This is a genomic window from Cyclobacterium salsum (genome assembly GCF_010119245.1).
Lineage (GTDB): Bacteria > Bacteroidota > Bacteroidia > Cytophagales > Cyclobacteriaceae > Cyclobacterium > Cyclobacterium salsum.
This window is the reverse complement of the sequence record NZ_WNKG01000008.1, coordinates 57,672-288,357: the sequence shown is the minus strand read 5'-3', so window position 1 is coordinate 288,357 and position 230,686 is coordinate 57,672. Positions and strand designations below refer to the sequence as shown.

177 protein-coding genes, 1 tRNA gene and 1 pseudogene (2 of these 179 only partly in view) are annotated in these 230,686 nt (G+C 45.0%); 99 read left to right on the top strand and 80 right to left on the bottom strand.

Features of this window, described 5'->3' with window-relative positions; all coding sequences use genetic code 11:
- The 3 genes from GJS45_RS16030 to GJS45_RS16020 form a co-directional block, all read left to right on the top strand.
- Positions 1-550, top strand: partial view of an efflux RND transporter permease subunit gene (locus tag GJS45_RS16030; RefSeq protein WP_162342871.1) — the 3' end only. It extends 2,501 nt beyond the left edge of the window; the window shows 550 of its 3,051 coding nt (coding positions 2,502-3,051); its start codon lies beyond the left edge, outside the window; its stop codon occupies positions 548-550.
- Positions 551-817: 267 nt separating this feature from the next.
- Positions 818-1,870: an NAD-dependent epimerase gene (locus GJS45_RS16025; RefSeq protein WP_162342870.1), complete on the top strand. Its 1,053-nt coding sequence runs from the start codon at positions 818-820 to the stop codon at positions 1,868-1,870.
- Between the two features lie 85 nt (positions 1,871-1,955).
- Entirely contained in the window at positions 1,956-3,122 is a 1,167-nt protein-coding gene (locus GJS45_RS16020) for a glycosyltransferase family 4 protein (protein WP_162342869.1), read from the top strand.
- 96 nt (positions 3,123-3,218) lie between these two features.
- On the opposite strand, the gene GJS45_RS16015 is transcribed toward GJS45_RS16020, so the two are convergent.
- Both GJS45_RS16015 and GJS45_RS16010 read right to left on the bottom strand, forming a co-directional pair.
- The gene (locus GJS45_RS16015; protein WP_162342868.1) at positions 3,219-4,112 is read right to left on the bottom strand and encodes a hydroxypyruvate isomerase family protein; all 894 of its coding nucleotides are present in this window, start codon (positions 4,110-4,112) and stop codon (positions 3,219-3,221) included.
- Between the two features lie 16 nt (positions 4,113-4,128).
- The gene (locus tag GJS45_RS16010; RefSeq protein WP_162342867.1) at positions 4,129-7,197 is read right to left on the bottom strand and encodes a PVC-type heme-binding CxxCH protein; all 3,069 of its coding nucleotides are present in this window, start codon (positions 7,195-7,197) and stop codon (positions 4,129-4,131) included.
- Between the two features lie 215 nt (positions 7,198-7,412).
- On the opposite strand from GJS45_RS16010, the gene GJS45_RS16005 reads away from it, so the two are divergent.
- The gene (locus GJS45_RS16005; RefSeq protein ID WP_162342866.1) at positions 7,413-8,615 is read left to right on the top strand and encodes a Gfo/Idh/MocA family protein; all 1,203 of its coding nucleotides are present in this window, start codon (positions 7,413-7,415) and stop codon (positions 8,613-8,615) included.
- Here the strand turns inward: GJS45_RS16005 and GJS45_RS16000 are convergent.
- Entirely contained in the window at positions 8,593-9,501 is a 909-nt protein-coding gene (locus tag GJS45_RS16000) for a glutamate--tRNA ligase family protein (protein ID WP_162342865.1), read from the bottom strand. The genes GJS45_RS16005 and GJS45_RS16000 overlap by 23 nt on opposite strands.
- 6 nt (positions 9,502-9,507) lie before the next feature.
- Positions 9,508-10,191, bottom strand: a complete 684-nt coding sequence (locus GJS45_RS15995) for a spheroidene monooxygenase (RefSeq protein ID WP_162342864.1) — start codon at positions 10,189-10,191, stop codon at positions 9,508-9,510.
- Positions 10,192-10,565: 374 nt separating this feature from the next.
- On the opposite strand from GJS45_RS15995, the gene GJS45_RS15990 reads away from it, so the two are divergent.
- From GJS45_RS15990 to GJS45_RS15980, 3 genes are all read left to right on the top strand, one after another.
- Positions 10,566-11,723: an MFS transporter gene (locus GJS45_RS15990; protein WP_162342863.1), complete on the top strand. Its 1,158-nt coding sequence runs from the start codon at positions 10,566-10,568 to the stop codon at positions 11,721-11,723.
- 120 nt (positions 11,724-11,843) lie between these two features.
- Positions 11,844-12,536 carry a phosphoadenylyl-sulfate reductase gene (locus GJS45_RS15985; RefSeq protein WP_162342862.1) on the top strand — a complete coding sequence of 231 codons (693 nt, stop codon included), beginning with the start codon at positions 11,844-11,846 and terminating at the stop codon, positions 12,534-12,536.
- 121 nt (positions 12,537-12,657) lie between these two features.
- The gene (locus GJS45_RS15980; protein ID WP_162342861.1) at positions 12,658-15,306 is read left to right on the top strand and encodes a DUF7133 domain-containing protein; all 2,649 of its coding nucleotides are present in this window, start codon (positions 12,658-12,660) and stop codon (positions 15,304-15,306) included.
- A gap of 81 nt (positions 15,307-15,387) precedes the next feature.
- Here GJS45_RS15980 and GJS45_RS15975 read toward each other — a convergent pair whose 3' ends face one another.
- Positions 15,388-16,494, bottom strand: coding sequence for an AI-2E family transporter (locus tag GJS45_RS15975; RefSeq protein WP_162342860.1), 1,107 nt, complete (start codon positions 16,492-16,494; stop codon positions 15,388-15,390).
- Positions 16,495-17,001: 507 nt separating this feature from the next.
- Between GJS45_RS15975 and GJS45_RS15970 the strand changes: the two genes are divergently transcribed.
- From GJS45_RS15970 to GJS45_RS15940, 7 genes are all read left to right on the top strand, one after another.
- Positions 17,002-18,237 (top strand): MBOAT family O-acyltransferase, encoded by a 1,236-nt coding sequence (locus GJS45_RS15970; protein WP_235954807.1) that lies wholly within the window; start codon positions 17,002-17,004, stop codon positions 18,235-18,237.
- Positions 18,238-18,309: 72 nt separating this feature from the next.
- Positions 18,310-19,176 (top strand): hypothetical protein, encoded by an 867-nt coding sequence (locus GJS45_RS15965; protein WP_162342858.1) that lies wholly within the window; start codon positions 18,310-18,312, stop codon positions 19,174-19,176.
- 102 nt (positions 19,177-19,278) lie between these two features.
- The gene (locus GJS45_RS15960; RefSeq protein WP_162342857.1) at positions 19,279-19,998 is read left to right on the top strand and encodes a DUF4197 domain-containing protein; all 720 of its coding nucleotides are present in this window, start codon (positions 19,279-19,281) and stop codon (positions 19,996-19,998) included.
- Positions 19,999-20,406: 408 nt separating this feature from the next.
- Entirely contained in the window at positions 20,407-23,592 is a 3,186-nt protein-coding gene (locus tag GJS45_RS15955; RefSeq protein WP_162342856.1) for a hypothetical protein, read from the top strand.
- Between the two features lie 7 nt (positions 23,593-23,599).
- Positions 23,600-24,040, top strand: coding sequence for a hypothetical protein (locus GJS45_RS15950; RefSeq protein WP_162342855.1), 441 nt, complete (start codon positions 23,600-23,602; stop codon positions 24,038-24,040).
- The gene (locus tag GJS45_RS15945; protein ID WP_202928099.1) at positions 24,037-28,638 is read left to right on the top strand and encodes a DUF6443 domain-containing protein; all 4,602 of its coding nucleotides are present in this window, start codon (positions 24,037-24,039) and stop codon (positions 28,636-28,638) included. Before GJS45_RS15950 ends, GJS45_RS15945 begins: the two co-directional genes overlap by 4 nt.
- The gene (locus tag GJS45_RS15940; RefSeq protein ID WP_162342854.1) at positions 28,639-28,818 is read left to right on the top strand and encodes a hypothetical protein; all 180 of its coding nucleotides are present in this window, start codon (positions 28,639-28,641) and stop codon (positions 28,816-28,818) included.
- A 286-nt stretch (positions 28,819-29,104) separates the two neighbouring features.
- Here GJS45_RS15940 and GJS45_RS15935 read toward each other — a convergent pair whose 3' ends face one another.
- Positions 29,105-29,491 carry a helix-turn-helix domain-containing protein gene (locus tag GJS45_RS15935; protein ID WP_162342853.1) on the bottom strand — a complete coding sequence of 129 codons (387 nt, stop codon included), beginning with the start codon at positions 29,489-29,491 and terminating at the stop codon, positions 29,105-29,107.
- Between the two features lie 676 nt (positions 29,492-30,167).
- Here GJS45_RS15935 and GJS45_RS15930 point away from each other — a divergent pair.
- The 16 genes from GJS45_RS15930 to GJS45_RS15860 all read left to right on the top strand — a co-directional run bounded on the left by GJS45_RS15930 (position 30,168) and on the right by GJS45_RS15860 (position 48,496).
- The gene (locus GJS45_RS15930) at positions 30,168-30,629 is read left to right on the top strand and encodes a hypothetical protein (protein WP_162342852.1); all 462 of its coding nucleotides are present in this window, start codon (positions 30,168-30,170) and stop codon (positions 30,627-30,629) included.
- A 1,000-nt stretch (positions 30,630-31,629) separates the two neighbouring features.
- Entirely contained in the window at positions 31,630-31,878 is a 249-nt protein-coding gene (locus GJS45_RS15925) for a hypothetical protein (RefSeq protein WP_162342851.1), read from the top strand.
- Positions 31,879-31,887: 9 nt separating this feature from the next.
- A complete protein-coding gene (locus tag GJS45_RS15920) occupies positions 31,888-32,997 on the top strand; it encodes a hypothetical protein (protein ID WP_162342850.1) in 1,110 nt (369 codons plus the stop codon).
- A 557-nt stretch (positions 32,998-33,554) separates the two neighbouring features.
- Positions 33,555-35,174, top strand: coding sequence for a type I restriction-modification system subunit M (locus tag GJS45_RS15915; RefSeq protein ID WP_162342849.1), 1,620 nt, complete (start codon positions 33,555-33,557; stop codon positions 35,172-35,174).
- A complete protein-coding gene (locus tag GJS45_RS15910; RefSeq protein WP_162342848.1) occupies positions 35,167-36,333 on the top strand; it encodes a restriction endonuclease subunit S in 1,167 nt (388 codons plus the stop codon). The genes GJS45_RS15915 and GJS45_RS15910 overlap by 8 nt, the downstream gene beginning before the upstream one ends.
- Entirely contained in the window at positions 36,330-36,983 is a 654-nt protein-coding gene (locus GJS45_RS15905; RefSeq protein WP_162342847.1) for an 8-oxoguanine DNA glycosylase OGG fold protein, read from the top strand. The genes GJS45_RS15910 and GJS45_RS15905 overlap by 4 nt, the downstream gene beginning before the upstream one ends.
- Positions 36,984-37,138: 155 nt before the next feature.
- Positions 37,139-40,570, top strand: coding sequence for a DEAD/DEAH box helicase family protein (locus GJS45_RS15900; RefSeq protein WP_162342846.1), 3,432 nt, complete (start codon positions 37,139-37,141; stop codon positions 40,568-40,570).
- A 482-nt stretch (positions 40,571-41,052) separates the two neighbouring features.
- Complete coding sequence (locus GJS45_RS15895; RefSeq protein WP_162342944.1) at positions 41,053-42,621, top strand: reverse transcriptase/maturase family protein; 1,569 nt, start codon at positions 41,053-41,055, stop codon at positions 42,619-42,621.
- Positions 42,622-42,817: 196 nt separating this feature from the next.
- The gene (locus GJS45_RS23835) at positions 42,818-43,081 is read left to right on the top strand and encodes a hypothetical protein (RefSeq protein ID WP_235954805.1); all 264 of its coding nucleotides are present in this window, start codon (positions 42,818-42,820) and stop codon (positions 43,079-43,081) included.
- Positions 43,082-43,091: 10 nt separating this feature from the next.
- Positions 43,092-43,622: an IS1595 family transposase gene (locus GJS45_RS23830; RefSeq protein WP_235954803.1), complete on the top strand. Its 531-nt coding sequence runs from the start codon at positions 43,092-43,094 to the stop codon at positions 43,620-43,622.
- Positions 43,623-43,718: 96 nt separating this feature from the next.
- Positions 43,719-45,938 (top strand): hypothetical protein, encoded by a 2,220-nt coding sequence (locus GJS45_RS15885; protein WP_162342845.1) that lies wholly within the window; start codon positions 43,719-43,721, stop codon positions 45,936-45,938.
- 422 nt (positions 45,939-46,360) lie between these two features.
- Positions 46,361-46,825, top strand: coding sequence for a hypothetical protein (locus GJS45_RS15880; RefSeq protein WP_162342844.1), 465 nt, complete (start codon positions 46,361-46,363; stop codon positions 46,823-46,825).
- Between the two features lie 434 nt (positions 46,826-47,259).
- Positions 47,260-47,421: a hypothetical protein gene (locus tag GJS45_RS15875; protein ID WP_162342843.1), complete on the top strand. Its 162-nt coding sequence runs from the start codon at positions 47,260-47,262 to the stop codon at positions 47,419-47,421.
- Between the two features lie 177 nt (positions 47,422-47,598).
- Positions 47,599-47,787 carry a type II toxin-antitoxin system HicA family toxin gene (locus tag GJS45_RS15870; protein ID WP_162342842.1) on the top strand — a complete coding sequence of 63 codons (189 nt, stop codon included), beginning with the start codon at positions 47,599-47,601 and terminating at the stop codon, positions 47,785-47,787.
- 51 nt (positions 47,788-47,838) lie between these two features.
- A complete protein-coding gene (locus GJS45_RS15865; protein ID WP_162342841.1) occupies positions 47,839-48,240 on the top strand; it encodes a helix-turn-helix domain-containing protein in 402 nt (133 codons plus the stop codon).
- A 103-nt stretch (positions 48,241-48,343) separates the two neighbouring features.
- Positions 48,344-48,496: a hypothetical protein gene (locus GJS45_RS15860; protein ID WP_162342840.1), complete on the top strand. Its 153-nt coding sequence runs from the start codon at positions 48,344-48,346 to the stop codon at positions 48,494-48,496.
- A 217-nt stretch (positions 48,497-48,713) separates the two neighbouring features.
- On the opposite strand, the gene GJS45_RS15855 is transcribed toward GJS45_RS15860, so the two are convergent.
- Both GJS45_RS15855 and GJS45_RS15850 read right to left on the bottom strand, forming a co-directional pair.
- Positions 48,714-48,797: transfer RNA gene (locus GJS45_RS15855), tRNA-Leu, on the bottom strand.
- 154 nt (positions 48,798-48,951) lie between these two features.
- Complete coding sequence (locus GJS45_RS15850) at positions 48,952-49,722, bottom strand: SAM hydrolase/SAM-dependent halogenase family protein (protein WP_162342839.1); 771 nt, start codon at positions 49,720-49,722, stop codon at positions 48,952-48,954.
- Between the two features lie 105 nt (positions 49,723-49,827).
- Here GJS45_RS15850 and GJS45_RS15845 point away from each other — a divergent pair, with 105 nt between their 5' ends.
- The 14 genes from GJS45_RS15845 to dnaN all read left to right on the top strand — a co-directional run bounded on the left by GJS45_RS15845 (position 49,828) and on the right by dnaN (position 65,009).
- The gene (locus GJS45_RS15845; protein WP_162342838.1) at positions 49,828-50,790 is read left to right on the top strand and encodes a PhoH family protein; all 963 of its coding nucleotides are present in this window, start codon (positions 49,828-49,830) and stop codon (positions 50,788-50,790) included.
- On the top strand, positions 50,787-51,245 hold the full coding sequence (locus tag GJS45_RS15840; RefSeq protein ID WP_162342837.1) for a GNAT family N-acetyltransferase: 459 nt from the start codon (positions 50,787-50,789) through the stop codon (positions 51,243-51,245). Before GJS45_RS15845 ends, GJS45_RS15840 begins: the two co-directional genes overlap by 4 nt.
- A gap of 31 nt (positions 51,246-51,276) precedes the next feature.
- On the top strand, positions 51,277-51,843 hold the full coding sequence (locus GJS45_RS15835) for a DUF3575 domain-containing protein (protein WP_162342836.1): 567 nt from the start codon (positions 51,277-51,279) through the stop codon (positions 51,841-51,843).
- Between the two features lie 161 nt (positions 51,844-52,004).
- Positions 52,005-53,981 carry a ComEC/Rec2 family competence protein gene (locus tag GJS45_RS15830; RefSeq protein ID WP_162342835.1) on the top strand — a complete coding sequence of 659 codons (1,977 nt, stop codon included), beginning with the start codon at positions 52,005-52,007 and terminating at the stop codon, positions 53,979-53,981.
- A 69-nt stretch (positions 53,982-54,050) separates the two neighbouring features.
- Complete coding sequence (locus tag GJS45_RS15825; protein WP_162342834.1) at positions 54,051-55,973, top strand: RecQ family ATP-dependent DNA helicase; 1,923 nt, start codon at positions 54,051-54,053, stop codon at positions 55,971-55,973.
- Complete coding sequence (locus tag GJS45_RS15820; protein WP_162342833.1) at positions 55,970-56,557, top strand: hypothetical protein; 588 nt, start codon at positions 55,970-55,972, stop codon at positions 56,555-56,557. The genes GJS45_RS15825 and GJS45_RS15820 overlap by 4 nt, the downstream gene beginning before the upstream one ends.
- 2 nt (positions 56,558-56,559) lie before the next feature.
- Complete coding sequence (locus tag GJS45_RS15815; RefSeq protein WP_162342832.1) at positions 56,560-57,111, top strand: NUDIX hydrolase; 552 nt, start codon at positions 56,560-56,562, stop codon at positions 57,109-57,111.
- A gap of 84 nt (positions 57,112-57,195) precedes the next feature.
- Entirely contained in the window at positions 57,196-57,909 is a 714-nt protein-coding gene (locus GJS45_RS15810; protein WP_162342831.1) for a tetratricopeptide repeat protein, read from the top strand.
- Positions 57,909-58,871 (top strand): L-threonylcarbamoyladenylate synthase, encoded by a 963-nt coding sequence (locus GJS45_RS15805; protein ID WP_162342830.1) that lies wholly within the window; start codon positions 57,909-57,911, stop codon positions 58,869-58,871. The genes GJS45_RS15810 and GJS45_RS15805 overlap by 1 nt, the downstream gene beginning before the upstream one ends.
- Positions 58,872-58,908: 37 nt before the next feature.
- Positions 58,909-60,108, top strand: coding sequence for a phosphoglycerate kinase (locus GJS45_RS15800; RefSeq protein ID WP_162342829.1), 1,200 nt, complete (start codon positions 58,909-58,911; stop codon positions 60,106-60,108).
- A 226-nt stretch (positions 60,109-60,334) separates the two neighbouring features.
- Entirely contained in the window at positions 60,335-61,243 is a 909-nt protein-coding gene (locus GJS45_RS15795) for an ATP-binding cassette domain-containing protein (RefSeq protein ID WP_162342828.1), read from the top strand.
- 4 nt (positions 61,244-61,247) lie between these two features.
- Positions 61,248-61,970 carry a gliding motility-associated ABC transporter permease subunit GldF gene (gene gldF / locus GJS45_RS15790; RefSeq protein ID WP_162342827.1) on the top strand — a complete coding sequence of 241 codons (723 nt, stop codon included), beginning with the start codon at positions 61,248-61,250 and terminating at the stop codon, positions 61,968-61,970.
- A complete protein-coding gene (gene gldG, locus GJS45_RS15785) occupies positions 61,963-63,651 on the top strand; it encodes a gliding motility-associated ABC transporter substrate-binding protein GldG (protein ID WP_162342826.1) in 1,689 nt (562 codons plus the stop codon). Before gldF ends, gldG begins: the two co-directional genes overlap by 8 nt.
- Positions 63,652-63,884: 233 nt before the next feature.
- Complete coding sequence (gene dnaN, locus GJS45_RS15780) at positions 63,885-65,009, top strand: DNA polymerase III subunit beta (RefSeq protein ID WP_162342825.1); 1,125 nt, start codon at positions 63,885-63,887, stop codon at positions 65,007-65,009.
- A 228-nt stretch (positions 65,010-65,237) separates the two neighbouring features.
- Here the strand turns inward: dnaN and GJS45_RS15775 are convergent, their stop codons facing one another.
- The 4 genes from GJS45_RS15775 to GJS45_RS15760 form a co-directional block, all read right to left on the bottom strand.
- Positions 65,238-65,894 (bottom strand): hypothetical protein, encoded by a 657-nt coding sequence (locus GJS45_RS15775; RefSeq protein WP_162342824.1) that lies wholly within the window; start codon positions 65,892-65,894, stop codon positions 65,238-65,240.
- A 72-nt stretch (positions 65,895-65,966) separates the two neighbouring features.
- Positions 65,967-67,094 carry a DNA-processing protein DprA gene (gene dprA / locus GJS45_RS15770; RefSeq protein ID WP_162342823.1) on the bottom strand — a complete coding sequence of 376 codons (1,128 nt, stop codon included), beginning with the start codon at positions 67,092-67,094 and terminating at the stop codon, positions 65,967-65,969.
- On the bottom strand, positions 67,072-67,428 hold the full coding sequence (locus GJS45_RS15765; RefSeq protein WP_162342822.1) for a MerR family transcriptional regulator: 357 nt from the start codon (positions 67,426-67,428) through the stop codon (positions 67,072-67,074). The genes dprA and GJS45_RS15765 overlap by 23 nt, the downstream gene beginning before the upstream one ends.
- A 159-nt stretch (positions 67,429-67,587) precedes the next feature.
- Positions 67,588-68,565, bottom strand: a complete 978-nt coding sequence (locus GJS45_RS15760; protein ID WP_162342821.1) for a M23 family metallopeptidase — start codon at positions 68,563-68,565, stop codon at positions 67,588-67,590.
- A gap of 156 nt (positions 68,566-68,721) precedes the next feature.
- Here GJS45_RS15760 and alaS point away from each other — a divergent pair, with 156 nt between their 5' ends.
- The 7 genes from alaS (at position 68,722) to GJS45_RS15725 (ending at position 78,731) form a co-directional block, all read left to right on the top strand.
- Positions 68,722-71,358: an alanine--tRNA ligase gene (gene alaS / locus GJS45_RS15755; RefSeq protein WP_162342820.1), complete on the top strand. Its 2,637-nt coding sequence runs from the start codon at positions 68,722-68,724 to the stop codon at positions 71,356-71,358.
- A gap of 73 nt (positions 71,359-71,431) precedes the next feature.
- Complete coding sequence (gatB, locus tag GJS45_RS15750; protein ID WP_202928097.1) at positions 71,432-72,913, top strand: Asp-tRNA(Asn)/Glu-tRNA(Gln) amidotransferase subunit GatB; 1,482 nt, start codon at positions 71,432-71,434, stop codon at positions 72,911-72,913.
- A complete protein-coding gene (locus tag GJS45_RS15745; protein ID WP_394366595.1) occupies positions 72,913-74,034 on the top strand; it encodes a redoxin domain-containing protein in 1,122 nt (373 codons plus the stop codon). The genes gatB and GJS45_RS15745 overlap by 1 nt, the downstream gene beginning before the upstream one ends.
- A gap of 346 nt (positions 74,035-74,380) precedes the next feature.
- Complete coding sequence (locus GJS45_RS15740) at positions 74,381-74,851, top strand: nucleoid-structuring protein H-NS (protein WP_162342819.1); 471 nt, start codon at positions 74,381-74,383, stop codon at positions 74,849-74,851.
- Between the two features lie 31 nt (positions 74,852-74,882).
- A complete protein-coding gene (locus GJS45_RS15735; RefSeq protein ID WP_092174978.1) occupies positions 74,883-75,461 on the top strand; it encodes a hypothetical protein in 579 nt (192 codons plus the stop codon).
- On the top strand, positions 75,458-76,300 hold the full coding sequence (locus GJS45_RS15730) for a hypothetical protein (protein ID WP_162342818.1): 843 nt from the start codon (positions 75,458-75,460) through the stop codon (positions 76,298-76,300). Before GJS45_RS15735 ends, GJS45_RS15730 begins: the two co-directional genes overlap by 4 nt.
- A complete protein-coding gene (locus GJS45_RS15725; RefSeq protein WP_162342817.1) occupies positions 76,287-78,731 on the top strand; it encodes a leucine-rich repeat domain-containing protein in 2,445 nt (814 codons plus the stop codon). The genes GJS45_RS15730 and GJS45_RS15725 overlap by 14 nt, the downstream gene beginning before the upstream one ends.
- Positions 78,732-78,799: 68 nt before the next feature.
- Here GJS45_RS15725 and GJS45_RS15720 read toward each other — a convergent pair whose 3' ends face one another.
- From GJS45_RS15720 to GJS45_RS15695, 6 genes are all read right to left on the bottom strand, one after another.
- Positions 78,800-79,294: a Dps family protein gene (locus GJS45_RS15720; protein WP_162342816.1), complete on the bottom strand. Its 495-nt coding sequence runs from the start codon at positions 79,292-79,294 to the stop codon at positions 78,800-78,802.
- 181 nt (positions 79,295-79,475) lie between these two features.
- The gene (locus tag GJS45_RS15715) at positions 79,476-80,498 is read right to left on the bottom strand and encodes a hypothetical protein (protein ID WP_162342815.1); all 1,023 of its coding nucleotides are present in this window, start codon (positions 80,496-80,498) and stop codon (positions 79,476-79,478) included.
- A gap of 12 nt (positions 80,499-80,510) precedes the next feature.
- The gene (locus GJS45_RS15710; RefSeq protein ID WP_162342814.1) at positions 80,511-80,837 is read right to left on the bottom strand and encodes a DUF3817 domain-containing protein; all 327 of its coding nucleotides are present in this window, start codon (positions 80,835-80,837) and stop codon (positions 80,511-80,513) included.
- 7 nt (positions 80,838-80,844) lie between these two features.
- Positions 80,845-81,423: a hypothetical protein gene (locus tag GJS45_RS15705; protein WP_162342813.1), complete on the bottom strand. Its 579-nt coding sequence runs from the start codon at positions 81,421-81,423 to the stop codon at positions 80,845-80,847.
- Positions 81,424-81,428: 5 nt separating this feature from the next.
- Entirely contained in the window at positions 81,429-81,968 is a 540-nt protein-coding gene (locus tag GJS45_RS15700) for an acyl-CoA thioesterase (RefSeq protein WP_162342812.1), read from the bottom strand.
- Between the two features lie 12 nt (positions 81,969-81,980).
- Positions 81,981-82,637, bottom strand: a complete 657-nt coding sequence (locus tag GJS45_RS15695) for a protein-L-isoaspartate(D-aspartate) O-methyltransferase (protein WP_162342811.1) — start codon at positions 82,635-82,637, stop codon at positions 81,981-81,983.
- Positions 82,638-82,760: 123 nt separating this feature from the next.
- On the opposite strand from GJS45_RS15695, the gene GJS45_RS15690 reads away from it, so the two are divergent.
- Positions 82,761-83,348, top strand: coding sequence for a riboflavin synthase (locus GJS45_RS15690; protein WP_162342810.1), 588 nt, complete (start codon positions 82,761-82,763; stop codon positions 83,346-83,348).
- Here the strand turns inward: GJS45_RS15690 and GJS45_RS15685 are convergent.
- From GJS45_RS15685 to tamL, 3 genes are read right to left on the bottom strand one after another with little or no spacing between them, the layout of a single operon-like run.
- Complete coding sequence (locus GJS45_RS15685) at positions 83,335-83,928, bottom strand: phosphatase PAP2 family protein (protein WP_162342809.1); 594 nt, start codon at positions 83,926-83,928, stop codon at positions 83,335-83,337. The two genes, GJS45_RS15690 and GJS45_RS15685, sit on opposite strands and share 14 nt — an antisense overlap.
- Complete coding sequence (gene hemF / locus GJS45_RS15680) at positions 83,925-84,836, bottom strand: oxygen-dependent coproporphyrinogen oxidase (protein WP_162342808.1); 912 nt, start codon at positions 84,834-84,836, stop codon at positions 83,925-83,927. Before hemF ends, GJS45_RS15685 begins: the two co-directional genes overlap by 4 nt.
- A 21-nt stretch (positions 84,837-84,857) precedes the next feature.
- Complete coding sequence (gene tamL / locus GJS45_RS15675; RefSeq protein WP_235954802.1) at positions 84,858-87,242, bottom strand: translocation and assembly module lipoprotein TamL; 2,385 nt, start codon at positions 87,240-87,242, stop codon at positions 84,858-84,860.
- Between the two features lie 50 nt (positions 87,243-87,292).
- On the opposite strand from tamL, the gene GJS45_RS15670 reads away from it, so the two are divergent.
- From GJS45_RS15670 to GJS45_RS15660, 3 genes are all read left to right on the top strand, one after another.
- Positions 87,293-88,048 (top strand): TrmH family RNA methyltransferase, encoded by a 756-nt coding sequence (locus tag GJS45_RS15670; RefSeq protein WP_162342806.1) that lies wholly within the window; start codon positions 87,293-87,295, stop codon positions 88,046-88,048.
- A gap of 218 nt (positions 88,049-88,266) precedes the next feature.
- Positions 88,267-88,698, top strand: a complete 432-nt coding sequence (locus GJS45_RS15665) for an SRPBCC domain-containing protein (RefSeq protein ID WP_162342805.1) — start codon at positions 88,267-88,269, stop codon at positions 88,696-88,698.
- A gap of 174 nt (positions 88,699-88,872) precedes the next feature.
- Complete coding sequence (locus tag GJS45_RS15660) at positions 88,873-89,856, top strand: bile acid:sodium symporter family protein (RefSeq protein WP_162342804.1); 984 nt, start codon at positions 88,873-88,875, stop codon at positions 89,854-89,856.
- Here the strand turns inward: GJS45_RS15660 and GJS45_RS15655 are convergent.
- From GJS45_RS15655 to GJS45_RS15620, 8 genes are all read right to left on the bottom strand, one after another.
- Complete coding sequence (locus tag GJS45_RS15655) at positions 89,849-90,649, bottom strand: queuosine precursor transporter (RefSeq protein WP_162342803.1); 801 nt, start codon at positions 90,647-90,649, stop codon at positions 89,849-89,851. The genes GJS45_RS15660 and GJS45_RS15655 overlap by 8 nt on opposite strands.
- A 2-nt stretch (positions 90,650-90,651) precedes the next feature.
- Positions 90,652-91,566, bottom strand: coding sequence for a ribonuclease Z (locus GJS45_RS15650; RefSeq protein WP_162342802.1), 915 nt, complete (start codon positions 91,564-91,566; stop codon positions 90,652-90,654).
- A gap of 15 nt (positions 91,567-91,581) precedes the next feature.
- Positions 91,582-91,962 (bottom strand): STAS domain-containing protein, encoded by a 381-nt coding sequence (locus GJS45_RS15645; RefSeq protein WP_162342801.1) that lies wholly within the window; start codon positions 91,960-91,962, stop codon positions 91,582-91,584.
- A 113-nt stretch (positions 91,963-92,075) separates the two neighbouring features.
- Positions 92,076-93,011, bottom strand: a complete 936-nt coding sequence (locus GJS45_RS15640; RefSeq protein WP_162342800.1) for a phosphoribosylaminoimidazolesuccinocarboxamide synthase — start codon at positions 93,009-93,011, stop codon at positions 92,076-92,078.
- 119 nt (positions 93,012-93,130) lie between these two features.
- On the bottom strand, positions 93,131-93,940 hold the full coding sequence (locus GJS45_RS15635; RefSeq protein WP_162342799.1) for a toxin-antitoxin system YwqK family antitoxin: 810 nt from the start codon (positions 93,938-93,940) through the stop codon (positions 93,131-93,133).
- A gap of 80 nt (positions 93,941-94,020) precedes the next feature.
- Entirely contained in the window at positions 94,021-94,644 is a 624-nt protein-coding gene (locus tag GJS45_RS15630; protein ID WP_162342798.1) for a hypothetical protein, read from the bottom strand.
- Complete coding sequence (locus tag GJS45_RS15625; protein ID WP_162342797.1) at positions 94,622-95,281, bottom strand: hypothetical protein; 660 nt, start codon at positions 95,279-95,281, stop codon at positions 94,622-94,624. The genes GJS45_RS15630 and GJS45_RS15625 overlap by 23 nt, the downstream gene beginning before the upstream one ends.
- Positions 95,282-95,296: 15 nt before the next feature.
- A complete protein-coding gene (locus GJS45_RS15620) occupies positions 95,297-96,262 on the bottom strand; it encodes a vWA domain-containing protein (RefSeq protein WP_162342796.1) in 966 nt (321 codons plus the stop codon).
- 261 nt (positions 96,263-96,523) lie between these two features.
- On the opposite strand from GJS45_RS15620, the gene GJS45_RS15615 reads away from it, so the two are divergent.
- Both GJS45_RS15615 and GJS45_RS15610 read left to right on the top strand, forming a co-directional pair.
- Complete coding sequence (locus GJS45_RS15615) at positions 96,524-98,872, top strand: TonB-dependent receptor (protein ID WP_235954801.1); 2,349 nt, start codon at positions 96,524-96,526, stop codon at positions 98,870-98,872.
- Between the two features lie 4 nt (positions 98,873-98,876).
- Complete coding sequence (locus tag GJS45_RS15610) at positions 98,877-99,713, top strand: DUF4249 family protein (RefSeq protein ID WP_162342794.1); 837 nt, start codon at positions 98,877-98,879, stop codon at positions 99,711-99,713.
- On the opposite strand, the gene GJS45_RS15605 is transcribed toward GJS45_RS15610, so the two are convergent.
- Positions 99,710-100,546, bottom strand: coding sequence for an SDR family NAD(P)-dependent oxidoreductase (locus GJS45_RS15605; protein WP_235954800.1), 837 nt, complete (start codon positions 100,544-100,546; stop codon positions 99,710-99,712). The two genes, GJS45_RS15610 and GJS45_RS15605, sit on opposite strands and share 4 nt — an antisense overlap.
- A gap of 275 nt (positions 100,547-100,821) precedes the next feature.
- Between GJS45_RS15605 and GJS45_RS15600 the strand changes: the two genes are divergently transcribed.
- From GJS45_RS15600 to fucP, 4 genes are read left to right on the top strand one after another with little or no spacing between them, the layout of a single operon-like run.
- Positions 100,822-101,640, top strand: coding sequence for a 1-acyl-sn-glycerol-3-phosphate acyltransferase (locus GJS45_RS15600; RefSeq protein WP_235954799.1), 819 nt, complete (start codon positions 100,822-100,824; stop codon positions 101,638-101,640).
- A gap of 8 nt (positions 101,641-101,648) precedes the next feature.
- Positions 101,649-102,602, top strand: coding sequence for a GNAT family N-acetyltransferase (locus GJS45_RS15595; RefSeq protein ID WP_162342793.1), 954 nt, complete (start codon positions 101,649-101,651; stop codon positions 102,600-102,602).
- Between the two features lie 29 nt (positions 102,603-102,631).
- On the top strand, positions 102,632-103,675 hold the full coding sequence (locus GJS45_RS15590; protein WP_162342792.1) for an aldo/keto reductase: 1,044 nt from the start codon (positions 102,632-102,634) through the stop codon (positions 103,673-103,675).
- 21 nt (positions 103,676-103,696) lie between these two features.
- Positions 103,697-104,998, top strand: coding sequence for an L-fucose:H+ symporter permease (gene fucP / locus GJS45_RS15585; protein WP_162342791.1), 1,302 nt, complete (start codon positions 103,697-103,699; stop codon positions 104,996-104,998).
- 74 nt (positions 104,999-105,072) lie between these two features.
- On the opposite strand, the gene uxaC is transcribed toward fucP, so the two are convergent.
- On the bottom strand, positions 105,073-106,509 hold the full coding sequence (gene uxaC, locus GJS45_RS15580; RefSeq protein WP_162342790.1) for a glucuronate isomerase: 1,437 nt from the start codon (positions 106,507-106,509) through the stop codon (positions 105,073-105,075).
- Positions 106,510-106,894: 385 nt separating this feature from the next.
- Here uxaC and GJS45_RS15575 point away from each other — a divergent pair, with 385 nt between their 5' ends.
- Positions 106,895-107,149, top strand: a complete 255-nt coding sequence (locus GJS45_RS15575) for a hypothetical protein (RefSeq protein ID WP_162342789.1) — start codon at positions 106,895-106,897, stop codon at positions 107,147-107,149.
- A gap of 187 nt (positions 107,150-107,336) precedes the next feature.
- On the opposite strand, the gene GJS45_RS15570 is transcribed toward GJS45_RS15575, so the two are convergent.
- From GJS45_RS15570 to GJS45_RS15560, 3 genes are all read right to left on the bottom strand, one after another.
- Positions 107,337-109,007 carry a RagB/SusD family nutrient uptake outer membrane protein gene (locus GJS45_RS15570; protein ID WP_162342788.1) on the bottom strand — a complete coding sequence of 557 codons (1,671 nt, stop codon included), beginning with the start codon at positions 109,005-109,007 and terminating at the stop codon, positions 107,337-107,339.
- Positions 109,008-109,031: 24 nt separating this feature from the next.
- Positions 109,032-112,055, bottom strand: coding sequence for a SusC/RagA family TonB-linked outer membrane protein (locus GJS45_RS15565; protein ID WP_162342787.1), 3,024 nt, complete (start codon positions 112,053-112,055; stop codon positions 109,032-109,034).
- A 580-nt stretch (positions 112,056-112,635) separates the two neighbouring features.
- Complete coding sequence (locus tag GJS45_RS15560; protein ID WP_162342786.1) at positions 112,636-114,021, bottom strand: 3-keto-disaccharide hydrolase; 1,386 nt, start codon at positions 114,019-114,021, stop codon at positions 112,636-112,638.
- Between the two features lie 322 nt (positions 114,022-114,343).
- On the opposite strand from GJS45_RS15560, the gene GJS45_RS15555 reads away from it, so the two are divergent.
- Positions 114,344-115,993 carry a Na/Pi cotransporter family protein gene (locus tag GJS45_RS15555; RefSeq protein WP_162342785.1) on the top strand — a complete coding sequence of 550 codons (1,650 nt, stop codon included), beginning with the start codon at positions 114,344-114,346 and terminating at the stop codon, positions 115,991-115,993.
- Between the two features lie 446 nt (positions 115,994-116,439).
- Here GJS45_RS15555 and GJS45_RS15550 read toward each other — a convergent pair whose 3' ends face one another.
- The 4 genes from GJS45_RS15550 to ppgK all read right to left on the bottom strand — a co-directional run bounded on the left by GJS45_RS15550 (position 116,440) and on the right by ppgK (position 120,114).
- The gene (locus GJS45_RS15550; protein ID WP_162342784.1) at positions 116,440-117,267 is read right to left on the bottom strand and encodes a universal stress protein; all 828 of its coding nucleotides are present in this window, start codon (positions 117,265-117,267) and stop codon (positions 116,440-116,442) included.
- Positions 117,268-117,474: 207 nt separating this feature from the next.
- Complete coding sequence (locus GJS45_RS15545; protein WP_202928096.1) at positions 117,475-118,077, bottom strand: 3-keto-disaccharide hydrolase; 603 nt, start codon at positions 118,075-118,077, stop codon at positions 117,475-117,477.
- A gap of 268 nt (positions 118,078-118,345) precedes the next feature.
- Positions 118,346-119,362: a phosphotriesterase family protein gene (locus GJS45_RS15540; RefSeq protein ID WP_162342783.1), complete on the bottom strand. Its 1,017-nt coding sequence runs from the start codon at positions 119,360-119,362 to the stop codon at positions 118,346-118,348.
- Positions 119,359-120,114, bottom strand: coding sequence for a polyphosphate--glucose phosphotransferase (gene ppgK, locus GJS45_RS15535; protein WP_162342782.1), 756 nt, complete (start codon positions 120,112-120,114; stop codon positions 119,359-119,361). The genes GJS45_RS15540 and ppgK overlap by 4 nt, the downstream gene beginning before the upstream one ends.
- 258 nt (positions 120,115-120,372) lie before the next feature.
- Between ppgK and GJS45_RS15530 the strand changes: the two genes are divergently transcribed.
- A complete protein-coding gene (locus GJS45_RS15530) occupies positions 120,373-120,675 on the top strand; it encodes a sugar phosphate isomerase/epimerase family protein (protein ID WP_235954798.1) in 303 nt (100 codons plus the stop codon).
- Between the two features lie 44 nt (positions 120,676-120,719).
- Here GJS45_RS15530 and GJS45_RS15525 read toward each other — a convergent pair whose 3' ends face one another.
- Complete coding sequence (locus GJS45_RS15525; RefSeq protein WP_162342781.1) at positions 120,720-121,733, bottom strand: pirin family protein; 1,014 nt, start codon at positions 121,731-121,733, stop codon at positions 120,720-120,722.
- A gap of 76 nt (positions 121,734-121,809) precedes the next feature.
- On the bottom strand, positions 121,810-122,529 hold the full coding sequence (locus GJS45_RS15520; RefSeq protein WP_162342780.1) for a hypothetical protein: 720 nt from the start codon (positions 122,527-122,529) through the stop codon (positions 121,810-121,812).
- Positions 122,530-122,779: 250 nt separating this feature from the next.
- Here GJS45_RS15520 and rfbA point away from each other — a divergent pair, with 250 nt between their 5' ends.
- The 6 genes from rfbA to GJS45_RS15490 all read left to right on the top strand — a co-directional run bounded on the left by rfbA (position 122,780) and on the right by GJS45_RS15490 (position 130,768).
- Complete coding sequence (gene rfbA, locus GJS45_RS15515) at positions 122,780-123,655, top strand: glucose-1-phosphate thymidylyltransferase RfbA (protein WP_162342779.1); 876 nt, start codon at positions 122,780-122,782, stop codon at positions 123,653-123,655.
- Between the two features lie 225 nt (positions 123,656-123,880).
- Complete coding sequence (locus GJS45_RS15510; protein WP_162342778.1) at positions 123,881-124,240, top strand: response regulator; 360 nt, start codon at positions 123,881-123,883, stop codon at positions 124,238-124,240.
- A 255-nt stretch (positions 124,241-124,495) separates the two neighbouring features.
- Positions 124,496-125,074 (top strand): TetR/AcrR family transcriptional regulator, encoded by a 579-nt coding sequence (locus GJS45_RS15505; RefSeq protein WP_162342777.1) that lies wholly within the window; start codon positions 124,496-124,498, stop codon positions 125,072-125,074.
- Positions 125,075-125,102: 28 nt separating this feature from the next.
- A complete protein-coding gene (locus tag GJS45_RS15500; RefSeq protein WP_162342776.1) occupies positions 125,103-126,440 on the top strand; it encodes a TolC family protein in 1,338 nt (445 codons plus the stop codon).
- 16 nt (positions 126,441-126,456) lie between these two features.
- Positions 126,457-127,554, top strand: a complete 1,098-nt coding sequence (locus tag GJS45_RS15495; RefSeq protein WP_394366594.1) for an efflux RND transporter periplasmic adaptor subunit — start codon at positions 126,457-126,459, stop codon at positions 127,552-127,554.
- A 37-nt stretch (positions 127,555-127,591) separates the two neighbouring features.
- The gene (locus GJS45_RS15490) at positions 127,592-130,768 is read left to right on the top strand and encodes an efflux RND transporter permease subunit (RefSeq protein ID WP_162342774.1); all 3,177 of its coding nucleotides are present in this window, start codon (positions 127,592-127,594) and stop codon (positions 130,766-130,768) included.
- Positions 130,769-130,852: 84 nt separating this feature from the next.
- Here GJS45_RS15490 and GJS45_RS15485 read toward each other — a convergent pair whose 3' ends face one another.
- The 3 genes from GJS45_RS15485 to GJS45_RS15475 all read right to left on the bottom strand — a co-directional run bounded on the left by GJS45_RS15485 (position 130,853) and on the right by GJS45_RS15475 (position 136,413).
- The gene (locus GJS45_RS15485) at positions 130,853-132,250 is read right to left on the bottom strand and encodes an arylsulfatase (RefSeq protein ID WP_162342773.1); all 1,398 of its coding nucleotides are present in this window, start codon (positions 132,248-132,250) and stop codon (positions 130,853-130,855) included.
- Positions 132,251-132,523: 273 nt separating this feature from the next.
- On the bottom strand, positions 132,524-134,509 hold the full coding sequence (locus GJS45_RS15480; RefSeq protein WP_162342772.1) for a leucine-rich repeat domain-containing protein: 1,986 nt from the start codon (positions 134,507-134,509) through the stop codon (positions 132,524-132,526).
- A complete protein-coding gene (locus tag GJS45_RS15475; protein ID WP_162342771.1) occupies positions 134,506-136,413 on the bottom strand; it encodes a hypothetical protein in 1,908 nt (635 codons plus the stop codon). The genes GJS45_RS15480 and GJS45_RS15475 overlap by 4 nt, the downstream gene beginning before the upstream one ends.
- Positions 136,414-136,782: 369 nt before the next feature.
- On the opposite strand from GJS45_RS15475, the gene katG reads away from it, so the two are divergent.
- The 8 genes from katG (at position 136,783) to GJS45_RS15440 (ending at position 145,937) form a co-directional block, all read left to right on the top strand.
- The gene (gene katG / locus GJS45_RS15470) at positions 136,783-139,053 is read left to right on the top strand and encodes a catalase/peroxidase HPI (protein WP_162342770.1); all 2,271 of its coding nucleotides are present in this window, start codon (positions 136,783-136,785) and stop codon (positions 139,051-139,053) included.
- Between the two features lie 451 nt (positions 139,054-139,504).
- Complete coding sequence (locus GJS45_RS15465; protein WP_162342769.1) at positions 139,505-139,885, top strand: PH domain-containing protein; 381 nt, start codon at positions 139,505-139,507, stop codon at positions 139,883-139,885.
- Between the two features lie 143 nt (positions 139,886-140,028).
- Entirely contained in the window at positions 140,029-141,480 is a 1,452-nt protein-coding gene (locus GJS45_RS15460) for a sulfatase (protein ID WP_162342768.1), read from the top strand.
- A 39-nt stretch (positions 141,481-141,519) separates the two neighbouring features.
- Complete coding sequence (locus GJS45_RS15455) at positions 141,520-142,368, top strand: sugar phosphate isomerase/epimerase family protein (RefSeq protein ID WP_162342767.1); 849 nt, start codon at positions 141,520-141,522, stop codon at positions 142,366-142,368.
- A 54-nt stretch (positions 142,369-142,422) separates the two neighbouring features.
- Entirely contained in the window at positions 142,423-143,916 is a 1,494-nt protein-coding gene (locus GJS45_RS15450) for a hypothetical protein (protein ID WP_162342766.1), read from the top strand.
- Positions 143,917-144,262: 346 nt separating this feature from the next.
- The gene (locus tag GJS45_RS15445; RefSeq protein ID WP_162342765.1) at positions 144,263-144,988 is read left to right on the top strand and encodes an outer membrane lipoprotein-sorting protein; all 726 of its coding nucleotides are present in this window, start codon (positions 144,263-144,265) and stop codon (positions 144,986-144,988) included.
- Positions 144,989-145,300: 312 nt separating this feature from the next.
- A complete protein-coding gene (locus GJS45_RS23965) occupies positions 145,301-145,423 on the top strand; it encodes a hypothetical protein (protein WP_262887943.1) in 123 nt (40 codons plus the stop codon).
- A gap of 268 nt (positions 145,424-145,691) precedes the next feature.
- The gene (locus tag GJS45_RS15440; RefSeq protein WP_162342764.1) at positions 145,692-145,937 is read left to right on the top strand and encodes a hypothetical protein; all 246 of its coding nucleotides are present in this window, start codon (positions 145,692-145,694) and stop codon (positions 145,935-145,937) included.
- Between the two features lie 184 nt (positions 145,938-146,121).
- Here GJS45_RS15440 and GJS45_RS15435 read toward each other — a convergent pair whose 3' ends face one another.
- Entirely contained in the window at positions 146,122-147,183 is a 1,062-nt protein-coding gene (locus GJS45_RS15435; RefSeq protein WP_162342763.1) for a carbon-nitrogen hydrolase family protein, read from the bottom strand.
- 489 nt (positions 147,184-147,672) lie between these two features.
- On the opposite strand from GJS45_RS15435, the gene GJS45_RS15430 reads away from it, so the two are divergent.
- The 10 genes from GJS45_RS15430 (at position 147,673) to GJS45_RS15385 (ending at position 160,587) form a co-directional block, all read left to right on the top strand.
- The gene (locus GJS45_RS15430) at positions 147,673-148,446 is read left to right on the top strand and encodes a GntR family transcriptional regulator (protein WP_162342762.1); all 774 of its coding nucleotides are present in this window, start codon (positions 147,673-147,675) and stop codon (positions 148,444-148,446) included.
- Between the two features lie 316 nt (positions 148,447-148,762).
- Entirely contained in the window at positions 148,763-150,019 is a 1,257-nt protein-coding gene (locus GJS45_RS15425) for an MFS transporter (protein ID WP_162342761.1), read from the top strand.
- A gap of 33 nt (positions 150,020-150,052) precedes the next feature.
- Positions 150,053-151,546, top strand: coding sequence for an L-fucose/L-arabinose isomerase family protein (locus GJS45_RS15420; RefSeq protein WP_162342760.1), 1,494 nt, complete (start codon positions 150,053-150,055; stop codon positions 151,544-151,546).
- Between the two features lie 28 nt (positions 151,547-151,574).
- Positions 151,575-153,116 (top strand): sulfatase family protein, encoded by a 1,542-nt coding sequence (locus GJS45_RS15415; protein WP_162342759.1) that lies wholly within the window; start codon positions 151,575-151,577, stop codon positions 153,114-153,116.
- Between the two features lie 32 nt (positions 153,117-153,148).
- Positions 153,149-156,118, top strand: a complete 2,970-nt coding sequence (locus tag GJS45_RS15410; RefSeq protein WP_162342758.1) for a glycosyl hydrolase — start codon at positions 153,149-153,151, stop codon at positions 156,116-156,118.
- A gap of 399 nt (positions 156,119-156,517) precedes the next feature.
- Positions 156,518-157,564, top strand: a complete 1,047-nt coding sequence (locus GJS45_RS15405; protein WP_235954797.1) for a hypothetical protein — start codon at positions 156,518-156,520, stop codon at positions 157,562-157,564.
- A 346-nt stretch (positions 157,565-157,910) separates the two neighbouring features.
- Positions 157,911-158,468 (top strand): Uma2 family endonuclease, encoded by a 558-nt coding sequence (locus GJS45_RS15400; RefSeq protein ID WP_162342756.1) that lies wholly within the window; start codon positions 157,911-157,913, stop codon positions 158,466-158,468.
- Positions 158,469-158,546: 78 nt separating this feature from the next.
- Positions 158,547-159,557 (top strand): glycoside hydrolase family 43 protein, encoded by a 1,011-nt coding sequence (locus GJS45_RS15395; RefSeq protein ID WP_162342755.1) that lies wholly within the window; start codon positions 158,547-158,549, stop codon positions 159,555-159,557.
- Between the two features lie 39 nt (positions 159,558-159,596).
- Complete coding sequence (locus GJS45_RS15390; protein ID WP_162342754.1) at positions 159,597-160,253, top strand: hypothetical protein; 657 nt, start codon at positions 159,597-159,599, stop codon at positions 160,251-160,253.
- 130 nt (positions 160,254-160,383) lie between these two features.
- Entirely contained in the window at positions 160,384-160,587 is a 204-nt protein-coding gene (locus GJS45_RS15385; RefSeq protein WP_162342753.1) for a dodecin family protein, read from the top strand.
- Between the two features lie 50 nt (positions 160,588-160,637).
- Here the strand turns inward: GJS45_RS15385 and GJS45_RS15380 are convergent, their stop codons facing one another.
- From GJS45_RS15380 to GJS45_RS15370, 3 genes are all read right to left on the bottom strand, one after another.
- A complete protein-coding gene (locus tag GJS45_RS15380; RefSeq protein WP_162342752.1) occupies positions 160,638-163,007 on the bottom strand; it encodes an ABC transporter permease in 2,370 nt (789 codons plus the stop codon).
- A gap of 12 nt (positions 163,008-163,019) precedes the next feature.
- Positions 163,020-163,718, bottom strand: coding sequence for an ABC transporter ATP-binding protein (locus tag GJS45_RS15375; RefSeq protein ID WP_162342751.1), 699 nt, complete (start codon positions 163,716-163,718; stop codon positions 163,020-163,022).
- A 90-nt stretch (positions 163,719-163,808) separates the two neighbouring features.
- Positions 163,809-165,062, bottom strand: a complete 1,254-nt coding sequence (locus GJS45_RS15370) for an efflux RND transporter periplasmic adaptor subunit (RefSeq protein ID WP_162342750.1) — start codon at positions 165,060-165,062, stop codon at positions 163,809-163,811.
- Positions 165,063-165,371: 309 nt separating this feature from the next.
- Here GJS45_RS15370 and GJS45_RS15365 point away from each other — a divergent pair, with 309 nt between their 5' ends.
- Positions 165,372-166,760, top strand: a complete 1,389-nt coding sequence (locus GJS45_RS15365; protein ID WP_162342749.1) for a sigma-54-dependent transcriptional regulator — start codon at positions 165,372-165,374, stop codon at positions 166,758-166,760.
- Positions 166,750-168,120, top strand: a complete 1,371-nt coding sequence (locus tag GJS45_RS15360) for a sensor histidine kinase (protein ID WP_162342748.1) — start codon at positions 166,750-166,752, stop codon at positions 168,118-168,120. The genes GJS45_RS15365 and GJS45_RS15360 overlap by 11 nt, the downstream gene beginning before the upstream one ends.
- Before the next feature lie 58 nt (positions 168,121-168,178).
- On the opposite strand, the gene GJS45_RS15355 is transcribed toward GJS45_RS15360, so the two are convergent.
- The 4 genes from GJS45_RS15355 to tnpA form a co-directional block, all read right to left on the bottom strand.
- Positions 168,179-169,519, bottom strand: coding sequence for a TolC family protein (locus GJS45_RS15355; protein ID WP_162342747.1), 1,341 nt, complete (start codon positions 169,517-169,519; stop codon positions 168,179-168,181).
- 1 nt (position 169,520) lies between these two features.
- Positions 169,521-170,195 carry an ABC transporter ATP-binding protein gene (locus GJS45_RS15350; protein WP_162342746.1) on the bottom strand — a complete coding sequence of 225 codons (675 nt, stop codon included), beginning with the start codon at positions 170,193-170,195 and terminating at the stop codon, positions 169,521-169,523.
- 623 nt (positions 170,196-170,818) lie between these two features.
- Positions 170,819-171,097, bottom strand: a complete 279-nt coding sequence (locus GJS45_RS15345) for a hypothetical protein (protein WP_162342745.1) — start codon at positions 171,095-171,097, stop codon at positions 170,819-170,821.
- Between the two features lie 938 nt (positions 171,098-172,035).
- On the bottom strand, positions 172,036-172,482 hold the full coding sequence (tnpA, locus tag GJS45_RS15340; RefSeq protein WP_162342744.1) for an IS200/IS605 family transposase: 447 nt from the start codon (positions 172,480-172,482) through the stop codon (positions 172,036-172,038).
- 285 nt (positions 172,483-172,767) lie between these two features.
- Here tnpA and GJS45_RS15335 point away from each other — a divergent pair, with 285 nt between their 5' ends.
- Positions 172,768-172,974: a hypothetical protein gene (locus GJS45_RS15335; RefSeq protein ID WP_162342743.1), complete on the top strand. Its 207-nt coding sequence runs from the start codon at positions 172,768-172,770 to the stop codon at positions 172,972-172,974.
- Positions 172,975-172,997: 23 nt separating this feature from the next.
- Positions 172,998-174,392 (top strand): annotated as a pseudogene (locus GJS45_RS15330) (IS701 family transposase); the annotation flags it as partial.
- Positions 174,393-174,669: 277 nt separating this feature from the next.
- Here the strand turns inward: GJS45_RS15330 and GJS45_RS15325 are convergent.
- Together GJS45_RS15325 and GJS45_RS15320 are read right to left on the bottom strand one after the other, a co-directional pair.
- Positions 174,670-177,096, bottom strand: coding sequence for an ABC transporter permease (locus tag GJS45_RS15325; RefSeq protein ID WP_162342742.1), 2,427 nt, complete (start codon positions 177,094-177,096; stop codon positions 174,670-174,672).
- A 107-nt stretch (positions 177,097-177,203) separates the two neighbouring features.
- The gene (locus GJS45_RS15320; RefSeq protein ID WP_162342741.1) at positions 177,204-179,630 is read right to left on the bottom strand and encodes an ABC transporter permease; all 2,427 of its coding nucleotides are present in this window, start codon (positions 179,628-179,630) and stop codon (positions 177,204-177,206) included.
- Between the two features lie 499 nt (positions 179,631-180,129).
- Between GJS45_RS15320 and GJS45_RS15315 the strand changes: the two genes are divergently transcribed.
- Positions 180,130-180,384: a hypothetical protein gene (locus tag GJS45_RS15315; RefSeq protein WP_162342740.1), complete on the top strand. Its 255-nt coding sequence runs from the start codon at positions 180,130-180,132 to the stop codon at positions 180,382-180,384.
- 227 nt (positions 180,385-180,611) lie between these two features.
- Here GJS45_RS15315 and GJS45_RS15310 read toward each other — a convergent pair whose 3' ends face one another.
- The 23 genes from GJS45_RS15310 to GJS45_RS15200 all read right to left on the bottom strand — a co-directional run bounded on the left by GJS45_RS15310 (position 180,612) and on the right by GJS45_RS15200 (position 216,408).
- Positions 180,612-181,823, bottom strand: a complete 1,212-nt coding sequence (locus GJS45_RS15310; protein WP_235954793.1) for an ATP-binding protein — start codon at positions 181,821-181,823, stop codon at positions 180,612-180,614.
- Between the two features lie 217 nt (positions 181,824-182,040).
- Positions 182,041-182,721, bottom strand: a complete 681-nt coding sequence (locus GJS45_RS15305; protein WP_162342739.1) for an ERCC4 domain-containing protein — start codon at positions 182,719-182,721, stop codon at positions 182,041-182,043.
- Between the two features lie 325 nt (positions 182,722-183,046).
- Complete coding sequence (locus GJS45_RS15300) at positions 183,047-183,697, bottom strand: TetR/AcrR family transcriptional regulator (protein WP_162342738.1); 651 nt, start codon at positions 183,695-183,697, stop codon at positions 183,047-183,049.
- Between the two features lie 141 nt (positions 183,698-183,838).
- The gene (locus GJS45_RS15295; RefSeq protein WP_202928095.1) at positions 183,839-186,556 is read right to left on the bottom strand and encodes a sialate O-acetylesterase; all 2,718 of its coding nucleotides are present in this window, start codon (positions 186,554-186,556) and stop codon (positions 183,839-183,841) included.
- A 1-nt stretch (position 186,557) separates the two neighbouring features.
- Positions 186,558-188,876, bottom strand: a complete 2,319-nt coding sequence (locus tag GJS45_RS15290; protein WP_162342737.1) for a glycosyl hydrolase family 95 catalytic domain-containing protein — start codon at positions 188,874-188,876, stop codon at positions 186,558-186,560.
- Positions 188,873-190,351 (bottom strand): sulfatase, encoded by a 1,479-nt coding sequence (locus tag GJS45_RS15285; protein ID WP_162342736.1) that lies wholly within the window; start codon positions 190,349-190,351, stop codon positions 188,873-188,875. The genes GJS45_RS15290 and GJS45_RS15285 overlap by 4 nt, the downstream gene beginning before the upstream one ends.
- 107 nt (positions 190,352-190,458) lie before the next feature.
- Positions 190,459-191,985 (bottom strand): sulfatase family protein, encoded by a 1,527-nt coding sequence (locus GJS45_RS15280; protein ID WP_162342735.1) that lies wholly within the window; start codon positions 191,983-191,985, stop codon positions 190,459-190,461.
- Between the two features lie 12 nt (positions 191,986-191,997).
- On the bottom strand, positions 191,998-193,395 hold the full coding sequence (locus GJS45_RS15275; protein WP_162342734.1) for an alpha-L-fucosidase: 1,398 nt from the start codon (positions 193,393-193,395) through the stop codon (positions 191,998-192,000).
- A gap of 32 nt (positions 193,396-193,427) precedes the next feature.
- Complete coding sequence (locus GJS45_RS15270) at positions 193,428-194,150, bottom strand: DUF459 domain-containing protein (protein WP_162342733.1); 723 nt, start codon at positions 194,148-194,150, stop codon at positions 193,428-193,430.
- A gap of 76 nt (positions 194,151-194,226) precedes the next feature.
- On the bottom strand, positions 194,227-195,303 hold the full coding sequence (locus GJS45_RS15265) for a glycoside hydrolase family protein (RefSeq protein ID WP_235954791.1): 1,077 nt from the start codon (positions 195,301-195,303) through the stop codon (positions 194,227-194,229).
- Positions 195,304-195,314: 11 nt separating this feature from the next.
- Positions 195,315-196,847 (bottom strand): sulfatase, encoded by a 1,533-nt coding sequence (locus GJS45_RS15260; protein ID WP_162342732.1) that lies wholly within the window; start codon positions 196,845-196,847, stop codon positions 195,315-195,317.
- Positions 196,844-198,247, bottom strand: coding sequence for an alpha-L-fucosidase (locus GJS45_RS15255; protein ID WP_162342731.1), 1,404 nt, complete (start codon positions 198,245-198,247; stop codon positions 196,844-196,846). Before GJS45_RS15255 ends, GJS45_RS15260 begins: the two co-directional genes overlap by 4 nt.
- A 317-nt stretch (positions 198,248-198,564) precedes the next feature.
- Positions 198,565-199,581 (bottom strand): family 43 glycosylhydrolase, encoded by a 1,017-nt coding sequence (locus GJS45_RS15250; RefSeq protein WP_162342730.1) that lies wholly within the window; start codon positions 199,579-199,581, stop codon positions 198,565-198,567.
- Between the two features lie 91 nt (positions 199,582-199,672).
- The gene (locus GJS45_RS15245; protein WP_162342729.1) at positions 199,673-201,445 is read right to left on the bottom strand and encodes a sialate O-acetylesterase; all 1,773 of its coding nucleotides are present in this window, start codon (positions 201,443-201,445) and stop codon (positions 199,673-199,675) included.
- Between the two features lie 155 nt (positions 201,446-201,600).
- Entirely contained in the window at positions 201,601-202,053 is a 453-nt protein-coding gene (locus GJS45_RS15240) for a hypothetical protein (protein ID WP_162342728.1), read from the bottom strand.
- Between the two features lie 29 nt (positions 202,054-202,082).
- Positions 202,083-203,921, bottom strand: coding sequence for a RagB/SusD family nutrient uptake outer membrane protein (locus GJS45_RS15235; protein WP_162342727.1), 1,839 nt, complete (start codon positions 203,919-203,921; stop codon positions 202,083-202,085).
- Positions 203,922-203,985: 64 nt separating this feature from the next.
- Positions 203,986-207,198, bottom strand: a complete 3,213-nt coding sequence (locus GJS45_RS15230) for a SusC/RagA family TonB-linked outer membrane protein (protein WP_162342726.1) — start codon at positions 207,196-207,198, stop codon at positions 203,986-203,988.
- 492 nt (positions 207,199-207,690) lie between these two features.
- On the bottom strand, positions 207,691-208,956 hold the full coding sequence (locus tag GJS45_RS15225; protein ID WP_162342725.1) for an enolase C-terminal domain-like protein: 1,266 nt from the start codon (positions 208,954-208,956) through the stop codon (positions 207,691-207,693).
- Between the two features lie 84 nt (positions 208,957-209,040).
- Entirely contained in the window at positions 209,041-210,108 is a 1,068-nt protein-coding gene (locus GJS45_RS15220; protein ID WP_162342724.1) for a Gfo/Idh/MocA family protein, read from the bottom strand.
- Between the two features lie 48 nt (positions 210,109-210,156).
- Positions 210,157-211,755 (bottom strand): sodium:solute symporter family transporter, encoded by a 1,599-nt coding sequence (locus GJS45_RS15215; RefSeq protein ID WP_162342723.1) that lies wholly within the window; start codon positions 211,753-211,755, stop codon positions 210,157-210,159.
- A gap of 792 nt (positions 211,756-212,547) precedes the next feature.
- Positions 212,548-213,465: an endonuclease/exonuclease/phosphatase family protein gene (locus tag GJS45_RS15210; RefSeq protein ID WP_162342722.1), complete on the bottom strand. Its 918-nt coding sequence runs from the start codon at positions 213,463-213,465 to the stop codon at positions 212,548-212,550.
- Positions 213,466-213,665: 200 nt separating this feature from the next.
- A complete protein-coding gene (locus tag GJS45_RS15205) occupies positions 213,666-214,943 on the bottom strand; it encodes a hypothetical protein (protein WP_162342721.1) in 1,278 nt (425 codons plus the stop codon).
- 334 nt (positions 214,944-215,277) lie between these two features.
- On the bottom strand, positions 215,278-216,408 hold the full coding sequence (locus GJS45_RS15200) for a dienelactone hydrolase family protein (RefSeq protein WP_162342720.1): 1,131 nt from the start codon (positions 216,406-216,408) through the stop codon (positions 215,278-215,280).
- A gap of 480 nt (positions 216,409-216,888) precedes the next feature.
- Here GJS45_RS15200 and GJS45_RS15195 point away from each other — a divergent pair, with 480 nt between their 5' ends.
- The 4 genes from GJS45_RS15195 to GJS45_RS15180 all read left to right on the top strand — a co-directional run bounded on the left by GJS45_RS15195 (position 216,889) and on the right by GJS45_RS15180 (position 220,740).
- Entirely contained in the window at positions 216,889-217,299 is a 411-nt protein-coding gene (locus tag GJS45_RS15195; protein WP_162342719.1) for a HEPN domain-containing protein, read from the top strand.
- Positions 217,278-217,664 (top strand): hypothetical protein, encoded by a 387-nt coding sequence (locus GJS45_RS15190; protein WP_162342718.1) that lies wholly within the window; start codon positions 217,278-217,280, stop codon positions 217,662-217,664. Before GJS45_RS15195 ends, GJS45_RS15190 begins: the two co-directional genes overlap by 22 nt.
- 405 nt (positions 217,665-218,069) lie before the next feature.
- Positions 218,070-219,314 carry a polysaccharide deacetylase family protein gene (locus GJS45_RS15185; RefSeq protein WP_162342717.1) on the top strand — a complete coding sequence of 415 codons (1,245 nt, stop codon included), beginning with the start codon at positions 218,070-218,072 and terminating at the stop codon, positions 219,312-219,314.
- Between the two features lie 268 nt (positions 219,315-219,582).
- Positions 219,583-220,740, top strand: a complete 1,158-nt coding sequence (locus GJS45_RS15180; protein WP_162342716.1) for a DUF4221 family protein — start codon at positions 219,583-219,585, stop codon at positions 220,738-220,740.
- 129 nt (positions 220,741-220,869) lie between these two features.
- On the opposite strand, the gene GJS45_RS23825 is transcribed toward GJS45_RS15180, so the two are convergent.
- The 4 genes from GJS45_RS23825 to GJS45_RS15155 all read right to left on the bottom strand — a co-directional run bounded on the left by GJS45_RS23825 (position 220,870) and on the right by GJS45_RS15155 (position 226,363).
- On the bottom strand, positions 220,870-221,265 hold the full coding sequence (locus GJS45_RS23825) for a hypothetical protein (RefSeq protein ID WP_235954790.1): 396 nt from the start codon (positions 221,263-221,265) through the stop codon (positions 220,870-220,872).
- Between the two features lie 176 nt (positions 221,266-221,441).
- The gene (locus GJS45_RS15165) at positions 221,442-223,226 is read right to left on the bottom strand and encodes a thiamine pyrophosphate-binding protein (RefSeq protein WP_162342713.1); all 1,785 of its coding nucleotides are present in this window, start codon (positions 223,224-223,226) and stop codon (positions 221,442-221,444) included.
- 138 nt (positions 223,227-223,364) lie between these two features.
- The gene (locus GJS45_RS15160; protein WP_162342712.1) at positions 223,365-225,395 is read right to left on the bottom strand and encodes a flavin monoamine oxidase family protein; all 2,031 of its coding nucleotides are present in this window, start codon (positions 225,393-225,395) and stop codon (positions 223,365-223,367) included.
- 35 nt (positions 225,396-225,430) lie between these two features.
- A complete protein-coding gene (locus tag GJS45_RS15155; RefSeq protein ID WP_162342711.1) occupies positions 225,431-226,363 on the bottom strand; it encodes a heme-binding protein in 933 nt (310 codons plus the stop codon).
- A 1,355-nt stretch (positions 226,364-227,718) separates the two neighbouring features.
- Between GJS45_RS15155 and GJS45_RS15150 the strand changes: the two genes are divergently transcribed.
- Both GJS45_RS15150 and GJS45_RS15145 read left to right on the top strand, forming a co-directional pair.
- Positions 227,719-228,960 (top strand): hypothetical protein, encoded by a 1,242-nt coding sequence (locus GJS45_RS15150; RefSeq protein WP_162342710.1) that lies wholly within the window; start codon positions 227,719-227,721, stop codon positions 228,958-228,960.
- Positions 228,961-229,100: 140 nt separating this feature from the next.
- Positions 229,101-230,686: the 5' portion of a SusC/RagA family TonB-linked outer membrane protein gene (locus GJS45_RS15145; protein WP_162342709.1), read on the top strand. 1,537 nt of this gene lie beyond the right edge of the window; the window shows 1,586 of its 3,123 coding nt (coding positions 1-1,586); its start codon is at positions 229,101-229,103; its stop codon lies beyond the right edge, outside the window.

Below are 230,686 nucleotides of genomic sequence, written 5' to 3'. Positions count from 1 at the left end.
CCGGGAAACCATCTGGCAGTTAGGGGGGATTCTATTGGTATCTGTATTGCTATTGTACTTTATACTGGCCGCTCAGTTTGAAAATTTTGTTCAGCCATTGATCGTTATTTTCACGCTTCCTTTGGGAATAGGGGGGGCATTTCTGCTGCTTTGGCTAAGCGGGACCTCCCTGAATGTGATGTCGGCCATTGGTCTGGTAGTCATGTTAGGAATCATGGTCAACGATGCCATTTTGAAGATAGACACCATAAACCGGCTTAGAAAACAGTATCGGCAAGCAGATGGAGGATCGGTAGAAGTATTGGAAAAAGCGTTATTCAGGGCAGGAGAAATCCGTCTGAAACCCATCGTAATGACATCGATTACCACCATTCTGGCGTTATTGCCGGTGGTATTTAGCGCAGGACTGGGAGCTGATCTGCAGCGACCATTAGTAGTGTCGGTGATTGGAGGGTTGACCATAGGTACCTTTACAGCCTTGTATTTTGTCCCGTTGGCGTACTGGTTTGTGGCGAGGAAGACGAAACTTTCCAGGTCGGTCGTTCAGTAGGCAATAGCCCCTTTTTTATTAAGCGTTAATTTGAAACCTGGGTAAATGTGGTGCTTGAGGGGTTGGAATCGACCTGGTTACGGATGTCACACAGGTTTACCATTAATCAAATAGTTAAAATCGAAATAGGTTTTTCGATAGGGAGAAAGTCAGGTTTTTCATTAAAATTAGTATCTTTACTGCCGTAATTATAGTTTTTGGTTTAAGTGATGGATTCGATTGAATTTTTATCCCTAATAACTGTTATCCGCAAAAAGTAACAAGCACATGAAGATTTTGATCACAGGAACTGCTGGATTTATAGGTATGCATTTGGCCGAAAAGCTCCTTGAAAGTGGGGATGAAGTGGTAGGACTGGACAGTATCAATGATTATTATGACATACAGCTAAAGTACGACCGGTTAAGCAAAACCGGTATTGACCCGGCTGCCGTTCAGTATGGAAAAATACAATCCAGTAATAAATACCCTGGGTATCAGTTTGTTCAACTGCAATTGGAGGATAAGGAAGGGGTGATGAAATTATTTGCTGAACAGAAGTTTGACAAAGTGGTGAACCTTGCAGCTCAGGCTGGTGTCCGGTATTCGTTGACCAATCCAGATGCCTACATTCAGGCCAATATTGTTGGGTTTTTAAACATTCTGGAGGCGTGCAGGCATCATGATATAAAACATTTGGCTTACGCTTCTTCCAGTTCGGTCTACGGAACCAATACGCAGATGCCTTTTGCGACCAGTCAGAACGTGGATCACCCGGTGTCTTTATACGCTGCCTCTAAGAAATCAAACGAATTGATGGCCCATACCTATAGTCATCTTTTTGGCCTCCCGACTACAGGTTTGCGGTTCTTTACCGTGTATGGGCCCTGGGGCAGGCCAGATATGGCACTATTTCTGTTTACAAAAGCTATATTGGAAGACAAGCCCATTCAGGTGTTTAATTACGGCGAGATGCAACGAGACTTTACCTATGTAGACGATATTGTACAAGGGGTGATTCGTGTGGTGGACAAAGCTCCCGCAGCAGATGAACATTGGGATCCTGATACAGGGGACGCGAGCAAATCAAAGGCTCCTTACACCGTTTACAATATTGGAAATTCCAGTCCGGTAAAGTTGATGGATTTCATACACGCCATTGAAGATTCCCTGGGGAAAGAGGCGAAAAAGGAAATGTTGCCCATTCAACCTGGAGACGTCCCTGCTACCTTTGCCGATACCACTCCGCTCGAAAAAGAGTTGGGATACAAGCCCTCTACCTCGGTCCCCTTTGGTATCGAGCAATTTGTAAAATGGTACAGAAGTTACTACAAAGTGTAAATAGACAGTTTTTTGGTATAAAATTCGCAGCAAAAAACTAATAATATAAATCCATTATGTTTATTTTTGTGAAAACTTTCATATTATGAATATTTTTCTTTCTACAGCGACCTCCTTCTTCTTTGGTTTTTTAATGACCCCCGTCTTGATCATGATTCTGAAAAGGATCAATTTTATGGAGGCTCCGGGAGGGAGGAAAATTCACGCTGGGAGTATCCCCTCTATGGGAGGAATCGCCATCATCGTTGCCTCATTTCTGGGGCTATTTGCCTGGCTTAGTTTTGATCAGATCGTGGAAACAAGGTATTTTCTGGTGGCTCTGGGAATCATGTTTTCAGTAGGACTTCGAGACGATTTAATCGAATTGACGGCATTTCAGAAATTAATAGGCCAGTCTATTCCAGCCTTTTTTGTGATTGTAATGGCGGATATCAGGATTTCCGGCCTTTATGGGTTTTTAGGAATTTATGAAATTCCCTACTTTGTCAGCGTGGCAATTACCTTTTTTGCCATTCTGGTTTTAACCAACTCTTTTAACCTAATAGATGGCGCAGACGGGCTCGCAGGCGCCCTAAGTCTGGTGACCTTAACCATTCTCGGTTTTTGGTTTTACACGGCCGATATGGTTTCCTATAGCCTTATTTCCTTTACCCTGGTAGGGGGGATTCTAGCTTTCTTAGTGTTTAACTGGCATCCGGCCAAAATATTTATGGGGGATACCGGGTCCCTGAGTTTGGGGTTTGCGCTTACGGTGCTGGTGATTTTATTTGTGGACAAAACCGGTACCATGGCCCCCTGGGAAGGGCTAAAATTGAACGCCCCGTTTGCAGCCGGCATGGCCTTTTTGATTGTTCCCATTTACGATACGGTACGTATATTTGTCAAACGAAGCCTGAAGGGAAAGTCTCCCTTAAAGCCAGACAAAAGCCATGTGCACCATTTTCTTATTCGCATGGGACTGAAACATGATCAGGTGGCGTTAACATTGGGCACGGTCAAGTTACTTTTCATAGCACTCGTGTTTTTTGGGTATTCGCTCAATGATCATTTTCTCTTTCCGACGCTAATTCTGGTGGCGGTAGGCCTAGGGATCTGGATGGATAAGCAAACCCTGAAAAACATCAGGAATAATTGCAAAAAGAGACCGAGTTTATCAGAAAAACAAGGTGTCAGAAGAAAGAAGCTGCTGTCCCGACGTAAACCGGAGATCTCAAAAAGTGTATTTTCCGACAATGAAATCAATATGAATTGAAGGTCAAAAATGCTGAACTGACAGGCAGGAACGACTATTGAAATACAAAAGCCGACTCATTGCGAGGCGGCTTTTGTATTTCTAAATCCTATAAAGTTAAACATCACAAATTTCTACTCCTTGTTTCAGAGAAGCCAATTTATCGGGTCTCTTAGGGATAAATTCCTGGCCCACATAGCCCTGATATCCGGTTTCCAGAATGGCTTTCATTATGGCGGGATAATAGAGTTCCTGGCTTTCGTCTATTTCGTTTCTTCCCGGTACACCGCCGGTGTGGTAATGGGAAATGTACGGGTGGTACTCCTTAATGGTGGCAATGACATCTCCCTCCATAATCTGCATGTGGTAAATGTCGTATAGCAGCTTGATGTTTTCGGAACCTACGGCCTTGCAAACCTCGACTCCCCAGGCGGTATGGTCAGCCTGGTAGTCTTTGTGATTTACTTTGCTGTTTAATAATTCCATGCACATGATGACCCCGTGCTTTTCAGCAACAGGCATGATTTTTTTCAATCCCATGGCACAATTTTCAATCCCTTTGGTATCATCCAGTCCATTTCGGTTGCCGGAGAAACAAATGATCTGCTTGTAGCCTGCGGCAGCCACTTTAGGGATTACCTCTTCGTAACTTTTGATCAGTTCTTCATGCAGCTCCGGATTGTTCCAGCCCCTTTCGATTCCCAAACCCGCACCCCAGGGCATGGCACAGTCCAGCCCGTATTTTTTGAGAACCGGCCATTCTTCCGGTCCGGCCAACTCTATAGATTTTAAACCGATTTCTACCGCAGCCTTGCACAGGTCCTCGAATGCAATATCATTGTAACACCACCGGCATACGGAATGGTTGACGTTGCCCTTTAGGGCATCCGGAAGCTGTCTCTCAGCAGCCAGGAGCCGTTGGGATAGTCCCGGTGCCAGCATGCCAGCCAGGCCTACACCGGCCATTTTCTTCAATGTGCGTCTTCTAGGGTTATTTTCTTTTTGGTTCATATATAGTATACTAATTTTAAGATTGTTTCTTAAGGGACATCAGGTAGCTCACCAGATCTACCAGTTCCTGGGTACTCATTGTCTTTTCTAATCCGGCAGGCATCATCGAGTTTTCCATTTGTTCTATGCTTTTCATTTCGCTGGTTTTAATGGGGACTGTGCTACCTCCCGGTAATTTCAGATCAATATCTGTTTCCGTTTGGCTGGCGATTATTCCTCCCAGACTACTGCCGTCTTTCATTTGTATTAGGTACCCTTCGTAGCCAAAGCTAATGCCTGCATCCGGGTGAAGAATGGATATGAATTGGGCTTCTTTAGAAAGCTTACTGCCTATTTCGGAAAGTTTGGGGCCAAAGTCCATCCCCATATCGCCTACCTGGTGACACACCGCGCAATTGTTTTTGAATACGACCAATCCTTTTTCTATGCTTCCTTCCATAGCGAGCAGCTCTTTCATAGGAGGTAGTGGGTTTTCTTCACTGGCGGTAGCATCCAGATAGGTGGCCGCTTCAGCACGAACGCTTTTCCTCCAGGCACGACTCACCCCCGTAACCGCCGACGGAATTAGATTTTCCGGAAGCTTTTCATTTTCCAATAATGCCAAAACCCTGTCTTCACCACCATAACTACCCCCTATCGCAGCAGTGGCATCTTTGCGAACGGAAAGCGGCAGGGAGCTGTCAAATGCCATTTTTTCTAACAGATCCAGTGATTCCGCACTACCGATCCCTCGCAACACTGCAAACATGGCGTGAATCTTATCATCTTCTTCACTATAAAGCACCTCTTGTACACTGTTCAGGCCCCCTTGCCGGAGCAAAAGGGTCGCAGCAGATTTTCCAAGGGTATTGTCGCTTTCTTCCAATGCCATTTGTAACAGCCGTGGATTTTCGGATTTAACTTCGAACTTCTGTACCAGTTCCAAATAAGCCTCGGTTCCAGCACTTTCATTCAGCGTATTGGTAAGCACAGAGCGAACAGCCGGGGATCTGTCCAGGTATTCCGGGTCCAGGTGGGTTAACACCAGCCTGTTTATTTGTTGTCCCTCCTCCTGATTTTCCTGACGAAGTTGCTCCGCTTCTAACATTTTAATCAGCGCAGCAGACTTCCCTTCTTTATCCGGATTAAAATCAAAGGCCCTGAAATACCGCAGTCTGGTTTCTAGGGGTTCGGAAGTTTCAGAGGCCAGGCTTGCCAAATGGGGAATGGCTTTACCCGTTCTGGATCTCCAGACGATATCCTGATTTTTCTTGCTGCTAATATCCGCTCCGGATTTTTCCATCCAGGCCGAATAAAAACGATCCCACTGACCAGCAGCCCCAATTCCCAACGCTTCCAAATACCAGCGGTCTTCCCCATCGTGTTGTTGGGCTAATGCTGCCCAAAGCTCCGGGGCTTTGGGTGAATTCATGCCTCTTAAAGCAATAGCCACCTCTCTTCGCACCTGCGCATCTGAATCCTGTACCAGGGTTTCCAGGTAGGGTAGTAGGTCCAGGTTATGCTGGCGGGCGGCTCGGATACCCGAAATCCGAAGATCGGGGTTTGGGTGGCGAATAGCTTCCTGAATGTATTTTTTATCCAATCTCGCTAAAAGCCAAAATGTCCTGGCCTTGAAACGCGGATTTTCATGCTCGTAAAAGATGTTTTCCAATGCCGGCCTGGCATCGGGTCCCATGGCCTCCAGGCTTTTCCATGCCTGATAGCGCAGGGAGAGGTTGGGATTTAACAATGCTTTCACGGCTCCATTTGGGGAGTTAATGTCCGCCTCGGGAACCTCATAGGGGGTATCTGGTGTGGAAATCCGGAAAATACGACCTCTATTCAGGTCGCCCACCTGATGGCCTCCCACTCCGGGATCGTACCAGTCCGAAACCATCAGCGATCCATCCGGTGCGACGCATACGTCGGATGGCCGGAACCACTGATCTTTGTCGCCTTCCATCAGGTTGATGATGGAGGCTTTGTAGCCTGCCCCCTCTTTTTCTACCGGATACGCCCGGACCACATTCGGTCCCGCATCCGTGTGGATCATCTGATTCTGAAATGCTTCGGGTAGTGCATTCCCTTCGTATACCACCATGCCGGTAGGCGATCCCGCTCCGGTTTGTAGCAAATTGGGGACCACCCCAGGGTCGTTTAAGTGCCAGTGTTGTAAGGGGACTTCTTTTTCCTTATTGGTGCGATTGGCTCTCCAGCCCGCTCCGGTCATTTCATCCTTGTAGCCAAAATTGCCGTATTCCATGACGTAATTGATGCGGACTCCTTTGTTTCCATCATCGTCGTTGTCGGACTGCCACATGGTGCCGTACGAGTCGAGTGCTACTTCGTAGTTGTTCCGGAAATTTTGTCCCAGTACTTCAATATTGGAAAAATCCGCATCGCAGCGAAAAACCAGTCCTTCTTTGTAATTCCCGGCATCAATAAGCTTCCCGTTGGCATCTTTCAGGGTTTGTCCGTTCTTATCCTGAATGGTCCCACCAGAATTACCAAAATTAAAATAAAACTTACCATCCGGGCCAAAAACAAACGCATGCATCCCATGGTCATGCTGCTCCCCGCCAACACCTTTAAAAATAACTTCCTTTTTATCCGCTTTATCGTCGCCATCCGTGTCGGTCAATAACCACACGTAGGGACTTTGAGAAACAATGGCCTGATGGCCCATGACCCATATTCCCAAGGGGGCATTCAGTTCCGGGTCCTGGTAAAACACCGTACTTTTGTCCGCTTTCCCGTCACCGTTACTGTCTTCCAGGATTAAAATCCGATCCCCTTCTCCCTTGGTTTCGTTTCCAGTGATATCCGGACGGTAATTGTATGCTTCGCAAACCCACACCCTTCCTTTGTGATCAATGTCAATATTGGTAGGGTTGGTGATCATTGGTTCGGAGGCAAAGAGACTGGCTTCCAGGCTCTCGTTGACCTTGATTCCAAGAAGGGCATTCTCAGGGTTTCGCTTCTCCTCTTCACTTAATTGATCGAAGGGATGAACAGCGGTCGTTTCGGATGCTTCCTCACAGGAAAAGCTGATAATCAAAAGCAATAGGAGTGATTTCAGCTTGTTTGATTGAATTATTTTGGGCATGATGTTGCAGGTATGGGCATTCATTGGTTAATTATTCGTTGAATAAACAGAAAATTCCGATATTATTCCAATTATTTAACTGTTTTTTTGACAGTTATCACTGGTGCAGGGTAAGCTTACAGGTGGTTTGGGGAGCCCGTTCTCCGGCACAAAGTAGCCTGTTCCTTTATCCTAAGGGTATATTTGTGTAGGGGTGTTTACAAAAAATACGGACGATGAGTATAAACAGAAGAAAATTTATCCAACAATCAGCCCTGGCATCCAGCCTGTTGGCGATGGGTCCATTTACTAGCTATGGTAATGAAACCACTTCTAAGGTTCGGGTAGGAATTGTTGGCGGCAGGTTCGGAGCCACTTTTCAGTTTCACGAACACCCGGACTGCATCGTAGAGGCGGTCAGTGATTTGCGGGAGGATCGGCGGAACCATTTGATGAAAACCTACGCATGTCAAAAAAGCTATCCTTCCCTGAAGCAACTGCTGACCGATCCCAAGGTAGATGCGGTTTTTTTGGCGACTCCGGCTCCCGACCATGCGGACCACATTATCGAAAGCCTTTCGGCGGGGAAGCATGTACTGTGCGCAGTGCCGCTGGCCATGAACATTGACGAATGTAACCGGGTAAAAGAGGCGGTGTTGTCCTCCGGAAAGGTTTTTATGATGGCGGAAACAACGACTTTTATGCAAGGCACCATTACCGCCAGGAAATTCTATCAGGAAGGGAAATTTGGCGAAATTTTCAGTGCGGCTGCCGAATACAATCATCCCGGGCTGGAAATCCTGTGGTTTGAAAACGGCGAACCTACCTGGAGACATGGACTACCTCCCATGCATTATCCTACGCATTGCACCGCATTTTTAATCAGCGTGACGGGTGAGCGGTTAAAAAAAGTAAGTTGCCTTGGCTGGGGTGAAGGGGATGGCTTACTGAAAGGCAACCCTTACCATAACCCATTTTGGAACGAAACGGCATTTTTCCATACGGACCGGAACCATCCTTTCCGGGTGGAAGTGAACTGGAAAGGTGCCTTGAGAAACGCTGAAAGAGGGGAGTGGCGAGGAGAGAAAATGAGTTTGTATTTACCCACCGGACACGTAGGGGCCGGTACCATAATCAGGGAAGAAAGTGAAGAAGGAAAGGACGATGCCGGTTTTGTCCATACTAAAAATAACGTAGAAGCATTCGAGTTCCCAAATTGGTGGAAAACCGATCTTTTGCCGGAACCGCTGCGACACAATAGCGGACACGACGGGTCTCACACCTTCATTACCCACGAATTTATTCAGGCGATTCTGGAAAACAGGTCGCCAATGGTGGATATCTATGAGGCATTGGCCTACACTGTACCAGGGATTGTTGCGCATCAATCAGCTTTGAACGGAGGGGAACAGCTTCTTATTCCGGATTATGACGATTGAGATTTTCCAGCCGATACAAGTAGGCAGGAATAAACTCTTCCAGGCTGCGAACAGGAGTTTGCATCCCTAAAAAAGAGGCCGCTTTTGTTAAAATGGCTTCTTTTTTCATTCCGGATTTGCGCATGGATCGGATGGCAAGGGCTCCCGCTGATTTGGATAATTTTCGCTTACCTTCCATGAGTAGGGGATGATGAAAAAAGGTAGTATTACTCAGGGGATCACCCGGCAGCAGGGAAGAAAGGTACGATTGGGCACAAGATGACTCCCACAAATCCTGACCTCTGACAATAAAATCAATGCCGTAATGGTGATCATCGGCCAAGGAGGTTAACTGATAAGCCGGGTCACCGTCTTTTTTTTTAACGATAAAAAAGTTCATGGAGTCGGGCATCCGGTAGCCCTGCCTGGCTTCGGGATACTGCTTCATGGAAAGGGGACTGTCCCCGGTAGTTTTTAGTCTCCAGGCTACCCCCTGCGCTGACAAGGGGATATTTTTTGTCCGGCATTGCCCGCCGTACCAGCCCTTTGGATGGCTTTCCCGGATATCTTTTCGGGAGCAGTTGCAAGCGAAAACGAGTTGATTGGAGGCAAGTTCATCCAGGAGTTGCCGGTAATGGGGCAATCGGTGAATTTGAGAATGGTTTTGTTGCAAATCAGAAAGGGACCTTGGTCCTTCGTCATATGGGATTTCCAGAAAATCCAGTGTATCGAAAATATCCTGGACGTAATCTGCCTTCATTCTCTTTTGATCCAAATCGTCAATCCGGAGTAGGATTTTTGCCTGGTGTTTTTTCGCCAAACTGACGGTGATGAGGAAAGAAATCACGTTTCCCAGGTGTAGCAATCCACTTGGCGTAGGAGCAAGTCTGGTTTTCCGGAGATACATTTTGAATTAGAGGTCGTCTGGTTCAGATTCCGGAAGTGGGGCTGGGATAAAACGCGCAAAGAGTTCTTCCTTGTACCATCCTTCTTTTTTTACTTTTTGAATGATTTCCCGATGAGCCGACTGGTACGCAAAGGCTTCCATTTTTTGCTGGCTTTTCCAATAGCTGAAGGTAGCCTGTTCTATCGCTGGCCATTCTCCAATGCCTTTGGTGAAAAGCAAGCCGTCGGCACCTTCCGCTGATCGACTGCTTTTGGGCACAAAGGATAGAAACCGCAGGATTTTATGGAATTTTACCCGGGCTCTGGTGATGACCATCACGGGGCCCTCGGTCTTCACTTCTCTTACGGCAAAGGGTTGCATTCCATTCCAGCTCCCATGAGCCTGTATGCAGTGCATCCAATAAGTAAAATTACTTTTACATTGCTGGTTAAACCGCTGGTATATTTCAGATTCCGTATAGTTTTTTGCAAAGGCTGCGCTTTTCCATACCAATAACAAGGCATAGGTTTTGAAATCCGGGCGAATAGAAAACCCAAATCCTCCGCCTGTGCCCATGAGTTTATAAAATTTAAGCCCGGAGGTCTGTTTTAGTGGTGCCATTGCCAATTGCATTTGGTTAAAGGCCCACCAGCGATTCCACCTGGGATATTCAAAAAAAGTCAGAGATACGATTTCTTGGTTATCACTCATTGCTACAAATATAAACATCAGGATGAATTTATCCTTTCATTGCTGGCAAAGTCAACCGAATGAACAGCCCTTCCCCTTCTAAAAATCAATCGAAAACCTTTTTTATGATCACCCGGATTAATAAGATGGCCAAGGCGATGGTAGTCCCTGCAATAACGAATTCCATAAGTAATTATGTTTTAGGTGGCTAAGAAGTAGAAATGGAAACCAACAAAAAATGAAAATGGACGGGTATTCCGTTCCAAATCAAACCTTGTCAACAAAATAAACCGGATCGGGGGGGATAAAGTTTTATTTCCACGCAACAAAAAGATAAGGGAATGATACCAAAAACCTACCGCTTCTCCCTTACCTTTGCAGGCTGTTGAGAAAATATGGTAAAATTAAAAACGAGACGACTTTCTGCCGGGGCTTTCTTTTTTCTGACAGGCTTGTGTTTTTCTTCCTGGGCATCCCGTATACCGGATTTTCAGGATAAATTTCAACTAAGCGAAGGACAGTTGGGCTCGGTTTTATTGGGCCTGCCACTTGGTTCTTTATTGGCACTGCCCTTAGCCGCCTGGGCCGTATTCCGGTTTGGGAGCAAGTGGGTGATTCTGGCCGGGATGTCTTTTTACATATTGTTTCTGGTGGGAATAGGCTTTTCTCCGGATGCGGTAATTCTCGCCCTGATGGTATTTGTTTTTGGTATGATGGGGAATATGATGAATATTTCCTTAAACACCCAGGCACTGGGAATTGAAAAGGATTATGGCAGAAATATTTTAAGTTCCTTTCACGGCTTATGGAGCCTGGCGGGCTTTATCGGGGCAGGAATAGGGGCTTTGATGGTGTATTTTGACCTTAGTCCGAGGGACCATTACCTGATTATTCTCTTGCTGGGAGCAGGTATGCTGTTTTATTTTGAAAAGGGGATCCTCCCGGATGGAGGTAAAAAAGAAACCGGCGGAGGTGGATTCGTCTGGAAGAAACCTAACAAGACGCTAGCCAACCTGGGCATGGTGGGTTTCTGTGGAATGATGTGTGAAGGCTGCATGTTTGACTGGTCGGGTGTGTACATGGCAAAGGAAGTGGGCGCTTCGGCGGCCTGGGTACCCAGCGGTTATGTGGCCTATATGGGAGCCATGGCACTGGGTCGGTTTTTGGCAGATAAATTTGCCAACCGGTTTGGGAAAACGATGGTATTGCAAGTATCAGGGCTTCTGGTTTTTTCAGGATTACTACTATCGGTGCTTTTCCCCTTTATTTGGGTAGTAATTCCGTCTTTTATGATGGTGGGTTTTGGAGCAGCTGCGGTGGTTCCACTCACCTATAGTCTCGCAGGGAATGCTTCTGGCTATGCTCCCGGATTGGCGATTGCCATGGTGTCCACCATCTCTTACTTCGGGTTCCTGCTGGGACCACCACTCATCGGTTTCGTAGCGGAATTGATTGGATTGAAAGGTTCGTTTGCATTGATGGCCCTGGTAGGGCTGATGATCCCTTTTTGGGTAAGGGTGGGAAGACAAGATTTTGCCCAGGCAAAACCCTGATGGAATATCGAAGTCGGTTTACATTCCACTTTATTGGTTTTCAAAATTTTTTCCTTATTTTTACCAAAATTTAATACCATACCAAATTGGTAGGTTTTATAGAATTAATAGAGAAGCAACATGCAGGAATCATTGGTTTCAAAAAAAGTATATTCGAAAGAAGAAATAAAGGAGTTGAATGCCCGGTACCGAAACTTAAGCGTAAATGAGCGGGTGCTTCAGCTTTACGAGGATTTTGACGAAAAGGAGGTCATGCTGACCAGTTCTTTTGCAGCTACATCCGCCTTGCTCCTGAGTGTTTTTTCCAAATGTAATCCCAATCAGAAAATTTACTTTATTGATACCGGATATCATTTTCCTGAAACGCTGGAATACAAGAAAAAACTCACCGAGCTCTACGGATTGAATGTCGCCTCGGTCAGTGCAGGGAGAGAAGATCACGAATATACGACCACTAACCAAACCTGGAAAACGGATCCCGAACTGTGTTGCTCCATCAACAAGGTGAAGCCGCTGGAGTTAATCAAAAGCCGGTTTTCCGTATGGGTTTCCGGATTGATGAGTTGGCAAAGTGATCATCGGGCTACCCTGGATATTTTTGAAGAAAGAGGCGGAATACTCAAGTTCTATCCGCTTTTGGATGTGACAGAGGAGGAAAGGGATCAGTATATTAAGGAGCATCAATTGCCCTTTCACCCCTTAATCGCGTTTGGATACCATTCCATTGGTTGCAAGCATTGTACGGTGCCGGGAGAAGATCGGAGTGGAAGGTGGAATAACAGTCCGAAGACCGAATGCGGGTTACACCTTTAATTGAAGGAGGTTTTTAGGCTCCATCCCTGTAAATTAAACGTTCATTTGACACAAAACCCATCCGATTGTTGGATGGGTTTTCCTTTTTCTATATTTTTCGTCCGCAAAAAAACTAACCCTTATGAGAGGAACTTCTATTTTATTCGTTGTATTGCTGATTGCCCTGGCATGTAAACCCGAAAAAAAGGTCGAAATTATCGAATCAACTACTTCTGCTTCACTGGATTCGCTGAGCCAGGCACTGGGCTGGCCGGGTGAGTTGGCAGTGCAGGCATTTTCCGGTCCGGATTTGACCCCAAGCCCCGCTTGTCTGGCCGTTTCCCCTTATGGTGAAGTGTACGTTGGAGTAGATGCCATCGGATCTTTGGGAAAAACGCCCGGAAAAGGAAGGATTGTCAAGCTCATTGACAAGGACAACGATGGCGAGGCGGACGAACACACCGTTTTTGCCGAAGTAGACAATCCGCGTGGAATTATTCCGCTGGGTGATAAGCTTTACGTGTTGCACACGGTTTTTTCACTGGAAGACAGCCTGGCCACAGGGATGGATCTGGTGGTTTTCGAGGATGCAAATGGAGACGGCGTTGCCGATGGTCCCTCTGAACCGCTGATTCAGCATATCAGTTCGCCCAAGTTTCTTCAAGGAAGGGGTACGGATCATGCGACGAACGGCATTCGCCTGGGAATTGACGGCTGGATCTACATAGCGGTAGGGGATTTTGGATTTCATGGCGCGGTGGACCGGGAAGGTACGGAGATGACCATGCTCGGCGGCGGCATTTTGAGAGTGCGGCCTGATGGTACCGAAATGGAAGTATATACCCATGGCTTGAGGAATATTTACGATGTGGCCATCGACCCCTATATGAATATGTTTACCAGGGGAAATACCAATGATGGAGGGGGCTGGAACATTCGGTTTATCCACCAGATTCAAACCGGCGAATACGGATACCCGGTTTTATTCAAAAACTTCACCGAAGAGATTATACCAGCTCTGGTGGATGTAGGAGGAGGATCGGGTACAGGAGCACTGTTTATCGACGACAACCGCTGGCCAGAGAAGTATAATAAAGTGCCGATGATGGCGGACTGGGGAAGAAACCAACTGTACATTCACCGGGTGACCACCGATGGCCCTTCTTATACCCAAGAGGAAGAGGAGTTTTTTAAACTGCCGCAAATCACCGATCTGGACATTGACGGAACCGGACGAATGTTTATGGCCGCCTGGGATGGCGCGGGGTATTCGGGTAATGACGAGAAGGGATTTGTGGTACGTGTAGTACCCAAAGTCTGGGAATACAGCGAAATGCCAGATCTGAATGCGGCCGATATAGATGACCTGATAGATTTATTGAAAGAAGAAAGTGCCACCATCCGACTGTATGCACAGCAGGAGTTGGTCAGCAGGGGGAGTTCAGAAGCAGCGGGCGAAGCGTTAGATTTAGCGAAAAGCTCAGGGGAACCGCTGTATGCGCGGGTAGCCGCCATGTATGCTTTTTCGCAGCTAAGAGGTGCGGAAGGCGTAGCAGAGATGATGGCGTTGATGGATGATGCCGAAATGAAGGAGCATGCCATCCGCGCAATTACCGATCGGGCTGCCTATTTGGAAAACCTCACCACCGGACCTTTTGTAGAAGCGATGAATGATCCGTCTCCCAGGGTACGGGCGGCTGCGATCATTGCCTTGGGAAGGATAGGAAATAAGGAAGCGATTCCTCATTTATTGGAAGTAGAGGTTCCCAATTCATTCCAGGCTCCCGAATTGGGTGAGGAGGGACCCCATGCCAGCCCGAATTCGGAAATTATTTTACCACACTTGGCTGTCAGGGCATTGGTAGCGCTGGAGGCTGACCAAGAAATATTGGAAGAAGTGGGATCAGGAAATTCGGACCTGGCACTTTGGACCTTGCGTTATATGCATACCCCTGCTGCTGTATCCGGATTAATTTCCAGGTATAATGGTTCAGGGACGGAAAGTATGGAATTAAAGCGGAGCATTCTCGCTACCCTTGCCAGGCTGTACACCAAGGAGGCTCCTTACGACGGCTCCTGGTGGTGGGGAACCCGTCCGGACACCCATGGACCCTACTATAAATCGGTGTTGTGGTCGGCTTCTCCCGAGATTAAGGCATTATTCCAACAGCTTTGGGATACCGGAAGCAGAAGTGATAAGGATTACATTGCCATGCTGAATCAAAAAAACCGGATGGGCATCCTTGAATTTGGAGGGGACTATTCGGTGACGGAGGTGTTGGAAGAACCAGAAGTAGATCTGGAAGAAATCAAAAACCAGCAAGGGCAGATTGGAGAATCCTCCATAGAAGATATTTTATTGGCCATGCAGGAGATAGCCGGAGAAGCCGTTAAGGGCAAAGCTATTTTCGAGCAACAGGGCTGCAAAGCTTGCCATAGTGTAGAAGCAGGGGAGCAGATGAAAGGGCCTTTTATGGGGCAGATAGGAAGCATCATGACCCGGGAACAAATAGCAGAATCCATACTCAAGCCGAACGCATCCATTTCTCAAGGATTTGCTACGGTGATGATCCAAACCAAGGATGATAAATCTTATGTGGGGTTTGTGACGGAAGAAAGTGCAGACCGGATCGTTATTCGCAACATTGCAGGTCAGGCGTTTACCCTTGCTGCCGATAATGTAAAGGAGCGTACGGAAATGGAGAATTCCATGATGCCCGCAGGATTGGCTAACTCCCTTTCTTATGAGGAGTTTGCATCGCTGATTACCTACCTCTCGGAACAGAAATAACGATTTCAGTCTATTACATAGATAAGTAATTGCTAACCAAAAAAAGGCCTGCTTGGAAACAAGCGGGCCTTTTATTTGTCTTTAACGGCTCAGGCTTTTCTTAATTTTACTAAACCATGACGGCCCGTTTTCTGCCTTTTGTTTATTATTGAAATGATCGTCCCCAATCAAAAGGGCTAGTGGCTGAAGGGGCAGGTAACTTTCACAGATTACTTTTAACATTGCCGCAAATGGAAGAAACAGAACCATCCCCGCTACTCCCCAAACCGAGGCGCCCACGATGAGACTAAGAATGGCGGCAAAGGCATTTACGTTCACACTGTTTCCGACAATTTTGGGACTCAGAAAATTACTTTCGATCACCTGAACAAGCCAGAACATTCCAGCCACCGCCAGGGGTACCCAAAGCTCATCCGAGGATATGAAACCGTAAAGAACCGGAATACTGGCCCCAATGGTGGTCCCGATATAGGGAATAATGGAGAGCGTAGCCGCCAGGAAACCAAATAGGAAGGGATTGTCCAATCCAATGATCCATAAGCCGGTACTATTGGCCAGCCCGAGGATTAGAATCAGCGTCAGCATGCCGGAAAGGTATTTTTGTCCTACCAGTTGGATTTTTTTCAGCATTTTTAGGTACTGGTTTTCATTATCTTCCGACGCAAATTTTTTGAAAGCGCTGACCAGGCTCTTTTTGTAAATCAGAAAAAGGAAGGTGTAGATAATCATGGTGAAAATGCCTGTCAGAAAACTGGCGGTATTGCTAAAGGTTTTTCCCAATAATCCGGCGGCTCCTTCTTTTATCCAGGCTTTTCCGTCTTCCAGAAGCTGATCTTTATCGAAATTGCCCAGAAAGCTGAGGTTTTCATTGACGAATACCACTGAATCGGTAAATATAATCATCAGTTTATCACCGAAATCGGTCAATTGATCTGAAAGCGAGAGGATTTCGGCAGAAAAAAATGTCAACACACCAATGATAACCAGAAAAAACCCCAGCAATACGGTAAAGGCAGCACCAATATTCCCAAATTTTACTTGTAACCTTTTGTGTAGGGGATGTAAAATAAAGGATAGGAGCAAGGCCAAACTCAGGGGAATGAGGATAGATTTGGCGATCACCATGATGGCGATGACCAAAGCAGCGAAGGCCAGTGTGAAAAACAAATCTCGAAAAGATAATTGCATAGGGCTAAGTTGAAAATGGCAGTTTTCGAATAATTAATGGACTGCGTTGACGCTTAAGAAGAGAAATTCACAGTCCGGTACAATGAGTTTTTTCGTAACAGAAATCAAAAGATGTGTTTTGTCGATAATCACTTCATCGAATGGTAGCTGAAATTTTATCATAAGATAAAGAAAAATAATGGGAACTTATTACCGGTTCGGGCAACTGTCAGTCAAAAAGCCTTTTCCATGTTGTCCTTTTTTAAGCGAGCGGAAATTTGACAAAACGTTATTTTTTTCTGTATGGTGTGGATTATTTTTGGTTAGGGGTTAAAATAATGTAAACATGTGTATCTTTAAATTTTTAAAGCATTTTTGGCCATGCTCTTCAATTCTTTTCTATTCCTTTTCGTTTTTTTACCAATTGTTCTTTTAGGATTCTACGGTTTAGGTTCAAAAACAAAGCCTTCTGCCATCGTAACTTGGTTGTTTGTAAGTTCAGTCGTATTTTATGGCTGGTGGAAGCCTATGTATTTGATTCTCATAGGACTATCCATCTTTTTTAATTTTTTTATCAGCAAGCCGGTAGCGAGCGGGAAAAGGCGGTTTTTAGTTGCCGGTATAGCGGTTAATCTCCTGATCCTATTTTTTTACAAATATGCGGATTTCGTGATATTTAATGTCAATGTGATTTCCGGGGAATCCTTTTCTTACCTGGACTGGGCACTGCCATTAGGGATTTCTTTTTATACTTTTCAGCAAATAGCTTATTTGGTGGATTCCTATAAAGGGATCGCAGCCAAAACCAATTTCTTTTCCTACGGATTATTCGTTTCATTTTTCCCTCAACTTATTGCGGGTCCCATCGTGCATCACAAAGAAATGATGCCTCAGTTCAGGAATCCGTTACTAACCCAAATCAATTACCAGAATCTCTCCAGGGGTTTTTTTATTTTAATGATGGGGCTGGCCAAAAAAATCATTTTGGCAGATACCTTTGGGGTAATCGCAAATAATGGGTATGCCCATATTGAATTGTTGGGGATTCAGGAAGCCTGGATCACTTCCCTGGCCTATTCCCTGCAATTGTATTTTGATTTTAGTGGCTATTCCTCCATGGCCATAGGACTCGGGCTGCTTTTAAATATTCAGCTGCCTCAGAACTTCAATTCCCCATACCGATCAGCTACCATTCAGGAATTCTGGAGGAATTGGCACATCACCCTCAGCCGCTTTTTGCGGGATTACATATACATCCCGTTGGGCGGAAATAAAATAAGTCCGGGAAGAACGAATGTTAACTTGATGGTAACCTTTCTCCTGGGAGGGATTTGGCACGGAGCCGGATGGACCTTTATTATCTGGGGTATGCTACATGGCTCGGCCTTGGTGGTTCATCGGCAATGGAAGAAAACGGGATTGGCGATACCAAGAATCCCTGCCATTCTGGTTACCTTTTTATTTGTAAACATTACCTGGGTCTTTTTTAGGGCTGAAAATCTTCAGGATGCCAGCAACCTTCTTATGGCCATGTTCCATTTTACCAAAACTGCTCCCCCGGATTTTCACCTGGTCAGCAATCTGTATAATGCTCCCATCTGGGCCGCCGGGGTGTTGCTTCTTTTTTTGCCCAACGATATGCAACTTGGCAGCCGGATTCAACCAACCCTCAAATACGGGTTGATGACCGTCTTTTTATTCGTCCTAAACCTGATATTCCTGAACTCGATTGTTCAAAATGATTTTCTATATTTCGATTTCTAGTGATCTATGAATAGGGAATTTAATCGATATTTTAAACGTGTCCTTTCCACTTGCTTTTTAGCCGCAATTGGCTTGGTCTTAGTAAATACCTGGCTGGATGTTTTTGGCGTTTTTGGGATAGCGAAAAACACCCGCGTGTACGGGGAAGAGCGGGTATCCAAATACCTGATGACATTTCAGTACGTTCCGGAAAATTTCGATGGCATTATTCTGGGCCCCTCGCTGTCGGCAAATATCAACCCGGAGTCCATCAAAGAGATCCGTTATTTCAATGCCAGCCTGATGGGTGCCAGGATTCAAACGATGATCCCCCTACTTGAAAACGTGCTGGCATCGGAGCATCAAATGAAGCGAGCCTGGGTATGTATCCATCCCTACATGACCCAAAGCAATGAAAAAGAAGCCAGCCAGATAATGACTCCCAGCGCCTATTGGACAGCCTTTGGGTCCATTCATCTGCTCCGCGTATATGGGTTTGCCTTGATTAGGTGGATGAATTTGGCTCCCAACAAATACCCGTCGGACCAATACCTGGAGAATGGAACGAATAAATTTGAGCCGCTATTCAGGGTGCCCGATGTAGCTGCTAAAATCGAAGAGGAGAAAGCCCTGCTTCATTCGGAAGATTTTGAGATTACGCCTATTTCGGAAGCTTCATTAAAGGAACTGTGGCGATTGCTGGAAGCTAACCAGATTCAAACCACCGTTTATTTTCATCCGGTTCCCTTGCCCATCTATGAGGATCACAAGAAATCGTTTTCGCACTATTGGGAGCAGGTAAAATCGACTTATTCCGGAAAGAGTCCCCTGATTACTTTTGAAAATTTTAACCGTGCCGATTTCTCCTTTTTTACCGGAGACCTTTCCAATTACATCGATCACGGTCATCTGAGTGAGAAAGGCCAACAATTACTACTAAAAGAATTAACTCGGGAATAAGATTTTTACAACATGGCTCAATGATTGTGTGTTTAAAATAAAAAAATGAGGCACCCTAGCTGCCCATTTAAATTTTTGAAAAGAATAATTTAAATAGACCGAATGAAAATGTTGAAGATAGCACAGGTTTTATTGGTAGCCATTTTGATGGCCGGTTGTACGGCAGCCGAGGTCAACCGCTTTATCCAAGGGGCTACTGAAGCCAGCCTGACCGAGCAGGATGTGGGAAATGGCTTGAAAGAAGCCCTTGTCAAGGGCATTTCTACCGGGGCAGATCAGGCATCTCGTGAGGATGGGTTTTTCAAAAATGATCTGATTCGCATCGCCTTACCGGAGGATGTGCAGCGGGTGGAGAGCACCTTACGAAGGATCGGCCTGGGCACGGAAGTAGACCGGGTACTTTTGACCATCAACCGGGGGGCAGAAAATGCCGCCATTGAAGCAAAGCCCATCTTTATTGAGGCGATTCGGCAGCTTACCGTGCAGGATGCCTGGAATATTCTGAGGGGAGACGATGATGCGGCCACGCAATACCTGCAAGGGCAAACCACCGAAAAACTAACCGAACTGTTTGAACCCCATATTCAAAAATCGCTGGAGCAGGTAGGTGCCACGCGGTATTACGGGGATTTGGTAAGTTCGTATAATAATTTCCCCACGACCTCCCGTAAGCTGGATCCGGACCTAAAGGCCTATGTGACCGACAGAGCCATTTCCGGATTGTTTACCTTGATAGCGCAGGAAGAGAAAGCCATTCGTGAAAACCCAGCCGAAAGGAGCACGGCGTTATTACGTAGGGTTTTTGCCGCGCAGGATAATTGATTTTTCATTTTCAGGACACTGAAACCGTTGTCAATCAATAAAAATTGTACTAAAAATTTGGAGTAAATTATTTTTTTCTTAATTTAAGACATGGAAGGTATTTCCTACGTTTTTCAATAGGAAATCCCGTTGTCAAATGCTTTTTAGGCATCCGGTATTTTCATGACCTGTGGAGGTTGAGCCCTTGTCGTGAAGGTCTTTCAATTAATTTTACGAATCATTTTCATTCTTTAAAATCCGGTTTTATAAAACCAACTGAGCCGGATTTTTTGCCGATAGGTGGCGTTTTTCTTCTGCATCCTACTGTAGTGCCAGTATTGCTTATCGGTTGTCGATTTCTATAAAGCATGAGGGCAGTCCATCTGCCTTTATCAATCTGTTTTATTTATTCACAAAAATCGATTAGCTATGAATAGCAATTCATGGGCAATGGTGATTTTTTGTATCACCATCTGCTGCCAGCTTCAGGCGCAGGGACCTGCCGAAGTCGCGAATAAGTTAAGCCCTAAATCCCAACAAAAAACACCTAATGTGGCGGCTATGGAAAAATTTGGTGATTATCCGGTAAACTTATATACCGGGCTGCCCGATATTTCTGTACCTATTCTTGAGGTGAAGAGTGGACCCTTACATTTACCCATACGGTTGAGTTACCACGCTTCTGGCATTAAATATTCCGATCAGGCCAGTTGGGTAGGGCTTGGCTGGTCGCTAATGGCAGGAGGCTTTATTTCCCGCAATGTCAACAATAAGCCGGATGAAACCAGTTTTCTCCGCAATATCAACAATTACGAGGTTCCCAATACACCCGACTGCAGTTTTTACGAATACAAAAAGATGTCCGTGGATCTCATTGATCGGGAGGCGGATCTGTTTTCCTACCAGGTGCCTGGGCACAGCGGAAAGTTTTACCTGAGGCAAGGAGGGACAGATCCTTTTTTGATTCCCAACCTTCCCCTGAAAATATCCTATACGGAGAACCTTGACCAATTCGAGATGCTGGATGAGAACGGTATCCGTTATCGTTTTGGCAAAGGTAGTAATGAGGACCGGGCAACTGAATACATTACTTCGGGCGGATCGGAGGGATATGTTTCTACTTGGTATTTGATGGAAATATCGGCTCCTGATACGGACGATTTTATTTCGTTTTCTTACCAGAATGTAGGGAAATTCCATCAACAGGCGGTAAACAATCGTGTAACCCTTTTGGATGACTGTACTTTCTTGGCCAATAACGACCTGGACTGTCCTAATCTGGATACCAATATTTCCACCCTGTATTCAAACACGTCGGCTACCCAACTGGGGATATCCGAAGTCAGGTTTAAAACCGGAATGGTTAAATTTATTTTGGGCTCCAAAAGGCTGGACCAACCCGGGCTTAACCATCTGGACCGAATAGAGGTATATGAAAAAGCTGGCAACGACTATTTGTTGTTGAAGCAGGTTGAATTTGACCTGGATGAATATTTTCAGAATAATAACCGCAGTGAAAACTATCGATTAAAACTGGACGGCCTGCTGATAAAAGATGGCGCAAATACGCTGATCAATCAGTATAGCTTTGCTTATTACACAGATAGCTTTTCCTGGGACCAGGCCAATAACAGCTTTAGAATTGATAATTTTGGTTTTTTCAATAACAAACCCAATGCCGACCTGATACCCCCTACCGAGGTAGATTTAACAACCGGATATACGGTTTATTTTGGTTCGGCAGATAGAGACACGGATACCACTTACCTGAAAGAAGGTACCCTGAAAAGAATCACCTATCCCACCGGCGGATTTTCAGAGTTTGATTTTGAACCACATCAGTACCGCATTCTGGATAAGGTACATTATGCCGGTGGGCTAAGGGTAAAGAATGTCAGGACGTTCACAGGTACAGACACGCTAATAAAAACCTATGCCTACGGTGGTCATGGGCCGGGAAGCGGGTATAAGAATTTCACATTGGATAAGTTTCTTTATTCAAATACAAGGTATTTTAAAACAGGAACCAGCACATCCTCATTGCGGTATAGAAGCAGGATGTACTTTTCAGATGCGGTGACGGGAAGAGGGTATGAGGAATGCCCTGTAGTGTATCCTATCGTGACTGAATACGAAACCGGAGGCCCGGAAAATGGCAAGACGGTTTACGAATTCGATAATAAGCTGCATATACCCGATAAAGTTGTTGGTTATCCTTTTGGTACGTCCACGAAACCCTTTATTAATTCCATGGCCTGGGCAAGGGGGAAATTGACCAAAAAAACCATATACGACGGCAAGGATGAAATTAAGGCGGTTACGTCCATTCAGTACAAGAATTACAGGTCAGACGAGCAACCAATCGGGCAGGGAGTGCATCAATACGTCCATCAGAGTGGTAACTTCAGTCACCCGTATTTCACGATGTGTAGGCAAAATATTATTTTGTACGATGCGTTCGAATACATTATTACTACTCAGAACAAAACTACGGGAGTTTATAAACGGTCGAAAATGGAGGAAAAATTGCTTTCTCCTGGATTTAAAGACTTCACCACTGTCACCGAGTATAAATACCACCCTGATTTTCTGCAGTTGGTTAAGGAAGAAAAACGAACAGATGCAAGCCCGAGATCGACCATCATTGTGAGCCGGTACGTTTCTGACCTTTCAGCTTTTGGACAACAACCGCCCGGACAGGCCTTTGTATATCACCAAATGTTCTTGCAAAACCGGTTGCATATCCCAATAGAAACCTATACAAGTATAAAAGATGGCGAGGAGGGGGAAGAACGGATTATTTCCGGACAAGTAACTACATTCAAAGAATCTTTCCGGGGGACAGGTAGATACAATATAGACGAAGTTTACTTTTTTGAGGCAGTTAACCCGGTGAAAAGGGCCTCCTATTCTCAGGCCAGATTCGATGATGCAGGAAATCTAATAGCAGACGAGCGCTACTGGTCCGGAATTAGAATCGATCGATATGATCGATCAGGGAATGTAATTCAGATGAGCAGAGCAGGTGGGAAGCCATCTGCCTTTCTATATGGAATGGATGGCTCATTTCCTATGGCCATGGTAGAAAATGCCGAAAGAAATCAGATTGCGTTTACTTCATTTGAAAGCGAGGAGAAGGGAGGGTGGACCTATGAAGGTAAAGAAATACCGCTGCCAGAAACGTCTGCCAAAGCAGGTAAAAAGGTTTATTTACTATCAAACGGTCATGTTTCTGGAAGTATTCCGGGTGCAAGTGAAAGCAATGCGTTCAAATTATGTTTTTGGGCCAAAGCCGTCTCAGGAACCCGCAACTGGTCCTTTATGGGTAAGTCAGAAAGCTTAACTACCGAGTGGAAGCTGATAGAGCGGTCTGTTACAAATCCTGCCATTACCATCAAAGGAGAAGGAATCTACATAGACGAGCTAAGGCTTCATCCCGAAGAGGCACAGATGACGACGTTTACTTATGCGCCTTTACGGGGTATAACCAGTGTGTTGGACAGCCGAAATGCGGCCATGTTTTATGAATACGATGCTTTTGGAAGGCTGGCATCCGTCCGTGATCAGGATGGATTTTTGAAAGAATACCACGAATATTCCTATCTGATACCCTGAAGAAACCATGAAACCACTACTATATCTATTTATTTTAGTCAGCATTCCTTTTAGCGCTATAGCTCAAGAAGTAGCTAATGAAGCGGCAATGGCAGGTGCCTGGGAGCTTGACCTTGAATTACAGATACAGGCACTTCAACAGCAAGGGGAAAATAAGTTTACTGCCATGCCCCCGCCTGTTCAGGAAATGTTTTTAGCTTCCCTTGAAACGAGGAAATACATTTTTTACCCGGATGGACACTTTGAGGCCTACTGGCTGTTGGGTGGTAAATCCCAAATGCTCAGCGGAACCTGGAAAACGAAGAATGCTGTTTTGCGCATGTCCCATGAAAACGGACCGGATAGGATTTATAAGCTGTCAAAGACTGGGGAGGTAATAAAACTGGCTTCCACGGGAAATACTGGAAATGTGTTGCAAACGCTATACCTTAAACGAGAAGGGTTATGAAAACGCTTTTTCACTTTTCCCTCGTGCTTTTTGTTTCATTTGGCCGCTTGTTTGGACAGGAAGAAATTACCTCAGTGTCTATCTCCGGTCCTGCATCTATAGCGATCGGCGAGGAAGCCGTTTTTAATGTCGCTTTTTATACAAATCATCGGCGGGTAAATGCGCTGTCAAATGGCAGTTATAACTGGATGCACTCGGGAGGACAGTGTGAGCAATCGGACGTATCTGGGCTAAGCCTGATCTTTGCCGAACCAGGCCATTACGAGGTGTTTTATGGTTACAGCGAATTTGGGAGTTATTTCTACGACAGTAAGGTAGTAGAAGTGAAAAGCCAACGCCCCTGTCCGCAAGCGACTCCATCAGCACCGGAAGTAACCCTTGTCCGCAAAGGAAGGGCAAGACTAATTGCTAACCCGGCTCCCGAAGGGTTTACTTATCGTTGGTATGATTCAGACCAGACTAGAAAAGTGTCGGGGAGAAAACAGTTTCTGACTCCGATGCTTTCCGAAAACAAGACCTACTACCTGGCTTATCAGCACATCAAAACTGGCTGCCTGACAGATAAAATTCCGGTCACGGTAAAAGTACTGGCAGAAAACCGGAATCGGATCAGCAGCTACCGTGCCAGGCACCCCATACAATCTGTCGGTGCCCTACTGGAAAGTTCCCCTGAGTCAATCCATCAAACGAACACCTATTACGACGGAATTGGCAGACAGGAGCAATTGGTAAACGTGAAGGCTACGTCTAAGGGCCAGGATCTTATCACTCCCTTCGCTTACGATGAAGCAGGCAGGCAGACGTTGGAATTCCTTCCCTTTCCTAGTTCAGGGCAGCAAATAGGGCTTTACAGGGAAAATGTGCAGGCATTGCATGGGGATTATTTCCAGCAAGCCTTCAATGATTCTCGGGGCTACCAGGAAACAGCATATGAATTCTCTCCATTAAATAGAATAGCAAAAAAATCAGCTCCAGGGAATGCCTGGAAGATGGGCAGTGGAAATGAACTAAAATTCCACAGAAGATCCAACAGCCTGGAGGATGATGTGAAACGGTTTGAAGTAAATGGAAAGGGGCTTCCGGAATTCCGGGGGGAATGGCAGGAGGGCAGTCTGTGGGTGGAGATCACCGATAATGAAGACAATCTTCGTGAACTGACATTCACCGATGACCAAGGCAGGGAGGTATTAAAAAAGACACAGGTTACTGCCAGCAACGAATCGGGAGGGCACACCGGCTGGCTAAGCACGTACTACGTTTTCGATGATTTTGGCGATCTCAGAGTGGTAATGCCTCCGAAAGCTGTTGAGATTCTGCATTCCAAAGGCTGGGAATTGTCCATAGACCCAAATTTGTCGGAGGCGCAATATTTTAGCTACCGGTACGACGGTAGGAGGCGCCTGGTGGCGAAAAAGCTTCCCGGAAAAGCCATTGAGTACCTGTTGTATGACCGACTGGACAGGCAGGTGGGATTTCAGGACGGTGAACTTAGAAAGGATGGCAAATGGCAATATACACGGTACGATGCATTTGACATGCCTTTGAAAATCGGCCTTGTTTCAGACAGCAGAAGTGTTTCGGCGATACAGCTTGAACTTGACCGGCAGCCATCTGTGGAGCCGTTAAGAAATGACCAGGACACCGGAAATTGGAAAACCGGCAAAAAGCTGCTCACACCCAACTATACCGGGCAGGAGGTCTTTCCAGCTTCGGAAAGTATCGTGTTTAGGGCTGGCCCACATTTTAAAGCCGGAAGCGGCAGTGATTTTTCAGGAATTATAGGAGCCGTAGAAAAATCGGGAAACAGTGTTTTTCCGATGGAAGAGGGGGAGATTCTTACGCTGTATTACTACGATCGTTATGAAAATACTCCCGCAAAAAAATATCGGCAAGCCCCAGGATACCCTCGTTCTCCTTCTACCCGCAGCACTGGATTGCTGACTGCAATGAAAGTCAAAGACCTGGAAACCGGCAGGTATTATACCAGCTCCTATTTTTACGACGACAAAGGCCGCGAGATACAATCCCTGGAAGAGCATCCTTTGGGGGGAACCATCAGACGCTCCAGTAGGTACAATTTTGAAGACCAGGTAACGGAAACGCTTACGGAATTGATTCAGCCGCTTAATATGACGATACGGAAGATGTATTCCTATAACCGGGCCGGTCTGCTTTCCAGTATTAGCCAGCAGATCGATAATGGAGCTACGATTACCCTCGCAAGTTATAGCTACGATGAACTGGGGAGAAAATCAGGAGTGCATTTCCCTGCCATTCCCGATGCTGGTCAGGATTACAGATACACTATCCGGGGCTGGTTAGCGGAAATAGGAAGTTCTTCTCCGGGACTTTTTTCCCAGAGCCTGCAGTACCAAGAGAGTGGAAAACGTTGGGATGGTAATATTACCGCCACCGGCTGGACGGGAATGGATGGGATGGTCCGGCAGTATACCTATACCTACGATAAACCGGGCAGACTGCTTCATGCGAACTATATGGTTCCTGCTGCAGCCGCTGAAAAGAACCGCTACACGCTGGATCAGATCAGCTATGATGCCAATGGTAACATCAAAAGCCTGCGAAGGAGCGGAGCCAGAACGGAAAAGGAATATGCGGTGGTGGATAACCTGAAATACGAATACGATCGCAATACGACGCTCGGCGAATATGGAAACCAACTGACACGGGTAAAGGATAGCCAATCCGAAAAAGTATATATATCTTCCGATTTCAAGCCGAACCAAGCCAACGGTTTATACGATTATGATGCCAATGGTAACCAACGGACCAACCAGGACAAAAGCCTCAGGGCTGTGTCGTACAATCACCTGAACCTACCAGAGGAGTTTGCCTTTGAGGGTGGGCAAAAGCTGAAATACGCCTACGATGCCGCAGGAACCAAGCGTCGGCAGGCTTCCTACCGAAATGGAACGCTGACAAAAGAGACCCATTATGCCGGTGATTTTGTGTTCATCGATGGCCGGCTGGACTACATGCTTCACGAAGAGGGCAGGGTGGTGTTTGAGTCGGGAAAGGCCATCTATGAATTTTTTCTTCGGGACCATCTGGGCAACGTGCGCCAGGTGATCCGGAAACCCCTAACCGAAAGGGTAGTTGCCACTATGGAAACGGCACATTCAAAGAGGGAAGCGGAAGATTTTGGTCAAATTGCTGCCAGCAGGCAGTTCGGTCCGGAGCACAATACCACTCCCGGAGGAACACAGGTTGCCTGGCTGAATGCAGGCCGTGGAAGGCTGTTGGGGCCCTCGCGCAGACAAGCGGTGGAATCGGGCAGCCAACTCAAGCTGTCTGTGCAGGCGAAATACGAAGCACCGGGCAAGACCAGTATCCGCCCGGATGATTTTATCAAAGCCGGCATCAGGGAAGGATTGATCACTGATTTGCGGGAAATAGGCATTTCCAATTCGGTGCCAACGGGCTTGGGGATTTTACAGTTGGTCGATTTGGTGATCAGAGACCTGCAGCAAAAAGCCGCCCCTGAGGCCTATATGATGTATGCTTTGTACGATAAGCAGGGAAAACTTTATAAAAGCGGCAAGGAGCTGCTCAGTAAAAAAGCGGCCAACGGACATGAAAAACTGGAAAAAGAACTGTATATTAGTAAGGAAGGTTTTATGGAAGCCTTTTTGGTGAACGAAACCTCCGAACACGTCTGGTTCGACGATTTCACCGTAGAGACGATTCATTCACCGGTGGTTCAGGAAACCCACTACGATCCCTGGGGTTTGGAGTTGACTGGTTTGGGCTTTCAACGGGAGGGGGTGAAGGAGAATCGGTATTTGTATAATGGGAAGGAATTACAAGATGGCCTGAATTTATACGATTACGGGGCGAGGTTTTATGATCCGGCTATAGGACGATGGAGCGTCATAGATCCAATGGCCCATCTCAGGGAATGGGTTTCTCCGTACAACTTCGTGCAGAACAACCCGCTGAACAGGATCGACCCTGATGGAAAATTTGATTGGGTTATCAATGAGGATAACGAGGTTTATTGGGATGAAAATGCGACTTCCCAGGCAACTACCAGGACGGGGGAGACTTATCTGGGGAAATCCGGGACGAAGGTAGACGAACAGACCGGGAATACCGTAGTCTATAATTCTGATGGAAGTACAACAGAAGGGATTAGGAGTCTACCCGAATTTACAGTATCCTCTCCTAATCCGGTTCAAGATGCTGTTTATAGAGGGAGAAGGGAGTTCGTTTCTACCGCTCTTGCAGTGACAGAAGATGCAACAGGAAAAGTGGGAGCCGGGGCTACCGCGGCCGGACTGGTAGCTGCCCCTTTTGCCCCGCCGGTTGGAGCGGGATTATTTGTGGTCGGACAATTGTTTTCTGGAATTTCTGGAATCACTAGTTTTTCACTCAATGTAAGTACTGGGAATTATGGAGCGGCGGCGACTGACGCTGTTTTATTAGGGGTGGGCTCTGGTGCTACCAGTGGGATAAAATCAATGGGAAGTAGGGGTGTTATTGATCAAGCAAGTGAAGTTGTCCTACAGGGAGTCCAGGGTACTAGCTTAGAGATTACAAGTCAATTTATTGTTCCTGCTTTTCAAAAAAAGAAAGATTAAATGATGATTGGTGGATTAGCTTCTATATGTGTAGGTTCTATTATTTTTATCATTTTGATGAAAAGACCAAAAAATTCCCATGAGTATAAAGATGTTATAGACTTAAAAGGTTATGGGGCTGCTTTTGCGTTTATTGTGTTGGGAGTTGTCATGATATTGGATTATTATGGATTGATTTGACTGGGATTATAATTGTTGGCTACGGAAAGTAGTATCTATGGAGGTTTAGTGAAATTGGTTGGTGATTCAAGAAACGAATTAAAAAACGAAAAAAGCCCGGCCAGTCCGGGCTTTTGTGTTTTATGGATTGAGCAAATTCCGAACCTTGCATTTGAACAGGAATGGGTCCATCAATGAGGAGAGTTGTTTCCATACTTGGGTGATAATTTTCTTTCAAAAAAACTGTTGGCACCCTGGCCCATCAGTTAATACTGGGAAGTACCGAAGGTCTGCCCTGTTTTCCCCATCAGGAAAGTACCAGCGATGTTTTCATCAATCTGCCCGCCAGCTCTTGCAGGGCCTTTTCTATTTTTTCAACTTCTTCAGGAGAAGGTTTGTTAGCTCCGGAGGCAAATGCCTTCATGGCTTCGGGGTCAAGGTTTGTCAGCTTTGCCAATTCTTCCAGTTTGAATACCTCGAAAGCTTTAAAAAAGCTGAGGCAATCATAGTAGTGGTTAAATGCCACCGTATCCGGGTCCAGGCTTTCAAATTCCCAGAGCAGTTTTTTTAGTTGTGTTTCCAGCCCCGGAATGCTTGGAGCGGATTGGGTCAGGGGATTATCGTTGTAGGTAAGGCTGCCTTTATAGGTATTGTCTTCTTTGGTGATTACCAGGTCGAGTGTAAGCGTCGTCATTGCGGTCTTTTTTTGGTTGAGGGGGAATTTGTTTTCACATTGCCCTTTTGGAGCCTTTAAGGTAGGAAAAAAGTACGACAAGATCAGTAGCTGGATACTCTCGGAATATTTTTGAAATACCAAGTGATCACTGCTTAGGCGAGCAGGGGTTCTTTCCCTGGCGAATAGCATGGAGTCCTAAAAGCTGCTTTTTTCCTATTATGACCTATTAAATTAAACATAAAATAAGCTTAGTTTACTAAATATTTTCCCGCCTTGCAGATTTTGGCGTTTAGAAATCCGGGCAGTGCCGTGGCAAGTGCAGAGGCATGTTTGACGAAGGGTCTGGATTTATTCGTTACCTTTTACGAAAACACTTAAGACCCTGAGGAGTTTGCCTATGCGCGGGAGGTGTCCGGATTTTAGCCAAAAGATGCATAGCGGTGGGGTTTTTTGGTTACTTTTTTGACCTATAGCAAAAAAGTAACAACGTAAACCAATGCCGAGATGCGAAGTGCTGCGGTAAAGGCTAATCACAGAAAAGATGAGAAATGGATACCAATTCATTAAATGTTATTCGTCAACCATTATTTTATCAAGGGGATGGTTTTCCTTGAATGAATAGAGCCTATTGTTTGACACAGCATTTCGATTGTTGGGGAAATGCCTAATTCAAAATAGTTACTTATATTGAACCATGCATCCCTATATCCCCCATTTGCTGGAAGACATCGCCAAGGCCCACCGAAACCGGGATTCCTTGCAAAAAAAGCCTGCTCAAAGCATTGAGGAGGAATTTGAAGAAATGGAACGCTGGCTTTCAGAGGAGCCGACCACTACTTTTGGCGAGTACTGTGGGTTGAAAACCCTCGATTTTCCTCCTGCCGAACAGCTATCGGAAGCGGATATGACATTAGTCCTGGAAGCATTCAAAAAAATGATGTTTTCCTGGAACTTGGGTATTGATTTGCCGGACACGCTTCCCCTGTCCATTGCCTATACCATGACGGTAGACACCCTTAATCAAAAAACCGCTATCGTTAGCGAGGGATTTATGTCCTTTGACTACTGCTCCGGTTCTCCGGAGGAATGCGTTTTCAAGGAATATTGCCCCTGCCTAAAATACACAGACGATTTCGCGGCGGACAATGATGCGTAGATCCCTTTTTTAGGGTTTTAAAATGTTAGTGAAAAAATTGATAATCGTACATTTAACTGTATCTTTGCATCAACAGTACACACCACGCTACCCATAAGAACAGCGTCCCAGGGTGTGTCTTTTGCTTTTATAGGGGTTTTGCTTTAATTTTTGACCCTATTTGACGCACTATTCCCGAACAAATTGACATCCTCAGATCCCGGGGTTTAATCATTGAGTCTGATTCGGCAGCCAGACATTGTTTTTTTCCTATCAGTTACTATTGGTTGAGGTAAATAATTTGATCAGTTGCATTGAAAAAGGGGTGGGGAGACGTCCCTCTTTGTCTATTATTGGATACTGTCAACCAGTAGTGATTTTGTGTCTCATCAAATAGCTACTAAGTATTTTGCATCTCATATTTTCGTTTATATGAGACGCTATGGAATTTGTGTATCATCCATAAGACACAAATAAATGCCAAAGCAATCGTTGGGCCGGGACTAAATCCCATAGTCTTAATATTGAAGCAGTATCCAGTAACTCAAAATAGCTTGCCTACAAAAGGTTTAGGATTTGTGGGCCGGAGGTCCCGATTCTGCTACGTTGCATCGGGATAAATTTCTCCTCCGCCGGAAGGAAGATGAACTTACAGATGGCGAGGTGCATCCGTAGGAGCCATTATAGCCAGTTTAGTCATGGTAATTCCAGGCATGTGCCCGGTACCTAGGATGGTTGGACCGATACTATGGACAAGCAGATTCTGATTTGGGAAAAAGATTACCCCGATGCCTCCCATAGGCTAACCAACGGTTCCTTGAAAAAACTTTTGACGATCACATTGAAGGAGCTTTTTCGAATGGTTGTCCCCCATATTTGGGGTCAAATTGTACATTGGACGGGGATGAGATAGTAAAACTTTTTTGAGATTTCTTTTAAAAATTCTTCTAAAATTATTTGTTTTGGAACCCAAACATTTTAACTTGTACAAGCGTTTTTTAGAAAAAAAAACCTAATTGTCATGAGTAAATCCATTAAAAATACAGTTAGATCAGTTTATTTGACACTCATCGAAGCGGGAAAAGTACTTAACGATTTTTTTAATTCAGATACCGACGTGATGAGTAAAGATATTAAAAAAATTATGTCTAATCCCGAAGACAAAAAAAAATACCTAGAAGCGATAAAGCAATTAAAGGTTGATAATAAAAAGAGCGCAGAGGTTACTTTTTCAAACAAGGAAAAGATGACGCTCACGTTGGAAGAATAACCTTTATCCATGAATTTTAATATTACATTTTTTACTATTATTTATATTGTTGCGTTAATCATTCCGGGAGTTTTTTTTAAAAGATTTTATTTCCAAGGTCCCTTCAGTAAGCAATTTGGGAGCGGACCTTTTGCAGATCGATTGCTTACAAGCCTGTTTTGGGGTGTAGTCTCACAGTTTTTGGCCTACAAAATATTAAAGGATGTTCTCTCGCTGAATTTTGATGATATCTGGAATCGAATAAACACATTTTTAAATAACAAAATTCCAGATCTTTCGGAAGTGGAGTTGGTTAATTCTATTTGGTATTTTTTTGGGACCGTTGTATTATCATCTTTACTTGGATACTTATGTTTTTGGTTGGTAAGGTATTTGAAATTGGATCTTAACTTCAAAGTTTTTAGGTTTTCAAATAAGTGGCATTATTATTTTAAAGGAGAAATACTTCACACGACAGATTTTAGAAAAACTAATAGCAAGCCAATTAAGAAAGTTGTAAAAGGAGCATTAATAGATGTACTTACCAACTATGGAGGAAATGGAACCGTATTATTTACGGGGAATCTCACGCAATACAGTTTAAATAAGGAAGAAGAGTTGGAAACGTTGTATCTTACCGGGGTTAGTAGATATAAAGAAATACCAGAAAGGGATATTGACGGAACCGTGGTTGGAAAAAAAATGGTCCCTAAACCAATACCAGGTGATGTTTTTGCCATCCCCTATTCAAATGTTCTAAATTTCAATGTACAATATATTTATGAAGAAAAGCCCTATTTTCGAAGGCTGAGATATTTTATTCATAAAACGATTAAATTATTATTAGTCATCTGTTTTCTGACAATATCTATTTTACCCTGGTTTTCATCAGCCGAATTTTCCTGGAAAATAGTTGGATTAATTTCCCTTTTTTCGTCCTGGTTATGGGTCGTTGTAATTTATTCGAGTGCAATTAAACCTTATGTACTTAAAGTTGAAGAACCTAAAGTCAATCGGGATGTTGTGAGAATAACAGTAATTTTTCTGATAGTCTCTTTGATAGGTGTGGATATTGCTATTGGTTATGGATATGTGATAGCAATTTATAATTGGGTTGTCAATTCCCTTCAACTAATCTAATTTCATTAACCTTCAAACCGCAAAACTAGCGGGTCTATTTCGTTTTCAAGCGCTACCGAGTCAGCCGAGGGATTCTGTTTTTTGATAGACAGTATTTTATCGACAAGGATTTCAATTTCTCGTTCTTCTGATGGTGATTTTATGGGCGAAAACGCTGTTTTGTATTTTTTCTGGCGGTCTGTCCCCATTCCTGTTGTTGTTCCGAACTAAGTAATTTTCGATGTACATAGATCACCGTTTTTTAAAAGCAATGGTCACACTACTAAAAAATATCCCCGTTTTTTTAGTTCTATCAACCTTTGAACCCCGTTTAGATTTTGCTGTTTCGGTTCTTCCTAGTATCTTTCTCCATCAATCTTGTTTCTTTAACCGCATTTCCAGGGCTGTACCCCTGGCACTATTTTATGGCTGCCAAAAAATCAGCATTGCCAGGCGTACCAGTTAGCTGTTGTGAGGAGATCAGCGAAGGTGTTGATACCCGTTGCCGCTTTGCCTCACTGGGCAGCCCGAAATGGCCCCTGGCTTTTACAAAAAAAATGAACTTTTAGAAAAAATAAATGATCACCGGAGAACTCAAATCTCAAGTAGACAAAATATGGAATTCCTTCTGGACGGGAGGAGTGGCCAACCCATTGACTGTCATCGAGCAACTGACCTACCTGATCTTTATCCGCAGGCTGGATGAGATGGAAACCCTCGAAGAAAAGAAAGCCAATCAGATGGGGATCGACAAGCAACTGGAATTTTTTACCGCCGATCAACAGGATTTTCGCTGGAGTCGCTTCAAAGACAAGGACCCGGAGACCATGTATCAGCTGTTTACCCGTCCGGATGCCAATGGGTTAACGGTCTTCGAACACATGAAGCAGATGGACAAGAAGGCTGGGGCCTTTGCGGAATTTATGAAGGGAGCCACCTTTATGATCCCCACGCCGCGCTTGCTGGATCAGGTGGTGCAGATGATTGATAAGATCAACATGCAGGACCGGGATACCAAGGGCGACTTGTACGAGTACTTGCTTTCCAAAATCGCTACAGCCGGTACCAACGGACAGTTCCGTACCCCACGGCATATCATTCGCATGATGGTGGACATGATGCAGCCGCAGCAGGAAGATACCATTTGCGACCCTTCTGCAGGCACGGCGGGTTTCCTGGTGGCTGCTGCCGAGTATGTGTATGAAAATCATCAAGACTGGTTCCTGGATGCAGGCTTCCGAAAACACTTCCATAATAATATGTTTACCGGGGTAGAGTTTGATGCCACCATGCTTCGGATCGGAGCGATGAACCTACAGCTGCACGGCATCGAACGTCCCCGATTGATCGGCAAGGATGCACTCAGTGAAGCCAATGAGGACCAAACCAACCTGTACTCCCTAATCCTGGCCAATCCACCCTTTAAGGGAAGCCTGGACTACGAGGTGGTGGAGAGCTCCCTGCTGAGCGTCACCAAAACCAAAAAGACCGAACTCCTTTTTATCTCGCTGATCCTGCGCATGCTGAAAGTAGGCGGTCGGGCTGCGGTGATTGTACCCGATGGCGTACTTTTCGGCTCCTCCAATGCCCACAAAGAGCTGCGCAAAACCCTGGTAGAAGACCAGAAACTGGAGGGCATTATCTCCATGCCTTCGGGCGTGTTCAAGCCCTATGCCGGAGTGAGTACTGCCGTACTGGTCTTTACCAAAACCAATAGTGGAGGCACGGATCAGGTTTGGTTTTACGACATGCAGGCCGACGGCTTTAGCCTGGATGATAAGCGCTCCCCGCTGCTCAAACCCGAAGACTACCCCGAGGAAGATCAAAAACTACTTCCCATTGCTGCGGAGGAACAAGCGGATTATGGAAACGAGTCTAACTCTTCCCCGGGTTCAGGGGAGGTGCCCACAGGGCGAGGGGGTCCAGATATCCATGCCAAAAACAATATCCCGGATATCCAAAACCGCTGGCAAAACCGGGACAAGGAAGCCGACCGGGCCCGCACCGAGCAAAGCTTCCTGGTACCCAAATCCGAAATAGCCGAAAACGACTATGATCTAAGCATCAATCGGTACAAGGAAATTGTTTACGAAGATGTGGAATATGAAAAGCCGGAGGTGATTATACAAGAAATTGAAAAGCTTGATGCAGAAAGAACAAATTTACTAAATGAACTTAAAGCCTTAATGAATGACTGAGGTAGCTCTTTCTGAAGTGTGTAAAATAAAAAATGGATTTGCTTTTAAAAGCACTGAATTTAAAGACCAGGGAGTGCCTTTAATCAGAATCTCTAGCTTTGAAGATGGTCCAGTTTTTTTTGATGAAAGAACTGCGTTCGTTGACGAATTGTATATTGATTCTAAAAAGGATTTCTTAGTAGAGAAAGGCGATATTTTAATAGCCCTTAGCGGTGCTACAACAGGAAAATATGGCTTTTATACCTTAGATAGACCTAGTTTGTTGAACCAGCGAGTCGCTATTATCAAAAGTGGGAGATCTGAGAAACTGAGTAGTAGATACTTTTATCACTATTTAACAATTCTGAAATCTAGAATTTTGGAAAAAGCTGGAGGTGCGGCTCAGCCCAATATTAGCACAAAACAAATTGGTGAGTTCAAGATCCCCCTCCCTCCACTATCCACCCAAAAGAAGATCGCGGCCATCCTGGATGCAGCGGATGCCCACCGCCAAAAAACCAAACAGCTCCTCGCCAAATATGACGAACTCGCCCAAAGCATCTTTTTGGAGATGTTTGGGGATAACGATTCAGAAAAAATTAGCCTTTCTGACTTGATCGAGATTAACCCGAAAAAGTCAGAAATAAGTAGCCTAGATAAAGAGACTGAGGTATCTTTTGTTCCGATGGCAGATGTGTCTGAAGAGGGAGATATGAAAATCAATCAAACTCGAAGAATATCTGAAGTATGGTCTGGGTTCACCTATTTTAGAGAAGAAGACGTAGTATTTGCTAAAATCACCCCATGTATGGAAAACGGGAAAGGAGCGATTGCTAGAACGTTGGTTAATGGGATTGGATTCGGTACCACAGAATTTCATGTTTTGAGACCAAAGAAGGGGGTATCAACTTCTTCTTGGATTTTTCAATTGACACATTCTAAATTTTTTAGAAAACAGGCTGAATCCAATATGACAGGTAGTGCTGGACAAAAAAGAGTACCGAAAGAGTTCTTCTTTAAATTTAAAATTCCGAGACCAGCATATGAAAGCCAATTGAAATTTGAAGAAATCCTAAATAATATTCACCACCAAAAATTTGAAATCAAAAAGGAAGTTGAGAAAGCAGACGAACTTTTCAACAGCCTTTTGCAAAAGGCCTTTAAGGGTGAGTTGGTGTGAGCGATGTTTTACTGAAATACCGGAAGCAGATACAAGCACTAAATCCCTTGGAGGATTCACAGTTTACATACAATGCCTCTCGTTGGAGCCAGTTAAATAAAAGCGCAAAGCAATTAGTAACTCAGTTTGAAGGAAAGAATATCAGCAGAAAGGATATAATTAATGCTTTCAAAGCCTATTATGATGGGCAAGCAAGCTTTTTGTATCCTTTCACGCTCACCATGCTTTGGGGATTTTTCGATACAGGATATGGAACATTTCGAACCAACCAATACCTGAATACCGAAGAAAACAGAAAGGCTATTCAAGAGGCTTTCAATGCTTCTGAGTTAAAGGAGGCCTACCATACGCTTCTACAGATTAAGGGGCTAAATGTGAGTTATGCTTCCAAGCTTTTATATTTTGCAAGCAGAGCTAGAGAAGAGAAGGAATATGCCTTGATTTTTGATATCCGTGTTGCCAGATCAATGGTAAAACTTCTTGATTCATTTGGTATTGCTGAGGTAGTGAATATAACCCCGTCTAGGAAATTCAAGGATTATGAGCGCTATATTCGATTTATGCACCTTTGGGCAGATGAGCTTCAAGTAGAAGCAGAAAATATTGAGTTGTTTTTATTTAAAGGCGAATTCTCAAACAAAAGAGACTGAAAATCAATAATAATCACTTAGTAAATTAATTTGCAAAATATGGCGTAAATCAGACTAATTAAAGAAATGGAAACACAAAAGTACAATCTTCAACAACCACAAGTAGGAAGGTACATGGCTGGATGGATTCCGCAAAAAGTAGTATTTTCGACTAAATGAGCAACTTCCAGTTTATAGCGACCGAATTTCCAGCGATAGCCGACCGTGCAAGAAAGGCAGAGCAATTTGCCTTGACCAGCCCGGTGGAGTCTTGCTTTAATGCACGAGCGGCATTGGAATTGGGGGTAAACTGGATGTATGAGAACGATGCCGACCTGGACTGGCCTTTTGACAAAAAGCTGGCCAGTCTGATGCAGGAGCCTGCCTTTACGGAAATCTTTGCTTCCTATGGAAATCTATACCGGGAATTGCACCTAATCCGAAGGATCGGCAACAACGCGGTCCACAACCGGGCCGTAAAGCAGCGGGATGCCGTCCATTTGCTGCAATGCCTGTTCCGGTTTGCGGCATTTCTGGTGGCGGCGTATGCGGAGGAAGAAGCACGCATTCCGGACTTCAATGACCGCCTGATCCCCACCGGAGACGAGCTGAAAAAGAGCCGGAAAGAAGTCGAAATCCTTCAGGAGAATTTGGCCCAGCTGGAAGAACAGCAGGAAGCGAAGCGCAAGGAATTGGAGGCAAAAGAGGCCGCCAATGAATTGCTTCGGTTGAACAACCAACAGCATCAGAAGCAGCTGCAGGAAATCCGGCAGGCAAGGGAACAGGAGGCGATTCCTGCGGCCTTGCCCAAAGCACCTTCCGAAGCCTACACGCGAAAGCTTTACATCGACGCAGCCCTGAAAGAAGCCGGCTGGAACCGGTTGAGAACCGGCTACGAATTGGAGTTTGAGGTATCCGGTATGCCTGCTTCCACCAATCCAAGCGGTTTGGGCTTTGTGGATTACGTGCTTTGGAGTGATAACGGGCTTCCATTGGCCGTGATCGAGGCGAAGAAAACTACCTACGATGCCAAAAAGGGCCGGCACCAGGCCACACTCTATTCCGACTGTCTGCAGGTCAAATTCAAGCAGCGGCCCATTATTTACTATACCAATGGCTTTGATTTTTATATCTGGGACGATCGGTTTGCTCCGGATAGGAAAGTCAGTGGGTTTATGACCAAAGACCAATTGGAATTGGCCATTCGTCGAAGGAAAGAGCGGCTGGACCTGAGGGATTATACGGTCAATCTGAGCATTACCGGAAGACCCTACCAGACGGAAGCCATTCAGCGGGTGGCAGAAAATTTTTCCATTACCAAAGACGGTATACTCAAGCAGCGGCATCGAAAAAGCCTGCTGATCATGGCTACCGGAAGCGGGAAGACCCGTACATCGGCCTCTATCGTGGACATGATGGTCAAATGCAATTGGGCAAAACGGGTCCTTTTTTTGGCGGACCGAAATGCCCTGGTTACGCAGGCTAAAAATGCATTTGCCGAACACTTGCCCTACCTGAGTAGCATAGACCTGACCAAGGAAAAGGAAAACGATGCCACGCGTCTGGTTTTTTCCACCTACCCGACCCTAATGAATCAAATCGATCGCGCCCGCAATGGGGAAGGGCGGTTTTATGGCGTGGGGCATTTTGACCTGATCATTATCGACGAGGCGCACCGCTCTGTGTACCAGAAGTACAAGGCCATTTTTCAGTATTTTGATGGGTTTCTGTTGGGTTTGACCGCCACGCCCAAAAAGGATGTGGATCACAATACCTATGAGCTGTTCGGTATCGAGGACGATAACCCCACCTTCGCCTACGAACTGGAAGAGGCGGTAAGCGACGGCTTCCTCGTTCCTCCCCGGGCTGTCAGTGTACCGCTGAAGTTTATGCGGGAGGGCATTAAGTATTCCGAACTGTCCGAAAAGGAGAAACTGGAATACGAGGAGAAATTTGGCGATCCCAGCAATGAGGAAGCAGAAGACGGGATAGACAAAAACCAATTGTACAAATGGCTATTCAATTCCAACACCGTCGATCAGGTACTTTCGCATTTGATGACTTCGGGGATCAAAGTAGATGGGGGAGACAAAATCGGCAAGACCATCATCTTTGCCAAGAACCACAAGCACGCCGTGTACATAGAAGAGCGGTTCAATAAAAATTATCCGGAGTATTCGGGGAAATTCTGCCGGGTCATCGATAACCAAACAGACAAGGCACAGGATATTCTGGAGCGTTTTGTACTCGACAAAGAAGAGAAAAACCCCCAAATTGCCATTTCGGTAGACATGATGGATACCGGCGTGGATGCACCGCGCGTGGTAAACCTGATTTTCTTCAAGCCAGTAAAATCAGTGGTCAAGTTTTGGCAGATGATCGGCCGGGGCACCCGGTTGCGACCGGATCTGTTTGGTCCCGGCCTTCACAAGGAAAGCTTTTTGATTTTTGACTATTGCGAAAACTTTGAATTTTTTGAAGTCAATCCGGAGGAGAGCAAAGGTGCCGCAGGGCTTTCGCTGTCGCAACAGGCGTTCCAGTTACGGCTGGACCTGGCGCTGCTCCTTCGTCAATCCCCGTCAACGGAGGAAAATGAATTTGCAGAGGGATTGATCGACTTGCTTTATTCCCAGGTGGCTGCGTTAAATCAACAGCGGTTTGAGGTTCGGCATCACCTGGAATTTGTGGTAAAATTCCATCAGAAAGCCGAATGGCTGGACCTGGGGCCTTCCAAGCTACAAGAGATCGGAACCCATATTGTCCCGTTGATCCCCGCAGCAGAGGAGGACCAGGTCACTGCCCGTAGGTTTGATGTACTGATGCTCAATTACCAACTGGCACTGAAAGGAGGGCGAATAACTACCCGGTACGAAAACAAGATCAGCTCCGCATGTGCGGTGCTTCAGAAGAAAGGGAATATCCCCATGGTCGCGAGTAAGATGCCCGTTATCAAGTCCGTGCTGACCGAGCCATTTTTACAACAATCAACCGTACTGGACCTGGAAAAGGTAAGGGTGGCCCTGAGAGAACTGATGCAGTTTTTGGATGCCGTGGATCAACCGGTTGTGGAAACGCATTTCAGGGATTACCTGGATCTATCCAAGGTGGAGGAAAAAAATATACTTCAGGCACCTTCGCTGGAACCCTATCGAAGGCGGGTAGAGCGGTACCTGAATGAACATAATGATCACCTGGTGATCAGCAAAATCAAAACCAATCAGCCCATTACGGAGCAAGAACTGCTACAGTTGCAGCAGATCTTTTTCAATGCAGAAGAGGTGGGTTCAAAAGAAGAATTTGAAGCAGCAGGAAAAGGAAAAAAGTTGGGGGTATTTATCCGGGAGTTGATCGGATTGGAAAAAGATGCCGTACAAGCGGCCTTTGCAGAGTTTATTCAGGCTCAAAACCTGAATGCCGCGCAGATCAAATTTGTAGACCTGATCATCGGTTACCTGACCCAGAATGGGGTGATTGACAAACGGGCCTTATTTGAATCGCCATTTAAGGATTTGAATGACAATGGACCTTTCGGGCTGTTCGACGATGCCCAGGTCACCAAGATTATCAGCATTCTGGACCGGATCAATGGGAATGCGGATGCGGGGTGATTGAATAAGCAGAATTAAATTCTGGAATAATTCTACTATTTTATGCATTTTGCGCTATTTGAGGCTTTTGAATTTAAAAAATAAAATGTTAATTTTCCCATAGCAGTGGGAGAGCTGATATATACGTTTTAAGGTATAGAGGAGAAATTCTCTTGTCATGCCCAACTTGATCGAAAGAAAAACGGTTGGTGTCAAGGTATTCCAGAATTGCTAACCACCGAAGGATTATTTCCACTAGGAGGCGAGCCGCTATGTGAACCAGCAGTCTTCTGACTACATGGTAAACCTTGTGACTTGTGTGTTTCTTATAGAGCATATTGTTCCTATTTGTAAAGATACAAAACTAATTTTGCTACCCAGCTTGAGTCGGAGCGGCATGTGAACTATTAATTCATTTGTCGAAAAAGCATGTATATGTCCGAAAACCTAATCGGGTTTTTGTAAAAGCAAATAGCTTCGCATGGGTCTCCCCTGCTTTTTTAATGATGAAAAAGAAAAAGGATTGGTTTAAACTTAAACGTTACCCTCATATAGGTCTTCCTCTTAATGTGAAGGATCGCCACAAATGGATTGAGCCCTATATCAAAAATCCTGCAAAAATTGCGAAGCATCGGTTTTTGCCATTTATCCACAAGTCTCTTAGTGTTCGAAAATATAGGAAAGTTTACTGTGAAGAAGATGGTAAGCTTGATTCCAAGTTTAAGGAAAATGGAAAAGTTTTAAGGAAAGGGAGTGAGAAAATCAGAGAGCTATTTTATGCTAGCCACCTTGATTCCCTGGTTTTTAGCTATTACGCTCAGCAATTAGGAAAGGCGTATGAGGAGAAAATAAAGGAATCTTTTTACAATTTATCTGATGTGGTTAATGCTTATCGGTCAATTCCCGTAGACCCATCAACGAACGATGGACCAAACAAATGTAATATTGATTTTGCAAATGATGCTTTTGAATTCATTAGGACATACCAATCAACTGAATTTGTTGTAATTGCTTTTGATATTTCCAGTTTTTTCGACCATATAAACCACAAGATACTTAGAAAAAGATGGGCTGAGGTTCTTGGGAGTAGTGATGGTTTGATAGAAGGCGAACTTCCTTTCGATCATTTTAATGTATTCAAAAACATTACTCGGTTTAGTCATATCGATATTGTTGATATATTTGAGGAATTCAAGGATAGAATAATTACTCGTAAAATTAGGAAAGATGGTTCGCTAGGCCCAATTAAAAAAAAGCCAATAAAAAAAATTAAATACCTAAAAGACCAGAATGCTGTCGCTTTTTGTAATGCGAGGGATTTTTTGAAAGTTAAAGGGAAGTTGCTGCAACCTTCTAAAACCAAAAAGCTCAACAACGGAAGAGTTGTCTATAGAAATTTTGGAATCCCTCAAGGCTCACCGATTAGTTCAGTTCTTGCAAACATTTACCTATTGAATTTTGATAAAGCTGTTAATGATTTCGTTTCCGAAAGGGGATTATATCGAAGATATTCCGATGACATTATCGTAGTTTGTCCTAAGTCAAAGAAATCTGACTTGGAAAAATTGGTTTACTCGGAAATTGATAAAGTTTGCTTGGAGATACAGCCAACAAAAACACAGATTTTTCACTTTACGAGAGATTCGCAGGGTCAGCTTAAATGTGGTCAGGAGTTTGAGAAAGGGATTAATTGGAATAAAAACCTTGTTTACCTAGGATTCGAATTCGATGGTGAATACTCATTTCTGAAGTCAGCGAGTTTATCGGGGTATTATCGAAAAATGAAGAAGTATGTTAGAAGGGCAAAAAATTATTCAAAGCGTCCGGCTTCAAAAACAAAAGGAGAACTTTTCAAGAAGAGAATTTTCAAGAAGTACTCTTACAAAGGAGCAAAGCGAATAAGAAAATGGATTTGGAATCCTAACCTGTCCAAGTTTGAAAAGTCCGATTATTACAATTATGGCAATTTTCTGACCTATGCTTACAAAGCCGCTGACAATATGAAAAACAATAAAATCAGAGGACAGATAAAGAAGCATTGGAATATTTTGAATGAATTGATTAAAAGGTAAAACTCGTGTACTGTGGTAGTGAAAGGAGAAAACTATCAATTTATCGAATTGAATAAGGCATTTGTTAAATGACAAGAATAAGGGCATATAGCCGTTAAACGTCGGTTTTTTGGAAAAGGAGTATAAGAGTCTGTCTATATTCGAATTTAAGGACCGGTTGCCCGATGATAGATCATGTTATGAATATTTGGAAGATATGAAGTGGAAGGATGGATATATTTGTAAAAGATGCGGCCATTCACACCATTGTAAGGGGATTAATGAATTTGACAGACAGTGTACCAAATGTAGCCGTCTAGAATCACTAACGGCTGGCACCCTTTTTCACAACTGCAAATCCCCTCTTCTAAAGGCATTCTATATCGTTTATTATGTTTCTACTGACAAAAATGGCGTCAGTAGCGGGGAATTAAGCCGTAGACTTGAACTCAGGCAAAAAAAAGACTTGCTGGCTTTTTAAGCGGAAAGTGATGAAGGAAACGGAAAGCAGCCAGAACTTTCCCATGATGGGGAAAGTAGAAATGGACGAAACCGATGTGGGCGGTCAGGATGACCAAGCACTGGGAAGAAACGAGAGGAATGAGAAAATCATGGTGGTGGGTATAGAAAGGGGTTTAGTTGGTGTTTCCCGTTGGTACGGAAGGGTTATTGAAACCGCCTCAAAGATCAATCTTGGAGGGTTTATGAAAGATCATATAGATAAAGACGCACAGGTAAAGACTGACTGCTGGAGTGGCTATAAGGGTATGGAGGCCCATTTTCCGAAACTGGTCCGTGAAAAATCAGGAAAGAAGGGAGAAAATTTCAAGCAGATGCATCGGGTAATTATTATGGTCAAAGCATGGATGCGGGGAACCCATCACCCGGTTAGAGACCTTCAACCCTACATTAATGAGTATACCTACCGGTACAATCGCCATAAAATGAAAGAAGGGATTTTTGAGAATCTACTGCAAAGGATGGTGGCAATGCCACCTTATCCGTACAAAGCGTTTATTTGATAAGTGCCTTATTCATAGAATTATATATAATACTCTTTACCTGCGTATTGAATTTTTTTTTTAAGTATTTAATTGGATAATAGAAAATTGAAAAAAATGAATAGAATAATAAAAAAAAGCTATAAACCTGACTATATTAATTACCAAAAAGATTCTCATGAAAGGGATACGATTATTTTTTCGACTAGTCATAAAATCGGAGAAGAACGAGAAAAAACAGAGCCGGGAGGAGGCGGAGCAAAGATATATTACTCTGTTCCGATTTACGAAAGGAGGAATGATTATATATTTAATATTACAAATAATATTAAGGAACTTGAGCAACTAAAATTCATTGAAAATTTTAAAATAAAAAACTATACGGAAATTGAAAGTTGGCTTTATGAAAGGCAAGAACTGGTAATTAATATTGATTACAAAATAAGTAAAGAAATAATAGAATTCTTAGAGGGAAAAGAAAATACAGCTGACAAAAATTATGAGGACTTCGTTGAATTGGGTTTAATAGCCGGAAAATCAGAATCGAATTATAAACTTTACAGATTTAAAAATAATCAACCAATTGAAATTAAAAATATAGAAAATATCGATAAATTAATTTATTATGAAAAATATAATGTTTTTAAAATTTTTCAGAATAACCAAAAAGGATTGGCCTATAGTACTGAAAAATCTTTTAGCAAAAGAATAATTATTACAACATTAACTGAAAATAATATAGAAATATCAAATTATTGGATAATTATAAATGATTCCAATTACTATTACAAATATTTTAAAATACATGAGGATGTAAACATATTGAAAATTGAAGAATTATCGTTTTTTGAAACCGAGCCAAATCAAATTTCTGATGATCTATTTATACTCTCTGAGAGTGGTAAATTTGGTGTTTTTAGTATCGAATTATCAGATTTTATAATAAAACCTACTTACCAAAAATTAAAAGAACGGGGAAAAATTAGAAATCAAAATAATAATTATTATGAAATAATATCATATTTTTTAACTGAAAGGAATATTGTATTTATTCGCAAAAATAACTATTATGATTTTAAATATAAAAATACCGCACTTTACCAATTAACAGTTACAGACAATTTACCCATAGTATTAGAAAATAAAAAGATATATCAAATAAAAATCAATGGAAAATGGGGAGTCATATACCCGAACCCTACGTCTCCACCTTATTGTTTTTCAGATGAAAAAATATTGTGCAAAGAAAATTTCTTTACTGTTAATATAAAAGGAAAAAATATTGATATAAGTAAAGATATTATAGGTTTAATCCCTTATAATCTGATTAAGAAAGATCATAATTTTCAGAAAATAGAAGCTTTTAATATTAATTCTTCACTTAATCTATATAAAGTAAAAGATAATGATCAAAAAATAATTATTTTAGATCAGCATCTAAGTATCTTAATAGCGGCAACTTATGCCGAAGAGATCCTCCATAGGAATGGAAAGTTTATTATTCGGTTTGAAAATAGTTACAAACTTATAGAAAGTGATGGGTCTATTAATAAGAAGCTTTCATTTGACAGTGTTCCAATCCTTTATAATGGCAAGTTTATATCAGGCATAATTTCTATGGTTTATAAATTATATAATATTAATGGAGATCTTATTTCAGAATCAGGTTTTGAAGAAATACCCATTTTATTGAATGACTCTTATTTTATTTGTAAAATTAATAGATATGGAATAATCAATATCAGCGGAGAGAAAATTTTGGACTATACTTGCGATAATATTTTAAGTGGATATAGTAGTTCACTAATTGATCATAACCGTTCTTCGCCAACTACTTTTAGCAATGAATATTTGATTCTTTTAGAAAATGGATTATATCAGGTTTTCAACTTAAAAAGAAAGTTTATTTATAGATTTAATTCAGAATCTCCACCTGTTTTTTATAAAGGTATTTACATTGTAAAAAGTAGAGGTTTTTTTGGTGTTTTATCTAAAGAGAATAAAATTTACATTGATTTTAATTATACGGAAATAACTTCTTTAGTATCCCCAAATTGGTTTACATTATTAAAGTGTTGTAAAAACAGCTCAATTGATATATACCATATCCAATCAAAGAAAATGCTGTTTGAAAATTGCCAATCAATTTACTTTAAGAAAGTTGATGTAAACAGAATTAGTTGGAGTTTGAGACCATATATTAAAACATTCATAATTGTTGAAAAAAATAATGATAAATTTTTTATTTCGCCGAACTATCCATATGCATCTACTAATTTCAACTCTTTTGAAGAATTATTTGGTTTATATTGGAAGGATAGGAGTATTGCTTTTTGAGAAATTTGGATTTCGTCTACGTCTAGATCAGTTTTTGATTTTGACTAGCACTACTTAGCTTAGTTTGTGTTATCGGTAAATAAAACTGCACCACTTTCGGTAAATAAGAATGCACCATTATTTGGCAAGAGATTAGAATTATCTCGGTAGACCATTGATCTTTCGTATCGTAAATAAATGTTTATTTCGCTTCTTGAATAGTTATTAAACAAAATGTAAAAAAAAACAAATTTTTTGGATCGTTTGCCAGTATTAATCGTGAATTAAGTAACAAAAAGTTTCGAAATAGTGGTACAAAAAGTATTGTTTTGTAACAATTTGATTACCATATTTGTAAGGATTCGTTGCAGAAAATACCATGTAACGAGTTAAAAATCAGCGCTTTTATTGATTTTATTCTTTTTATTTTAAATCAAAAATCCATGAACCAAACATTAAACCCAACAATTGGAGGTGCTTTTGATGAAATTGGAGAAAGCTCATTGAAAGCGCGAGACTTGAATAATCGCCATCAAGAGGCCTTAAATCATTATTTGGACACAATTACCGATTTCATTAATGTAATCGATCAAAAGGTTCAATTAATGAAAATAGTCTCTTCTCAACTTGAAAAACTGACCTGGATCGAAACCAACTCAACCGAAGAGACATTGCAAAAAGTTAGTTCGATTCTTCATATTTGCCTGGGCATGCTTTCTGGGTTTAAATCTGATCTGAAAGCAATGGAGGAAAGTAAAATTGAAGCCGACTGTCCCAAAACAGTGTCCGCGTTTAGGGAAGAAATAGAATTGCTGGAAGAGAATATTTTGGATACAGAAATGATTTTTTTTGAATTAAGAACCGACACGGAGTTCAACGACCTGGACAAACAAATAGCAAAGTTCTAAATGAATTTTTGACAGCGCTCCATCCAAAGAGTGGGAAAAATGGAAAGTCAAACCTCTCGAAAGCTGAAATTAAAGGTGCGCAACTTGCATTTAAAAATCATTATGAGTCCGGAGACTATTTCAAGATTTTTTTGGATCATAGGAAAAAGGGATTGAGGTTTGAGAAAAACGCCTCTTCCCCGAAAAAGTGAGGTTGTTGAAATCTTACATATTGAAGCAAATTTTCCTGTCCTTTCCCCCCTCCCCATCCCATGCGAAATTAGTCACATGGGTCAATTAACCGTTTATGAAGCCATTTCTGAGATGCGGAAGCTTTCAACAGAGGACATTGTGGGAGTGCGCCGAGCCAGGCTGCAGACTTTTTGAATGGGTAAGTTCTGGAGCATAATAAGGAATACAATTTTATTCGGGAGTAATACGAAAAGGATTGGTGATTGTTGATCAATTATTTCCACTGCAAGCCCCTGCGCTGCTCCCTGCAGCTGGCCAAAACCAAAAAGCGAACGAACAGGGGCCGGAACATCGTCGCCAAAGACAAAACCCCCCGAAAAGCTCCCCATCCACTGGCTGGCCCCGGAGTGTACCGACCCATCTGACAGCTTAAACTACCTGATGATGCACAAGACTTAGCACCAGTATGTTCGTCGTACGAGAAAGCCAGAAGTGGTTGATGCGAGTGTGAGGGGTTAGGGCTATTTTCTTAAAAAACGATTCTGACTTTCGTAAATGATATTAATATTAGTATCTTTGGAGCATACCATTTAAGCGGAAAAATGAAGTATTCAGAAGTAGAGCGAAAGCTGAAAAAACAAGGTTGCTACTTCGCCTTTGATGGAAAAAAGCATCCAAAATGGTTTAGCCCTATTACCGAAAAGTTTTTTGACCTGAGTCATCATAAAAGCCAGGAGGTAAAAAAGGGTACATTAAAAAGTATCAGCAGGGATTCAGGAGTTAAGCTTTAACCCCTCATTTCCCAATCTATAAAATCTGTAAATCGTAAAACAAATCGTAAAATGAAACTGAAAGTTTTAATCGAAAGAGGTGATGACGGCACCTACGGTGCTTACATTGATTCCGATAATCCTCCATTTGGATTGCTGGGTGATGGTGATACCGCCCAGGAGGCAATAGATGATTTCTATAATTCTTATGAAGAGATGAGAGGGCTATTTAAAGAGCGGAAAATGAAATTCACGGAGTGCGAATTTGAATTTGCGTATGATGTTGCTTCATTTCTTGATTATTATGGCAAGGTGCTTTCTCTGGCGGGATTGGAGCGGCTTACCGGAATCAATCAGGGGCAGTTGAGTCATTACGTGACCGGAAGAAGGAAACCCGGCAAAAAAACTGTTCAGAAAATAGAAAACCGTTTGAAAGCATTTGGCAAAGATCTGCAGCAGATTCAGTTCGTTTGATTGGTACTCATGCATAAGTAAGCTGCAGCCCCGGCCCCTGTTTATCAGGGCCGGATTTTTTTATGTCCTTTTCCCCCTCCTAATTCCATGCGAAATTAGTTGCATGGGTCAATTAATCGTTTTCGAAGCCATTACTGAGATGCGGAAGCGTTCAACCGAGGGAATCGTGGAAGTGTGTCGGGACAGGCTGCATCCCAGGAGTCCGGATGCAGACTTTTTAAATGGGGAATTCCTGGAACCAACATCGATCTATTAAACCCATATACCGGTTTTAAAGGTTAAATCCGTTAAAAAAATAGTGAAATTTCGCTTTGTAGCGAGCTTTTGTACCCAACCTGGCATTCCAAAGGTGGTTCTCTCGGTAGGCAAAGCCGGAGTTCCCGATTCCGCTACGCCGCATCGATATAAACTTCTCCTCCGGCATTTTAAAACCAAAAAAGCTCCTTCAAAAAATGAAGAAGCTTTTAAATATGTACCTTGGGCCGGAGTCGAACCGGCACGAGTGTTACCTCATTGGTGTTTGAGACCAACGCGTCTACCAATTCCGCCACCAAGGCATTTCAAACTAATCCCGTTCCTTTCTGAACGGGTTGCAAATATGGGCAAAGAAATTTTCTCAAACAATACTTTGCCGCCTTCAAATCCTTATTTTTTTATCTTCAAGCACCCGGAAAAGCCGCAGAGCGCAGACTGACCCTGACCATCATCCCTTTAGACCTCAAAATTAATGTAAATGGCACTGTCGTATCTCAAACCCAGTAAATCCGCCCCATGGCCATGATTAATGCCGATCTCCAACAAACCCAAACTGTTGAAAAAGGCCCAACAATCACCAGGCTCCACCTCGTCGTAATTCTGCTGGATTGTTTCCAGGGTTTCCCTTCCAAAGGCAATTTCAAATTTGCCGGGATTTAGCTTGTCAAAAACGTCCTTGGGGATGTTGGTGATCAGGTTCCCATAATGATCTACCCGTAATACATAGCCGACGATTTGCTTTTTGCTGGCTTTAAATTGCCTGCTCATCATTTTTTTGATGTTTTGAAGCGGCCCTCCAAAATCATGAATGGCCGCCCCGCTGGCTACTTTGGCGGCAATGGGCGCCAGGATGTCTTTGGCGGGAAAGCTGCTGTTGCGGATATGGATATCGGAAAACTTGACCACTATTCCCGGATCATGATCCGCCAGCATGCTCAAGACACCATTGTTCGGGCCAACGAAAATATGTTCGTTCAGTTTAATACCGATGTAGCCATCCGTGATGTCACTGGTGGAATTTAAGGCCACCAGGTGAACAGTACCTTTAGGAAATTCGTTATAGCTAGCACGAAGTACGAAGGCCGCATGCGCAATATCGTAAAGCGCGATATCATGACTGATGTCGACAATGGATAATTGGGGGTTTATGGATAACATTTTCGCTTTTACTACCGGGACGTAGTAGTCAGCGTTTCCAAAATCTGATATGAATGTTACCAAAGCCATAGAAGCAAGTCAATTAAAAATTCGTACTTTTGTTTTAATCATAAGATAAACAAAAATAGGGATTTTAAATTAGTTTTTTGAATAGGATAAACAGAAGACAGTATATTGGTAGAAAAAGTCATCACATTGGAAAACATTTCCCTCCTGGATTTCCTGGGATCGGAAAATGAAAATATCAGGCAGATTTCGGCTGCCTTTCCCCAAAGCAAAATTGTTTCCCGGGGAAATGAAATACGGATCAAAGGACAAGCCCCCGAAATCCTTAAAATCAATGATATTCTAAACATGCTTTTGGAGCATTTCAGTCGTTTTGGCCAGGTGACTCCGGATAATGTCAAGGAATACATTGCCCTCGAAGGCAACCCTCCCGGACAGGCGGAAACAAAAAATGACATTATACTTTATGGAAACAAGGGCTTGGTAGTAAAGCCAAAATCCCCTAACCAGAAAAAATTAGTTGACTCTTCCTATGCGAATGACCTGGTGTTTGCGCTGGGACCGGCCGGAACCGGAAAAACCTATATTGCGGTGGCCTTGGCGGTAAGAGCGCTTAAAAACAGGGAAGTAAAGCGGATCATCATTACCCGCCCGGCGGTGGAGGCAGGTGAAAACCTCGGCTTTTTGCCAGGAGATCTCCAGGAAAAACTGGATCCCTATCTCAGACCCATTTACGATGCCCTGGGAGACATGGTCCCTTCCGAGAAATTACGGTTTTATCAGGAAAACAGGGTGATCGAAATAGCTCCGCTGGCTTACATGCGGGGAAGAACCCTTCACGATGCCTTTGTCCTACTCGACGAAGCCCAGAATACCACCAGCGAGCAAATTAAGATGTTTTTGACCCGAATGGGGCCCAACTCAAGAGTGATCATAACAGGAGATCAGTCTCAGGTAGATCTTCCTTCCAAACAGAAATCGGGGCTTAGAGAATCGCTCCGAATTCTGAAAGATGTAAAAGGAATCGGAGTGGTGCACCTTTCCGGCAAGGATGTGGTACGGCACCGACTGGTAAAATCCATCATCGAAGCCTATGAAAAAAATGAAGTGGAGGTAAAACAACCGCGATGAAATTTTCAGTACATAAGATCACGGATGAAATCACCCTGAAAAAGGCCTTTAGAATCAGGGAAGAGGTCTTCGTTAAGGAACAATGCGTCGATCCGGATGAGGAATACGACGGTTTTGAAAACGAATCCGCTCAGTTTTTAGCCTATCAGGGCCAGCAGGAAGTGGGTACGGCGCGATGGCGGTTTACCGAAAACGGCATCAAATTGGAACGGTTCGCCGTTTTGAAGCCATTTCGGGGAAAAGGAGTAGGACAGGCACTGGTGAAGGCGGTCCTTGCAGATATTCAATCCCATCCGGAAAGTGCCGGCAAAACCGTCTATTTGCACGGACAGATTACGGCAATGGGGCTTTACGAAAAATTTGGCTTCCAAAAAGTCGGCGATCTGTTTGTAGAATGTGGTATTGACCACTACCAAATGGAACTTTCAATTGATAGGGACGTTAGAACCACTTAGTTTACTATGTTTAATGAATTGTTTATAAAAAATGATAAAATTACCACATTTCCTGATTTTTAGTATCTTTTTTGGGTTTTTAGGAGCTTCAGCGTATGCGCAGCGTCCCATGGATCCCATCTCTCCTGCCAATGAGGTCAAGATTAACATTGTCAATACCATCGTCATTGGCTCCCTGGAGCTGGGCTACGAGCGTTTGCTGGATCAAAATCAGGCGATAGCAGTGGAGGTGATGTTTATGGATCGGTTTTCATACGTTTCGGACAGCGGCGAAGGGCAGGATTTTAAGGCGACCAGCCTGATGCTTTCCTACAATTACTATTTTGTGACGGCCACAGATCCTTCCGGATTTTATGTGCATCCCTTTATGAAATACAGAGGGGGTACGTTTTCGGAAGTTGGCGAAAACAATACGGTACAAGAGACCGATTTGAATAGTTTTATGATTGGTTTTGGTGCGGGATACAAGTGGGTTCATAATGAAAAATTCGCCCTCGGCCCCTATGTCAATATCGCCCGGGGATTTAATGAGGAGGTTAGTGATCGCTTTGACCCGGTAGAATTTAATGCTGGCTTTAGCATTGGCTTCCGGTTTTAGGGGGGCGCCACTAATTAGTTGAAATTCAGACAAATTCGTTGGGCTTTTTGAAAAAATTCACTAATTTCTTTCTTCGTTTGAGATAATGGGCTTCCGTTTAAATTAATGCGGAAGAAAAAGTAAAAAACAGGAAAAGATTTTAGTCCATTTTTTCTTTTTTTATGAAGTTCAGTGAATTTCCTTTCGTCAGGTACACGATTTTTTTTGTGATCGGGGTATTGCTGTATCCCTATTCCAACCACATGCCGCCCGGTCGGCTGCTGCTCATATTGAGTATTCTTTTGGTTTTGTATATTGGCTTGGTAGGAACCTACACTCCTAAAGCCAGAAAGTCCCTTTATTTTCTTGTTCCGACCATCGCCTATTTCAACCTGGTAGTCATGGGGATGTTTGTTGCCTCTATTCGTGATGTGCACCATGATCCGGATCATTTGGTCCATTTTTCCGGTATATCGGAATACCTGGCTGAAGTAAAAGAACTGGATCAACAAAAGCCTAAAAGCATCGCGAACCTGGTGGAGGTCTATGCCGTCCGCACCCCATCAGGATGGCAAACGGCTAAAGGAAAAGTGCAGATTTACCATCGATCAGCCAGTCAACTGATGCCGGGATCCCTATTGCTGATAGCCGGAAGGCCGGAACGAATCCCCTCCTCTAAAAATCCGGAAGCCTTTGATTACGCCTCCTTTATGGCTCAAAAGCGTATTTATTTTAGCGATTTCATAGCCGTTGATTTTAAACTACTACATCTGGGGGAATTACCTCCCTGGCAATCGGGAATATTAGCATTACGGCAATATTTGGAGGGAAAGGTATTGAAGTATGTGGAAGACGATGCTTCGGCCCAGATTGCCAAAGCCTTACTGCTGGGGCAAAAAAAAGCCCTGGACGAGGAAATCGGAGAGGCTTATGCCACCGCTGGGGCCATGCATATTCTGGCGGTTTCCGGATTGCATGTCGGCATTATTTACGGGTTTTTCTTTTTGTTTTTCAAACCCCAAAAGGCCAAAAAGATTCAACGGGTACTTTATCTGAGCCTGGTGGTGCTACTGATTTGGTTGTATGCGGCCATTACCGGTTTTTCTCCCTCGGTCCTCCGGGCAGCCACCATGTTTACCTTTATCTCCATTGCCCAAATGAAATCCAGAAACCCTTCTATTTTTAACCCCCTGGCCTTATCTGCGATGGTATTGTTGGTTTACGATCCTTTTTTAGTGTATGCGGTGGGGTTTCAGTTGAGTTATACGGCCCTATTGGGTATCCTGCTTTTTCAACCGCTGATTGCTTCCCTATGGAATCCCGATAGCCGCTGGCTGCGGTACCTATGGGACATAAGCAGTGTGGGATTGGCAGCGCAGTTGGCCACGTTTCCATTAGCCATCCACTATTTTCACGTTTTCCCTACCTATTTTCTCTTGTCCAATTTGCTGGCCATACCGGGTGCTTTTATCATTATGTCCCTGGGCTTGCCTTTTCTATTGCTGTCCTACTGGTCGGTACCGGCTTCCTTCTTAGGAAGTTTGGTCAACGAGGCGATAGGGCTATTGAATGAAGGGATTTTTGGTTTACAGAAATTGCCCTTCGCTAAACTTGAATTTCTCTATTTTCGCCTTCCGGAGATGATCTTGATATGGTTGCTTTTATTCTGTACCTACCAATTGCTCATTCAAAAAAGGAAGCGGCAGGTTTTATGGGTGGTTTCGGTGCTGGTATTGCTGGGCGTTTACCGGATTTTTGAATCCTGGGAGAAAGCCAGGCAGCATTACTTGCTGGTTTACCAGGTTGAACAGGGGCTGGCCATTGACTACGTTTACGGAGCGCAGGTATTTGAAGCGATGGTGGAAGTAGATCCGCAAGACTTTCGCTATCAGGTGCTCCCTCACCGAATCAAACAAGCGGGAACAAATGTACGGAAACTGCTGATCCGGGATGATGAGCGGTTTATCCGGTTGGATCTTCCCGGTGGCAGGGTCCTGCAATTGGAAAAAGGGACTTTCAGGCCAAGGCTGGATGAAGCCCTAACCATGCATTTCTGGTCAGAAGGGAAGTGGCAGGAGTACCGACCTGCTGCCAAAACGCCCAGCCCTCCCAAAGCTGCGTTAAAAATAACGTTTAACAATCAGCTCACATCCTTGTGATTGGCCGGTAGGCGGTTTACTTTGTATAAAAATAGCCTTTCGGTAGGAATAATATCGTAGCAGTTCGGAATGGATGAATTAAAAACAGCGGCCCTTGCCACCTTAAAACAGTACTTCGGATACCTTGATTTCCGCCCCTTGCAGGAAGAAATTGTATTGTCGGCTGCACAAGGTACCGATACCCTGGCGTTGATGCCGACCGGGGGAGGGAAGTCGATTTGTTTTCAGGTTCCGGCCTTGATGAAACCTGGTATTTGCCTGGTAGTAAGTCCGTTGATCGCTTTGATGAAAGACCAGGTGGACCAGCTCAAGAAGCGGGGGATAAAGGCCTTGGCCATTCACTCGGGCATGCAAAAGCGGGAGATAGACACCCTTTTGGACAATTGCGTGTATGGAGATTATAAATTTTTGTACGTATCTCCAGAGCGATTGAAAACCGAGCTATTTCTGGAACGGTTTAAAAAAATGAATGTGAACCTGCTGGCAGTGGACGAAGCTCATTGTATTTCTCAGTGGGGCTATGATTTTCGTCCTGCCTATCTGGAGATTGTAAAAATCAGGGAACTGGTACCGGAAGTGCCTGTGCTGGCCCTGACGGCTTCGGCGACCTTAACGGTGCGAGAGGACATTATCGAAAAACTCGAGATGAAGCCCGCTGCTGTTTTCGTGCAGTCTTTTGCCCGGCACAATTTGTCTTACTCGGTTCGTTGGGCGGAAAATAAGATCGAAAAGGCGGTGGAGATTCTTCAGAAAGTACCGGGAAGTGCCATTATCTACCTGAGAAGCCGGAAAGGTACGAAGGAGACCGCTCAGCACCTGATTCAGTTGGGCATTTCGGCTACTTTTTACCACGCGGGTCTGGAGCAAAAAGACCGGAATCAGCGGCAAATGGATTGGATACAGGGCAACGTCCGGGTGATGGTAGCGACCAATGCATTTGGCATGGGGATCGACAAACCGGATGTCCGATTGGTATTGCACCTGGACCTACCGGAAAACCTCGAAAATTATTACCAGGAGGCCGGGAGAGCCGGCAGGGATGGAATCAAGGCCTTTGCCGTGTTGATGGTTCGTGAGCAGGATTGTCTGGGGCTAATCGAAATGGCAGAGAAGGCCTATCCTCCAGAAGATCAAATCAAGCGGGTGTACCAATGCCTGGCCAATTATTACCGGCTGGCGGTGGGAAGTGCCGAGATGAGCAGTTTTGATTTTGATTTTGCCAATTTTGCCAATACCTATTCCCTGGATGTAAAGATGGCCTATAATGCCATCAAGGTCCTTCAGGAAGAATCCTTTCTATTATTTTCCGAAAGTGTTTTCGTCCCCTCGTCACTCCATTTCCTGGTGTCTCAGACCAAAATTTACGAAGCGCAGATTGCCTATGCCAGAATAGACCCGTTGATTAAGCTGTTGCTTAGGTTACATGGTGGGGAGCTTTTTGTCAACTACATCCGCATTCGGGAGAATAAACTCAGCCAGCTTTTGCAACTTCCCGAAAAGGAGATCGTGAAAATGCTGCATTGGATGGACGAACTTGGTCTGGTAGCCTACACTCCTAAAAAAGATCAGCCCCAGGTAACCTTTATGACACCCAGGAAAGATGCCGGTTCGCTTCCACTGGACAAAAAGCGGATCAATCAAAGGAGGAACCAGGCAAAAGAAAAGGCCGCGCAAATGGTGGCTTATGCGAAAAATATAAGAAATTGCAGGACATCGCTTATTTTAGATTATTTTGGGGAAAAGAATGAATATACCTGTGGTATTTGTGATACCTGTGTCCAAAATAAGAAGGAAATTGAACGGGCCGGCTATCAAAAACGAGTGGAAAGTAAAATACTCAAAACTTTAGCAGCCGGGCAAGCGTTTTCTTTAAAGGATTTAGTAGACCTTGCGGGGGAGCGTCCGGATGATGGTACAGTGGAGGTCATTCGACATATGGAAGATGAGGGGTTAATTTTCACAGAAGAAAATGGTAAAATCAGGCTTAAATGAAATTCATTGATGATTTGTTAGGGGGGTTGTTTCCAAGGAAAGATAGTAAAGTATCCATCAAAGAGAATTTCACCTTTTCCGGGAAGGAAGAAGCGGAGGTGGTATCCTGGATGGACTCCGAAGAAGGCCGGGGGTTGATGAAAACAATATACGATAATTATCACCTGAAAATCGCCGGAGTAAATAAGCAACCGGAAGTGCATGTGCTGCATTCTCCCTATGCGAAGGGTTTTGCGGTAAGTTTTCAGGAGCCTTTGACCCCTTCTGACTTCGCCAACTTGTTTATCGGTTGGGGGCTGGGAATGCCAGCATTGGGGTATCGAAAAGTAAGCCTGGATAGGAAAATCGAGGAAGCTAACGAACAGGTCAAGGTGACCGAAAAATATTATTTTAAGCCACCCTTGTCAGCAGGGGACCTGAATAGTAAAATTGATCAGTTGTTTGGCAACGTAAGTATAGAAAAAACATTCATCAACAATCGCCCCAGCTACCTCAAGGTGTTGGCTACGGTATATGCGGACAGCTTATACCACGAAGCGGCACCTTTTGACCGATTTATGGATCAGCTATTTAACCAGGACTAACTATGGACAACAGACTACTAAGAGAATTTATAGCCAACTACAGGACACCGTTCGACGAGGAAAAAGCAATGATTCCCGATTTTTTGGCACTCCTGGACGACCCGATGGCTTTTAGCCGGGAACGAAAGGAGGGGCATTTTACCGCATCCGCCTGGATCGTAAACCGAAGGCGAACGCATACCTTACTGACCCTGCACCGGAAATTACAGAAGTGGCTGCAACTTGGAGGCCATGCAGATGGCAACCAAAACCTGCTGGAGGTGGCAATGAATGAAGCCCGTGAAGAGAGTGGCTTGACTTCCCTGAGGCTGGTGGATCGGTTTATATTCGACCTGGACCGGCATCTGATACCGGCCAACGCTACCGATGCGCAGCACTTTCATTACGATGTCCGGTTTTTGATTGAGGCTGAAATGGACGAGCCCTTGATCATAAGTCCGGAAAGTAAGGACCTTGCCTGGGTTGGCTTTGACATGACTTCCGAGTTGGTAGGAAACAATGCCTCTATCCTTCGGATGTTGGAAAAAACCAGCCGTTCCGAAATACTTTTATAAGCAGAGGTTCGGTAGTTCTGGTTTTATTGTTCAAATTTTCGGGTTGTGCCCTGGGGAATCCTTATCTTTGCCAAAAATTTTGAGATGAATAACAACCTGTTCAAATCCCTGGCAATGCTTTTTTTACTGGTTTCCTGTCAGCCTTCGGTAGAAGAGCTGTTTGAGGCTGGGGTAACGGCCCTGGAAGGGGAAAAATACGAAGAGTCAATCAGCTATTTTGACCGGCTGGTTGCCATAGATAGTGCGCATGCTGCCGCCTGGAACGCCAGAGGAGTGGCTTTTTTTGAGCTGGGTCAATGGGATGAAGCCATTGACTCTTTTAGTCAGGCCATAGAAACCGATTCACTTAATTACAAACCTTTTTTTAACAGAGGCAATGCCTGGATGGAAAAAGAATCCTTCAGGGAAGCCCTCCTCGACTATAATCGGGCCAATGGACTGGATGTCAATCAATCGGATGTTTATTACAACCGGGGTCTTGCTTTATTGGGGCTGGAAATGTACGAGGATGCGCTGATCGATTTTGACATGGCCTTGCGGGCTAACCCGGAGCAACCCACCGTCCTTTTCAACAAGGCGAAAGCCCAATTGGGAAACAATGATCCCTTGACGGCCATTGCGACGCTCAATGAGGTGGTACGATTGGATCAACGGAATGCCTCGGCCTACTACCTGCTGGGTGTTACCCAGATGAGTGCCTTGGGAAACAAGGAGGAAGGCTGTTCTCAATTGAAAATGGCGCTTTCTTTAGGGTATACACAGGCAAAAGAATGGATAGACGAATTCTGTGAGGAATAATGGCGGAAATAGGAAAAGACATAGCGAAAGCGGCCAAATTTCTCACGGAGGGGGAGCTAGTGGCCATACCCACAGAAACGGTGTATGGGTTGGCAGGTAATGCGCTGGATGAAAATGCCGTTCTAAAGATATTTAAGACCAAAGACAGACCGGAATTTGATCCCCTGATAATCCATCTGGCTGAAAAAAGTCAATTAATGGACTACGTGCAGGATGTACCGGAAGAACTGGCGGCCCTTGCCAGCCGTTTTTGGCCGGGCCCCCTTACGCTCTTGTTGCCTAAAAAAGACCTGATTCCCGATTTGGTTACCAGTGGACTGGATACTGTTGGTGTTCGTGTTCCCAGGCATCCGCTTACCAGGAAACTATTGCAATCGCTTACCTTTCCGCTGGCGGCTCCAAGTGCCAATCCATTTGGATACATCAGCCCTACCCGGGCCAGCCACGTTCAGGACCAGCTAGGGGATAAAATAACGTATATTTTGGATGGAGGGGATTGTGAAGTAGGCCTGGAAAGCACCATCGTTGGCATGGAGCAAGGACAGGTAATCGTGTACAGGCTTGGGGGGATTTCCGTTGCGGATATTGAGGAAACGGTGGGGAAAGTGCTGATTCTCCCTCAGTCCAGCAGTAATCCAAAATCTCCCGGAATGCTCAAAAGCCACTATGCCCCCAAAAAACCGGTCTATTTAGGCGATTTGGATGAATTGATGGAAAAGTTTGGTAGAAAGGGTACCGTTTTTGCTGTTTTGTCGTTTACCAGAACCTTTGCTGAAGTACCGGATTCCTTGCAACTGGCGTTGAGCAAGGAAGGAAATTACGATGAGGCGGCGAGAAACCTGTTTTCCTCCATGAGGCTATTGGATGATAGCGAGGCAGCAGTGATATTAGCGCAGGAATTGCCGGAAATTCATCTGGGAAAGGCCATAAATGACCGCTTGAGGCGGGCAGCTGCCAAATAAAATCCTTATTTTTGATAAAATTTTAAACCTACAATGTATGAACAATAGAATTAAGACTGTCGATAATGTTGATTTTAAAGGGAAAAAAGCCCTGGTAAGAGTGGATTTTAATGTGCCCCTGGATGATCAACATAACATTACGGATAATACCCGGATTGTATACGCATTACCTACTATCAAAAAGATTTTAGAAGGGGGAGGCGCAGTGATCCTCATGTCCCATTTGGGTCGACCTAAGTCAGGTCCGGAGGATAAATTTTCCCTGAGGCATCTGATTACCGAATTGAATAAAGAGCTGGAGGTGTCTGTCAAATTTGCAAAAGACTGCATCGGAAATGAAGCCAGCCAATTAGCGACCAGCCTAAACCCGGGCGACGTGTTGCTACTTGAAAACCTAAGGTTTCATAAAGAAGAGGAAAAAGGAGATAGGGAATTTGCTAAAAAATTAGCATCTCTCGGAGATATTTACGTAAACGATGCTTTTGGTACTGCTCACAGAGCCCACGCTTCCACCGCCATCGTAGCCGAATTTTTCAATGATAAAGTGGCAGGTTACCTGATGCAAGCGGAATTAAAAAATGCAGATAAGGTATTAGGTGCTCCGGAAAGGCCCTTTACTGCCATCATGGGAGGAGCCAAGATTTCCGATAAAATATTGCTGATCGATAAATTATTAGATAAGGTAGATAACCTGATTATTGGCGGGGGCATGTCCTATACGTTTGCCAAAGCACAGGGAGGGTCGATTGGGGATTCCCTTTTGGAAGCGGATAAAATGGAACTAGCCCTTGAATTGGTAGAAAAGGCCAAAAAGCAAAATGTAAACCTGATTTTACCAGAAGACGCGGTCACTTCCAAGGCTTTCGCCAATGATGCCGAACAGGGCACCGCCCAACGAGGACAAATTCCAGATGGTTGGATGGGATTGGACATTGGACCGGAAAGCCGGAAAAAATTCGCTGAAGTGATCATGGCTTCTAAAACGGTGTTATGGAATGGTCCCATGGGAGTTTTTGAGATGAGTAGTTTTGAGAACGGCACCAAAGCCATTGCCGAATCCATAGTCGCCGCCACCAAAAAGGGTGCGTTTACCTTGATAGGAGGAGGCGATTCTGCCGCTGCGGTTAATAAATTTGGCTATGGGGAGGACGTTTCTTTCGTTTCTACGGGCGGAGGTGCGCTGCTGGAATTGATGGAAGGAAAGACGCTTCCTGGTGTAAAAGCCCTGGAACCCTAATAAATTGCACTAAGTAGCCTGTCATTCTATCCGGACCCAGCTCCATTCCAATTTGATTGATCGCAAATCTATGGATAACAGGGCTTTTGGGGAAGAAGGCAGTTCAATGGTTTACTCCCCCTGTCCTGACACTTTGTTTGGGACGGGGGAAAAATACCTTTCAGGTACTAGATCGTATTTCTTTGTCGTTTAGGGATTGGCCCCGAATTAAAATAAGCTGACTTTCATGTCCATAGAAATTCATCAGTTATCCAAATCATTCGGTTCTCAGCAAGTGCTCAAGGGGGTTAGTTTTCAAGCTAAACCAGGTCAGGTGCTTGGTTTTTTAGGTCCTAATGGTGCCGGGAAATCCACCACCATGAAGATTTTGACGGGCTACCTTACTGCGGATGAGGGGGATGTATTGGTGAATGGGATTTCGGTAAACAAGTATCCCAAGGTCATCAGTAAGTTGATTGGCTATTTGCCGGAGCATAATCCGCTGTATCCGGAGATGTACATTTCAGAGTTTCTGACGTTTGTCGGCGGTCTTTATCAAATGCGTAGTAAGGTGCTGAAAAATCGAGTGCAAATGGTTATGGACCAATGTGGCTTGATGGCTGAAAGGAAAAAGAAAATAGGCCTGTTATCCAAAGGCTATAAACAGCGGGTAGGCCTGGCAAAAAGCCTGGTGCACGATCCGGAAATTATCGTTCTGGATGAACCCACCTCAGGCCTGGATCCTAATCAACTGGCAGAAATCAGGCAACTGATCCGAACCATCAGCCAAAACAAGACCCTTATTTTAAGTACCCACATCATGCAGGAGGTAGAAGCCCTCTGCGATAAAGTGGTCATTATTCACAACGGAAATATCGTTGCCCAGGACCTGTTGCAGCACTTGAAATCCGGGCAGGGAGAGGGGGAACTGGTGTTTGAAACGGAAGTGCCATTGGTCCCGGACTGGATCAAAGGCATGGACTATTCAGGATATTCCCAACCTAACCCCACTACCTATGTCTTTTCCAGTGCAAATCCGAAGCAATTACGCTTGGAATTGATGCGCCTGGTGCAGGAAAGAGGCCTCAACCTGATCAGTATCCGGCAACAGGAAAATAACCTGGAATCCATTTTCTACAGACTCACACAAAATTAGCAAGATGGTTAGTTTGTTATATAAGGAAATAAATGGCTTTTTCAGCAACCTCTCTGCTTACCTGATTACCAGTATTTTTTTAATAGCGCTGGGATTGATTGTTTGGGTTTTTCCAGGTACCAGTGTGCTGGAATATGGCTATGCTGATTTGGACAGCCTGTTTACCTACACCCCTTTCGTGTTTATCTTTCTGATACCAGCCATTACCATGGGTATGGTCGCAGAAGAGAAGAAATCAGGTACCTGGGTACTCCTTAAAACCTCCCCCCTTAAAAGCCACCAAATCATTTTGGCCAAGTACCTGGCCGCTTTATTGTTGATCCTCTTTGCGCTGTTACCCACACTGGTTTATTATTTCAGTGTCGTTCAGCTGGGTGATCCCGTTGGGAATATCGATAGTGCCGGTTTTTTCGGCTCCTATATTGGCTTGCTTTTAGTAGGGGCCTTATTTGCGGCCATTGGGCTTTTCAGTTCCTCCCTTACTTCGAACCAAATTATGGCCTTTGTAATTGCGGTGTTTTTATGCTTTTTATTGTACGGGGGCCTGGGAGCACTGGCGGCCTTATCCTCCGGGGAATGGGGATTGTTTCTGGAAGAACTGGGCATCAGTTTTCATTTTGAGCAAATGGGTAGGGGGGTGATCGTTTCAGAAAACGTCTTTTACTTTCTGGGGATGATCCTTACCTGGTTGAGTTTTACCTGGATTTTGATAGAACGAAATGGATAGAAAGCAGCGACCCCTTGTACTCGGAATACTATTCCTGATACTCCTATGGCTGGGGTTATGGGGATTGGGGTCTTGGTGGCAGTTTAGGATGGACCTTACCGAAGAGGGCCGCTATTCCCTGTCCGACGCTACCAGAGAAGTTTTGGCCAATATGGACGGGCCCCTGGAAGTTGAAATTTTATTGGATGGAGATTTGCCGGCAGGAATGAAACGGTTTCAGAAGGGAATTGAGGAAACGCTAACCACTTTTAAAAATTACAGTAATGAGGAAATCAACATCCGTTTCCAGGATCCCCTACAAATGGATAGTGAATCCAGGGAAGCGTTTATCCTCGATCTGGCTGCCTATGGGATCAACCCGACTAACTTATATAGTAACCAAAATGGGGCGCAAACCTCACGCATGATTTTTCCAGGGATAGTCCTTAGAAGTCAGGACTATGAATTGGGCGTTTTGCTGCTTAAAGGCGAGATGGGGATGGGGCCCGATGAAATACTGAACCTTTCCATCGAAAACCTGGAGTTCGAAATCAGTCAGGCCCTTCAGCGGCTTTATACGAAAAATAAAAAAGCGGTGGGCATCATCATCGGGCAAGGTGAAATGGCGGAGGACAATGGATTCGGTATGGTAGAAGCCCTGAATGAGGATTATGAAGTCTATAAAGTTCCCTTTGATCAGGCAGAGGAGGTAGCCGATTTGCTTACTTTTGAGACATTGCTGGTGGCGGGTCCTCAGGAAGCCTACGAAGAAAGGGAACAATACCTGCTGGACCAGTATCTAATGCATGGTGGAAATCTGGTGTTTTTTGTGGATCAAATGGCGGTGAACCTGGAAGAGGCGGCGGGAGAGGGGACGGTAGCGATGCCCTTCGACACCGGATTGGATGGCTTGCTTTTCCGGTATGGGATTCGAATCAACCGGGATTTGATACAGGATTTGAATTTTGGATATCATCCAGTGGTTTCCGGAGATTTTGGAGATCAGTCGCAGCTGGTTCCTTTGCCCTGGCCTTTTTATATACAGGCAGGTAAAATGGCCAACCATCCCATTACCAAGGGTTTAGATCAAGTTCAATTCCGCTTTGTCAGCACCATGGATACGGTAAAGGCGGAAGGGGTTACCAAAACCCCCCTTATTTTTAGTAGTAATTTTAGTAAAAAATTGAGCGCTCCGGTGCGGGTTGCTTTTGAGGACATGGCAGGAGAACCGGAGGTCGAATCCTTTACTTCCGGAAACCTACCGCTGGTATACCTGCTGGAAGGAAATTTTACTTCGTATTTTAAAAACAGGTTTGTACCCGATGAGTTTGACGCCAGTAGTTTTCTTCCGGAAGGGAACGCCGGGCGCGTTCTGGTGGCTGGGGATGCAGATTTGGTGAAGAGTTGGGTGGACCCCAGCGAAAAAGAACCCCTGCCGCTTGGCATGAGTCCATTTGCTGAAAACCAAATGGCAAACAGGGAGTTTTTGCAGAATGCAGTGAATTTCCTGGTGGACCCGGAGGGTATCATGGCTACCAAACGAAAGCAATTCCAAATCAGGCCGCTTAACAAAGTAAAAGTAAACCAACAAAAAAGCGTTTGGCAGGTCATAAACATTGCCTTCCCTGTGCTGCTGGTACTGTTAATCGGCTGGGTGCAGTATTTTTTTAAGAAAAGAAAATACGAAAAGAAGCAGGTTTAAAAGTAACGACGGCAAATTTTGCGGCATTTTTATTTCATCTAATCAAATCCCAATGAGGGCATTTGTAATTTTATTTATAACTTTACCCTGTTAAATCCATCGGATGCATCTGGGGAGTCAACCATTGCCCTTACGCAACGGTTTGGAAATCAGAAATCATCTTTTTACTGTAGCCAGGCCACCAATTTGGGCCGGGCGCATCAATTGACTGACGTAATAAAAAAAATACACCTATGAAATTTATTGTTTCTTCTTCATCCCTTTTGAAGCAGCTGTCTTCCATAAACGGGGTAGTAACCACCAACCCGGTGGTACCGATTTTGGAAAACTTTCTTTTTGAAATCAAGGACAGTAAACTGACGGTGACGGCTTCCGACCTGCAAACTTCAATGATGACAGAAATAGACGTGGAGGCCAAGGAAGATGGAAATATTGCAGTTCCTGCTAAAATTCTTATCGAAACGCTAAAAAACCTGCCTGAACAGCCGGTTACCTTTAGCATTGACAAGGAGACCTATAGTATAGAGATCAGTTCCGACAATGGCCGCTACAAGCTGGCGGGGGAAAATGCGACCGATTTTCCACGAATACCCGGAGTCACCAATGCCACTTCCGTGGAAATGTCCACTGAGGTACTGAGTAGTGCCATTGCCAATACTATTTTTGCAACCAGCAACGACGAACTCCGACCTGCTATGACGGGCGTGTATGTCAATCTTAGCGATACCAATACCACCTTTGTGGCCACGGACGGACACCGACTTATTCGTTACCGGAGGGTAGACATCGCCTCACCTGAGACCGCTAATATTATCGTACCGAGAAAGGCGTTAAATCTGTTAAAGTCAACCCTTCCTTCGGATAACGTACCGGTGACAGTGGAATTTAATAGCAGCAATGCCTACTTCAAATTCAATAATATCAAAATGATTTGTCGGTTGATTGATGAACGTTTTCCGGATTACGAAAATGTCATCCCTACTGACAATGAAAACGACATGGTGATCAATCGACAGGAATTTTTAGGTTCTCTGCGAAGAATTGCCATTTATGCAAATAAAACTACACATCAGGTGCGATTGAAACTTACCGGAAGCGAACTTCAGATTTCCGCTGAAGATCTGGACTTTTCTAACGAAGCAAACGAACGCCTGTCCTGCGAACATGAAGGAGAGGACATTGAGATAGGATTCAACGCCAAATTCCTCGTGGAAATGTTAAATAACATTACCGCCAAGGAAGTAACCTTAAAATTCAGTGCCCCCAACAGGGCCGGGTTGATATTGCCCTCTGACATGAGTGAAAACGAGGATATCCTTATGCTCGTCATGCCGGTAATGTTGAGCAACTACGTATAAAACAAGCTGCCATCGAAAGGTACCTATTTCACTACGGGTTTGCTTTTTTATGGCAGTCATTTCGATTTTGCACTGTGAAAATGGCAAATTTTCAAACCTAGGTGTATCGCTTGCGTCAGCCTTGATATCCAGGCGTTGTTTACAAGCAGTAGTCAAATAATATTCAACCAGGCATCGCCTTACGGCGTACGTATCAGGAGGCTAGTGTTCCTTTTGACAAGTATAGCGTTATTCTTTTGCCACTTCTACATCTGTAAACCAAATGATCTTATCTCCGCTTTCTAGCCGGTGGTCCAGGGCAATTTTAATTCCGTCGAATTCCTGTACATTTTCCCAGGTAAAAGCCCTGCCATCCGGACCATCTCCCCGGCGAAAGACCCATTCTTTTATCATGTACTCCTCGTCCACATACAAATCGTACGCATCTCCGGGGGTGTATCCATCGGTATTATTGTAACGGATAATCACCTTGGTAGTCGTTTCTCCATGTATGGGAGAGGATTGATTTTCGATCACTTCCGACTCGTATCCATCATCCCAGGCCAATTGAAAAGGAAATAGCAGCCAATATTTATCATTTATGAATTTCTGGTCCACCCCTTCGACTTGAGCCGTCTTGTCTGCAATGAGATAACTAGCAGTGGTATCCGGCCCCCGGTATTGCACTTCGCCCTCTTCCATGTTCCATTTCCAGTCCCTCACCAATACATTCACACTGTCTCTGCGAACGTTCCAGGTATAGGCGATTGAACTTACCTCATCTAATTGCTCATAACCATATGCCTTGGCTATTTTCATGGTAATGGAATCGGAATCTTCCGTTTTGGGCGTGCAGGACAACGCAAATAAAAGGAGGGTAATCAGGAAGTAGTTGCAATTTTTCATGGGATCGTGGTTTTTGTAGTTGTTTGCTAAGGTAAACATTTTAAGGCATTTACGCGAGGGGCTTGGATTTTCTTATGGTTTATGGGTCCACTGGTATTTTTTTCCTGGGATCGCCTTTACAAATCCCAGAAATTCCAGATTTAAGAGTTTGATCGCAAGTTCGGCGATCGGAATCCCCATGTCCCGACTTAGCCAATCGATCTCCGCCTCATTTTTTTCAAATAGCCGCTCCAGCACCTTAACCTCAATGGAATCCAGATTGGATGTATCCGGTAGCCTCGCTGTAGGACCATTCTCTCCGGACTCCTTGTCCCAGGAAAGTGACTCTTCGATTTCCTTTACTCCCATGTAAATCCCGGCTTTCATACTGCGAATCAGATTATTGCATCCCTCACTGTATTTCGCCTGCAAATTACCCGGCACGGCGAAAACCTCCCGATTATAGCTGTAGGCAATTTCTGCCGTTATGAGGGCACCCCCTTTTTTTGCGGCTTCCACTACAATAAGCGCATCGGAAAGGCCTGCTATGATCCGGTTTCGTTGAGGGAAATTCATGGGGTTTAGTTTGGACCCAATTTTAAACTCGGATAGCAAGCCACCATTTTCCATCATTTGCGCGGCAGTGGCGGCGTGTGCGGCTGGATAGATGGTTTCCAGATCAGAACCCATGATGCCTATGGTGGGTAAATTTAGAGATAGGGCGGCCCGATGTGCCTCCACATCGATCCCGTAGGCCAGTCCGCTGATGATGGTAGGTTGGAAACGGGCCAGGTCTTCTGTGATTTTTTGGGTGATATTTTTGCCATACCTGCTTGCATTGCGGGTTCCCACGATACCTACTGTCCGGTCGGGATTAAGATTCAGGTTGCCCTTGGTAAAGAGAATGGGAGGTGCATCGGGGATACCTCGTAGCCGGTCTGGAAAAGTACTATCCGGGTAACAGTGTACCTGAATGTTTTTTTTGGCAGCCACCTCAAGTAAGGAGGCTGCTTCACTCAGATAAGTGTCTTTGGATTTTCGGTGGGCAAGTAGCTTAGGTCCAATACCCGGAATTTTGGCCGCCTTTCCCTGTGGAAGCGTGAAAAAATTTTCAGCCGATCCGCAATAGCTGATGATGGTCTTGAAAATGCTGGGGCCTAGTTTGGGAACCAGACTTAGTGCCACCGTATGCAAAACCTTACTGCTCTGTTCCTTGCTCATCCAGATTTTCCCTGATTTCAATCAAAAAACTTCTGATTTCGTGTAGCCTATGGATCATCGACGCAGTGTCCTGTATCTTGTGCAGGTCTTTTTTGATGATTTCCTGAGCACCGGTTAGCGTGTAACCCTTTTCTTTTACCAGGTGATAGATGAGCTGAAGTTTTTCAATGTCATCTTTGGTAAACCTACGGTTTCCTTTCTTATCTTTTTTGGGTTTGATGATGTCGAATTCACCTTCCCAATAGCGGATTAGGGAAGTAGCCACCTTGAATTTATCGGCCACTTCTCCTATAGAAAAGTATTTTTTCTCTATTTCTTTTTCTCTGTAAGGCAATTTGCAGGTAGTTTTTCACCAAAAATATACAATTTAATCGGCAAACAACATAGGTTTACGGGTAACTATTTTCCGTAGTGGTTAGCCGGTAAAAATAAAAGACCAGAAACATATCCCGTCATAATGGAAATGTTTCTGGCCTTGAGAAGCTTCTTTATATTAGGACAGGGACTGGTTTTCTCTGGAAGCCAATTCCAGTATTTTGTCAAATTCAGAGGGTTCCAGATCTTTAAAGAAGTAATTTACCGGATTAACGTACTTGTCATCTTTGATTACTTCATAGTGAACGTGAGGAGCGGTAGAAGACCCTGTATTACCTACCGAACCAATTTTGTCACCTCTTTTAATTTTATCTCCAACCCTGACATCAAAATCGTTCATATGTGCGTATCGGGTTTTAAATCCGAAACCATGATCAATAATAATGGATTTACCATAGCCTCCAAATTCGGTTCGAACCCGTTCCACCACACCATCACCGGTGGAGTAAATAGGCGTGCCTTTGGGCGCGGAGAAATCCACGCCGGTATGCATTTTCCTAACTTTCAAAATGGGGTGCAGCCGAACACCATATCCAGAAGCAAGGCGATTTAGCTCTTCGTTATGTATGGGCTGTATGGCAGGAATAGAAGCCCAATACTCTTCCTTGTTCATCGCCGTTTCAGATAGTTCATCGTAAGATTCCCACTGGATGAAGAGCTGTCTTTTAAGTGTTTCTACTTTACTGGAAACCGAAACGATCATTTTTTCCTGATTCAAACCCTTCTCTTTAATCTCCCGAAACCGGTCTGAACCCCCAAAACCTGCTTTCCTGACGGAAGTGGGAATCGGTTCCGATTCGAAAATAACCCGGTATAGGTTATCATCACGCTCCTGCAGGTCAGCCATCATCGTGTTTAGTTGCCCGACTTCCTGCTCGAGCAGCTCGTAATAAAGTTTCAGTTCCCGGTTTTCTTTTTTCAGCATTAATTCTTTGGGGCTGTCAAAATAATAATGGAAGACCAACAATATCCCTACTGCCAACATAGATGATAAGGACAAAAAACCCAATAGGTTTAGGGTTACATCCCACTTGCTTCTGACATACCGTTCGTACTTGCAGGTTTTGGGATCGTAATAATATTTTATTCTACTCATTTAACAAATAGTACGTTAAAACTGCTAATTTTGTAATCCGAAAAAAAAATCGGATAATTTCATTACTACCAGAAAATCACTTATTTGGGTGTTTGGGTACAAAGATAATCCAAAAACTTTATAATTTCCAAGTAATTCATTCTAAGCTAACTAAATATGAATTCAAAACAAATCAGAAGCCAATTCATTGAATTTTTTCAATCAAAAAAGCATCAATTTGTTTCTTCTGCACCAATCGTAGTGAAGAATGATCCTTCGTTAATGTTTACTAACGCAGGAATGAATCAATTTAAGGATTTTTTCCTTGGAAATGAAATTCCGACTCATTTTCGAGTAACTAACAGTCAAAAGTGCCTTAGGGTTTCGGGAAAACACAATGATTTGGAGGAAGTCGGGGTGGATACCTATCATCATACCATGTTTGAGATGATGGGAAACTGGTCTTTTGGCGATTATTTTAAGCAAGAAGCCATCGCCTGGGCCTGGGAGTTGCTCACGGATGTTTACAAGCTGCCCATAGACCGTATGTACGTGACCGTATTCGGCGGGGACCGGGAAGACGGGATGGAAGAGGATAAGGAAGCCTTTGCCTATTGGGAGGAATGGATCGATCGGGAGAAGATCCTGTTTGGTTCTAAAAAGGATAATTTTTGGGAGATGGGAGAAACCGGCCCCTGTGGTCCCTGCTCGGAGATACACATTGATATGCGGTCTCAGGAGGAGATCGATCGGATTCCGGGAAAAGACTTAGTCAATGCAGATCATCCCCAGGTAATTGAAATCTGGAACCTGGTTTTTATCCAATATAACCGGTTTTCGGACGGGCATCTGAAAGCACTCCCTTCACAGCATGTGGATACCGGAATGGGACTGGAACGTTTGGTGCGAGTTATTCAGCAGAAGGCATCCAATTACGATACGGATCTGTTTGTACCCTTTATAGAAAAAATAGCTGCCATTTCCGGTTACCAATACGGGCAATCTGAAAAAACAGACATTGCGTTTCGGGTGATTGTGGATCATATCCGGGCGATATCCTTCACTATAGCCGATGGGCAGCTGCCCTCCAATAATAAAGCAGGATACGTTATCCGTAGAATACTTCGGAGAGCCGTTCGGTACGGGTACACCTTTCTCGACCTGAAAGCTCCCTTTCTATACCAGCTCGTGGCTGTTTTGGCAGAAAAATTCGGCGAGTTTTATCCTGAAATAGCAGAACAGCAAGCGTTTATTGCTAAAGTGATTCAGGAAGAGGAGCTAGCCTTTCTCCGAACACTCGATAAGGGGCTCAAAAATCTGGAAAACATCCAGCAGTCCCTGGAAGTAAAAAAGGAACAGGTGATACCCGGAGAAATTGCCTTCGAATTGTACGATACCTATGGGTTTCCGCTAGACTTGACTTCCCTGATCGCCAGAGAAAATGGGCTAAGTGTCGACGAAAAGGGCTTTGAGCAGGCCATGATCCTTCAAAAGCAACGCTCAAGGTCTGCCGCTCAACTGGAAACCGGAGACTGGATGACCGTATACGAGGAGGAAAGTGAAGGATTTGTAGGCTATGATAGGCTCCATGCACAGGCCCGAATCATCAAGTACCGTAAAATTAAAGATAAGAAATCTGACCGGTTTCAATTGGTTTTAAGCCAGACACCCTTCTATGCAGAAAGCGGCGGACAGGTAGGGGACACCGGTACCCTAAGTAGCGGAAACGAGGTGGTTCAGGTACTGGATACGAAAAAGGAAAACGATCTGATCGTCCATTGGGTAGATAAATTACCAGAACGCATTGATAATGAATTTTTCTGCCAGGTAAACGACGAAAAAAGGGCAAGAATCAAAGCCAATCATACGGCTACCCACTTGTTGCAGGCGGCGTTGAAAAAAGTGCTGGGGACCCATGTGCAGCAAAAAGGCTCCTTGGTCAACGAGCAGATACTTCGTTTTGATTTTTCGCATTTTGCGAAAATGACTCCTGAAGAAATCACGCAGACAGAAGCCATCGTAAATGCGAAAATCAGGAAAAACATTTCGCTAAGAGAGCAACGGAATGTACCCATCGAGGAAGCAAAGGCCCAGGGAGCCACGGCGCTTTTCGGGGAGAAGTATGGGGATTTTGTTCGGGTGATCACTTTTGACCCGGAGTTTTCGGTAGAACTGTGTGGAGGAACACACGTAAAAGCCACCGGAGAGATTGGTTTTTTTAAGTTGATTTCTGAAAGCTCCATTTCAGCGGGGGTCCGGCGAGTGGAGGCGGTTACCGGCAAGCAGGCAGAAGCCTTTGTGAATAAGCAGTCTCAACTGATTCAGGAAGTCCAGGAACGGTTAAAAAACCCTAAAGATCTGGTGGGTGCGATCGAGGCGTTGGCAGAAGAACGGTCCCTTCTTCGCAAAGAGATTGAAGTTTTGCACCTGAAAGCTACCGAAGAGATAAAAGAAAGCCTGAAAAATCAGGCAAAATCCTTGAACGGTTACCAATTGGTATCAGCTTTGATTAAATTGCCCAATGGAGAAGCGTTAAAAAAGCTTTCTTTTGAGTTAAAAAATGAAATGGAGGACTTGATAGCCATCCTGGCAGCCGATATCGGCGGTAAACCCCAACTAGCAGTTGTCATAAGTGACAGCCTTGTAAAGGAAAAGGGGCTACATGCCGGAAATTTGGTAAAGGAGCTCGCCAAGGAAATAAATGGTGGAGGCGGGGGACAGCCCTTTTATGCCACAGCTGGGGGAAAAGATTCCTCAGGTTTGCCGCGTGTGCTTTCCAAAGCGGATGCCATCCTTCGGGATTCCTTGAAATAATTTTGCCTATTCCAGATTTGGTTTTGGGGGAATTCTCTGCCATTTTTGGAACAATAAATGTAATGATTAAGCGATGATTGACGAAAAATCCATTTCCTCAGCTGATGCCATTCGGGAAAAATACGAGTTGGTGATAGGGTTGGAGGTTCATGCCCAACTACTCACCAATAGTAAAATGTATACCTCGGATGCGACCACTTATGGTAACATGCCCAATACGAACGTGTCCGTCATTACCCTCGGGCACCCGGGTACCTTGCCGAAGGTAAATAAGCGGGCGGTGGAATATGCGATTAAAATGGGCTTGGCATGCCACTGCTCCATTACCAGAAGAAATGTCTTTGCCAGGAAGAATTATTTTTACCCGGATCTGCCCAAAGGGTATCAGCTTACTCAGGACAAAAATCCGATCTGTGTAGGCGGGCATGTACCGATCGTGTTGTCGAGTGGGGAAAAAAAGGACATTGCGCTTACCCGGATTCACATGGAAGAGGATGCGGGCAAGTCCATTCACCTGGCAGGAGAAGTGGACACCCTGGTGGATTTTAATCGGGCAGGCGTACCACTGATAGAAATCGTCACAGAACCCGATATGCGCTCTTCAGAAGAGGCGTACAACTTGCTGATAGAGATCAAAAAGCTGGTGAAATACCTGGAGATTTGTGATGGAAACATGGAAGAGGGTTCCCTGCGTTGCGACGCCAATGTATCGGTTAGACGCTGGGGCGACAACGTGTTGGGGAAGAAAGTGGAAGTAAAAAATATGAACTCTTTTCGGAATGTAGCACGGGCCATCGAACACGAATTCGAGCGGCAGGCCCGGCTTCTGGAAGAAGGAAAGGAAATCATCTCCGAAACCAGGACCTTTGATGCGACTTCCGGGCTAACGGGCAGCATGCGAACCAAGGAAGACCTCAACGATTACCGGTATTTTCCGGAACCGGACTTGAGTCCAGTGGTCATTTCCGAAGAGTGGCTTCAGTCGGTAAAAGCCGAAATGCCGGTTTTGCCGGGAGTTCTTTTTTCTAAATTCGTTGACACCTATGGTTTGCCCGAATACGATGCAGGGGTACTTACGGACCAAAAGGAGATTGCGCTTTGGTTTGAAACCCTCTGTAACCATACCCAAAACTACAAAAGTGCCTCGAATTGGCTAATGGGCCCTGTAAAATCATATTTGAACGAATTGACGCTTGGGATTGCCGATTTCCCCATAAGTCCTGAAAAACTGGCCGAACTCATCAGCCTGATCGATGAAGGGAAAGTCAGCTACACCGCAGCTTCCCAAAAAGTTTATCCTGAATTATTACAACATCCGGAGCGGTCTCCACTCGAAATTGCGCAGGAGTTAAACCTGATTCAGGATAGTGATGAGGATACCATCAAACCGGTCATTGAAGCGATTCTCGCTGAAAATGAAGCCAAGGTGCTGGAATACCGGTCCGGAAAAAAGGGGCTGATGGGCATGTTTATGGGACAGGTAATGAAGAAATCCAAGGGAAAGGCAGACCCAAAGATTGCCAGTAAAATTTTAACTGAATTATTGGAACAGTGATGATGAAAAAATGGATTTATAATATTTTTTCCCTGGGGATAGCGATGGGCTTCCTTTTCTCATGTGGGGAAGAAGAAAAACAAGTGTTTGATGGTCAGGTTACCATCTCTGGTCAAATTCAAAATCGGCCGGAGGGGGAGTTGGTGTTGTCTCAGTACGATAATAACAGTATCAACGTGCTGGATACCTTGATGGTCGCAGATAATGGAGAATTTTCCTACGATTTGGATCTGGAGTCGCCCAACTTTTACGAACTGGACCTTTTTGGTGCGAAAACGGTGCGCCTGGCACTCTATGAGGAAGACGTGCAGGTCAGTTATGACTTCAACACCGAGGAACTTCAACTGTCGGGCTCCTCTGATAGCCAACTGGTAGTGGCCATTGACTCGCTCACGACGGTTTATCAGGAAGCGGGAAATGAACTTAACTCCGCCTTCTATGAGGCCATGGCAGATAAGGATCAGGAAAAAATCAAACAAATCCAGGAGCAAGCCATGGATCTGGAGTTGGACCACGCAGAGAAAATCAAGGAGATTATCGCAGAAAGTGATGGGAGTTTCGCTGCCCTGGCAGGAATGGGCATGCTAGACCCCCGAACCGATTTTAACTACCTGGATAGTCTAATAACAGGCCTGGGTGAGCGGTATCCGGATATGAAGCTTATCACTTCCTGGAAGCAAGAACTGGATGAATTGAGAGCCCTGTCTATTGGGCAGCCAGCGCCTGAAATATCCCTTCCCAATCCAGAGGGGGATATAGTGAAATTATCGGATTTGCAAGGCAAATATGTTTTGGTCGACTTCTGGGCAGGCTGGTGCAAGCCCTGTAGGGATGAGAACCCCAATGTGGTCAGACTTTATAACAAATACAAGGGGGATGGGTTTGAGGTATTTGGGGTGTCCCTGGACCGTACCCGGGAAATGTGGCTAAAAGCAATAGAAGAAGATGGTTTGGAGTGGACTCAGGTTTCGGATTTAAAATATTTTAATTCGGAAGCTGCTGCCACCTATCAAATCAACGCCATCCCCGCTACCTATATGATTGACCCCGAGGGAAATATACTAGCGAAAGATCTGCGAGGAAGATCCCTGGAAAGAAAATTGGAGGAATTATTCGATTAAATGAGGATTTGACCGTTAAAATAATCTTTTCTAACAATCTGGACTTAGTAATTCAGTAGCAATTTGGATAATTAACAATGAACTGATCATTCCGTGTGTAATTGATAAAATAATTCCCTATTATTGGATAAGATTTATTACAAATCTTCTGTTTATAAAAAGGGAGTATCGAAGTATTTGTACGAATAAATTTGTCACCCATGGCCAAATTTGTGTCATTAGAAAAGAATAACCGTAAGCACAAACAAAAATAAATTTCCCAATCTCCGATGTAAAGCAGAAAAGCAGGGTGGTACTAAAACCCCGGCACTTGATTTGCATTTAACTTAAAAACCATTCAATTCTTATGAAAAAAAGAAACCTAAAATTTCCCTTGACACGGTCATTTGCCGTGATGCTATTCGTTTTGCTAGCCATGGGAGCATGTAAAAGTAAAAAAAAGGTAGTTGAGGCAGAGCCTGAACCAGCACCTGTAGAAGAGCCAGCTCCTGAGCCAGAACCAGAGCCGGAACAGCCTTCCGCTGAAGAAGTTGCTGTCGGAAAACTGGAAAGTTACTTCGATGCGGTGGCCAATGCTTCCACCCTTCAAAGTGCCAATAATACGATCCGGGAAGCGATGGGAATGTTTTCCAATCAAAATACGCCCGTGCTGATTGTCATCCATGAGGAAAGTGGCGTGAAAGATTATGATGAACCGACGACCATTGAAAGGTATCTTAACTATCTCAAAGACACCAAAAAGAATCTGAATTTTATCAGTGACATCAGAATGGATGGATCCGGGAAGGTCACCGAACTAGAACTTAGAAGAAGATAATTTTAAAAAACATAAAAGAAAGTAAGTGATTATGAAAAAATATATCCCATCCCTTTTGATCTTTTTCCTGGCGACCTCTATCTCGGTATTTGCGCAGGACGAAAGCATAAGTCCTCAAAGAAAGCAAGCCATTGATTCTCTTGCGTTGGAAAAAGTAAAGGACCTTAGTAAGTACATCAGTATTATCGGAAGTAAAGAAACGCAATTTTCTGAAGCCACCCGCGTTATGGACCGAGCCGAAGAGTTGTTTGCTCCGGACGCAGAAATGGGAGTGTCTTCTATAAATACCAATGAGATCGCCTACTATAAAATCAGAAGGTATTTTGAGCGATTGATGGCGTTGAATTACGATCGCGTTAATATCAGTTGGTACGATATCCACTACATTAGCGATTTGGAAAGACAACCTGACGGCAGGTATGTGGGGGTCATCACCATCTACCAACGATTCGAAGGAACTTCGCAAGAAGCCGGACTTAATTACAGAGACACCACCAAAAAAGACATTACGATTTACGTAGAGAAGAAGCAAACCCAGATTTCCGGAAGAACCATTGAGTTTTGGGATGTGCTACTGGGAGACGTGAGAGTGACGGAAACATCAGCATGAGAATAGTACCCCTAATTACGCTAATTACCATAATCTTATCTATACATTCCGCTCCGGGGCAGACCTTGAACAGCTCCGGGCGGATTATAGATGATGGCAGATTCGCTGCCGCAACCAAACAAGTCAATCAATTTTTTAGAAGATTTAATGCCGAAGAAAGCAAAGATGGGACGGTCAGGTACCTACCTGACGATGAAAATTACCACAATACGGACCTAAGGAAATCCTTTATCAATATCCTTTTTGATAATGAAACATCCGATGTAAGTAATGAATTGAAAAGGGAATTCATCAATCATGTGGTTTCGGATACCTATCCGCAGTTTCTCAATTTTCACGGAGGAGATTGGTTTTCAGAAGTCAATACCGTTTTCAATTATAATGGAGAAAGGCTGGAAGTGGTATTGTTTTTGAAGCTACAGCCACAAGGACTGGGTTACGAATGGGTCATCGAAAACGTTTCCTTTGACCCCTTTACCGATGCCTTTGACAAACCGGAAGGAGATGAAAAGAAATTTCTTCATCCCCTCAGTCACGAATTGGGATTTATGAACTTAAGGAAGGCGATCGTGGAAGATCCCAAGCCGGAATCGTATACTCCGGATGACTATCAACCGGACTACCTCACGCTTTTTCTTTATGAAATAAAGAAAGACAGATTGAAATTTGTTACTGTAAAAGATACCAGGTTTCATTTTTTTCAAATTGACAACTGGTACTTTGAGCTTTCACAGTTCAATCGTCCGGGCTTCAACACGGGTTGGCTTATTGCCAATCTGATGAAATTAGAGGATGGAGATAAGCAAATTATACTGAATTACATCTATGACAGGAATTAGATCAATTGTTTCAATCCTGCTTTTTTTTTGTACCCAAATAGCCTTTACCCAGGATTTAGGAGGGTACAGTAAACAGGAAATCAAGGATTTTACCCAGCAGGCGGAAGATCAGGTCCGTTTTTTGCAATATTTTCTCAATACCGTTGGAAGTAGTGAAACTTCTGCCAGAGATAAGGATGTAATCATCCGGGAAAGTTATAAAAAGATATTTAGAGACGAACAGGTCCAGGTAGAAGATGACTTGCTGACAGATAGGCAAGTGATCACCAATAAAAGCATCGTTTCTTACCTCAAAGACATAGAGTTCTTTTTTAAAGACGTGGCGTTCGAATTTAAAGTCAAGGAAATCGAACCAAAGCTAAACGATCAAGAGGAATTGTTTTTTGAAATCTCCCTCGATAGGACCCTTACCGGAGTGGGCTTGAATAATGAACCCGTCGAAAATACCAAAGGGAGGTATATTGAAATTAATCTTGACCGGGATTCCAATGAGCTCAAGATTGCCAGCATGTATACCACCAAGCTCAGCAGGGATGAAGAATTGATCGATTGGTGGAACTCCCTGTCGCTGGAGTGGGAGACCGTAATCCGGGAGAAGTTTGACCTGCAGGAAGATTCCGTCTCGCTCGACATGCTGTATAAAGTATCCAGCCTGGATTCACTCAATCTGTCCGGAAACCGACTACTCGTGGACCTTTCACCGATCCAGGTGTTTCAGAACCTGACATACGTTGATATCAGCCATACCCGAATCGAAGAATTGGCACCAATCAGCAATGTGACGTTTCTGTCGTACCTGAATATTGCGCATACGCCCACCTCGGATATTCAGTTTGTCAAATATTCGGATAAGTTGACCTACCTGGACATATCGGGTACAGAGGTTACGAATATCGAGGAATTGGGTAGCCTGAAAAATTTGAAGGTGTTCAGTGCCGTCCAAACCCCGCTTACCGGTTTTGGCGTGTTGGAAAATTTTACCGAACTGGTTCATCTTGATTTGGAGGAAAGTGGATTTAATAACATTGAAAACATCCAGCCTTTGACCAAGCTGAAGACGCTTAATCTGAAAGGGAATTACTTGATTAATTTTGGATTTTTATCCGAATTGAAGAAGCTGGAAGAAATCAATCTGGAAGCGACCAATATATTGGATTTATCGCCACTCGCTGAACTACCCGCACTTTGGCGTGTCAATATTAACGGTACGGAGGTGAGCCAACTGGATCCATTGAGCGGATCAAGTTCCATCCAGCGAATATACGCTGACCGAACCAGCATTTCAGAAAATGCGGCAGAGGCTTTCGCCAGAACCAACCGGGGAATTTTACTCATTCACAATGTGGAAAATCTCCAAACCTGGTGGGAGACCCTTCCCGAGGGTTGGAATCAGGTATTTATCCAGAAATTGCCAAATTTAGGAAAGGGTAAGCCAAGTATTGAAGCCTTGTCCGAGCTTGTGAACATAGACTCGCTAATGCTCAATGACAGCCGAATTGTCAACCTGCGGCCTGCGTTGAAATTCAAAAATGCGGTATATATTTCCTTCGAAAACACCCAGGTGGAGGACCTTTCTCCCTTGGCCGAAATGAAGAGCCTGGAACACATCCAGGCAGATCAAAGTGGTGTAAGAAATCTGGGAGCATTACAAGAATTGAATAATCTGAAAATGATTTCCTTCGCTGGTACTGAACTTAATACCGTCGCCCCTTTAAAAGGACTCCAGACGCTAGAATTCATCAATTTGGATCAAACGGAGGTAGCCGATTGGGAAATCCAGGAGCTTGCTAGCTTGCTTCCCAAGGCCACGATCGTTTTCCGTTCGGAGGAATTAGCTCTATGGTGGGAAAGTCTTGATGACACATGGAAGAATTTGTTTAGTAATCAATTCGATCTTACCTCCAATCCGGAGACAAGAGCATTGCACCGGATGACTGCCAGTACCTCCATTACGATAGAAAATGAAGACATTTCCAACCTGGAACCTTTGTTGCTTTTCTTTAAATTGAAAGAATTGCGGATAACAAGCGTTCCGTTACAAGATCCCTCTGCCATTTCCAGGTTAGAAGGGCTGGAATTGCTACAGTTGGTTGAGACACCATTCCGTGACCTGTCCGTTCTCCAACCACTCAGCTTCCTGGAAGAGCTCGATCTCTCCAATACCGCGGTAGAAGATTTGGATCCGCTCAGTGATTTGGGAAGGCTTAGGCATTTAAACCTTTCGGGTACCAATATCCGCAATCTGAAAGGATTGGAAATGCTCTATGATTTGAGGCATTTGGATATTGCCAGCACCAGTGTAAGAAATCTGAATCCCATCAGTCACATGATTAATCTGGAACGGCTGGTGTGCTATAATACGCGTATCAGTAGTCGAAACGTTGGAAAGTTCCAGGAAGAGCTTCCCGATTGTGAAGTAAGGTATTATTAATGGAACAAAAAAAGGCTATCAGGATTACCTGATAGCCTTTTTCAGTATTGATGCTACACGGGTCTTCTTTATTCTTTGATGAAAGAAGTCAGCATCCAGTGGTGCAATTCCAGGCTTTTAATAAAGGCGATTAGCATGTCTTCTGTGGCCGTGTCTCCCAGGTCTGCTACCTTGATGGCGCACTCGTTCATCGTATCTACCAAGACCTGAAAGTCTCGAAGTACTTCCTCTACCATTTCTTTTGAGCTTAGGTCGGTACCGACCTCTTCAATGTCGGCATGTTGCAGGTAGTCTTTCATAAGGCTGTAGGGAGTCATTCCAAATACCCGAATTCGCTCAGCAATGAGGTCAATATTGGCAAAGGACTCATCGTACAGTTCTTCAAATTTTTCATGTAAGTCGAAGAAATCGCTTCCGGTAACGTTCCAGTGGAAATTACGCAGCTTTTGGTAATGCACGTGGTAATTGGCCAAAAGCTTATTAAGGGAACTTACTATTTTTTCGGACTCGTCTTTATTATATCCTAGCTTCTTAAAAACTCTTTTTTCTGCTGTCGCACTCATAACAATTTTTTTAAATTTAAAACTTCTTTTAACTGATTTCTACGTCAAATAATGGATCATAAATGATGCCAATTTTTCATGACAAATACTTACTTATAGACATTATTAGCTGATTTTTGTTTTGGATTCAGGCTTTTTTGTTGCCGAATCAAAAGAATCATCCGAACCGCTCCTAAAAATTTCACCGGTGGAGGACCTGATTCAAGCTTATCCTTAGGATCTCACCCATGTTATTACAACGTAAAAAATCCGCATTTTTATAATGCCTACCAAGTTCCTGCTTTAGGGTATAGGTGTTTTCTTCGGTGGAAAGCAGGTCTTTCTCCATGCTGTTGAGAATGTCGGTGATTTCCTTGGGGGAGCTTTTCAGCCGGGTAGCAATCAGCGCCCTCTCTTCTTTCTGATATTGGGCCATGGACTCCGGCGTAATGTGCCGGATTCCCAATTGGATCAGAGCGTTGTTTTGTTTGAAATACTGGGGTAAATAGATCGATTTCTTCCCTTCATAAGACTGTTGGTCAAAATCGATGGAGCGGATCCGGTAGTGCGTTTCTTCAAAATCCGGTGTCACATCTACCACAAAATTAGAAGAATGCATGTCCCCTAATAAGCGGACAAAGCACCTTTCGTTGAATTTAACAAACTCTTTGGACAACCGGATGGGGTTTAGCAAGGGATCGTGGATCTGTTGCTTCATAAATTGCTCACCAGGTATCCCAGCTATGTGTTCCTCAATTAGCGAGTCGCGGTATACCAGGTATCCGATTCTGTTGGGGGATAGTAAATGCTCCAACTCCAGTCCATACACCCTGGAGGCATCGGCATTTTTGATATAGAAATAATCAAAGTTATCGTTGATCCGATTGACAATCCGGACCCGAAAAGGTTGCGTATTTCCGTAGGTGCACAGGTCTATTCGATCCACATACAAGTGCTGCATGACTGTCATGTCCCCGTCCGCTTTTAGAAGAGCATAGATTTTTTTTACCTTGTAATGAATCTCGTTTCGATCCGACTCATCATAAAATACCGTTTCCCAAAGCGTGTCATTTCCTTTAAAGTCATAGAGAGCGATCGAATTGGTGTACCGTAGTAATTCCTTGTAATGAATGGGGATATCGACTTCCCTTCCATACTTGATCAGGTAGGCTCGCAGGTTCTCGCTGATCGGATAAATTATCTTTTTTTTACTGATGACCGCCATCGGATCTGAATCTTACTGTTTTTGTTCTTCCAGATTTTGTTCCTGTTTGCGCAATTTTCGGTCAAACAAGAAAGGGCCAAAAGGCAAAACCGCGGCAATGAGACCGAAAAGCGCATTTTGAAAGGACCATCGCAGTTTCCGGGAGGTCGGAAAAAGAACCAAAACGTAGACAATAAATAATATTCCGTGAATCCAACCGACATAGTTCACCATGTCAGGAAGTTCAAATATCCACTTCAGCGGCATCGCAATAAATACCAGCACCAACATGGAGGTGCCCTCGGTAAGGCTGATGATCCGGAATCGTTTTACAATAGCCAATCTTTCTTCATTTGTCATATTAATGTTATTTTACGTTGAAAAAGACCTGGAGGGTGTCCCACAGTTTTCGTTTTAATGGAACATTTTTTTCCAATTCTTCCAGTTCGTCTGCAAAGAAATACTCCAGAGGATCCTGCATGATACGGTAATTTTCCTTTTTTAATTTCATCAAAGGATGGTGAATGGTTCCGAAAAGGATCAGCTTACCGGGGCTCAATTGGGCCAATGGGTCCTCGTTACTTTCTTTGAGGGATTTTTCAGAAACCAGAGCGATGTCTTTCAGCGATAAATTTACGGCACGGAATATTTTTAGCAAAAACTCCCGGGTACCGGAATGAAGTTCCTCTCCCTGGTAGACGATCAAAATGGATTTTTGAAACTCGCCCTCGTAGGGGAGAGGTTCCGGATCAGGGCTGCCGGATGGTTGAGCTACTTCCATTGTCTCCTCCAGCAGTTCGGAAGCTTCTTGTTCCAGCTCCAGACGGGATGCCAGCTGTGCGGCGGCTAATTTTTCACGCACCTCGTCTTTTATGACGAAAATATCTTCCGTTAGAAAGAGTTTTAGTTCGTGGTTGTTCATTTCAGATGCAGTGCTTTTCGTCATACAATTTATTGCTTTTGGCTGACCCCTTCCAAATCGAACAGGGACTTTAATTCGGTGGCCTCCTGTGGGTCCATGCGTTTAGCCAGAATAAGGCGCAGCTGCCTTCGTCTGAGCGCCCCGTCAAACAGTTCCTTTTCCCGTTCGGTGATGGGTTCAAGGGGTGGGACTTTTACCGGATGCCCCTTATCATCCACGGCGACAAAAGTGAAGAATGCCTTGTGCGTGGCGTACCTGGATCTGGCCGGAATGTCTTCGGCGATCACTTCGATAAAGATTTCCATGGACGTGGAAAATGCCCGGGTCACCTGCGCTTTCAAGGTCACCACATTTCCCAGCGCTATGGGGTTTCTAAAGGAAATATTGTCCACAGAAGCAGTTACCACAATCGAATTGGAATGCCGCTGCGCGGAAATGGCAGCAACCACATCCATCCAATGCATTAATTTTCCGCCCATTAGATTGTTCAGGGTATTCGTATCATTCGGCAACACCATCTCGGTCTTGATTACTTCCGAGTCCTGCACGTGTTTTTTTACTGTTGTCATAGCCATGGAGAATTATTCCCATCCTTCATCTCCCAATAAGGGGACAAAGGAAAAATTGTCAAAGTTTTCCCGGAGTACTTTCTTTTCCGTCTGCCGGGTCAGCCGAAGCATCTGTTGGCTTTTTCGATCACCCACAGGAATTACCATCGTACCGCCTATCGCCAGTTGCTCTAATAAGGCTTTTGGGACGACCGGTGCCCCTGCGGTTACGATAATTTTGTCGAAGGGAGCCTTTTCCGGTAGACCCAAGCTCCCGTCTCCTTGGTAGTGCTGAACTTTTACGCCGATTTTAGGAAGGAACCGTCGGGTTCGCTCGTACAGTGCCTCGTTGTACTCGATGGTATGCACCTTTGCCCCCAAACAGTACAAAATCCCTGCCTGATATCCCGATCCCGTGCCAATTTCCAAAACCTTTTCTCCTGGTTTTACCGCCAGGAGACTGGTTTGGAAGGCCACCGTGTAGGGTTGGGAGATGGTTTGTCCCTCGCCTATAGGAAAGGCCTTGTCTTCATAGGCATGACTAAGCAGTGCCGAATCAAAGAAGAAATGCCGGGGGATTTGGTTAATCGCATCCAGTACGGCTTCGTCCTGAATTCCTTTTTTGCGAAGGGTACTGAGCAACCCTCGCCGCTGGCCTTTGTGTAAATAGCTGTCTTCGAGTTTCAACATGGTTTTTGGTCGTATCTTATCCCGATTGATATGCTAAGTTAATGCTAAAAATGGCTTACTTTGCCACCGAAACAGATTTATCTCCAACCGGGTGGTATCCCGGTGGTTAAAAATACCAACAGCATGTTTACAGGAATCATTGAAAGCCTTGGAACCGTCAGGCGCATAACCCCAGATGGGAATAATGTACATTTTGATATCGAGAGTGGGCTGGTACCGGAACTTAAAATCGATCAGTCGCTCAGTCATAATGGCGTCTGCCTAACGGTGGTCGATCTTGATAAAAATACCTATCGCGTTACGGCCATAGACGAAACGCTTCAAAAGACCAATCTTGGGGGTTTGAAAGTTGGGCATCTGGTCAATCTGGAACGCTGCATGCCAGCTAATGGCAGATTTGACGGGCATATTGTACAGGGCCACATAGATCAAACGGGAATCTTGCAGGAAATCCGCTCCGAAGAGGGGAGTTGGATTGCCAGCTTTGAGTACGATAGTAGTATCGGGAACCTTACCGTGGAAAAGGGCTCAATTTGCATCAACGGAATCAGCCTCACTTGTTTTCATTCCCGGGAAGGCAGCTTTCGGGTGGCCATTATTCCCTACACCTACGAGCATACCACCTTTCACCTATTGCGTCCCGGAGATCGCGTAAACCTGGAATTTGATATCATTGGAAAATACATGCAGCGGATACTCAAGGGGTATTGATACCCGCCGTACCAAATCGGGCTTGCCACAACCGGTTTCCCATTCCTGTTATCCACCATACCAGCCAGGCCAGTATTATACCTAGTACTGCACCGACCAGCACATCCATAGGATAATGTACACCCAGGTAAATCCGGGTATAGGACACCAAACCGGCCCAGGCGAATAGCCAGCCCATTCTTCGGAGTCGCTTTTTTCCGACTTTCTGCATAAAAGCCGCCAGTGCAAAAGTGTTGGCCGCATGGGAGGAAGCAAAACCATACCTTCCCCCACAGCCCGCATAATTCCGGATCAGCTCATCCCAACGGGCATCGTGACAGGGCCGTAGCCTTTCAAAAAAGGGTTTCATAAAACTTGATGTAAGTTGATCTGCCAGGACAATGGTCAGAATCAGGCCCAAGATGTACCAGACTCGTTCGCCGGGGTAGTGCCGGATGATCAAGTACAACAGATACAGGTATAAAGGTATCCAGATGTATCTTCCGGTAAGTGCTAGCATGACGGGATCCAACCAGGAGGCATGCTGCTGGTTTAGAAAAAGGAATAACGCTTCGTCCCACTGCTTTATCTGCTCGATCATGAGTCCGTTTTTAGCCAGTTTCGATTTTTTTTCAACCCCTCCAGGGTAAGGGCTTCGCGGGATCCCGGTGCGGGCGTATGATTGTATTCCCAATGGGCAACCGGAGGCATGCTCATCAAGATGCTTTCCGTTCGACCATTGGTATCCAGTCCGAATTTGGTACCGGCATCCCATACCAGGTTAAACTCCACGTACCGGCCTCTTCGTAAGGCTTGCCATTGCAGTTCCGGCTCACCATAGGGTAGCTTGGCATTTTTGGCCATAAAATGCCGGTATAGCTTTGGGAAAAGGTAACCCACCCCTTCTACAAATGAAAGCAATTGGGAAAAAGAAAGCTCTTCATCGGCAACCAACCGGTCAAAGAAAATACCACCGATTCCGCGGGTCTCCTCCCGGTGGGGTAGGTAAAAATAGTCATCGGCCCATTTTTTAAAACGGGGATAGAACTCAGGATGATAGGAGTCACAGAGGTTTTTCAATTCCTGATGAAAATAATGGGCATCTGGAATATCCAGGTAATGAGGGGTCAGGTCGATCCCTCCTCCAAACCAGTAGGTACCGTTACTCATTTCAAAGTACCGGATATTCATATGGATGATTGGAACCATGGGGCTGATCGGATGGATGACAATGGAAACTCCGGTAGCAAAAAAGTCTGCCTGCTCCAGTTTTAGTTTCCGTAGGATTTTATCAGGGGTGGGTCCATGAACCGCCGAAAAAGCGACCCCTCCTTTTGCAATGATGCGGCCCTTATTCAGGACTCGGGTTGTTCCCCCACCTCCTTGCTTTCGCTCCCAATGATCACTTTCAAAGCGGCCCTTTCCATCTTCAGCTTCCAGTTCGCTGCAGATATGGGCCTGTATTACCCTGAATTTTTCCGCAATATGTTCTTTGCTCACGTTTTCCATGTTTTTTCCGCGTTTATCTCGTTAAAAAGGATAGCCAATACCGATATTAAATACGGACTGGCCCCGCTCTCCCAGCGGCTGCTTGAAGGAAACGTTATCCAGAATAAACCGTTCACCCTCCGGTCTTGCCGGATCGTACGCTTTTATTCCCATATCCAGTCGAAGTACCAGAAAATCAAAATCCATACGCAGACCCAGGCCGGTCCCCACGGCCAATTCTTTATAAAAACGATTCACTTTAAAATCAGTTCCCTCTCGGGAAGGATCCACCTCAAACGTCCAGGTATTGCCAGCGTCAATAAAAAAGGCACCGTCAAAATACCCGAAAAGTTTTCGCCTGAATTCAAACATCGCCTCAAAGAGAATTTCTCCCGGCTGCTCAAAGCGGTAATCAAAGGTACCATCTTCCCGGGTTTGAGGTGTAAAACTCCCCGGTCCCAGTCTTCGGGGTTGCCAGGCCCGGATGCTGGTGCTGCCACCGGCAAAAAAGTATTTTTCGTAGGGTAAAACCCCTCCACTGATACCGTAGGGTTTGGCCAGCCCCAGATTAAGACGGTAGGCAAAAGTGCTATTCGTGCTCATCGGTATGTACCGCCTGAAATCCGATTGGAATTTGAGGAATTGAAAGTAATTGAGGCTGCGATCAGCCAGGCTCTCGGGGTTCAGGAAATTGAACGTGGTGCCGCCGCTTTCCACAAACAAGCGCCAAAGCGATGCCTGGTTTCGTTGAAATAAGCCGTACTGGTTAAAGTTAATGATTACCTGGCCCGAAATACTGCTTACGTAAGAGGGCAAAAAGGAGTTGATCAGGTTGTTTCCCTGTTCCTGCAGCTCTTCCAACCGGGATTGAAACAGGGAATCCAGCGAAGAGCGGATAAGGTTGGCATCCAACAGGTTTACTGAAAACTGGTGCCGCAGGTTTCGGGTAGCCCAGGTATAAGCCAGGATGGTGTTAAGCGCATCCCGTACGTATTCCGGTCGATTTACATAGCTGTAGCCCAGAAGGGTCCGGGTACGGGGATTGTATCGACCGAATTTTTCCAGGGTGCCAAAATTGAAGGGCACCAGAAACTGAGGAAATATAATGGAGGCGGATGTGGATAGTTCCCGGCTTCGGTACACGCCCCCTTCGGTGGTGGCAGAGGCCACGCCTTCCAGCCCTGCCCGGAAATTAAACTCAAAGATCTCCAATCCCCGAAACAGGTTTCGGTTTCGCAGGGAATGACTAAAAAAGGGACCGGGAAGCTGTTCTGTCACACTGGCACCCAATTGATTTGTTATTTGGAATTTCTGATTGGGCCGGGTAAAAATGTTTGTCCTGATGCTATTTCCAAGCGTGTCAAATGAAATGTTTACCAAACGAAATACGTCCAGATTGGCCAATTGCCGTTGGGTTTCGATGACAGCATTTTTGCTGTACACGTCACCTTCTTTTTGAAAAATTCGCGACCCAATAATTTTTTCAGCATAGCGGTCCTGGTACATGATGTACCGGATGCCGTTCCATTCCGTGGAAATGTTTTCATCCGGAATGAGTTCGTTAGGGCTGGCAATGGTAAAAACGATGGAATCGATGGTGTAGATGCGGTGTTTTTCGCCCTGCTCCGGTTTTCGGATTACTTGCTCAATGACTACATTTTTCTCCACACTATCCTTATACACGTTGTATTCAATAAAGGACTTGGAAAAGGTATAATAGCCGCTATCCTTTAGCAAGTCCTCTACCCGTTGCCGTTCACTGGTCAGTTCCGATTGCCGGTAACGCTCCCCTGCTTCCAGCTGGCTGTATTTTTTGTTTTTGTCTAAGATCTGGTAAATGTCCGGATCATCTGATTGGGTAAAGGCACTGTCGATCCGGTAGGGGGAATTCTCCTCGATCCGGTAGGTCAGGCTTGCTTTTTTTCCGGTGGTATCCGTTTGGGTAGTGACAGCAGCATCAAAAAATCCGTTATTTTGGAGGTAAAGGAGCATCTGTTGCCTGGAAATGGCCGTTTCGCTGCTATCCAGGATCACCCGTGGATTTCCCGTACGCATAAACCAGTTGCCGTATTCCAGTTTTCGTTCCAGGGAATTTACCCGGGTGTTTAGTTTTCGGTAGCGCTTTTCTATTTTTCGGGAAGCGTTTCCCCGGCTGATCGTTTCGGAAAGTTCCGTGGCTTCCTGTTTGCTTTCGCTGATATTTTTAGCGAGGCGGGCACTGTCGTAGAAGCGCTTTCCCAGGGAGTGGACCAGCACCCCGGGTGAAAGGTTGATCAAGGGAATGCGGGTATTGGGTTTTTGCCGGATCAGGCTTCTCAGTGCTTCCGCATCGCTTTCCCGTATCCCTTCTGTGTCCACCTCAAAGAGCAAAAGTTCGTTCGACGGCAGCTCCCGGGTAAGGCTACAGCTCCAGAGCGAAAGGATCAAAAAAAGAAAGTTTATATATTTGGTATTCTTCACTACGACAGTCTCGACAAATGCTAAGCAAAAATACAGTTAAGTTTATTAAATCCTTGCACCAGAAAAAATTCCGTAAACAAGAACAGGCCTTTTTTGTGGAAGGGTCCAAAAATGTAACGGAATTGTTACGTTCGGATTATACTTGCACGCACTTGTTGTATACCGAAAAATTTGCTGGTGAACAGCCCGAGATGCTTTTGGCCTTTGATGGGGAAAAAGTGCGGGTGAATCCGGCAGCGTTAAAAGCGGTAGGTACCTTCTCTAGCAATGACCAGGCATTGGTGATAGCTCAGGCGAAACCCAATCTACCCGTTCAGGTAGCTTCCGACGAACTGATAATTGCCCTGGACGATATCCGGGATCCTGGCAATCTGGGGACCATCATTCGCATTGCGGATTGGTACGGAATTAAAAAAATGCTACTGTCGCCGGAAACCGCCGATCTGTACAATCCCAAGGTACTGCATGCCAGCATGGGTTCCTTTACCCGGTTGGATTTCGAGTACGTGCCCTTGTTAGAAAAGCTACGGAAAGCGCGAGTGCCGGTATTCGGGGCATTCCTGAAAGGACAGTCCATTCATGCACACCAGGGGCCTGCCACGGGTATCCTGCTCATGGGCAACGAATCCCATGGGATCAACCCGGAGTTGGAACCGCTGGTAAGCCAAAAGCTTACCATTCCTGCCTTTGGAGGTGCTGAATCTCTTAATGTCGCAGTGGCTACGGCGGTGCTGTGCGATCATCTTCGACGACTTACAGGCGAGGGTAGGTAGCTTTTTGGCTGATCTGAGCCAGGTAATAACAGTTTTCCAAATCACTAGCCTAAAAAACCGACAACGGCCCCATCAAAATTATAAAAAGATTATATTGGTGTATATACTGTATATTTATAGAAATATACGGAAGGGTAGATTTGTTCGTTAATGCTTATAAAGACCAGGAGGTTTCTATTGGTTGACCAAATCAAAGAACTAATAATCCATAGATTTAAATGTATCAAGAAACGAAGAAATCCGAAAAGATCACCGTGGTGGCAGAAATTTCCGCCGAAAGAAAAAAAGTCTGGCAATACTATACCGAGCCCCGGCATATCATTCGGTGGAATTTTGCCTCTCCTGATTGGCATTGCCCCCGGGCCCGGAATGAAGTGTGCGTTGGAGGACAGTTTTTTGCCCGAATGGAGGCTAGAGACGGAAGTTTTGGCTTTGATTACGAGGCGATTTACGAGGAGGTACAGCCTGAAGAATTCCTGAGTTATGCTCTGACGGATGGTCGTCAAGTTCGGGTATCTTTTGAGGAAGCGGGTGATCGAACCAGGGTATCCCTTTCCTTTGATTCCGAACCGAATAATTCCACAGGTATGCAACGGGATGGCTGGCAGGCCATTTTAAACAACTTTAAAAAACATGTGGAGGAATCGTAAGCAGGGTTTGTCACGCATGCCTTCAGAGCGAGGGGACGTTTACTGTTTTCGACATTCCGGAGCAATCCCTTTTTAGAAATTGTACCATAGGCAAATATTCAATAATTACTTATAAGGAGGGAAATTGCCTGTTTTTTCCTTAATTTGCCCTACTTTCTGACCAAGCGGTTCCTTATGGCATCCCTGAAAAAACACCTGGCCAAAGCCGGGATCAATGGCTTTTTTTTTCTACTTCTGCTGACCATTTTACTGGCCTATTTGTTTCCTGAATGGGGACAAAGCAGTGGAAGGGTAAGTCTGGATGACCTTACCTATTACGGGGTGTCTATCATCTTTTTCTTTTATGGGGTAAAAATCAGTCCGGCAACATTGAAAGTCGGACTGTCCAATTGGCGATTGCACCTTTGGATTCAGAGCACCACGTTTCTGGTTTTTCCATCGCTCATTTTTACCTGTTATGTTTTCTTTGGCGATGCGGATAGCCTTTTTTGGCTGGGTACCTTTTACCTGGCAGTGCTTCCTTCCACGGTTTCTTCTTCGGTGGTGATGGTGTCCATTGCTGGCGGGAATTTGCCCGCTGCGATCTTCAATGCCAGTATTTCCAGCCTGCTAGGAATCTTTATTACTCCACTTTGGATGGATCTTTTTCTCAGTGCCTCTGAGACTGATTTTGCGCTATGGGATACGGTGGGCCAGTTAGTCCTGCAAATATTCCTTCCGGTGGGAGTCGGTTTTTTACTGCATCGCTACCTGGGTGCCTGGGTTCAGCGACGTGGTCGGCAATTAAAGTATTTTGACCAGACGGTCATTCTGTTGATCGTTTTTTCAGCATTCTCCCAATCCTTTGGACAAAACATGTTTGCCGGGCAGAATGTGCTAGGGCTTGGGTTCTGGATGTTGCTGTTGTTTTTGGTAATGCTGGGGGTAATGTACGGAGTAGGGAAGTGGCTTGGCTTCAACCGGCCGGACCGGATCACGGTGCTTTTCTGTGGGTCTAAAAAATCCCTGGTACAGGCGGCGGTCATGGGCAAGGTGTTGTTTCCCGATCCGGTAGTATTTGGCGTAGTGCTTTTGCCCATCATGCTCTACCATACCCTACAACTTATTATCGGCAGTGCGTTGGCTGAGCGGCTGGGAGCGGAAAAAGCCGCTATATAAAAGACGTGTCCCGGGAAGCTTCTGCGGCCATTTTTTCCGCTAGCGTTTTTCCGAGGTATCGGTCGATCAGTGCATGCCCCAGGTACAACAGCGGGGTGAGCAGGATGGCTACAGAGAATTTATAAATGTAATTGATGATGCCCACGGCAATGATCTGTTGCAGCGACCAGTTGCCAAAAATGTAAAAGGCAATTCCCAGCACTACAAAGGAATCTATAAACTGAGAAACCAGCGTGGATCCGGTGGCCCGGAGCCAGATCATTTTGGAGCCGGTGATTTTCCTTAGTTTCTGGAAAACAAACACGTCCAGCAACTGCCCCAGCAAAAAAGCGATCAGGGAGCCGATGATAATGCCCAGTCCCTGCCGGAAAATGGTATTGAAGGCATAGTCAATGTTGAAGGGAGCACCCGATGCATCAGTTGCATTTACATCAAGCCAAAAGCCAGCGGGAGGAAGTTGGGTAACCAGGCTGATGACGATAAATACGTATACAATCAGCCCTGCCGTAATAAAGCTAATTTTGCGAACACCCTTTTTTCCAAAATACTCATTGATAATATCCGTGGTGATGAAAACGACGGGCCAGATGACGGCTCCGGCAGTGAGGTTGAAATCCAGGACATAGCTGTCAAAAAAAGTCCATCCGGCAGGATTAAGCCCCAAGGTTTGTTCCCCTGAAAAAATTTTCACGCCAATAATCTCAGCCAGGATGGCATTGGTTAGAAAGATGCCACCCAATATGATGAACAGATTGGTCTTTTTTGACTGATTAACCTTATCCTGATGATCCATGGTTAGGGAATGGGGTAAATGTTGCCTTCTTCACTTAAAAAACTATTGGGAAACACCTCCCGGGCTTCCAGAAGTAGGGGCTGCAGGTCACTATATCTTACGGAATAGTGACCTAGCAATAGTTTTTTGGCAGCGGAAAGGTTTGCCATTTCTGCCGCTTCCCGGGTCGTGCTGTGTCGGGTTTGCTTTGCCCGATCCTTTTCTGCCTCCATGAAGGTAGCTTCGTGATACAGTAGGTCAACTCCCTGAATAAAGTGGGAAAGGCTGGGGTCAAATACCGTATCGGAGCAAAAGGCATATTTTCGTGGTGCTTTTAGCTGGCAGAAATCCGCTGCTTTATACAGCGTTTTGCCTGTCATGTCTCTAACATCCTTTGCTTTTAACAAGGTGCGGATGGCCTCCAGTCCTGGTTTTTGTTGTCGGATCAGTTCTTTCCGCAATTTTACCCGGCCGGTCTTTTCTTCGAAGCTAAATCCCGTGCAAGGGATCCGGTGTTTTAATGGAAAGGCATATATTTCCAGGTCTTCCAACTCCAGCAGGCGTGTTTTTTGGTCCACTGCCACAAGGTGAAAAACCAGGGGGAACTTTAGTAGGGTACCGGAATATTTCAGTTGTACCGTAATGATTTCATCCAGGCCTTTCGGCCCGTACAGGTGCAGGGGTTCTTTCCGGTTGTTCAGATGGTAAGTACCTAGCAGGCCCATCAATCCCAGGTAATGGTCTCCATGTAGGTGGGAAATGAATATGTGATTGATTTTAAAATATTTGACTTTAAATTTCCGGAGCTGGTGCTGGGTGGATTCGCCACAATCGAGCAAAAAGGAGTGTTTACCCCAGGTAACTACCTGGGAGGTTTGATTCCTGCCATGGGCCGGGGCAGCAGAGTTGGAACCCAGGATGGTGATTGCAAAGTCCAAATGGATACCTATCTTCTACTCTTCTTCGTCCTTTTCAGCCCCCTGCTCTATTTCGTGGATAAAAACGGCCTCAGCAGCCGCTTCGTTGTCCTCAACGACTTTAAAAACTTTGTCCAGCATGGATATTTTCATCAGTTTTAGCACATGTTCCTGGAGGGATGAAAGGATAAAAATACCCCCTTCTTCTCCAAAGGCCCGGTTTCCTACGAGCAGGGCACTGAGCCCGCTGGAATCAGCGTATTTCACGCTAGCCATATCCAATATCAGGTTTTTATATCCTTCGGCATGGACCGTTAGCAGTTCCGATTTCAGTTGTGGAGAAAGGGTGGAGTCTAGTTTTTCCTCCATTAAGGTGAAAAGTACAAATTGTTCTTTCTTATCTACAGCGTATTTCATTTTTGAGTGTATTTACTTCACATTACGTAAGGTTGAAATTTTCCCTAAAGGAAATTTCCGAGTTTAAAATTAGCTTAAAATATGTTGGTGCCAAAACGATCCGGTACCTTCATTCAAATATGTTTCAGAATCGCACTTTTGATTCGTGCTTCCATACCCGAACTATCTGCGGGCACAAAAGTTTTGCCGGTGATTTGTTCGAATAACTCGATGTATCGATTTGAAATGGAATCCACAATGGAAGGACTCATTTCGGGGATGGCTTGACCGGGCTTCCCTTGAAAGCCGTTTTCGATCAGCCATTGCCGGACAAATTCTTTGGAAAGTTGCTTTTGTGCTTCGCCTCGCGCCTGCCTTTCTTTATACCCCTCCCTATAAAAGTATCGGGACGAGTCCGGTGTATGAATTTCGTCAATCAAATAGATCTGACCCTCGTAGGTTCCAAATTCATATTTAGTATCCACCAAAATCAACCCCTTTTCACGGGCCATCTCGCTTCCCAACTGAAACAAGGTGCGGGTATAATCTTCTAATTGCAGGTAATCTTTTTCGCTGACAATACCTTTTTTCAAAATATCTTCTCTCGAAATGTCTTCATCGTGGCCCTCTGAAGCTTTGGTGGTCGGGGTGATGATCGGTTCGGGCAAGGGATCGTTTTCTTTCAATCCCTCCGGCAGGGCTACCCCGCATAGGGTTCTTTTCCCATCCCGGTATTCTCTCCAGGCATGTCCTGCCAGGTACCCCCGTATTACCATCTCCACCTTAAAAGGAAGGCATCGCTTGCCCAAGGTTACGTTTGGATCCGGTGCCACTTCCACCCAGTTGGGTACGACCGATGACGTGGCCGACAGAAAGTGATAGGCAATTTGGTTTAATACCTGCCCTTTGAAGGGGATGGGGACAGGCAGGACCACATCGAATGCAGAAATCCTATCAGTCGCCACCACTGCGATGGTTTTATCAAAAATATAGACGTCCCTTACTTTTCCACGGTAAAAATCCACCTGACCGGGAAATTGGAACCGGGTATTTTTTATGCCTTGACTCATGTGGTATCCATTTTTACTTGCAAAAATAGAAATTATTCTCAAGCTTGAGGAATTTCCTTCAAAATCAGCGAAGGGAAATCCAATCCGGACCGGTGCTTTCGTTAGCAACCGGTTAAAAATTACTGAAGAACGCCCCTTTTGTAAATGACTTCCTCGATCTGTTCTCCTATCTCGTCAAAAGTGACAAAGGTTCCGTGCCGCAGTCCCCTTCGATAGTTTCCCCGGGAGGCAACCGTTCCATTTTCGTGAAAAGTGACAAATTTTCCGTGTTTGATTCCTCTTTTGTAGGATACTTCAGATGCTTTCTGACCACCGGGATGGTAGCTGGTGTACAAACCCTCCAGTTGCCCCTCACTGAAGGTTTTTTCGGTCAGTAATTGACCATTTTCAGCATATTCCCGTTGAATACCTTCCGGAACTCCCTGATCAAAATGCTGCACTTCCATTAGTTGCCCGTCCGGATAGAAGGTTTCCTGGCTTCCGTGAGGTTTTCCATTTTGAAAAGCTACCCGGCCCTGAATCTCTCCTGATTCGTAAAATGATTCCAGTGTTCCCTGCAGGTTTCCAGCCTGGAAGGCAGCACGCTGCGCCACCTTGCCACTTGCGTAGAAGGAAGTGACTTTTCCATCTACCTGATCGTCCACATAGGGGGTGATTTTAAGCGTATCTCCCGTTTCCGGGTGTAGTTCGACAAACACTCCCGATTTTTTACCCTCTTCAAACTGTCCGGTTTGGGTTAAATTACCGAAGGGGTCGTAATACTGGTAAGCTCCGTGGGCTATTCCTCCTTTCGTTTGGTACCGTTCCTTAACACGGGAATTTTCATCATCGTAATAAGTAGTCTCTACTTGCGCTAAGGTGGAAGCTGATAAACAGATAACCTGTATTAAGAGCAAGCAACCTCTTTTTTTGAGCTTGTATAATTTCATCGTATTTAGCAAAACCTTCACTATTAACAACGTTCAAAAGTAGATCCGTAGTAGGAAAAGAACGAAATTAAATCCAGGACTTAATAGTCCGGAAGCCCCCTTTTTGGTTGCTCCGTGGGTTTTTTTCTATTTTGTTGAATGTAGCGCAGTTCATTGCTGTTCATCGCATCCAGAATTTGGGTGGCCTGCTCCGGCGTAATGTTCATTTCTTCCAGTCGTTGACGCATTTCTTCCATGGCTTTTTCCCGATCGCTGAGATCACTGTCCAATTCGCCCGGATCCTCCGATTCTTCATCGGTTTGTTCTCCCCGCTGTTCTTCCATCTCGTCTGACTCATCAGCCCCGTCTTCCTGTGTTTCTTCTTCACCTTCACCACTTTCCTGATCCTCACTTTGCTGATCCTGTTGCTCTTGTTCCTGGGAGTCCTGCTGGTCTTGTTCTTGCTGCTCCTGATTTTCCTGGTCTTGCTTTTCCTGTTCCTCCTGATCTTTTTGAAGCTTTTCCCACAACGCATTCAGCCGGGGATCGTTTGGGTATTTGTCAAGGCCTTCGGCTAATAGCTGGCTGGTTCCCTGTATGTCCTCGTTTACATACTGTCTGGCAGCCTGGTTAAAATATTCCGATTCGGATTGTGCCAGCAGGCTCAAAGGGCCTAACAAAAACAGGGTGAAAAGGAAGCAGTTATTGGTTTTCATTGATTTCATTGATCTCGTTTAAGTGATCCATAAATTTTTGGTAGTGGGCTACCGTTTCATCGATTTCCAGCGCGCGGTCCATGATCTCATTTGCCTCGCCAAATCGAAACCTGTCGACCATTTCATCCGCTTGCGCTTTCATCCTTTTGGCATAATTGGAGGGTTGGATCTGGTCTTCCTCTTCTCTGTCCTCCTCATTTTCCTGGTTTTCTTCATTTCCTTCCAGCCAGCGAGCCAGGACTTCGTAATTGTACCGGGCCTGCTCATTTTCGGGATCCTTCAACAGAGCCGTTTTGAAATAGGATAGGGCTTCCTGGTACTTTTTTTCGTTGCCAAGTAAAACGCCTTGTTGATTGGCTGCGAATGAAGGAATGTTATTGGCGTTTACGGAAATCAGGGGTTCGTAAGTTTTTTTGGCATCTTCTTCCTGCCCGTTGTTTTGGTAGCTCAGGGCAAGGTTAAAGCGGACTTCCGGGTGGTCCAGTCCATGGTCCTCCAGCAGGGAAAGGTGATTTCGTACCGAATTTTCGTAATCGGCCTCCTTGAAAGACTTTTCGGCAGTGGCTAGGGCTTCGTTGGTGATGGAAATTTTTTTCCAATCACCGGGAATTATCAAAAACACCCAAAGTAACATTCTGTATACCATGGTATAGATCATTTTTTAAAGGGATAAAGTCCTGACGGGTAAGAGGGAATCCAGTACTGCCAAAACCAGACCGGCCAGCAGGAAATAGAAATATTTGTTAGAAGAGGCCTCTACGGTACGACTGGCCATTACGGTTCCTTCCAAATTGGAAATGGCATCTATTAGTTGGGGAATCTCCTGCAAGTCATCACTTAATTCAAAATAATCCCCGTCTGTCTGATTGGCAATTTTTCGGAGATTGTCCGAACTGAGTCTGGAGATGGCCGGACGGTTGGTTTGCTGATCGATGACCACTCCGCTGCCTCTGGGGATAGTACTCCCGGAACTGGTGCCCACCCCCATGGTGTAGACCCGGATACCTGACTCCCGAAGTTTTTCAAGTGTACCATCCAATGCCTCTCCGAAATCCTCTCCATCGCTAATCAGAATGATGGCTTTTGATTTGGGTTCCTGGCTTTCATCCGACAAAAACTTACTGTAGGCCATATTGAGCGGCGCCTCGATGTCGGTTCCTGAATTCGGAACCAGCCCTGTATTTAATCCGTCCAGGTGCAATTGGATCACATTCTGGTCGAATGTCAAGGGACACTGAATAAAAGCTTCTGATGAAAAGATGATGATTCCCAGCCGGTCCGAGCTGAAATTTTTCACCAGGTTTTTCAATTCGAATTTTATTCGCTGCAACCTGCTGGGCTGTATGTCTTCGGCGTTCATGGAACGGGAGAGATCGATCGCCAGGAAGATGTCTTTTCCTTCCTGTTTGATTTCTTTCATGGCGTTGCCTATGGATGGGCCTGCCAGAGCAATCAAAAACAAACAGAAATACAGGCTGCGCAGAATCATTTTCCACACCAGACTTCTTTTCTTTACGACTATTTTTTGATTGATCGTCCAGAAACGGTACAAATAAGCTGCATAGAGTAGCACAAAGACCGTTGTCAGGGTCAAAATCAAATCGGTATCAGGATAGGCCCAAATCATGGCTTGAAATTAATCATTAATACTTAAAACGTAAGGGATGTGTCGGAATTATTACCCCCGTATTGAAATTGTGTTGTCTCTGTCGAAATAAAGCCAGATTTCCTTAACCATTTAAGGTGGATGTCGTTATCATTTTTGGTGTTGGCATTGGGTTCTTTCTTTAGCGTCATTGATTACATTTTACTTCTACCATAACGCATGTTTACATACGAGCAAAAATCTTTTTGGGTGCATTTATTCCTTTTTTTTACCTGCCTTCTAGTGGTTAATACCGTTTCCGGACAGCAAAATGGCACTGTCAGTGGACAGGTAGTGGACAAGGCTTCCGGTGAACCCTTACCCGGGGCAACGGTAAATTGGGAGGGGCAGGCCGGTAAAGGCACCATCACTGACGAGAATGGGGATTTCACCCTAAGTAGCGAAACCTCTTCCGGTACGTTGCTGATCCGATTCCTGGGTTACCAATCCATTGCCCGGGACCTGAAAGAAAAAAGCAAAATGGAGGGGTTGGTCTTTTATCTAAGCCCGGAGGAATGGACCCTGGAAGAAGTAGTGGTTTCGGAAAGGAAACCGGATCAAAATGTGGCGAGTACGGAAATGGGAAAAAACGTGATTTCAGGCCAGGAATTGAAGCGCATCCCGGCCTTGTTTGGGGAGGTGGATTTGCTTCGAGGGATCCAATTGCTTCCGGGAGTGACCACTGCGGGAGAAGGGTCCACTGGTTTGTTTGTAAGGGGAGGTTCAGCGGATCAAAACCTGATTCAGATCGATGGTGCCCCCATTTACAATCCATCTCATTTTTTTGGATTTTTCTCTGTGTTTAATCCAGATGCCCTTAGCGATGTAGCCCTTTATAAAGGTACTATTCCTGCTGAATTTGGAGGAAGAGTATCTTCATTGGTGGACATTTCCTTGAAAGAAGGAAATACCTCCAAAATCCAGGGAGAGGGAGGGATTGGTAGTATCAGTTCCAGATTGACCGTAGACGGCCCCTTGTTTTCGGACAACTCCTCCTTTATTGTCTCCGGAAGGAGAACGTACGCGGATTTGTTTCTGACGTTTTCAGGCAATGAAGACATACGAGATAACCAACTCTACTTCTACGATTTGAGCGGTAAGTTTATGTGGAGGAAGGGACCGCAAAATAGATTCACTCTATCTTCCTATTATGGTAGTGATTTTTTGGGTTTGAGAGGTCAGTTTGGGTTGGGATGGAAAAATTGGGTCAATTCCTTCACCTGGGATCGGCAGATCAACGATCGAAATTACCTGGATGTATCTGCCTATTACAGCCGTTACCAATACCTGATCAGCTTTTCCGATGAAGAAAATGGATTCGATTGGTCCAATCACTTTGCGGAATCGGGTGTCAAGGCGGCCTGGACCTATATACCGGGAGAAAATTCGGAATTAAAAGCCGGTATGCACGGGCAGCTTTACCACTTTGCTCCCGTCAACCTGCAGGGGAGTCCAGATAGTGGCATTGAGCCCCTGGACTCACACCCGAGAACAGGCCTACAGTTCAATCTGTTTCTGGCTGGAAAAACGGAAGTTTCGGACCGCTTAAGCCTGGAGGCAGGACTGCGTTGGGGAAATTACCAGCAAATAGGGAATGGAATCAATTACCTGTATGACAATGATGATCCCCAGGAAAACGAGCAGGTAATCGATACCCTGGAATACCGGCTGGGGCAACGGATGCAGGCGTATCAGGGTTGGGAACCCCGGTTTTCAGCCCGGTACCGAATCGCATCGGGCACCTCCCTGAAAGCAGGGTTTAACCGGAATTACCAGTACATCCAGGTGGCCTCCAACAGTTCGGCGGGATTGCCCATAGATCGCTGGGTACCGGCCGGAAGGTATATTTTACCCATCAGAGGAGATCAGGTTTCTGCAGGTTTGTTTCAAAACCTGATGGATAATCGTTGGGAGGTTTCCCTGGAGGGCTATTACCGGGATTTTAGAAACATTGTGGATCTGAAACAGGGAGCCAATGTACTTTTTACAGATAATATTGAGACCGAAATCCTAACGGGCAATGGCTGGTCTTATGGTATGGAATTTTTGCTACGAAAAAATGTCGGCAAAACGTCCGGCTGGTTGAGTTATACCTGGTCGCGGGTGTTTCGAAAAATTCAAGGAATCAATCGGGGCCTGCCATATCCTCCCCGGTTTGACAGGCCACATGATCTAAGCCTGGTGGTATCCCATCAATTAAACGAGCGATTGTCGTTTTCCGGTACCTTTATTTACACCACGGGAATAGCAGTGACCTTTCCGGTAGGGTCTTATGAGGTGGATGATCAGCGGGTGCCATTGTATAGTGAGCAAAGAAACAGGGACCGCTTTCCGGATTACCATCGGTTAGATCTTTCGGTGACGCTGAAAAACAAAGATAAAGGCAAATGGTGGCAAGGAAGTTGGAACTTCAGTGTATACAATGCCTATGGTCGAAAAAATCCTTTTTCATATGAGTTTACGACCATCTACAACAATGATATTGGTTTTCAACCTGGTCCGGGTGAAGAGGCAGCTTCGGCCCGTCCAGGGGCAGTTATGACTTATTTATTTAGTGTTTTACCGTCTATAACGTATAATTTCAAATTCTAATTCCATGAGGTTAGTTGTCATTTTTGGACTCGTATTTTTTCTTTATTCCTGCCAGGAGGAGGCCGCCCTTGAATTGGGCGCTCGGGATAAAATTCCGGTGATTGAAGGCGTATGGACAGATAATCCTTCGGATAATTTTGTGTCCGTAGCCTATTCGCGTGATTATTACGATACGCTTGACAATGAGCGCATCCCGGATGCCCTCGTTCAAATTGAGGATTTGGAGAATGGAGAGATCATTGAATTTCGATATGTAGTAGAATTGGGGCAGTACCTACCTCTAAATCAGCAAGCCGCCGCAATCGGACATGAATACCGATTGCGGGTAGCATTGGAGGGAAAGGAGTACAGCGCCACAGGCACCACCCTGGAAGCACCCATATTGGATAGCATTACCTATGAATTCAAGGAGGAACGGTTCTTTGCGGATGAAGGATATTATTTGACTTTGTATGGAAAGATTCCATTTACTGAAAATAACTTTTACCGCCTGAAGCTGACGCGCAATGATACCCTATTAAACAGGCGATCCGATTATTTTCTTTTTGATGACACCTTTGGTAGTTCGGTATTGAATAATGGATTTGAGCTCACGGCCTTTACCTTTGAAAAGGAGGACAAGGTCAAACTGCAAATGCTACGACTAAATGAAAGTTCGTACGATTACCTGAACCAGTTGGTGAATTTGTTATTTAACGATGGAGGGTTATTCAGTCCGCCACCGGCCAATCCTAGGACGAACATTACCGTTAGTCAGGGAGTGGGCGAGGTAATGGGCTATTTTATGACTGCGCCGGTGGTCACCCGAACGATTCTGATTCAGGATGAAGAAGGTAATTAAACAAATTCCTTGATTTGTTCCATGCTGTATTCCCAAAGTTGATCCCTTAATTTTTTAGATTTGGCCTGGGAGGATACACTTGCGGTTTTAGACTTTTTAAAGTAATCCCCGTTCTTACCGGGGACCTGCTTAGTGGTGGCCAGGAAAATACCGGTTTTCGCACCTTTTGCGGGGCTGATCATTAAGGGCTTGAACAGGGAAAGGAGGATCTTAAAAATTCCTTTGCTTTGGTTTCCAAAGCCAGTATTGACTACCCCGGGATGAAGGGCGTAGGCCTCCAGGTTTTTATCAGCGTATTTTTCGGCCAGTGATTTGGTGAAAAGGATGTTGTATAATTTGGCATTGGCGTAAGCCTTAAATGAACCGAAATTCCGGATTAACTCCAGGTCCTTTCTGTCTATGGAGGCACCTTTGTGCGCCTCAGAACTGACGCTGATTACCCTTCCTCCGTCTCCGTTAGTGAGTAAGGGCATCACTTGCTGTGTCAGCAGAAAGTGCCCCAGGTGGTTGGCTGAAAAGGTGAGTTCATGACCGTCTTTGGTTAATTTCTTTTCGGGAAAAATCCCCCCTGCATTATTGATCAGGAGGTCCAGGTTATCGGTGGCCTCCCGGAGTGTGCTGGCCGCAGCCGCCACGGATTGGAGGTCTGCCAGGTCGCAATGAATAATGGTGAACTTATCGTTATTGCCGGAAGGGTCGATGGATTGTACCAGTTCTTTTGCTTTTTCCCGATTTCGAACCAATAGGAAAATTCGACTGCATTTCGGAGCGAGGACCTTTGCTTTTTCTGCACCAATTCCGGAGGTGGCGCCTGTAATTGCCAGTTGCATCATAAGAGTTTCTGTTTAGGGGTAGTAACATGAAGGCATTGTCGAATGTTCAGCCGGTTAGCGGATCGTGATTTGTTGGAATAATAAGTTAGTGTAATCACAATGCACCGGCACGCAATCAAGAAAGTTTGGAGCAATGCCTATACCAAATAAAGCCAATAAATTTATTTTCCCTATTTTTGCTTAAGATTAATTTACGGTAAGTTTAGTTTCCTGGCCTGGAAGGCCGCAGGTAAATAGAGGGCTACTGTTTTCGATCATTCAATTAATTGTTTTTTGTGGAGAACGAGAAATTTATAGATATTAAAAAGGTAATTGCATCTAAAAACCCTGCTTTATTGAAATGGATGCCGGGATTTGTTCTGGGATACATCAAGAGAATCGTACATGAAGAGGAGGTCAATGACATCATGCTACGCCATGCTGATTTGAAGGAATTGGAATTTGTGGATGCACTCATCAAGGAATTTGGAGTAAACGTGGCGGTAAGTGGGGAGAAGAATATCCCACGGGACCGAAGTGTTATTTTTGCATCTAATCATCCCTTGGGTGCCTTGGATGGGGTTGTCTTGATGCATGTGCTGGGGAAATACCGGGAAGATTTGCGGTTTTTAGTAAATGACCTGCTGATGAATATTCCTCATTTTGGAAGATTGTTTGTTCCGGTCAACAAACACGGCAGCAGTGGTAAGAAAGGGGCAGAGCTCATTGAAGAAACGTATGCCTCTACCAATGGAATTTTGGTATTTCCGGCAGGCCTGGTTTCCAGGAAACAGGAGCATGGGATCAAGGATTTGGAATGGAAAAAAAGTTTTATCAATAAGGCAAGAAAATACAAAAAAGACATCGTTCCTGTTTACATAGAGGGGAGGAACTCGTCTTTTTTTTATAATTTGGCAAGCCTTAGGAAAAAAGTAGGAGTAAAGGCCAATATTGAGATGTTTTATTTGGCTGACGAGATGTTTGGGCAAAAAAACAAAAATATCGTAGTCCATATAGGAAAACCAATTTCTTACAAGTATTTTGATGCTTCCAAAACGGACAAATACTGGGCAGAAGAGGTCAAAAAAATAGTTTACAACATTGTCCAAGACTAGTAGGATTTATGCAAGCAATTATCAACCCGATTGACCGGGAGGTTATCCAACGTGAATTATCGGCCGAGCGGTTTTTGAGATATGTAAATAACGGAGAGAATGAAATTTACCTGGTTAATCAGCACAACGCACCCAATGTACTGAAGGAAATTGGGAGGTTGCGTGAAGTTTCATTTAGAGCAGCAGGGGGAGGAACGGGTTTGCCGCTGGATATCGATGAAAACGATACCTGTGAAAATTGTTACGAGCAATTAATCGCCTGGAACCCCGAAGATAAGGAAATCATCGCAGGGTACCGGCTGATCAAATGTGCAGATGCCGGATTTACTTCCGATGGGGCAGTGAACCTTTCTACCGCCCACCTATTCAATTTTTCGGATCGGTTTGTAAAGGAATACCTTCCCTATACCATCGAATTGGGAAGGTCATTTGTCCAACCAAACTATCAGCCCAGCGTGGATAACCGAAAGGGAATTTTCTCCCTGGACAACCTGTGGGATGGCTTAGGTGCAGTGGTCATGATCAATCCCGATATCAGGTATTTGTTCGGAAAAGTGACCATGTACCCGCATTACAATGCAAAAGCCCGGGATTTGTTGCTCTATTTTATGAATCATTATTTTCCGGACAAGGACGAACTCATCTGGCCGATCACGCCGCTGGATTATAAGACCGATCCGAAAAATTATAAAGGCTTTTTCGATGGTATGAGTTATAAAGAAGGATACAAGGCACTCAATTCTCAGGTACGGGTGCTGGGTGAAAACATCCCTCCGCTCATCAATACGTATATGAATCTATCCTCTTCCATGAAGACTTTTGGCACGGCAATGAATTATGAATTTGGCGCGGTGGAGGAAACGGGTATTTTGATTACGATTGCGGATATTTATGATTCCAAAAAACACCGGCATCTGGAGACCTTTGACCGGGACCGGGAGTATGGCGTGAAAAAGAAATAAGCGATGCAGTATAGTGAAATACCCGGAAGATGAACGTAAGTCCCTTAGGAAATACAGGACTGCTGGTGCCTCCTGTCATTTTTGGTAGCAGTTCACTAGGAAATCTTTTTCAGGAGTATCCCAAAAGGGACAAGGAAGCCATCCTGAAAGAGATTTTTCAGGCGTGCTCCCCGAACACCGTTTTTGATACTGCCGGAAAATACGGCGCTGGCCTTGCACTGGAGGTGCTGGGAGATTTTTTACAGGAAGCAGGTATCAAGAAAGAGGAAGTAGTCATTAGCAATAAGTTGGGGTGGGTGAGAGTGCCATTGGAAGCCAGGGAGCCCACCTTTGAACCGGGCATTTGGAAGGGGATTCAGCACGATGCCGTCCAAAAGATTAGCTATGCCGGAATGATGGAATGCTTCGAAAAGGATAATGCCCTACTGCAAAGCTACAAACCACAGTTGATTTCGCTGCACGATCCGGATGAATACCTAATGGCCGCAAAAGGCAAAGAGGAGAAGGCGCGTCGTTGGGAGCATATTCTGGAGGCGTATCGTGCTTTAAGTGATCTAAAACGTGCCGGGAAGGTAGTGGGAATAGGAGTAGGGGCCAAGGACTGGACCATTATTCGCCGCCTCTGCCAGGAAGTCTCCCTGGATTATGTCATGCTGGCGAATAGCCTGTCACTCTATTCGCACCCTCCGGAACTGATGGAATTTGTGGAATCATTGAGGGAAAAGGAGGTAGGAATCATCAATGCGGCCATTTTCCATTCCGGATTTCTGGTGGGTGAAGATTTCTTTGACTACCGTAAAATCGACCCGGATAGCAAGGAAGGAAAAGAGAAATTTTCGTGGCGGCAGCGGTTTTTTGAGACCTGCACGCAGTATAAGGTAGCCCCTTATCATGCGTGTATTCAATTTTCTCTTGCCGTTCCCGGGCTGTGTAGCATTGCGCTTAGCATCAACCATCCCGACTGGGTTCGCAAAAATATACGGGCTGTAAATGAAAAATTGCCTGCTTCCTTTTGGCAGGAATTAACAAATAAATCCTTAATTTCAGATTTTCCCTTTTTAACAACAGAATAGATTCACCTTCAATTCAAACCCATGAGTTCACAAATAACCTCTGAAAAAGCCGGGCTGATTTCCAAAAAGAACTTTTGGCCTTTCTTATTGCTCACTACCCTTTTCATGCTTTGGGGAGTGGCACATAATATGACCGACACCTTGTTGGCTGCTTTCAAGAGGATCATGAGCATGACGGACTTTCAGACCTCCTGGATACAGTTGGCTTTTTATGGTTCCTATTTTTGCCTGGCCTTACCAGCGGCCATATTTATCAGAAAATACACCTATAAATCCGGTATTCTATTAGGACTGGGGCTCTTTGCCCTGGGTTCACTGCTTTTTTATCCCGCAGGCATCATGATGTCCTATGGGTTTTTTCTGGTGGCTTTATACGTGCTGGCAGGAGGCTTATCCATTTTGGAGACAGCGGCTAATCCCTATATTTTGGTGATTGGTCCGCCTGAGACGGCCACCCAACGGCTAAACCTGGCGCAGTCCTTTAATCCCATTGGATCGGTTATCGGCGTCTATTTGAGTAAGGTTTTCATCCTCTCCCAATTGAATACGGCTGAAGCAGCAGACCGAACGACGATGGATCCGGAAACGCTGAAAGCCATGCAGGCGGAAGAACTTGCCGGGGTCGTCAGCACTTATGTAGGTGTGGCCCTGTTTCTAGTGGTCGTTTGGTTTGTAATCCGGGCCGTGCGCATGCCGGTGGCTTCGGAGATTGTAGAAAAAGATGGCATTATCGCAGGTTTCAAGAGATTATCCAAAAACAAAAATTACATGCGTGGCGTGATGGCTCAGTTTTTTTATGTAGGTGCTCAGATAGGTGTTTGGTCTTTTACCATTCGCTACGTCATGGGGGAACTAGACGTGATGGAAAGCGGAGCCTCCAATTACTATTTGGTGTCCTTGATTTTATTCGCTGGCAGCCGCTTTTTGTTTACCGCATTGATGAAATATTTTAAGCCTTCGATACTGCTGGCGATCTCCTCCTTTGTAGCCATCCTGTTGAGTTTGGTAGTGATTTATGGCAGTGGCATGGTAGCGGTGATTGCATTGGTGTTGATTTCGGTTTGTATGTCTTTGATGTTTCCCACTATCTACGGACTTTCTGCAGAAGGACTTGGAAACGATACTAAACTGGGAGGATCGGGATTGATTATGGCCATTTTAGGTGGGGCGCTGATCACCGCTGCGCAGGGACAGGTTTCAGATATCAGTGGAAATATCCAACTTTCCTACTACGTGCCATTGATTTGCTTTGGGGTAGTGATGTATTTTGGTTTATCGCATTACTTTCACCAGCCCGAGCCAAAGGCAGTCAAAACGGTTTAATTATCTTATGTACAAGACAAAAAAAACACCCCCGGCAACCTGCCCGGGGGTGTTTTTTATTGGACGAACGCAGGCTAGTCCATGTCGTAAAATCCAAAGTACTCCCGGGCGTTGTTATAACAAATATTCTCCACCATCTGGCCGAGCCATTTTTCATCCGCCGGCAATTCCCCATTGACCACATCCTGTCCGATCAGGTTACAAAGAATCCTACGGAAATACTCGTGACGTGGAAAGGAAAGGAAACTTCGGCTATCGGTAAGCATACCCACAAAGCAGCTTAAGATGCCCATATTGGATAATGTATTCATTTGCTTTTCCATTCCGTCTTTTTGATCCATGTACCACCAGCCAGAACCAAACTGAACTTTTCCTTTTATGGATCCATCGTTGAAATTACCTACCATCGTAGCCATGACTTCATTATCTGAAGGGTTAAGATTGTACAAAATGGTTTTAGCCAATTGATCGGTACTATCCAAATGGTTTAGGAAACCCGCAAGGGCTACGCTTTGGGGGAAGTCTCCTATAGAATCGAAGCCCGTATCGGGACCCAATACCCGTGCCATGCGTTCGTTTGTATTGCGTAAGGCACCCAGGTGGTATTGCTGGGTCCAGCCCTTTGCGTGGTACATTTTGCTGAGAGCGGAAAGGGTCTTGAATTTAAAAAACCGGATTTCTCCCGGTTCCAGTCCTTTTCCTGACTGAATCCTTGCGAAAAGGCCGGAAATATCGTGTTCGTTTTCTTTGAAAAAGTACAATTGTTCCAGTCCGTGGTCGGCCAGGCGGCCACCGTTCTCGTGAAAATAGTCCACGCGATTTTCCAGCGCCGAAAGCAGGTCTTCATAAGAGTGGATAGCTTGGCCACTAGCAGCGGAAAGTTTTTCCAGGTATTGGTTGTAGGTTTTTGGGTCTTCTACGGCATAGGCTTTGTCGGGACGGAAAGCAGGCAGCAATTTGATGTCGATTTTTTCTGCTTTAGCCTGTTGGTGGTATTCCAGACTATCCGTCGGATCATCGGTGGTACAGACCACTTCTACGTTCATTTTGGATAAGAGACCCCGGGTTCGGAAGGAGTCCTGCTGTAGCAGGTTGGTTGACTCCTCGTAAACGGGTGCTGCGGAAGATTCGTTGAGCAACTGATCGATGCCAAAGTACCGTAGGAGTTCGAGGTGCGTCCAGTGGTAGAGGGGGTTTCTCATCGTATGGGGGACCGATTTTGCCCAGCTCATAAATTTCTCTTTGTCGGAAGTATCTCCGGTAATGAATTTTTCAGATACGCCCAGCGTTCGCATGGCCCGCCACTTGTAATGGTCTCCTTCAAGCCAGATGTTCGTCATGTTGTTAAATTGACGATTGGTGGCGATATCATGAGGAGAAAGGTGACAGTGGTAGTCGATGATGGGCATCTTTTTGGCGTGATCGTGGTACAATGCCCTGGCAAAATCACTTTTCAAAAGAAAATCGTCGGTTAGAAAGGTGTTTTTGGTGGCTTTTATCGTATGCTCCATTTGCTTTGTTTTTTTAACTGAGGTAATAATAAAAATTATTTTGCTCTTATTCCAGCATTTGCTGGTTTTTAGGCAATCGATTGCACAAATTAATTTAAAATTTTATAAAATCCGATTGTTAAGACTGTTTATTACTTATAATCGCCATTATACGTTGGTAATGTTTCTGTAAAATCCCATTTTAGTTTTTTTTGCCGCTTTTAGGCTTTTCTTTCTAATAGTCTTAATCTCACTCCCCAATCCATGTATGCAATGAAAAGAAGAAAATTCAAAAAAAGCGGCATTGGTGATAGCGGCTTGCAAAGAATGCGCTGCATTTGCTGCCCGGCATGGGGTCATTGTTGCCATACAAAACCACCATGAATTTGTTCAATCCGCCTAACAGGTGAATTACCTAATGGGTGCTGTGAATGAAGAATGGTTTGGCTTGGTCTTGGAAATCGGAAGTTATTCCCAACACGATCCTTACGAAGAGGTCAGTAAAAATATCCGGCATGCAGTAAACTGGCAAATCAATGAAAATGTGCATCATTTCGGTACGCAAAAGCCTGTTGACCTGGAGCGGTTGAAGGCGATTATCCGGGGAAGCGACTACCAGGGTTACTATCCTATAGAGACGCTGAGGCCGGGTGATCCCTAGAGACGCTGAGGCCGGGTGATCCCTTTGAAAAAGTCAGTGGATTTTTGACCAGGGTTAAAGCTGTTTTGCAGACAGAGGGCATGGCTTGACAATTCTTTGATTGGTGAAGTTTTATTTTTAATGCCATAAAAAAGGCCTGGAATTTTTCCAGGCCCTTTTAATCAATTGTTTTCTAATTATTGTATGGTTAATAACCGGTGTTTTGAGGAAAATTGGCTTCGTTGCCCTCTGCCCGGTCTATTTGATTTTGCGGAATAGGTCTTAAGACATGGTAATCTTCAATTCCGATGGCTTTCGAGTTATGAGCAGTCACACGTTCTACTAAAATACCCCATCTTTTTAGATCCAACCATCTTTGCTGTTCTCCCAATAGTTCTCTTGCCCGTTCTTCGATGATCATTTCCATGTCCATTTCGGCAGGGGTGATTTCCATTTGGTCTTCCCGTCCCGGGAAGGCAGCCCTTCTTCTTACCACATTGATGTTTTCCGTAGCTTCTGTGATTTTATTCTGCTTCAATTGAGCCTCTGCCAGGAGCAAATAGGTATCTGCCAGCCTGAAAGCGATGTAATCCCTTCCTCCCTGGAATTGGGTCAGATCCACTCTTCCCGGGTCCATGTGTTTTTTCATCGTACCAAAAAGGCGCTCGGTATAAGCACTTGGAACCAAGACTTGATAAGGCTTCTGTGCCCTTTCCTCCATGGACATTTCATAGCCGGGCACATAAATGGCCGTATCGCCGGCAGCAAAAGTCACCTGATCCTTGGACTCGTCAAACGTTGTATTGAAGGTTCCCGGATTATTGGAGTAATAAACCTGCTTAAAGGAATTTTCATAACGGCTGTCATTTTCCCTATCTCCAAAAATAACATTATAGGTATAATCCGTTGGCATGTAGCGTTTAAAAGGGCGTCCGTTTTCGGTATCCCTTCTCATTCCAGGCTGCACATCATATTCCATAAGGAAAAACACATGGGAATTGTTTCCATTTCCATTTGTCAATTGATTCCTTCCATATTGTACAGCGAAAACGACTTCATTATTGACTTCGTTTCCAAAAGCGTGTACATCTCCGAAATTATCCAATAGACTGAACCCATAATTGTCTATTACCGATTGCAACAAAGGTTCAGCCTTGGCAAAATCATCATTTGCAGCAGCTTCTGAGGTTCCTTTGGTCAGGTAAACCCTACCCAACAAATGCTCGGCAGTTGCGCGTGTTGCCCTGCCATAGTCGCTGGATTGCCCCACATTTTCCAAATCCGGAATAGCCGCCTCCAGGTCATTGATGATGGCTGCATATACATCAGCCACCGGAGCCCGGCTTACTTCATTGGAAGGGACCACGGACTCACTAAGTTGTAAATCAAGAGGTCCAAATAGCTGCACCAGGATAAAGTAGTGGTGGGCACGGATAAACTTTGCTTCCGCAATTCTCCGGGCTCTTATCTCGTCTGAAAGGCCTTCCACCTCAGGAGCCCGGTCAATAACTGCATTGGCAGTATTGATACCTTGGTAAAATTGATCCCAAAGTTCACGGACATGTGAATTTTGAGAGTCAAAATCGGAGGTATAGAAATTCATGAATTTAAAACCGCCATCTGCGCCATTGGTGTAGGTATCCGTTCCAAAAACAGTGAAATTGTTTCCTCTTTCGGTACCATACCAAGCTCTAAATGAACTGTAGGCAGCATGAAGGCCATCATTCAAACCAGCTGGTGTGTTCAGGTAATCATTTCCAATATTGGAAACTACCTCTTCTTCCAAAATGCCTTCGCAGCTAACCCCGGCAAACAGAGCAGCTCCCATCATGCTGATTTTGGAGTACTTTGAAAATATATTTTTGATTTTTGATTTCATTGCTTAACAAATTGAGGTTACACTTTAAAACTTAGCGTTGATACCAAAGGTAATTTGGGTCACGGCTGGCGCGATGTTAGAATTGATCACACCACCTTCTACACCCTGTTCACCATCAATAAAGGTCTCAGGATCGATACCTGCATGCCGGCTTCTGTATTCAGAAAAGATAAAAGGCTGCTGCACACTGGCGTAAACCCTCAGGCTTTCCATTTTAAGTCTCGAAACCAATGGGGCAGGTAATGTATATCCCAAATTGATATTTCTCACCTTTAAGAAGGTACCATCAAAGTACTGTAAGGAAGAGGAATATTTTGGAAATTCCTGATTTGCGTTAGGACGGGGATAATCATTGGTAGGATTATCAGGTGTCCAGTAGTCGACATTCAGGTTGTTGTACCTTCCAGCCAGGGCGTTGAATCCACCGGTGTGGAATGCACTTCGGATCATGGAACCGACTCTGCCGAAAAGGAAAAAGGAAAGATCTACTCCTTTGTAGGAGAATCGATTGGTAATACCGCCGCTGAAATCAGGAACGGCAGATCCCAAAATCTGTCGGTCAGCAGCATTGATTTGACCATCATCGTTGGTGTCTTCAATCTTGATCAGTCCTGGCTGGTCACTATATACAGCCGCTTCATCTGCTTCGTCCAGTTGCCAGATGCCTTCTTTGTTCCAATCAAAAAAGACCGTTAAAGGCTCACCGATAAATCTTCCGGCACCTACGTCATCGCCGTCAGCCAATTCTAAGATTTCTTCTCTGTTTCTATTAAAGATGAAATCGGTAGACCATCTGAATCCACCCCTGTCGACGTTGATGGTATTTAGAGTCAATTCAATACCCCTGTTTTGGGTTTTACCAATATTGGTAATAAATCCTCCAAAGCCGGTGGAATTAGGTAGGGGCTGTGGTGCCAATAGGTCGGTGGTTGTGGTTACGTAATATTCCACTGTACCGGCAATCCTACCTTGAGAAAATACAAAATCCAAACCTGCGTTGGCCGTGGTCGAGGTTTCCCACCTTAAATCAGGGTTTCCGATGGTTCCTGGTCGGTAGCCAAATGCAGCGGTTCCGCCAAACTCGTATGCGGTACGGGCCAATAATGGCTGAGTCTGGTAAGGATCAATTCCCTGGTTTCCAATGGAACCATAGCTGGTTCTCAACTTCAACTGGTCCAATACAGAACTACCTGCTAAGAAATCCTCATCCCCAATATTCCAACCGAAGGCCACCGAAGGGAAATAACCAAATCGGTTGTTTTCCCCAAATCGAGAGGAACCATCCGCTCTTACCGTAGCTGTCAAAAGGTATTTGCCTTTATAGTCATAATTCAATCTTCCCATATAGGAAAATAAAGTCCATTGAATTAGGTTCGTATTGGCACCGGTAATCTGGCTGGCATCTCCCAAGCGGTGAAACAATTGGCTTTCAGCAGGAATACCCAAAACGTTGATATTGGTAAATTCCCGGTTATCCTTTTGAAGGGACTGCAATCCTGTAAACTGGAAAGTATGATCCTCATCAAAGGTTTTTGTATAATTAAGGATGTTTTCCAGGGTGTAATTCACCTGAAATTCTTCTGCGATACTTCCTGTAGGATCCCCACCTCTTCTATTATTGGTTTGAGCACCTATAAACCTACCACTTCTTCTGATCGTGATGTCAGGTCCAAAATTAGTTCTGAATGTTAAACCTGGAGAAATTTCCCATAATGCATAAATACTGTTAAAGATCCGGTATCGTTTGGTAAGGTCCTCATGTGCACCGGGTACAATCTCCGCCAAAGGATTGGTTCTTAAACCATCTTGAGTAGGTTGAAAATTAATGGAACCATCTTCATTAAAGGTTTTGCCCAATGGATTCTCCTGAAGTGCTCCGCCAAGTGGATTAAAATTCTCCCCATTTCTTTCACTGTAAGTAAATAGGGTGGAAGTTCCAATTCGAAATTTATCATTCAATTTATGGTCGATATTTGCTCTGAAAGAATACCGGCTAAAATCCTGAAGTTTTACCACACCCACATCACGGAACATGTTTCCGGAGAGGAAGAAGGTGGTTTTTTCACTACCACCGGAAACACTAATTTGGTGACTCTGAATAGAACCTGTCCGGGTCAGGGCATCGATGTAATCAAAACTTCTTCCCAATTGGATGCTTTCCAGTTCATTGGGTTCGAATAGGCCTTCGTCTGCTTCCTGGGTAGCAGGTCCTTCAGGGTATTCTCCTACTGCCCTTCGAGATTCCCTTTTGTATTCAGCAAATTCTTCGCCATTGAAGTTTTCAATACGTCCCAAACTCTGATTGACACCGTAGTAAGAGTCTACAGAAACGATGGTTTTACCGGCTTGCCCTCTCTTGGTGGTAATCAAAACCACACCATTGGCTCCTCTTGAACCATAGATAGCAGTGGCCGAGGCATCTTTTAGCACTTCCATTGAAGTGATGTCTTGTGGGTTGATGTCATTAATTCCACCTGCAATAGGGATATTATCCACCACATAAAGCGGGTCATTTCCGGCATTAAAGGATCGTCTTCCACGAATCCTTACCTGCGGTGCCGAACCGGGCTTACTTCCAGCCTGGGTCACATCCACTCCCGTTGCCCGTCCCTGTAGAGCCTGCCGGGCATCCACGATGGGTAATTCTGCGATTTCTTTGCTACCAACGGAGGAAATGGCTCCCGTCAATTGGCTTTTTCGTGTGGTTCCATATCCGGTTACCACTACTTCATCCAGGTCTGAAACATTCGGTTCCAATTGGATATTTATCTCGGATTGGTTGCCTATTTCTATTTCTTTAGGAGAGTACCCAATAAATGAGAATACCAGGGTGGCATTGGAGGGTGCGGAAATGTTATAATTCCCATCCAGGTCGGCAGCTACACCTGTTGATGTGCCTTTAACCAATACAGAGGCTCCCGGTATGGGCATTTCGTTTTCGTCGGTTATTTGTCCCCTAACCTGCACGTTCTGTGCCTGTGCCAAGTGGGTACCTATAACCATCAGGAGCAATAAAAGCCCTGATTTCAAGTAATTTCTCGAGGTCATAATTTTAGGTTTGATTGGAATTGAAATTTGTTTTTATGGAAATTGATTGAACAATTTCCGGTTTTCGAGTTTGTTCTTGATTTTTACATAATTTTCATTTTTAGGAGTTTGTTTAGTTTACTAGTATATGGTTAAAATTATTTATTTAATGTCACAACTAAATTTTTTAGTAGAGAAATATGCAATCGGTTGCTTAGATTTATATGGTCGGAAATATAGTGATATTAACGGTAATAAATTAAAAGTAGTTACGATATTTTTTAAAAAAGCGGGGATAGTTAACGGGGAAATTAGGAGTATCGGAGAATGCTACCTTACTTTTCCTCACTTGTAGAAATGACTTGAAAGACCTATCCAGAATAAAATATTCTTTTTTTTTGTGTCACCATTTAATTAAATGGGAGAGCACAAGTGTATTTCTAAGGGAAGGGTACTATCTTTCCTAACGGCTACTTGTTTCAAAATTTCAAGCTTTTATTTCGTTATAAGATGGCTTTGTTTTGCTCAAACCAGATCGAAGGTACAAAAAAAACAAGCCGCATGGGCTTGTTTTTTTAGCTTCTTGAACAGAAATTCTGGTTTAATCCAGCTCTCTTATTTTGATGTTTTTGTAATGGACTTCATCCCCATGGTCCTGAAGCAGGATATGCCCTTCTTCTGCTTCACCAAAGTTGTCCCATTTCTCGTATTTGCTATCGGCCACCAGTTCCCGGTAGGCGTCGGAACCCCGGGTGTATTCCACTACTTTCAAGCCATTGATATAATGCTCGACGGTATTATCGGGATGCACTACGACGCGGCCTTTGTTCCACTCCCCTATAGGACGGACAAATCGGGCCTGCTTATCTGCCTTAATCAGATCGTAGAGCGATGCCAGCGTACGGTTGCCGTCTTTACCTTGTTTGGCATCCGGATGCCTTTCATCATCCAATATCTGGTATTCCAATCCAATGGCAGATCCGGAGTTGTTTTCGTTTAACGTAACAAAATATTTCACCCCACTATTCGCTCCTTCAGTCAGTTTAAAATCGAAAGAAAGATCAAAAGCACTGTACTGATCCACCGTGACGATATCTCCGGCATTCGCAGATTCTCTTCCATCGGAAGCCTCTATGGTCAGCACCCCGTCATTAATGGTCCAGCCGCCATCGGGAAAGGTTTCTGCCCTGGCACTCCGCCAGCCCTCGCTGCTAGTGCCGTCAAACAATAGTTTCCAACCGATTTCCTCTTCATAGGAAGTCAGTTCGTTGTCGAGTGTGCTGACTACGAAGACATCATTTTCGAAAGGCGTGGGGCTTAGATCTTCCGTCTTGATCCGGATATTCCGGAAATATGTTTTCTTGCCGGCGTTTTCCGGATTGTCGCCGATGCCGTGGACTTGCAGGCCGATAAAACCGGACTGATCCATATCGTCGACCAGGTAGGCTACTTCCTGCCCATTGACCCAGGTTTTAAGTGTATTATCAATGAATTCAATGCGGTAGGTATTGAACTCGCCTAGTTTAAAAGCACTTCGGGCATCTGGATTGTAAGTAAGCGGATAAAGCCAACCTCTTCTGGCCTCATCGTAGATACCGCCCGACCAGGCTCTTTCTTTTGGATCACATTCCACCTGATAGCCGAAGACCCTTCCCTTTCCGTCATTGGCATCGGGATTGTGTTGCCCTCTGACCATCACTCCGGAATTGCTCGATTCATCATCTACCCGGATTTCTAATTCCAGGATAAAATCTTCATATGTTTCGTCCGTTACCAGAAAGGTGTTTGGGGTGTTGGCCACGGCCGATCCTACGATCACGCCGTCTTCAATGCTGAATTCAGCCGCTCCATCCAATTGATGCCAACCGTCCTGGGTTTCCCCGTCAAATAAATTGGTCCAGCCCTCCTTGGTCTCCACCGTGGGTTGCCCACAGGCTGCCAAAAGGAAAATGGCCAGGTTTAACAGGATTAGATTTTGTTTGTTCATAACTTGGGTTCGTTTACGTGTTCTTATGTTTTTTGCCCGCTAAGAGCAGGTAAAGGTTTACGATAGATTTAAAGATAACCATTATCTTTCGAATATATAAAAAAAATACGCAATCGATTGCACAGTTTCTTGTAAGAAATTTATAAAACTACTTTCCATCCGGGTAATTTCATTTTTCCAGGCTAACAATTGCCTCAAAATTCATTAATTTTAGCGGTGTAGGTTTACCTGTTTCTACATGCCCTATTTCTGGTCGCTGGAATTTGGCATTCGGAACCCTAGGTTCCCATCATTTGGTATGCATCTATTTTTATCCACAGTTATGCAAGGAGTATTCGATTATTGGGAGTTTCTCGCTGGGATAGGTTTATTTCTTTGGGGTATGAGTCAGCTGGAGTTGGCCCTTAAGGAATTGGCAGGAAATTCCTTTAAGAATATGCTGCATACCTATACCGACAAAGCATGGAAAGGTATTTTGGTTGGGACGTTGATCACGGCCATTTTGCAGAGCAGCTCCCTGGTGACCCTGATGGTACTGGCTTTCCTCGGAGGTGGGATGCTCCATCTGCGAAACGCACTGGGAGTGGTACTGGGAGCCAACCTGGGAACCACTTTCACTGCCTGGATCGTCGCTACTTTTGGATTTAAAATTAGCGTGGCCGATTTTGCCTACCCCTTCCTGGCTATAGGTGTTATGACCTATTTGCTGAACAATAGCCGGCCTTTTCTCAAAAATACAGGCATGTTTTTATTGGGGTTCGGCCTGCTGTTTCTGGGCCTGGATTACATGAAGCTAGCCATCGATGCGTATGCTTCTGCCGTAGATTTGAGTGCATTCAGGGAGTACGGACTTTGGTGGTACCTGGTATTGGGACTAGTGGTTACTGCCATGATCCAATCCAGTTCGGCCATGATTGTCATCGTTTTGAGCGGGGTCAATGCGCAGGTGATCGGTACGGATCATGCTTTGTCCATGATCATAGGAGCCAATATCGGGACCACTTTCACACTGATCCTCGGATCCGTGGGGGGCACTGCAGATAAAAAAAGACTGGCACTGGCTAATTTTGGTTTCAACTTTCTGGCAGGAATCTTTTGTTTTTTCTGGATCGACCAGTTGATTTTTGCGAGCAGTTATGTTTTTGATCTAACAGACCCTTTGATGGAACTGGTGCTGTTGAATTCCCTGGTAAACGGACTGATGATCCTGGGGTTTTTCCCGTTTTTATCGCCCCTGGAGCGCTGGTTGAAGCGGAGATTTCGCTCGGATATCCCCAAAGGAAGGTCGAGGTTTGTCAAAAACGTCCCCCTGGACCTGCCATCGGTGGCCCTGATGGCCCTTGAGAAAGAATTGGATGGAGTGTTGAAAAACACGTTAAAGTTGGTGTGGAAAATCATACACAAGCAGAAGGGCCCCAAAAAGGATGCCTCTGTCTGGCGAAAAATTACCTTTCAACCCAAGAATTTACTTCAGGATTACCAGCAACTTAAAGACCTGGAGGAGGAACTTTTTCAGTTTGCCCTGGGCCTGCAGGAGAAAAACCTGAGTCCCGAGGAGGCCAATCGCTTGTCTGAGTTGACCGATACCCTGCGCCTGTTGGTGGTTGGAGCCAAGGAATTCAAAGATGTCATCCATAACCTGAAAGAAATGGAGGACGCTACCGAACCGTTTGTAGGGGAGGTGTTGGCAGAGGTGCAGGAAGAGGTGAAAGATTTTTTGACCGTTTTTGAAGAATACCATGGACTGAAGAAAGCGGATGCCTTTACGCTACATACCGTGGAAGAAAAACTCAAATCCAATTATTCAGCACGTATCCATTCTCTCTATAGCCACCTCAGGAACAAAAAAACCGATGTGAGCCTATCCACCCTGGCTAATGTGATCCAGCAGGTTTTTTCCGGTCTGGGACTGATTTGGGAAGGCATCGGGTCCATGCGAAAGAAAGTGCCCATGGAAGAGGAGAAACAATGAGGTTGTGACAGGCCAGGGATTTAGGAGTTTTGGCGGGATTGGGCCATGCAATAGGCAAACCTCTATAGGCAGGTATATCCAAATTTCTTCATTCAGTCAACGGAATTAGACTATTCTCCCAAACATTCCGAACCGAAGGTTTATATATCTATTTTGCCCGAGGAATACAGGATGCCCATTATAGACTTATCAAAACGATTTTCCTCCCATTTTCCGATCAAGAAGTTTTCCGAAAATTTTCCTTCCGACATGCCTATCGTTGGAGAAAAACCCATGCTGCCGGAAACGCACTTACGGCATTTCAACCAGGATACAAATCCAATATTCCTTTACGGTCATGAATAGCTAATCGGTCCTTTTTATTAAACGGGCTCCTTAATAAAAGCAAATGGGGGAATAAGAAAAGGCCAGGATTGTCCTAAAACCCTGGCCTAATTCAAAAGTACTTATTCAAATTTCACACTCAAAACAGGAATGTCTGTTTTGAACAGCACCGTGTCGGTAACGCCAATCTGATAGGAAGCGCTGGATTTTCGCACGTTGGAAGCGATGCCGATGATCCCGGCATTTTCTTCCTCCGCAAATGCCACAATTCCTTTTTCTGCCTCCTCATGATTGTAAATATGCCGGTGGATAATCAGATCTTCCTGACCGGTTGCATAATTTCGCATCAGTTTTTCCGCTCTAGCGCTATCGGTAAATTTCGCAGGTGTATTGATGTATAGGAAATAAACCGAGGCTCCGATGGTTTTGATCAGGGGCTTCATTCGGGAAAAAGCGGGCCTGCTTGCCTCATTGAACAAAGAAGCAAAAACCATTTTTTTCATCGCCCTTCCATCCAGTACCTTCTTTACGGCCAGTACAGGACAGTTTGCCTGGCGCATCACCTTTTGGGTGGTCGATCCAATAAATTTACCTTCTTCGTAGCCCCTTCCATAGGCACCGATAACGATTAGGTCGGCTTTCTGTTTTTCGGCCAAATCGACCAGCACCTGTCCGGGCACACCTATTTCTACAACGGCCTCTATGGGAGTACTTTTCACCTTATGGTTTGCGATGAAGGATTTTAGCTTATCTTTTGCCTCTGCTTCCAGGTCAATAATTTGCTGATGTTTGGCCTTCTCGGTTTCGGATAGGTTTTTCCAGTCCAGGTCCGAGTTGATGGCGTTGATACAGGTGATGGAAGCATCTCCCTTTGCGGCAATTTTCGATGCCGTTAGAAAGGCGTTTTCACTATAGGGAGAAAAATCTACGGGAACAATAATGCGTTTCATGGTGATCGGTTTTTTTGTTAAAAGCTCGTTTTATTTCGATGGACAGCTAGCACTGATTTTTTTGAGGACTACCTGTTTCGCCCATCTTCTTCATTGATACTGTATTTCAAAATAAACAAAATGCTTTTTAAAAAAACATGATCCAGGTCAGTAATAAACCTGATAGTTTCCATTGTTCTGTTCGCAATGGTTTCTGAAACCTGATTTTTACAATTTACCCACCTGGATATTTTTGAAGGCGATGCTCATCTCGTTGTTGGGATGGAGTTGTAGTCCGATAGGACCTTTTTCAGGCATGTTTTCAGAAGTATAGGTCATTACTTCCTCTCCATTTAGCCAGACCGTGTAGGTTTGGTCTATCACTTTCACTTTCATGGTGTTCCATTCGTCTGTTTTGAGAAGCGCTTTTACTCCCTCCGCTTCTACAGGGTAGGATTTTCCAGGAATGTAAGGGGATCCAGTCATGTCTCGCTGAAGGGATCCGGAGATGCCAATTTGTATCTGATCTTTGTCAGAGCGCAAGAATATACCGGAGTCTACGGTTCCTTTGCCCATTAGAAAGTCCATTTGAACGATAAAATCGCTGTATTCTTTTTTCGTCCATAGCGTGGAGCCGGTTTTGCTGGGATCATTCGCTACGGAGATCATGCCGTTTTCCACGGTCCACCAAATATTGTCCTCCGGTTCAACGGTCCAACCTTTCAGGCTTTTACCGTTAAAAATTGATTTCATTTTCACCTCCTGAGCATGGGTCATGTTGATCAGGAATAAGGCGATCAGCAAGCTGGGAAGAATGGTTCTGATTTTCATTTTGATTTGGGTTTATATGCTTAAATTGATTCTATTGAATTATATGTGTTCGTGTTAGGTAACCTATTCTTGTTAAAGAAAAGCATTTCGATTTAAAGAAACAGCATGTTTCGTACCAAAGGTTTTCCGGCAGGGAAACTATTTCCTGATCAGGTCCCATTTTATTTGACAGGCGCAGTAGTCCGGTTTTAAATAGTTAAACCATGAAAACCCGATTTGTATGTTAGTTCTTTTAAATTCATGGGGATTCGATGTTTGGGTAGATGGTTCAATTACCAGTATAGGCTCTTTTTCGAACAGAAAAGGCATTGGCCGGATTTTTTACCAATAATTGATTTATGTCTTCTTCGGTAAATCCATTTTTCAGGAGCAAGGGAATGAATTGAGTGCTGATGGTGGAAAAGTCTCTAAAATCGCCTCCATCTTCTTCTCCAGGCCGATACCAGCCAGCATCGTGGGAAATCAACACCTGCTCCAGCCAGCCCTGTTCCTTGAGGTAGCGGAGCTTTTCCAGGTATTCCTGAAGGTTGGAGGGCTGTATGCCATCCAGACTAATCCAGGCTCCTTCCGCTGCAAGGGAGGAATAATTTTCCTTATTAGGTTCATTTTGGGCATGTACCCATATAAAGGCACTCGGATGAACATCGTTCGCCTTTAATAAAGCTACTTGTTGCTTTGCGGGGAGGAATGGCCCTGTATGGGAAGCGATGGTTAGCCCCGTTTGCTTATGAGTCAGTGCGGCAGCCAATATCAGTTTTTGATGCAATTCGGAAAGGCTGCCGCTGTTTACACCGATTTTAATAAAGCCTGGTTTGATGCCGGTTTGTCCAATGCCGTTTTTCCATTCATCTGTCCAGATCCCGGCGAGGGTTTCGGCGGAGGAAGAAAAGGCATGCGCGGGCAAGTAGGCATTGTCCACTGCTCCGTAATACCCAGTGTTGGTAAGAATTTGAATGCCGGTTTGTTCGGAAAGGTGCCGGAGTAATTCCGGGTCTCTTCCTAAATAGGCTGGGGTACAAGAAACGAGGGTTTGGATTTTCAGGGCTGGCAATGCCGCTACAAAAGGCCTTACTTTCTCCACCACCGCAGACCGATCCCAACGGGTAGCGGTGATTTTATCGGCACCGATAAAGTCCACCAGCAGGTGTTCGTGGATCAAGCTTCTACCCATTTGATTGGCAGGAATGGGACCCCCCACGGTCATGATCTCCTGATTCTGACCAAATCCTGCCGGTATCCAGCCGGATATCGTAAGAATGATCAGCAGAAGGAGCGGATTTTTCATGAAGTCTCTGGATTTAATTTTAAGTATGCTGCCATGGCGGCTCCGATAATTCCTGCTTCGTTTTTATTTTCTGCGACGATTACTGGAACATCTATGGTGATCTCGTTTTCAAATTTATCCAGCTTTTTGCTGGCCCCTCCTCCCAAAATAAATAAATCTGGAGAAATAATCCGCACCGTATGTTTCAGGAATTTATTGAAGCGCTTCCCCCAGGTTTTGTAGCTAAGGTTTTCGTTTTTACGGGCCGAGTCAGCGGCAAAATATTCGATAATCTGTCCGTTTTTATAGTAGATACGGCCCAATTCGAAATTGGGAATCAATTGCCCATCATAAAATACTCCGGTACCCAGTCCGGTTCCGATGGTAACCGTTACGACCAGCCCCGTTTTTCCGCTGCCCGCACCAAAGGTCATTTCAGCCAGGCCGGCAGCGTCGGCATCATTGATCACAGTGACCGGTAGCCCGGTTTTTTCGGAAAACAGCCGATCCACCTGAACGCCCACCCAGCTTTTGTGGATGTTACTTTTGGTCATGCAACGACCGTTGTTCACCACCGTAGGGAACCCACAGCCTATGGGGCCTGTCCATTCAAAATGGTTCACCAAGGTCTGCACGGCTTCTGCCACGCTTTCCGGTTTGGTAGGTATGGGTGTAGGGACCCTGAACCTCTCTGCTGTCAATTCCCCGGTTTCGATATTTACCGGGGCGGCTTTGATTCCAGACCCACCTATATCCAATCCTAATATTTCCATTCAAAACTATTTAGTATCCAACAAAATTTTATTTTGGCGACTCAAGTTAGCAAAAATTAGCCTGATTCCATTCCTTACCAGGTTTAAAATGCGAAAACAAAAATATTCATTCTTAAAAACATAAATTCTGGCTAGATTTACTCCTTAATTAGGAAGAGATCACCTTACCTCTAACCAAAGAAACCAAATAACCATGCAAACTACCTATCAGCGAAGATCGTTCTTGAAAAAATTGAGGGAAAGGTAATGTATGATTTTATGCTTGAAAACACCGATCCGGACCTTTTTTGCATGGAACTCGATGTTTACTGGGCAACCAAAGGAGGCTATGATCCGGTAGATTACTTGAAAAAATATTCCGGAAGATTTCCATTGCTACACATCAAGGACGAAGAGGAGATCGGGCAAAGCGGGACCATGGATTTTGAGCCCATATTCAAAGCCGCTTATGCTCAGGGAATGAAAGGGTACTATGTGGAGGTGGAACGGTACAATTTTGAACCGGTAAAAAGTGTGGCCATGAGCTACGAATACCTGGCGAACTCGAATTACGTGAAATAATAAAAAAACCGGCGAATTCCTTCGTCGGTTTTTTTAAACAATTTCTATTTTATTTCTTCTCTGCCATCGGCGTGAATGGCGAAGCGCCCTCTTTCTTTAGGATGGGTATGTTCGTGGGTTTTCCAGGGCCATCCCCCAAATTGGGTTCGTTGGAATTCGTATACGGCTTCCTGGATTTCCTGATTGCTGTTCATGACAAAGGGGCCGTGCTGAACCACTTTCTCACCCAGGGGTTTTCCCTGCAAATAAAGAAAATAACCCGTTTCATTTCCGTTACGTACTTCCAAGGCATTCCCCCCTGCCAGATCGATGGAGTGCTCCTTTGAAATACGTTCTCCCGCCGTCTCCATATGGTCTCCTGCATAGAAGAAGAGACTTCTTTCGATTCCCGCTCCTACTTCTGGAAGAGTGAATTGGGCTCCTGGCTCGGCCGTAATAAGCCAGATCGCTACCTCATTGGCGGGATCAGCTGCGTAAGAATCCGGTGCAGGAGCCAAGGCCTTTATGTTACCTAACTGCCCTGCGATTAGCTTAAAATGACTGGCCTTTCCCTGCTCATCCCGGACAATCTTTACAGGAATATCCTCGTTCCACATCATTTTAAAATGCGCCGGCACGTTTTTATTTGCCTGAGGTAGATTGAGCCAGATCTGAAACAAGTGCAGGGGGTTTTTACGCTGCTCATTTAGCAGGGGAAACATCTCCGAATGCATCACTCCCTTCCCGGCGGTCATCCACTGGGTATCTCCATTGCCAAACCTTCCGGCAGCTCCCAGGGAGTCAGAATGGTCTACCAGTCCTTCCTCTACAATGGTAACCGTCTCAAAACCCTTATGGGGGTGGGCTGGAAAACCTGGCACCTTGCTTCCATGGTACATGCTCCAGCCATCTTGTCCTGAAAAATCCTGACCGATCTGTCTTCCATCCAGACCAGTCAATGGGGACATGTCCGGCGTTCCTTCCGGAAACACATCCTGATGATGGGCACAGAATAAAAACGGATCTTGTGTTTGCCAGTGAAATCCCAATGGTCGGATAGCTTTAAGTATTGCTGTCATAATTGGATTATTTATGTGTATATACATGTAATAATCCCGATTTTCGTCGTTTAGTTCCCTTATGGAAAAATAATTGTTAATCGTAGCCTTTTAGCGGATTGAGGTAATGCCTGAATATAAGCTGTCCGGAAACCGGATAGTCATTGAAGCGGTTAAACCCTTCGTTACCGTCTAGTTGGTCTGAAAAAGTCATCAGCAGGTTTCCTTCGAAGGCGATATCTGTATACAGGTTTAAGCGATAACTAAGGCCCCCTTTGACAGGAATGTATCCCACGATCCGGGAGTTATTGCTCCTGGCAGGTCCATTGGCTTCCAGCCGGGTTTCCTCGTTTAAATTGAGTAGTAGGCCCAATCCAGTCCCCATATATACGTTCACTCGTTTGCGCTGAGTATGGTTTTCAGAACCGAAAATATGGAGCGTAGGCATCAGGTCCAGGTAGATCATGTTGTTTTTGCTGCCAACGGCTTGACCGGTACTTCGCCAGGTATCAATGACCTGAGGGGTAAAATAGTCCTGATCCTGACTCCGCGTGTGTTGGTAGCCCAGGTTAGCATTCAGATTGATATTGGAGTGGATTTTTCTGCCGTAGGTCAAGGAAACCGCAGGACCCGTCTTGACATCCAATCCCCGAAACCGACCAGCGTTATCCGCATACATGGCTCCCAGACCCAATCCGACTTGATAGTACTGGTTTCTTGAAACCTTTTCCTTGTAAAAATTTTGACTTGAAACCGTAAATGGGAAAAACAGGGCTGCTGCAAGCAGGAAAGGGATTGTGGAAAGGATTTTTTTCATCGTCTGCTTTAATGTTGATTGGGTACAGGTAGTAACGGTTAAAATTACCATTTCTTACGGATAAATTGAATTTAAGCACAAAAAATGGATGAATTAGAGGAGAAATTTTAGTAGGAAGGAAATATTACCTATTTTAGACACGGGTAGGGTTTGGAACAGGTACATCCGGGTTGCTTGCGGAATTTCCCCTGCCCCTACTATTTTAGATTTTGAGCTGATTCAGTATAATTTTGAAATCAATTATGTTTTTATGAAAGGAATTATTTTAGCTGGGGGTTCCGGCACACGCCTTTATCCTTTAACTATCGCTGTTAGCAAACAGTTGATGCCGATATACGACAAGCCGATGATCTATTACCCCCTGTCCGTCCTGATGATGGCGGGGATTCGGGAAATTTTGATCATCACTACTCCGGAAGATCACGATGCGTTTCGGAAATTACTGGGGGATGGTAGTCAGGTTGGCTGCGATTTTCAGTTTGCCATTCAGCCCAAGCCCGAGGGGCTGGCCCAGGCCTTTATTATTGGGGAGAAATTTATCGGCAATGACAAGGTGGCTTTGATACTGGGAGACAATATTTTTTATGGGACCGGCTTGTACCGCACCTTAAAAGAACATACGGATCCGGAAGGGGGTGTGGTATTTGCCTATCATGTCAACGACCCCCAACGATACGGAGTAGTGGCGTTTGATGCGGATTACAAAGTGCTTAGCATCGAAGAGAAGCCGACTTCTCCAAAATCAAATTTTGCGGTGCCCGGTTTGTATTTTTACGATAATGAAGTGGTGGAAATTGCCAAAAACATCCGTCCCAGCAGCAGAGGTGAGTTGGAAATTACGGACATTAATAATGTGTACCTGAAGAAAGACAAGCTTAACGTAGCCATTCTGAATCGGGGAACGGCCTGGCTGGATACCGGCACCCATCAGTCCCTGCTACAGGCAGCCCAGTTTGTGGAAGTCATAGAGGAACGGCAGGGGCTGAAAATAGGCTGCATCGAAGAGATTGCTTATCGAAATGGATTTATTAATCAGGAAAAATTACTGGAATCAGCCGAAAAACTGGGGAAAAGCGGCTACGGAGAGTACCTCAAAAAGCTGGTAAGCCAAAATTTAAATTTTTAGCATGCGATCTTTGCCGGTTTTTGACATGTTTTTTTCGTCTATTAGACGCTTTAACTTCCAGGGTCCGGCCGGGATAGCTTGCCTCCATTGGGGTTAAATACAAAAAACAATATCTGAAACGCATAAAAAATAATAAAAAAACGCTCTGATTTTTGGAGGTGTTTGATTTTTATTTTATGTTTGTACTAATCTATTTGTTTTTTGTAGTGTAATAATTGTATTTCAATGGTAGATATTGTTTTGGTTGACGACGACAGGGTAAGCACATTTGTTACGGAAAAATTCATTCGTAAAAGTGTAAACGGCCCCTATCGGATTCACACTTTCTATTCAGCGACAGAGGCCTTGATTAAGGTAAAGGAAATCCGTCCACAGTACTTATTTCTCGATTTGATCATGCCTCAGATGAGTGGATGGGATTTTTTGGATCGGTTTAATGCAGAAATAGTAGGTTCTGAAATTTATATTTTAAGCGGCTCCCTGGATAAGACTGACCGTGAAAAAGCCAATGCAAACAATAAAGTAAAGAAATTTCTTTCCAAACTATCCGTTAAGGAAAGCATCCCGGAGATTTTCCGGAATTGAAGTCTTTTTGTAGGGTTTAAGATTAATTTTTGATCGAAAGTACATAGGTCCCGGGCACTGTCCGGGACCTATGTTTTTAACGATCTGATTCCCCAAACCATCAGGGCAATTTCAGGGTAAAAAAGCAACATGTTAGCGAAATAGGCTCGGAATTCGCCCGGCATTCACCCGACATTTACCTAAAGATGCAAAAAAAGCAGCGATCCGGGAACCTTCTTATACTAAAATTGATTGAACGTTCATTCACTAGCTCAAATGGAACCGATTCAAGATAAGAAAACCCTGTTATTTGAAAGTGCGCTGGAGCTGATCCGGGTGCATGGATTTCATGGTACCCCTGTGAGCAGGGTCGCCAGGGAAGCCGGGGTGGCGGCTGGTACCGTGTATACTTATTTTAACAGTAAAGATGAAATGATCCTGGAACTATATAAATACGTAAAGCTCAAGGTACTGGCCGAGGTGTCGACTAAAGACAATCCGGAGCTCCCATTTCAGCAGCGGTTTTTCGCCTTTTGGGATCACCTTACTTCGCTATACCTTTCCAAACCTGCATTTCAAAGTTTTATGGAGCAATTCGTCAGCAGCCCCTATAATACGCCCGAACTTCAGCAATCTACGGACCTTTGGGGAGCCTGGTTGGGGAAGTTTTTTGAGCAGGGGGTTGCGGTAGGGGCATTAAAACCCCTTAGCCCTCAGATTCTGGCCATAATGGTGATCGGTAGTGTTATTTCCCTAGTTCGATACCTTACCTATTTTAAATCCAAAACCCAGTCTGTGAAAGGGGAGCTGACGCAAATCCCCCAAATGGTTTGGGATGGGATTAAAAACCATTAATGCTTCTTTTTTAAACCAATCATTATCGATGAACAATTACCTCAACCTTCTCCTTCTTCTGTTTCTGGGGATTGCTCCGGAAGTGAATGCTCAGTCCGACTCCATTCAGACGAATGGATTAACGCTACCCGAGTTGGTGGATTTTGCTTTGCAAAATAGTCCCGGAGTGCAGCAGTCCGAGTTGGATCAGCAGATCGGGGAGCGCCAGATCAAATCCAGCCTGTCGGGTTGGCTTCCTCAGGTCAGTGCGAACTATCAACTCACCAACAATCTCAAACTCCAAACGCAGCCTATCGGCGATGAGTTGATTACGTTTGGTCAGCCCTTTGCCAGTAACTTTAATTTCTCCGCTACCCAGACCTTGTTTGACCGGGATCAGTTTTTTGCCTACCGGGGTGCCGGGCTGGTAAAGGAGGAATTGAGTCAGTCACTGGAAACCAACCGCATCAATACGGTGGTGATTGTTGCCAAGGCTTATTACGATATCCTGCTGACATACGAGCAAATCCGGGTTTTGGATGAAAACATGGTTCGGCAGGAAAAGCAATACCTGGACGCGAAAAGCAGGTATGAGGCCGGGTTGGTAGACAAAACCGATTTCCAGCGTGCAAGTATTAGCCTGGCCAACCTTAAAAGTGACCGCAACAGGGTGAATGCATCGCTCAGTGCCAAGTATGCTTACCTTAAAGAACTGGCGGGTTTCCCACAGGATGAGGAACTGGCATTGAATTATGCTTATGAATCCCTGGAGCAAACCGCCCATTGGGAGGAGGGCTTTGATTTTAATTTGGAGCAACGGGTGGAATACCAATTGGCCAAGACCCAATTGGCTACAACCGAGCTGAACACCAAGTATGCGCAATGGGCCTTTATCCCGTCCCTAAATGGGTTTTATAATTATAATTTCCTGTTTTTTAACCGGGATTTTTCCGGGCTATACAGGCAGTCGTTTCCCACTTCCTCGGTAGGGCTGACCCTGGCCATACCACTATTTCAAGGAGGCAAGCGAGTGCAAGAAGTCAAGATTGCCCGGCTGCAGCAGGACCGTGCGGAACTCGGTCTTCTGGACTTTGAAAAGCAACTGTTTACCGAATACGAGCGGGCACTGGCCGACTATCAATCCAGCTATTATGAGTGGAAGACACTTCAGTCCAATAAGGAATTGGCCAGAGAAGTCTATGAAACCATCAAACTGCAATATGACGAAGGGGTGAAAGCCTACGTAGACCTTATCGTAGCGGAAACGGAGCTTCGTACGGCCCAGTTGAACCATTACCGGGCACTTTTCACGGTGCTATCCAGTAAGCTTGACCTCATGCGGGCCCTGGGTCAGATTAATCCTTCATCCATCAATACTTCACTTTGATACAAAAATGAAACATGTGATACGCAATTCTTTCGTCCTGTTAGTTGTCCTGGCAATGATCATGTCAAGCTGTGGTGGTTCTGGCGGTCAAACTGCTGTGGCACCACCGCCTGTATCGGTCAGCACCCATCAGGTAGCCTCAAGGCCGGTAACCGGTCTGGACAACTATCCGGCCACCTTGGTAGCCGTCAATGAAGTAGAAATCCGGCCTCAGGTAAGCGGCTATGTTACGCAGATTTTTGTAAAAGACGGGCAGAAAGTCAGTCGGGGACAAAAGCTGTACGAGATCGATCAGAGCAAATACCTGGCTGCCAAAAATCAGGCGGAAGCCTCCCTCGCATCGGCGCAGGCAAATCTGGCCCGCGTAGAAAAGGACGTGGAGCGGTACGAGCGGTTGGATCAAAAAGAAGCCATTGCCAGACAGGTGCTGGACAATGCCAGAGCGGAACTTTTGGCGGCGGAGGCCCAGGTTCAGGCGGCAGAAGCCCAGGTAGCCTCTGCAGGTACCGATTTGCAATACACGTTAATTACTGCCCCATTTGCCGGACAGGTGGGCATTTCCCAGGTACGGGTGGGAGGCCAGGTTTCTCCGGGACAGCCACTCCTGAATACCATTTCTTCTTCCGGGCCGATTCAGGTGGACTTTGTTATTAATGAAAAGGAAATTCCTCGCTTTAACCGGCTGATGAATGCCGGAAGCAGTCCCGATTCGCTTTTTACGCTCCGGTTGGGTGATGAATCGGTTTATCCCTATCCGGGGAAATTGGTTGCCATGGACCGGGCGGTAGGAAGGCAGTCCGGGACCTTGAACGTGCGGGTAGCGTTTCCCAATCCGGAAGGCATGCTCGTGCCAGGGATGACCGCGACGCTGCAGGTAGTAAATCAGGATTACGGAGAGCAGGTAGTGATTCCCTATAAGGCTGTCACCGAGCAAATGGGGGAATATTTTGTCTATGTGGTCGCCGCTGACAGCACGGTGTCCCAGCAAACGCTTAGCCTGGGAACTGTTTTGGGACCGGAAGTAGTGGTTCGGGAAGGGCTGGACGCCGGACAGAACATCGTGGTAGAGGGCATCCAGAAGCTCCGACAGGGGGCTAAAGTGCAACTCCAATAATATATAGGGGCAGTTTTTTTACATAAAAGTCAGGTTCATGATCTCAGAAGTATTTATAAAACGGCCGGTTTTGGCCATGGTGATCTCCATCGTGATCGTGCTGGTAGGAGCATTGGCAGCACTCACCCTTCCGGTGACACAGTACCCGGATATCACACCGCCGGTGGTTTCTGTTTCGGCAAATTACGTGGGTTCGAATGCCCAGACCGTGGAACAAACGGTGGCTACTCCCATCGAAACGCAAGTCAATGGAACCCCCGGAATGGCCTATATCAGCTCCAATAATACCAGTACGGGACAGATGCAGATGAACGTTACCTTCGATGTGGGAACGGATATTGATATTGCCACGCTGGATGTTCAGAACCGGGTCAGCATCGCAGAGCCTACGCTACCGGAAGCGGTGAGGAGATTAGGAGTAGTGGTACGAAAGCGAAATCCCAGTATCATGATGGTGATCAGTATTTTCTCGCCGGAAGGTACCCATGATCCCAAATTTCTCTCCAACTATACCAATATTTTTATTAAAGATGCCCTTCTGCGGGTAAATGGGGTAGGAGATATCAATGCTATCGGACAGGATTTTTCCATGAGGATATGGTTGCGCCCTGATAAGATGTCTCAATATGGAGTCTCCACCGCTCAGGTGAATCAGGCCATTCAGGAACAAAACCTGCAGGTCGCTGCCGGCACCGTGGGCGGTATGCCCCAATTTTCCTCCCAGGCTTTTGAGTATCCTATTACCGTGAATGGTCGCCTGGAGGATGAGGCAGAATTTGAAGATATAATTGTACGTAGCAATCCCGAAGATGGATCGCTGATATATCTTAAAGACATTGCCCGGGTGGAATTGGGGCAATTTGATTATAGCCGGTATTCAACGGTCAACGGCAAGGAAGCGGCCATTCTTTTGGTCTATCAGGCTCCCGGAAGCAATGCGGTAGAAACAGCAGAGGGTATTTACGAAGCCCTTGGAAACCTCAAGGAAACCTTTCCGGCAGATGTAGATTATATCGTACCTTTTGAATCGGTATCGGTTGTGGAGGTTTCGATCAACGAGGTCATCAAAACTTTTGCCGAAGCCCTGCTTCTGGTTATTGTCGTGGTGTTTTTATTTTTGCAGAGCTGGAGAGCTACCTTGGTTCCGATTTTGGCCATTCCGGTTTCGATAATCGGCACCTTTATTTTCTTTGTGCCGCTTGGTTTTACCATCAATACCCTGACCATGTTTGGATTTGTATTGGCGATTGGGATTGTGGTGGATGATGCGATCGTGGTGGTGGAAGCCGCCCAGCATTACATTGATCGTTTCAAGCTTACTGCCAGGGAGGCTACGCGGAAAGCCATGCGGGACATTACCGCTCCGGTAATTGCCATCGCCTTAATATTGGCAGCGGTTTTCATACCGGTAGGATTTATTCCGGGTATCGTGGGTAGGATGTACCAGCAGTTTGCGATCACCATAGCCATTTCGGTATTGATTTCCGCTTTTGTGGCATTGACACTTACGCCGGCACTTTGCAGCTTGCTTTTGAAGCCTTCCCCGGTACATGAAAAGAGCAGGGGACTCAACCGGTTTTTTTATTGGTTCAATAATTGGTTTGCCCGGGTCACCGGAAAATATACCGGAGGGGTGAATAGCTGGATAAAAAAAACACCCCTGGCCCTGGTGATGCTGGTGGTGATAGTCGTCGGCACCTTCGGATTATTTCAGAACAAACCGACCGGGTTTTTGCCTACCGAAGATGAAGGAAGGCTGTTTGTCTCTGTGGAGTTGCCCGAGGGAGCCTCCTCCAGCAGAACCCGGAAGGTGATGGAAGACATGACCGAATTGATCCAATCGACCGATGGGATTAACAACCTCACCGGAATCGGAGGTTTAAATGCCATCAATTTCTCCTTTAAACCCAATTCGGCTACCTTCTTTGTACAAATGGATCCCTGGGAGGAGCGAAAAGACCCTTCCCTTCAATTATTCGGCTTGATCGCGACGCTGAACCAGAAGTTTCAGGCAATCAAAGAAGCCAATGTAGTGGTAGTCCCCCCGCCCGCTATCCCTGGTTTGGGGCAGACGGGTGGTTTTAGTTTTATGTTGGAACAACGTGCGGGTGGAGACGTGAAAGAATTGGAGCAAGTAATGGGACAATTTCTTCAGGAAGCCAATGCCCGACCGGAAATTGCAAGGGCTTTTAGCTTTTTTACGGCCAAGACCCCAGGGTACCATGTGGAAGTGGACCGGGAAAAGGTGAAAAAGCTGGGAGTCTCCCTTACGGATGTATTTGGTACCATGTCCGGTCTGATGGGTTCCTCCTATGTTAACGATTTCACGAAATACGGTCGGAATTTCCGGGTGGTCACGCAGGCAGACACAGCCTATCGGGCCGGAATGGATGATTTGGAACAATACTACGTATTGAACCGGCAGGGTGCGTCGGTACCACTATCGGCACTTGTGAATTATGAGGTGGTGGAAAGTTCGCCCGTGATTTCTCATTACAACTTGTTCCGTTCGACGGAAATCAACGGAAATGCGGCACCGGGCTACAGTTCGGGGCAGGCCATTCAGGCCTTGGAGGAAGTAGCAGCAGAGGTGCTGCCGGAGGGGTATGGGTACGACTTTTCAGGCCTGAGTCGGGAAGAGATGGCCGCAGGCAATAGTACCATTTTGATATTTTCCCTTGCTGTCATTCTCGTTTCCCTGCTTTTGGCAGCCTTGTACGAGAGTTGGTCTGTTCCTTTTTCGGTATTATTTGCCTTGCCACTCGGGGCTTTTGGAGCCATTCTGGCATTGACGTTTTTACCGCATCTGGACAATAACGTGTATGCCCAGATTGGATTGATCACCCTGATAGGACTGGCTGCCAAAAATGCCATTCTTATTGTGGAATTTGCCAAGGATCGGGTGGATAGGGGCATGCCCTTGGTCCGGGCGACCCTAGAGGCGGCAAAACTTCGTCTACGTCCGATTATCATGACATCCATGGCTTTTATACTTGGCGTGGTACCCTTGGCATTGTCCAATGGAGCCGGGGCCGTAGCCCGGGAGACCATTGGCTGGACAGTGATTGGGGGCATGTTGGCGGCAACGTTTTTGGCCATTTTTTTTGTACCGGTGCTTTACGTGGCGATTACCCGTGTAGCCTATGGGAAAAAGGAGTTGAAACGCCTGGAGGATAACGCCGATACCGAATGGATTGAAAGCCATCATAGTTAATGGCATGTTGCATCCTGTCTAATAGGCTTCAGGGGATTGGGATTTCCCCTGGAGCACTTTGTCCGCGAAAAAAGTAAACCCGGCTTACCAGTCTTTTTTCCAGATGGGGCCGCCCTGGTATTTTTCCCCAACGGGATATCTTGGCGAAGGAGTAACCTCCGTTTCCATGAGCCGTTCTATTTTTTCGACCAGCTCTGGATGATCTCCGGCCAGGTTATTGGTTTCAGCGATATCCTTACTTAGATCGTAAAGTTCGAGCGGCTGGTTTTTTCCATTCCGAATGCCTTTCCAGTCACCCAGCCGGATGGCCTGATCGTACCGATCTCGGGTGTGGCCAAAATCCCAATAAAGGATGCGTTCATTTGGAGGAAGCACATTCCCTTTTAATGCCTCAATGGCCGAAATTCCGTCCATTTCTCCCGGCAAGGAAGTATTGGCCAAACTAGCGAATGTGGGAAGCATATCCTGAAAAGCGATCACCTCATCTGATACCTGGCCAGCAGGAATGACTCCTGGCCAGGAAGCGATAAAGGGAACTCTTATGCCTCCTTCATACAGGTCCCGCTTAAACCCTTTCAGCCGTCCGTTGGTTTTAAATCCTTTCCAGGTGGAACTATGGCCGCCGTTGTCCGAGGTAAAAATGACCAGCGTGTTATCCCGCATTCCCATGGCCTCGAGAAGCGCAATGATTTTCCCAACGTCTTTGTCCAGCCGGTGGATCATGGCGGCGTATTTTTTGGCTTTTTCTGGCCAATCTTTGTTCGCATAGGGGGCTGTAGTGGGTACGGTCAATCCGTGTTCATCTTCTTCCTTCGATGAAAAATGGGGTAATGTATACGCTACATACAGAAAGAAAGGACTGTCTTTTCGCTCCCTGATAAAGTTAAGGGCGGCATTGGTCAGGATATCATGGCTGTAGTGATTTCTCAGAATAGGGTTATCTGGCAGGTGAATTTTCCGTTCGTCATGATCGAGATAGGTAGGGTAATAATAATGGGCATGGTCCTGGTTCAGGTAACCCGTCCAGGTATCAAATCCCATATTTGTTGCCCGGCCCTCTGTCTGAGCATCACCAAGGGACCACTTGCCGACGCCCCCGGTCCGGTATCCGGCATCTTTTAGTACTTGCGCTAAAGTGATATCGTCATCATGCAGGTATGTTGGATAATGGGGTACATTGTCTCTGGCAACCGTATGACCATTATGCAGACCAGTCATTAGCACACTCCTTGAAGAGGTACAAACTGGCCCTCCGGCATATGCCTGTGTAAACCGAATTCCTTGTTCGGCAAGCGCGTCTATATTCGGGGTGTGAATTAGCTCTTGTCCGTACACGCCAATATCTCCATATCCCAAATCATCCGCCATGATGAAAAGGACATTGGGCTTGCTTTCGGTACCGGATTGCTGAGCAAATGTTGCCGCTGTAATTAATGAAAAAAGCCAAGATGAAGCCAGAAGGATTTTAGGGTGTATAGGCATTTTTGGTTGGGTTTAGAAGGTTAATTGCTGCTTTACATTTTGCACCAGCGCGATACCTTTACCGGCGACTAACACAGACTGTGTCGTTTACTGCCTCAAGCGTGGGGGAAAACGATCTATTTTTTCCTGGCCAGTCAATTAAGCCGGTGGCTGCATTAGGACGAAAAGCCGTAAGCGTAAAAAAAGAAAAAAAATTGTAATTTTACCTCAAAAGGAGATCATTTTTTTAACCCGGGACCGACTGGGCGACCAAGGAGCTGGTAAAACCATTCGTTACGAATCCACGCCTAGCCAATCGGGTCCATTTAGCTTCGCAATAATGGAATAGTTGCCTATGCAATCCCCGGAGAGAATGTCCTCGGCGCTAGGATCGTAATAGTTGCCGCTGGTGCTTAACTTATGGTACGAGCCATTTTCAAGCAAATGGGTTAATTCACAGAAATTGGCCAGAAAATCATTGTTTTGGATGACCAAAGCGTACCGGGGAGCGTTTTCAGAACCGTCTCCGACACCGACAGCAGCGAGGTTTTCCAGGCCCGATAAGGTCTTAAGCTTGTAATTGCCTTCGATGGTAAATCTTCGCTCAACATGTGTGAGTGCCGCTAATTCATCCAGGTTCTCCAGGTAATAATTGTCCCGAATTTGAATGTCGAATCTGATTTTCGGGGCAATTCCCAATCCCTTAAGCGTCTGAAGGGAAGTGCTTTGTAGGTTCAATCGGCCATTCACTTTTCCGGAAGGTGAAAAGAGTCCCTCCAGGGTTTTTATTCCGCTCATCGTGGAAAGGGAGAGGCTATTTAGCGTTTCTATTCCATATTGGAAGGCCTCAAAAGAACTAATTTTAGATTGATTACTTATTTCGAGAAGCCCTAACTCTCGCAGCCCGGATAAGCCTTCAAAGGATTCCAGATTTTCGTTATCTGCCAGAATTAGTTTGTCAACCCGGGATAATTGTTCCAGACCGCGGAGGTTTTTCAACCCATTATTGGAAGTAATTTCGATCCATTTCCCCACAACTAAATGGCCGAGGCCTTCCAAATTCATTAAGGAATGGTTTTCCTTGATAAAAATAATAGGAGGCGGGTTGGTCAAATCCGGCAAGCCACTTACGGTTTCCAGCCTGGGGTTGTTGGAAATGTCCAGCAAACTCGGGATGTTTTTTATGTTTCCCAAGCCTTCCAGGGATGTTAGCTTTGGATTATTTCGAATGGTCAGGGCACCGTCCAAGGATCGTAAAACCTCTAAGGGGCTGAGGTCTGTTATGGCATCGTTTCCTACGCTGCTTTCGATGATTAGGTCGCCTCTGATGCCATCGTAGCAGCTTACCGGCCATACGTTCACCTGTGTCTGGCTTTGGAGAATGACATTCCCAGAAAAACTGCCTCCCGGACAGTCCCTGTCCTTACTTTCCATTTTGATGATTAAGGGGGTGGAACTGTATCGCCGCAATTCCTCTAAGGTAAACGTTTTCGAATAATCATTCCAATCTGGACTACTTGCCCGGAGGGTATACGTATCCGCAAGGGCCAAGGGGATGCTTTGATTTATCCCTGGTGACAGGTTCCAGTCCAGGGTATCGTCCAGTACGCTGACTTTCACTGTTCCGGCCAGAAAGTCCATCAGCCGTAGATCCGATACCAATGCCACATAAATAGAAAGGGGACCCACCACTTCCAAGGAAAAGGACTGCAGGCCAAAATCTGCCGGACTTTTTCCCTGAGTAGCGATTACTTCCAGGGAAAGCTGGGTTACTGGTTCTTCTTCGGATTCGACGGGAATGAGGTCTAATGTCAGGGGTAAGGCCAGATCCGATTCTTTACCGAGGGGAGAGGTCTTTTGCGGAGCAGCCTCTGCTACGGAATTACCTTCACCCATGATGTAAAAGGAAATCACCTCATAGGTCCCCTCCGGTAGAAAAATTTTCTCTGTCAGGTAATGCCCTTCTTTTTCTTCTACCTGGATCGCCGTTGATTCGTAGGCAGTTTTTGATCCGTCCGTGCTGCGAATGGTAATGGTTGCTTGTTTTACCTGCTGCTGTTCGCTGAGTCTTCCCTGTGGGGAAGCACCTGTGTTCCGATTGAGTCGTAAAACGATGGAAGGCACCTTTGATTCACTTTCCGGCACTTCCGGCCCGGGATTTTGGTCCGGTACCGGAGATGGTTGGGCAGTGGGATCCGGCGTTTCCAGGCCTTCACAGCCCCACCATGCCCCCGCCAGACCTATCCAAAGAAGCCATATGATTGCGTTCCGGTTTTTCATAGTTCTTCTTCGTTACAGTCCCCATTGATAAAATCTTCCAGCGATGGGTTGTACCCATTGTTTTCTATTACGGAAAAACCGGCCCCAAATTCAATTATCTTATCTGCAAAGCCGCAAAAATCCGTCAGAGAGGCATTGTCGGTGAAGGTAAATAACTCGGGATTTATGGGGTAGGGCATGGCATCGGGTTCTATAGTCGGGTAGTAAACAACCTGATCGATGTTATGCAAGCCATCCAGACTTTGAATTTTTGGATTATTTACCAGCGTTATCCTGGAAAAAAGAACGGTAAGGGTAGAAAAAGGTAAGAGGTCCTGTAGGGATGCGTTGTTTTGAATGATGATTTTAGAAAAGTATTCATAAAATGCCAGGTCCTGCAGTGTCTCGATTTTTGGCTGGTTACTAAATTCAAAGTGCTTCATCACCATTCCCTCGGGTGCCAGTAGTCCTTTCAGATTCTCCAGGTTTTCATTGTTTTTTAGCATCAGTCGGTTAATCTCGGTAAAGCCGGTAGAAGCGGAGCCACCAAAGTCCACCAAAACGGGATTATCTGAAATTTGGATGATTCCTATCTTCTCCTGAAGGAAATTGAAACTTAATTGCGTCAAATTTGGATTGGCTGTAATGGTAATCTCCCCCATCTGCCGGAAACGTCCCAATTGATCCAGAGAGGTAAAGTGTTCCATCGCTTCGATATGCAGTTTTGCGATCGCAGGAGTAACCGCTTGCAGTCCCTCAAAATGGCGTAGGTTTGGATTTTGAATTAACCTTAATTCCCTTACATAATTCAATCTGAATAAATCCGCCAAGGACTCCAGTCGTTCGTTATCCTGGATGGTCAGGGTACCGGAAATTACCTGCAACCGATGCAGACCCATTACCGATTTTAAGGAAGGATTTTCTAACAGACTCAGGTTGCCCTGTATCTCCTGAAGGGTGCTCAGTCCACTGAGATCGGTCACCGGATCCGGCTCATCTGCTGCCGATTGGCCCAGCAACAAGTCTCCCTGTATGGCCTCATAGCCCTTTCTCGAAAAGGAATCTACCGCTGCCTGTGTGGCTAAAGCGATCGATCCTGTAAATACACCGCCAATAAATTCCGCACCGCTACTTTCTTTTTTCATTTCTAAAATCAGCGGTTGCTCAGCAAATTGCCGCAGGCTATCGTACGAGAGGGTTTGTTTTAGGGATTGGTAGGTGTCACTTTCGGCCAGGAATACATATGCATCCGAGCCTTTAGGAAGGACAATACGGTTCAGGTTTCTGCCAAGTGGCTGCGTTCGGGTAACATTGCCAATGCTCACGGTGAGTTTTCCAGGTAGATAGTCCAGGTAATCGTCCGTGCTTTCTCCGGTAAGCGTCAGGAAAAAGAAAAAGGTATCTATAAATCCTTTTGTGTCGGAAGGGAAGCCGAATTTTTCAGGAGAGGCATTGGCGGTGGAAATGACTTCCACGAGTATTTCTGCCGACCCCGCAGTGTTCATTTCAAATGCTAGCGGAAAGGGCTGGTTTAAGTATGCTGCGAACGGGGAACCTTCCCTGGGACTGGCATAGAGAATGGTTTCTAGGCTATCCTTAAGGTAAAAATCCGTGATTTGATAGTTTCCCGGAGGCAAACTTAAGTCCTCAATCAGTATTTCGTCCTGAAACCTTGTTAGCGCGATACTTTTAGAGGAATAGGCTGTTTCTGAACCGTTTTCACGGAGAATGGAAATGACCAACTGGCTGACCCCTTGAATGGGAACTTGTTGAAGGCGACTGCTTTCGTTGCCGGCAACGCCTTGTTTCAATTGGATGGAAAGCGTCCCCTCTTCTGCGCGGGGTTTCTCCTCTACTGTTTCACAAGCCCCAAAAATCAACCCACAAAAAAGCAGGAGATACGGGCCAAAAATCCGTACTGTCATAGCCATAAATTAAAAATGCTACTACAAAAGTAATACTAATTTTAAATACATCAAAATGTAATTTGAATAAATAAATATGTTATTTGAACTTAATTAATTTTCACCGTTAGTTATTAAACCCTGGCCTAAGGGTTGCGAGTTATGATTTTAGATGATAAGCCAGGGGGATGTTTTCTGGAATTGTTTCAAATCCAACGGAGGAGTTTCTTTTTGTTACTTAACAAAGCGTTTGAGGCGACTTTATAATTTAAGGAATCATTTTAGCGGGTCATTGATTTTTTCAAAAGAGTATTGATAAAATCAATGAAAATAATTAAATGATAGATACTATATTTGTTGTCTAAGTAAGAAAAAAACAAGTCAAAACATATGAAAAAATCAATAATAGTTAGTTGGCTTCTGATAACAGGCGCACTTTTTTCGGGGTGTCAAAAAAACGAAAGTCAGGAAGCTGAGGCAGATGGGTATACCGGAGCTACTCAGAAAAGCAATTCCAATCGAATTGCTACCAGCAACAGTGATTGGTGGCCCAATCAGTTGAATTTAAGTGTTCTTCGCCATAACTCTTCACTATCCAACCCCATGGGTGAGGATTTTAATTATGTAGAAGAATTTAACAGTCTGGATTATGAAGCCCTGAAAAAGGATATTGAAGCGGCGATGACTGAATCACAGGATTGGTGGCCGGCAGATTACGGTCATTATGGAGGTTTATTTATTCGAATGGCCTGGCATAGTGCTGGTACTTACCGAACCGGGGATGGTCGCGGTGGCTCCCGTTCCGGGCAACAGCGTTTTGCACCGCTTAATAGCTGGCCTGATAATGCCAATTTGGATAAAGCAAGACGCTTGCTGTGGCCCATAAAGCAAAAATATGGGGACAAAATTTCCTGGGCAGATTTAATGGTGCTTACGGGTAATGTCGCTCTGGAATCCATGGGATTCAAGACTTTTGGCTTTGCCGGTGGTAGGGAAGACGTTTACGAACCGGAACTGGATGTGTATTGGGGGGCTGAGAACAAATGGCTCGGTGACGAAAAACGTTATTCAGGAGAAAGGGAGTTGGAAAATCCACTCGCTGCTGTACAAATGGGCCTGATCTATGTCAATCCGGAAGGGCCCAATGGCAATCCGGATCCGGTACTTGCTGCGCACGATATTCGTGAAACTTTCGGAAGGATGGGCATGAACGATGAAGAAACGGTCGCCTTGATCGCAGGTGGGCATACCCTGGGAAAAACCCACGGGGCAGGGGATGCATCAAATGTAGGGCCTGAGCCGGAAGCGGAAAGCATTGAAGCGCAGGGGTTGGGGTGGAAAAGCACCTATAAATCAGGAAAAGGTCCTGATGCCATCACCTCCGGGTTGGAAGTAATCTGGACCTCCACTCCTGCCAAATGGAGTCATTTATTCTTCTTCAATTTGTTTGAAAACGAATGGGAACTGACCAAAAGTCCCGCAGGAGCACCTCAGTGGGTGGCCAAAGATCCAAAAATGATGGTTCCAGATGCCTTTGATCCGGAAAAAGAGCACAAACCTACCATGCTGACCACCGATTTATCCTTGCGATTTGACCCGGTGTATGAAAAGATATCCAGAGACTTTTATGAGAATCCAGAAAAATTTAACGATGCCTTTGCCAGGGCATGGTTTAAACTTACCCATAGAGATATGGGACCAAAGACCACCTATTTGGGTCCGGAAGCCCCTACAGAAGATTTGATCTGGCAGGATCCCATTCCGGCAGTAAATCATACGCTGATCAATGATCAGGATATCGACGCTTTGAAATCTAGCCTTCTGAATTCCGGTTTGTCTATCAGCGAGATGGTCGGAACAGCCTGGGCATCCGCTTCCACCTACCGGGGTTCGGACAGAAGGGGAGGGGCCAATGGGGCGCGTATCCGTCTGGCTCCACAAAAAGATTGGGAAGTTAACAATCCCGAGCAATTGAAGAAAGTGTTGGATGTGCTTGAAGGAATTCAGGGTGATTTCAACAAAAAATCGACAAATAAAAACGTATCCCTGGCAGATTTGATTGTCTTGGCAGGCAATGCAGCTGTGGAAAAAGCAGCGTTAAATGCAGGTTATTCGGTGAAAGTGCCTTTTATTCCTGGTCGCATGGATGCTACCCAGGAACAAACCGATGTGGAATCTTTTGCCTTGCTTGAGCCTATGGCAGATGGTTTTCGCAATTACTTGAAAACCCAATACACCATATCTACGGAAGAGTTGTTGTTGGACAAAGCGCAATTACTTACACTTACAGCTCCCGAAATGACTGTTTTGGTAGGAGGCATGCGAGTGCTCGATGCCAACTTTGACGGATCCGGACATGGGATTTTTTCAGACAAAAAAGAGACGCTTTCCAACGAATTTTTTGTGCATCTGTTGGACATGAGTACCGAATGGAAAGCCAATTCGGATACCAAAGAAACCTTTGAGGGCAGGGGTAGAAAGACAGGTGAATTGAAGTGGACAGCTACCCGTGCGGATCTGATATTTGGTTCCAATTCTGAATTGAGGGCCTTGGCAGAAGTATATGCAAGCGAAACGTCCAAAGAAAAATTTGTCACAGACTTTGTTGCCGCCTGGGACAAGGTGATGAAGCTTGACCGATTTGACCTGATCTACCAATGAGCTGCGACTTTGTAAGTCTTCGCTAATTGGGTGAAAGAAATTTAACAAAAAGCCAGACCCTCGGATCTGGCTTTTTGTTCTTATCCTGGCGTTTTTCATTATTTATTACGTGTATTTCTTACATACCCACTAGGGTGTGGCATCGAGACTGACCGTTTTCGAGGAAAAATGAGGGTTTGAAATCAACAAGTGATTTAAATTAAAACCGATGTTTATTTCTTCCCTGGTTGAATCGGTGTAAAACAGAATAAACAGATATTGTCCCCCAAATTCCCATTTGCAATACTTTTTCAATCTCCAATCTTCGCGGTTTTCCTAATAGTTACCACCACCAAAGAAATGTAAGGGGAAAAATCAGGTATTATACCTGGAGAAAACAAATCTCCACATAAAAATGAGTAGATTTATTCCTGTAAATTAAATCTAAAGAGATCCGCTGATAACCAAGGTTATGGGAATATTCAATTCAATACTAGGTAATGCAGGTGCCGTCAATAAAGAAACCCTCCAAATGGATTATGGAAGAATACTGACGGCAGAAGAGCAAATAGAAACGGGATTTAAGCTTTTCAGAGATACGTTCATTTTTACCAATAAACGACTGGTCCTGGTGGACAAGCAAGGTCTTACGGGAAGAAAATCCGAATACCTTTCCTTGCCTTACAAGAGCATTTCCCGCTTTAGTATAGAGACAGCAGGAACGTTTGATTTGGATGCAGAATTAAAAATTTGGATTTCCAGTGATCCGCAGCCGGCGGTGAGTAAGAAGTTTAATAAATCGGTGGATGTTTATGAAGTACAGAAATTACTGGCGGGTTTTGTACTTGGGTAATTGCATCGCCTTTTGCCCCATGCCTGCTTTTTACAGCTTCATGGATATCGCTTTAACCTGGCAAACCAATATCACTAACGATTGAGTAAATTTATTTTGTATAACGATCATTTTCCGTAATTAATTTACCCTATTCTATGCCCATGAGAAACCTGATAATCCCCTTTCTATCCAGTTGCTTTATGCTGCTTTCCTTTACCGTTCTGTCCCAGGAGCGGCCCAATATCGTCCTGATTATGGCAGATGACCTCGGCGGAAGAGATCTTCCTGCCTATGGAAATCGATTCAACGAGACGCCCAATATCGACAAATTAGTCAGTCAGGGAATGCGCTATCTCCATGCCTATGCGGCTCCGGTTTGTTCGCCAACCCGGGCCAGTATACAAGCGGGTCAATATCCCGCCAGAGTAGGCATATTCGACTTTATTCCCGGTCATTGGCGCCCTTACGAAGAGGTGACCGTTCCCCATCACCCGGTTCAGCACCTGCCAGATAAGATTGTTACTATCGGCAATGCCATGCAATCGGCAGGCTATACCACCGGATATTTTGGCAAATGGCATTTGGGAAATAACCCCGAGCACCTGCCCCACAACAGGGGATACGATAAAGCCTATATGTATGCAGGCGGTGGCTTTTACCAGCCCCGATTTGTTCCGGAATATACGTCTGCTGAAGGGGCCCGACTGAGTGAAACCCTCACCAGCATGGGGGTTGATTTCATCGCTGAGAATAAAGAAAATCCTTTTTTTCTCTTCATTTCTCATTACGATGTGCACGTGCAGTTGGACGCAGATAGGGACTTGATTGAAAAATACCTCAACAAACCGAAGGATCCGGATTATGCCAGCAATGCCGTGTATGCAGCGATGATTTCTCATATAGACGAAAGCGTGGGTACGGTCATGGAGGCCATCGATGAAATGGGCCTGGCTGACAATACGGTATTTATATTCTATTCCGATAACGGCGGAGTGGATAACCGATTTGACAATGTCCCACTCCTGGGAGGCGACAGCAAAGACGTTTATCCGGAAGGTCATCCCCTCCGCTACATTGCCACCAACAATGCGCCGCTGCGGGCAGGAAAGGGAACGCTTTATGAAGGAGGGATCCGTGTGCCTTTAATCGTTCGCTGGCCGGAAAACGTAAAAGCGGCTAGTACCTCTGAGGCCATTGTCTCCACTGTTGATTTTTATCCCACTTTTTTGGATCTGGGAAAGGGTGAACGACCGCTAAATCAGGTGCTTGATGGGTATTCTATGGTGCCTTCCCTGACAGAAAACAGGTTTGACCCGGAGCGGGAAGTGTTCACCCATTATCCCGTATACCATCACGAGCAGCCCATGTCCGCTTTGAGAAAAGGTTCCTGGAAAATCATAGAAAACCTGGTGTCCGGCGAGTTTGACCTGTATAATTTGCGGTACGATGTCAACGAAATGACCGACCTTAAATTCAGTTATCCTGAAAAGTTGGCTGAAATGAAGTCCGCATTGAAGAAATGGCAAACGGAAACCAAAGCCCAAAATCCGGTTCCTAATCCTGATTTTGACCCGGCCAAAAGGTACGAATGGGGTACCAATCCATTCAGGTAATTGAAGGAAAAAATACGTCATTAACAAAATAAACTTACTATGAGAAAGAAAATGTGGGTATTTGTAGCCCTACCGGTAGTCTTGCTGGGTATGGCCAGCATGGTAAAAAACCCTGTTCGTGAATTCTCGCTTGAAAAGAGCGACTGGCGCATGGGCATAGCTTTGTACTCCTTCAACAGGTTTCCTTTTTCCAGCTCCTTAGAAAAAGCGAAAGCTGCCGGAGTAACATACGTGGAAGGCTTTGATTTTCATAAAATGGGTAGCGATTTTGGCGACAAAACAATGAAAGATCTTGGCCCCTCAGAGGCAAAAACAGTAAAAATGCTGTTGAAGGATAAGGGATTAAAAATGAAATCCATGTATGTAGGAACAGCACAGACTGAAGCCGATTGGCGCAACGCCTTTGAACTGGCCAAATCCTTGAAGGTCCAATACCTGGTCACAGAACCCAAACGGGAGCATTGGGATCTGGTGGATGAGCTTGCGGGAGAGTTCGACATCAACGTTGCGCTTCATCAGCATTCCAAGGAGGCAGGAAGTATTTACTGGCATCCGGATTCGGTATTGTCTGCGATTAAAAACCATCCTAATTTCGGGGCTTGTGGAGATTTGGGGCATTGGGTCAGAAGCGGACTTAATCCCGTGGAAAGTTTAAAAAAGCTCGACGGTCACCTGATGAGCATTCATCTCAAGGATCTGGATGCTTACGGCCAATCTGCCAAAGACAGGATGGTGGGCGAGGGGATCATTGATTTTGAAGCGGTGGTTGCCGAACTCGATAGGCAGGCCTTTGATGGGGAGGTCTATGTGGAATGTGAGCATAATATGGAGGATAACCTAAAGGATGTCCAGCATGCGGTAGCCTATTTTGAAAGTCTAAGTCCTTGAGGCAAGGTCCGTGCTTTTTATATCTAACTTATTAGATCAGAAACAACTAGCACTATGAAACAGAAGTATTTAAAAAATATAATCCATACCAACAGGGTCATTTGCGCTCCCGGATTAGCTATTGGGTTACTTTTTCTGGCGGGGCTGCTTTGTTTTCCTGCTTTTTCTCAGGATGCCAACCGGTTTTTCCAGGCTGGAGCGTACAAGAGTAATATTACCCCAAAATTAGGTGGTCCCATCATTGGTAATTGGGATTCGCCACCTGCAGAATACGTTCATGACGAGTTGTTTGCCCGAAGCATAGTCCTGGATGATGGCGAGTCGAAACTGGTGCTGGTGACCGTGGATAATGTTGGTGTTGATCAAAAGGTGTTTGATGCCGCCAAGCAAACCATTGAGCAGGCCACGGGAATTCCGGCATCCCATGTGATGATGGCTTCCACCCATACCCATTCGGCCACCAGTGCACGGGGTGTAGGGGATAAAGGAAGGGAATGGCATGCATCCGAGCCGCTGGATGAATACCAGGCATTTTTAGCGTCCAGAATTGCCGATGGCGTGCAGATCGCTCTTCGGAACCTCGAACCTGCCAGAATTGGTTGGGGGTCCGTTGATGTGCCCCAGCATGTGTTCAACCGTAGGTGGAAAATGAAGCCCGGCACGCCCACCCCCAATCCACTTGGAGGTACCGACATCGCTGTTATGAATCCGGGGGTAGGCAATCCGAATCTGCTGGAACCAGCCGGACCTACGGATCCCGAAGTAGCTTACCTGTCGGTGCAGGCCATAGATGGACGGCCGCTGGCCTTGCTAGCCAATTATTCCCTGCATTACGTGGGTGGCGTTCCGGACGGTGAAATATCCGCTGATTACTTCGGTATGTTTGCCGATGAGGTGCAGGAACTACTGGATGCAGCCCGTCAAAACCCGGCCTTTGTGGCCATGATGTCAAACGGCACCTCAGGAGATATTAACAATATTAACTTCAGCGGCCCAAGGGTTAAACACCCGCCTTATGGCAAAATGAAATTGGTAGCAGATGATGTAGCCAGGGCCGTAGTAAAAGGCTATCACGATATTGTTTACCAGGACTGGGTGCCTTTACAGGCCAAACAGGTACTACTAAACCTAAAGGTACGCAGGCCGGATCCTGAACTGGCCAAATTCGTCAGGGAAGTAGCTGCACGGCCCGATTCAGTAGAAGGAAGGCACCGGCTGGAAAAAACCTATGCCAAACGGATCAAGCAGATGGAAACTTTTCCGGATACTATTGACGTGATTATCCAGGCCTTTAAAATTGGAGATTTGGGCATAGGGGCCATTCCTTTTGAGACCTTTGTAGAGATCGGTTTGGAATTAAAAGAGCGAAGCCCAATGAAAAATACCTTTACCATTGCCCTGGCCAATGGGCTTTATGGCTACCTTCCTACCCCTGAGCAACACCAATTGGGAGGGTACGAAACCTGGCTGTCCACGAATAGGGTAGAAGAGGTCGCCTCCGAAAAGATCATTGCTCAATTATTGGAATTGTTTGGGGATCTGGATTAAAAATATTTAAACCAGGCAATGCCTTCGTTTACCCTGCCAGAATTACATGTATTAGCCATCAATCATAGGTAACTGATTTCACTTCTGCGAGAGATTTTCTCATAGGAGTAATTTTTTTTATGTGATGTAGCTTTAACAATAGTATGCTGAACTTAGTCCAACCGCTTCCGGATGTAAATTAAAATTATACCTTATCAATCCCAAGTTATTGGTAATTCCATTACCAATGGCTAACTTGTTGCAAGACAGTATTGTGGGCTGAGTGGCACCAATGCCCTGGGCTCAAAAACTACCGTTTGGGGTTGTGCATTGAATGGGATTTGCTTTAAAATAAACCAGTTATAAAATGCTAAAGCGTTTGGTTCTCTTTATTTCCCTGGCTGGATTCTCCCTGGCTTTGAAAGCACAAGACAGGGAAGCTACTGAAGTGCTGGCCCACTATTTTGAAAATACTGGCGGTATCGAAAACTGGAGGAAGCTTACTACGATGCGGATGAAAGGTTTGATGCGTATGCAAGGGATGGAATTTACGGGAATGATTACCCAGGCTCGACCCAATAAAAAACGGGTAGAAGTAGACATTCAGGGTCAGTCCATGATTCAGGCCTATGATGGAGAAGATGCCTGGTGGTTGTTTCCCATGCATACCGGGCCCGATCCGCAAGCCATGCCAGCGGAAATGGCAGAAGGTATGGTAAACGAATTTGAAGACGACTTTATCGACTATGAAAAAAAAGGGCATACCGTTGAATTATTAGGCGCCATTGAACTAGAGGGTATACCCACCTATGAGATCAGGCTGACAAAAGAGAATGGGGAAGTAGTCTATTACTACTTTGACAAAGAATACTACTTGCCTGTCATGCAGAAGTCAGGTGTAGCGACGGGCCCGATGAAGGGGCAATTCGTCGAAACTTACCTGAGCGATTATCAGGAAGTGGATGGCATGATGATTCCTCATTTTACAGAAGTGAAAGTGAATGGTCAATTTGTCCAAAGTATCACCTTGCAGGAGGTGGACCTGAACCCGGAGGTCGACGACCTGATTTTCTCTCGGCCAAAGAAAGACTAAATCATTTAGCTAAATATCTTTCCTTTTCCATGCGTAGTTAGTTACAAACCCGCCAGTCCTACGAGATTTTTACTTACCATACCTGTATTCCTTCCGCTGCGGAGAAATAGTCCCTGACCTGACGGAAATGGAATGAGTCCTTATTTAGAAAGATCTCGTGAATTTGTTTTAATTCGATATTGCATTGGCCAATTTAGTTGACGTATCTATATGTTTAATCAGGCAGTTATTCCCCTGAAACCAGTAATTGCTTTTCATTTTTTTATCATTATTTTCTTTTTGTATGGCATCCACTGTGCAGGCCAAAACGTCATGGAAAGAGACTCGAAACAGGCACTTCAATATGGAGTACACGAATTGAGTTTCCACACTTCCGAAAAGGGGAAAGATCCCTTCTATGAATTGGACCTGAAATTAGTTTTTACCCTACCTTGAGGTAGCAGCGTTACGGTAGACGGGTTTAATGATGGTGGATCATTATTTAAGGCAAGAGTCTATTGCAAGGAAACAGGAATCTGGAACTGGGAGTCCCAGTCCAATGACCCGGCCATGAATGGCTTGTCCGGATCATTTGAGGTGCTGCCCTCTAAGCAAAAAGGAAAGTTGATGGTACATCAGACCGACCCGTATCAATTCGCTTATCAAAACGGTGATTGGTTTCTGCATATCTGGAAGAGAGGTTAATTTCCAAACCATCAATTTAATGGGCAGAGACATGGCTGCCAGAGAACCCTGGGGAACCTTGCTTACCAATCACCAGTCACGATTTAAAGGCGATGATTTTGTACAGGAGACGTGGTCCGATTTTGTAACGCTGGAGGATCTGGATCAGGTAGCTGGCATTAAAATTCTGGAATACCGCGAAAAAATTAGCCAACCGATTGTTAATGATAAGGACCGATACGAACTCTATCGCCTCGCTGCTCACAGATGTTATTTTTTCAGTTGAGTTGTTAAGTATGTTTCATATTCTTTTTTTCTGTTTCTATTTTAAAATGGGAACTGCTGACCAAATAAACGCCACTTCATCGGTAGGAATAAAAACAAACCAAGGCTGGGAAGAATATTATTTAATCTACACTGCGCCACGCTTCGTTTTTTCAAAATGTTTACAAAGATGCTGGTTTAGCAAATCAGTCAACTTTTTTCAATGCCATTGAATTTCTGGCTTTGATTTGAGCCATTTCAGAATCATGCCGGTGTTGGTCGTAGGTTTTCAGGTTAAATTCTTTCAGGATATCGGCAATTAAGATTTCCGGGGATAAACTCTCAATTACCGACCACTCTTCTTCGTGAAAGGTGGTAATGCGAATTTTCCGCCCATATTTTTCCTTGATTTTATCAAAATGCTGAACAAAAGGCCAGGTATGTAAAAATGCTTTTTCCAGGTTTACAGGGGCACAATACCAATTTTTTTCCCAGAACCCGGTTTGTGCCAATTCCCTGCCCGTAATATCCCAAAGTTTGGAACTCCCTTTTCGGGTGCTGGTGGCAAGTACATACCTATGGAGCAAGGCTTTCGCCTGTAGACTTCGGCCACCTCCATAGGCAGACGGCCAGAAAACGATTTCAGCATCCTTATCCTTCAACGATTTCCACCCATCATCCCACAATACATCAAAGCATATCTGTATGCCGACTTTCCCGAAATCCGTCTGGAATACCGGCGGATCAAGTGGGCCGGGTGTAAGTCCGTTATTTATTTCATTTTCGGTCAGGTGGGTCTTCCTGTATTCACCAACCCGTGACCCATTTCTGTCTAATAAGACGGCCGAATTAAATATGTTGCCGTTTTCCTCCGTATTTACCGCAACCACCAGGTAACAACGGTTAGCTTTAGCAAAAGCCTCCATGCGAGGCAAAACGTTATTGGAAAGGACTAATTTCTCCGGTAGGGTATATTTTTTTGCCACGTTGGAGGTGTGAAAAACCTCCGGTAAGCAAATTATGTCGGGTTGGTTCACCAACACCTTTTCCATTAAGGCAAAAATCCGTTCGAACATTTCTTCGGCCGTATCCACGTTAATATCTGTTTGCGAAATACCTGCCACCCATACTTCCCGGGGTAGCTTTTCCGAAACTTCTGAGTGTTGCATTGATTGGCCTTTAGCAGACAGAATACCCATTGCTGAGATACTGGAAGTAAGGGCCGCTGTCTTCAAGAATTTTCTACGGTGATTGGGTTCCTTATCCATTGGGTCTCAACTTAATTCTGTCTTCTGTATATCTTGTAAACGAAATGGTCACTGAATCGGTAATTTACCGAACCTTTTCCATTGGTTATAGAAAAGATTTAAGTATTTGGCTCTATGCCCAGCAGCAGGTGTGAAAAATGGGTCATTTTTATGGAGAAGCCTGTAAAAGGGGATCCTCTTGCAAGGAATAAATGTACCATAGGGCCTGGCAAAAATCTACTTCTTCGGTTAATGTGGACCTAAAATGAAAGACATTGGTCTGATTAAAAGCCTGAGCAAGGGGAAATGGCTTTTAAGAATCTGCAGGTAGCTTCAAAAATCATATGGCTACCGCCCCCGGGATGTTTTTTTGGTTCAGGATAGGGTTTATATCATTTTGATTTAATTTTGGGACTTTAATGGTAAAAAAAATATTGGTGAGCCTGGAATAATCACGCGCGCTCCGGGGCGAAGGGAAACCCGCTATACAATGGAAAAAATCAGAAATAAATGAAGCCAAAATTCGTCAAGATCAGCGATTGGATTATTGAAAAGATTCGGTCCGGGGAATGGTTGCCCGGAGATAAAGTTCCGTCAGAAAATGAATTGATTCATACTTTTGGTGTCAGCAATACCACTGCCCGGAAAAGCCTTCAACTTATTGAGACAAAAGGGTATGCACAACGCATAAAGGGGAAGGGGACTTTTGTGTTAAACAAGACAGAAGACCATCATTTGCTGAGGGTTTTGGGTTCCATAGATGCTACCAGGAGAGGCTTTGATGAAGGGCTGAAGGTGGAAGGCTTCCAACCAAAGACGGTTGTGTTGGAGAAGACCATATTGGATCATGGTATTTCGACTGAGATTAGCGGAAAACACTACATTATGGAAGGACCGGTATTGAAGGTACATCAATTAAGGTACGCCGATGATTTATTGCTGAAAGATGAAACCAAGTATATATCCATAAAGCTATGCCCTCGGATCAACATGCTTTCTACGGATCTTTCATATTTTAAGGTGTACGAAGACAAGTACAATCATAAAATTTCGGATATCAAACAAAACCTGAGCACCATTATACTTCCCCCGGATGATCAGGCCAATAATTTTGAAGTCCAGGAGGCTTTGCCGGTTTTCGTCTTAGATAGTGTGGTTTTGTGTCAACCCGGGACTGTCCTGGAATTGGAAAAATCATTGTACCGGGGCGATAAATATAAATTTGCCATTATTGCCCATCCCGAATACAATGAGATCGTTAATTCTGGTACAAAAAAGGTTTGACCCGTCATTTGAGCTCATTTTTATTTCCACTAATTTTTTTTCTCTGCGGTTGTTGCATGATCATTTTTTGATTTTCTAGCGGCTAAACCTTATTCTTAGGTAATTATTTACCTGTTTAACAAAAATCCGATTGAATTTTTTAACACTTTTATTTTAACATAGTGCGTTAAGAAGTATTTTGAGAAGGTGCTAATAATAGACTAATATTAGGTTTAATACTCAAATTTCACAATAAAATTGTTAAATTATCATTTTTTATTGTTTTTTTAAGTCAAAGGTTATATAATTGTTTTTTATAACCTAGAGCGTTAAGTAAATGAGCCCAAAAATCCGCTGGTACATATTGGCATTGGTATTCCTCGCCACCGGTCTAAATTTTCTGGACCGGCAGGTGTTGTCCATGACCATCATTAAAATCCAGGAGGAGTTGCAAATTTCTGATGTGGAATATGGCTGGGTCAATACCGGGTTTTTGATCAGTTATGCCTTGATGTTTACGGTTGGCGGGCGCTTGATTGATAAGGTTGGGGGCAAGTTAGGGTTAGGGTTGTCTGTGGGGCTATGGTCTGTTGCCAGCGCCCTTCACGGTATCATGAGTAATTTCTACCATTTACTGGGATTTCGGTTTTTACTGGGCATGGGAGAGGGAGGCTGTTTTCCCGGTGCTGCGAAAACGGTTTACGAATGGTTTGATAAAAAAGAAAGGGCCCTGGCCAATGGGGTTGCCATTGGAGGAGCTGCTATAGGGGCGGTCATAGCTCCTCCCCTGACCATCCTGATATCCGGACAATATGGATGGCGCTGGGCTTTTATCATTCCGGGAATCATAGGTGTGGTTTGGGTAATTGCCTGGGTTATTCCCTCCTGGAAAAAAAGCCTGCATGCGGTTTCACAAAGGGCAACAAAGAAAGATACAAGCCCATTGCAGGTTCCCATGCTCCAATTGCTAAAAAACCGAACTGTACAAGCGTTCATCCTGATCCGGTTTTTATTGGACCCGGTATTTTATTTTCTGATGTTTTGGGTTCCCAAATACCTCAATCAGGAAAGAGACCTTTCTTTTGAACGAATTGGGGAATTGTTTTGGATTCCCTTTCTGGCACTGGGTCTTTCCAATATTCTGGGCGGCTGGTGTTCTGACAAACTGGTTTCCCGTAATCTTACGATTAATGCTGCCAGGAAATGGGTCATGGGTTTTGCTGCCGCCCTCACGCTGGTGGCTCCATTTATCTCCACCGTATCTTCGGTTGAAGTGGCCATTTTGCTCATGTCCCTGATGATGCTCGCCCATGGCTTTTGGATTACCAACTACATAACGGCCATAACAGATATTTTCGGCAAATATGCCACTTCCACGGTGGTGGGACTTTCGGGAACAGCGGGAGCTGTTTCCGGCATGATCCTGAATCCGGTGATAGGCTGGGTTGCCCAAAATCACTCTTATGGGCCTTTATGGCTGGTGTCGGGGATCATGTACCCGCTGGCGTTTGTAATACTGATGGTTTTTGTTCCGAAGATTACCTCAATGGAATTTGCAGCAAATGGGCAAATGGGCCATGTCAGAAATGAATAGCCCTTGAAATTTGAAATTTTTAAACATAGAAAAATGAAAAAGCTGATAAAAGACGTAACGTCCGAATCTAAAACCTACCAGCTTGAAAGGCGCATGGAATCAAAACCCAGAATTGGGGTGTTTGGTGTGGGGTATTTCAAATATTGGTCTCAGTTTGAAGGATTATTGGAAGATCTTTTGAAAAAGCAAGGGGTATTCCTGGAGAAATTAAAAAAGCACCAGGTAGAAATCGTTGATTTTGGACTGGTAGATGATGCCCAATCTGCCTATGCTTTGGTGCCAAAACTCAAGGCTGCCCATCTGGATTTGATTTTTTGCGACATGCTCACCTATGCTACTTCCAGCACTTTTGGGGCGGTCATCAAAAATATAGATACCCCAATTGTCCTGGTAGCCTTGCAACCGGACAAAGCGATGGATTATTCCCGGGCATCGACCTACATGCAATTGTATAATGACGATATCTGCTCCCTTCCGGAATTTGCAGGGGTGGCGGTAAGGTTTGGGAAAGAGGTACCGGAGGTCATCATAGGTACACTGCATGATGATCCGGAGGCAGAAGCGTTGATTGGAGAATATTGCCGTATTGCCAAGGTTTTGCACGGGCTAAAAACTGCCAGGATCGGCCATATAGGGCATCCCATAGAAGCCATGCTGGACATGCATACGGATGCGACCATGCTTACCGCCCATTTTGGCGTACATGTGGTGCAGTGTGAGGCCAATCAAATCGTTCATCAGTATGTCAACCAGGTGAGCGACTCGGAAGTAACCCAGGAAGAAAAGCGCATCCTTTCCTTCTTTGACACGCCGGACCCGGTATCTGACCCCATTTCCGAAAAATTAAAGCCAGCCGATTTAAGTGTGGCCGCAAAGGCATCTCTGGCCCTGAAAAAATTCATTGCCAGGGAAGATTTGGATGGTTTGGCCTATTATTATAACGGGGAGGACAACAGCCCTACCCAACTGGTCATGTCTAACCTGATCGTGGGCAACTCCCTGCTAACCAGTTCGGGTTTCCCTATGTGTGGGGAATCGGACTTAAAGACCTGTCTGGCCATGTTTATCATGGACCGCCTGGGGATAGGTGGAAGCTTTGCGGAGTTTCACCCAGTTGATTTCAAGGAGAACTTTATCCTGGTCGGCCATGATGGCCCGCACAATATCTCCATCGCACAGGGGAAGCCTGTCTTGCGGAGTTTAAAGAAATACCACGGAAAGCCCGGTTTTGGAGCGGGGGTCGAATTCAAGATCAAGGAAGGGCCCATTACCATGTTAAGCATAGGCTCAACCTATCAGGGAAAATTCAAATTTGTAATTGCCGAAGGAGAATCGGTGGAAGGCCCCATTCCTCCTACAGGAAATACCAATACCAGGGGTTTCTTTAAACCGGATGTGCGGACCTTTCTTACCAAATGGATCAAGGAAGGGCCTACCCATCATTTTGCCCTGGGTATTGGGCACCATGCCGGCAGCATTCAGAAAATTGCCAACTACCTGCAAATAGAATCGGTGGTGGTATCGTAAACCAAGTGGAATCCAAAACCAAACGCCCATGAAAACCGCTTTTAATCGTGACTTCTTGCTGATCCAAAGGAAATCCAATGCGGGCCGATACGATCGTCCTGTAGGATATAGTAAAGGCTATTTCTATAAACTTTTCAGAAATGTACGTTTATGGGCCTATCCGCTGTCACTGCTTGCCGCCTTGCTGGTTTTTACCAGCTGTTCCCTAAAAGAGGGGGAGGAAAAATCAACCCCGAATATCCTGATTATTCTGACGGATCAGCAAACCAATGATGCCATCAGTTACCTGGGCAACCCCAATTTGGCGACACCCGCGATGGATCAGTTGGCGGCAGAAGGCACTTTCTTTACGGTATCTTATTGTACCAGTCCGGTATGCGGTCCTGCCAGAAGCAGCCTGATTACAGGAATGATGCCCCATGAAACGGGTGTGGTCTGGAATTCCACCCATATTGATTCTTCGGTGCCCACTATTGGCCATCTTTTTCAAGATGCAGGATATCAAACAGCCTGGGCAGGAAAGTGGCACCTACCGCAATCCTACCCTGCAAAAGACAAAATGGATTCTGTGTCTGGGTTTAAAGTGATTCCCTTTCAATCCCTGGATGAGGCCTGGGACCTGGGTGAGGACACTGATGGTCCCATTGCAGATGCAGCAGTAAATTATATACGCGAATATAATGCGGAAACCCCCTTCCTTTTAGCCGTTTCCCTTCACAATCCACATGACATTTGCCATGTGCCGAGAAGGCCTGGAGAATATGCCGGGCCCGATGAGTTGGATAACCTGCCTCCTTTGCCTCCCAATTTTGAAATTGCCGAATACGAGCCGGAATTCCTTGACGAGAAGCGGTTGATGGACCATTACGGAGATGAACTGCTGTTAACCAAAGACTACACCCCCGAAGACTGGCGAGCCTACCTGTACCATTATTACCGGTTTACGGAAATGGTAGACAAAGAAATAGGAAAAATAATGGAGGCACTTAAATCCGCAGGGCTGGATGAAAATACGATTGTGGTCCTGACCAGCGAACATGGGGATGGTGCCGCTGCACACCGCTGGGCGGCCAAATTGAGTTTATATGAAGAGGCAGCTACGGTTCCGTTTATTATCCGCTGGAAGGGGCATATCCCTTCCGGAAGTATAAATCGGGACCAATTGGTATCCGGAATAGACCTGGCTCCAACTTTATTGGATTATGCCGGTGTCGGAAATAATGTCCAATTTACCGGCAAAAGCCTAAAGCCGGTGTTGGACGATCCCCGGGAGAATTTACGGGACTATTTAGTCGTGCAGTTGGCCGACGATAAACTGGATTCCAGCAGGCATGCAAGAATGATTCGGAACAAGCGCTTTAAATATAACCTGTATAATCAGGGAGAACGAAACGAGCAATTGTTTGATTTGTGGAAGGATCCGGGCGAAACAACTAACCTGGCCTATAAAGAAAATTACCTGTCTGTTAAAAATACGTTGAAGGCAGCATTATCAGCATGGATCAGGGATAGCGGCGATCCGTTTCTGGAATGGCATCCCCTGCCGGAACACAGCTCGCTTACCCAATAGTAACGAATTTTAAACCCCACAATCTCCAGACCATGAATACAAAATTCAAATACATCCTTATCCTGGCGGTTTTTTTTGCCGGGCTTATTTTGCCGGGTTTTGGACAAAATAGCCCGGAATATGAAACGTTTCGGCGAGGCTTCCAAAACCCGCCTGCTACTGCCCGTCCCCATGTCTACCATTGGTGGCTGGGTGGCCACGTGGACAGCCTTCGGTTAATGGAAGAAATTCATGCATTTAAGGAAGCCGGGGTATCTGGTTTTACCATATTCGAAATTGGTTCCAGGGATACCGTTCTGGTGGGAACAGGTCCGGAGTTTTTGGGGGAGGAGTCGCTGAAAACCATTCAATTTGCGGTGGAGGAGGCCGGGAAACTGGGATTGGAAGTAGGATTGAATACGGCCAGTAGCTGGAATGCGGGAGGAAACTGGCTAACTCCGGAGCATGCAGCCAAATCCATCTATCAATCAAAAGTTAATCTGAGTGGAGGTAAAAATCAAAAAGTCACCATTCCTTTTCCCGAAATACCGGAAACCGATCCAAGAGGCAGAAAGCGGATGATCGAATTCGGAGCGGATGGTAAACCGGTTTATGCAGCCGAAATCGTCCTGCTGGCGATTCCAGAATTTTCAGGAGAAAGTCTGACAGATACCAGCCAAATCCGGGATATTTCCGAATTTTTCAATCCGGAAACGGAGATACTGGATTGGGAAGCACCGGAAGGGGAATGGAAAATTGTCCGGTACGTATGTTCCAATTCGGGCGAAAACCTGATCTTGCCCAGTAAATATTCCGCGGGTCCCATCGTGGATCATTACGATGCGGATGCCACAGCCTTTCATTTCAATTACATCATCGACCGATTGCAATCGGTGTTGGGAGACCTGAGGCAAACGGCCCTGAAAAGCCTCTATATGGCCAGCTACGAGGCCCGAGGCTTTACCTGGACACCCACGCTTCCGGAGAAATTCAAGACGATCAACGGATACGCTGTCAAAAAACTCCTGCCTATCCTATTTGAAGAAGCGGAATTTTCAGCCGAAACAACCGCCAATTTCCGGGCTGATTTTCAGCGGACCTTATCCGAACTGATGATCCAGAATTTTTACATGAAATCCAAAGAAGTATGCAATGCCCACGGCCTCAAAAACAACAGTGAGGCCGGAGGACCCGGTCTTCCCCTGCACAATGTTCCCGTGGAACCGTTAAAAGCCTTGGGCAAAGGGCTAGACATTCCCAGAGGTGAATTCTGGATCAATCACGGCCGGTACAATGAAGACGGAATGGATATTTTGCGGGTAGTGAAAGAAGTTTCTTCGGCGGCTCACATCTATGGTCTGGGAATTGTCGAAATGGAAGCCTTCACTTCATTCCAACACTGGCAGGAAGGCCCCTTTGAGATGAAACCAATCGGAGACCGGGCTTTTGCCGAAGGCATGAATAAGGTGGTCGTACATGGGTCCACTCATAATCCCGAAGGAACCGGTTTTCCCGGCATTGTCTATCATGCCGGCACCCACTATAACGACAAGCGGGTATGGTGGCCCAAAATCCGGCCTTTTAATGAATACCTGGCGCGGGTTTCCTATATCCTTCAGGAAGCCGATTTTAAAGCTGACTTCCTTTACTATTATGGGGATACCATTCCCAATTATGGGGGGCATAAACGGGGTAGGTTCTCCCCGGGGGCAGGTTACGATTATGAACTGGTCAATACGGAAATTCTGCTGGGGCTGGAAGTGCAGGATGGCGAGATCATTAACCCCCGAAATGGAGCAAAATTCAACGTTCTGGCATTGACGGAGGAGCATGAAATCCATCCAGAAGTTTTGCTTAAGCTGAAAGATATGGCAGAAAAGGGAGCGATGATTTTCGGTCCGAGGCCAAAAGGAATCACAGAACGGAAAATGAAGCGAGGTATGCCGGAAATGGAAGGATGGCTGGAAGAGCTATGGCAACCCTTTAATCCCAAAAATTTCAATCCCGAAGAAAGCGTCATTTACATAGATGCAGCCCCAACTGAACTAATGGAGGCACTGGGGGTAGCGCCAGATCTTGATTACGAAGACAAAGCGTTTTATACCTTGGACTATACCCATTACCAAAAGGGAGAGCTGGCTTTCTATTTTGTGGTCAATACCACAGGGGACTGGCTTTCGAGAAATGTGCATTTTCGGCAGCAAGACAAAGTTCCTGAGATATGGGACCCGGTGACTGGTCAGATTAGCCAAGTTGGGGTCTATGAACAAAAAGAGGATCAACTCAGCCTTCCCCTGACACTGGCCCCGTATGAAAGTAAATTTGTAACCTTTGCTCCCGGGAAAGCAACGAACCATTATTCTCAAATCGTTGGCGCTGGTTTACATCCCCCAAAGGTTAGCTATAAGGCGGATGGAATAGAGATCTGGGAAGAGGGAATTTTCGTATTGTATGATGAAGAGGGCTCAAATGAAATCCATGCCAGCATCCATGAAAAGGAGATTGATGGGGCTTGGGAGGTATTCTTTCCGGAAGGTTGGGGTGCTCCGGAAAAAGCGATTTTTCCGGAACTGACATCCTGGACAGCATCCGGAGTGGAAGGCATCCGCTACTTTTCCGGCGCTGCTCGCTACGAAAAGGAATTCGTCCATGCCCTGCATCCTACCGACCATGCCGATGCCAAAACCTATCTTGATCTGGGAGACCTTTCGCATGTGGCAGAGGTCTGGCTGAACGATGAGCGCCTGGGCATTACCTGGGCCAAGCCGTACCGCTTTGATGTGACCGATCTGCTTCGCCCCGGGATCAATACCTTACGCATTGAAGTAGCCAATACCTGGTCCAACCGGATTACGGGAGATGCCATAACCGGAGAAACGTACACCCAAACCCATATCGAGGAAACCAATATCAAGGGGATTGGGCATATCCGGGTACCCTGGGAGGAGGCACCCTTGATTCCGTCCGGCTTGTTTGGGCCGGTTACGCTACGTACCCTTGTACCGGTCAAACTACCTCAGTAGCTCCAGGCAGCGAGGATTTTTTCCGATCATATGGTACCCCAAAGGGATCAACCGGTCCCAGCCTGGGGGATCGGTACTCCGGAAGAATCAGTATCCCTTCAGTTAGGAGACAAAACGGCAGCTATATTCATGGCTGCATAGAGCTACCCATGACGCATGTCATATTTTTCATTGGTATCAGTCATAGAGGATCAACGCCTGGCTCACTAAATTTGCAATGTTAATACGTTAATGATGAGTTATATCTGGCATTTATCCACTTTATTTTCAAGGGGATGTGGTTTTTTACCGAAAGCCCTCAGAGGATTAATTTTATTTGCTGTCCTTATGGTTTCTTCAAACAATAATTTGTTCTCCCAGGCCTGGGTTTTTAACCCATTTAAGGTTCAGATTGATCCTATGGAAAAGCTCTTATTAGTCAATTTTGAAAAAGATCCCGATTCACTTTATATCGGCTTTGAACCACAGGTATTCGATGATGATAAAAACGGTAGCGGGCATTTGGTCATCGGTTGGCGGGTGGATGGAAAGGTAGATGTCTATCACCAACCTTCTTTAACCCTGGACCAGGCCAAATATGACATCGTGGGCAAAGGGCTGGCCAATATGGTTGAAGTGGAAATGCCCCTTGCTTCTTTTGAAGTAAATGATTTCGGGGTGCAAGCGGATTACCAATTCATTGACCTTTTGGGCAGAACCATAAAAGTCAAGATCTTTGAGTACAACCCTAAGCGGCGAAAACCTTTTGGGCTGCTGGCTCCGATGGGGGATGCTGCCGAAAACCCTTCCGCCATGCCTTTGGTGTTGCTGCACGATTTTTATTTTGTCAGGAGGAAAAACACTGATTTTCATGTATCCATTGATGGGAAAGTTCATTTGCCGGATGTTCTTCCGGTACCTATGGACTGGATGAATATGTATTTTGCCAGGTACAGCCCCAAGCCTTTGATCGCTACCTTAAACCCGGCCTACGATGGGCCTCTATCACAGGAAGTGGTGGACGAGGGAGTAGAACAAGTTACTCAGGAAAATACAACGTTGGAATTGGAGTGGGAGGGCGGTTTTCCTAAATTAAAATCCCTTATCAGACACAACCTGGTGCACGATATCAAGTTTTCGTTTGATCCTGCCTTTCCCCATTTGGAAGGTGTGAAGGCAGGAACATCTCAAGAAGGACATTTTTTGGTTGAAGGCCACCCGTCTACGGGTTCGATAGCCGGAGAATATTTGATCTGTGCCAATAAAGAAAGTATCCTCATGGTGTTGGTCCCTTCCAAGGGATGGAAACCCAAGCCAACAAAGATATCACTGAGGATTTTGTATGCCGTAGGTAAGGTATTCAAGCAGTGGCCCGGTACTTACAGGTGGGAAGCCAGGCTGGAAAAATCCAAAGAAGGGGAATGGCACATGAAATCACATTGGAAAAGGACAGGGAAGATATTATAAGTATGAAATAAGTCTCAGTAATATTTACGGGAAGTATGGAAAAGGTAGTTTTTATTATCTTTTTCATACATAGAGGCATTCGTTTGTTGGGTTTCTAAAAAGGCATTTGGAGAGGTTAAACCCGGATCATGTATTGGCTTTCGTTATGAAGGCTAAACTTGCAAGAAAATCCGGCAGTTTGGAAACTAGCACCGCTATGGTGAAGTTGAAAACTGCAACGAAGTGACTGATTTTGAAGTAATTTCAGTCTGTAATTTTCATGAAAAGCGGAAACGCTACGTTATCAAACCCACTGGCATTTAAACCTGAAATTGACTATCTTTAGAAATAGAATAAGCGGAATAGTATGGCAACTGAAGTAATAAAACGGTTGATCAATGTAGAGGAATACCACAAAATGGCGGAGATGGGCATTTTTAAGCCGGATGACCGTTTGGAACTGATACACGGTGAAATATACGAGATGAGCCCCATTGGAAGTAAACACGCAGGTATAGTAAATAAATTGGCCAGCTTGTTCAATGGGTTGTTTAAAGGTAAGGTAGTTATCGGTGTTCAAAATCCAGTTCAAATCGATGTTAGGAATGAGCCCGAACCGGACATTTCCCTGTTAAAGTACCGCCCGGACTTTTATGCCTCCGCACATCCGGTTCCTGCCGATGTGCTGGCCATCATCGAAGTGTCCGATGCGTCTATTCGGTTTGATAGGGAAGTAAAGTTGCCCCTCTATGCCTCACACGGCATTCCGGAATACTGGATGATCGATCTGGGTAACAATTGGATTGAAGTCCATACGAATCCGAAAAAAGGAACCTATGCCAGCATCCAACGATACCTGCCCGGCGAGGAAATTTCCCTGATGGAGCATAAACTTTCTGTGAACGAGGTGCTTATTTTGCGTTAGTTTGGTGTCTTTTTTTTGAAAGCCATTCCGCCATTTCCTTTTTGCTACGTTGCATTTCAACTTAACCGACCCAACCCCATGAAACAGTTAATCGCCGTATTCCTTTTTATGCTGGCCGTACAACCTCTGGCTTTTTCCCAAAACCGCCTGCCGGAAATCAGGGAAAATATTCCCCTGGATTCCATTAGGCTAAGCGACCCCTGTATATTGTCAGATCCGGAAACTTCCATGTACTACATGACCGGAACGGGAGGCTTGCTCTGGAAAAGCAAAGACCTGAATCTTTGGACCGGGCCTTATCAGGTAGTACAAACCGATCCTGATTCCTGGATGGGTCCCCGACCGATGATCTGGGCTGCAGAACTTCACCACTATAAGGATAAGTACTACAACTTTGCCACCTTTACCAACCGGGAGGTAAAAATCGATACGGTAAAAGGGAATGTGATCGAACGCAGGGCCTCCCATATCTTGGTTAGCGATAAGGCGGAAGGACCGTATCGGCCTATGGAAGATCCGACCTACCTGCCTGCTGACAAACCGACGCTGGACGGAACCTTCTGGGTGGATGAAGACGGTAAACCTTATATGGTATACTGTTACGAGTGGCTGCAAAACTGGAACGGGACCATCGAAAAAATCGAATTGAAACCCGATCTGAGTGGCTCGGTGGGAGAAAGCGAGCTCCTTTTCAAAGCCAGTGAATCCCCCTGGAGCCGGGAGCGCAATGATGCAGGAGATACCATTCCCAACAAGGTCACGGACGGGCCCTGGTTGTTTGAAACCCAAACCGGGAAGCTGGGCATGCTCTGGACCAGCTGGGTGTTTGGTGATTATACCCAGGGGCTGGCCTATTCGGAAAGCGGGACCTTGGATGGTCCCTGGATACATGAAGAGGATCCCATCACTCCCCCAAACTATGGGCATGGGATGTTGTTCAGGACTTTTGAGGGACAACTGCTGATGGCCGTCCATAGCCACCGGGTAGGGGAGAATGGCCGGTACATACGGATCCCCAAACTTTTTGAAGTGGATGATTCGGGAGATAAACTGGTCCTGGGACAGCCATTTAGCGGCAATGTATACTAATAACCTTAACTAAGCGTTCTTTAGTTAAAAAGGGGTTCGATGGTAAGAAATACTGCCTTTCTTGTTTTATTGATGCTTGTGTTTTCGTGTTCTGAGGATATCCCCTCACCAGGAGAGCCGGAAGAATTAGAAGAGCCTACGGAAGTGGAGGAGACTACCGAAGATCCCGCCTATCCGATATGCGGATTTGAGTTGGATCAGGAGGGAGATCCCTTACCGCTGATAGGCGATTGGGAGTTTGTCGGTTTTGAACATCTGGAAACAGGCAATTTTTACCCCTATACCTGTACAGCGAGATTGGCTCATCTTACCCATTATCAGGGAGGATACGATAATCGGCTGGAAGAATATGATTTTCCACTTTACCTGAAGTTAACGAATCAGAAATGGGCGGAGGAAGATCAAGCATGTCAGGGAAGATTTAAACTAGAAACCAGGACCCATTTGGGAGTACTTCATTCCTGCTTTTCTTATGATGAGCAGGGAGCGATTAAATTTGAAGTGGGGCTTCCCTATTGGGATTTTCCGGAAGGCGGCACCATTATTTTTCCGGAGGAAAGCCACCATATCGCCTATTCGCAGGGTCTTGAGAAGGCTGTTTCTTACGAAATTGAGGCCAACCGGCTGTATGTGTATTACGATAGCGAGGACTACCGCATGGTGTTTTTAGCATTGGTGGAAAATGAGCCAAGTTAACCCATAGCAGATTATTGATGATTAATTAATTGGCTAATTATAAGCAAATTAAGGCATAATGTTTGCTCAACTCTATCCTAGAATGAAGGCCAGGTTGGCTTTCGATATCTAACGTTAAACCCGAAACGCTATGGGAATTGTAAAAGTGATAGAAGTAATTGCCAGTTCTGAAAAAAGTTTTGATGATGCCACAAAAAATGCGTTAACAGAAGCTTCGAAGTCGGTTAAAAACATCAAATCCATTTACGTCAAGCATTTTAACGCCAATGTGGAAAACAACCAAATTGTTTCCTATGGGGTTAATGCAAAAATTTCATTTGAAATCAATCAATAATAAGCCCAAAACACCAAAGAAGGTACTGTTGGCCCTTCTTTGGTGTTTTTTTATTCTGTTTTTAGCGCATGAACGGCATTTGTCCCTGTCGCACGCAGCGCCTGCAGGGTGACCGTAAGAAAGGCGATGGAAAAGATTACCAGGGCCGACAAAGGAACAATCCACCATTCAAAATCGATCCGGTAAGCATACCCGGACAACCATTCTTTCATTAACCAATAGGCCAGTCCCGAACCCAGCAAAATGGAAAGGGCGACAATAAATATAAACTCCCGGTTGATTACATTTAAAATCGAAAGCGTGGATGCTCCCAGGACTTTTCGAATGCCAATTTCTTTGGTTTTTTGCTCCGCAATATGCGCAGACAGGCCCAGTAGACCCAAACAAGAAATGAGGATGGCCAAAAGGCTGAAATACTTCGCCAGCTCCCTGATTCTCACATCGTCACTGTAAAGTTTAGCATAGTTTTCATCCATAAAGTTGTACTGAAAGGGATAGTCAGGATTCAATGTTTCGGCTATGGATTGAATAGTTGCGATGGTATTTTGCATATCCACAGTCTCCACCCTGACAAAACCCTTGGAAGCATATTCAGGATCAAGTACAATAATTGCGGGTTCTATTTGTTCCCTGAAACTTTGAAAGTGAAAATTTTCCACTACACCGGTGATTTCCCGTATATCGTCCCCAATTTTGAAGCCCAATGCCTGAGGGTCATCCTGAACAATCAATTCATAAGCCCTCTGGTTGATAATGGCTCCTTGGAGGGAATCGGCGCCTTTTTCGGGAGAAAAGCTTTCTCCCCTTACCAGATTCATACCCAGCGTTTCTAAGAAATCGTAGTCCACTTCAATAATTTCGAAAAGGGCTGTAAAATCGGGATCTTTTCCTTCCCAATGGATATTTCCGGTATTTCTGTTTCTTCCCAACAAGGAATGGTTGGACCTGCTTGCGCCTTTTACCTCCGGAAGCCGCTCAAGCTGGTTTTTAAATACCTCAAAGTTTTCACTCAATTTCCCTTCTAATGGAATCACCAACAATTGCTCCTTATTGTAGCCAAGGTTGTGTTGCAGGGCAAAACTGATTTGCTGGTAGACGACTAGGGTAGAAATGATAAGGATGGTGGCCAATATAAACTGAAACAATACCAGTCCCTTCCTGGCCCTGACCACGTTTTTTCCGGCATTGGAATGGTTTTTAAATACAGCCACTACCTTGGTGGCCGTCAGGTAAAACGCAGGGTAACTACCAGCCAACAGGCCAGTGAACATTACAATGGCTAACATTTGAATCCAAAAAAACCACTCTCCATATGGGACCGACGTGGTCTTTCCTGAAAGGTCGTTAAAAACAGGTAAGGAAATTTCCACCAGTAAAAGTGCCATAAGGGCGGCAAAAAAGGTGATAAAAATAGATTCTGTCAGGAACTGCACCATCAAGGCCCCATTTTCTGCCCCTACCACTTTTCTCACCCCTACTTCCCTGGCCCGCTTCTGAGACTTGGCGGTAGAAAGGTTCATAAAATTGATACAAGCAATCAACAGAATAAAAAATCCGATAAGGGCAAACAACTTTACATAGGAAAACCTTCCTGCCACCTGCTCGCCTCCCTTAAACTGCCCGTGTAAGTAAAGGTCCTCCTGGGGGAAGGCAAAAAGCTGAACGGAACTTCCTTCATTCCGCTCATTGATAAAATTTTCAATTTTTTGGGAAAATTTTCCGGGATCGGATTCCTTACTTAACCTTACCAAGGTGCTGGGCCCATTGCTTCCCCAATTTTGTAACCAGCCATTAAAGGGTTTGTCAAACATTAGCTGATAAGGCAAAATGTAATCAAATTGTACGCTGCTGGTAGAAGGCAGGTCTGCCAATATACCCTGCACCACGAAAGGAACCCGCTCCATTCCATCATTCAACAATATGGTCTCTCCCTCCACGTCTGTCCGCCCGAAAAGTTTATTGGCTGCGTCCTCCGTCAATACAATATGGCTTTTGTCCATCAATAGTTTTTCCCTGTTCCCATAGAGCAAATCAAACTTTTGGATGTGCAGGTAATCCGCTTCTGCATAAAATCCGTTCAGTCGGATTTTTTTATCCGCGTATTGAAATAGGTTTTCTTCCATCCATGAAAAATTAGCGGCCTTTTCCACCTCAGGGTATATTGCTTTCAGCTCTCTGGCCAGGATGCCAGGCGTGGAAGTGGTGGTGAATACCTCCGTGCCATAGGTCTGGTGTTCCATGATCCGGTAAACCTGTTCGGACCCATCCAGGTCCCGGTCTATGGTATATTCATGTTGAACCCACAATCCTATTAAAATGGCCGCCCAAAGTCCCAGTCCCAGGCCGACCAGGTTAATGAAAAAGGTCAGCTTGTGCCGGATAAAACCCCTTATCGCAATTTTAAAATGGTTTTTGAACATAAGAAACCCTACCTAAATGTGAAATTGTTCCCGGATGTTTTCAGTCACCACCTTGCCATCAAAAAGGTTGATGATCCGGTGGGCGTAGTTGGCGTCATGAGGGGAGTGGGTGACCATGACGATGGTGGTCCCTTCATTGTTCAGCTCTTCCAAAAGGCGCATCACCTCTTCTCCATTGGCGGAGTCCAGGTTTCCGGTAGGCTCATCTGCCAGGATCACCGCCGGTTTGGCCACGATGGCCCTGGCGATGGCCACCCGCTGCTGCTGACCACCGGAAAGCTGTTGGGGAAAATGATTCTTCCGGTGCATGATGTTCATTCTGGTCAATACTTCCTCCACCTTCTTTTTCCTTTCTTCGGCCGGGATTTTAAGGTACAGGAGAGGCAATTCCACATTCTCAAAGCAGGTGAGTTCGTCGATCAGGTTAAAACTCTGAAAGACAAACCCAATGTTTCCCTTCCTAAGCTGAGACCGCTGCCTTTCCGAAAAATGAGCCACTTCTTTTTCCAGAAAGTAATATTCGCCTTCGTCAGGATTGTCCAACAGGCCAATGATATTCAGTAGGGTGGACTTGCCACATCCGGAAGGCCCCATGATGGCGACAAATTCTCCCTTTTTTATTTCGATTTGGATATCGTCCAGGGCAGTAGTCTCTACCTCTTCGGTGGTGTACCGCTTTTTTAATTGGTTGGTTTTGATAATGTGTTGCATTTTTTCAGCTATTTGTTATACCCTTTAAGTTCCATTTCAATCTTTTCCCATAGCGGGAATTGTCACTAGCTACCGTCCATTCTAGCTTCTTTAACGGCTCAGGTTCAGAACCTCATTTTTCCCGAAATTTTCATAGCCGCTGACAATCACTTTTTCCCCTTCTCCGAGTCCCTCGATCACCTCGTAGTACTCTGGGTTTTTCCGACCCAGGCGGATAGTTCTTTTTTCCGCTTTTCCTGTTTCCTCATTGACCACGAATACCCAATTGCCTCCGGTGTCTTTGTAAAACCCGCCGGTCGGCAGCAATACCGCCTGTTCGCTTTCTCCCAACTCCAATCGGATCCGGACCGTTTGCCCCCTGCGAATACCGGAAGGGGCATCATCGGTAAACACCATGTCGACCTCAAACCGGCCTCCAGTCACACTGGGATAAATCTTTGCGATCTCAAGTTCGTAGGTTTCGCCTGAAAAAGTAAAGGTTCCCTTCAGACCTGTATTGATCCTGGGCAGGTACAGTTCATCAATTTGTACCCGGGCTTTGAATTTATCGATGATATCGATTTGCCCGTAGCGTTCTCCGGCGTTTATGGATTGCCCCACTTCAATTTGCTCGGTGGTCAATTGCCCGTCGATGGGTGCTTTTACCACCAGGTTATCCAAAATGTGCCCCACTCCGTTCAGCGACTGGTTCATCCTTGCTTCTGAATCCCTCAGTTGTTTTTTCTGAATGGAGCGCGCTATGGAATCATTCCTATAGGAGGCATAGGTCAGTCGCTGCCGCTTCAAATTGTACTCGTATTCCTCTTTTACCTCCTCAAGCTCCCTGTCGGAAATCAGTTTTTTTTCATGCAATTCCCTGAACCGATCATATTGGGGCCTGAGCAAATTGATTTGGTAATCGATTTCCGCCAGTTGCGCTTGTTGGCTGAGGTCGTTTTGGTCTAAAAGCAGGCGTGTCTGTCTCAGATTGTTGATTTGAAAGTAGAGGTCGGTCTCGCGTTGCATGACATCAAGTTGAAGGTTGGAATTGGTCAATAACAATATGGTATCCCCCTTTTTCACCATGGAGCCGGATTCCCGGATAATTTCCTGAATATTCCCCCGCTCGATGGCATCCAGGTAAAAAATTTCTCCTGGTTCGACGATCCCGCTCACGGGAATATAATCCGTAAATTCACCTCTTGTCACATTGGCAATCGTCAGTCGTTCCCGATCCACATTCATCGATGACCGGGCATCTGCAAAAACCAATTGGTAAATGATAAATCCCAAAAGCACACTACCGGCGAGCACGCTTCCGATCAATTTTGGTGTCCAGGTTTTCTTTTTAATCTTTCTGTCCATTTCTTGGAGCCTGTTTTTATTCTCCCTGACTTAGCCAATTAACATGCCATTGGCAAAACCCCTGAAATAATAGCCTGTTGGCCAATTGCCGGAAAATAAGAACGCTTTTTCCGAACAAATTTGTCCGCTAGCGACCAAAATGGTATGGTATAGGTACCATTCATTTTTGGAACCGAAATCAAAACGTTGGGAAAAATAAGCTTATATTTCATGGAATGACCGATTTTGGGAAAAGTTTGTCCGCTTGTCTCCTTTCGGTACAGGTTTTGGGATTCTCCCAATGGGCAAAGCCTATCTAATAGATAAGATATGAACGAACGAAAAAGCGGAAAGATCCTGATTGTGGATGATAATGAGGACCTGTTGAAAGCCGCAAAAATATTTTTAAAAAGACATTTCGGGCAGGTAGACATTGAAACAAATCCGGGCATGCTTCCTATACTGATGGTAAATGAACATTATGATGTTATTTTATTGGACATGAATTTTACCAAGGATGTCAGCAGCGGTCAGGAGGGGTTTTATTGGTTAGATAGGATACTGGAATTGGACTCCTCTGCGGTAGTGGTGCTGATCACCGCTTATGGTGATGTGAATACCGCCGTGAAAGCGATCAAGGAGGGGGCTACGGATTTTGTGCTCAAGCCCTGGGAAAATGAAAAATTGTTGGCCACCCTAAATGCTGCCGTACAACTCAGGCAATCGAAGTTGGAGCTGTCTCAGTTGAAGGACCAGCAACAGCAGTTTTATAAAGACATGGACCATAAGTACAAAGACATCATTGGTCTGAGTCCCTCCATGATAAAAGTCTTCGAAACCATTGACCGGGTGGCGGCCACCGATGCCAATGTTTTGATATTGGGAGAAAACGGTACCGGAAAGGAACTGGTTGCAAGGGCTATTCACAGAAACTCCAGGCGGCATCGGGAGGCTTTTGTAGGCGTGGACTTGGGCGCCATCACCGATACGTTGTTTGAAAGCGAACTTTTTGGCCATAAAAAAGGAGCTTTTACAGATGCCAGGGAAGACCGGGCGGGACGCTTTGAGCAGGCTCATAAGGGCACCCTTTTCCTAGATGAAATTGGAAACCTTCCTTTATCGCTACAATCCAAGTTGCTGGCCGTGCTTCAAAACCGGGAGGTTACCCGCGTGGGAACAAATAAGCCCATTCCCATCAATATTCGCCTGATTTCTGCCACCAATATGGCCATTCACAACATGGTGTACGACAACAGTTTCCGGCAAGACCTCCTCTACCGCATCAATACCATTGAAATCACCCTTCCCCCGCTCCGGGAGCGGCTGGAAGACATCATGCCGCTGGCCAATCATTTTATCGGCATCTATTCCAAAAAATACCATAAAGATATTCGCAAAGCCGGAGAAGCCCTGATCAAAAGGATGCAAAAGTATTCCTGGCCGGGAAATATCAGGGAACTGCAGCACAGTATCGAAAGGGCGGTGATCATGACCGACCGCAGTGTACTCCAGCCGGAAGACTTGTTTATCCAAAAACAAATGGAGCCGGAAAAACTGGAGGAAACCATTAACCTGGATCACCTCAACATTGAGGATGTAGAAAAAATCCTGATCCGAAAGGCCTTGCAAAAACACAACGGGCATATCACTCGGGCTGCTGAGGAATTAGGGCTTACCCGTTCTTCCCTGTACCGTAGATTGGAGCGTTATGGGCTTTAGATCATTTTCGGCTGGCATCGTGCTCCGGGTGCTTTTAATCGTTTTAACCGTCACGGTCGGTATGTTTTATTTATCCGGGGACAATGCCCTCCTGACCGGAATCCTTTCTGCTGTCATTCTGACTATCCAGACATTAAACCTGATTTCCTACTGTAATACCACCAATAGAAAAATCACCCGATTTCTGGACTCTATCCGATACTCCGATTTTTCATCTTCCTTTACCAGGGACAGCAAATTGGGCAGGTCGTTTAAGGAGATGAACTTGTCCTTTAATGAGGTGATTGCTGCATTCAAAAAAACCAGGGCCGAAAAAGAAGAGCAGGTGCTGTTCCTTCGGATCATGGTGCAGCATATTAATACCGGCATCATTTCCTTTGAAAGCCAGGGTAAAATCGGGGTGATCAATGGAGCTGCAAAGCAACTTTTACAAATTCCGCAGTTCAAAGATATCCACGACCTGGGTAAACTTTCCGAAGAATTACTGAAAAAGGTGCTGGAATTGACCCCTGGGGGTTCTTTTTCCATAAGGATCAATGGCGACCTGCACCTGAATGTACAGTCTTCTGCCTTCAAAATGGATGGTCAGAGTTGGACCCTGCTTTCCTTTCAGAATATCAAAACAGAGTTACAGAAAAACGAATTGAAGGCCTGGCAAAATCTGACTAAAGTACTGCGGCATGAGATTATGAATTCCATGACCCCTATCGCCAGTCTGGCCAATTCCCTGGGGACCATTTTAAGGGAAGATGTGGTACCGGCAAAGCCTGGAATGGTCATCAATAATGATAGCTTCCAGGACCTGTCGGAAGGACTGGCCACCATTTCCAAAAGGAGTAATGGTTTGGTCGATTTCGTTAATGCCTACCGCGATTATACCAATATTCCCCACCCGAAACTCAAATCCTTTAAAGTGAGTGTACTCTTCGAACACGTTTGCGTACTCATGAAGAAGGAACTTTCTGCTTCGGGGATATGCTTGAAATCGCAGTGTGACCCAATCGATTTACGGGTCTGTGCCGACCGGGAGATGGTGCAGATGATCTTGATCAACCTGATAAAAAATGCCAAAGAGGCCATGGAAAAGGCTACCCAACGTACCATCGTCCTGACGGCCGGAAAAACCAGCCATGCCATTCCGATGATACAGGTTACCGACCATGGGGAAGGCATTGTTCCGGAAGCTGCTGAAAGAATTTTTGTGCCGTTTTATACGACCAAAAAGTCCGGAAGTGGCATCGGGCTGGCCATATCCCGCCAAATGATGCACCTCCATCAGGGCAGTCTGGAAGTAGCCTCCTTACCAGGGGAAATGACTACTTTTACCCTGCTTTTTGGTCCGGGAAAAGGAGGAGGTTAATGCATTGGTATTGATTCATGCTCTTGGCTGAACAGAATCAAATCCATCTCGTCCAACGCTAGGATTGCAGGTCCTCTGCCAACAAGCCTAAGGCATACTTCAGTATTATTTTCTGGAAAAACAGGGTATAGGCTGCCTGTACATGATCTGATTGGGCGGTAACTAATTGTTCGTTTGCCTGAGCAAGGTCCACAAAATTACTTACCCCGAGTCTAAATCGTTCTGATATCGCTTTCTGCGCTTCCTGAGCTGCTTTAAGCTGCATTTCGGTGGAGGTCCTGGTTTGAATGGCCGCCTTGAAATTTTCCAGGGCTAGTTTCACTTCCTGAAAAATTTTCCTTTCCAGTGCCGTATTTTCCAATTGCTGGTTTATCCTATTCACCCGCGCACGGGTTACAGCCGTTTTATTGTCAAAATTATTAAAGACCGGGATGCTCAGTGAAAAACCAAAGATTCGTTGCGGATAGACCATTAGTAACTGATCGCCAATGGTTCGTTCGTCCAAAGAAGTGAAAAAAGTGTTGTAGTTAAAAAAGGCAGACAGCTGCGGATACATGGTGCCCTTGGCAGCGAGCAGCAAACGCTGGTTGCCCTGTTCCAGAAGTTGCTGTTCTTTCAGATCACTGCGGTACTGTAGGGCTTGTTCATACACTTCCTGCGGCTCCATCTCTAACCACTCGCTGTTGTTTTGGCTAAGAGGTACCGGGGCAGGCAACGGTAAACGGTTCGATTCGAATTGTAGGGTTTCGGCCAGGGCCCACAAGTCCGTTTCCCATTGGATTTTGGCATTCAATGCCACCGTTTCCAATCTGGCGACTTCAGACTGTTGATTGTACTGATCGGATAGGGTTCGCAGTCCGGCTTCAACAAAGCCTTCGATTTGAGCCAATTGACTTTTTTGATTTTCCAGGTTTTCAGTAGCAATGGCGTGTAGCTGTTCATCCAATAACACCTGAAGGTATTGCTGGGCAATGGTAAAGCTTAGTTCTTCTTTTGCCCGGGCCAGGGCCTTTTCACCGGCCGCTTCAAAGAAACCGGCCGCCTTGGTTTCATGTAGGCGCTGAAAACCATGGAAAACGGGAATTCTGGCATTGAGACCGGAAGATAGGATGTCATTGATCTGGTTGGTGACAATTAGCTGCCCCTCCACCTGTTGAAACTGTTGCCCGACTTGTCGATTGAGATTCGTATTGATATTCACCGATGGCAGGTGGCGTAAACGGGCATTTACCCTGGACATGGCGAGCACTTTTTGTTGGTTTTTTTGAGTTGCATATTCCAGGTTCTGCTCCAATCCTATGGCTATTGCTTCGTCAAAAGTAATGGGGATGGTATCCTGGGCGAGAACTGCTTTTGTCCCCGCAAGTAAAAAAAGCGTGAGGAGCGTCCAATTTTTCATATTAAAGTTTGATATCATGAGCAATTTTCCCGTCTAACATTTCGATTAAGCGGTTTCCGTAATCCGCATTTTCCCTGGCATGGGTAGCCTGGATGATGGTAGTGCCTTCCTGGTTAAGTTCCCTGAACACTTCCATGATTTCTCTTGCCTGAGCCGAATGGAGGTTCCCGGTTGGTTCGTCTGCCAATAACACCCGGGGTTTACCAGCAATGGCCCTTGCAACACCTACCAACTGCTGCTGGCCACCGGACAACTGTTCCGGAAAGAGGTCCTTTTTCGCTACCATATTGAAACGGTCTAAAAGACCCGCCACGATTCCCTTCCTTTCCGAAGAGGAAACGTTTCGATAGAGCAATGGTGTTTCGATATTTTCATACACCGTTAGCTCATCTATCAGGTGATAGGCCTGGAAAATATATCCAAATTCGGATTTATGAAGCGCAGTCCGCTGCTTGTCTCTCATGGAAGCGATGGCCGTGCCATCAAAAAAATAGGCCCCCTCGTATTCTTCGTCCAGAAGACCGATAATGTTTAGCAAGGTGGACTTTCCTACCCCTGAAGGCCCCATTAAGGTGATGAATTCCCCCTGGTTTATTTGAAGGTGAATGCCCTTTAATATAAAGATCCGCTGGAACCTGGATTCTATAAATTTGTCGATTTCTTTTAACTGTATCATGAATTTGCTTTGATGTCCAGGGTACTCACCCGATGTCAGTAGTTATTTCTACTTCCGTGCCATAAAAAAGAAGCCTAAAATGAATGATTAGGGGGTTTTTTGACGGATCTAACATTGCTTTACCCGAACACCTTTGTTCGCTGGCGAACAATTTGATGGTAGGAATATGCGATGGTATGATGGTATGATTGGATTGTGATGCCTGGGCTTCGAGTCTGCCCGGCCCAGGCGAACGTGCTGTTCGGAATTTGAAATGCCGAGTTTGGATAAGCAGGATTTGCAATCCTGCGATCGTATATTTTTTCGTGCTGTTCGGGATTTGCAATTCCGAACCTCAGATAAACAGGGTTTGCAACCCTGCTTTGGTAAGTGAAATTTTCATAGGAAACCTAGCCAACAAACCTATAGACCAATCCGACTATCGACTAAAATGGAAAAAGTATATAAGCCAATTGCTGATGGCTAAATGCCAAAGGCCTAAAAAATTAAACAATTAACCCAATCCGGATTTGACATCCATTCACTTGCATGAAAACAATTATGTAAGGGCAAGGGGTAGGATGTCTTAAGGTCGACCTATCAGCCATTTTTCACCAAGCTTCTATTTATTCTTAGTTGGGAACTTAGGAATCTAAGCCTTCCTCCTTATCCAATCCGTGTTTCATTTCGAATTGATTTCGTTTGATTTCAAAGCGCTCCAACTCCGTATTAATTATGTCCAGAGACTCATTAAATGTGGAGAATAAATTTCCCATATTTTTTTCCATTTCCGAGAAATTGAATTCCATCGCATCCATCTGCAGTTTGGACGACTTTTCTACCATGGCAACCTGGCTATTCTTAAGGTCTTCCAACATCCTCAAAGCCCGATCCATTTTCTCTAATTTTTCCCTGTTATCCATTTCTTTTTATTTTTTTTATTGAATTAGTGCAAAAACTGTTCCGTATAATAATTTGCGGATATAATATGGCATCTCGATGGCTGAATGATAGAATGGTCTGATGATTCGATTGGTTGATTTGCTGATGAATCGATGTGCTGATTTTGTTAATGGTGTACTTACTTGATGGTATAATGGCTTGTTTGGATTGTGCTGGCTGGGCATCGACTCCGTTCGGCCGAAATGTACGTGCTGTTCGGAATTTGCAATTCCGAACCTCAGATAGTTAGGATTTGCAATCCTGATTACGTAAAATTTATTACCCACCGCTCCACTTTTAAGGTTGTTTTCCCCATTTTACCTGTCCATGGGGCTTGGTGGCATGCCTATGTTGAACCCCTGTCGGAGTTCCGGATGTATTGCGTTTTTTTGACCACGGGTCGGCACCCATGGCTAGTAATATTCAAGCCCATTCGGGCTTTTGTATTCGAACACATTAATCGTTATGAAAATTGAAATTCGTAATGGCAGCCCCGGTAGGGGCTGAAAATCATTGGACTCGCCTCGCCTGGCAAGGCGGGGTGAGGGTAGTGTTGAGGTTCCCCAACTCTGGAGGAGTTGAATATGATCCGTGATTGTGTTAGGGATGAAGAGTTTAAATTCTTTTTTGATCGCATCCATTCCTGTGGGCTTGGTCCAAGTTTATAAGTACGGATTTCGTTTTTTTGCGGTCCTGGGTTTAAGGTGCGCTTTTATATTGAACCCGGCCGGAGTTCCGGGTGTAGGGCGTTATTTTGTCACATGGGTCGGCACTCAAAGCTAGTAATATTCAAGCCCATTCGGGCTTGGGTGCTCGACAGAAATGAAGCTTCAATAATTGATTTATCAAATTACGAAATCAATCTTTTCTTGGCTAAGGGATATCAATTTAAAAAATAAATGGTATAGGAAAAAACACATCAATCCAAATATTTTGGGTCGTATTCAACTCCGTTCTCTTCCAGGATACGAATGAACTCTTCAAGAAAAGAAACCTTTTTATGGTGTTCTTCCTGTTTGATGATATATAATACCAATCTTTCTTTTTCCTTGAAAGAATGTGTAAAGCCTCCATATCCATTCTGCCATCCCTGAAATTTTTTAAACAGTCCTTCTTTTTTGATCATTTTTCCTGAAGCTATTTTTATATCCTTTACCAAGTTGGAAAGTGCGACTGTAGGATGAATATGTGTCAATATGTGAATATGATCTTCGACACCATTAATTTGGTAAAGGTGACATTTTTTTTCTTTGAGAATGCCAGTTACATATTTAAACAATTCAGGTCTTTTTTCTTTTGTAAGTATTGGTTGTCTTTTATAAGGAGTAAATATGATATGATGAATTGATTGAATATAAGACGACATAGGATATAGGGTTTTATGGAAAATCGTTATAACAATATATAAAAAATCTCAATCAAATTAGCCAATTTTTATAGCATTATGATGCACGTCCATATTGAACCCCTACCGGGGTTCCGGGTGTATTGCGTTTTTTTGGCCACGGGTTGGCACCCATGGCTATTGATGTTCAAGCCCATTCGGGCTTGTCTCGACTTTGGCTATTTACTAGATATTGAATAAAAAAGGGTCATAATTTGGAATTATGGCCTTTTATGTTGACTTTTATATCTAGTTAAATGACTAGATATGGGGTATCCTACCAAAATTCAGATCATCAAAAGGGCTAAAAGTGAACAATGGTATGTCAATTTTCCGGCTGCCGTGGCCCAGGCAATTGAGTTTCAACAGGGAGAAGTGGTTGAGTGGATCATCGATGACCATCAGCGGCTCGTTCTCCAGCGCAGTGATAAGGCAGTTGAAAGCCTTAAAAAAAAACTGCCTCCCAAAACCTAAAAGAGGTATTCGGTTCTGTCTTCTCTGACTGTAAGGGTGCTTTCAGGCAACCCCGGACCTGGAAAAGGGCCTTTGTGCTTGCAGAGGGGTTTTTGGGGTGTGTGGGCAGGAGTACCGTTTCAGGCATGATTGCCGCTACCGGCCAACAATTTAAGGACTGGTCGGCCGCTTACCGTTTGTTTCATGGGGAAAGAATGAATACCGACACCTTGTTTTCTGTGGTCAGAAAGAACCTTGCGGATGCCATCTCGGCAGACGAAAGGGAGATTTATGCGCACATGGATGATACGCTTCTGAGGAAAACAGGAAAGAAAGTGGATGGGGCTAAATGGATGAGAGATCCACTGGGACCTCCATTTCAAACCAATTTGGTTTGGGGACAGCGCTTTATGCAGACCTCCCTTTCCTTATGTTCGAAAATGGAAAATATTCAGGCCACTACTGTACCCGTTGACCTTCACCACTGTCCTTCTGTAAAAAAGCCCAAAAAAGACGCTACAGAGCAGGATTATGAACATTATAGGGAGACTCAGAAAAAGACAAAGCTGAGCGTGGTCGGAGCCCAAAGGATATCTGCTTTGAGAAAAGGACTTGACCTGGACGGGCACAGTGATAAAAGGCTGGTGGTGAGCGTGGATGGGAGCTATACCAATGAGGCTGTACTCAAAAAACTTGATAAGAATGTTACCCTTATCGGAAGGATTCGCAAAGACTGCCGGTTATTTGAATTGCCAGATTGTAGCGAAACCAACGAAAAAGGAAGAAAACGAGTCTACGGAAGGGAACTTCCCACCCCGGAACAGATTCGTCAGTCACAAGAATACGAATGGAAAGAAGTGAAAGCCTGGGCTGCCGGAAAAGTCCATACCTTCAATGTCAAGACAGTGGAAACGGTAAGATGGAGAAAATCTGGTCCGCTCAACCTCAGACTTGTAGTAGTAAGACCCGTTGGATATAGGTTGACAAAAAAATCAAGAATGCTTTACAGAAATCCGGCCTATCTAATATGTACCAGCACAGAGCTTTCTCTGGAAAAACTCCTCCAGGCGTACCTTTGGCGTTGGGGAATAGAGGTCAACTTTCGGGACCAGAAGACACTTATGGGATGTGGTCAGGCACAGGTGAGAAAAGAAATACCCTGCAGTAAAGTGCCACAGTTTATCACAGCGGTAAACGCCATGTTACTGCTCTCAGCCTCAAAAGCTGAAATCAAAGATCTCCCGCGGCCGAAATGGTACACAAAAAAGAAAAACCAGAGAACAACAACCCAGGATCTTATCAATCAGTTCAGAACAATTAACTGGACGGATTCAGTCCAAATCAATTTCTCCGACTTCGTTACAATGGAGAATAAACAACGAAGTACAAAAAATAACCCCATACATGCTCTATCTAATCTGTTTTATACACGCAATTAGCCAAACTTAAGTCAAGCCCATTCGGGCTTGTGTATTCGAACCCTATAATCGTTATGATAATTGAAATCTTAATGGCAGCCCCGGTAGGGGCTGAATATAATTGGCCCCGCCTGGCAAGGCGGGGTTGAGTTAGGGTTGAGGTTTCCCCAACTCCGGAGGAGTTGAATATTCCAAAGGCCAAATCAATTAACCAAATTCAGTCAATTAGCCTGCCCATATAGCCTGCACACAAAAAAACACATACCGACGGATACGGAATCTCAACCTACCCATTCATTCATTCGTTTCTGAGGTTAGCCACCGGATTAGTCCTCGCCGCTTGTAAGGCAAGGTAACCTGTAGTGAGAAAAGCCACGGTTGCGGCGATCATGCCTGCCCCCAGGTAGGTCCAAGGTCCAATGGCAATCCGGTAAGCGAAACCTTCCAACCAGCCTCCCATGATCCAGGCCGAAAGGGGGAACGCACAGATGGCTGCGATTCCCACCAGTTTGAGAAAATCTCCGGAGAGCATCAGCACGATCCCTCCAATCTCCGCTCCCAGTACCTTTCGGATGCCAATCTCTTTGGTTCGTTGTTTGGTAGTAAAGGTGGCCAGCCCAAACAAGCCCATACAGGCAATTAATACGGTTAGCCCGGAAAAAATAAGGATCACTTTCCCCATTCTCCTCTCCGGAGCATAGGTCTGGTAAAACCTGTCATCCAGAAAGCTGTACGAAAAGGGCTCGTCCACTGCCATAGATGCCCAATTATTCTTTATGGACTGCAAAAGCCCTGCTACCCGGTCGGGTTTTATTTTTGCGATCACGGCTCCCTTGCCGCTTCCCAAGGTCATCACCAAGGGAGCAATGCGCTCGTGCATGGATCTGAAATGAAAATCCTTAACCACGCCAATTACCTGGTAAACCTTTCTTTCTCCCTCATTATTGGCATGGAATAGCCGCTTATCAAGTACCTCTTTTTCCCAACCCAGGGCTCTGGCCGCTGCTTCGTTGATCAGCATTGCCGCATCATCCGAACCATATTCTTCGGAAAAATTCCTACCGGCCAGCAATTCCAAACCCAGTGTGGGATGGTACTCCTCGTCTACCTCATATCGAAGGGTTTTGATCTGTAGGGAAGGGTCGTCTTCGGGAAAAACAAAATAATTGTTGTTATAGCTGGGGCCGGCAGGCAGGTAGCCGGAAGTACTCACATGGGTTACCCTTTCATCCTGAAGCAGTTGTTGCCGGAAGGTTTCCGCATTATTTCCCAGGTAGCCAACATCTGGAAGAATCAAGACCTGCTCTTTTTCATATCCCAGGTCTTTGTTTTGGATAAAACTCAGTTGGCGGTAGACGACCATGGATCCCATAATCAATATGATGGAGATAGAAAACTGGAAGACCACCAGTGCACTTCTTAAACTCAGCCTACTTTTGCCAGGGTGGCCCGTGGGTGCTCCCTTTAGTACGCTAACGGTATTAAAGGAAGACAGAAAGAAGGCCGGATACGCTCCTGCCAATACCCCCACCCCTAATCCAATTAAAAGAAGGGCAGGTAGTAGCCAATAGTTATGGGTTAATGAAAAGCCAAATTGATCTGCAGAGAAGTCGTTTAAGAACGGTAAGGTCACTTTTACGAGCACAAGTGCCAGCAAAAGTGCGAAGCCGCTGAGCAGGATGGATTCTGCCAGGAACTGCCCCCTCAATTGACGTTGAGCAGCACCCAATACCTTGCGGACCCCGACCTCTCTGGCCCTTCGACTGCCACTAGCCGTAGACAGATTGATGAAATTGATACAGGCGATGAGCAGCATAAAAAGGGCTATGGCAGTAAAAATATACACATACCGGATATCTCCACCCGGGCCTAATTCACCCATCAGATCGGAGTGCAGGTGGATGTCGGTTAGCGGTTGTAGGTAAAGGCCAATTCGGTTACCTGCGGCTTGAAATGCTTCCAGGCTAATACCCATCCCGGTTTGAAGCTGGGGGCCAATGTATTTTTCGGTCACCTGGGGCATCTTGGCTTCCAATTTCCTGTAATCATACTGTTCCGGTAAAACCAGGTAGGTATAGAATTCAGAAACCATAAAGGAAGGGTTGCCGCCTTCCGTAAAGGTAGACATGGATACCAGCAGATCAAACCGGAAATGAGATTGCCGGGGCATGTCCGCCATCACCCCGGTAACGGTGAAGCCTTCCTTCCCATCATTCGTCCAGATGACTTTTCCCAGGGGATCCTGACTCCCAAAATACGCTTCGGCTTTGGATTGGGAGATTACCAGACTGTTGGGTTCGCTCAATACCTTTTCGGGATGCCCTTTCAATAGCGGAAAGGTGAAAACCTCAAAAAAATTGGCATCCACAAATGCCGCCTGGTGATTTCGGAATTGGTTTTCACCCACGGTGATCGTAGGTGAACCCATCAACCGGATTCGGGTAGCGGCCAGGACCTCCGGGTAATCCGCTTGCAATACTTCGGCCACAGGAGGCATCACATGGGCTTCTTTGAGGACTTCCCCTTGTATAGTGCCCTGAAAAACAACCCTGAAAATCCGGTCTGCTTTTTTATGAAAACGGTCGTAGCCCCATTCATTTTTCACAAATAAAAGGCAAATCAAACAGGCCGCAATCCCTATGGATAGTCCTACCAGGTTGATGGCAGAAAAGGTTTTATGTCGTAACAGGCTTCGGTAGGCGATCTTAAAGTAATTTTTAAGCATAATCGATTTCTGGTCTACAATTTAGAGAAAATGGGAGTATCATTTCCGAGTAAAATTGAATTGGAAAAACAGCCTCATTTTTATGGGATTTAGTAGGTAATAGCCAATTACTCTTTCTTAAACGTCTCCACAGGATTGACCAAAGCCGCCCGGTAAGACTGGGAACTAACTGTGGCAGCAGCAATCAATACTGCCAGGCAACCTGAAATAGCAATGATCATCCAGGAAACGGTTATACTGTACGCGAAATTTTCCAACCACTTACTCATACCCATCCATGCTAAAGGAACTGCGATAATAAATCCAATAATCACCAATTTCAAAAAGTCCTTTCCCAAAAGAGAAACGATATTCAAGCTGCTTGCCCCCAGCACCTTTCTTATCCCAATTTCCTTGAGTCTTTGTTCTGTAGCATATGCAGAAAGGCCAAACAGTCCCAAAACAGAAATAAGTATCGCTAAACCAGCGAAAAAACCAAAGACTGCACCCACTTTCTCTTCTGCTTCATATTGCTCGTCAAATTTATCTGCCACGTAAGAAATCTCTAAGGGATAGTCGGGGCGCGTGGCCAACCATTCATCACGTAGGTAAGCCAATGCCACTTCCCTGTCTGTTGGGCTTAGCTTAATGGCCACCTCGTTGATTCGGGTATCTGGTATCATAAATACCATCGGACTGATGGGTTGGTGAAGCGATTCAAAATGAAAATCCTTCACCACTCCTACGACTTGTCCTCTTCTGTTGCCATAAATAAATGGCTTGTCGATGGCGGCTTCTGGTGAAGCCCAACCTATCGCCCTTACTGCCGATTCATTGAGAATGAAAGATTCACTGGAATCACTCGCAAGTAGTTTGTCAAAATCCCTACCTTCGATGATCTCCATGCCAAATGCTTGGAAAAACGAATGGCTGATATGTACATCGGCTATTCGGGTATTGATAGCAGTCAATTTACCATCCAGTTCTGCCTGGGTTCCCTGGGAGTCCAAAAGCCTCCCTGATGGTATCCTGCTTGCGAGGGCCACATCTTCAATTCCGGGATGCTGCATCCACCTGTCTCTCAAGAAGGAGATATTACTGGAAAATTCCTCAAAAGCAGGTAGTATGGCGATTTCCTCTTTTTCAAACCCCAGGTCTTTGTTTTTCATGAAATCCAACTGATTGATTACGACCAATACGGCCACAATCAATCCAATGGATATTGCAAATTGGCCTACTACCAAAAATGACCTAAGTTTTTCATGAATGGATCCGATTTTATAGGTCCCTTTTAATATGCTCGCAGGCTGAAATCCGGAAAGAAACAGGGATGGGTAGCTTCCGGCGATCAAACCAACCAAGATCACCATTCCCACAAAACCTGCCAGGTATTCGGGATGATCGATCAGGTTTAGGCTCAAATCCTTTCCGGTGAAATTAGTGAAATAGGGCAATGCAAACCAGGCAAGCAGCAGGGCGATGAGCAGTGCCGCCACCGTCATAAAAATGGTTTCTCCCATAAACTGCTTAACCAAAAGTTGTCGGTCTGCTCCCATCACTTTCCTAAGACCTACTTCCATTGCTCTTTTGGCAGAACGGGCAGTGGCCAGGTTCATAAAATTGATACAAGCAATCAATAGAATAAAAAGTGCGATGGCTCCGTATATGTATACATACTCAATGTTGCTATTGGGTTCCAACTCAGAGTCGAGGTTGGAATACAGATGGATATCCGTCAATGGCCACAAAAAGAGTTGGGTACCTTTGGAGGCGGGTATTCCCTGGCCGCTGGCAGCAATGTGGCGATCGATAAAGTCAGGTAATTGTCCACCTATTTCATCAGGATCCACACCTTCCTTGAGTAGTAGATAGGTTGCGAAATTATTGCTTCCAAAATTGGCCATCATGGCCTCATACCCACCATAGAAATCAACCACAGGCTCCATGGAAGCAAAAAAATCAGCCTGGAAATGGGAATTGTCGGGGATATCCTCCATGACCCCCCGGACTTGACCATTGTATATTTCGGACCCGATCCTTAATTCAAGGGCTCTACCCATAGGATCCTCGTCTCCAAAGTATTTTTTTGCCATGGACGCACTGATCACCAAACCATCTGGAAATGAAAGGGCATCAGCTGGATTGCCTTCCAGCAACTTCCATGTAAAAACCTCAAACAGCTCAGGATCGGCAAAAAAGAAGCGCTCTTCTTTAAACACCTTGTCTTCATCACGCATGATTACCGTAGTATTCATTACCCTGACAGCTTCCACTATCTGCTCCTCAAAATCAGATTTAAGCAGTGGAGCAAAAGGGGGAGCCGCATGGCCCAGGTGCAGGCTTATCGCCCCGTCCTGATTATACCAAGCCCTCGATACCCGAAAGATGCGATCCGACTTTTCATGATAAGTGTCATAGCTGAATTCATGTTGCACAAACAGAAAGATCAATATACTGGAGGCCATGCCCACCGCTAATCCGAAAATATTGATAAGGGTATAGGTGGGCTTTTTCCTGAAGGTTCGGAGAAATAATTTGAAGTAATGTTTTATCATGGTCTTTGCCTTTGGTGGATTAGTCGGATGAGAAATGTTCAACACCATTTCAGGTAGTTCTATATTAGTGCCAATTCAAAATGGGGACAATTGGCTAAATAATAGGTTATTTTATGGAAAAACCTTCCGCTTTGCGGACAGTTTTGTTCGCTCACGGGCAAAAGCCAAGTTGCTTTGGAGTGCGTTTGCTACAAAAGTTGAAGTTCTTTTCAAACATGACGATAGCTGTTTATTTCTTTTTTCACTTACACCGTTGGTTTTTTATGAAATAATCCATTAGTTTAAGGGGGATTTATCTTATCTTCTAAATGGAGCATTTTACAACCAAAAGGCATTTCTTTCGATTTTATTTTTTACTGGTCCTGATGCTTTTACTAATGGGCGGATTTGGGATTTATGTGATCCTGGATTTCTATGGAAAATGGGGAACACCGGATTTTGAAGTTGGGGATTATCTTTTGTTGTTATTAGGTGGTTTTACGCTAATGTTTATTTTGGCTTGTCAAACGACTATTTTATCGTTCAAAACCACTTTTTTTTCTGGAAAAAGCATGTGTATAACTTTAGTGACATAAAGGAGATTATATTCGAAAGCGGTGGCAAAGGTCCCTATCGCATGAGGTTGATCACAGAAGATTATCTAACAAATATTTACGCTGCCAGCACCCTAAAAACCAAAACCTGGCTGAAACTAAAAAAAGCATTGGAGCAAATGGAGGTTCAGGTGAGAAACGAGGCATTTCCAGAAGGTTAAACCCGTATTAGGTCCTAAGTTTCGTAATTGCCAGGCCCATACATCTGGAAAGGCCGAAATTGAAAGAAAACAGTTGGTGGCTTCACTGCTTTGATGCCCTTGAAAACTGTAAGAATTGGATGATTTTTTGATGGAATCAGTCTGCCATATTTGTGCGGCTGGGCGCAGAAATCCCTATTTATATTTTGGGTAAAAAATGCGAACGGCTTCGCTTTTTCCCCGTCAACTCAAAGTTCCGTCAAAAATTGTACATAGTTATCGGGTGTGATAACCACTGTCTCCGTTTCTGGATAAGCATTCAGAAAGGATTTGGAGAAGTTTTTTCTCGCTTTTCGGTTCCATTTAAATTCATAAGCTTTCATTCGGGCATTTCGTTCTTCGATGTAATCGATTTCCTGCTGGGCATGGGTTCTCCAGAAATACTGGTTAAAATTTGCTTGGCGGAAAGCCAACAATTTGACCCGCTCGCTGATGATGTAATTTTCCCACAATGCACCAATATCCTGTCGCAAGTTTGCTGGGCTGAACTGGTTGATCACCGCATTGCGAATACCATTGTCATAAAAGTAAATTTTGCGGCTTTTTTTTAATTCGTTTCGAAGGTTACGGCTGAGTGAACCTAACCTGAAAACAACAAATGCCTTTTCGAGAAGATGGATGTATTTTTCAGTGGTTTGGTTGTCTAATCCGGTGAGCTGGCCAAGTTCGTGATAAGATACTTCATTGCCCACCTGAAAAGCCAAAGCCTGCACCAGTTTTTCCATTTTCTCCGGTTTTTGTATGCGATCCAAGATCAAAATGTCTTTATAAAGGTAACTGTCGGTCAACTGTTTTAACCTGATTTCCTCCTCGCCAGGAGAGTTGACAATTTCTGGATAGCAACCATAAACCAAGCGGATCGTAAGCAGACGTTTCTCCTCCAGTAATCCATGGTGATGCACCAATTCATCAAATGAAAAAGGGAAAAGATGGAATTCCCACTTTCGTCCTGTCAACGGTTCATTGAGGTGCCTTGCCAATTCAAATGATGAGGAGCCGGTTGCAATCACTTTAATGTGGGGCAACTGATCTACAATTAGCTTGATTGTCAGTCCAATATTGGTAACACGCTGTGCTTCATCAATCACCAGGGTACGTGTTTTGCCCAATAATGAGCGGAGAAGGCTGGACGTAGGTGACTTTAAAAGATCACGAATGTCTGCATCATCTCCGTTCCACCAGGTGATTGGAGCCACCAGGTCGTTTGATATCTCTCTCAATAAAGTGCTCTTCCCAACCTGCCTTGGACCTAGCAATATAATAGCTTTCTTATCACTAAGACGTTGAGATATCCTAATGGCAATTCCTCTATTTATCATAAAATTTGCGTATTGAATCGCAAATTTAATATAAATAAATGGAATATATTCGCAAATTTGATATGAAATAGCTTTTTTCACCTATCATAAGCATTTTAGATTGATGGGGTCATTGCTAAATACTGACTTGTTCTCCGAAACCACTGCCAATTCCAAAACCTAAAAAGTGTTTAGACCAGAATAATTACATGCTACAAATTAATGAAGCTCTTGCCTTACGCTGTTTTCCGTTTTTTATTTGGTTAAATTACAACGTTTGAGTCGAATTGATAAGGTGATGCGCCAGGTAGACAGGTTTCTACTTCTTCAAAACTTCTATTAACCGCTCCACCGTCTTTTTTCCTAAACCCGGTACCTTCTGGAGCTCCGTATCTTCTGCGGTAAAAACCCTCTGGAGGTTGCCGAATTCCAACAACAAACTTTTTGCCTTATATGGCCCGATACCGGGAAGGTTTTCCAGCAGTTGGATTTTTTGGGATTGCAGCGGAGAATGCTTCTTTTTTACCGAAGTAGGCCGGCGATAAAATTTCACGTCTTCCGGCCGGTCTTTGGTAAGTTGTTTAAAGCATTGCAACATGACCCTCACTGTTTCTCCAGGATTTTTTGTCCTCACTATTGGGATTCTGAATCCCAGGGAAATGGATAGCAAAAGCCCCTGAATGGCCTGTCGGGAAAAATCTGTTTCTCTAAAATGCCGGCTTTTTCCTTCCAGAATCAGGCAGGTAGGTACGGAACTGTTGCTTAGTTTTTTCGCCTGTTGAAACAATCGGCCATCCTTTATGGATTGGCAAAAATCAGGAATCGTCTTCCGCTCTACCAGCAAGTCCCCATCCAAAAGATAGTCTCCTGCCAACAGTCGTTGGCGGTGTATGATCAGGTTACCCATTTTTCGAAATTCCTCGGCCATCAGGGCTGGTTCCCGGTCATCGATGGTAACCTGCAACGGAAAGTAGAAAGAAGACTTTAGCAACCTGGACATAGAAAAAGCAGTGATTCCCTTCCTGAATGTACAAATTTTAGGGAATGGCTGCAATCCTTGATTTAACTCAATGCATTAATCCCCACACCCGAATGGGAAATTTTCGAAATCAACTAATTGGTAACCTGCTTTGGAATAGGGGCTATTCGATTCGCATCACGGGGGGAGCATTCGATTTCCAGGCAAGATAAATGAAACCTTATCTGAACACGATAAGGAATGGGAGGACTTTTGTAATAGTTTTAAAATCCTTGTTACCCATAAGTTCGATGCCCATTGCGTAAATTAATCTTTTCCGACTTATGAATGAATGCAGGGAAATGGATTATTTATTAATTAAATCCGCATCTCCGATAAGTTCTTTATGCAGCCTGGTTCCTTTTTCTGTCATATAAGGCATCAGCAGCTGCCAGATATGCGCAGACATGCTACTGTCCTTTTTTTTAGATTCAGCATCCGAAAGCAATTCTTCCTGCGAAAGCCAGAAGGTAATAATGATCCGGATGGACAAAAGGAGCTGTCCGATGTTTTCGTCCGTACTTTTTATAAAAAAACCATCGGCAATGGCCTGTTTAAGCATTTCAGCCATTTGTTCTTTTCGGATCCGGAAGGTGTTTTTTAGAAGACGGTTGATTTTTGGGTAGGAACGGGATATTTCTAAAACATCCAAATTAAAAAATCGAAATTTATATTGAAAGGATTCTAAGTGCAGCAAAAGTCGGTGAATCTGGTCAAAACTGCCGGTAGACGGGTCCGCTGAAGTATAAGAATCGGACATCTCGTCCCTCATTTGCTTGTAAATAGCCAGCAAGAGTGCTTCTTTATTCTTATAATGATAGTCTAAGTTGCCATAACTTATCCCCATCACCGTAGCAATATGCCGACTGGTGATATTTTGTATCCCGTTTTTATTAAACAAGTCTATCGCAGTATCGATTATCCGCTGCTTGGTATTGGTTTTGCTTTTTTTCTTCATCTTTACTGCTTAACAGGCTGTTTGGCCAAATAACCGTTCATCCCGACAAAAGTAAAAAAACTCAGGTACTAACACTAAAATTACAGTCCGTTACTTTACCAACCTATCGTTAATTTTTCTGTTTTTAGAATCCAAGAATAATCAGTTGACAAAGAAATACCTTATTCGGCACACGTTACCTCTACTTTGCGGGTTTTTTTCTCCTGGTATTCGAATATGCAAGACATGTTCACCCTCCGTTAATCCTGCCGCCAGCGTGTAATACCAGGGAAGATGCAAGTTAAAGCTCCAACGGGTGAAAAGGTCCTGCGTTTGCCAGTCATTGTTATCGATTTTGTATTCGATAATGCCTGCATCAGGTCCCGCGGCGACAGCGATGCCAACCGCATTTCCGCTAAAGTCAAATTCCAGTACAGCACCCTCCTCCTGCGTAATAAGCATGGGAACATGCACATAATTGGCCCGTGTTCCCTTTCCATCGTCAGGTTTCCAGTTTTCAACTATCTTCCAGCCACTAAGAATTCGGGCTTCTTGTGATTCAATTAGTGCTCCGTTGTCATAATTTGCCGAGTCAATCGGTGCGGGCAAAACGTAACGCTCAATTTTGTCATCTTCCGCTACTGTTTCGTCCCATGCGTTCTCAAGAAACGTTTTCATGGAGCGAAAATACACCCCCTGTCCAAAGGGTGAGGGATGGAGATTTTTAAAATCATCCTTCCAGGAAAATTCACCCGCATCGATACGTTCGGTTACTTCTTTTGCCAAATTAATGGTTGCCACATGGTAGTGAGCGGCTACTTTTTCATGATTTTGAATTACTGCCGGCACCTGTCCCCGACGGTAGCGTTCCATCTTTGGCGGATCCACAAAATGCATGATCACAATATCTGTTGCGGAATTATTTTGGCGAACATGCCGAACAATTCCTTCCATTGCCCGGATCTGTTCCTGACTACTTCTGCCGTTCGAGGGATCGTTTACTGCCGCCTCCATGAACAGCAAATCTACTGAACCACCAGCAAGTACATCCCGTTTAAGCCTAAAAGCAGCGGGAGTGGATCCCATGGAAGGGATGCCTGCATTGATAAATTGAAATTCGGTATCCGGGAAACGCTTTTGAAGGTAATTGGAGACGCTGTCACGCCAGCCATCGTTGTACGTAATGGAACCACCGAGGAAAGCAACCCGTCCTCTTTTATTCTGCTGAAACGTTAAACGACTGTTTCGGATACCCTGCCGCTGCTTGTGGTAGCTTTCAGCATTGAGCAAAGGTTTGGGTAATTTCGTATGGTACTTAATAAAATCGGCACCTAGTCGGGGTGTTTCAATGGGGAAATGATGCCCGAATAAGGCCTGCGTTCCTTCGGTACAGGGGACGACCGTTGCAGGACCCCCGAGTTTGATGTAGCGATCAACCAAGACAAAGGTGTTTTCCTCCGGCGGAACTACCTGGTCGTTTAATCCAATCATATGCATAATGGGTACCTTTGCCGCTGCCAGTGCCTCGAGGTTATCCACCGGATGATCTGCGTATGCCAGGGCTTCTTCGTCCGAAGTAAATCCATAGGCGGTTTTTAGCCGTTCCCAATCCACCTTGCTGCCTTTGCCTCCACCAAAACCGCCCGGCCAGCTCTTAAAATCGCTTACCGGAGCTTCGGCATACAGGGAGTTCACCTTTTCCGGGTTGCGTGTTGCCCAGTTATAAATAAATAAGCCTCCACGACTCACCCCTTCCAGCGAAACCTTCGGATGGAGCTTCCATTCGGTGGTCAGGAACTGGTAGAACCGGTCCCAAACCGCCACCGCAGTGGGACTGCCATACATGTTGTCTGTGTTAACATAGGCCAAATGAAAGCCTTCGGAAAGCAGTAAACTATCCATTTCCGTGTGCCATCCCGGAAAACGTGCCCGCCAGACCCATGGATTACCCCTAAGAGCCTTTTCCGGTAAGGTGACATGCGCATCCCTTCCTTCGAATCGAAAGGAATACCGCACAAACCCGTTCCAATCCGTTTTTTCTCCCGGAAAGGTCGTGAGTTGTGATTTTTCGTTTTCGGGAAGGAGCGATAGATACGCGTCAAAAATTCGTTTTCCATGTCCCACCAATCCCTCGGGAGTAAGGTGCGTCCCATCTGCTTTTGGAAGCCCCAGCATACTGGTAAAGGCAATCGTTGCATCTTCTGCGGCTAATTTCTTCTGAGCTTCTACCACCATCGGCCGTTCTTTTACGAAGGGATGCTGTTCGTCCACGCCCAGGATGATTTTCAGATCGGGTGCATGGACGACGTTCTGACGCAAGTCGCCGATCAGCTGCTTCAGGTTGGAAGAATAGGCCTGTGCTGTACCGTCTTCCCCGGCGTCGCTTTCACCCTGAATCCAGATAAACCCACGTACGGTTACCCGAAAACCCGTTTCTTCGAGTTGCCGGATGGCCGAATCGAGACTCAGGGTCATGCGATCGTAGATACCGCCTTCACCGGGAGATTTCCAGTCCCGCGCAAGGCCGGTTGCACCCTTGGTGTACTTGAAAATGGCAGGGTTGTAGCCCAGTTTTTTGAGTTCACGAGCAAAACGTACCTCCGGCCCGAAATGGCCTTTTGGAAACCTTCCCTCCTGAGGTTGCATCGTAACCCAGTTACCACCGGAACTTTGGTTGTCCACAAAAGTCCAGTTTAAAAAAATCGATTCATCCAATTCCTGTCCTTGTTCCGGGTAGCTGGCAGCATCACCCATCCATCCCTGCGCATTGGACTGGCCGGCCCAGATAAACAGATCCAAGGCCTGCTGTGCAGGTGCATCGATCGGCAGCAAAACCAGAAGATGCAGGAAAATACCGGTGATTGCGCTGAAACACTTCATGCTAATGCCCCTCTTTTTCGCGGTTAAAAACTACTTGTTCTCCTTCAGCTAACGTAAGTTTTATAAACTGATCGTCCTTTAAATATTCTTTATCAGATGAAAATTCGTCATTGCCAAACGGATTTTCAAAAATTATTTCTCCCCCCTTTTCAGAGATAATCTCCACGTTGTCCACTTTTCCATTCTCTCTAGTTGCAGAAACAAGGAATGCACCTTGGGTCCGCAGGGTTTTAAAAGAAACATCTTGCCAGTCTGCAGGAATGGCTGGAAACAGCTTTACCACGCCAGTGTGACTTTGTAGCAGCATTTCTTGTACCCCTGCAGCAAAGGCAAAATTTCCTTCCAAGGTAAAGGGGCGGTAGGTAAAGCTTGACTTACCCGTTCCCGATTGGTCTCCATTTACGTGAAAACTATTGGGCAATACAAAGGAGGAAGCAAAATCCCTTAAGGCCTTGGCGGCCCCCGCTCCATCTCCCGCCCTTGCCTTGAGGTTTCCCAGCCAGGCAAAGGAATAGCCGGTCCAGTTGGATGATCCCAGCTTATCTAAATGGGCAATGGTATTTTCTATGATTTCCCGATCCTTTTCTCCATTGGAGGGATCTATCAGGCTTAGGGGATGAATGGCCATAATATGGGAAAAATGCCGGTGGGACTCTTCTAGCGGATTGTCAGGTGCTACCATTAGCCCTGTTTCATCGGCGGCATAATCGGGCCATTCGGCCAGCATGGTATTCCAATCTGCTGCTTCATCAGTATAGCCCAGTTCCAGGGCCAGTTCGGCAGCGGTGGTAAAAGTCCAACGTACCAGGGCCAGGTCATAATTGGTCATTTGGTCAAACCATGCCCGGGCATCGTTGTTGTGGATTTCGGGGCTGGAAGACAAGGGCAGTTTCCTTTTTCCGTCTTCAGCCTGTACGGAAAGCCCATTTAGAAAAACGGCGACCTCACGGATCCAGGGATATGCCTCCCTTTCCAGGAAATCTCGGTCCATCGAATACCGCCAATGCAGGTAATAGTGGTGTCCCAGCCAGGCACTTACGGTGGGCCCAAACGCATATTGTATCCAGCCGCCCATGGGATCTCCCTCCAGCGTGGTCACCCCGGGCACATTCAATCCATCCGTTCCAAAATATTCCCGGGTGTATTTTTTAAAAGTAGGTTGATGTTGATTGAGCCAGTCAATAAAGCCTTGTTCCAGCTCCAGGTGGTTGCCTGCATAGGTAGGCCAGTAGCTTAATTGGGTATTGAGGTCGTGGTGGAAGTCTCCTTTCCAGGGCGGTAATTTCCCATTGTCCGCGGTCCAGACGCTTTGCAGGGAAATGGGTGGTGCTCCCTGTCTGGCAGCAGCTCCTAATTTGTACATATCCATGTAATATTGCTGCTGCAAAAGGGTATCGGGAAGGGTAATGGAGGATGCCCTCCAGTAGTCATCCCACCAGGTAAGGTGCTCCTGATGGTATTCATCCTGATTTTTGGCAAAAGCTTTTTCAGTGATCTCCGAGGCGGTATCGGCGGTTTCCTGGTCTTTCTTCCTTGAACTGATGCTCCAGAATCCCTCAAGTTGATCGGCTGTTTTCTCCCATCGGGTATTCACCTGAAACCGGAATCCGCCCCATCCTTCCTGCTCATAAGTCAGGGTATTTCCTTCTTGGGAAAGTTCGCCGGCCGGATATCCCAACCTTCGCAGGTCTTGTCCACTGACCGGGTCCAGGGCTTCTGATGGTCCGGCTCCTACGTAAGGAGGGGGCACCATTTCTGGCAACAGGTCAACTTTGAGGTTTTCAAAACGATACCAACCAACCGGTTCGGTGGCATGGACAAAGGTCCTTAATAGGGTGCCGTTTTCCCATTGGATTTCACTGCTTCCTTTTTGAAGATCCAGTTTGACGGATGCTATTTCGCCCCATTCGGAAATATCAAATTCAAGTGCCGCTCCCGGGATTTTTGAAGGTCCGGCAAGGGTGTCATACGGAAGGTCATATTGTCTCTGTACTGCCCCATATTGCTTGTCTTCCCATTGTTTTTTCACCCAGTTGAAATCATTGTTTTCAAAGTCCAGGTTTTTCATTTCTCTAAGATCCCAAAGATCTGCCCGATCCAGTGAAAACCTCAGCTTGTCTTCCTTTTGCCATATTAGGGCGCCCAGCATGGCATTGCCAAGGGGTATACCTTCGTCCCAGCTTTGAGCCAGATTGGGAAAACTGAGCTCCATGTAATAGGGGAATGGTTGTTTTTTTTCCTTGCCGGTACAAGATGCTGTTGCAAACAAACAAAGAAGGGTAAATGCCAGGATATTGCCAGATTGTTCTCTTGTTTTCATTGTTTTTCGGGTTGATAGGATGGATTGGGATAGGGCAATTTTACCCCAATTTCCCCCAGCCAGTTTTGCAATTTTTTATTTAATCGGACTCTTTTCTTCGGGAGCTTCTCAGCCAGGTCAGCACTTTCCTCCCTATCCCTTTTTATATGATACAATTCGTTGCGATTGCACTCAAAATTATGGATTAATTTATAATCCCCCTGCCGGATAGCTGCAGCAGGTCTTCCCCCGAGCCCGCCACTGTAATGGGGGAAATACCAAAATAAGGATCTTTCCTCCATCGATTCCCCTTTTAAAAGGGGTTTCAGGCTTATCCCATCGCTGTGTTGTTCCGGTAAAAATGCCTGGTCTGCCATATCAAGTAGTGTAGGAAAAAGATCGGTTCCGGTTACAGGTTCCTTGCTCTTGCTACCGGGTTTAATGTTGCCAGGCCATCGGAAAATCAGGGGAACACGAAGGCCTCCTTCATGTAGATAGCCCTTGCCTGTCCTTAAAGGTGCATTGGACGTAGGTATTTGGTCCATGATATTGCTGGTGGCCATGCCTCCGTTATCGGAAGTAAAGATGACCAGGGTATTGCGGTCAAGCCCGGATTGGGAAAGGGCCTGCAACAGCCTTCCAATATTTTCGTCCAGGCTTTCCACCATGGCTGCATAGGTAGGATGGTCCTGATGATTTTTAATAAACGTTTGATTTTGCTGGTCAAACGCCGCTCCCTCAGATGGCATTTGCTGGCGTTTATTTTGATACTTTTTTACTTTTTCTTCCTTCCCCTGCAAAGGCAGATGAACGGTATAATAGGAAAGGAGGGCAAAAAAGGGCTTTTCTCTTTTTTTGGAAATAAACCGGATGGTTTCTTCCGTCAGGCGGTCGGTGAGATATTCTCCCTCTGGTCCATCCGGCAATTGGGGGTTTTGATAGGGGGAAAAATACCCGCCGGCGGGGTGACCGGAAGCATTGCCACCCACATTTACCTCAAAACCATGCTGTTCCGGATAATGCATTTCCTTTTCGCCCAAATGCCATTTTCCAGCAAAAAACGTGGCATAACCACTGGATTTAAACGCTTCTGCCATCGTGGTTTCCTTTGGATCAAGAAACAGCTCAAAGGGATGGGATGCCAGTTTTTGGTCGGGATGGGGGCCGTAGTGGCGGTTGCCCGGTATATAGTCAGTCAAGTTTAACCGAGCCGGGTATTTTCCCGTCAGAATGGCCGCCCTGGAGGGGGAGCAAATGGGGCTGGCGGCATAGGCATTGGTAAAAGTCATGCCCTGCGATGCAAGCTTATCAATGTTAGGCGTTTCATAAAAGCGGCTTCCGGTATATCCCAAATCATGATATCCTAAATCATCTACCAGGATAAAAAGGATGTTCGGCTTTTTTGTTGTTTCCGTCTGCGCAATCCCGGCATTGATACAAACGCAGAGGAACGTAATACTTAAAAAATGGCTTTTACCAATTGTTTTTAAAAGCATGGATTTAGATTTAATTGATGGTGGGATAAACCGGAAAATCTTAAAATTTTCACTCCTCTTGAGATGCCGCATAATTAACCAAATTACTATACTATTCGTAGGGTGGTCTATCGGTTGCTATACCCAACCGTCTTATAATGATCGAGTAAGGCTGTCAATTCTTTTATTTTTTCCGGATTACCTGTATACAGGTTATTTTGTTCAGATGGATCATTGGATAGATTATAAAGTTGCCCTTCCGTTTCAGTAGGAATACCTTCAATATCAAGACTTTTGCTGAATCCACCGGAATCCTTTCCGAGAATTAACTTCCAGTCTCCTTTACGAATGGCAAATGTTCCATCTCCCGAGTGGTGAACAATTGATTGCCTTGTTGGATTTCCTTCATTCTTACCCAATAATACAGAAGAGAAATCAATACTATCATCCATTGTATTAGCACCAGGTGCGATGCTTAAAATTTTCGCAACAGTAGAAATAATATCTGTATGACAAATAAGCCGCTTGCTCTCTGCACCTGGTATAATTTTCGTTGGCCAGGAAGCAATAAATGGGACACGATGGCCGCCTTCCCATACATCCGATTTCATTCCTCGCCATGGCCGGCTTGGGTCGTGGCCGTACCTTTTAACTGATGCTATAGCTCCGCCCATTTGGGTTCCATCCCTTTGTGGCGATCCATTGTCAGAGGTAAATACTAACAAGGTATTCTCAAACTCTCCCGATTTCTTCAAGGCTTCAATAATCTGGCCCACTGACCAATCTACTTCGTGTACGAAATCTCCGTACAGACCTGCTTCACTTTTTCCTTTGAATTGTTCTTCAGGAGCAATAGGTGTATGGGGAGCTGTCAGGGTAAAATACAAAAAGAACGGATTATCTTTCTGGGATTGTTCTTCAATGTATTTTACTGCTCTTTTGGTAATTTCAGGCATCACCCGGGAAAGATCCCAACCCGCTGACATTGGTCCCGGTCCACCGTACATTTCAGAGGGTTTGATTAGGTCTGGTGTTTTAACCAGCTTGTTATTTTCGAAGAAAGTATAAGGCGCAAAGTTCGGAACATCATCGCCAAAATAATAATCGAAACCAGCTTCCAAAGGTCCTCCTCCCAGGTCTTTTGAAAAATCAATTTTTTCCCAAAGTTGATTCCTTCCTTCGAATGTATTATCGCCTATGGGAATAGAATCATTCATATAGCCCTCGTCCTGGTTGGACGGCCATCGCCAACCCAGATGCCATTTTCCAATACAGGCTGTTGCATAGTTTTTGGTTTTGAGCATCTTTGGAAAAGTTAACCTGTCTGTTGATATCAGGGGTTTATCCCACATCCAAAGAACGCCTTTTTTCATTTCTGTACGCCAAGCATACCTGCCTGTTAGCAAACCATATCGGGTAGGAGAACAAACACTGCTTGGGGAATGTGCATCTGTAAATCGCATTCCTTCGCTGGCAAGTAAATCAATATTCGGAGTTGGAATTTTTGATTCGGAATTGTAAACCTGAGGATCCCCAAAACCCAAATCATCTGCAAGAATTATTACAATATTGGGGTTTTCCTTTTCTCGTTTACAACCGGAAAACAAGATAACTACCACTAATAAAATTGAGCTGAAAAATAATCTCCATTTCATAATTAAGATAAATTAGTTGTTTTCAATATGGTAAACAGAAAATGCCAAAATCTGTGGTTGTCCAATTGATTCCGGAATACGCAGTCTAACAGCAGAAACTTCCATGTCATCGAATCTGTGGATAAATTTATGTCCGACACCTGACCCTTCAAAGATGGTTTGCCAGCCATTATTCGTTTTTCCTTCAAGAACAAACGTTCGTATGCGCTCTCCCGATTCAATGTCTTCCATTAGAACAATTTGATTTATATTTTCTTTTAATGGAAGCATTAGATTTATTTTTTCTCCTGTACCGGAGGTAGAAGCTATTGGATCTGAAAACCTTCGTTTGATTTCAACGCCAAATTCCTTAAGCCGTTTTACATCTGGTTCCGGCATTAGCCCTTCGGGATTGGGGGTCACTCCCAGAATTAAGGTGGAATTATGTCCCACGGATTGGTAGTACATTTCCACCAGGTTTTCCAGCGGATGGATGATCGATGCCCGATTGGGTTCCCAAAACCAGTCGTGTCCGCCATTTCCTCTAAGTGGTGCATCGCTCATGGCTGGCATATAATAGGCACCGTTTGGGTCCCCGGTTTTTAAGAGTTGAAAATTATTAGCACCGATTTCCTTTCGGGCACTTTCCCCGGCTCCAATTGCCGGATAGGGAAACGTTCCCCAACTGGGGTAGGGTACGGTACCCGTTTCGCTGCCACCCCAGCGGATATCCGCCCGTTGGAGGTTATGGTAAAAAATACTGTTTGGCTGGTGTTTCTCAAAAACGGAAAGTACATCCGGTCCTCCTTGTTCAGGACCATGTGCGCCCCCGTCAAACCAAACCATTGCCCAGTCGCCATAATTGGTGAATATTTCTTCTACGATTTTTTCGATCATTCGGTTGTAGTGCTCTTGTCGGTTACGGGCAAATTCATTTTCGCCCTGAACTTTAAAGTCATACACACCATAAAAGGCATTCCAGCGGGTGCCTATATAGACGGCCGGGAGCATATCGTATTTTTCACAAGCTGCTTTGAAATCACGGAGAATATCTCCCTTGCCGTTTTGCCATTCCAATGCTTTCATGGAATAGGGCGTTGCCTTGCTTTGGTGAAAAAAGAAACCGGTCTCGTGGCTGACGGTAAAAATGGCAATGTTGAATCCAGCATCTTTTAGCGACTTGATCCACTGATCCATATCGTACTTTAGTGGATTAAATGCGTTGTAATCTTCGACAGGGGTAATCCTTGCTTTGGGCTGCACATAGAATTCACCATCAAAAACATGCATGTCCCAACATACCAACGCTGCGAGTTCCGCCTGCTGCCACTGTAGTTGGGCGGGTGTAGGGATGGGAACTTGCTGCTGCGCAGTTGTATTCAAATAAAGGGCAAAAAATAAGCCCAGGGAAAATAGCATCGTTTTAAACATCGGTTTTCTTAAATTAAATGGCATCATTCTATTTACTTATGGCCTGTGAGTTCCTTTGCTACCAATTTTGCAATGGCCTCGTAACCGTCCTTATTCGGGTGCACCCCATCACTTTCTGTAAATAGTTCCGGTCGATGGTCCAATGGTTCATTGAGGTCAATGAAGGATACATTCTTCTCCTTTGCCACCTTTTTTGTCATACTAATAAGTTCTTGAAGCCTCGGTTTTCGGACTTTCAGCCCGGCTATCCGTTCAGCATCCAGGCCAGGGGTTTCCAACACCATGGGCGAGGGTGCGCATAGGAAAATTTGCGGATTGGATGGCAGTTGGGAAAGTTCATCGATGAGGTCCCGGTAATCCTTTTCGAATTCATCCTTGTACTCCCAGCACTTACGGTCCCCACAGGTACCATAGCCGCAGGTATCGTTGGTGCCAAGGCTGATGACGATGATATCCGGGTTTGCTGCCTTTATTTTGGGCAACTCATTCCAAACGGTAGGAATTCCCTTTCGGATAAGGGTGCATCCTCCCACACCAAAATTTTCCACGGCATAATCATCCCCAAGGAGCTTTTGCAGTTGGGCGGGATAGGAATCGCTGTCCGGGTCATCCAGTCGTGCCCCATAGGTAATGCTATCTCCGACACAGGCTACTTTTATCTTTTCCTTGGTGCTAAAACCTGTAAAAGTAGAAAGCACAATCATTAACATGGTGCAAAAAATAATGGGAGGGAGGTATTTTTCTATTCGCTTCATAGGTCTACTCTTTTATGTTTTGTTCTTTAAAACTAATAGTTGCTGGCTTTCCTTTTGATTTTCCAGTGGCCTTTACTTATGGGTCGGTCGGATGCTCTTGCACTGGAACAAAAACAATATAAGCGTCATCTCCCTTTTTTACTGCCATACTTAAGACCAAGGGCTCACCCTCTTCCTGGTACAGAAAGGGACGCTCCATGCGGTCGGGGACCAGCTCCGAACCGTTAGCCATAGGGATCCGCTTGTTTTGTATCACATATTCTGTGGCTTTCCTCCAGTTGATCCCATCCTGTGAATTTATCATACCGATAAAGCTGTGGGCGTGGAAGACACCGTAGAACCTGTCGCGCTTGTCATCGTACCAGACCGACATGTCTTCTGTGTCCATGTCGTCGATTACCGCCTCGGGTTGCATTTTAAAAGGCCCAGTGGGAGAATCGGATATGGCGACAGCCTGGTTGCGGTTAAATCCGATGTCTTTGGGCTTATCACCTTTCACAATCAGGTAGTATTTCCCATCTTTCCCCTGTACAACGGCTGGGTTTACCGTCAACGTTGTAATAGGCCCAGAGGGCTCAATGAGCGGTCTTTCCATTCGCTTCCACGGTCCATCAATCGACTCAGCCACCGCCACGCCGGTTCGCTGATTCGGTCGCAGGTATTCTTGCCAGTTGGAATGACGGTATCCCACCCGAGCGATTTCAATCAGCTCTTCTTCAGTATAATCATTATCTCCCAGATTTGTAGAAATATAATAGAGGTAGTATTTATCCCCGAATTTTTTGATTTTGGGATTGTGCGCCGTGATCGCATCCCAGTGGCCTGGTCCCCGGCTTTTCAATACCGTTTCTTTGTATTCCCAGGGTCCGGTAGGATTGTCGGCTATTGCGTGGGCAACTTCGGAATGAGTCAACCAACTTAAAAAAGTGTATTTTTTCGGCCATCGCGAATAAAATAAGTGATACTTTCCGTCCTCTCCTTTTATGATTGATGAGCACCAGTTAAAGTAGTCATCCGATTTAAAAATGTTTTTTGCAGTCAGTGGCTGCAGCCGATTTTTGAAAATCAATGGATTTTTTTGGGTTTGTGCCGAAACATGCATTCCCATCAATATGCCTACTATAGCACTGAAAATAAACAGCTTCTTATTCACGATTCTCTACTTTATAATTCTATTTCATCAGGCCAGGGTACCGGTTGCCCTGTCTCAATAAACGAGGGCCGCTGGGCAGCTACATTTCTCAGGTATTCTCCCAGTTTCACAGTCAGTTCATTCACTTTTTCAGGATTTCTTTCAGCCAGATTATTTTGCTCGCCGATATCTTCCGGAATATTGAAAAGTTCGAAATGCTGATTGTGGTAATAATAAATCAGTTTCCAGTCGCCGCTGCGGATGGTGCTGGTAGCGCCGATTCCTGGGCCGGTAGGGCCCCAGTTATTGGGAAAATGCCAGACCAAATCCCGGGCTTTGGTTTCTTTTTCAGGGTTTAAAAGCAAAGAGACAAAACTTTTGCCGTCAATGGTTTGAACTGTTTCATACTCTTTTACTCCGGCAATTTCAAGAATCGTTGGAAAGAAGTCCTCGATAATTAACATTTTATCACTTTTTGAGCCGGGTTTCACTGTTTCAGGCCATTTCACAATCATAGGTACACGAATTCCTCCTTCGTAAACCGAGCCCTTGCCGCTGTTCAACGGTTGATTGTGCGTGTGTGGCTCGCCTGCTCTGTGAGAAGCGCTCAAGCCTCCATTGTCTGACATGAATATAATAATGGTATTATCAGTCAACTCCTTTTCATCAAGGTAATTCATTAAATCCCCCAGGCTTTTGTCCATCCCTTCCAGCATCGATGCGTATTTGGCTTCCGATTCGGGTAATCCCTTATCTATGTATTTCTGGTAAAAACGCGGGTCGGCATTCAAAGGAATATGAACCGCATAGTGCGACATGTACAGATAAAATGGCTTGTTTGCCCCCAATGCTTTATCCATCGCTTTCGTAGCCTCTATGGTAAGGGCCTCTGTTAAAAATATCGAGTCGCCGTGGTATTTTTCCATCCCCGGTACTCCCCAGGGTAGGGTATGACCGCCTTTTTCCTTATTACCAAAGTTTTCAGTTCCGAGATAATTACCCAAACCTCCTGCTGCATGCCCGGCAATGTTCTCGTCGAAGCCGCAGTTTTCGGGATTGGCTGCCGGGGTATTCATTGCTCCGAAATGGGCCTTGCCGGTGTGAATCGTGAAATAGCCATTATCTTTCAAAATCTGAGGTAATAGGCTGGCATGAACCGAACGCTCAATGCTATCGACCGGCTGAACGCCATTTACATTCCATTCAGGATAGCTAAGTATATCGTGTGGGGCATCAACGGAGGCATTTCGGCGCAATGTCCAGTTAGTAACTCGGTGACGTGCTGCGTTCATACCACTCATCAGGCTGACGCGGGTGGGTGAACAAACCGGAGTGGCATAGGCCTGTGTGAACATCATCCCATCGGCTGCCATTCGCTCCATTCCGGGCGTATGGTACCGTTGATTGAACGGGGTTTCTTCTTTCCAAAAAGGAACCGAAGTATCCTGCCAACCCATGTCATCGACCAGAAATAGGATAATGTTGGGCTGTTTCTCCTTTTCATCGTTTGTAATCCCTGTACAGGACGTCAGAATAAAAAACAGCAAGAAGGATCGTGTTTTCATTTACGTGATGATTTTTGCTCAATATTATAAACGTTAAATGCTTTGATTTGAGGTTCTCCTTTTGATTCAGCGATTGTAAGCCTTACCGCATCTACCTCCATTTCGTCAAATTTATGGATAAACTTGTGGCCGATAGCGGAACCTTCAAAAATAGGTTGCCAGCCCTTTTTGGTTTTGCCTTCTAATTTAAACTCTCTAACCCTTTCGCCCTGGGCGATCTCCTCCTGCAAAACGATGTGGTTGATGGGGGTCCATTCTTTTAATTTAAGCCTGTGCTTTTTGCCTGTTCCAGAAGTTTCTGCCAAGGGATTGCTAAACCGTCGTTCTATTTCGGCTCCCCATTCCCTAAGACGCCTTACATCGGCCTGGGGCAGCAAGCCATCTGCATTTGGTGTCAGCCCCATAATCAGGGTGGTATTGTGCCCGACACTTTTGTAGTACATGTCCATAAGGTTTTCCAGTGGATAGATATGTTTTTCATCATCCGGTTCCCAAAACCACTCGTGGCCTCCATTGTAGCCCCGCAAAGGGGCATCGCTCATAGCAGGCATGTAATGCTTCCCGTCTGGGTCCCCTTCCTTAAGTAGTTGAAAATTATTTTTAAGAACGACTTCCTGATTGGCAGCATGCGAGAAAGGAAAGGGAAATGTACCCCAACTCGGGTAGGGGACCGTTCCACTTTCACTTCCTCCCCAGCGGATATCTGCGCGTTGGGTATTGTGGTAGAAAATGCCGTTCGGTTGGTTCTTTTCAAAAATGGATAGCACGTCCGGTCCTCCTTTTTCGGGGCCATGTGCTCCTCCATCAAACCAAATGATGGCCAGTTCACCATACTGGGAGGTCAACTCTTCGACCATCTCCTCACACATGTTATTGTAATAGGCCTGTCTGTTTTTTGCAAATTCATTATCCCCATTCACTTTGAAATCATGCACGCCAAAAAAGGAATTCCAACGGATCCCAATGTAAATACCAGGAGCAATGCCGTATTTGCGACAGGAATTTACAAAGTCCCGGACGATATCTCCTTTGCCTTCTCTCCACTTCACTGCTTTCAATGAATACGGATTGACATCACTTTGGTAGAGCGCAAAACCGGTCTCATGAGTGGCCGTTAAGATGGCAATCTTAAAGCCCGCATCTTTGGCGGCTTTGACCCATTGATCCGTATCCAGGTTCGAAGGGTTAAAGATGTTGTAGTCGGGGATAGGGGTGACCCTGTTTTTTGCCTGGTTATAGGCTTTTCCATCAAAGACATGCAAATCGTAATGGAATACGGCAGCCAATTCTGCATGTTGCCAGTCTAACTGGGCTTGTGTTGGAATGGGGACTTCTGTTTGCCCCCAACTTTTTAATCCATGAACCAGGAAGCACGCTACTAAGAGTATTTTCAATTGCATATGATTGTGTTTTGCTATTTAATGGTCAAACTTGTCCCTTATCGAAGGTAGGGCTGGAATCTTGAAAGGATGACACTCATCCCTACCAATGTTAAATGGTAAATTTTTCACGCTGTGACCGCTGCGGATGCGCTGCGACCGCTGCGTGAAATCGAACCGCCATTTTCTTTCTGAAAAGGCTAAATTTAAAATGCTGTGAAAGGGTTCCTTCATGCTCGATGTCACTGTGTCTTATTTTTAATTTAATTCAAACCAAGTCTGCTATCCTGCGCAGTGGTATTTGGGGGTTTAAAGATGAATAATTAATGGGCTATTTTTCATTTGGAGAGCAATTCGAAACGGACCAGGTAACATTCGTGTTTGTTGTGGATCATGGATATGCCCCATTTTAATCCTTCGCCAACCACCACGGGATTGGTAATATCCGGTCGAAACCCTCCCGGGGCAACCGCACGTTCCTTTACCTTTGCGTTAAGTTTGTTTGACATAAAATCAATTCCATCAGGGGCATATTCAAATGTTTCTGATAAGGAAGCGAAGGCACCTACCCCGGTACCCTGAGGCCAAATGAATACTTCATGGCTTCTTTCAAGTATTTCTTTTCCGAATTTGGTGTACGGGCCTTCCGGATACTTTGAATAGGCCACGCCCATGGCCGTGTGTGCCGGTCCGCCCTGTCCCCCAATTATGGATCGGCCTTTGTAATACATCCAGAACAATCCATTTCGGTAAAGCAAGGAAGCATCGTCCACCCGGTAACTATCAAATTTTTCCGGTTCTACACTTACTTTAAGAATGGGTTCCTGGTTTATTCGTTTGAAGGGACCAGTCGGTGAATCAGATACCGCCACACCAATCGATGTGATGTCACTGATATTATTGTTCTCAAACTCGCCATTGGCGTTTCCGGGAGTTGGCTTTACCCCGGTATAATACAGGTAGTAGGTGCCGTCGGCAAAAAAAATGTTTGGGGTAAAAACTGCCTGTGAATCCCATTTTCCATCTTGCCCTATGTCCAGCATTTGCCCTACTTCTGTCCATGAAAAACCCTCGTCTTCCGATTTGGCACACCATACGCTCGCTCCCCAATACCCTGCGCCCCAATATTTTGGTTGGGCATCGGGGATTTTGGTGTAATACACGTAATAGGTTTCTCCGACTTTGATGACATCGCTGGGATCCCTGCGGGTAACTCCTTTTTCATAGCCTATTCCTGACACCTCGGTGAAATTAAATTCACCACCTGAAAAATTGGTATAGGCTTCCTGGGCAATGATCGAATTGGTGGAAAGAAGAAAGAGGAGTAGCAGACTTTTATAATATTTTTTTTTCATTATATAAACGGCTTAAATTAAGCTAATTAAGTATGCGTTTTTCATAGGCTAAATCAGTACTTCAACAAAGTAACGATTGGAATTAGTAAATCTATTTGTATTTGAAAATATAACTGACAGGGGCTTCTCCTCCAAACCAGTTATACCCTGATGCGACATATAAGAATCGGGGCTTCCCATCTTCCATCAATAGTTGAGGACGCTCGAATTTGATTATATCCCCGGCATAGTGGTTGACCGCATTCTCCAACTTTTCCTCGTCCAAATAGCCCTTGGCTGGATAAAATCCCTGTTCGTTTTGGTCGAATGTGATGCCGTCTTCGGATTTCCAGAGAATACCACCTCCTTTTTCTATAAGTCCATGATTATCTGTTGTTAATAAATAAAATGTATCTTCCATCATAAAGGCATATCCATCCTCTATGGGTTTTTCGTTTTTTGTAATGGGAAAAGGCATTTGTACATATGGGCCGTCTAAATTTTCTGCCACAGCGAGACCCATTTTTGCTTTTTCCGATTTAAAATAAAGGAAAAAACCACCATTTGGGTGCTGCAATAAGGCAGGATTATTGACCCCATTGCTTGCGTTGTAATTCCAATAATCCGGATTTTTTGGAACGTCCAGGATCAATCCATCGTGGTTGACTTTTTTCCACGGCCCATAAGGAGAATCCGAAATGGCCATTCCTATTTTTTGATTGGAAGGATGTGGTGGTTGGCGGTAATTATTGTTTCCAATATAAAGCAGTATGTATTTGTCGTTTATTTTATGAATCGCCGGATTATGTATGCCATAGCGGTCCCAAGTGTCCAATCCCGTGCCTTTTAGGGCCACATCCGAAAAAGTAAAAGGCCCTTCCGGGCTTGCGCCGACATAATGGGCAATCTCACTATGTGAACGCCACCCCGGATTTACCGTATTTCCCGGCCACCGTGCCGCAAAAAGATGGATCTTACCATCATCACCCAGAACAGGTGATGTTCCCCAGATTACATACCCAGGTTCTTCAATGGCGACCCCAACGTATTCCCAGCAATCGGCAAAGGTTTGTTCATTTGAGTTAAAATGCCTCGTGTCCGCTACTAATTTATAAGCTTTAAAGATTCGATGACCATGTGTTACCAATCCCGAAGGCGTTAAATGGGTAACATCCGCCTTTGGCAGGCCGTGCATGGTCGTATAGATACTATTGGTATCCCTTTGAGCGATTTTTTGCTGGGCTTCAAGAACAATTGGCCGCTCCACAACAAAATAGTGTTGCTCATCTACCCCCAAAATCACCTTAAGGGCCTCGTTTTTCACTACTTCAGACCGTAAATGGGCGATCAGTTGGCTTAAATTTTTTTCATAATTTTTGGCTGCTTCATCCTCTCCGACATCCGTTTCGCCCTGTATCCAAATAAAGCCCCTGATGTTAACCTTATGCCCACGCTGCTTCAGATTTTCAACGGCTTTTTTTAAATCTGTGACCATGGCATCATAGATGCCCCCTTCTCCGGGTGATTTCCAATCCCTTTTCAGTCCGGTTCCACCCTGGGTATATTTGAAAATGGCAGGATGGTACCCGGCTTTCTTCAATTCCCGGCCGAAGCTCACCTCCGGGCCAAAGTGGCCAGCAGGAAACCTCCCTTTTTGGGCTTGCATGGGTATCCAATCCCCATTCGAACTTTCTTTGCCCGATACAGTGTAGTTTAATAAAATGGCATTATCCAATGCTTCTTCATCATTTGGGTATTCCCTTGCATCACCCATATATCCCTGCGCATTGGATTGTCCGGCCCAGATAAAAAGATCAACGGTTTCCTGGGCGGCAAGCCAGGAGGGAAGCATTAAAAAAAACAGCGCTAATTTAAGGGAGTTCATAGGTTATGTTTAGGGCAATTAAATGGGTGATTTTTGTGAGTTGTATACTTTTCTTTTAGGCAATTACTTGAATGGTAAGCAAAAATCAAGCAGCCAAGATACACTTGACTGCTTGAATTGCTTTTTATTTGAAAACTTATTTTAAATTTCAGGACTTATTCTTCTTCTACAATCCTGACTACCCAATCGTGTGTCGTTCCATCGGCTGACACAAGCTTGTAAATAAATTCTCGATCGGATAAATCGGTAATAATGCCAGCAACCGGAGAAAACCCAACCGGTTCTACCCGCATGCTTTGGTGATTAATGATGATACCGGCCCTGGTAAGGTCCGCAGATGCTGGTACGGTAACCGTAGCAGTGAAATTCTCCTCTTCAATCACCGCATTTCCGGTTGAAATAATGAGTCTTCTGCGCGCTGGTGTCAACTCACCATTCTCATAAAATTCCTGAAGCTCATGCTCATCTGCTTGCAATGTAAATATATTTACATTGGTGATAAAGGCAGTGTCTCCCCATTGTCCTTCATCAAAGTCAATCCTGGGTTCGCAGGCAGATAGTACCCCTCCAATTACCAGGATATATAGTATTAAAATATTCTTTTTCATATCATTCATTTTTTGAAAGTCAATTTAATTTAGAACCATCCGGGATTTTGTGTCAATTCATATCCGGCATCAGCGTATACTTCAATTTCATTTCTGGGAATAGGCGCCAAATACACCCTGCCCGGTTCAATGAAGAAGCCCTCTCCGGAAGATCTGAAATCCGGGTTTCGGAAAAATGGATTTATGTGCCCATCACTGAAGATGTCAAAGTCTTCACCCATCGTCAAGGCCCAAATACCCGTATTGCCAGCATTAACACCATCTGTCTCTAATTTTGACGGATCATTGTAATAATCAACAAACTCCTGGTAATGGGCACCTTTTGGTTTCCAATCATTGATCACCTGATGAAAGATGGCCCATCTTTTCAAGTCATTTTGCCGGTGTCCTTCAAAAGCAAGTTCTACCAATCGTTCTCTCCGGATCTCATTCACAATATTTGATTCGGAAGGCTCAAAGCCCTCTTCTGCCGAATACGTTATGGGCCAGGAATTTACCTCAGCCAGCGACAGGGGTGCCATTCCTACTCTTTCACGAAGTAGGTTCACTGTTTTGTCTAAATCGCTTTGATTGATCGTACCCAATATGGCTTTTGCTTCTGCCAAAGCCAACAATCCTTCTGCGTAGCGTATCAGTACCTCATCGGTAGAGCCATTTCGCCATTCATTATTATCTAAAATAGCACCTTTCCACCTGCGGAGGCCCGTTGAGGTATAATTTGCGGAGAAAACATTGTTAAGCTGGGGATATCGTAATGGCAGCGGGGTGGGTGTGTTCCCGTAACCTTGTATTTGCTGGTGAGGTCCTCTGTCAGGAGTCCAGACTGACTGTCTGAAGCGCGGATCGAGGTTTTCTCCCAGATTATTCAAACTTGCATAGTCTATGGGCAAGGAAGATAGTTCTTGAGGCATCCCTTCTTTATCCAGGTAACTGCCGACCAATTTCCAGGTTAGTGCCTGTGCATTATCTACTACCAAATCGTAGAAGTTATGTCCCACAATTTCATTCACATCGTAGATGCGGTATAGAAACACGCCCGCGGATGATGAAGCATCCTGCTGGGAAAACAGTTGATTATAGGCCTCATTAAAGGGACCTCCGTTGGTAAATAAATTGCTGCCCTGATGGTCAATCACTTGTTGTATGGTAGGTTCTACCATTTGCAGAAATTCACTACCATCCTGGCCTTCGACGGCAAAGGGAGTGTTCTTAGATCCGTGGTAACGCTCCCAGGTTCCTTCAAATAAAGCTGTCCGGGCTTTCATTACCAGGGCAGCTTCTTTGGTTACCCGCCCGGAGGTTGCGAAAGTTGAATTTTTCCAACCCAGGTTAACAATCGCAGAGTCCAGATCCTGGATGATAAATTCCGCTACCTCGTATCTGGAGTCTCTCGCTTTATATAGCCTTTCGCTATCTGTATCCAGTACTTCTGTGTAAATGGGAACATCTCCATACCGCTCCAACATGTTCAAATAGACCCAGGCCCTGAAAAAATAGGCTTCTCCTGTATATTGATTGGATTCAATACTTACATCAACGCGCCTTGCGTTATTTATCAAATAATTAATTTGTCTAATCCAGTTGAAATTACCGTTCCAGCTACCATCTGTTGCCGGGGCCTGCCCGGAGGCTCCTCTTTGAAATAAAAAGCCGGAAGGACCGGTCCCCACCTGTATGTCAGTATTGGCATCTAAGAAATTATTTTGAGCACCATTGCCTTGTCCTTGAAAATGATATCTTGGTAAAAGCCTGTAAAAGCCATTTGCCATTACTTTTAAATCATTTGCAGAAGTAAAGTAGGTCGCATCGGTCATTGCGTCTAAGGGATACCTTTCCAGAAAATCCTCTACGCAGCTATAAAATGACATTGTAAATAGGATTAACAATGTCCTTATATATTTCAGATTAAATTTCATAGTTAATTTTTTTATATTAAATACCTACGTTTACACCAAAAGAGATTTGACGCTGTGGAGGATAACCATTTCCACCGTATCTGGACATTATTTCAGGTTCATACCTGAAATTTGACTTATAATAGATCATTCCCAGGTTTTCAGCACTGGTATAGATGTACACTTTTCTCAACTTCGCCCTGTCCAACAGCGATTTAGGCAGATTGTATCCCAGACGTAAATTTTGAACTCTTAAATGGGCCAGGTTTTCCACGTATTGGTCGTTTGCCCCATAGGTTTTGAAGGAGTGCCTGGGGAAATAATTGTCCGGTGTTTCGGGTGTCCAGGTACCCAACTCCCTGTGGCTTGTAAACCATTTTGAGTTCCAAATATTTACTCCGGCAGGAATGACGTGGAAATTATTGGTATAGGTAATCCATTTGGGTACACCGGTAAAGGTTACTGAAAGGTCAATGCCATTCCAGTTGGCCTGCAAATTCATCCCATACCGGTACCGCCCATAGTTGTACCCGGCCATGACCTGGTCACCTCTGGCATACCAGCGGCCTCCTTCTCCAGCATTGATCTGCCCATCCCCATTTAAATCTTTCATCATCAGATCTCCCGGGTAATACCAACCGCCTCCCTGAGGGACGTTTGCTTCCACATCGGCTACATTCTGTGCGACACCATTGGATTCGTACATCCATATCTGACCAAATACCTGTCCCGGAGTCCAGGTGCCATTTCGTTGTCCATTGACGTTTTCATCGTATTCTACCACATAACCGATGTAATCGGCAATATTAAATCGTGCAGAATAATTAATTGGTCTGCCAGCTAACCGGCCCGTATTTCTCCACTTCATCGAAAACTCCCAGCCTCTGGTCTCACTAACGGCGTTATTGATACTTGGCAAACCGGTTCCAATGGTTTCTGGTAAAATTTTAGCAGGGCCGGGTTGATTGTAAATGGTACGCTGGTACCAATCATAGGTCAACTCGAGCCTGTTTTCGATGGCCACTACATCCAAACCAAAGCCAAGCGTTTGCGGGGAAGACCAGGTCAAATCGGAACTGACCAATGGTGGCATAAAGACCATGTTTGGTTTTACTCCGCCAAGCAATACATCCCCATTCCCTATACCGGTACCCATGGTTGGAAGGTACAGGTAATTACCAGATCCAGGGTCGCCGGAAGAAGTATAGGCGGCTCTGATTTTGAAGGCATCTACTTTATTGATAGACCAGAAATTTTCCTTTGCTATATTCCATGCTCCCGAAACGGAGGGGAAAAAGGACCACCTGATGGCTGCCGGAAATTTTGAATGGGCATCATAGCGGCCATTAAATTCGATAAAGTATTTTTCCGCATAATTGTATGCCATCCTGCCAAAAACACCCTGTGTCGCCCAATGGGTTAACATATCATTTACAGTTGGGTTGGGATTAAAGGTGGTGCTGATACTGGGTACCGAATTGGTATACAAATCCCTACCAACCCCGGATAAACGAGAAAAATTATTGTACTCTTCCTGATAACCCACCAGGGCATTTATAGAATGCTTACCAATTTGCTTATTGTAATCAGCAACGATGTCTGCCGTGTGATAATTCGTGAAATTCATTTGTCGGATCACACTACTCTGCTGTGCAGATCTGGCGGAATTTCGGATGCTTCCATCGGCCTCTTCCACGAAAATCACAAACGTATTGCGTTCAAGATGAGAGGTAAGGTTTCTCCAGGTATAATTTCCCCGGATGTCAAGCCCTTCAAATGGCTTTAATGTAAAACCCCCGGTTAAGGTCGTTTCGTTTCTTTGATTGGTTTGGGTTCCGCCCTCCCCACGCAATGAGGGTCCACTGCTTAAAAAAGAAGGACTCCCATTCGGATTTAAATCGTTCCAATTTGGAAGCGATGCGGATGCGTTTGTCCAGATGTCGCCGTAATTAGGTCCTCCTCCCCGGTAATTTGGCGCTTGTTCATCTGTTCGTACATAATTCATACTCATCCGGAGGCTGAGCCAATCCGTAACATCTGAATTTACTTTTAAAAGGGCATTGTACCGATTCAGTCTGTCATCGGAACCTTTAATAAGCCCCATTGATTCATTGTAGCCAAGCCCTACGTAATACCCCGTATTGTTACTTCCTCCTGAAACGCTGGCATTATGCTGTTGACTTGGCACCACACTTTTATACATGATGTCAAACCAGTCACTATTGCCATTCATGTCCCAGTGTGCGCCATAGGTGCCATTTTCGGTTACTATGTTATTGGGGATTAATCCGGCACCATGGTCCCTCATTCGTTGGATGGCTTCTTCTGTATAAATAGGCGCTTGTAATGAGTTTCTGTATTGCTCATTTATTTTTTCGGCATATTCCCAGGAATTGGCCCATTGGGGCATTCCTATGGGCGATCCTATACTGTAATTACCGCTGTAATTGACTTGTATTTTTTCACCTTTTGAGCCTGATTTAGTGGTAATAAGAATTACTCCGGAAGGAGCTCTTGATCCATATATGGCAGAAGCAGCAGCATCTTTCAATACCGTCACCGATTCTACATCATTTGGATTGACATCGCTCATGGTACGCTCGATTCCGTCCACTAAAACAAGAGGACCGCCTTTCTGGCCAAATCCCGTATACCCACGAATGTTGAAATTTGACTCCTGCGCAGGTCCACCATTAACCGGGGTCACATACAAACCGGCAACAGCCCCTTGAAGTGCTTCTGATAACCTGTTAATAGGCCTGTTTTCGATCAAGTCGCTGCCTATTTGCTCCACGGCTGCAGTAAGGTGCGATTTCTTTTGGGTACCAAAACCAACCACTACCACCTCATCCATTTGAGCAACATCTTCAACGAGCGTGATTTCAAAATCAGTCTGGTTTCCCACTTCGATTTCCTGTGTGATAAATCCTAAAAAGGAAACCACAATAACCGCCTCTTCCGATACATCCAGCGAAAAGTTCCCATCGATATCGGTCGAGGTACCCGAAGTGGTGCCTTTTACAAGGATGGCTGCTCCTGGTATTGGGTTTCCTTCCTCATCCACTACTTTTCCTTCTATCAAAACAGCCGCAACTAGATTACCGGCAGTTTTCGTTTGAAGTGCATCGGCTTTGTCTTTTTCGTTGACCCCGAATGCTACCACCTCCTGGAATAGTAGCAACTGGATTGCCAGGCCATAAATGAAATACCGGGCCAGCATTGGGCCCTTCTTTAGTAATTTTACTAGCATAATTTTGTCTGTTAGGTTTATAATAATTGAATGCAGGGTCTTGTTAATCAGGTGTTTTATCTGACTGATATCAGGAATTTTCACCCTGCAACCATCCGGATTTCCCATCGGATTCTTATGAGGTGTTTGGGTTTTTTACTGCCATCGCTTAAAATTTATGTGTGATTCGATTGTATTTATAGGCTATTCAACACGTTGATCCTGGATTCTCCAGATTACTTTCCTTGGAATTTAATTTTTCAAAGAGGGGGTCCGGTTACCTGAGACGTTACTTTTTTTCATTTTACGTGGGTCACACCTGGCCCTGGATTTATAGATGAATGCTCACCCAAATAATTGATAGAGGATGCCCTAAAAAACACATAAACAGGCAATTGGAATTTACATAACTTAGGGCATCTGCCCCAATATTAGGAATATTAGGTCAAACGACCTAATGATTAATAAAATATAAATCACAAAATTTTGCGTATATGACTATTATTGGAAAAATCAATGGGAGAGGACCGTTTTTTCCTGTACAAAATCCTTGAAATCGGAACTTAAACCCGGTTCCTGAGGTGTTGTATACTTTCCTCCCACCACCTGAGCAGGAAATTTAAAATAGTCCTTTAAATGAGGAATGTATTCCAGCAAAATTGCCGGATGGCCAAGCGAAATATGATTAAAAAGCACCAGGTGCTGGTGAATCTGTCCCATATCCCCTACATGAGGCACTACCGGAATGGAATATTTCCTCGACAGTAGGCTGATCAGGAGAAATTCAGATACTCCGCCCACTCTAACGGCATCCACCTGATTAAAAGACATGCAGCCAGACTGTATAAAATTTTTGAACATTATTTTGTTGGGTACATGTTCTCCCAGGGCGATTGGAATCGGAACCTCCTTTGAAAGAGTAATATGGGCCTGAATATCATCGGGATGAGTAGGCTCTTCTATCCAGTAGGGATCAATTCCCATTAGCTTTTTACAGGTAGAAATGGCTTTTGGAAGGTTCCATTGCTGATTGGCATCCAGCATAATGGTCGCTTTTGCCCCTGCCGCCTTGCGAACCAGTTCTGCCCGGCGAATATCCCTGTCCTCCTCTATGGAGCCGACTTTCAATTTTATGGCTGTAAAGCCCTGATCAATCGATTTTTTAATATTGGTAGTTAACTGTTCATCGGAATAATTGAACCAGCCGATGGAAGTGTCATACCCCGGATAGCCGGTTTTAAGGATGCCCATCCGGCTACTTTTTCCAGCCACTTGTTTTTTCATTAGTTGAATGGCTTCCTCCTTTGACAGGATGTCTTCGTAATAGGAGAAATCCAGCGTATTGGCCAGTTCCTCCGGAGAAAGTTCTATCAGCAATTGCCAAAGGGGCTGGCACCTGGATTTAGCCCAAAGGTCAAAACAGGCATTTACCACCGAGGCCAATGCCAGGTGAATCACTCCCTTGTGTGGCCCCAGCCACCGGAGGTTGGGGTCGTCGGCCATCTTTTTGTACGTGGCTCCAAAATCAGCCATGAGCTCATTTAGTTCCCTACCTTCTACATGCCGTACCAAATAATCGATGGCGCTACATACCAGCTTGTTTCCGGCACCCAGGGTCAACGCCAGCCCGACTCCCTCCAGCTTGATATCGGTTTGTAATTTGCAAACAGCATAGGCATAAATGGGCGTAGAATGAACCGCATCCGAGCCGGCACCATTTTCCAAAGCAAACTGGACATCCTGCGATCTTCCGGTTTTAATATATATTGATTTCTTCATTCATTTTGCATGTTAAGGTTGCTGCAAGGTTTTGCTTCCTTAGCTAATAGCCCTGCAGCGAGTATATTCTTTTCAATTTCAATGTTATTCGAAAGTCAATCCATCCTGCGCATTTGATTCATACAGTTTTTCGACCAAACGCATGGTTTGGAAGGCATCTTCCACCGCAGTGGGAAGCGCTTCCGAAGGGGTTTTGAAGTGCTGCTGCAAGGTTGCCATGGGGCCAATAAATGCATCTGGAAACCAATCTCCGGTCAATAGAAGCTCCTGCCAGCCCTTTTCTTTGGCTTTTTTGCTGTAATATTCAAATGTCGAAGGCCTGCCTTTTGGATAATCGAAGGAAACCCCGATTTGTATCTTAATTGCACCCTGGGTTCCTTCTATCTTAAGGTAAGATTCCTGGTGTTTCGGTCCGTAATCGTGGCCATGATTGGTAAGGATACGAGCTTGTTTAAAGTGATCATAGTCCAGAACGATGGTGCTTCTGGTAGCCGCCAAGGAGCTATTATTCGGGTGTTTTATCGTATTGGCATATACCTGAGCAGGATTACCCAAAAAGTCCCTGACCGTATCCACGTAATGGATGCTATGATATAAAATTTCCAACCTTGGTTTGTTTTTCAGGAATTCCCATAATTCCCAGGGGGTATACACACACACTTTAAACTCCATGTCAAACACTTCCCCGATCAGCCCCTGACGAATCACATCTTTAGCCGCTAACATAAATGGGGCATGCCTAAGTTGAAAATTGACTGCCGCCACCAGCGACTTTTTTCGGCAGAGCTCCCTTATTTTGCTGGCCTCTTTCAGGTTCTCCCCCATGGGTTTCTGTATCAACACCGCCGATCCATCGGGTAATCGCCCTAAAATTTCAAGGATTTGGTCGGCGGGAAGAGCCAGATCGAATACAGCTCCAACTTCCCGGGCCTTTCGGATTAGCAAATCCAGGGAATCAAATGCACCCTGCACCATACCAACCGATTCCGCCAGGGATTCAGCTTTGCCAGGAGATACATCATAGATACCAGCGACCGGGAATTTTGCCATGGCGTAGGCAGGGAGATGGGCATCGCGCACAATGCCGCCTGCTCCTATGATGACAATCGGAAGCGGGTTCTCAGGAATTACCGGGCGTTGGTTAAATTGCATTTCTTCGTATAAAATTATTTTTTTCAGCTACAGGATTTATTTTCTTATTTAATAGAAAGTCCAGTACAAGACCAACATGGTGAGTATTAAACCGACACTCAGCCAATTAACAAGGGTGGAAGGACTGCGAACTTTTAAGTAAAACCCAGGGAAAATGACCTGGTCTTTTTTATCAAAATAGGAAATAGCGGCATAGAGCAAGGAAGAGAAAATGAAGAACAGATAGGTTTGCTTTAGCCAGTTGATACCCAGCCCCTCAGGACTGGATATGTAATTTGAAATTCCTCCGATGGGCAGGTACTTTTCCACAATAAATACCGAAGCAGCGAACAAACTGCCGATCAAAAGCGTGTAGAACGCCGCATTTGCCGTTCCTCTGGAAGATAGTATTCCCAACAGGAAAACGGCTACGATCGACGGAGCAAGTATGGAAAACATTTGGTTGATCAATTCAAATATAGTTCCCAAATTCCCCAGGAAAGGGGACCAAATCACAGCAGAAAGTAAGACCACCACGCCCGTCACCCTTCCGATAAAGATTTTTCTCCTATCAGGTAGGTTGGGTTTTAGTTTATTGAATACGTCATAAACAATCAGCGTGGAGCAACTATTGATAGCCGCAGCCACACTGCTCATAACTGCAGCCAGGAGTGCCGCCACCATGAGCCCTTTCAGTCCGATCGGCATTAATTGGGTTATCATTACCGGCAGGACACTTTTGGTGTCATTTCCTATTTCTTGCCGAAACAAAGCAAAGGCTAAAATCCCCGGAATAACCATGATGAATACGGGTAGGATTTTTAGGAATCCGGCAAATAAAGCGCCTAGCTTGGCCTGCTTTTCCGAACGGGCACCCAAGACGCGCTGCACAATGGTCTGATCCGTGCACCAATACCAGAGGCCCAAAATCAGGTGTCCAAACAGCATGTCGGTAAAAGAAAACCCCGTTTTGGCCGTATCAAAACTTACAATTTTCAAGCGATCCGGGTCCACGGCTACTTTAAGTTCCTCATAGGACGTAATGCCGATTTCCGGCAGGCGGTAGATGGCCAATAGGGTAATGGTAAATGAACCGGCAATCAAAATGACTGTCTGAACCGCTTCCGTAATCACAACGGAAGTCAAGCCCCCAACAATCGTATATACCCCCGTCGCCAGGGCTATGATGACAATTGAAACCGGAATACTGATTCCGAATACATTTTCAAATACGACGGCTCCGGCATATAAACTTACCCCAATGTGCATAAAGAGTGCCGCAAGGATGCTGAATATGGCCAACACCACCCGGGATCGGGAATCATAGCGTTTTTCCAGAAACTGGGGTAGGGTAGTGATTTTGGTACGCAGGTAAAAGGGAATGAATACAAAGGCAAGGATGAGGAGTTCAATTCCGGAGAACCACTCAAAATTTCCCCAAAGAATGCCATCCGTAAACCCGGATTCGGCCAGACCTACCAGGTGTACGGTAGAAATATTGGAGGCAAAGAGGGAGGCGCCGATTACTGCCCATGACAATGATTTGCCCGCTAAAAAATAGCCCTCGCTCGTTTGTTTCTTTTTCCGAACGGAAAAAAGCCCGATACCGACGATGCCTAGCAGGTAGCCTACGATTACCAAAAGATCTACTAATTCCATTGAATTCATAGCATACAGTTTGTTCCACGGAGCAACCTATACCTGAGTAGAAAGCTGGTGGATGAATTTATCTTCCGAGCTCCCGATCTGGTAAATAGGCCATATCTTTCAAAAGGCCATTCGGATGCATACCTGCATATTTTTTTAAAACTAATCCGGCCAAAAATATACAATCTAGGGCAAAAGACCTAAATATATTTTTATATTCTCCTGCAGGGAGAAGCCTGAAGAAGCAGGTTTGGTGGGACAAACGAGTATGGGTAAAATGGATTTTGGGGGTAGTTTGGATGCGTACATGACACAATCGACCTTCCCGATAAGCAAGAAGAGATTACGGAATTAGTAAAAAAAAACTAAAATATCGTTAGGGAAAATATCCATTGAGTTAGGTATTCACTTTTCAACGGTAAGGTGGCACATCAATGTGCTAAAGGAAAAAGGGGTGTTGGAGAGAGTAGGGGGAGATCGTAGTATGGAATAGTTCTGTCAAACATAATCAACTACAAGGGTAAATTTATTGATTTTTTACGCTCATCGGGAAAAAGGAGGAAAATTTTACACTCATTTCTGCAATGAAATTTTGGCTTCCCATCCAGATGACATGAATGAATATCATATCCCAATCCATCACCCGCTTCTCGTGATGAATGTTTGATCTTTTTGGACTTCTGCTCTGACAAGCTCACAAAGGCTCAGATAGTGCCAGCTATTTGTGGTCCTCCCCGCTGCGGATAGTCGGGGTATGCTACTTTTTCAGTAATCCTTCAATATTCCAATTTTATCCAAAAATTTCTTTCAGGATTATTCGTCCCAGGCAAAGGATGCAACGACCGGATAGTGATCGGACAGCCTGTCCGGTGTTCCGGTGTTGATTACCTGGGCATCGGTACAGCGAAATTCGAAAAAGGGGCTGACCAGGATGTAATCAATGCGCTGCCGGTAGCCGGCCCGTTCTTCGGGGGAAAAATCCTGCGTGATCAAGGGCGTAGGGAAGGAGGATTTCCGCTTTTCTTCCGTATGGATTTGGACCACGTCGATCAGGGGAAGGGATAAAAACCGGGACATGACGCTGTAGTCAAAGCTGCCGTTACGTAGTGTCTGGAAGGCTTCCGCGCCCTTTTCTGCGAATCGTAGGCTATCCCCTTCCTGATTGCGGTGAAGGGTTTCCGGATGGGCAAGATCAAATCCGGCGTCAAAGGGGGAATGGGCGTTGTAATCACCGATAACCATGTATTTGTCCTGCTGGTTTTTGACCAGTACATTTTCGATATAGGTTGAAACAATCTCTGCTTCCGATCGCCGGAATTGCCAATCCTGGGGGCTGAGGTGCACCACCAGAAAGTCGATGTCGCGGGTTTTGGCGTGCAGCATCCCGTGCCAGAATCCTCCCAGCAGGCGGCTTTTGAGTTCCAGTGGTGTCTTTGAAGTAATGCCTATCGGATACCCGTCTTCCTTTAAAAGCAGGGAATAGGGGTGTCCCCATTCAAGAGCCATCTGCTCAAGTTTCTCCGGGGTAAAGGCATTGAGCTCCTGAAAGCCGATGACGTCCGCATCCTGTTCTTTCAACCATTGAACCATGGCCTTTTCCCGTTCCAGGTCTTTCCCCCAGTCAAATCCATTCCAGATATTGTAGGTGATGACTTTGAGGGATTGATTTTGGGCGGATGCGTTTCCCTGAAGAAAAACGAGCGTTGCCAGGATAAGAAAAAGCCGGTTCATTCGATGGAGATTTGGTTGGTTAAATATAGCAAGTTTTCAGCGGAAGCTCCTAACGGAGCGTGTTTCAACCATTGTCTGCAAAAAGCTGACCCTTTATTTGGTTTTGAGGGTGATTAAAATGAATTGTCCCGTTTTTACCGAATTGAAATAGGCTCCTGCATTGTTCCTTGCGTTTGTCTAGCCTTAAATTGCAAAAAAAATCAAAGTCTGGTGTTCACGACACTGTTATACATGGATCCAAAGCTATAGGCGACTCCAAATGTTACCGAGACTCCATAGTTGGTAGCCAGCTGACGCTGCTGCAACAAAATGTCTTCTACTGATATATCTCCAGCAGGCAGGGATAACTGGTCCCGCACGATGTCAAATTCAGACCTTAAGTTGACCGACAACCCTTTATAGATTCTCCAGGAAAGGTCACTTTCAAAAGAAAGCCGGTTTTTGCTCATATCATGTAAGAACTGAGATCCTTCAAGCTCTACCCTTAACGAACCCCATGGTTGTCGGATTCTCACTCCAAATTCCAGTGCATGATTGGGAAGGGTTTCTGCAAGTTTTCCAAATACGGTTTCTTCCATATAACTTCGCTTGTCAAATCCTGCGCTGTAGGCAAGGGTAACTTCCTTTCGAAGCGCTTCTTCATAAGGATAAAAACTGTATTCAATAGCGGGCCTTACTGAGATTCCGAAGTCAATATTTCCATAAGTCGAAGAAATCATGGTGTTGAACAAACCTACCGACCAATGGGAATTGATACTTTTTACCGCGCGCCCATAAAATCCATTCCGGTGAAGGATACTCTGGAATTCTTCCTCGTTTCTAATGAAATTTATTCGATTATAATTGAAATAGGGACGAAGGCGAATTCGCCAATTTTCGGTAATATGATCCGCAGAAAAACCGTATCTCAGGTCAAGAGCACTTTTACTTGTTTCTTTTTCAAAGTTGATGCCTCCATAAATCTCAAAAATCCAGTTGTTCCAGTTATCCTTTTCAGGTGCCTGCTGAAATTCCACGTCAGAAATAGAAACAACAAGCTTCTCAGCTATGGAAGTGTGGGCCACATAAGGTACTAGACCTAATTTTATAATGGAATTCAGTCCTTTTCTTTCTTCATCTCTGGTAGAAGTTTGGAGAGAGTTGTATGTCAATTTGTTGTTGATTCCTTCAAATTCACCTTTTCCTATAAATGAAAGAGAGAAAGCACGTCCACCGCTGCCGGTACCTTGAGAATTTATAAAAAGATGTACTTGTCCTAAGGTCGGATCTCTAACGTATTTGACAAAATCAATCTGCTGTCGGATAAAGTTGTCGTCGCAGCCTCGGCAATCCAAAAACACTGAAATAAAATCCTGACTCCGTATTTCCAGGGTTTTTATACCTGATGAATCATTTTCTGAAGCATCTATAATGGTCTGGGAAGCAAGTGTGCCACTAAAGATCAAAAAAACGGTTGCGATTACTAATGTTTTATTCATAAGGGAATTGGTACTTGGGAAATTAATCAAACTTCTAAGCTGGTGATAATTTGTCTACTAGAGGGGGCGAAAGGGTATTTTTAAAAAGCGGATTACTCTCTCTGGAATTTTTAGTCTATTGGGTGTATAAAAGGGTTAAGTCGATTTTATAGTTCAACTAAAAACTGTTTTTAAAAAGGTTTAATGAAATTAGTCCAAATTTTAAATAGAAAACCCATTCTCAAAGGCTTTTTCTTCGGAATTCATTGTCTTAAAAAAAATCCCTGCTATTAACCTGGTAGCAGTGTGTAAATGGAAAAGCGGCCGATGTAGTCAGAAAGGACGATTTAATCAGCTATTTTTCGTTAATGGTTCCAGTTAGCCAGTGAGTCATAAACCTTACCCCTTCCTCCACTATCGCCTCATGACCGCCCTCGTGTAAAACCAATGCTATTTTTTCGGGGATTTTTAGGAGTTGGTAGTGAAGCGCTGCGTCTTCATACTCCTCGACTACCTGTGGCCAATGCGCTATATTGTCTTGCTTTCCGTGTTGTATCATCAAAGGCCGGGGAGCGATCAGGGAAACAAGGTCGTCATCGGAAAACTCCGTCAACCAGCCGTTGAAAAAGGCATGCTCTTCCCGGGGTGAAAAACTCGAATAGCGCTCATCCGGCACCGCCATCTTATTTCTTCGTTGATTGAACCAGGCCGAAATCACACCCACTTTGATCCGGGACTCCAGGGGCATCCAGAATAGGGTAGCCATCCCGCCCAGAGAGACGCCCCACATCCCGACGCGCGCTTCGTCTAGGCGCGGGTCCGCAAGTACAGCATCCAATAAATGCTGCACCCGAACCAATTCTATTCCTGGCAAACTGGTGCCCGCGAGGCGAGCGTAACGTTCCACATTATTTCGTCGCTCTACCGAGCGTAGATTCATCGGCAACAGTACCGCAAACCCGGCATCGAGCAGTCCTTTGGCGTATTCGTTGTAGGCCCCGGCGGTAAAAGGTGTTTCCGGAGTGCTCCCAATGCCGTGTTGCACAATGATCAGCGGTACCGGCCGCTGTTCGCTTGCCCCTTCCGGAAAGGCGAGTACCGCTTCCGCTGTCAGCATGCCCAGGGGAAGGGTGAGCCATTCGGCTTGTACTTGTCCCAGGGGGTAGGGTTTGGTTTCGAGCGGTCCGGTCTTGAAGAGTACCGGAGGGCTCAGCACTTCTTCCCATCGCCTGCGGTTGGGACTGACGCTTCGTTCAAGGGCCGCAGAGCTGCTGTAATCCCGGTTCCACTGCTTGGCCGCACGGGCTTTGTATTCTTCTACTAGAAAATGGCGCAGGTAATTTTCGAGTTGCTGTTGGTAGGCATCCGTACGGGCGGATTCCCGTTCAGGAGAGATCAGGTATTTGTTTTGGCCCACCGCATTCAAGGCAGCTGTCAGTAAAACAAAAATTAGGATAAAATGGGGCTTGCAATAAATCTTTGACATAATAACCTATTAGTTTGAGTTGTCTAATATACCAAAAAATTTAAAATAGGTTACCCCGGCGGTATTTGCCCGATAAGTCCTGCAAGTCAGGTAAAAGATCCGGAGCCAGGTCGGGTATTTATCTTCGCAGAGTGAAATTCATCCATTCTTTTCGAAGAATAATAGCTATTTGCCGAAGCAAGCCTCTTGCCATCTCCATCTGCCGAATGGCATACTTAGCAATCCCTCGGCCAAAAGCAGACTTCTGGCAACGCTGTAGGAAACGCTTAAGGTTTCTATACCAATTTGATTTCAAACCCTAAACCCATCTTTGGTGTAATGGTATTTTTCCAGTATATTGACATCGGAATTAGTGGGTAAATAAAGTCTAAAATTAATTAGTTTTAGGGAAATTTGGGAAAGCAAAGAAGAGAATTCCCAAGAGGTTAACGCGTCCATAATTTTGGCCCGTTGACGCTGATTTTAAAAAAATTAGTATTAATGAATAGAAATAGCCTTCAAGAATTGTCTCGATTAAGGATAAGGGAAGGAAAAATCCTGTTGGATAATCAATTCTATGATGGAGCTTATTATTTATGCGGATATAGCGTGGAATGTGCGTTAAAGGCATGTATTGCTAAAAAAACAAAACAATATGATTTCCCTGATAAAAAGGTTGTTATTGAAAGTCATACCCATGAAATAATTAAGCTTGTAAAAATTGCGGGATTGGAAATAGATCTGAGGAATAGATTAATTGATCCCAATTTTCAATTAAATTGGACCCTCGTAAAAGATTGGTCCGAAATTAGCCGGTATAGAAGAAATTCAGAATTGGAAGCTTTGGATTTATATTCAGCTATTACAACCAAAAAACATGGAATAATGACATGGATAAAAAAACATTGGTAAATATCGATATTGAGGAGGGAAAGAAGGTACTTGAGGCCTTGGACGATTCAAATCTGAGCATATCCAGTGCTTTTTGGTTTTTTTTAGATGATATAGAAGAATGGAGATTGTTTTTTGTGGCTCCCGATTTTGATTTAGTAGGGCCGAAAAAATTATATTCCAAAGTTCAAAAAATTTTACAGGATCATAAGAATGAAATTAATATACCATTAGAGGCCATTTCGCTAATTAGTCCAAAAGACCAATTAATTGGAATTTTGAAAATGGCAATAACCACAGGTCCAGGTATTTCAGGTATAAGGTTTAGTGGAAATGATATCAACGGAGTATTGATTAAAGATGCCTACATTTACCGGGTAAATTAAATATACAAGATTTAGCTACTGATCCCCGTAAGCTTTACGCATTTCTAATTCCATCCCATTTCTTTTTACTTTTTATTTATAACTAAATTCGTTTAGATTTACAGCGCATTCTTTTCCAGCTTAGCGGATCATCTATCAAAACTCAATTTAAAAACTTCCGGAAATTACAAGTTTGACTTGTTACTAATCCGCATTCGTTAGGCGATTAAAGGTGAATATAAATAGCCTGTAAAACTGTTTTTCGGGTCATTAAATTTGGTTATTCGGTTTATTAGTTCAAAATTCATTGTATGAAATTGAACCTTTCTGACTTCTGTCAGGCATGGAGGGGAGACAAGAGAGATCATAGCACACTTGAATGCCGACAGAACGGCATATGGCCATTAAAAACCCAAATATAATCATATGAAATTAATACGTTCAGAAAATTTGCTGATAATCAGCTTTTGGATAATCGGAATAGCTAGCGCAGCAGCTCAAAATCCGGAATTTCCCTGGCCGGAGGGTAAAAAAATGGCCATTAGTTTAAGTTTTGATGATGCGCGGGCCAGTAATCCCAGTCCAGGGGCCGCCTTATTGGATGAGTATGGGGTAAAGGCTACTTTTTATGTGGTTCCTGCTAGCATGGAGCGGGATATTCCGGGCTGGAAAGAGGTGGTTGCCTCGGGACATGAAATCGGGAATCATTCGCTTTATCATCCCTGCAGTGGCAATTTTGTCTGGTCCCGAAATAAGGCACTTGAAGATTACACCCTGGAACGTATGCGAAAGGAATTGATGGCAGCAAACGAGGAAGTTGAGCGGCTATTGGGCGTAAGACCGGAAGTTTTTGCCTACCCTTGCGGACTTACGTACGTTGGTAAAGGAGAACGTACCCAAAGTTATGTGCCCCTGATCTCAGAACTGTTCCTTTCGGGAAGGGGCTGGAGGGACGAAGCCCCGGTGGATCCCTATTATGTAGATATGGCCCAACTTACCGGTATGGAGATGGACAACAAGTCTTTTGAAGAAATTTTGCCCTTGATAGAAGCAGCGGCTGAAAATCGCCAATGGTTGGTGTTGGCCGGGCATGAGACCAATACGGAGGGCAATCAAACCACGTACCTCAGCATGCTAAGAAAGCTTTGTACCTATGCCAATGATCCGGTAAACGGTATCTGGATCGCCCCGGTGGGAACTGTTGCCAAATACGTTCAGGAAAAGCGGACCGCCATGAAGGATAATTTAAATATTCCCGGAATTTCACAGCCTTCAGCAAATGGAACCGTCTACCTTACAGCGGAAAAGGGCAAAGGCATAGGACCGGATATCCAATACATGCCCGAGTGGAATGCCTTTGGTTGGTTTACGGCAAAGGACCGGGTGGAATGGGACCTGGATCTCCCTAAGAAAGGTACCTATGAAGTCTGGATGGAGTGGTCTGTGTCCGATGAAGAAGCCGGGAAACCTTTCCTGCTTACCTCGGGCGATCAACGCATTGAAGGCATCGTAAAACCCTCCGGTTCTTGGGAGACCTTTCAAAAAACGAAGATAGGAGAGCTAGTATTGGAAGCGGATTTTAACCGGGTCATCGTGGCTTCCGGCGAGCAATTTGAAGAGGGAGCATTGATGGATTTAAAAGCCCTGAGGCTGGTGCCGGTTGGAAAATGATCAGAATATACCCATGATGCCAATCAACAAATGAGCAGGGAGTATTTAACCCGCAGGATGATCCGGGGAAAGTTTGCTCCTGTTTTATTTCTATTTACCGGCATCTTGAATAAATGCTAAAAAGGCCATAAAAAGGTTAGCCATACTTCTACAATAACCTCTTTAGGTCTAATAATCAGCATGTGTAATAGTGTCTGAATATCAAATTGTTGAATCGGTTTTTATCGTTAAATTTGTTTATTTGGTATTTTAGTTCAAAATTAGGCTTATGAAAAGTCTTCTTATTCTATTTTTAATAACACTTTCATTTTATTCCTGTAATCAGTCCTCATCCGGAACGGGAAAAGTGGAGGGATTGGAGGTTTCCATTGATACGGTCTTGATCGATACAGGAGAGGATTTTATCAACCTGCGTTCCGGGATTTATTTTTCGGGTCTCAGCAATGATGGCAAGTACCTTTTTAATTCTGGCGGGACAAGTCCCTACCTGGAAAGGATAAATCTGGAAACCTTGAAGTTTGAAGAAAAGATGGATTTTGACGAGGATGGGCCCAATGCATTTGGTGATTATGTGTATGGGGTAAGTTCTGATGTCAACAATAATTTAATCCTGACGAGTCATTTTTCCACAAGTATTTTCAACATTGAAAAGAAAAAACTGAAAGAGTATCTTTTAATAGGACGAAATTTTGAAGGGGATCAATTAGTAAAAGGCGAACAATTCACCTCGAAAATTATTCCTACCAAGGATTATAATATCATTTTTGGCTTGGTGGAGAATCATGATACCGGAGAAATATTTTTCGTTATCCTAAACGAGGAAACGGATGTTTTAAGAAAAGTAAAGCTAAATGGATTTGAGAAGGCAAAAGATTTTACGGTAAGATACCAGCAAGGAAGAGGAGCAACAGTCTCTCCCCAAAACACAGAAATTGTTCGATTGGGAAATAAACTCGTCATCACCAATCCCGTGTTTAGCAAAATCGCCGTATATGATTTAATCGAGGAAAACTTGAAATATTACCCCTGCCTACCAACCCTAACGGCGCCAGAAAAAGTAGGTGCCTATACCAGGGAGGTCAATTCAAGGGAAGAATTTAACTTTCGAAAAATAGAGATCGGGAAAGAGGTCACCTTTTTGCCCTTGATGAGCGATTCGACCAATAACCAGTATGTTAGAATTTCAATCTTAGGTCTACCGAAGATGAATGACAAAGGCCTGCCGGAAATGAATGACCACAACGTATTTATTAGTATTCTTAATGATGCTTTTGAAGTGATCAAAGAGGCAGCGGTAGCAGAGGGTATTGGTAAACTTTTTTCGACGCCCATTCCCCAAAAACCATTTTTTAAGGATGGAAAGGTGTGGCTCTATTTAAATGTCCATGATGAATTGGCATTTGTACGGTTGGACCTGAATGGATAGGTGTCTTTTACCCCATCCTTCATTTTAATAGTTATATAAAAAGATAGGGTCATTTTAAACTGTCGTGGCGGAAAAAGCAGAAGACAACCTATGGCCGCAACGTATGCGACCACAAAGTGCCTGTTTCCCCTAAATAGGGTCTGAAAAACTCAAAAACCACAAAGCCAGCCCAGAAAGCTCTCTGGGCTGGCTTTGTGGTTTCAGGTTTTCCAGAATATGGATTATTATGTTCTTGATGGTGTATTTCAGCTCCCTCCACGCTGAAAAACTCAGGCACGGGAGCGCCATCCCGGCCAATTTGACCAGGTTGAGTACTAGGATGATGGAGGCGATCCATGATTGGCTGGTGTTTTTGAGCCTTGCCCTGATCCGGTTCATACCGTATCCGTTTTTAGTAAGTCCAAACTTGCCCGCTATCGGATTCCTTTCTCCGGGTCCTACGTGGTTTTCCACTGCCCTTGCCGAGGGCTTTCCCAGGGGCTTGGCCGCCAGTTTGAGGTTGTTTGTTATAGGAACTGTACCCATGAAAGTACTGAAGATACATGTTTTCAGTAATCTGGGCGACGGTTTCCCGATCATCCAGATTGAGCATATGTTTGATAATTATTGCGCCGATCAGGATTCTAACCTCATCGGTAGTCCACTTGCATGCATCCGATGAACCGTTTGATCAATACTTTCAGGTACCAAGAGCGCAGCAACTAAAACTTAGATTCTGGTGGCCAATTGGGGTTTTCTGTTTCGTCTTCTCCGATTGCGCCAGTCAGATGTGGCCATAAGACCTCCGGAGTATCTTTGGAGGGGATGCTGACCTCTACGACAAAATTCTCATGGGGTGTCTGCCTGATCTCCTCCAGTATGGTCCGTAGCTCATCGACCGTACCTGCTTTTCTGCCAATACCACCCATCGCATCGGGTATTTTGCTGTAGTTCCACCGTGGAATTTCGTTGTACGAATAGTTCGCATCCAACAAGTTATCGGAATAATCGACCGGAGGCTTTCGAAAGGGGTTGGGGTTCACCAGGTATTGTTCGATCCCGTAAATCCCATTCACCAATACGAACACGACGGTGTTTTGACCATTCGCATGGTGTTCTGCGACCGCTTGGCAGGTCTCATGAAAGGCACCATCTCCCACCGCTACCATCACGCGCTTGTTGGGCACGGCAAACTTTACCCCCGTAGCCGCTGCTACGGAGTAGCCGATCGCCAACCAGGCAGCCTGGGCCACAAAGCCGTTTCTCTCAGGAATGGTTACCCCTTGTGCCCCGATCAAGGGAAATCCAGCATCTACTACAAGAACGGTGTCTTTCTCTTGTTTGATGTAGGTCTCCAATTCTTTGAAAAACGGTGTATAGCCCATATCCTTATCGCTCGTCTCAACCAGAGCCAGCCGCTTTAGCGCTGGATGAATGCCCTTCAAATTCAAATTAGGAGCGGTTTTAAATGCCTCAGTAAGCGCTACGATAAACGTTTTTAAATCCACCAATGGGAAAAATTCCGAACCTACAAACACCCCATCGTGTGCTGCCATAATAGTTCTGTCACTTCTGATATTTTGGTTTTCCGTGTCCTTGCCAATGGTCCAGGCACCGATGCCGATGATCACGCCGTCATCGCCGACCAGTTTATTGATTTGATCTTTTGTTAAGGTAACACAGCCGTCAAAAAACGGATTATCTTCAGAGATGCATGACTTGCCTAATGCTGAGGTAACAAAGTGAATCCGCTCATTAGGCTGGGCATGTTGGTCATTGGTTACTTCAAGAAGCTCCAGGAATTCTTCTTGCAAGTCCAGGCGTTGCAACTCAATTCCAGCCCAGAAGATGGATTTTGGCCTGCTCCTGATCAACTTCATGGCAGCTTCTATGGCATTGCTTGCTTCATTTACGGTCACGATACGTCCTTTTCCAGAGCTTAATGATCCCTCCGGCGCTTTACACCTCGCACGCCATACGTCTTCCGTCACTTCCAGGTAAACGGGTCGGCCGTGGGTAAGCAATGCTGTTAGTACCGAGTCTATTTGATAGGGTGCCTGGGCAGCATTGGTGATGCGCTCAGCTGCCACCGTAATCGGCCTAAACATATGGATGTCGATAAATTCGTAGCCGGTAGTATGCGAATACAGAAGCCCCACATTTTTTTCATTGCTGTCTTCCTTATTCGTAGGCGCTCCGTTGATCATCAAGATCGGTACTTTTTCTACGAAGCTTCCTGCAATCGTATTGAGCCCGGTGAAGGGGCCTACACTATAGGTCACATATACGGCGCTTGGCTTTCCTTTGACGCGAGCGTAGCCATCGGCAGCAAACCCTGCAGTAATCTCATTGGAGTTATTGATTATTTTAATTGGAGAATTCGTATCGGAAAGAATGGTGTCGAGCAATGGTGCGGTATAATTTCCGGCCACACCAAACATATACGCTATTCCAAGTTCCTCCATACGGGATTTTAGGTAACCCGCCACTGTCATTTCGGTTTTCATGTCAATGATTTGGTTATAAGGTGATAAAAATGATACTGTCCCAGAAACCAGCCATTCTTCTTGATCTGAATCCGGTCGGCTACCACGCGCGATCCGGGAATCAGGAAATGATCGGTTACTGGGACCGTTTCATCCTGCTTAGGGTAAGTCGTAATGCGTCAATGTAATGCCATGCGAAACGCCATCTGCTTTGAGGCTTTGCCGAACATTCTCGCGTGCTTTTGCCGGAGCGATTTCTTTGAACTCCTGAAAATTTGGATCGATATACGCTTTTATTTGCTCAAGGCTGTTCTTTTTGTAGAAACTACTGACGGCTTCTTCGGGGGTCTTCCCGGTTTTCTCCTGGAATACCTCGCTGTACGCATTCAATCCCCATTTTTTCAGCATGAGGTTGGCCGAACGCAGCGAACCTTCTACCCAACCCTGGTAATCTGAATAGGCTTCATTGCAGGTATATACATTCGGTAAGGGTTCCGTGAGTAGTTCCTGCGTTTTATCGTCTTCTGCGTGCAAAGCCCATTGGTGCACACCGTATCCAAATCTTTCGCTGGCTTCTTTATCGATAACGGTACTTCCGGCCCAAATACGGGCACTGGTCAAGACAGGCTGAGGAATGTAGGTCACATTGAACACTTTCTTGAAAAACTCAGTTGCCTTTTCTACCACCTTCTGGGAAGCGGCAAAGACTACCTGATTCTCTTTATCGTTTTCTTTCTCCTGCATAGCCGAAGTGAAAAGCGGTCCATTTTTTTGCAAGGCCAACCAGAAATTGATATTCATGTAATCGCAGTAAATGGTCAGCGCAGCCGGTTTCTGAGATTTCCGCTGATTGATTTCATCTACCTTTTTCTGAATATCTTCTGGAATCGGTTGATTGTGCTCGCGCATGTATTGCTGATATTCCAGGGCAGCAGCTAACGCATCATCCACCGCATAGAATGGATAAATGGAACCAACAGGTAAATCGGCAAAATTAGGTCCGAATTCGACCGCTCCTTTTTCTACCAGCGTCTCGTTACACCACCAGGCTTTTGGGTAATACAAATTGATCTTGAGTAAGGGCTGGTTAGTGGCAGTTTGAAGCGTGTTCCACAATTCATCCGATTTGCTTTTGTCCAGTACATTGAACGTATTGGATCGGATGAATAGCGTCTCCAGTGCCAGCCTGGGTAGTGCTAGAATCACCTTTGCTCCCTGTATTTGCCCCCTTTTTTCTTCCTTACCTTGTTTATTGGTGATCGTGTAATCGAGCTGATAGCCCTCCTCGCTGGATTCGTTCAGACTGGTAACGGTGGTGTTCAGGAATATGGACTTTTTGCCTATTTGGGCTGCAAGGGCATTAGGCAGCGTGCTGAAGCCTTCACTCAAGGTGCGAAATTGTGGATCGGCTGGAAATTCTTTCAGCAATTGGTAGGCAACTCCGCCGTTCATTTGAGAAAGGAATGTGCCATTGAATCCGGATGATTGATACACCATGGTAATGGCTTCATTGCTGTAGCCCATGGCAGCAAAAAGATTCCATAACGACCAGTCCTTCATGGTCAGCCCCTCCCATTGGCAGCCGATGCGGAAGTCTTGCCAATAGGCTGGCCCCTTGCGATCTTCGGCTTTTGGGTATTTGGCTGTAAAATCCGGATTGGCAGCCAATATCTGATTATAGACGCTATTGATAATCTCTGAGGGGCTCAGGGCAATTTCCTGCTCGGTAAGATTGTACAGTTGTGGCCAAGTATTGTTCGCTTCCTTTTGTTTAAAAGGAATCCCTCTGAAGTATAATCTATTGTTTCCGCCACTTTGCATGGGAAAAGGAACGATCTGCCTGGCGATAAGCTCGTTTCCCGGATTGGGTTCGCCGCTCTCATCAGCAGTTGGCAGGGTCATAAACAGTGCCATCAGGTTATCCATACTGTCAAACGTAAAGCGCATGCCGCCTTCTTCCTCTTTGACAGTGGCCCCCTCAAATTGGATCAGGTCCGAGTCTAGTCTTCCTCCGGTACGATTGAGTTTTTCAAGAATTACGATTTCTTCCGGGGAATACCCTTTCTCATTGATTAACCGCCATGCCGTATACAGACCTGCCATACCGGCTCCTACAATCACCACGGGGGCTTTTTTTGGTACCTGATGTCCTTCAGGATGTTTTAGATTCTTAACTTTAAAGTGTGCCATTTTTTTCTGATTTGGGTTTATAAAAATGCGGTTGATTATACTACCTTTTGTAAAGTGTTGACGCTAACATGAGGCCAGTCAATACCAAAGAAGTTGAGAATGACCGTCTGGGTGTATTGGAGCCTCAAAATCGGGTCGCCGTTCGAATCGGTGTCCGCTAATTCCTGTATCCAAAACGTAGCATTCATCTTGGTGGCATCTGCCTGCTTTTTAATAAAAGGAATACTGGAAATGCCACCGGACTCAAAAGTGGAATCAAACGTCAGCTCGGTGGTTTTTACAATAGCGACTCCCTCGTTGGCTTTGTTAAGCAGGTCGTTCGGAATGGTGGGGTCGAAAACACCCTTAAAAAGATTTTCATGAAAACGCTTATACGGAGCCAGGTAGGGGTTATCGAGCTTTTTGAAACCTAACGGTAATCCACTTTCCTGAGGAATTGTCGGGGCACCCTCTATCGTTCGAGCCTTTCCTAAAGCCAAAACTGAATTCCCATGGGGGATAGAACCAAGTCTGGCGATGTCAAAACCGGTGGTAGACAGGTTCGTCATGTGCAAAAATAAGCCGGGCTCGTGATGTATGGGTAGGTCTGGGGGACCTGCTTCCCCACTCTCCGGAAAGTCCATAGCCGCGATTTGGGTGATAGACTGATCGTAATCCAGCGTGGCTACGAACTGATCCGTGTTTTCCGGTTCATTAAGGTCTACGCCTCTATTTGGAACGCCCTTATCCACCAGGCCAAACGCGTTTTTCTCATTGTATTGATTAAGCAGCAACCTGTAGTTCAGCGAAGACCCTTCCTTGATGAACGGAAGCGCGATCATGTTCCAACCATGACCGGGTAGATGGGGTAGGTTTGTCCAAACGCCCGTTAATTGTTTAAGAGGGCCGAGTGCGTCTTCGTCTGCCGGAGCATGCTTTAACGTTCTACCCTGGGCGAGCATTTCCTTGAAATTTTCTGTGGTAAGCATAAAAGTGTTCGTTTACGTTTAAGTGAATGATGCAAGAGGATTACATGTTTAGTTTTAATACGCTTCGATTAACATTTAAATTTTCTACTCTGGTATAAAATTGGCTTTTCGGATGCCGCCTTTTTTGTAATGGTTTCTAGTTTTCGCTTTTTGAAAATGTCTTTTGCTACAATGAATAGTCAAAGCGATAGCTGTCGCAGACTGTATGTGTAAATATTACTTTCGAACCCTGCCATATTCTCCAGACTTGGGTGAGGCGGACCCTTGCGGAGCCCTTTTCTTTCCTTTTTTGCCCAACCTTCTTTAAATGTACTCAATAATATTTAATTCCTCTGCAAACCAACCCACTTAAGCATAGATTATAGGGAGGAGGGTCTTTTTTTCAGGTGTTTGTTTGCTGCATTAATAAACCACGTTGTAATGTAAGTAAATGCCCCAGACCCGATCGGTTCCCCAACCCCGGAATGGATTGCTTATTTTTCCCTTATTTGGTAGCGTTCGACTTTTCGTGTTTTTTCAGTAGGGTTCCTTGAGGCACACCGGGTTAACCAATCTTCTGCTACAGACCCTTTCCTCACAACGACCGAGGGGCATTCTTTCCCCAGGAATCAGCGGTTTGCTTTACGCTGGAATGGTCATAGACGACAGGTTGGAATGCTCCTTCGTCCGAACGATAGGCGTTTAACGCTGTTAAAGGCACTGTACCAATCGAGGGGGTCAATTTCCTCCGGTATATCTAGCGAATGTACCCGACAGGATTGAGGAGAAGTCAAGCACTTTGTGCCAGGTAGGCGGGAAGAACCCGAGCAGAAACGTAAAATTCTGATTCGATTGGGACTGGACCAAGACCCTGTCGATGCATAGGGCCGGGCGTTGAAAAATGCCCCGGTTGGAGCATTTTTAGCGAGTTACCGGGTTGAAGGGTTAGTTACAGCCTGTCTGGATTCATCAGGAAGATCCGTACTGACCGTTTTAACCCTAACGATGGAATACATTGAAATCAGAACGGACGCAAAGAAAAGGTTACTGGAAAAACTGAATAACCTTGTTGCTAGGTTGTTCCCAACATCGGAAATTTTGCCCTAAGTAAATAAAACAAAAATGGGTTAATTTCTAATTTTGGTCCACTCTTCGATACTTGCTTTACCATTTTTGATTTTCGCAATTACCGCTTACCAATTAAAAAAAATAGAATTTTAATATTCTGAAAACCAATAGTTTAACGGGGAATTTTTTCTTATTAATCAAATATTAATGAATTATTCACCTCTCCCGTGCTAAGTTGAGGGCTCTTGAAAATTAGTATTTTGATAAAATCTAATTAATCAATTGATAGTAAAACCCAAAAATGCCTTATGAAGCCAATTCTATTGTTTTTGTTCATTTTTCAGGTGATTATTTACTCACCAGCTCAGCAAGAAGGCACTGCACACAGGAGTATACGCGAATTCAATGTGCTGCCTGAAAACTCAGCGCGTGAAAATACCATTAACTTACAAAAAGCCATTGACTGGGCTTCCGGTTACGGGGCTGCGTTATACGTGGATCCCACGGATGAACCGTACGCCTTGAATAGTGGTCTTGTGCTTAAACAAAATGTATCGTTAATCGGCGTTCATGGCCCGACCCCACGCGGAACCAAACACCCCACCAAAAATATTCCAGTCGGCAGTGTGTTCAAAATTGAAGATTCGGAAAAGTCCTTTATTACAGTTGAATCGGCTACTCAGATTAGGGGAATTCAATTCTGGTATGCCCACCAGGAGCTGTCGGATCCGGATAAAGTAATTCCCTATCCGCCGACCATCCAAACCAGCAAAACATCCAGTACACAGGGGGTTACCTTGTCTAACCTCACCTTTTACGGAGAATATGTGGCCATGGATTTTACTGCCTCAAGGGAATATATCTGTGAGTTGATTTTGATCGAACATTGCTATGGATACCCATTGGGTGGTGAGTTTATCAAAATTGACTATTGCTATGATATTCCGCGGTTTCTTCACACCCATGTCAACCCGGCAATCATGCGAAAAATCGGTTTGAGGTATTCCAAAGCCGTTATAGATGCTGTGGTAGCAAAGAAGACGTTTGCCTATTCCATTAACCACACCGATAATGCCCAATTGATGGATGTGTTCACCTTTGGTACCTGGGGCGGAATCCATTTGGGAGATGAAAGCTACGGGCAATTGACCAATTTTAATCTCGATTGCGTGGCGGTAGGGATTTTTAAGCAAGGGAATAATACCAAAAATCGCAATTGGATGATTGCTCAGGGGTCCATCATTGCGAATGCAGGGGCAACGGTAGCGGAAACACACCCCATTATCATTGAAGGCCAGGGACATACATCATTTAGCAATGTGGAAGCATTTTCAGGTGGCAATGGGGCGTTGACCAATGTTGGTAAATCCCATGATTTCATGTGGGTTCGTGGGGGAAAGAAATTGACCATTTCGCTAGTGGGTTCGCGGATGCGTAATTATGAAACGGCCCACCCCTTTACACTGGAAAACCCATATGCCGTGATACAGGCTGTCGCCTGTGTGGATAAGGATGAAAATCCGTTTAACGAAATGATCGGATCTGATTAAGTACCGATAAGAAGATGTTTTAATTTCTAACAATAAACCCCGTTTACGATGCATTATTTTACTCCACCCTAAGAAAATTTTGATTGTATTTATGCTATTGGCCAAAAAATCTTACAAAGAAATTAATTGATAAAAATCTTATGAAAAGAGTTTACTTAATAACCTTCACGTTCCTTTTCCCTTTTCTCCTGGCAGCGCAGGAGCGGGAAATAAGGGGAAATGTGACAGACGCCGCAGATGGAAGCACCTTACCTGGGGTCAATGTCATTGTAAATAGCGATGGAGAGCAAGTAGGGGGTACCATCACGGATATCGATGGCGACTACTCTATTAGTGTCCCTGACAATGCCGATCAATTGACATTTATCTTTATTGGAATGGAAACGGTAATCGAAGAAATCGGGTCACGTACCAGCATAGATGTCGCCATGACTTCCGATCAGGAAGAACTCGATGAGTTCATTGTAGTCGGATATGGATTTGCGGAAAAGGCCACTTTGACCGGAGCCGTCAGTTCTATTGAAAATAAGGAAATCCAAACCGCCACCCACTCCAGTCTTGCCCAAAAGTTGCAGGGAAAAGTTGCAGGATTAAATATCCGGCAAAATTCCGGGCAACCAGGTTCATTTGATAATTCGATCAATATCCGGGGATTCGGAACACCCATGTTTGTAATTGACGGGATTATCCGTAATGATCCAGGGGCTTTCCAAAGAATTAATCCCGATGACATTGAAAGTATTTCCGTCTTAAAGGATGCCTCTGCAGCAGTTTACGGAATTGGTGCGGCAAATGGAGTCGTAATCGTGACCACCAAACAGGGAAACCGGGGAAAGACGTCCTTTACGTATAATGCGGTGACGGGCATCACAAGGCCTACCGACGTTCCCCAAATGGCTTCAACAGCTCAGTTTGCCCAAATGAGGAACGATGCCAATATTTACGGCCCAGGTGCCGGAATTCCCTACTATACTCAAGACGAACTTCAAAAATACTTGGATGGAAACTTGCCTGGATATACCAATGTGGATTGGTATGATGCAACGATGAAAGATCAGGCGGTTCAGAGTCAGCATAATCTTTCAGTTAGTGGAGGAGGGGAGAAAGTACTCTATTATATTGGAATGGAGTATGTAAAAGACGGTGGCTTACTCAGAAGTGGTGATATGGACTATAGCCGTGTCAATTTGAGAAGTAACATAACTGCTGACCTTACAAAACATCTGAGAGCAAGGGTGATGATATCCGGCCGGTATGATAAACAATCGCAACCCGGAGACAATTTTTTCAACATTTTCAAGACCACTCGGGTGACGCTCCCTACAGAACGACCCTTTGCCAATGATAACCCTCAATATCCGGGATTTGTCTCTTCAGGATTTCAAACTCCCACGGTATTGGCGGACCGGGATTTGTCTGGTTATACGGAAGTAGAAAATCGGTCTATCCAAACCATGGCGGAACTACGGTTCGCAGTGCCTAATGTAAAAGACCTGTTTATTACTGGGACCGGATCGTTTGACACTGGAAATACGATGAATAAAAACCTGTATAAAGGCTTCACGACCTACACTTATACAGCGGCAACCGACACCTATAACCCACTTGTTCAGCGGGCAGATCAAAACATTAATGCCCGAACGGATGTCGGAAATACCTATACCCTTCGTTTGTCCGCCGATTATAAAACCCAAATAGGGCAGAAACACGATATTTCAGGGACGCT

Excerpts from the sequence above, each read along its gene's own strand:
- GJS45_RS16025 (WP_162342870.1), top strand. The coding sequence starts at position 818 with ATGAAGATTTTGATCACAGGAACTGCTGGATTTATAGGTATGCATTTG.
- GJS45_RS16020 (WP_162342869.1), top strand. The coding sequence starts at position 1,956 with ATGAATATTTTTCTTTCTACAGCGACCTCCTTCTTCTTTGGTTTTTTA.
- GJS45_RS16015 (WP_162342868.1), bottom strand. The coding sequence starts at position 4,112 with ATGAACCAAAAAGAAAATAACCCTAGAAGACGCACATTGAAGAAAATG.
- GJS45_RS16010 (WP_162342867.1), bottom strand. The coding sequence starts at position 7,197 with ATGCCCAAAATAATTCAATCAAACAAGCTGAAATCACTCCTATTGCTT.
- GJS45_RS16005 (WP_162342866.1), top strand. The coding sequence starts at position 7,413 with ATGAGTATAAACAGAAGAAAATTTATCCAACAATCAGCCCTGGCATCC.
- GJS45_RS16000 (WP_162342865.1), bottom strand. The coding sequence starts at position 9,501 with ATGTATCTCCGGAAAACCAGACTTGCTCCTACGCCAAGTGGATTGCTA.
- GJS45_RS15995 (WP_162342864.1), bottom strand. The coding sequence starts at position 10,191 with ATGAGTGATAACCAAGAAATCGTATCTCTGACTTTTTTTGAATATCCC.
- GJS45_RS15990 (WP_162342863.1), top strand. The coding sequence starts at position 10,566 with ATGGTAAAATTAAAAACGAGACGACTTTCTGCCGGGGCTTTCTTTTTT.
- GJS45_RS15985 (WP_162342862.1), top strand. The coding sequence starts at position 11,844 with ATGCAGGAATCATTGGTTTCAAAAAAAGTATATTCGAAAGAAGAAATA.
- GJS45_RS15980 (WP_162342861.1), top strand. The coding sequence starts at position 12,658 with ATGAGAGGAACTTCTATTTTATTCGTTGTATTGCTGATTGCCCTGGCA.
- GJS45_RS15975 (WP_162342860.1), bottom strand. The coding sequence starts at position 16,494 with ATGCAATTATCTTTTCGAGATTTGTTTTTCACACTGGCCTTCGCTGCT.
- GJS45_RS15970 (WP_235954807.1), top strand. The coding sequence starts at position 17,002 with ATGTATTTGATTCTCATAGGACTATCCATCTTTTTTAATTTTTTTATC.
- GJS45_RS15960 (WP_162342857.1), top strand. The coding sequence starts at position 19,279 with ATGAAAATGTTGAAGATAGCACAGGTTTTATTGGTAGCCATTTTGATG.
- GJS45_RS15955 (WP_162342856.1), top strand. The coding sequence starts at position 20,407 with ATGAATAGCAATTCATGGGCAATGGTGATTTTTTGTATCACCATCTGC.
- GJS45_RS15950 (WP_162342855.1), top strand. The coding sequence starts at position 23,600 with ATGAAACCACTACTATATCTATTTATTTTAGTCAGCATTCCTTTTAGC.
- GJS45_RS15945 (WP_202928099.1), top strand. The coding sequence starts at position 24,037 with ATGAAAACGCTTTTTCACTTTTCCCTCGTGCTTTTTGTTTCATTTGGC.
- GJS45_RS15940 (WP_162342854.1), top strand. The coding sequence starts at position 28,639 with ATGATGATTGGTGGATTAGCTTCTATATGTGTAGGTTCTATTATTTTT.
- GJS45_RS15935 (WP_162342853.1), bottom strand. The coding sequence starts at position 29,491 with ATGACGACGCTTACACTCGACCTGGTAATCACCAAAGAAGACAATACC.
- GJS45_RS15930 (WP_162342852.1), top strand. The coding sequence starts at position 30,168 with ATGCATCCCTATATCCCCCATTTGCTGGAAGACATCGCCAAGGCCCAC.
- GJS45_RS15925 (WP_162342851.1), top strand. The coding sequence starts at position 31,630 with ATGAGTAAATCCATTAAAAATACAGTTAGATCAGTTTATTTGACACTC.
- GJS45_RS15920 (WP_162342850.1), top strand. The coding sequence starts at position 31,888 with ATGAATTTTAATATTACATTTTTTACTATTATTTATATTGTTGCGTTA.
- GJS45_RS15915 (WP_162342849.1), top strand. The coding sequence starts at position 33,555 with ATGATCACCGGAGAACTCAAATCTCAAGTAGACAAAATATGGAATTCC.
- GJS45_RS15910 (WP_162342848.1), top strand. The coding sequence starts at position 35,167 with ATGACTGAGGTAGCTCTTTCTGAAGTGTGTAAAATAAAAAATGGATTT.
- GJS45_RS15900 (WP_162342846.1), top strand. The coding sequence starts at position 37,139 with ATGAGCAACTTCCAGTTTATAGCGACCGAATTTCCAGCGATAGCCGAC.
- GJS45_RS15895 (WP_162342944.1), top strand. The coding sequence starts at position 41,053 with ATGATGAAAAAGAAAAAGGATTGGTTTAAACTTAAACGTTACCCTCAT.
- GJS45_RS23835 (WP_235954805.1), top strand. The coding sequence starts at position 42,818 with ATGAAGTGGAAGGATGGATATATTTGTAAAAGATGCGGCCATTCACAC.
- GJS45_RS23830 (WP_235954803.1), top strand. The coding sequence starts at position 43,092 with ATGAAGGAAACGGAAAGCAGCCAGAACTTTCCCATGATGGGGAAAGTA.
- GJS45_RS15885 (WP_162342845.1), top strand. The coding sequence starts at position 43,719 with ATGAATAGAATAATAAAAAAAAGCTATAAACCTGACTATATTAATTAC.
- GJS45_RS15880 (WP_162342844.1), top strand. The coding sequence starts at position 46,361 with ATGAACCAAACATTAAACCCAACAATTGGAGGTGCTTTTGATGAAATT.
- GJS45_RS15870 (WP_162342842.1), top strand. The coding sequence starts at position 47,599 with ATGAAGTATTCAGAAGTAGAGCGAAAGCTGAAAAAACAAGGTTGCTAC.
- GJS45_RS15865 (WP_162342841.1), top strand. The coding sequence starts at position 47,839 with ATGAAACTGAAAGTTTTAATCGAAAGAGGTGATGACGGCACCTACGGT.
- GJS45_RS15860 (WP_162342840.1), top strand. The coding sequence starts at position 48,344 with ATGGGTCAATTAATCGTTTTCGAAGCCATTACTGAGATGCGGAAGCGT.
- GJS45_RS15850 (WP_162342839.1), bottom strand. The coding sequence starts at position 49,722 with ATGGCTTTGGTAACATTCATATCAGATTTTGGAAACGCTGACTACTAC.
- GJS45_RS15840 (WP_162342837.1), top strand. The coding sequence starts at position 50,787 with ATGAAATTTTCAGTACATAAGATCACGGATGAAATCACCCTGAAAAAG.
- GJS45_RS15835 (WP_162342836.1), top strand. The coding sequence starts at position 51,277 with ATGATAAAATTACCACATTTCCTGATTTTTAGTATCTTTTTTGGGTTT.
- GJS45_RS15830 (WP_162342835.1), top strand. The coding sequence starts at position 52,005 with ATGAAGTTCAGTGAATTTCCTTTCGTCAGGTACACGATTTTTTTTGTG.
- GJS45_RS15825 (WP_162342834.1), top strand. The coding sequence starts at position 54,051 with ATGGATGAATTAAAAACAGCGGCCCTTGCCACCTTAAAACAGTACTTC.
- GJS45_RS15820 (WP_162342833.1), top strand. The coding sequence starts at position 55,970 with ATGAAATTCATTGATGATTTGTTAGGGGGGTTGTTTCCAAGGAAAGAT.
- GJS45_RS15815 (WP_162342832.1), top strand. The coding sequence starts at position 56,560 with ATGGACAACAGACTACTAAGAGAATTTATAGCCAACTACAGGACACCG.
- GJS45_RS15810 (WP_162342831.1), top strand. The coding sequence starts at position 57,196 with ATGAATAACAACCTGTTCAAATCCCTGGCAATGCTTTTTTTACTGGTT.
- GJS45_RS15805 (WP_162342830.1), top strand. The coding sequence starts at position 57,909 with ATGGCGGAAATAGGAAAAGACATAGCGAAAGCGGCCAAATTTCTCACG.
- GJS45_RS15800 (WP_162342829.1), top strand. The coding sequence starts at position 58,909 with ATGAACAATAGAATTAAGACTGTCGATAATGTTGATTTTAAAGGGAAA.
- GJS45_RS15795 (WP_162342828.1), top strand. The coding sequence starts at position 60,335 with ATGTCCATAGAAATTCATCAGTTATCCAAATCATTCGGTTCTCAGCAA.
- gldF (WP_162342827.1), top strand. The coding sequence starts at position 61,248 with ATGGTTAGTTTGTTATATAAGGAAATAAATGGCTTTTTCAGCAACCTC.
- gldG (WP_162342826.1), top strand. The coding sequence starts at position 61,963 with ATGGATAGAAAGCAGCGACCCCTTGTACTCGGAATACTATTCCTGATA.
- dnaN (WP_162342825.1), top strand. The coding sequence starts at position 63,885 with ATGAAATTTATTGTTTCTTCTTCATCCCTTTTGAAGCAGCTGTCTTCC.
- GJS45_RS15775 (WP_162342824.1), bottom strand. The coding sequence starts at position 65,894 with ATGAAAAATTGCAACTACTTCCTGATTACCCTCCTTTTATTTGCGTTG.
- dprA (WP_162342823.1), bottom strand. The coding sequence starts at position 67,094 with ATGAGCAAGGAACAGAGCAGTAAGGTTTTGCATACGGTGGCACTAAGT.
- GJS45_RS15760 (WP_162342821.1), bottom strand. The coding sequence starts at position 68,565 with ATGAGTAGAATAAAATATTATTACGATCCCAAAACCTGCAAGTACGAA.
- alaS (WP_162342820.1), top strand. The coding sequence starts at position 68,722 with ATGAATTCAAAACAAATCAGAAGCCAATTCATTGAATTTTTTCAATCA.
- gatB (WP_202928097.1), top strand. The coding sequence starts at position 71,432 with ATGATTGACGAAAAATCCATTTCCTCAGCTGATGCCATTCGGGAAAAA.
- GJS45_RS15745 (WP_394366595.1), top strand. The coding sequence starts at position 72,913 with ATGATGAAAAAATGGATTTATAATATTTTTTCCCTGGGGATAGCGATG.
- GJS45_RS15740 (WP_162342819.1), top strand. The coding sequence starts at position 74,381 with ATGAAAAAAAGAAACCTAAAATTTCCCTTGACACGGTCATTTGCCGTG.
- GJS45_RS15735 (WP_092174978.1), top strand. The coding sequence starts at position 74,883 with ATGAAAAAATATATCCCATCCCTTTTGATCTTTTTCCTGGCGACCTCT.
- GJS45_RS15730 (WP_162342818.1), top strand. The coding sequence starts at position 75,458 with ATGAGAATAGTACCCCTAATTACGCTAATTACCATAATCTTATCTATA.
- GJS45_RS15725 (WP_162342817.1), top strand. The coding sequence starts at position 76,287 with ATGACAGGAATTAGATCAATTGTTTCAATCCTGCTTTTTTTTTGTACC.
- GJS45_RS15720 (WP_162342816.1), bottom strand. The coding sequence starts at position 79,294 with ATGAGTGCGACAGCAGAAAAAAGAGTTTTTAAGAAGCTAGGATATAAT.
- GJS45_RS15715 (WP_162342815.1), bottom strand. The coding sequence starts at position 80,498 with ATGGCGGTCATCAGTAAAAAAAAGATAATTTATCCGATCAGCGAGAAC.
- GJS45_RS15710 (WP_162342814.1), bottom strand. The coding sequence starts at position 80,837 with ATGACAAATGAAGAAAGATTGGCTATTGTAAAACGATTCCGGATCATC.
- GJS45_RS15705 (WP_162342813.1), bottom strand. The coding sequence starts at position 81,423 with ATGACGAAAAGCACTGCATCTGAAATGAACAACCACGAACTAAAACTC.
- GJS45_RS15700 (WP_162342812.1), bottom strand. The coding sequence starts at position 81,968 with ATGACAACAGTAAAAAAACACGTGCAGGACTCGGAAGTAATCAAGACC.
- GJS45_RS15695 (WP_162342811.1), bottom strand. The coding sequence starts at position 82,637 with ATGTTGAAACTCGAAGACAGCTATTTACACAAAGGCCAGCGGCGAGGG.
- GJS45_RS15690 (WP_162342810.1), top strand. The coding sequence starts at position 82,761 with ATGTTTACAGGAATCATTGAAAGCCTTGGAACCGTCAGGCGCATAACC.
- GJS45_RS15685 (WP_162342809.1), bottom strand. The coding sequence starts at position 83,928 with ATGATCGAGCAGATAAAGCAGTGGGACGAAGCGTTATTCCTTTTTCTA.
- hemF (WP_162342808.1), bottom strand. The coding sequence starts at position 84,836 with ATGGAAAACGTGAGCAAAGAACATATTGCGGAAAAATTCAGGGTAATA.
- GJS45_RS15670 (WP_162342806.1), top strand. The coding sequence starts at position 87,293 with ATGCTAAGCAAAAATACAGTTAAGTTTATTAAATCCTTGCACCAGAAA.
- GJS45_RS15665 (WP_162342805.1), top strand. The coding sequence starts at position 88,267 with ATGTATCAAGAAACGAAGAAATCCGAAAAGATCACCGTGGTGGCAGAA.
- GJS45_RS15660 (WP_162342804.1), top strand. The coding sequence starts at position 88,873 with ATGGCATCCCTGAAAAAACACCTGGCCAAAGCCGGGATCAATGGCTTT.
- GJS45_RS15655 (WP_162342803.1), bottom strand. The coding sequence starts at position 90,649 with ATGGATCATCAGGATAAGGTTAATCAGTCAAAAAAGACCAATCTGTTC.
- GJS45_RS15645 (WP_162342801.1), bottom strand. The coding sequence starts at position 91,962 with ATGAAATACGCTGTAGATAAGAAAGAACAATTTGTACTTTTCACCTTA.
- GJS45_RS15640 (WP_162342800.1), bottom strand. The coding sequence starts at position 93,011 with ATGAGTCAAGGCATAAAAAATACCCGGTTCCAATTTCCCGGTCAGGTG.
- GJS45_RS15635 (WP_162342799.1), bottom strand. The coding sequence starts at position 93,940 with ATGAAATTATACAAGCTCAAAAAAAGAGGTTGCTTGCTCTTAATACAG.
- GJS45_RS15630 (WP_162342798.1), bottom strand. The coding sequence starts at position 94,644 with ATGAAATCAATGAAAACCAATAACTGCTTCCTTTTCACCCTGTTTTTG.
- GJS45_RS15625 (WP_162342797.1), bottom strand. The coding sequence starts at position 95,281 with ATGGTATACAGAATGTTACTTTGGGTGTTTTTGATAATTCCCGGTGAT.
- GJS45_RS15620 (WP_162342796.1), bottom strand. The coding sequence starts at position 96,262 with ATGATTTGGGCCTATCCTGATACCGATTTGATTTTGACCCTGACAACG.
- GJS45_RS15610 (WP_162342794.1), top strand. The coding sequence starts at position 98,877 with ATGAGGTTAGTTGTCATTTTTGGACTCGTATTTTTTCTTTATTCCTGC.
- GJS45_RS15605 (WP_235954800.1), bottom strand. The coding sequence starts at position 100,546 with ATGATGCAACTGGCAATTACAGGCGCCACCTCCGGAATTGGTGCAGAA.
- GJS45_RS15595 (WP_162342793.1), top strand. The coding sequence starts at position 101,649 with ATGCAAGCAATTATCAACCCGATTGACCGGGAGGTTATCCAACGTGAA.
- GJS45_RS15590 (WP_162342792.1), top strand. The coding sequence starts at position 102,632 with ATGAACGTAAGTCCCTTAGGAAATACAGGACTGCTGGTGCCTCCTGTC.
- fucP (WP_162342791.1), top strand. The coding sequence starts at position 103,697 with ATGAGTTCACAAATAACCTCTGAAAAAGCCGGGCTGATTTCCAAAAAG.
- uxaC (WP_162342790.1), bottom strand. The coding sequence starts at position 106,509 with ATGGAGCATACGATAAAAGCCACCAAAAACACCTTTCTAACCGACGAT.
- GJS45_RS15570 (WP_162342788.1), bottom strand. The coding sequence starts at position 109,007 with ATGAAATCAAAAATCAAAAATATATTTTCAAAGTACTCCAAAATCAGC.
- GJS45_RS15565 (WP_162342787.1), bottom strand. The coding sequence starts at position 112,055 with ATGACCTCGAGAAATTACTTGAAATCAGGGCTTTTATTGCTCCTGATG.
- GJS45_RS15560 (WP_162342786.1), bottom strand. The coding sequence starts at position 114,021 with ATGAACAAACAAAATCTAATCCTGTTAAACCTGGCCATTTTCCTTTTG.
- GJS45_RS15555 (WP_162342785.1), top strand. The coding sequence starts at position 114,344 with ATGCAAGGAGTATTCGATTATTGGGAGTTTCTCGCTGGGATAGGTTTA.
- GJS45_RS15550 (WP_162342784.1), bottom strand. The coding sequence starts at position 117,267 with ATGAAACGCATTATTGTTCCCGTAGATTTTTCTCCCTATAGTGAAAAC.
- GJS45_RS15545 (WP_202928096.1), bottom strand. The coding sequence starts at position 118,077 with ATGAAAATCAGAACCATTCTTCCCAGCTTGCTGATCGCCTTATTCCTG.
- GJS45_RS15540 (WP_162342783.1), bottom strand. The coding sequence starts at position 119,362 with ATGAAAAATCCGCTCCTTCTGCTGATCATTCTTACGATATCCGGCTGG.
- ppgK (WP_162342782.1), bottom strand. The coding sequence starts at position 120,114 with ATGGAAATATTAGGATTGGATATAGGTGGGTCTGGAATCAAAGCCGCC.
- GJS45_RS15530 (WP_235954798.1), top strand. The coding sequence starts at position 120,373 with ATGCTTGAAAACACCGATCCGGACCTTTTTTGCATGGAACTCGATGTT.
- GJS45_RS15525 (WP_162342781.1), bottom strand. The coding sequence starts at position 121,733 with ATGACAGCAATACTTAAAGCTATCCGACCATTGGGATTTCACTGGCAA.
- GJS45_RS15520 (WP_162342780.1), bottom strand. The coding sequence starts at position 122,529 with ATGAAAAAAATCCTTTCCACAATCCCTTTCCTGCTTGCAGCAGCCCTG.
- rfbA (WP_162342779.1), top strand. The coding sequence starts at position 122,780 with ATGAAAGGAATTATTTTAGCTGGGGGTTCCGGCACACGCCTTTATCCT.
- GJS45_RS15510 (WP_162342778.1), top strand. The coding sequence starts at position 123,881 with ATGGTAGATATTGTTTTGGTTGACGACGACAGGGTAAGCACATTTGTT.
- GJS45_RS15505 (WP_162342777.1), top strand. The coding sequence starts at position 124,496 with ATGGAACCGATTCAAGATAAGAAAACCCTGTTATTTGAAAGTGCGCTG.
- GJS45_RS15500 (WP_162342776.1), top strand. The coding sequence starts at position 125,103 with ATGAACAATTACCTCAACCTTCTCCTTCTTCTGTTTCTGGGGATTGCT.
- GJS45_RS15490 (WP_162342774.1), top strand. The coding sequence starts at position 127,592 with ATGATCTCAGAAGTATTTATAAAACGGCCGGTTTTGGCCATGGTGATC.
- GJS45_RS15485 (WP_162342773.1), bottom strand. The coding sequence starts at position 132,250 with ATGCCTATACACCCTAAAATCCTTCTGGCTTCATCTTGGCTTTTTTCA.
- GJS45_RS15480 (WP_162342772.1), bottom strand. The coding sequence starts at position 134,509 with ATGAAAAACCGGAACGCAATCATATGGCTTCTTTGGATAGGTCTGGCG.
- GJS45_RS15475 (WP_162342771.1), bottom strand. The coding sequence starts at position 136,413 with ATGACAGTACGGATTTTTGGCCCGTATCTCCTGCTTTTTTGTGGGTTG.
- katG (WP_162342770.1), top strand. The coding sequence starts at position 136,783 with ATGAAAAAATCAATAATAGTTAGTTGGCTTCTGATAACAGGCGCACTT.
- GJS45_RS15465 (WP_162342769.1), top strand. The coding sequence starts at position 139,505 with ATGGGAATATTCAATTCAATACTAGGTAATGCAGGTGCCGTCAATAAA.
- GJS45_RS15460 (WP_162342768.1), top strand. The coding sequence starts at position 140,029 with ATGAGAAACCTGATAATCCCCTTTCTATCCAGTTGCTTTATGCTGCTT.
- GJS45_RS15455 (WP_162342767.1), top strand. The coding sequence starts at position 141,520 with ATGAGAAAGAAAATGTGGGTATTTGTAGCCCTACCGGTAGTCTTGCTG.
- GJS45_RS15450 (WP_162342766.1), top strand. The coding sequence starts at position 142,423 with ATGAAACAGAAGTATTTAAAAAATATAATCCATACCAACAGGGTCATT.
- GJS45_RS15445 (WP_162342765.1), top strand. The coding sequence starts at position 144,263 with ATGCTAAAGCGTTTGGTTCTCTTTATTTCCCTGGCTGGATTCTCCCTG.
- GJS45_RS23965 (WP_262887943.1), top strand. The coding sequence starts at position 145,301 with ATGGAAAGAGACTCGAAACAGGCACTTCAATATGGAGTACACGAATTG.
- GJS45_RS15440 (WP_162342764.1), top strand. The coding sequence starts at position 145,692 with ATGGGCAGAGACATGGCTGCCAGAGAACCCTGGGGAACCTTGCTTACC.
- GJS45_RS15435 (WP_162342763.1), bottom strand. The coding sequence starts at position 147,183 with ATGGATAAGGAACCCAATCACCGTAGAAAATTCTTGAAGACAGCGGCC.
- GJS45_RS15430 (WP_162342762.1), top strand. The coding sequence starts at position 147,673 with ATGAAGCCAAAATTCGTCAAGATCAGCGATTGGATTATTGAAAAGATT.
- GJS45_RS15425 (WP_162342761.1), top strand. The coding sequence starts at position 148,763 with ATGAGCCCAAAAATCCGCTGGTACATATTGGCATTGGTATTCCTCGCC.
- GJS45_RS15420 (WP_162342760.1), top strand. The coding sequence starts at position 150,053 with ATGAAAAAGCTGATAAAAGACGTAACGTCCGAATCTAAAACCTACCAG.
- GJS45_RS15415 (WP_162342759.1), top strand. The coding sequence starts at position 151,575 with ATGAAAACCGCTTTTAATCGTGACTTCTTGCTGATCCAAAGGAAATCC.
- GJS45_RS15410 (WP_162342758.1), top strand. The coding sequence starts at position 153,149 with ATGAATACAAAATTCAAATACATCCTTATCCTGGCGGTTTTTTTTGCC.
- GJS45_RS15405 (WP_235954797.1), top strand. The coding sequence starts at position 156,518 with ATGGAAAAGCTCTTATTAGTCAATTTTGAAAAAGATCCCGATTCACTT.
- GJS45_RS15400 (WP_162342756.1), top strand. The coding sequence starts at position 157,911 with ATGGCAACTGAAGTAATAAAACGGTTGATCAATGTAGAGGAATACCAC.
- GJS45_RS15395 (WP_162342755.1), top strand. The coding sequence starts at position 158,547 with ATGAAACAGTTAATCGCCGTATTCCTTTTTATGCTGGCCGTACAACCT.
- GJS45_RS15390 (WP_162342754.1), top strand. The coding sequence starts at position 159,597 with ATGGTAAGAAATACTGCCTTTCTTGTTTTATTGATGCTTGTGTTTTCG.
- GJS45_RS15385 (WP_162342753.1), top strand. The coding sequence starts at position 160,384 with ATGGGAATTGTAAAAGTGATAGAAGTAATTGCCAGTTCTGAAAAAAGT.
- GJS45_RS15380 (WP_162342752.1), bottom strand. The coding sequence starts at position 163,007 with ATGTTCAAAAACCATTTTAAAATTGCGATAAGGGGTTTTATCCGGCAC.
- GJS45_RS15375 (WP_162342751.1), bottom strand. The coding sequence starts at position 163,718 with ATGCAACACATTATCAAAACCAACCAATTAAAAAAGCGGTACACCACC.
- GJS45_RS15370 (WP_162342750.1), bottom strand. The coding sequence starts at position 165,062 with ATGGACAGAAAGATTAAAAAGAAAACCTGGACACCAAAATTGATCGGA.
- GJS45_RS15365 (WP_162342749.1), top strand. The coding sequence starts at position 165,372 with ATGAACGAACGAAAAAGCGGAAAGATCCTGATTGTGGATGATAATGAG.
- GJS45_RS15360 (WP_162342748.1), top strand. The coding sequence starts at position 166,750 with ATGGGCTTTAGATCATTTTCGGCTGGCATCGTGCTCCGGGTGCTTTTA.
- GJS45_RS15355 (WP_162342747.1), bottom strand. The coding sequence starts at position 169,519 with ATGAAAAATTGGACGCTCCTCACGCTTTTTTTACTTGCGGGGACAAAA.
- GJS45_RS15350 (WP_162342746.1), bottom strand. The coding sequence starts at position 170,195 with ATGATACAGTTAAAAGAAATCGACAAATTTATAGAATCCAGGTTCCAG.
- GJS45_RS15345 (WP_162342745.1), bottom strand. The coding sequence starts at position 171,097 with ATGGATAACAGGGAAAAATTAGAGAAAATGGATCGGGCTTTGAGGATG.
- tnpA (WP_162342744.1), bottom strand. The coding sequence starts at position 172,482 with ATGTCGTCTTATATTCAATCAATTCATCATATCATATTTACTCCTTAT.
- GJS45_RS15335 (WP_162342743.1), top strand. The coding sequence starts at position 172,768 with ATGGGGTATCCTACCAAAATTCAGATCATCAAAAGGGCTAAAAGTGAA.
- GJS45_RS15325 (WP_162342742.1), bottom strand. The coding sequence starts at position 177,096 with ATGCTTAAAAATTACTTTAAGATCGCCTACCGAAGCCTGTTACGACAT.
- GJS45_RS15320 (WP_162342741.1), bottom strand. The coding sequence starts at position 179,630 with ATGATAAAACATTACTTCAAATTATTTCTCCGAACCTTCAGGAAAAAG.
- GJS45_RS15305 (WP_162342739.1), bottom strand. The coding sequence starts at position 182,721 with ATGTCCAGGTTGCTAAAGTCTTCTTTCTACTTTCCGTTGCAGGTTACC.
- GJS45_RS15300 (WP_162342738.1), bottom strand. The coding sequence starts at position 183,697 with ATGAAGAAAAAAAGCAAAACCAATACCAAGCAGCGGATAATCGATACT.
- GJS45_RS15295 (WP_202928095.1), bottom strand. The coding sequence starts at position 186,556 with ATGAAGTGTTTCAGCGCAATCACCGGTATTTTCCTGCATCTTCTGGTT.
- GJS45_RS15290 (WP_162342737.1), bottom strand. The coding sequence starts at position 188,876 with ATGAAAACAAGAGAACAATCTGGCAATATCCTGGCATTTACCCTTCTT.
- GJS45_RS15285 (WP_162342736.1), bottom strand. The coding sequence starts at position 190,351 with ATGCTTTTAAAAACAATTGGTAAAAGCCATTTTTTAAGTATTACGTTC.
- GJS45_RS15280 (WP_162342735.1), bottom strand. The coding sequence starts at position 191,985 with ATGAAATGGAGATTATTTTTCAGCTCAATTTTATTAGTGGTAGTTATC.
- GJS45_RS15275 (WP_162342734.1), bottom strand. The coding sequence starts at position 193,395 with ATGTTTAAAACGATGCTATTTTCCCTGGGCTTATTTTTTGCCCTTTAT.
- GJS45_RS15270 (WP_162342733.1), bottom strand. The coding sequence starts at position 194,150 with ATGAAGCGAATAGAAAAATACCTCCCTCCCATTATTTTTTGCACCATG.
- GJS45_RS15260 (WP_162342732.1), bottom strand. The coding sequence starts at position 196,847 with ATGAAAACACGATCCTTCTTGCTGTTTTTTATTCTGACGTCCTGTACA.
- GJS45_RS15255 (WP_162342731.1), bottom strand. The coding sequence starts at position 198,247 with ATGCAATTGAAAATACTCTTAGTAGCGTGCTTCCTGGTTCATGGATTA.
- GJS45_RS15250 (WP_162342730.1), bottom strand. The coding sequence starts at position 199,581 with ATGAAAAAAAAATATTATAAAAGTCTGCTACTCCTCTTTCTTCTTTCC.
- GJS45_RS15245 (WP_162342729.1), bottom strand. The coding sequence starts at position 201,445 with ATGAACTCCCTTAAATTAGCGCTGTTTTTTTTAATGCTTCCCTCCTGG.
- GJS45_RS15240 (WP_162342728.1), bottom strand. The coding sequence starts at position 202,053 with ATGAAAAAGAATATTTTAATACTATATATCCTGGTAATTGGAGGGGTA.
- GJS45_RS15235 (WP_162342727.1), bottom strand. The coding sequence starts at position 203,921 with ATGTCATTTTATAGCTGCGTAGAGGATTTTCTGGAAAGGTATCCCTTA.
- GJS45_RS15230 (WP_162342726.1), bottom strand. The coding sequence starts at position 207,198 with ATGCTAGTAAAATTACTAAAGAAGGGCCCAATGCTGGCCCGGTATTTC.
- GJS45_RS15225 (WP_162342725.1), bottom strand. The coding sequence starts at position 208,956 with ATGAAGAAATCAATATATATTAAAACCGGAAGATCGCAGGATGTCCAG.
- GJS45_RS15220 (WP_162342724.1), bottom strand. The coding sequence starts at position 210,108 with ATGCAATTTAACCAACGCCCGGTAATTCCTGAGAACCCGCTTCCGATT.
- GJS45_RS15215 (WP_162342723.1), bottom strand. The coding sequence starts at position 211,755 with ATGAATTCAATGGAATTAGTAGATCTTTTGGTAATCGTAGGCTACCTG.
- GJS45_RS15210 (WP_162342722.1), bottom strand. The coding sequence starts at position 213,465 with ATGAACCGGCTTTTTCTTATCCTGGCAACGCTCGTTTTTCTTCAGGGA.
- GJS45_RS15205 (WP_162342721.1), bottom strand. The coding sequence starts at position 214,943 with ATGAATAAAACATTAGTAATCGCAACCGTTTTTTTGATCTTTAGTGGC.
- GJS45_RS15200 (WP_162342720.1), bottom strand. The coding sequence starts at position 216,408 with ATGTCAAAGATTTATTGCAAGCCCCATTTTATCCTAATTTTTGTTTTA.
- GJS45_RS15195 (WP_162342719.1), top strand. The coding sequence starts at position 216,889 with ATGAATAGAAATAGCCTTCAAGAATTGTCTCGATTAAGGATAAGGGAA.
- GJS45_RS15190 (WP_162342718.1), top strand. The coding sequence starts at position 217,278 with ATGGATAAAAAAACATTGGTAAATATCGATATTGAGGAGGGAAAGAAG.
- GJS45_RS15185 (WP_162342717.1), top strand. The coding sequence starts at position 218,070 with ATGAAATTAATACGTTCAGAAAATTTGCTGATAATCAGCTTTTGGATA.
- GJS45_RS15180 (WP_162342716.1), top strand. The coding sequence starts at position 219,583 with ATGAAAAGTCTTCTTATTCTATTTTTAATAACACTTTCATTTTATTCC.
- GJS45_RS23825 (WP_235954790.1), bottom strand. The coding sequence starts at position 221,265 with ATGGGTACAGTTCCTATAACAAACAACCTCAAACTGGCGGCCAAGCCC.
- GJS45_RS15165 (WP_162342713.1), bottom strand. The coding sequence starts at position 223,226 with ATGAAAACCGAAATGACAGTGGCGGGTTACCTAAAATCCCGTATGGAG.
- GJS45_RS15160 (WP_162342712.1), bottom strand. The coding sequence starts at position 225,395 with ATGGCACACTTTAAAGTTAAGAATCTAAAACATCCTGAAGGACATCAG.
- GJS45_RS15155 (WP_162342711.1), bottom strand. The coding sequence starts at position 226,363 with ATGCTTACCACAGAAAATTTCAAGGAAATGCTCGCCCAGGGTAGAACG.
- GJS45_RS15150 (WP_162342710.1), top strand. The coding sequence starts at position 227,719 with ATGAAGCCAATTCTATTGTTTTTGTTCATTTTTCAGGTGATTATTTAC.